We start from the raw sequence: 224,111 nt of genomic DNA, 5'->3' as shown, positions 1-224,111 counted from the left end.
CCAGTCAAGGGTGTAGACCAGTCAACTCGATGACTCCCGCGCCGGGTTGGCATCGCCGGGTCAGCGGCGGGTCGCCGGGACCAGCCCGCGGTGCGACAGGAGGCGCTGGAGACGCGCGCGAGGTCGACGTGGCGTCGCCGGGTGGGATCCGGTCGCGTTGTCATGCCGACGATCGCGGCAGCTCCGCTCGAGGACGGTCGAGGAGAACCGGACCGGCGGCACTCGCGCGACGGTCGCGCGATCAAGCGATCCCGGGCCCCTCATCTCTACACATAAGGGCGAAATAAGAGCAGAATGGACGTATGCGGCGCTACCGCACACCGCACCTCAGGCCCAAGCCAAAGGAGACGACTCATGGCCAACGTCTCGCACCCTCGAGGTGACATCACCAGCCACCCGGACGCGCCGGAAATGCAGGCGCGCTACGCGCGCATGCTCGGTGGTCGCGACGTGGCGCTCGTGGACGGGCCGGTGTTCCTGCTCGGCCTCTACTGTGCCGTGTCCCCGTGGATACTCCACTTCACCACCAGCCAGCCCTCACTCGTGGCCCACAACCTGATCGTGGGCATCGCCATCGGTCTGCTGGCCCTCGGATTCACCCGCGCCCCGGAGCGCATGTACGGCCTCAGCTGGGCCATGTGCGCGATCGGCGTCTGGATGATCATCTCGCCGTGGATCGTCGGCTCGAGCCCGGACGCCGGCGTCATCTGGAACAACGTCGTCATCGGCGCCCTGGCCTTGATTCTGGGCATGGTCTGCGCCGGTACGGCGGCGCGGAGCGCCCCACGCAGGCACTAGACGCACCGGAAGGAGACGGCACGGGCCGGTCCCGCCGCGCGGGCCCGGCCCGTCGCCCGCGCTCCCGCGCCACCCCCAGCCCCTCCGCCCGCGGTCGCCGACGGGGCGGCACCGGCGGACTGCACCCGCTCATGGCGGGCAGACGCACCACTGCGGGGGTCTTGACACGAAGGGGTGGAGATGGAGATCGACGGCATCATCAGCGCCATCGTCATCGGTGTGGTCATCGGCGTGCTGGGCCGGCTCGTCATTCCGGGACGGCAGCGCATCGGCGTCCTGTGGACGATTCTCGTCGGCATCGTCGCCGCGTTCGTCGGATCGTGGATCGCGTCGGCGTTCGGCGTGGCCGACACCGACGGCGTCGACTGGGTGGAGTGGCTCATCCAGATCGGTCTGGCCGCGGTCGGCGTGGCCGCGCTGGACCGGTCCCGGTCGCGCCCCGGCCGTTGAGGACGGACGGACCGGCCGTCACCCGTTGCGGAGCCACGCCTCGTACCAGGTGACGGTCGCGTCCACGGTGTCCGCGAGCGGCGTCGGGGCGACCCCGAAGAACCGCTCGAAGGCGCTGGAGTCCACGATCTGCGGCTCCGTGTGCTGGTAGAACATCTCCTCGTACTCGGCCATCATCTGCTCGTCGAACGGACCGTAGGCGCGGGGCCGGTCGAGCACCACGACGTTCAGCGGGCGGCCCACCCGCTTCTCGACCATCGCGTGGATGTCACGCGTGCTGACGGCGGGCGCGGTCGGCAGATGCCAGACGCGGCCGTCGCCGTCGGGACGCTCACCGAGGGTGGCGAGGCCGGCCGCCACGTCCGCCATGCCGGTGTAGCTGTGCGGCAGGTCGATGTCACCCATGGCCACGACGTCCCCGCCGGTGAGCGCGCCGGGGAAGACCGCCGCACCCAGGGAGGAGTTGAGGACTCCGGGACCGACGAAGTCGGCGCTGCGGCCGAGCACCACGCGGGCCCGGCCCGACCGGTGGGCGGCGAGGTAGCGCTCGTCCAGCTCGGCGCGCATCCGGCCCTTCCGGCTGGTCGCCTTCCAGGGGCTGTCCTCGGTCATCACCGCTCCCCCGGTCTCGCCGTACGGGTAGAGCGTGTCGAGCACGACCAGCCGGGCCCCGCTCGCCTCGACGGCGGCCAGGACGGCCTCCTGGACCCTGGGCATCACCTCGACCTGGAGGTGATAGGCGACGTTGACGCAGTGGTGGACGACGGCGGCGCCGCGTACGGCGGCACGGGCGCCGTCGGCCGTGCTCACGTCGGCGGCGACGCGCTCGACGCCGTCGATCTCCGGACCCGATGCCCCGCGGTCCACGAGCCGGACGGGGTGCCCCCGGCGCACCAGCTCACGAGCGAGCGCCGTGCCGGCCGGGCCGGATCCCAGGACGGTGTGCGGGGTGTGCGGCTGCGGCGTTGTGGTGGACATGGCGCTCCTCATTGACTCGACCGACTAGAACAACTCTCTTTCGTTAGAGACTCTAACTCGCGCGAATGGCAATAGGCAAGCTGCTCCCGTGCGGGAGACATAGGCTGAGCGGGAAGGATCACGTCACGAGGAGGGTCGTACGCCATGGTCGTGAAGGACACCGAACTGCCCCATCTGCGCCGTTGTGTGGAGCTGGCGGCCGAGGCGCTGGAGGCCGGCGACGAGCCGTTCGGGTCGGTGCTGGTGGGCGGGGACGGCACGGTGCTGGCCGAGGACCACAACCGGGTGGCCGCCGGCGACCGGACCCGTCACCCGGAGTTCGAGCTCGCGCGCTGGTCCGCCGCCCGGCTGACCCCCGGGGAACGCGCCGCGGCCACGGTGTACACGTCCGGCGAGCACTGTCCGATGTGCGCCGCCGCACACGCGTGGGTCGGCCTCGGACGCATCGTGTACGTCGCCTCGTCGGAACAACTGGTGGCCTGGCTGACGGAGCTGGGCGTCGCACCGGCGCCGGTGCGGCCGCTTCCCGTGCGGGAGGTGGCGCCCGACGTGACCGTGGAGGGACCGGTGCCGCAGCTCACCGAGGAGATCCACGCCCTGCACCGGCGCTTCCACGCGGGACGCGCCTGAGCGGCCGGGGCGCCGTCGTCAGGAAGGGCCCCGGTTCGACGTGCTCAGCCCTCCGCGCCCCGTCGGAAGCGACGGTGGAGGGCGGTTCCGCCCAGCACGAGTGCGGCACCGCCGGCGAGGGCGGACAGTGTCCCGTCCGCGCCGGTGTGGGCGAGGGCCACCCGCTCCCGCGGCGGCGCGGCGTGCGGGGACGGTGCGGGCCCGGCGCGCTCCTCGTCGGGGGCGGACGGCTCGGGCTCCGCCGGGGGCCGTACGGCTTCCGGGGTGTCGCCGGAGTCGTTGACCGACTCGTTGCCGACGGCCGGGTTGCCGATGCCGGCCACGTTGACGCTGTTGCCGCTGACGTTCACCGGGAGGTGCACCGGCAGCTGCACCCCGTTGCCGGAGAGCACGCCCGGCGAATCCTTTCCGCTTCCCTCGGCGACCGCGCCGCCCGGCGCATCCCCGGGTGCGCCCCCCGAGGTGCCGCCGGACGCACCGTCCGTGGCCTGCGCACCGGAGCGCGACGCATCCGCATCCGCACCGTTGGCGCAGCGGTTGCCGGCGGCCGGGTTCAGGAGCCCGGCCACGTTCACCGTGTTGCCGCACACGTTGACCGGCACGTCCACCGGGAGCTGGACGGTGTTCCCGGAGATCAGTCCGGGTGAACCGGCCGAGGATCCGTCGGCGGCCGCACCGTCGGACGCGAACGCCGCGCACGCCGGCATCGTGACGGCCAGCGCGCCGGAGGCGGCGACGGCGAGCACACCGTTTCGGGTAACCCTTCTCATGAGGTTTCCTGCCTTCCAGACATGGTCGCGGGCGCTCGCCCGCACCGGTTAAACCCCGGGCGCACCATCCGAGTTATGGCTTATCGGTCTTTCACCCCATCGAGTGGGCGGTTCATCGAACGAGTGGCGCCCCGTCCGGTGTCTGCCCCGTCCGGTGCGCCGTCGCCCGGAGGCGCCGGGTGCGAAGCGCCCTTATGGTGAGCGAGGGCGCCGACCACCGGTCCGCGACGGGGCGTCCGGGAGGCATCGATGCAGGCCAAGCTGGAGACTCGGCCCTCGGCCCGGCGCCGCGCGGTCACCGGAGCGCTCGGCCTGGCACTGCTGGGTGCGGGACTGCCCGCCGCGGACGCCGCGCACGCCGCGACGACGGCGACCACCACGACCGCCGCCACCTCGCGGGACGGGTCGGGCCTGTCCCGGTTCTACGACCAGAAGGTCAAGTGGTCGGCGTGCGAGGGCATGGAGATGCCGAAGGACCTGCAGTGCGGCAAGGTCACCGTCCCCGTCGACTACGCGCATCCCAAGGGCAGAACCCTCGACGTGGCCCTGGCCCGGTACCGGGCGACCGGTGACTCACGAGGCTCCGTCCTGCTGAACTTCGGCGGCCCCGGCGGCTCCGGCATCAATGAACTCGCCGTCGGTGGAAAGGAGTTCATGCACCTCACCAACGGCTACGACGTCGTGACCTTCGACCCGCGCGGCGTCGGCCGCTCCTCCCCGGTCTCCTGCGGACCGGCCACCCTGAAGATCATGGAGGCCACGGACGGGGACGAGGCAACGGGTGACGCGAAGGACGTGCTGAAGCGGCTGCGGGACGCGGCGGCCGAGTGCGCCAAGTTCTCCGGTCCCGTACTGCCCCACATAGGCACGGTCGACGCCGCGCGCGACATGGACGTGATGCGCCGGGCGCTCGGCGACGACCGGCTCAACTACCTGGGCTTCTCCTACGGAACCCGGCTGGGGGCGGTGTACGCGGCCCAGTTCCCCGACAAGGTCGGCCGGATGGTGCTCGACGGTGTGGACACGCTGACGGAGCCGCTGACCGAGCAGGGGCTGGCAGGCGCGCGGGGGCAGCAGACGGCGCTGGAGAACTTCCTCGACTGGTGCGTCGAAGACGTCGCCTGCCCGTTCGGCCAGGACGCGCGAAGCGCCCGGGAGCAGGTGGTGCGACTCGTCGCCTCGCTCGACTCCGACCCGGTGCCGTCGGCCTTCGGCGAGCCCTTCACCGGGCAGGACATGGTCGGCGCGATCGGTCAGGCGCTGTACAGCCGGGACCTGTGGCCCTTGCTCGAGCGGGCGCTCGCTCAGTTGCTGGAGGACGGGGACACCCGCGGCCTGGAGGGCTTTTCGTCCGGCGGCGTCACCTTCCCGGTCCGTGCACCGGGACATGCGCCGGGACATGCACCGGTCCGTGAGGACACGGGCGGGGCCGGACTCACGGACGAGGAGGACGTCCCCATGGACAACCTCCCGGCCGCCCTGATGGCCATCAACTGCGCCGACGACCCCGACCGTCCCACCGCCGCCCAGGTCACCGCGTCCCTCGGGCCGCTGCGGGCACGGTACGAGGAGGCCTCGCCGGTCTTCGGCCGGTACCGGCTCACCCAGGTGCTCATGTGCTACGGCCGCCCCAAGGGGACGGACTACATCCGGGACGACGTGAAGAACCTCGACACCGCGAAGATGCTCCTGGTCGGCACCCGCGGCGACCCGGCCACGCCGTACCGCTGGACGACGGAGACGGCCGACCGGATCGGTCCCTCCGCCGTGGTCCTGGACAACCGCGGCGAGGGGCACACCGGCTACGCGTCCTCCGAGTGCGTGCACCGCAAGGTCGACGACTTCCTGCTCTACGGCTCCCTGCCGGCCGACGGCAGCTCGTGCGGCTCCGAGTCCCCCGGTGATGGGACCGACTGAGCGGCAGCCCGTTCCGAATGCCCGATATGCCCGTTGGTCCTATCGTGCTGTCATGGAGCACGATCTGAGTCCCGCCACCCTCGCCGGGCTGCGGCGCCCCCGCCCCTACCCGGCCGTGTCCGTACTGACGCCGACGCACCGCCGCGAACCGGACAACGCCCAGGACCGGGTCCGGCTGCGCAACGCGGTCGCCGCGGCCAAGAAGCAGCTGGAGGAGGATCCGTCGGTCAGCCGCGACCGGCGCGCGGAGGTGTCCCGCGAGCTCGACCGGGCCCTGGCCGAGGTCGACCTGACGTACGCCGAGGACGGTCTGGCGATCTTCGCCGCCCCCGGCGAGCACCAGGTCTGGACCCTGAGCCGTTCGGTGCCCGAGCGGGTGGTCCTCTCGGACACCTTCCTGACCCGCAATCTCGTCGCCGCGCAGGCCGCCGAGCGGCCGTTCTGGGTCCTGTCGGTCGCCGCCGACCGCGTCAAGCTGTGGAGCGGCGGCGCCGGCCGGGTCGTCGAGGAACACCTCGGCGGTTTCCCGCTGGACCGGCCGCCGGAGGACTTCGACCCCGAGCGCCAGGAGCGGATCGGCGACGCGCCGAGCACGTTCCGGGACGAGGGCACCCGCAGATTCCTGCGTGACGCCGACGCCGCGATGGGCAAGGTGCTGCGTGCGCACCCCCGGCCGCTGTACATCACCGGCCCCGAGCCGGCGCTGTCGCTGTTCGACGAGGCGGGCGCGCTCGCCTCGGACGCGGTGCTCGTCCCGCACGGCGGGCTCGCGCACGGTTCCGCCGAGGCGGTGTGGCAGGCGGTGCGGCCGGTCCTCGAGGACGAGGCGCGCGGGTCGGTCGAGGCGGTGGCCAGGGAACTGGACGCGGCTCGCGGCCGCAAGGACTTCGCGGCCGGCGTGGACGAGTTGTGGGAGAGCGCCCACACGGGTCGCGTCCGGCTGCTGGCCGTCGAGGAGAACTTCAAGGTGACCATGCGCGACGACGGCGAGCACCTGCTCCCGGCCCGCGACGGCGACCTCGACGCCCGCGAGGACATCGTGGACGAGATCGTCGAGCAGTGCCTCGAGACGGGCGCCGACGTGCGGTTCGTACCGGACGGCGCGCTCCGGGACGCGGACGGCATCGCGGGGGTGCTGCGGTACTGACGCACCCCGCCGCTCCGGGACCGTTCCTCTCCCCCCGCCCCCTTGACGGGCGTGAAAGCCTGTTCGCCGTACACGCACCCGCTGCTCGCGGGTGGGCGGCGGACGGTGAAGGGGCGGGCGCGGCGTGAGCGAACTTCTGGGTGTGGCGGTCCTGGGCGCCGGCCACATGGGTGCCGACCACGTACGGCGCCTCGACCGGGTGGTGAGCGGCGCCCGGGTCGCCGCGGTGGCGGACCCGGACGCCGAGCGGGCGAAGGAGGCCGTGGGCGGCATCGACGGGGTCGCCGTGCACACGGAGGCCGAGGCCGCGCTGGACGCGCCGGGCGTCGAGGCCGTCCTGATCGCCTCGCCCGGCGAGGCGCACGAGGACGCGCTGGTGGCCGCCTTCGCCCGGGGGCTGCCGGTCCTGTGCGAGAAGCCCATGGTGCCGGACGCTGCGGGCGCGCTGCGCGTGGTGGAGGCCGAGGCGCGCCTCGGCAGGAGGCTGGCGCAGATCGGGTTCATGCGGCGGTACGACGCCGAGTACCGGCAGCTGAAGTCGCTCCTGGACGGCGGGCGCCTCGGCCGGCCGCTGATGCTGCACTGCGTGCACCGCAACGTCTCCTCCCCGCCGCACTTCACCTCGGCGATGCTGATCAACAGTTCCGTCTCGCACGAGATCGACGCGGCCCGCTGGCTGTTCGGCCAGGAACTGAGCGCGGTGACCGTGCTGCGTCCGCGGCCGTCGGCCGGTGCGCCCGACGGCCTGCTCGATCCGCAGTTCGTGCTCTTCGAGACCGAGGGCGGAGCCGTGGTGGACGTGGAGGTCTTCGTCAACTGCGGCTTCGGCTACGAGGTGCGCTGCGAGGCCGTCTGCGAGTCGGGCAGCGCCCGGATCGGCCGGGCGCACACCATGGTGGTGACGGCGGCGGGCGGCGCGCGGGAGGAGGTGCCGCAGGACTACCTGGTGCGCTTCGCCGATGCCTACGACCGCCAGGTGCAGAGCTGGGTGGACGCCACCCGGCGGGGCCGGGTCACCGGGCCCGGTGCCTGGGACGGGTACGCCGCCGCCGCGGTCGCCGAGGCCGGGGTACGAGCGCTGGAGACGGGCGCACGCACGCCCGTCGAACTGGCGCCCCGCCCGGCCCTCCACGACCCGGCATAGAACAAGGGTCCGTCGAACGTCAGGGCGACGACATCCCCGGCCCCGCGCCTTCTTCAAGTCCCGTAGGAATTCTACGACTTGCTCCCGCCCCAGGGGGTCGCGCACGCGTACCCGAGTCACTCCGGGAAGACTGTGGCATATGCCGGAAGCACCACCGTATCGTGTGTTGCCGAATCCCTTACGGCGCGTGGCGGGCTGTGCAACAGTCGTAACGGTCCTTCCGTCACCCTCGGTTCCGCCTTGGTCGTACCGTCAGCACATCGGAGTGCGTCATGTCGTCCCATCTCTCCGCGGACCACCCGGCCGCCCAGCCCCCGGGGCACGGCTCGGTCGAGGCACTCATATCGCAGGCGCGGCGGCTGCGCGGCGACGTCGACGCGGTACGGCGGGACAGCCAGGAGGGCGCGGCGGACGCCCGGGGACGCTGGCAGCGCGCCCTGTACGACCTGGCACTGAACCAACTTACCGACCTGGACGCGCACTTGGCGCAGCTGCGGGACGGCCCGGCACCCGCGCCCCGCCCCGGTTCGCTGCTCAGCCGCGTCGGCAGCGCGGAGTGGAACCTGCTGACGGACGAGGCGGAGTGGTCCGGGGAGCTCTTCCACATCCTCGGCCGCGCCCCCGGGTCCGTCCCGCTGAGCCTCGACGAACTCCCGTCCCTGGTACTCGCCGAGGACCGCCCGAAACTGACCGCGATGGTCACGGACTGTCTCGTCGACGCCCGCCCCATCGACGGCGAGTTCCGCGTCGCCCACCCCGACGGGGCTGTACGCACCGTGCACATGATGGGCGAGCCCGTCCTGGACACCGACGGCAGCACCGCGTCGATGTGGGCGGTGCTGCGGGACGTCAGCGAACTGCGCCGCAGCCAACGGGTGGTGAGCGAGACCCGTGACTCGCTCCGGCACCCTCCGCCGCCGCCCTGGCACGGCCTGCTCCGGTTCCCGGAGGCGGGGCGCCCCGGTCTCGACCTGGCCGCCGCGCACCTCCCGCCGGCGGCGGGTCCGCGGTCCCGGTACGGCGGCTGGTACGACGCGTGTCCGCTCGGCGTGGACGGCGACACCCTCCTCACCGTGGGCGACTTCGAGACTCCGGGGACCGAGGCGCACGACCCGGCGGTGTTCGTCGGCGCCCTGCGCGGCCTGGCACTGGCCGGAACCCGGCCCGGACGGCTGCGAAGCGGGCTCGCCGCACTGCTCGAGGACACCGCCCTGCCGCCGGTGCGCGGCGCCGTGTACTGCGGCTACCGGCCGGGCACCCGCACCCTGACGTGGGCCGACGCCTCGGGCGCCGTCCCGCTGTTGTTCCGCGGCGGGACGGGCCGAGGGCTCTCCGGGCAGGCCGAGGCGACCCTCGAAGCGGGGGACCTGCTGCTTCTGCACACCGGGGCGCTCGAGCCGGCGGCCGTGCGGCACCTCCTCTCACTGGCCCCCCGGCTGGCAGGGGCGGGCCCGGCACAGGACGTCGTACGGATCGTGACGCACGAACTCGGTGACTTCCCGAGCCGTCAGGACGCCTGTGTGCTGGTGGCCAGGGTGACGCCCTAGGCCGGCGCGACCGTTCCGCCCGGGCCCTTCCCCCTGGGCGGCTTGCCCTTGGGCAGCGCCAGTTTGATCTCCTCGCGCAACTCCTGGATCTGCGGGTAGCCGGCGTACTCGGCGGTGAGCCGGTACATCTGGCGCAGCCGGTCCCAGGTCCGCTGGGAGGAGTTGGACCCCATCGACACCAGGGCCAGGCGGGCGTACCGGTCCGCCTGTTCGGGGTCGTCGGCGATGAAGCAGGCGGAGGCCATCGACAGGTAGTCGAAGATCTTCGACCGCTGCCGGCCGTCGATCCTGAGGGCCAGCGCCTTGTCCGCGTAGTGCTGCGCGTGCGCGGCGGCCCCCGGCTCGAACTCGGCGAGCGTCCGGTAGGCGAGGGCCTGCATGCCGTACAGGTCCTCCTCCTTGAACGTCTGCATCCAGTCCGGGGGCGGCACGTCCGCCTTGTCGGAGACGAAGAGGTCCTCGGCCCGGCCCAGGGTGCGGCGCATCGCCTGGCCCTTGCCCATGGAGGCCTGCGCCCAGGCCTCGATGGTGTAGAGCATGGCCCTGGTGCGCGGCAGCACCTGCTCGCCGGAGCCGGACTGGGCGAGCTTCATGAGGTCCAGGGCCTCGTCGGGCTTGCCCAGGTGCACCATCTGGCGGGCCGCCCGGGACAGGGCCTCGCCCGCCCGGGGCCGGTCGCCGCCCTCGCGCGCGGCGTGCGCGGCGATGACGAAGTACTTCTGGGCCGTGGGTTCCAGGCCGACGTCGTGCGACATCCAGCCCGCGAGGACGGCGAGGTTGGCGGCGACGCCCCACAGGCGCCGCTGGAGATGGGGTGGGTGGTGGTAGGCGAGCATGCCGCCCACCTCGTTGAGCTGGCCCACCACGGCCTTGCGCTGGAGTCCGCCGCCCCGGGCGGCGTCCCAGGCGCGGAACACCTCGACCGAGCGCTCCAGTTCCTCCACTTCCTGCGACCCGATGGGGGCGGCCTCGTAGCGGTCGAACCCGGCGGGGTCGGCGTGCAGGGGTTGGTGGAGGTCGGGGGCGTCGGCCGCCAGGGCCGGGTCGGTGTGCAGCCAGTCGTGCATGGCGCTGCTGAGTGCGGAGCCCGCGGCGAGCGCGGCGCCCGCGCCCACCAAGCCGCGTCGGTTGAGCATGAGGTCCATTCCCGTGAATTCGGTGAGGACCGCCGCAGTCCGCTCGGGCGCCCACGGCACGCCGTCGGGATGCTCTTCGCTCCCGTCGTGTGGCCGTTTCCCCGCACGCCCGTGCCGGACCAGACCGAGGTCCTCGATGGTCACGACACGGCCGAGACGCTCGGTGAACAGAACTGCCAGCACCCGCGGCACCGGATCGCGCGGGATCTCTCCCATGTCGATCCACCGCCGCACCCGCGAGGTGTCGGTCGCCAGCTGGGGGTGGCCCATGGCCGCCGCCTGCCGGTTGACCAGCCTCGCGAGTTCGCCCTTGGACCAGCCGGCCAGGCCGAACAGGTCCGACAGGCGGGTGTTGGGTTCTTTGCTCACGTCAAGCCCCCAGGTTCTCGGCTGAGTTGACAGTAGCCCCGTGCGGGTTGCCGGGCGACTATTCGCCACCGTTCGCCAGGGTGCGCCAGATGGTGTGCCACGGGCGGCCGGGTGTCAGGTAGGAATGCGCCACCCCGACCCGGTCGCCGCGGGGACACTCCCCAGGGTGGTCCCGGGCGGCCGGTCGGGCGGCGCGACGGCTTTCGGAAGGCGTGCCCCCGGCACCGAACGGACCGGACGGGCACCGCGCTTCAGGCAGGCACAGCAGGCACACGAAGGGATCTGTCTCGCCCATGTACGCAGCATCGTCCTCCGTGTCCGCCCCGCAGCGCTCGCTGCACCCCCGCCCGACGGCGGGCGGCGGCCCCTATCTCGCCCCCGCGCGTCCGGCGGCCCCGGTGCTCGGGGCGGGCAGGGCGCGGCACGGCGCGGGGCCCGGCACCCAGCCCCTCAGCGGAAGAATCGACCTGTCCGGCCCCCAGGGCGCCCAACTGCGCACGGCGATCGCCTCCGTGCACCGGATCTGCCCGGAGTTCTCCCCCGTGCAGGTGCTGCGGCGCAGCGGGCGGTCCGTGCTCCTGGTCGGCACGACCGGGCGCAGCACGGCGGTGGCCAAGTGCTTAGTTGACCACTCCCCCGCGTGGGCGGAGCGCAGCCGGCACGAGATAGGGGCATACCGCTCGTTCGTCCGGCAGCGCCCTCCGGTGCGGGTGCCGAGACTGATCGCGGCGGATCCGGACAACGGCACGCTGGTCATCGAGCGGATGCCCGGGCGGGTGGCGGCGTTGCAGCGGCACCCCCTGGAGGCCCCGTCCCGGTCCGACATCAGGGCGACGATCGGAGCGGTCTGCCGGCTGAACGCCTGGCGGCCGCCGGCCGGCACCTTCGACGCGCCGCTGGACTACGCGGCCCGGATCTCCCGCTACCACGAGCTGGGGCTGCTCACCGACCGGGACCTGGGCGACCTTCAGAAGCTGCTGCACGGCATCGCCCACGCCGGCGGACGCCAGGGCCTGGGCCAGTTCTGCCACGGTGACGCGCTGCTGTCCAACGTCCTGATGTCCCCGGCCGGTCCGGTGCTGGTGGACTGGGAGCACGCGGGCTGGTATCTGCCGGGCTACGACCTGGCGACGCTGTGGGCCGTCCTCGGCGACGCCCCGGCGGCCCGCCGTCAGATCAGCCAGATCGCCCAGGCGACGGGCACCGCGGCGCGCGACGCCTTCCTGGTGAACCTGATGCTCGTCCTGACCAGGGAGATCCGTACGTACGAGACGGCCGTGCAGCGTTCGATGCAGGACACGGTCGCCGCGTCGTCGGCGCCGGTCCACCCGGGTGCCGCGCCGACCGGCGAGGAGCAGCGGCTGCTGCTGCGCAGGCTGCACGACGACTGCCAGATGGCCCGGCGGGCCGTGCGGGCGGCGGTCGGCACGCGCTGACGGGACGGCACGAACAGAACGACGGTGCGCGGTGTGCCCCTCCGACAGGGGGGCGCACCGCGCTTTTCGTTTCCGTCGGCCCGGGTGTGCGCAGGGACCACAGGTGTACGCCACTGACGCCCCGCAGGCCCGTGGGCCGCCGCCACGAAACTCGCCGGACCCCCTGCTGACGTGGGAAATCGTCGCCATGACGGCATGATTGACGGATCGTCGGACCGCCGGGTACGACTGACCCAGCCCGGCCCCGCACGCCCGTCACGTCCCCCACGCCCGACCCGTCACAGGAGGCCGCTTTGCGAGGATCCCCCGTCGTGCCCGCCCTGGCCACCGCGGCGCTGCTGCTGCCGCTGCTCGGCGCGGCACCGTCCGCAGCCGCGCCCCCGGACGCACCGCCCGCCCCGGACCGCCTCCAGCGGGCGTTCGCCTCCGCGGCGGCCGAGTACCACGTGCCGCAGAGCGTCCTGCTCGGCGTCTCCTATCTGCAGTCCCGCTGGGACGCGCACGCCGGCGCGCCGAGCGTGACCGGCGGCTACGGCCCGCTGCATCTCACCGACGCCCGCACGGCACTGGCCGAGGCGCCCCGGTCCCACCACTCGGAGGGCGCCGAGGACCCGCGCGGCGACGACGCGCGCGCCCCGCTGCGCCCGGCGCACGGGGCCGCGCCGTCGTCCGCCGGTCTGCCGGCCCGGCTGGCCACGCTGCCGAGGGCCGCCGAGCTGACCGGGCTGAGTCCCGAGGCGCTGCGCACCGACCCGGCCGCGAACGTGTCGGGCGGCGCCGCGCTGCTCGCCGCCGCCCAGCGGGAACTGGGCGAGCCGCTCAGTGCGGACCCGGCGGACTGGTACGGGGCGGTGGCCCGTTTCTCGGGCGCGGAGGACTCCGCGACGGCGGCGGCGTACGCGAACGACGTGTACGAGGTCATCCGCACGGGTGAGCGGCGCACCACGGACGCCGGTCAGCGGGTCGCCCTGGCCGCCCGCCCCGGCCTGGCACCCGACGTCTCGCAACTGGAGGGCGGGGACCTGCGCGCCGCGTCCGCCGCCGGGACCGAGTGCCCGAGGTCGGTGTCCTGCGAGTGGATCCCCGCGCCGTACGAGGAGTTCGGCGACGGCGACTACGGCAACCACGACCTGGGCGACCGGCCGGCCTCCCAGCGGATCCGCTACATCGTGGTGCACGACACGGAGGGCACCTGGAACGGCGTCCTCAACATGGTGCAGGACCCCACCTACGTGTCCTGGAACTACACGCTGCGTTCCACCGACGGTCACATCGCCCAGCACGTGAAGGCGAAGGACGTCGCCTGGCACGCGGGCAACTGGTACGTCAACGCCAAGTCGATCGGCCTGGAGCACGAGGGCTTCCTGGCGGAGCCGGACGCCTGGTACACGGAGGCGATGTACCGGTCGTCGGCGCGGCTGGTGAAGTACCTGGCGAAGAAGTACGACATCCCGCTGGACCGGCAGCACGTCCTCGGCCACGACAACGTGCCCGGCACCACCACGGCCACCATCCCGGGCATGCACACCGACCCGGGCCCGTACTGGGACTGGCGGCACTACTTCCAGCTGCTCGGCCGGCCCTTCCAGCCGACCGCCGGGAAGAACTCCTCCCTGGTGACGATCCGCCCCGACTACGACGCCAACCGCCCCGGGTACACCGGCTGCGAGACGGCGGGCGAGCCCTGCGCGGCGCACGGCTCCAGCGAGGTGCGGCTGTACTCCGACCACGACGTGAACGCGCCGCTGATCAAGGACATCGGTCTCGGCACCACCCCCACGACCGGGGTGAACGACCTGTCGTCGCGGGTCTCCACTGGCCAGCAGTACGCGGTGGCCGACCGCTGGGGCGACTGGACGGCCATCTGGTACCTGGGCCAGAAGGCCTGGTTCCACAACCCCGGGAAGAACCCGGCGGCGGTGCCCGCGTCGGGACGCGTGATCACCCCGAGGAAGGGCCTCGCGAGCGTCCCGGTGTACGGGCGGGCGTACCCGGAGAAGGCCGCCTACCCGGCGGGCGTGCCCGCCCAGGCGGTGTCGCCGCTGCCGTACACGCTGCCCGCGGGGCAGAAGTACGTGGTCGGTGAGAAGGTGCCCGGCGAGTACTACTACGCGGTCACCTTCGACGAGGCCTCCCACCGGGTGGTGACCGGCGAGGACCAGTACTACGAGATCCAGTACGGCCACCGGGTGGCCTACGTGCGCGCCGCCGACGTGACGGTCTCGGCCGCGCGGTAGCCGCCGCGCGGTCTCAGCCCTGCTGGAAAAGCTCCGCCGGGAGCGGCTTCAGCAGGGCGTACAGGTCGTCGGTGATGGGGCGGTCCCAGGCGGCGATGGTGACCAGGACGCCGTCGCTGCGGTCGAACTGGACGCAGGAGATCCGGCTCTCGGAGAGCTTGAGGCGGCGCACGATGAGGAGGTTGTCGCCCTGCATCACGGGGACGTCCTCGGCGCCGACGACCGTGATCTCCTCGTCGTTCTCCAGGGCGAGCAGCAGCTGGGCCACCTCGAAGGGGATCTCCCCCTCGGGGACCTCGCGGGCCGGGGAGCCGTCCGGGAGGTTGCCGATGATCATCGCGGGGCCGCGGCCGCCGAACAGGTCGTAGCGCAGGAAGACGCCCTGGCAGGTGCCGTCGGGCGCGGGCAGCAGGCCGGCGCCGAGGTTCCCGGGCCAGTCGCCCGGGTCCATGGCCAGTACGTCGAAGTCGGGCCCGGCGGGCGTGGCGCTGCGGCGGCGGAGGAACGACATGCCGCCATGGTACGTGGCCGGGCCGGGTGAACGGCGTGCGGGCGGACGCCGGCCGGGCTACGCGGTCCGCCGGTGCCGCTCCTGGTGGCGGGCCACCCGCGCCCGGTTGCCGCAGGAGGGCTTGCACCATTGCTGACGCGGGTGCTCCTTGAGGAAGTAGCGCACGCAGCGCGGTGCGTGGCAGGCCCGCAGCCGCTGCCGGTCGGGCCCCGCGAGGAAGCCGATCACGGCCTGTGCGAGGGCGGCGGCCAGGTCGGTCCGGGCGCCCTCGGCGGGTGCGGCGCGTACCACGGGTGCGGCGGTGCCGGTCCAGGCGAGGACGGGGACCGTGGGGGTGCGCGCGGCCGCCTCGTTCAGGCGTCGCACGGCCTCGGGCACGGGCAGCAGCCGGGCGGCGTCGGCTGGGCTCGGCTCGCCGGGGCGCACGGCGCGGGCGAAGAGCGCACGGGCGGCGGCCCGTACGTCCCGTACGGCGGCCAGGGCGGCGGCGTCGGCGGTGAAGCCCTCGCCGTCCGGCACGAGCCCGGGGTGATCCGTGACCCAGGCGGTGAGCCCGGCGGGGTCGGTCAGGTCGTCGGCGACCGAGCCGTGTCCGTCGTGCCGGAGGGTCAGCGCGAGGCCGAGCGCGATCCGGGTGTCCCTGCCGGGCGAGTCCTGCATGGGGCCGATGATAGGCACGCCGGGGCGGGGCCGGGTGTCACTCCTGCGGTGGAGCCGGGGGGACCACCGCGACCGGGGACGCGGCGTGCAGCAGGACGGCGTGGGTGACCGAGCCCATCATGCGGGCGGGGGCGAGCAGGCGGCGGCGGTGGCGGCCGACCACGACCAGGTCGGCGTCCCGGGAGGTCGCGACCAGGTGTCCGGCGGCGTCGCCCGGCGCGACGTACGGTTCGGCGCGGACGTCGGGGTGGCGCTCGCGGTAAGGGGTGAGGAAGCCGTCGGCGAGGACCCTGGTCTCACTCTCGAGGGAGACCTCGTCGATCACGGGGGGCACGATCTGGCCGGCGGCGGCCCAGGTCTGTACCGGCCACGGGTAGGCGGCGACCACCTGGAGGCGGGCGCCGCGCAGCTCGGCCTCGGTGAAGGCGAAGGACAGGGTGGCGTCGTCGGGGCTGTCCACGTGCAGGCCGACCACCACCCGGGGGCCGGGTTCGTCCGGCGCCTCGCCGTGGACCTCGCGCCCGGGCCGGGGCACCACGACGACGGGGCACTCGGCGTCGCGGGCGGCGGCCATGCCGTTGGAGCCGAGCAGCAGGCCGGTGAAGCCGCCCCGCCCCCGGGAGCCGAGCACCAGCAGTTGGGCGTCGGCGCCCAGTTCCGGCAGCAGGGCGCCCGGTACGCCCTCCATGGCGACGTACTCCGTCGGCACCGCGAAGGCGCGCCCCTGGAGGTGGGCGCGGGCCTGGTCGAGGGCCGGGTCCTCGGCGGTGTCCGGGGGGCCCGCGACCAGGACGTCGGTCTGGGCCCAGGCGGCGTACTGGCGCACGTGCACCACCCGCAGGGGTGCCTCGCGCCGGTGGGCGGCGTCGAGCGCCCAGTCCAGGGCGCGCAGGCCGTCGTCCGAACCGTCGACCGCCGCGATGACCGGCAGGGTGCTCATGGGTCCTCACCTCCGGAGTACGGACTTCCCCCCGGTGGCGGGGCAAACACCCCGGTTCGGCCGGTCGGCGCACCCCGCGGTCGTCCTACGTGAGGTCGAACTCCCCCTCCCGCGCTCCCGACACGAACGCGCCCCATTCGGCGGGGGTGAAGATCAGCGAGGGGCTCTGCGGACTGCCGCTGTTGCGCATGGCGATGAACCCCTCGACGAAGGCGATCTGGACATCCCCCAGGCCTCGGCTGCTGGACTGCCACTGCGCGTTGCTGAGGTCCAGCTCCGGCTTGTCCCAGCCCATGAGCGGTCGCTGTTGGGTGGTGCTCTCGGCCACGTCCGTGCTCCTCCCGGTTTCGTCGTCCGCGGGTCAGCCTAGCGATCCGGCCCGGCCGCCGACAGGCCGTGCGAAGGGATCGCCGGAGCCGGCGGGTCAGGAACCGGCGAAGCGGTCCCGCAGCTCCCTCTTCAGGATCTTGCCGCTGGCGTTGCGCGGCAGGGCGTCCACGAAGAGGACCCGCTTGGGGGCCTTGAAGGCGGTGAGCCGCTCGCGGGCGTGGGCGATCAGTTCGTCCTCGGTGACCTCGCCCCGCGGCACGACGACGGCCGTGACGGCCTCGATCCACCGTTCGTCGGGCAGGCCGACGACGGCCGCCTCGGCGACGGCGTCGTGGGTGTAGAGGGCGTCCTCGACCTGGCGGGAGGCGACCAGCACGCCGCCGGAGTTGATGACGTCCTTCACCCGGTCGACGATCGTGTAGTAGCCGTCGGCGTCCCGTACGGCGAGGTCTCCGGAGTGGAACCAGCCGTCGCGGAAGGCGGCCTCGGTCTCCTCGGGCTTGTCCCAGTAGCCCTCGCACAACTGCGGGGAGCGGTAGACGACTTCGCCGGGCGTGCCGTCGGGCACGTCCTTGCCGTCCTCGTCGACCACGCGCGCGTCGACGAACAGGACGGGGCGGCCGCAGGAGTCCATCCGGCCCTCGTGCTCGTCGGGGCCGAGGACGGTGGCGAGGGGGCCGATCTCGCTCTGCCCGAAGCAGTTGTAGAAGGCCAGGTGGGGCAGGTGGGCCCGGAGCCGTTCCAGGACGGGCACCGGCATGATCGACGCGCCGTAGTAGGCCTTGCGCAGGCCGCCGAGGTCGCGGGTGGTGAAGTCGGCGCGGTTCGCGAGGCCGATCCACACGGTGGGCGGTGCGAACAGGCTGTCGACCCGGCCCGCTTCGATCAGGTCGAAGAGGAGGTCGCCGTCCGGTGCGTCCAGGACGATGCTGGTGGCGCCGACCGCCAGGTAGGGCAGCAGGAAGACGTGGGTCTGCGCCGAGTGGTAGAGCGGCAGCGCGTGCGCGGGACGGTCGCCCGCGCTCAGGTCGAGGGCGGTGATGGCGCTCAGGTACTCGTGCACCAGCGCCCGGTGGGTCATCATCGCGCCCTTGGGCAGCGCGGTGGTGCCCGAGGTGTAGAGGAGCTGCACCAGGTCCTCGGCGCGGGGTCCGGGTCCGTCGTACGCGGGTGCCGACGCGAGGCGGGCGAGGAGCGAGCCGTCGGCGTCGCGCAGCGGCAGGGTGCGGGTCCCGCCGGGGAGGCGGGCGGCGAGGCCGGGGTCGGCGAGGACCAGGGCGCTGCCGGACTGGGCGACGAGGTAGGCGAGGTCGTCGCCGGTGAGGTTCTGGTTGACCGGGACGTGCACCAGGCCCGCGCGGGCGCAGGCCAGGAAGGCGATCAGGTAGGCGTCGGAGTTGTGGCCGTAGGCGCCGACCCGGTCGCCCGGGGACAGCCCCTCATCCAACAAAACGCTCGCCGCGCGGGAGACCGCGGTGTCGAGTTCCCCGTACGTCCAGGTGCGGTCGCGGTACTCCACCGCGACGCGGGCCGGAGTGCGTCGGGCGCTGCGCCGCAGCATCCCGTCAACGGTGCTGCCGGTGCTGTCGTGTCCGGGCGTCATGACATGATCCTCGGCCGGTGGCGGGGGCGGGTCAAGCCGTGTGCGCCGGTCCGCCGGCTCCTCGCTTCCGCCGCGCACACCCCATTGACACGGGCCGCCCCTGACAGGAAAGTTTCACTCCGCACGGCGATCCGGGAAAGATACTTTCAGCTTCGGCGGCGGGAGGCTCTTCGATGGCCGGTCAGGCGACGAACGGATTCACACGGCGTCAACTGGGTGCCGGGGCCCTGGCACTGGGCGGCGCCCTGGCCATCACCCCGTTCGCGGCAGGACCGGCACAGGCCGTCGCCGACCGGGGCCGCCGTCCCACCCTCCGGCACGGGTCCGCCGAACGCGCCGGGCTGCTCTCCGGCCATCTGCGCCAGCTCGTCACCGACGCAGAGGCGTTCCTCAACCCGTCGCCCAAGCACCCCTGGTACGCGGGGGCCGTGCTGCTGGCCGGCCGGGGCGGCACGGTGGCGCTGCACGAGCCGATCGGCACGGCGGTGCGCTACCGGGCCTACGACGAGGCGACCGACACCGGTGTCGAGTTCCCGGCGGCGCAGCAGATCCCGATGACCGGGGACACGGTGTTCGACCTCGCGTCGATCTCCAAGCTGTTCACCTCGATCCTCGCCGTGCAGCAGCTGGAGCGGGGCACGCTGGAACTGGAGGCGCCGGTCGCCACGTACCTGCCGGACTTCGGGCGGGCCGGCAAGGGGGACGTGACGATCCGCCAGCTGCTGACGCACACCTCGGGGTTCCGGGCCTGGATCCCGCTGTACAGCGCGCCCACGTACGAGGAGCGGGTCCAACTCGTCTACGACGAGGCGCCGGTGAATGCCCCCGGCACGGCGTACCTGTACTCGGACCTGAACATGATCTCGCTCCAGCTGGTGCTCGAGAAGGTCACCGGCCGCACCCTGGACGTGCTGCTGCGCGACGGGATCACCCGGCCGCTCGGTCTCGACCGCACCCGCTACAACCCGCCCGCCTCCTGGCGGCCGGGGATCGCGGCCACCGAGGACGCCCGGCTCCCCTGGTCCGGCCTGGACCGCGGCCTGGTGTGGGGCGAGGTGCACGACGAGAACGCCTTCAGCCTGGGCGGGGTGGCCGGGCACGCGGGCGTGTTCTCCTGCGCGTGGGACCTCGCCGTCCTCGGCCGGACGCTCCTCAACGGCGGCTCCTACGGCCGGGCGCGCATCCTGCGGCCGGAGTCGGTGGAGCTGATGTTCACCGACTTCAACACCGACTTCCCCGGCGACGAGCACGGCCTGGGCTTCGAGCTCTACCAGCACTGGTACATGGGGGCGATGGCGACTCCGCGCACGGCCGGGCACACCGGCTTCACGGGCACCTCGCTGGTGCTGGACCCGACGACCGATTCGTTCCTCGTCGTCCTGGGCAACTCCGTCCACCCGGTGCGCAGTTGGCGTTCCGGCTCGGCTCCTCGGGTGGCGGCGGGCACCAACCTGGCACGGGCGGTGCCGGTGCGGCCCGCGCACGGACGCACCGCCTGGTTCTCGGGGACCGCGGGTTCCACGACGGCCACGCTGACGCTGCCCGCGCTGGACACCTCGCCCGGGCGGGCGCGGCTGCGCTGCTCGCTGTGGTGGGACACCGAGCCCGGGTCGGACATCCTGGTCCTGGAGGCCTCGGCCGACGGCGGCGCGTCGTGGCGGCCGGTGCCGTTCACCACGACCCGGCGCGGCGAGGCGCCCCGGGAGCATCCGGCGGGCTCGGCCACCGGCTGGTCGGGGCGCGTCTGGCACCGGCTGACCGCCGGCCTGCCGTCCGCGCGCGGTCTCGTCCTGCGCTGGCGGTACACGACCGACCGGCTGTACGTGGGCCGCGGGGCGTACGTCGACGGGGTGCGCGCGGAGGCTGGCGGTGACGTCCTGTTCCACGACGCGCGCCCGGCGGACGCGGCACGCGTCGAGGCGGTGGGGTGGTCGGCGTCGGCCGACTGAGGGCCGGCGCGCGTCCGGCCCCGGGGGCCGTCAGCCGTCGCGCGGGCGTCGGTCGGCTCCGTCAGCTCGGGACGCCGTCCAGCACCGCCATCGCCGCGTTGTGCCCCGGCACCCCGCTGACCCCTCCCCCGCGCACGGCGCCCGCGCCGCACAGCAGCACGTTCGCCACACTGGTCTCCACGCCCCAGTGGCCGGTGCCCTCCTGGGCGTGCGGCCACGACAGTTCGCGGTGGAAGATGTTCCCGCCGGGCAGGCGCAGGTCGCGTTCCAGGTCGAGCGGCGACCTGGCCTCGATGCAGGGCCGCCCGTCGGCGTCGGTCGCCAGGCAGTCGGCGAGGGGTTCGGCGAGGTGGGCGTCGAGCTGGGCGAGGGTCGACTTCAGCAGTTCGTCGCGTACGGCGTCGTTGTCCCGGGCGAAGAGGCGGGCGGGCGTGTGCAGACCGAACAGGGTGAGGGTGTGCATGCCCTTCGCGGCCAGGTCGGGACCGAGGACGGTCGGGTCGGTCAGCGAGTGGCAGTAGATCTCGGAGGGCGGTGCGTCGGGCAGCTCCCCGGCGGCCGCCCGGGCGTGCGCGGCGGCCAGCTGCCCGTAGCCCTCGGCGATGTGGAAGGTGCCGGCGAAGGCCTCGCGCGGGTCGGCCTCGGGGTCGCGCAGCCGTGGGAGCCGGGTCAGCAGCATGTTCACCTTGAGCTGGGCGCCCTCGGCGGGCGGGGGCGGCGCCTCGCCCGTGAGGGCCGCCAGTTCCTGCGGCGAGGCGTTGACCAGGACGTGACGGGCGGCGCTCACGTGCTCGCCGTCGGCCGAGCGGTGGGTGACCTCGGCCGTCCGCCCGTCGGCCTCGATCCGTACCGCCTCGTGCCCGGTGGCGAGCACGGCACCGGCGGCGCGCGCCGCACCGGCCAGCGCGTCGGTGAGGGCGCCCATGCCGCCGACCGGTACGTCCCAGGCGCCGGTTCCGCCGCCGATCACGTGGTAGAGGAAGCAGCGGTTCTGGGCCAGGGAGGGGTCGTGGGCGTCGGCGAAGGTGCCGATCAGGGCGTCGGTGAGGGCCACGCCCCGGACCAGGTCGTCGGCGAAGTGCTCCTCGACCGCGACGCCGACCGGCTCCTCGAACAGGGCGCGCCAGGCCGCCTCGTCGTCGACCCTGCGGCGCAGTTCGTCCCGGGTGGGCAGCGGTTCGGTGAGGGTCGGGAAGACCCGCTGGGCCACGTGGCCGGTCATGGCGTAGAAGCGCTGCCAGGCGGCGTACTCCCGGTCGGAGCCGGTGAGCCGGGCGAAGGACTCGCGCGTGCGCCGCTCGCCCCCGCCGACGAGGAGCCCGGTGGGCCGCCCGCCGCGCTCGACGGGGGTGTACGAGGAGACGGTGCGGGCACGCACCCGGAAGTCGAGGCCGAGGTCCCGCACGATCTTCCGGGGCAGCAGGCTGACCAGGTACGAGTAGCGCGAGAGCCGGGCGTCGACGCCGGTGAACGGGCGCGTGGACACGGCCGCTCCACCGGTGTGGTCCAGCCGTTCCAGCACCAGCACGGAGCGGCCGGCCCGCGCCAGGTAGGCGGCGGCGACCAGACCGTTGTGGCCGCCGCCGACGATGACGGCGTCGTAGCTGCGGGAGGGGCGCGAGGTGCTGGGCGGGGTCGTCATGGCTCTTGGTAACACGGCCCGATCGGGGGCGGCCAGCCCGCCGCCGGCCACCGTCCGTCTGCCGGTGCCCGCCCGCCGCACGGGTCCGCGGTCAGCCTGCCGCCGCCCCGCGCAGTACCGCGACCCTGCGGTACAGCTCCGTGGCCTCGGCGGCGTGGCCGAGTTGCTCCAGGCAGTGGGCCTCGTCGTCGCGGGCGACGAGGGTGTCGGGGTGGTCGGGACCCAGGACGCGTTCGCGGGCCGCGGCGACCAGGCGGTACTCGGTGAGGGCGGCGGGCCAGCGGGCCAGCCAGCCCAGGGCGACGGCGACCTCGCGGCGGCTGACCAGTGTGTCCGGGTGGTCCGGGCCGAGGGTGCGCTCACGGAGCGCGCGGACCTCACGGGCCTCGGCGAGGGCTTCGGCCCAGCGGCCCAGCCTGCCGAGGTTGACGCCCAGGCCGTGCCGGGCGCGCAGCGTCTCGGGGTGCTCGGCGCCCTGGGCGCGGGTCCGGTCGTCGACCAGTTCCTCGTACACCGTCAGCGCTTCGCCGCAGCGGCCGAGGCGGCCCAGTGCGACGCCGGTCTCGTAGCGGGCGGCGAGGGTGTCGGGGTGGTCGGGGCCGAGGGCTCCGGCGCGGGCGGCGGCGACGTCGCGGTAGGTCGCCAGGGCCTCCTGCCAGCGGTCCAGCCGCCCGAGTTCGTAGGCGACCTCGTAGCGGGTGACCAGGGTGTCGGGGTGCTCGGGCCCGAGCACGCGGGACCGGGCCGCGGCCACCTCGCGGGCCGTGCGGTGGGCTTCCTCGGTACGGCCGAGCCGGCCGAGGTTGAAGGCCAGGTTGTGCCGGCAGCGCAGGGTGTCGGGGTGGTCGGCGCCCATGGTGCGCTCCCGGGCGGTCAGGACCGACGCGTACACCTGGTGGGCGTCGGAGTACCGGCCCAGCCGGCCCAGGGTGTACGCCATTTCCTGGCGGACGGCGAGGGTGTCGGCGTGGTCGGCCCCCAGCGTCCTGATGCGGGCCTCGGCGACGCCCTTGTACGCGCGCAGCGCGTCGGCGGCGCGGCCGGTGCGGCCGAGGACGAAGGCGGCCTCGTAGCGGCTGGCGAGCGTGTCGGGGTGGTCGGGGCCGAGCAGGCGCTCGCGTTCGGCGGCGACCGCGCGGTGCACCTCGCCCGCCTCGGCCCAGCGGCCGAGCCGGCCCAGGCTCAGCCCCGCGCGGTGCCGTCCGGCGAGCCTGACGACGGCCTCGGGCGCCGGGGACGGGTCCGGCAGGTCACCCGGGGCGGGCGCGGCGGTTCTGTGACCGGCGGCGGCCGGGGTCCCCGCGGTCGGGGTCCCGGCGGTCCGGTCACCGTCGGCCGGGGCCCCGGCGGTCCCGTACCCGGCGGGGCCGGAGGTCCAGGCGCCGGACAGACCCGCGCCGGGGTCCGGCGGCGTACTGCGCGGACCGGTGCCGGTCGCCTTGTGTCCGGTGGTCATGCCGCGGGTCCAGGACGGCAGCCCGGCGCGGCGGCCCAGCGGCGCGGGCGTCGGAGGCCGGGCCGCCACCGGAGCGAGCGCGGGTCCCGTACGCCCGGCGCTGATCCGGCGCCCCAGTTCGCGGGCGTCGTCCGGGCGCTCCCCGGGGTGTTTGGCCAGCAGGTCCAGGATGATCCGGTCCAGGTACCCGGGCAGTCCGGGGCGGTGGGTGCGCGGGGGCGCGGGCTCGGTGTCGCGGTGGCCGACGAGGATCGCCCAGGCGTCGTCGAGGTCGAACGGCGGGGCACCGGTGGCGATCTCGTAGAGCACGCAGCCCAGCGAGTACAGGTCGCTGCGCAGGTCGACCTCGTCGCCGCCGATCTGCTCGGGCGACATGTAGTGCGGGGTGCCCATGGCGATGCCGGTGCCGGTGAGCCGGGCGGTGAATCCCGCGTCGTGACCGAGCCGGGCGATGCCGAAGTCGCAGATCTTCACGGTGCCGTCGGCGGTCCGCACGATGTTCGCGGGTTTGAGGTCGCGGTGGACGATGCCCTGTTCGTGGGTGTAGGCGAGCGCGGAGGCGACCTGTTCGGCGATGTCGACGACGTCGGGGACGGGCAGCGGATGGCCTTTGTTGTCCTCGAGGAGCCGGCTGAGGTCGTATCCCTCCAGCAGCTCCATGACCAAGAAGAGCACGCCGTCCCACTCGCCGAAGTCGTGGACGACGGTCACCCCGCGGTGCTGGAGCGCGGCGGCCACTCGGGCCTCGCGCCGGAACCTCTCCCGCAGGACGTGGGTGAAGGAGTGGTCGTGCTGCGTGCCGAGCGGTTTGAGGCACTTGACGGCTATGCGACGGCCCAGCGACTCGTCCCGCGCCCGCCACACCTCGCCCATGCCGCCGCGCCCGATCCGCTCGAGCAGCCGGTACCGGCCCTGGATCAGCGTGCTGTCCCCCATGACTTCGCCGCCCCCGTGGTTCAGTCCGCCGCGCCCTCCCCTGGCCGGTCCAGTATGGCCGCTTGTCGTCCGATTTTGTATGGCGCCGGGCGTGCGGCCGGTCCGAGCCGCGCCATGGCGCGCAGGACGTGCCGGGGCGGCAGCTGCCGGCGCAGACGTGCCGGGATCAGGCGCAGCAGGGCGCCCGTGGCGCGCAGCCGCCGGGTGACGGTGGCGTGCGGGGGCGCCGGTCTGCCGTAGAGCTCGTGCGCGTACGGCGGTAGTGAGTCGTACGCAAGACGGGCGACCCGCCGCCACAGCAGCTCGCGGGCCGGGACGAGGAGGGGGTGCGTCGGTGGCCGGCGCAGGAAGTCGTCGACCTCGTGCGCGTCCGCTCCCGCGGCCAGCTCCGGCCGTACCCGCTCGAAGTAGGCGTCGAGCTCGGCCCGGTTCGCGGGTACGGAGGCGGGGTCGAGGCCGACGAGGCGGGCGCTGTGCCGGTGTTCGGCGAGGTAGCGGTCGGCGTGCGCGTCGGTGAGCGGGAACCCGGAGCGGCGAAGGACGTGCAGGTAGGAGCCGATCTCGGCGCAGTGCACCCACAGCAGCAGGGCGGGTTCGTCGATGCCGTAGCGCTCGCCCGTGTCGGGGTCGGTGGCGCCGAGCATGCGGTGGATCTTCCTGACCCGGGCGCCGGCCCGCTCGGCGGCCTCGGTGGTGCCGTACGTCGTGGTGCCGACGAAGCTCGCGGTGCGCATGAGCCGTCCCCAGGCGTCGCGCCGGAAGTCGCTGTTCTGCATCACGCCGCGCACGGCACGCGGGTGCAGGGCCTGGAGGTAGAGGGCGCGGATGCCGGCCACCCACATCATCGGGTCGGCGTGCGCCTGCCAGGTGACCGAGTCGGGGCCGAAGAGCCCGGGGTCGGCGTTCGTCCGCGTCGCCGTCATACCGGCAGGCTAACGCCGCCGCGCGGCCGGATCCCAGGGCTCAGCGCAGGGTGGCGAGGAACTCTCCGCAGGCCCGGGCGCAGTCGCGGCAGGCCTTGGCGCTCTCCTCGGCGCCGGGGTGGCCGTCGAAGACGTGCGCGCTCTCCAGGCACACCTGCCGGCACCACTCCAGCTGGGCGCCGATGGCGGCCTCGTCCACCTGGTTCTGCTCGGACAGCACCCGGCAGGTCGCGTCGCAGACCTCCGCGCACATGATGCCCCTGCGCCGTACGAGTTCCTGGTTCTCGGTCCCGTCCGGGTCCACGAGGCTCGCCCGCAGGGCGCAGGCTCGCGCGCACTCGGTGCAGGCCTGTGCGCAGGCGAAGCGGTCCTCGAGGAAGCGGAACAGTTCCTGCTGGGAAGTCGTCGTCGATGTCACACCGGGCGGGTTGCCGCCGGCGGCGGCGCCAAACCGCCGGGCCCGGTGCGGCCAAGGGCTCGGGGCCGTTTTCCGGGTGGGCCGCGGGGCACCCGTGCACCGCTCCCGCGGCCGGTGGGGGCGACGACGCCGAAGACGCACGGAGGTGCACGGACATGCCGGGACGACAGGAACTGCCGTCGACCCTGGAGCGCTCCCCGCAGGAGGCCCGGCGTACCTGGATCAAGGCCCACGACTCGGCCGTCGAGGAGTACGGCGAGGGCGAGCGGGCCCACCGGGTGGCGTACGGGGCGCTCAAGCACACGTACGAGAAGGTCGGCGACCACTGGGAGCGCAAGGAGGGCGGCCGCAAGGGCCCCTCCGACCCGCAGTCCGGGCGGCCCCGCGGACGGGGCGGGCGCAGCGGCGAGGGCGTCGACGAGAAGGCCTCGAAGGAGCACCTGTACGGCGTCGCCCGGCGCCTGGGTGTCGAGGGCCGTTCGAAGATGTCGAAGGCGGACCTGCTCGCCGCGATCAGGAAGGCCAACCGTTCGCGGACGCGAGCGTCGCGGTCGGGGTGAACGGGTTGGTGCCGCGGGCCGGGGGTACCCGCGCTCCATGACGAACGCATGGATGGACCTGGCAGCGGGCGGCTCCGGCGGCTTCCCCGTGTGGCTGATCATCGCGGCCGTCGTGGTGGTGGGCGTGCTGATCGGCGCGTTCGCTTTCGGCAGCCGGCAAAAGCGCCGTGAGCCGCCGCCGCCGACGGCCGACGAGCAGCCCCGTATGCCCGACGGCGGGCCCGTCCACGAGACGCGGGAGCGTCGGGAGCCGGACGAGATGCCGCGCAGCGACGAACGCACGCTGCCGCACGAGCTGGGTCACCAGGGCAGCCGTACCGCCTCCGACCAGCAGCGGCCCCGCTGGGACGAGGGCAGCAGCGGCTCCTTCGGCAGCGGCGGCCCGGGCGGACGCTGACCTCTCCCCCGTGCCGAAGGGTGACCGGGCCCGGCCGCGGCGTAGTTTCCGGCACGGGTGGTGGGGAACCCATGCGCCGTGCTGTCGCAGAGGAGAAGGGCCCGCGCCGGTGCGCGGGCCCGCCACACGGCCGAACACACCGTCAACTGGGCCGACGGGCGGCTCCCCGTCTCGCAGGGCGGGGGGCTGCTGCGCAAGGCCTTCCCCGAGCACTGGTCGTTCCTGCTGGGCGAGATCGCCCTGTACAGCTTCGTGGTGCTGCTGCTGACCGGGGTCTGGCTGACACTGTTCTTCGAACCGTCGATGACGGAGGTCGTCTACGACGGCTCGTACGAGCCCCTGTTGGGGCTGAGCATGTCGGAGGCCTACCGCTCGACGGTGGACATCAGTTTCGACGTGCGCGGGGGGCTGCTGATCCGGCAGGTGCACCACTGGGCGGCGCTGGTCTTCCTGTCGGCCATCGGGGTGCATCTGCTGCGGATCTTCTTCACCGGGGCGTTCCGCCGGCCGCGTGAGGTCAACTGGCTGATCGGGGTCACGCTGTTCGTGCTGGCGCTCGCCGAGGGCTTCGCCGGGTACTCCCTCCCGGACGACCTGCTGTCCGGGACGGGGCTGCGCATCGCGCAGGGGATCATGCTGTCCATCCCGGTCGTGGGGACGTACATCAGCATGTTCGTGTTCGGCGGCGAGTATCCCGGCGACGACATCGTGCCGCGGCTGTACTCGGTGCACATCCTGCTGCTGCCCGCACTGCTGGTCGCGCTGGTCACGTTCCATCTGATCCTGGTGTTCTACCTGAAGCACACGCAGTGGGCGGGCCTCGGGCGCACCAACCGCAACGCGGTGGGCAAGCCGATGTTCCCGCAGTTCATGACGAACTCCACGGGGCTGTTCTTCATGGTGTTCGGCGTCGTGACGGTGCTCGCGGCGGTGGCGCAGATCAACCCGATCTGGACGTACGGCCCCTACCGTCCGGACATCGTCTCCACGGGCTCGCAGCCGGACTGGTACGTCGGCTTCCTGGAGGGTTCGCTGCGGCTGATGCCGCCGTTCGAGACGGCGGTGGCGGGCCACACCGTCATGTGGAACGTCCTGGTGCCCGCGGTCCTGCTGCCGGGCGCCCTGTTCGCGGTGCTGTACGCCTATCCGTTCTTCGAGCGGTGGGTGACGGGCGACCACGAGGAGCACCACCTGTGCGACCGGCCCCGGGACAAGCCCGTACGGACCGGTCTCGGCGTCGCCGCGATCGTCTTCTACGGGGTGCTGCTCCTGGCCGGCGGCAACGACATCCTCGCCCACACGTTCCACATCTCGCTGAACCTGCTGACCTGGATCTTCCGGATCTCCCTCGTGCTGGCGCCGCCGCTCGCCCTCGTCGCCACCAAGCGGATCTGCCTGGCGCTCCAGGAGCGCGACCGCGAGCGCCTGGCCGAGGGCGAGGAGACGGGCGAGGTGCACCAGACCCTCGCCGGCGGTTACGCCGAGGTCAACGGGCCCCTCGACCTCGAGGAGGCCCACGTGCTGCGCTCCCGCCGGGAGCCCGAGCCGCTCGCACCGTCCCCGAAGGACGGCGAGGCACCGCACGTGGGCCGGCTGCGGGCGACGCTCAGCGGCTGGTACTACGACGACCGGGTCGACGTCGAGGAGGCGGAACCGCGCGCCCGCTCGGGCGAGCCGGAGCGCTGAACGCCCCGGTCGGCGTACTGGAAGACCAGGCCGCACACGCCCATGGCGAGCAGGCCGAAGCCGATCAGGGCGAGCCACAGGCCGAAGACGATGCCGAAGGCGAGCACCACGGCGGCCAGCGCGGTGGTGATCGGCCAGGGGCTGTGCGGCGGGAAGAACTCCAGTGGGCCCGCGGTGTCGACGACCTCGCCCTCACCGCGGTCCTGCGCGCGCAGGCCGCGTTTGCGGTACTGCACGCGCAGGAAGAACGCGACGAGCGAGGCCATGAGGAAGGCGAGGACGAGCGCGGCCGTGCCGGCGGGCTCGCGCGACCACCAGCCGTAGAGGGCGGCCTCGCCGCCGAAGAAGACCGCCACACCGGTGAACAGACGGGATTCGGTCCTCACTGCACCTGCCTCTGATCGTGTCGGGTGATCGCGGGGTGATGGAGGTCGAAGGCCGGGGATTCGGAGCGGATCCGGGGCAGCGACGTGAAGTTGTGGCGCGGCGGCGGGCTGCTGGTGGCCCATTCGAGGGAACGGCCGTAGCCCCAGGGGTCGTCCTGTTCGACCTTCTTCCCGTAGTGGTGGGTGTGCCACACGTTGTACAGGAACGGCAGCGTGGACAGGCCGAGGAGGAAGGCGCCGATGGAGCTGATGGTGTTCAGCGTGGTGAAGCCGTCCGCGGCCAGGTAGTCGGCGTAGCGGCGCGGCATGCCCTGCTGGCCGAGCCAGTGCTGGACGAGGAACGTGGTCTGGAAGCCGATGAACAGGGTCCAGAAGTGGATCTTTCCGATGCGTTCGTCGAGCAGTTTGCCGGTGAACTTGGGCCACCAGAAGTAGAAGCCGGCGAACATCGCGAAGACCACGGTGCCGAACAGCACGTAGTGCAGGTGGGCGACGATGAAGTACGAGTCCGTCAGGTGGAAGTCCAGCGGCGGGGAGGCGATGAGGACGCCGCTCATGCCGCCGAGCAGGAAGGTCACCAGGAAGCCGCACGCCCACAGCATGGGTGTCTCGAAGGACAGTGAGCCGTGCATCATCGTGCCGATCCAGTTGAAGAACTTCACCCCGGTGGGTACGGCGATGAGGAACGACATGAGGGAGAAGAAGGGGAGCAGCACGGCGCCCGTGGCGAACATGTGGTGGGCCCACACCACCGCGGAGAGAAAGGTGATGGCGATGGTGGCGCCGACCAGGCTGACGTAGCCGAAGACGGGCTTGCGGCTGAAGACCGGGATGATCTCGGTGACGATGCCGAAGAACGGCAGCGCGACGATGTACACCTCGGGATGGCCGAAGAACCAGAACAGGTGCTGCCACAGCAGCGCCCCGCCGTTGGCCGCGTCGAACACGTGCGCGCCGAACTTCCGGTCGGCCTCGAGCATGAGCAGCGCGGCGGTGAGCACGGGGAAGGCGGGCAGCACCAGGATCGACGTGAACAGGACGTTCCAGGTGAAGATCGGCATCCGGAACATGGTCATGCCGGGGGCGCGCAGGCAGATGACGGTGGAGATGAAGTTGACGGCGCTGAGCGTGGTCGACACGCCGCTCACCACCAGGCCCATGGTCCACAGGTCGCCGCCGGGGCCCGGGCTGAAGGTCGCGCTGTTCAGCGGCGCGTAGGCGAACCAGCCGAACGAGGCCGCTCCGCCGGGCGTCAGGAATCCCGCCACCACCATCAGGCCGCCGAACAGGTACATCCAGTACGACAGCGCGTTCAGCCGGGGGAACGCCAGGTCCGGGGCGCCGATCTGAAGGGGCATGATGACGTTGGTGAACCCGGCGAACAGCGGGGTCGCGAACAGCAGCATCATGATGGTGCCGTGCACGGTGAACAGCTGGTTGTACTGCTGGTTGCTGAACAACTGCAGTCCGGGGCGGGCGAGTTCACTGCGCATCAGCATGGCCAGGACGCCGGCGAGGAGGAAGAAGCCGAACGACGTCACCAGGTAGAGATGGCCGATCACCTTGTGATCGGTCGTCGTCGCCCACCGCACCAGCGCCCGCCCGAGCGTACGGTTCGTCCGCTGCCGAGCCGGTGTCCGGCGCGGCGGCTCGGTCCTTCTGTCCACCGCCATGCGGCGGAGAGTACCCAGGCGTCATGGGCCCAGACCTACGACCACGCCGTGGTCCGGGCCGGGTGTCCGGCGGATGGGCCACCTGGCGCACACGGCCGCGGGACGCGGGTCACGGGGCGTCCGCGCCGCCCGTGTCCTCAGCGCCTCCGGCGCCTCCGGTTCCGCCGGTGCCCCCGGACGGGCAGTCGTCGCTGGAGCGGCCGGCCAGGCGGCCGCCGGGCTGCTCGACGGCCACCTGCGCGCTCCCCAGCGCCGGGTCCTGCCGCAGCCGGGCGACGGCCACCGTGCAGGCCAGTTGGTCGATGGCCGTGTCGCTCAGGCTCCCGGCGGTCCGCGGCAGGTGGACGTTGACCACCGTGCCGTCGGTGCGGATGGTGGGAGCCACGGCGGCGGACGGCAGCTCGGTCGTCAGGCCCCTCCGCCGCTCCTGGGGGGCCGGCCCCTTGAACAGCATGAGCACGGTGCTGCTCAGGTCGGTCGAGCCCGCAACGGTACGGGAGACCGCCACCAGGTCGCCGTCCGCGACGAAGTAGAGCGGAATCTTGACGAGGGGCACCTCCTCGGGCACGGTCTCCGACGGCGCGGCCGTGACGCCCGGCCGCAGCACGCCGGTCGCGGGTTCGCCCGCCTCGACGACTCCCGTCTCGGGGATGCCGCAGGCGGTGAGCGGGAGCAGCGCCGCGAGCAGAACGGGGAGCGCCCGCCGGGCACTTCGACCGGGCCGGCCTCCGGGCGGATGCGGGCTCAGGGCCGTGGCGGCCGTCCGTGAGCGTGCCGACGGGTTCATGTCCGGGCCTCCCTCGCCGAGTCCATGTGCGGGCCAAAGTCCGTGAGCGGGACCGAGTCCGGTTCCGTGTGCGGGCCGGAGTCCGGCTCCGTGTACGGGCCCGAGTCCGGCTCCGGATCCGGAGACGGTTCCGGGTGCCGGGTCCGGTCCTCCGTGTCATCCGTTCTCAGGGGCAGGACGACCGTGAAGACGGCGCCGCCCTCCGGGTGGTTGGCCGCCCGGACGGTGCCGTCGTGCAGCCGTACGTTCTCCGTGGCGATGGCCAGCCCGAGGCCGCTGCCCTCGCTGCGGGCGCGGGCGTCGGCGGACTTGTAGAAGCGGTCGAAGACGTGGGGCAGGACGTGCTCGGGGATGCCGTCGCCGCCGTCGCGGACCGTGACGACGGCCTGCCTGCCGGCGCGCGGGTCGTTCCGGACCCCGAGTTCCAGGCGGACCGGGGGCGCGCCGTGTCTGAGGGCGTTGGCGACGAGGTTCGCCACGATCACGTCGAGGCGGCGCGGGTCGACCCGGCCGCGCAGCTCCCCCGGTTCGGGCAGGCCGGTCTCCACGGTGTCCTGCCAGCCGCGCGAGGCGAGCGTGCGCCGCAGCGACTCGGCGAGGTCGATCTCGTCGAGGTGCAGGGCCTCGGCGCCCGCGTCGAACCGGGAGATCTCCATCAGGTCGTCCACCAGGGCGGCCAGCTTCGTGGTCTCCGTGCTGATGAGGCGCACGGCCGTCGCGGTGTCGTCGTCCAGGCCGGCCGCGTCCTCGTCCAGCACGTCCGTGACCGCCGACATCGCCGCCAGCGGGGTCCGCAGTTCGTGGGAGACGTCCGCGGCGAAGCGCCGGGCGCCGGCCTCCATGCGCCGCAGTTCGGCCACCGATCCCTCCAGCGCCGCGGCGGTCTCGTTGAAGGTGCGGGACAGATCCGCGAGTTCGTCGGAGCCCTGCACCGCGAGCCGGGTGTCCAGGTGGCCCTCGGCGATGCTGCGGGTCGCCCGGCGCAGCGCCCGCACCGGCCGCAGGACGCCGCGGGCGGCGAGGAGCGCGATCAGGACGGCCAGCACCAGGGCCGGTACGGTGGCGCGCTCGATGGCGGTGACCAGCGCGTCGACGTAGCCCTGCTCCTCCTGCTGCGGCACGGTGAGGTAGACCTCGAGGCCGGAGGCGCGTCGTTCGGTGCCGTACTGGCCGGCGAAGGTGACGGGCATGCCGACGACCAGCGAGGAGCGGCCGTCCAGCGACACCCGCTGGAACACGGTGGCGCGGCGGGAGCGCACGGACTCGCGCATCGCCGGGGACAGTTCGCGGAACGAGTCGCCGGGGGCGGAGGTCGCGTCGGCGTCCCGGTAGGCGGCCAGCACCCGCCACGGCTGGGACCGCCCGCCCCTGGACACGTCGTCGGCGAAGGCTTGCAGGTCGGCCGCGTCGGGCGGGAACCGGTAGTTGGGGACCAGGGTGTTGACGCGGTGCCGGAAGTCCTCGATCACCGTGTCCTGGCTCTGCTGAAGGACCCCGGTCCGCGCCTCGCGGAAGGTCAGCGCGCCGGTGGTCACCGTGGCCACGACGGCGACGAGGGTGAAGGCCACCACCAGCCGCAGGCGCAGTCCCATCAGCGCGCGCAGCACCCGCGGGACCCTCACCGGGGGCCGAACCGGTAGCCGAAACCGCGCACGGTGTGGACGTAGCGCGGGCTGCCCGGAGTTTCGCCGATCTTGGACCGCAGCCGTTTCACGCAGGCGTCCACGAGTCGCGCGTCCCCGTGGTAGCTGTGCTCCCACACGGCCTCCAGGAGCTGCTGGCGGCTGAACACCTGCCCGGCGGAGGCGGACAGGGTGAGCAGCAGCCGCAGTTCGGAGGGGCCGAGGAGGACCGGCTGTCCGCGGTGGGTGACGGTCAGTCCGGCCCGGTCGATGACCAGGTCGCCGTGGTGCTCGGTGCGCGGGGTGCCCGGCTCGTCCGGCGCGCCGCCCACGCGGCGGAGCACGGCGCGTATGCGTGCGTCGAGCACGCGGGCGCGGACCGGTTTGACAACGTAGTCGTCGGCTCCGGACTCCAGTCCGACGACGATGTCGGTGTCGTCGCCGCGGGCGGTGGCCATGATGATCGGCACCTGGTCGTGGGCGCGTATGCGGCGGCACACCTCGAGGCCGGACATGCCCGGCAGCATCAGGTCGAGGACCACGGCTTCGGGCCGGAACGACCGGAGCCGTTCCAGACCGTCCTCGCCCGTCGCGGCGGCGGCGACCTCGTGCCCCTGCCGGCGCAGGGCGAGCAGCACGCCGTCCCGGACGGCGCGGTCGTCTTCGATGATCAGGACCCGTGGCATGGAGCTCAGTATGCGCGTGCGCGGGAGGGAGTCCGCGTGCGGGTGACGGCTGTTACACAGCGGTCCAAAAGGCGTCCACGCGCGATCACACGCCCGCGGCACGCTTTGTGATCATGAACGAACGCCGCCGACCGAACCTCCCGCCCTCCTCCGCCCCGGGCCGCCGGCGCCGCGGCGGTCGTGCCCGCCGCCGACGGGGCGGCCGGCCCCGCCTGCTGTGGCCGGGGCTGGCGGCCGGGGCCGTCCTGGTGCTCGCCGGCGGCCTGGCCCTCAAGGGCGTCACGGAACCCGCCGGCCGCCCCGCCGACACGGCCGGTGCGTCGCGGTCGACGGAGACCGGCGGGCCGGAGGAGGCCCGGAAGGACGCGCCCAAGCCGGAGAAGGCGGAGGACGGCAAGAAGGAGGCCGGGAAGAAGGCGGACAAGGAGACGGGGGACAAGGAGACGGGGAAGAGGCCGGACCCCGGCTCGATTCCGTCGTCCGGGCCCGGGACCTTCGCCACGGCCGACGGCGGCGGCGACCGGGTCGGCGGCAGCGGGCGCACACTGACGTACGTGGTGCAGGTCGAGGACGGCCTCGGCATCCCGGTCCGGGAGGTCGCGACCGAGGTCGAGCGCGTCCTGGCCGACGAGCGGGGCTGGACGGCCGACGGGAGGACGGGTTTCCGGCGGGTGTCGGGCGGCGCGTCCGACTTCCGGGTGCGGCTCGCCACGGCGGGAACGGTGGACGACATATGCGGCCAGTACGGTCTGGACACCGGCGGCGAGGTCAACTGCAACGTGGGCCAGGACGTCATGGTCAACCTGAAGCGGTGGCTGCTGGCCACGCAGTACTACGCGGACGACGTGACCTCGTACCGGGCGCTGATCATCAATCACGAGGTCGGGCACTTCCTGGGCCACGGTCACGAGGGGTGCCCGGGGGCGGGGCGTCCGGCGCCGGTGATGATGCAGCAGATCAAGGGGCTGCACGGCTGCCGGACCAACGTCTGGCCCTACGACGCCGAGGGCCGGCCGATCACGGGGCCGGCCCTCGGCTGAGTGCTCAGGCCGCGTGGCCCTCGGGGGGTACGCCGTTGGCCCTGGCCGCGTCGGCGAGGGCCTGGGCGGCGGCCTCCGCGGCCTGGGCCGTGTCGCTGGCCGCCTGGGCCGCCCCGTCGTCCGACGGGTTCTCCCGGGTGGCCGGAGACTGGGGCAGCGCTTCGGTGAAGGCGCGGGAAACCCCCTGGAGCGCGGAGGTGACCTCGCTCGGGATGACCCAGAACGTGCTGCCCGAGCCCTGCGCCAGCTGGGGCAGCACCTGGAGGTACTGGTAGGCCAGCAGCTTGGGGTCGGGGTCGTTGCGGTGCACGGCCTGGAAGACCTCGTCGATGGCCCGGGACTGCCCCTCCGCCTTGAGGATCTCGGCGGTGCGGTTGCCCTCGGCGCGCAGGACCGCGGCCTGCTTGTCGCCCTCGGCGGTGAGGATCTGCGACTGGCGCTGGCCTTCCGCGCCCAGGATGGCGGCCCGCTTGTCCCGCTCGGCCCGCATCTGCTTCTGCATGGCGTCCTTGATGGACTGCGGCGGGTCGATCGCCTTGATCTCCACCCGGTTCACCCGCAGTCCCCACTTGCCGGTGGCCTCGTCGAGCACGCCGCGCAGTTGGCTGTTGATGGTGTCGCGCGAGGTGAGGGTCTTCTCCAGGTCCATGGATCCCACGACGTTGCGCAGGGTGGTGACGGTGAGCTGCTCGACCGCCTGGAGGAAGCTGGCGATCTCGTAGAAGGCCGCGCGCGGGTCCGTGACCTGGAAGTACAGCACGGTGTCGATCTCGACGACCAGGTTGTCCTCGGTGATGACCGGTTGCGGCTTGAAGGAGACGACCTGTTCCCTCAGGTCGATCACCGGATAGACGCGGTCGATGTACGGGATGACCACGCTGAGTCCGGGTTTCAGGGTGCGGTGGTAGCGGCCGAGCCGTTCGACGTTGCGGGCGCGGGCCTGCGGCACGATGCGCACCGCCCGCACCACGGTGAATACGGCGAGAAGCGCGACGATCACACCGGCGATGAGGAACGCCGAGGCCTCCATGGTCACTCCCGGGGATAGACGAATGCGGTGGTACCGCTGATCTCCAGAACGTCGACGGCCGCGCCCCGGGGAATCACCAGCGTCTCGTCGTAGGAACGGGCCGTCCATTCCTCACCGCCGATACGGACCCTGCCCTCCCTCCCCGTCACGTCGGAGACGACGTAGGCGGCCTGTCCGACCAGGGCGTCCACGCCGAATCGCGCGGTCTGGGGCTGGCGGAGGTGGCGCACCGCGACGGGGCGCAGGAAGAAGAGGGCGACCGCGGAGACGACCGTGAACACCAGGAATTGAAAGGGCGCCGAAAGTCCGGCCGCCGCGGACGCGGAAGTGATCAGGGCGGCCACTCCGAGCATTCCGAGCGCGGCGGTCAGGGTGAAGATCTCCGCCACGATCAGAACGGCGGAAACGATCAACCAGATCAGCCACGGATCCATTGCGGCCCCCTTTCCGCTTTGGAATTATTTTACCGGCTTTCGGGAAAAGCGGACCCGTTCGTCACGGGGAATCGCCGGGTCGCCGCGGGACGGCGCACGCCTCGGCCGGCGCGCGCCGTCCCGCCGCGGTCACGCGGTTCGTCGGACGGTCACGCGGCCGCGCAGGCGCCGAGGTCCTCCCAGACGCCCCACTCGCCGGTGGTGCCGGGCTCCTCCCCCGTCACCCACCACTTTGCGCGCCAGTTGTGGCCGCCGTAGGAGACGGTGTCGCCGCCCCCGTAGACGCTGCCGGCGTTCCACAGCGGCGCGTCGCAGGTGTCCGGGTCGCCGCCGCCGTCGCCGCCCCCGTCTCCGCCACCGTCGCCTCCGCCGGTCCCGCCGATGTTGACGTCGATGCAGGAGTAGAAGGCGTTGCCGGTGTCCGCCACGTTCCAGACGGCCAGGACCTTCTGGCGGCCGGTGAAGCCGCCGAAGTCGACCTGATGGCTCACGTCCGGGGCGGGCTGCGCACGGTGGCCGTCGAACTCGGCGATCTTCTGGTTGCCGATGAAGTACTGCCAGTTGGCGGTGGCGTGCCGCGCCGTGTGGTGCCAGGTGAAGGTGTGCGTGGATCCGACCGGGGTGACCCGCCAGCCCTTGCTGTCGTCGTCGAGTTCGGCGAACTGGCTGTTCCCGCCGCTGCAGCTCTTCAGCCCCTTGGGGCCCTCGACGCTCTGGGGCTCGTACTTGATCTGTCCGCAGTCGACGATCCCCGCGGCGCACTGGTCCTGCCGGCTGCCGGGCGAGGTCACCCACCCGTGGGCGCTGGCCGTGCTCGCCGGAAGACTCACGGCCAGCAGCGGAGCGACCAGCGCCCCGACCGCGAAGGCCACCCGTCTCTTGGTGCGCATCTCGTGCCCCTTTCAGATACCGGGATACAGGTCTAGACCTGACAACTTCAGGTCTAGACCATAGCGGCGAAGTCGGTCCGGTCAAGAGCCCGCGCAACATCAACCGCCAACCGGTTGTGCGGACTTGACGCCGCACCCCTCTCGAGGGCAAGTCGTCGCGCTATTGGTCTAGACAAGGGTCCCCGTGATGGTTAAAAGTCGAACCGGGCCGCCGTGTCTCCCCCCTCCCTCGGGACGCCGTCGGGCCCCGCCCCGTGCTGCGCGCCATCCCCACCGGTCGACCGATTCCGTCGGCGACCGTTGCGCAAGAGAGGAGCACCACCGTTGGAAGCGCTGGAAAAACGCAGGGAGCACGTGATCGCGCTCTTCCGCATCGTCGTAGGCCTGCTGTTCGCCTGCCACGGAGCCGCCACCCTGTTCGACGTCCTGGGCGGACCGCACGGAGCCGCACCCGGCTTCGCCGCGTGGCCCGGCTGGTGGGCGGCGGTCGTGCAACTCGTCGGCGGCACACTGGTGCTGTGCGGCCTCGCGACCCGTGCCGCGGCCATCCTGTGCTCCGGGTCCATGGCCTACGCCTACTTTGTCGAGCACCAGCCCGAGGGGCTCTTCCCCATCGAGAACGGCGGGGAGAGCGCGGCCATGTTCTGCTGGTCCTTCCTCCTGGTCGCCGCCCTCGGACCGGGCCGCTGGAGCCTCGCCTCCCGGCTCCGCCCCCGCCGGGGTGAGGCCGGCCGGCCGGTCAGCGAGACCCTGCCCACGGACACGCCGACGTCCGCCTGAGCGGGGGCGGCGTGCCGTCCACGCCGACGGTCGGCACGCCCGCTCCGCCCCGGAGGACGGACACGGTCACACCGTCGCCCACGGGGCCGAGCGCTCCAGCTGCGCCGCCAGGGCGAGCAGCGTCCCCTCCCCGCCGAGCCGGGCGGCGAACTGCACGCCGAGCGGCAGGCCTTGGCCGTCCCGGCCGAAGGGGACGGACATCGCCGGCATGCCGGTGACGTTGTACACGCTGGTGAAGGCGGCGTAGACGGAGGCGTGCCGGTAGATCGACCCGGGGTCGGACGTGTCGAGGGTGCCGAGCGGCGGCGTCGGCCGGGCGAGGGTCGGGCTGAGGAGGACGTCGACCTCGTCGAACGCGGCGCCGACCGCCCAGCCGATCTCCTGCGCCCGGCGCAGGGCGCGGCTGACGTCGGCGGCCGGAAGGGCGCGGTAGGTCTCGTACAGCACCCGGGTGAAGGGTTCGACGTCGTCGTCGGCCAGGGGCCTGCCGAGCCGTTCGAGACGGGCGTCGATCTGGGCGACCAGGTCGGCGCCCATCAGCATGCCCGAGGTGCGGCCGACGTCGTCGGGCCGGTACCGGGCGGTGGTCTCGACGACGTCGTGGCCCAGCCGTTCGCACAGCAGGGCCGCCGAGCGCACCGCCCGCGCGCAGTCGGGGTGCACCTCCGGGCCGTCCGGCAACGCGGTGAGCAGGCCGATCCGCAGCCGCCCCGGGTCGCGCCGGGCCAGTTCCGTGAACGGCGCGGCGGGCTCCGGTGCGGCGTAGGCGTCGCCGGGCAGCGGGCCGGCGGCGACGTCGAGGAGCAGGGCGCTGTCCCGGACGGTGGTGGTGAGGGCGTGGTGTCCGGAGACGAGGCCCGACAGGGTGGTGGGCCGGGGTGCGGGCGAGACGCGGCCGCGGCTGGGTTTGAGGCCGAACAGCCCGCAGGCCGCCGCCGGGATGCGGATCGAGCCGCCGCCGTCGCTGGCGTGCGCGACCGGGACCATGCCGGCCGCGACCGCGGCGGCCGAGCCGCCACTGGAGCCGCCGGGCGAGTGCGTCGTGCGGTGCGGATTGCGGGTGGGGCCGTGCAGCGCCGGTTCGGTGGAGGCGTTGAGGCCCAGTTCGGGGGTGTTGGTGGTGCCGAGGACGACGGCGCCGGCCCGGCGGTAGCGGGCGACCAGTTCGCTGTCGCGGCGGGCCGTGACCTCGGCGAACAGTCGGCTGCCGCCGGTCGCGGGCAGCCCCGCGACCTCGGTGCCGAGGTCCTTGACGAGCAGCGGCACCCCGTGCAGCGGGCCCTCGGGCAGTCCTGCGGCGATCTCGTCGAGGGCGGCCTCGAACCGGGTGTGGATCACCGCGTTGAGCCCGGGGTCGAGCTTCTCGATGCGGGCGATCGCCTGCTCGGTGACGGTACGGGCATCGCACGTGCCGTTGCGTACGGCGGCGGCCGTGGCGACGGCGTCGAGGCGGCCCCCGCCGCCGGCGTCTTCCCTCTCGCGGCTCACGTCCCTCACACCCCTCATGTCCCTCACGCCACGTATCCGGCGGGCTTGCCCCAGGTCTCGCGCCGGGTGGTGCCGCGGTCGACCAGGACGCAGCGGGTGCCGGTGAAGTTGGTGGGCATGCACTTGTTGCAGTGGATGCACAGCGAGGGCGTGGTGGCGTCCTCCCGCATCCGGTTGACCAGGTCGGGCTCCCGCAGCAGGGCGCGGGCCATGGCGACGAACTCGAACCCCTCGCGCATCGCCAGGTCCATGACGGGCTTGCCGGTGATGCCGCCGAGCAGGATCATCGGCAGCTCGACCGCGGCGCGGATCTGCCGGGCGTCCTCCAGCAGGTAGGCGTCGCGGTAGGGGTAGCTGCGCAGGAACCGGTCGCCGACCATCTTCACGCCGAGCTTCATCGGCTGGGGCATGATCTCGGCGAACTCCCTGAGCGGGGCGTCGCCCTTGAAGAGGTACATCGGGTTGAGCAGGGAGCTGCCCGCGGTCATCTCCAGGGCGTCGACGGTGCCGTCCTGTTCGAGCCACTGCACCACGGGGATGGCCTCGTCGAGCCAGAAGCCGCCGGGGACACCGTCGTCCATGTTCATCTTGGCGACGACCGCGATACGTCCGCCGACCGCGTCGTGCACGGCCCGCATGATCTCCCGGGCGAGGCGGGCGCGGTTGGTGAGGCTGCCGCCGTAGGCGTCGGTGCGGTGGTTGACGCGGGGGCTGAGGAAGGAGCTGGCCAGGTAGTTGTGGCCCAGGTGCACCTCGACGGCGTCGAAGCCCGCCTCGACGGCGCGGCGGGCGGCCTCGGCGTGGGCCTCGGTGACGCGCCGGATGTCGTCGAGGGACGCCTCCTTCGCGAAGCTGAGGGTGGTGGCGTGGAAGTGCCGGGACGGCGAGAGGGCGGGAGCACCGTTGCCCTTGGGGTTGGCGACGGGGCCGCCGTGTCCGATCTGGGCCGAGACCGCGGCGCCCTCGGCGTGCACGGCGTCGGTGAGGACGCGCAGGCCGGGCATCGCCTCGTCGGTCCAGTGGATCTGGTGGCGGTCGGTGCGTCCCTCCTTGGCGACCGCGCAGTACGCCACGGTGGTCATGCCGACGCCGCCGCGGGCGTAGGCGACGTGGAAGTCGACGAGGTCCTTGGTGACCAGGGACTTGTGGCTGAGCCCTTCGTAGGTCGCGGCCTTGATGACGCGGTTGCGCAGTTCGACGGGGCCCAGTTTGGCGGGCGCCAGGACGTCGGGGGCGGCGGGGGGCGCGGCGGGGCTGTCGGGCGCGGCGGGGGTCTGGGGGGCGGTCACGGGTGGTTCCTCCTGGGTTCGGCGTGGTGGCAGGCGATCCGGTGGCCGGGGCGGATCTCCCGCGGGGCGGGTTCCTCGGCGGCGCACCGTTCGGTGGCCAGCGGGCAGCGGGTGCGGAAGCGGCAGCCCGAGGGCGGGTTCAGGGGGGAGGGCAGTTCGGCGGCCCGTTCCTCGGCGGCGGGCGGTCCGGCGGGGGCGGCGGAGCCGAGCTGGGCCTCGGGGAGGGAGGCGAGCAGCAGCCGGGTGTAGGGGTGGACGGCCTCGTGCTGCATGCCGTCGGAGGGCAGCACCTCGCAGACCTTGCCGAGGTACATGACCATGACGCGGTCGCTGATGTTCTTCACCACGGACACGTCGTGGGCGATGAAGACCATGCTCAGCGCGCGCCGCCGGGTCGTCGTCTCCAGGAGGTTGAGGATCTGCGCCTGCACGGAGACGTCGAGACTGGAGACGGGTTCGTCGCAGATCAGCACCTCGGGGTCGAGCATGAGGGCGCGGGCGATGCAGACGCGCTGGCACTGTCCGCCGGAGAGTTCGTGCGGCCGGCGGTCCCGTACGGTCGCGGGGTCGAGGCCTACGTCGCGCAGGGCGGCGTCGACGCGGGCGTCCTTGTCGCGGGTGTCGTCGCCGGGGCCCCAGATCGACCGGCCCTCCCACACCAGGTCCTTGACCCGGCGGCGCGGGTTCAGGGCGGAGACCGGGTCCTGCATGATGATCTGCATCCGGGCGCGGGCGCGCCGCAGTTCGCGCGGGGCGAGGCCGGTGAGGGTGACGTCGCCGAGGCGGACGGTGCCGGCGTCGGGGGGCGGCAGCTGGATCAGGGAGCGGCCGACGGTGGACTTCCCGCAGCCGGACTCGCCGAGGATGCCGAGGGTCTCCCCCGCCGCGACCTCGAGGCTGACGCCGGAGACGGCGTGCACCTTCTGTCCGCGTCCGGCGGGGAACTCGACGACGAGGTCCGTCGCGGTCAGCGCGGGCGCGTCCCGGGTGGTGGTCATACGGCGGCCTCCTCGGCGGCGCCCAGCGGGTGGTGGCAGGCGACGAGCCCGCCGGCGTCGCGCTCCCCGGCGTAGGCGGTCAGGCCCGGGGACTCGGTGGTGCAGCGGTCGGTCGCGGTGTCGCAGCGGGGGGCGAAGCGGCATCCGGCGGGCGGGTGCAGCAGGTTGGGCGGGCGGCCCTCGATGGCGGGCAGCAGGGTGTGCGGGGGCAGGTCCAGGCGTGGGATCGAGGCGATCAGGGCGCTGCTGTAGGGGTGGCGGGGCCGGTCGAAGACGGCGGCGGTGTCCGCGTACTCGACGAGGCGGCCCGCGTACATGACCGCGACGCGGTCGGTGCGGCCCGCGACGGTGGCGAGGTCGTGGCTGATGAGGATGGTCGCCATGCGCAGTTCCTCGGCGAGCGAGCGCAGCAGGTCGAGGATCTGCTTCTGCACGGTGACGTCGAGCGCGGTGGTGGGTTCGTCGGCGATGAGCAGCCGGGGGCCGCAGGCGAGGGCCATGGCGATGACGACGCGCTGGCGCATGCCGCCGGACAGTTCGTGCGGGTACTGGCCGGCCCGGCGGGCGGGTTCGGGGATGCCTACCTGGCGGAGCAGGTCGACGGCCCGGTCGCGGGCGTCGGCGCGGCCGAGACCGAGGTGGAGCCGGAGGCTCTCGGACAGGTGGGTGCCCGTCTTCTTGACCGGGTTGAGGGAGGTCATCGGGTCCTGGAAGACCATGGCGACCTCGGTGCCCCACAGCGCGCGCCGTCCGGCGGGGGTGAGGGCGTGGACGTCCTTGCCGCCGATCCGGACGGTGCCGGAGACGGTGGTGCCGGGGCCGTCGGTGATCAGGCCCATGAGGGTGCGGCCGAGCACGGACTTGCCCGACCCCGACTCGCCGACGATGCCGAGGGTCTCGCCCTCGGACAGGGTCAGCGACACCCCGTCGACGGCCCGGACAGCGCCGCGGGGCGTGTGGAAGGCGGTACGTACGTCGGTGGCGTCGAGCAGCGGGGGTGCGGCGGTGCCGCGGGTGCCGTCGGTGGGGGCCGGTGCGGTGGTCGCGGCCTCTCGCTTCGGGGTCACAGTTTCACGCTCCTGGAGTCCCAGCGCCCGCGAGCCTTCTCGCCGACGACGTTGAAGGCGAACACGGTGAGGAAGAGGAAGGCGCCGGGCACGAGCACGATGTGCGGGTGTTCCTCGAAGACCCGGCCCTCCCCCTCGGCGATCATGTTTCCCCAGGTGGGTTCGGGGGGCTGGATGCCGAGACCGAGGAAGCTGAGGGAGGCCTCGGCGACGACGAGCACCGAGATCATCACGACGGCGAGGGAGAGCACGGGCAGCAGTACGTTGGGCAGCAGTTCGCGCAGCAGGATGCGGGTGCGGCCGGCGCCCATGGCGCGGGCGGCGACGACGAACTCCCGGTTGGCGTAGGCCATGGTGGTGGCGCGGGCGAGGCGCACCATGCCAGGAATGGTGAGCAGCGCGAGGGAGAAGGCGACGTTGCGCAGGTGCGGCTGGAGCACGGTCGCGAGGGCGATGAGCAGGATCAGCGGGGGCACGGCGAGCAGCGAGTTGGTGGCGATGCCCACCACCCGGTCGACGCTCTTCTGGAAGTACCCGGCGACCATGCCGATCGCCCCGCCGACCACGGTGCCGAGGGCGACCGCGGACAGGGAGATGAGCAGGGAGGAGCGGGCGCCGTAGAGCGAGCGGGCGAGCAGGTCGAGGCCGAAGGCGTTGGTGCCGAGGGGATGGCCGCCGGTGAACGTCGGGGTGGCGAAGACGGGTTCGGCGACGGTGCTCGCGACGTCGCGGTCCTCGGCGAGCGGCAGCCACGGCGCGCACAGGATGGCGAGGCCGAGCAGCAGCAGCCAGGCCGCGCCGAACCAGAACACCACGTCGAAGCCGGGCCCCGCCCACACCTTGCCGAGCCGGGAGGCCCCGGCGAGGAGCAGGCCGAGGCCGAGCAGCGCGACGGCGGCCTTGGCGGGCGTGACGAGTTGGGGCGTGGTCGCGCCGAACACCAGCAGGACCAGGCCGACGACGGCGAGGGCTGCGCCGATGAGCAGGGGCGGCGGGAAGGCGGTCCGCGTGCGCGGAGCGAGGTCAGACATGGACACGTCGCGTCCTCGGGTCGAGGTAGCCGTAGGAGAGGTCGATGCCGGCGTTGATCACCACGTAGATCACGGCGATGGTGAGCACGGCGCCCTGGACCATCGGGTAGTCGCCCTGGCCGGCGGCGTTGACGATCAGGGTCCCCATGCCGGGCAGCGAGAAGAGGTACTCGACGACGACGGTGGAGCCGATCAGCCGGCCGAGGCTGAGGCCGAGCAGGGTGACCAGGGAGAACGAGGAGGGGCGCAGGGCGTCGGTGAACAGGACGCGCAGCGGGTTCATGCCCTTGGCGCGGGCGGCGAGGATGTAGTCCTCGCGCAGCGTGACGATCAGGTCGCCGCGCAGCACGCGGGTGAACATGGCGAGTTCGGCCAGGGCGACGGTCAGTGCGGGCAGGAAGGCGTGGTGCAGGTTGCCCAGGAGGTCGCCGTCGCCGATCCGCACCCATTCGGAGCGCGGGAACCAGCCGGCCGAGTTGACCAGGACGAGGATCAGCAGCAGTCCGGCCAGGAAGCTGGGCACGGACAGGACGCCGAAGGTGCCGGCGCCGATGATCCGGTCGGCCGCCGAGCCCTCCCGGTAGGCCGACCACATGGCCAGCGGCACCGCGATCAGCAGGGCGATGACCAGTCCGAGGGCGGCGATCTCGAAGCTGACGGGCAGCGCGGACAGCACCCGGTCGGTGACGTCGCTCTGCGGGGGGACGACGGAGCGGCCGAGGTCGCCGGTGAGCGCGCCGCCGAGCCAGTCGAGATAGCGGGTGACCAGGGGCTGGTCGAGGCCGAGTTCGGTGCGCAGCGCGGCGTACTCGGAGGGCGCCCGGCCGGCGCCGAGGATGTCGACGGCGGGGTCGCCGGGCATCAGGACCACCAGGGAGAAGACCCCGATGCTCGCGATGAACAGCACGCCGAGGAGTTCCAGCAGCCGCAGGGCCGGCCGGCGCAGCGCGGCGACACTCATGGTTCCTCCAGATCTCGGCCCGGCGGCACCGCCGGGCCCGGGGCCGCGGGGGTCACTTGCCGATCCAGGCCTCGCCGAAGAGGGCCATGTACTCGTCGGTCGGCACGATGCCGTGCACGTTCTCGCCCCAGGCGGTGAGGGCGGCGCTGGCACCGAGGTTGATGAGGGGGACGTCCTCGTTGAACAGCGTCTGGATGTCGTCGAGGACGCGCTGGGTCCGTGCCTCGCCGGTCGCTCCCTGGAGCTCGACGAGGAGCTGGTCCATCTTCGGGTTGGCGTAGCCGCCGGGGTTGCCGTAGCTCTTGGAGTTCAGGACGCTCTGGAGGCGGTGGTAGGGGTCGCTCTCGGAGACGCTGGCCGCGCCGCGGCTGAGGTCGAAGTCGTGCTCCACGTAGGTCTTCGAGGTCCGGTCGGCGATGGAGGAGACGAGGTCGAGTTCCACCTTGAAGCCGACGCGTTCCAGCATCGCCTTGGTGACGACGGCCTTGGCCCGGGAGACGGGGTCGGTGCCGTCCATGTAGGTGACGGTGCCGTCGTAGCCGTCCTTCTTGGCTTCGGCGAGCAGCTTCTTCGACTGTTCGAGGTCGATGCCGAGGGGCTTCACGTCGGAGTGCCAGCGCGACTCGGGCGGGAAGATCTCCTGGCCGGGCAGTCCCTTGCCGTCGTAGGCGCGTTCGGTGTCGAGGGCGGGGTCGAGGGCCAGGGCCATGGCCTTGCGGACCCTGAGGTCGGCGCCGGGGCGGCCCTCGCGGGTGTTGACGACGACCATGTTGCCGAGGCCGGTGAGGGTCAGTTCGCCGGGGTGGCCGGCCTTGACCGCCTCGTCGACCACGTCCGGGCTGCGCATGTACACCACGTCGGCGGTGCCGTCGTCGAGTGCCTCGAGCTTGGCCCGGTCGGACTGCGGCCAGGTGAACCGGAGCGCGTCGAGGTAGGGCTCGCCCTTCCAGTAGTTCTTGTTCGCCTTGAGGACCATCTCCTCCTGGGGTTTGTACGAGCCCAGGGTGAAGGCGCCGGCACCGATGGGCCGGAACTTCTTCCCGGCGTGGGCGGCGGGCGCCACGATCATGCCGGGGGCCTGGGCGAGCATGGCGGGGAAGGTGGCCCACGAGTTGCGGAGGGTGAAGACGACGGTGGAGTCGCCCTTGGCCTCCATCTTGGCGAGGTTCGGGGCGAGCAGGGCCGTGTCGGCGCCCTTGTTCTCCTGGTACCACGTGATGCTGCCGATCACGGCCTCGGCGTCGAGCGGGGTGCCGTCGGAGAACTCGACGCCGTCGCGCAGGGTGAGGGTCCAGGTCTTGGCGTCGTCGCTGGAGCGCAGGTCCTTCGCCAGCCACGGCTCGTACCTGTGGGCGGCGGTGTCGTAGCGCATGAGGACGTCGTAGACGGCGGCGAGCGCGGAGCCGCCGGAGGCGCCGGTGGCGTAGGTGACGGCGGGGCTGAGGCTGCGGGCCTCGGCGTAGTCGGCGAAGTGCAGGGTGCCGCCGCGGACGGGCTCGCCGCCCGCGGGCTGCTTGCCGACGTTGCCGAACGTGTAGCGGCCGCGTTCGGCCTTCTGCCGCGTGCCGCTGTCGCTGCCCCCGTCGTCCGGTGAGACGCACGCGGAGGTGAGCATCGCCGCGGCGGCCAGGGCTGCGGCGAGTCGGGCTCGCGCCCGTGGTGCTCGCTTCATGTGTTCCTCCAGTAGTCCGGTGGGGGGAAGCGGTGGCGGTCCGGAGCCGGACCGGGTGAGTGGATGCCCGGATCGGTGGGTGGAAGCCGGGCCGGGTGGGTGGAAGCCGGATCGGGTGGGTGGACGCTACGGCCGGCGAAATCCGGCCGACGTGACGCATCCCACTCACCGGGAGCCGGGCGGGCGGGCCCCGGCGCGGGCGGGGCGGCCGTTCCGCGTCCGGCCGGGCCGTGACACGGTGTCCCGGTGACCGGAACCGGCCGGGGAGCGATCCCCGGTCCGCGCCGAGACTGACCCCGACCGCGATCCCCGTGAGGTTTCCGACGCACCAGGAGTCCCGATGCCCAGCGACACGGACCACCGCTCTGCCGCCCTCGCCCGAGTGGCCGCGCTCACCGGCCCGGGCGGCCGGTTCGAGCTCGCCGAAGACGACGTGCTGGGCGCCCGGCTGCCGGTCTTCACCCACCGGCAGCGGGCCCTGCACGAGGTACTGCACGCGTCCGTCGCGCACGCCGACCGCGACTACATCGTCACCGCGGACCGCCGGATCACCTTCGCCTCCCACGCGGCCCGGGTCGCCTCGCTGGCCCGGGTGCTGCGCGAGGAGTACGGCATCGCCAAGGGGGACCGGGTGGCCGTCGCCGCCGCGAACTCCCCGGAGTGGATCGAGACCTTCTGGGCCACGGTGTCGATCGGGGCGGTGGCGGTCGGGTTCAACGCCTGGTGGTCACCGCGCGAGATGGCCCACGGGGTGGCGAACGCCGAGCCGTCGCTGGTGGTGGCCGACGCCCGGCAGTCGGCGAAGCTGGCCGGGTGCGGGGTCCCGGTGGTGTCCCTGGAGGACGACGTGAGCCGCTTCGCCGCGGCCCACCCGGACGCGCCGCTGCCGTCCGCCGACGTCGCCGAGGACGATCCGGCCGTCATCCTCTACACCTCGGGCACCTCGGGCCGGCCCAAGGGCGCCGTGCACACCCACCGCAACCTGCTGGCGGTGGTGGAGTACCACCGGCTGAACGACGCCCTGCTGCACGAGTTCGGCGACCCGCTGACCGCCGAGGACCGCGTCTACCTGCTCACCCTGCCGCTGTTCCACATCGCCAGCCTGCACAACCTCGCCGTGCCGCGGCTGGCCACGGGCAGCAGGATCGTGCTGCACCAGGGCGCGTTCGACGTGGACGCGGTCCTGGCCCTGGTCGAGCGGGAACGCGTCACCAACTGGGGCGCGGTGCCCACGATGGCGCACCGGCTGCTCGAACACGGCGGCGCGGACCGGTACGACACGTCGTCGCTGACGGCGTTCGCGCTGGCCTCGGCGCCGTCGACGACGGCGTTCAAGGAGCGGCTGCGGCGCGAGCTGCCGTTCGCGAAGGACTCGCTCGTGGACAGCTACGGGCTGACCGAGTCGTGTACGGCGATCGCGGCGGCGAACCCGCAGGAGCTGGCGGCCGCCCCCGGCACCCTGGGCCGGCCGGTGACCGGCGTCCGGCTGGAGATCCGCGACCCGCTCGGCGAGGTCCTCGGCGAGGGCGAGGAGGGCGAGGTGTGGGTGCGCAGCATGTACAACATGCTGGGCTACTGGCGCGATCCCGGGGCCACCGCCGACACCATCGGCGCGGACCGCTGGCTGCGCACCGGGGACCTGGGGTGCCTGCGCGAGGGCCGGCTGTTCCTGGTCAGCCGCCGCTCGGACCTGATCATCCGGGGCGGCGAGAACATCTATCCGGCCGAGATCGAGACGGTGCTGGTCGAGCACCCGGACGTGGCGGAGTGCCTCGTCATCGGGACGCCGCACCCCGATCTGGGCCAGGAGGTGGCCGCGGTCGTGGTGCTCCGGCCGGGGGCCGAGGTCACGGAGGAGGAGCTGCGGGAGTACGCGGCGAGGGAACTGGCCTACTTCAAGGTGCCCCGGCGCTGGCGGCTGACCACCGAGGCGCTGCCGCGCAACGCCACCGGCAAGGTGGTCCGGCACTCGGTACGGCTCTGAGGGGCCCGGAGTACGCAGGGCCCCGGTCGCCGTACGCGGCCGGGGCCCTGCGCGGTGCCGGGTGGGTGTCCCGGACGCCGGGGTGCGTGCCTCGCCGGGTCAGAAGTGCGCGGGTCCGCGCAGCGTCGCCTCGGCGCCCCCGTCGACGTGGAGGACCTGGCCCGTGATGTGCGTGTTGTCGTCACCGGCCAGGAAGAGGACGGCCCGCGCCACGTCCTCCGGCCGGAGGTAGCCGTTGAGCGGCATCGGGACGGCGGCGTCCATGGCCTTCTTCATCGCGGGGTCGTCGAAGATGCCCGCGCTCATGGGGGTGAGCACGATGCCGGGTGCGACGACGTTCACGGGGATCCCGGCGTCGGCCCAGCCCTCGGCGACGGCGGTGCGCCGTGCCCACTGGGCGAGCGCCGCCTTGGACGAGGGGTAGAGCCGGCGCGCACGGCCGTCGGCGACGGCGCGTTCGGCATGGGCGAGGGCCTTGTCCTCGTCGGCGGCCAGGCAGGCGGCGACGACGTCCGGGTCGGTGGGCTGGGTGCCCGAGACGGAGCCGATGACGACGACGCGGGGCTGCCGGGCGGCGGCGAGGGCCGGGCGGAGCGCCGCGACGAACTCGGTGGTGCCGAAGTAGTTGACGGTGACCGTCGCGGTGCCGGGCACGGAGGTGCCGGCGCAGGTGACGACCGCGTCCACGACCCCGCCGGCCGCCCCGGTCGCGGCAGCGGCGGCAGCGGCGCGGCCTCGCGGGGTGGACAGGTCGGCGTCGATCTCGCCGCCGCGCAGGTCGACGCCGATGACGCGGTCGCCCCGGGCGCGCAGGAGGGCGGTGAGGGCGGCACCGATCCCGGAACCGGATCCGGTGACGACGACGTTGCGGGACATGGGGGCTCCTCAGGTCGGCCGGTGAAGTGCGGGCACGCTAGTCGGCCCGCTCGCGCGAGGTCCCGTCCACTCCCGGTGACCGGGCTGCGGGGCGAGCAGCAGGCGGCAGGCCAGCCGGATGCCGTCCTGCGCGTCCTGGGGCGAGGAGCGCTCGTACAGGACGGTGACGAGCAGTCCGTACCAGGCCTGTTGCAGCAGGCGGGCCACGCGGCGGTCGCGCTCGGTGGGGCGGCTCACGCCTGCCGTGCGCAGCATCAGATCGGCGAGGAGTTCGTCGGTGCGGCGGGCCGGGCCGCCGTCGTGGTCGACGGGTGCGGCGTTGTTGGCCCGCATCATCGCGAGGGCCAGCAGCGGCTGTTCGAAGAGCTGCCGGCTCGCCCCGGTGAGCAGGCCGGTCACGGCCTCCACCGGTCCGGTGCCCGGCGGTGGGGGCGGTGTCTCGGCGTCGAGCCGGAGTACCTGGGCGTACATGACGGCGGCGAACAGGTGGGTCTTCGAGGGGAAGTAGCGGTAGAGGGTGGCGATCGCGACGCCGGACTCCCTGGCCACGTCCTGCATCTGCACCCGGTCGAGCCCGTGTGCCGCGCCGAGCCGTGCCGCGCTCCGCAGGATCCGGGCGTGGCGCTGGCGCTGCTTGGCCGAGGTGGGGTGCGCGGGGGTTCTCTCGCCGCTCGTTCGGGGCACGGTCTGGCGTCCTTCCGTCGGCCGCCGATGCTTTCGCGTGCCGTGCGGGCCCGGTGCGCGGCGTTCCGGTCAGTGGGATCCGGCCGCCTGCGACGCGGGGCGCGGACTTGGATGGCCCTTCCCCCCGCCCTCTTCTCCCCCACCCCCCTTCGCCTCGTCCCCTCCCGTCTGTTCGCGTCCGAGAGAGGTGCCCCCATGCGGATCGGCATCACCAGTCCCGTCGTCACGGCCGTGCCCGGTGTCCACTCCCCGTGGGAGCGCGGTGCCGGCATCGAGGAGCTGGGGGCGGTCGCCGAGGCCGCCGACCGGCTCGGTTTCCACCACCTGACGTGTTCGGAGCACGTGGCGGTGCCCGTGGACGTCGCCGAGCAGCGGGGCGGTACCTACTGGGATCCGCTCGCCACCTTCGGGTACCTCGCCGCCCGCACCCGCCGCATCCGGCTCGCCACCCAGGTCCTCGTGCTGGGCTACCACCACCCGCTGGCCCTCGCCAAGCGCTACGGCACGCTGGACCGGGTCTCCGGCGGGCGGCTCGTGCTCGGGCTGGGAGTCGGCAGCCTGGAGGAGGAGTTCCGGCTGCTCGGCGCGGCCTTCGAGGGGCGCGGCGGAATCGCCGACGACGCCCTGGCGGCGCTGCGGGCCTCGCTGTCCCGCCGCGAACCGGCCTACCACGGGGAGCACTTCGGCTACGAGGGGTTCGTGGTGGAGCCGCACGCCGTGCAGGAGACGGTGCCCCTGTGGATCGGCGGTCGCACTCTTCGTTCGCTGCGGCGGGCGGTGGCGTACGGGAACGGCTGGGTGCCGTTCGGGCTGCCGCTGGACCGGCTGCGCGAGATGGTCGACGCGGCGCCCCTGCCGGAGGGCTTCGAGGTGGTGCTGAGCGCGGGACGCCCGCTGGATCCGTCCGGCGGCGCGGACGCCGCGGCGCGGGCGCTGCGCAAGGTGTCCGAGGCGGGGGCGACGCTGGTGAGCGTGTCGCTGGCGGCCGAGTCGTCGGCCCACTACGTGGAGCAGTTGGAGGCGCTGGCGAGGATCGCGGGCGTCGTGGCGGGCGAGGAGGAGGCGGCGTGAGCGAGCGACTGCCGGACGACGTCGAAGCGCGGCTGCGGCGTCTGGAGGACGAGCGGGACATCGCCAGGATGATGGCCTCGTACGGGCCGCTGGTCGACGGCGGCGACGCGGACGGTGTCGCCGCGCTGTGGGCGCCGGACGGTGTCTACGACATCGACGAGCTCTTCCTCGCGGGCCGGGAGCAGATCGGCGCGATGGTGCGGTCCGCCGCGCACCGTGGGTGGATCCGGCAGGGCTGCGCGCACGTCGTGGGGCCACCGCACATCACGGTCGACGGCGACGAGGCGGTCGCCGTGTGCCACTCGCTGATGGTGGTGCACGAGGAGGGCCGGTACGTGGTGCGCCGGGCCACCGCCAACCACTGGCGGCTGCGCCGTACGGACTCCGCCCCCGGGTGGGAGGTGGTCACCCGCACCAACCGCGTCCTGGACGGCCGTCCCGAGTCCCCGGCGCTGCTGGCGGGCGGGGTGCGCGGGGAGCGGGCCCAGGGCTGACCGGATTGCCCCCGGAAGGGGGGCGGTGACGACTTGTCACCGCCCCCCTTCCGCGTCGTGCGGCCCGGTCAGCGGGCGCCGTACACCGCCTGGGGCGTCTCGGCGGCGGCCAGGAGCTTCGTCGCCGTCTCCCCCGCCTCGGCCGGGGTCCAGCGGGCGCCCTTGTCGGCGGTGGGGCCCGGGCGCCAGCCCTCCATCACGGTGATGCGGCCCGCCTCCGCCTCGAAGACCCGGCCGCTCACGCCGGCCGAGGCCGCCGAGCCGAGCCACACGACGAGCGGTGACACGTTCTCCGGGGCCATCGCGTCGAAGCCGCCGGCGCCGGGCGCCGCCATGGTCTCGGCGAAGGTGTCCTCGGTCATCCTGGTGCGGGCGGCCGGGGCGATCGCGTTGACCTGGACGCCGTAGCGGCCCATCTCGGCGGCGGCCACCAGGGTGAGTCCGACGATGCCCGCCTTGGCCGCCGAGTAGTTGCCCTGGCCGACGCTGCCCAGCAGGCCCGCTCCGGAACCGGTGTTGATCACGCGTGCCTCGGGGACGCGGCCCGCCTTGGCCTCGGCGCGCCAGTGCGCCGCCGCGTGCTTCAGCGGCAGGAAGTGGCCCTTGAGGTGGACGCGCATCACCGCGTCCCAGTCGTCCTCGTCGAGGTTCACCAGCATCCGGTCGCGCAGGAATCCGGCGTTGTTGACCAGGGTGTCGAGCCGGCCGAAGGAGTCGAGGGCGGCGGCGACGAGGGAGGCCGCGCCGTCGCCGGTGGCGATGTCGCCGCCGTGCGCGACGGCCTCGCCGCCGGCGGCGCGAATCTCCTCGACGACCCGCTGGGCGGGGCCGCCGCCCGCGCCGGAGCCGTCGAGGCCCACGCCGAGGTCGTTGACGACGACTTTCGCGCCCTCGGCGGCGAACGCCAGGGCATGTGCGCGGCCGAGCCCGCGGCCCGCGCCGGTGACGGCGACGACACGGCCGGCGCACAGGGCGGTCGGTGAGGTCATGAGGGTGTCCTTTCGGGTGGGGCCGGGGGCGGGGCCGTACCGCTCAGTGGCACGGGGCACTCCCCCGGCGTTCGCATCACTGCTACCTTCTGCCTAACAAACGTTTGGTGGAAAGGTAGCTGATCTGCTCATGGGTGTCTCCACCTCCGCCCCGCAAAAGGGCGTCGCCGTCGTCACCGTGGACTTCCCCCCGGTCAACGCCCTGCCCGTGCGGGGCTGGTACGAGCTGGCCGCCGCGGTGCGCGCCGCGGGTTCCGATCCCGAGGTGCGCTGCGTGGTGCTCACCGCCGAGGGCCGCGGGTTCAACGCGGGCGTGGACATCAAGGAGATGCAGCGCACGGAGGGGCACGGCGCGCTCATCGGCGCCAACCGGGGCTGCTTCGAGGCGTTCGCCGCGGTCTACGAGTGCGAGGTGCCGGTGGTGGCCGCCGTGCACGGCTTCTGCCTGGGCGGCGGCATCGGCCTGGCCGGCAACGCGGACGCGATCGTGGCGTCCGACGACGCGACCTTCGGGCTGCCGGAGCTGGACCGCGGAGCGCTCGGCGCGGCCACGCACCTCGCCCGGCTGGTCCCGCAGCACCTGATGCGGGCCCTGTACTACACCTCCCGCACCGCGACGGCCGAGGAACTGCACCGGCACGGCTCGGTGTGGCGCGTGGTCCCGCGCGGGGAACTGAGGTCGGCCGCGCTGGAGTTGGCGGATGAGATCGCCGCCAAGGACGGACACCTGATCCGGCTGGCCAAGGCCGCCATCAACGGCATCGACCCCGTCGACGTACGCCGCAGCTACCGCTTCGAGCAGGGCTTCACCTTCGAGGCCAACCTCAGCGGGGTCGCCGACCGCGTGCGCGACACCTTCGGCACCCACACTTCCGGCACCTCCGGCACCGACACTTCCGGCACGGACAAGGAGCAGCGAGCGTGACCCAGGACAAGACGATGACGGCGGACGACGTCGTCGGCCGGCTGCGCAGCGGCATGACGATCGGCATCGGCGGCTGGGGCTCGCGCCGCAAGCCTATGGCCCTGGTACGGGCGCTGCTGCGCTCGGACGTCACCGATCTGACCGTGGTGTCGTACGGCGGCCCCGACGTCGGTCTGCTGGCGGCCGCGGGGAGGATCCGCAAGCTGGTCGCGGCCTTCGGCACCCTGGACTCGATACCCCTGGAGCCGCACTTCACGGCCGCCCGGCAGAGCGGGGCGTTCGAGATGGTGGAGCTGGACGAGGCGATGCTCATGTGGGGCCTGACCGCCGGGGCGCAGCGGCTGCCGTTCATCCCGGTGCGGGCCGGGCTCGGATCGGACGTGATGAAGGTCAACCCCGCGCTGCGCACGGTCCGTTCGCCCTACGACGACGGGGAGGAGCTGGTGGCGGCACCGGCTCTGCGCCTGGACGCGGCGCTGGTCCACCTCAACCGGGCCGACGCGCAGGGCAACGGCCAGTACCTGGGCCCGGACCCGTACTTCGACGACCTGTTCTGCCAGGCCGCCGACCACGCGTACGTCTCCTGCGAGCGGATCGTGGACACGGCGGACCTGCTCAAGGAGCACGGTCCCCAGACCCTGCTGGTGAAGCGCCTGTTCGTGGACGGTGTCGTGGAGACGCCGAACGGCGCGCACTTCACGTCCTGCGTCCCCGACCACGACCGTGACGAGGACTTCCAGCGCGCCTATGTCCGGGCCGCCCGCGACCCCGAGGCGTGGCAGGCGTTCGAGGCGCGGTTCCTGTGCGGGGACGAGGCCGCCTACCAGGCCGCCGTCGCGGCCTTCCACCAGAACCGGCAGGACCACCAGGACCAGCAGGAGGAAGCATGAGCGTCACCGAGACCGGCCTGCCGGCCGCGACCCGCGCCGAGTACTGCGTGGTGGCCTGCGCCGAGGCCTGGCGCGGCGACGGGGAGGTCCTCGCCAGCCCGATGGGCACCGTCCCGGCCATCGGCGCGCGGCTGGCGAAGCTCACCTTCTCGCCGGACCTGCTGCTGACCGACGGGGAGGCGCTGCTCATGGCGGACGTCCCCGCGATCGGGCAGCGGCCGGGGGCCGTGGAGGGCTGGCTGCCGTTCCGCCAGCACCTGGCGCTGACGGCCACCGGCCGACGGCACGTGATGATGGGCGCGAGCCAGCTCGACCGCCACGGCAACCAGAACATCTCCTGCATCGGCGACTGGGGCCGCCCCACCCGGCAGTTGCTCGGCGTGCGCGGGGCGCCGGTCAACACGCTGAACAATCCGACGAGTTACTGGGTGCCGAAGCACTCGGCGCGGGTGTTCGTCGAGCGGGTCGACATGGTCAGCGGCGTCGGGTACGACCGGGCCGCGGCGGCCGGTCCCGCCGCGACCCGCTACCACCGCGTCCCCGAGGTGGTCACCAACCTGGGCGTCTTCGACTTCGAGACCCCCGACCGCACGATGCGGCTGCGCTCCCTGCACCCCGGGGTCACCGTCGAGCAGGTCACCGGGGCCACCGGCTTCGCGCTGACGGTCCCCGACGAGGTGCCCTTCACCCGGGAGCCGACCGAGGCGGAGCTGCGGCTGATCCGCGAGGTCGTCGACCCGAAGGGGCTGCGGGAGCGGGAGGTCCCGGCGTGAGCGCGCCGGGCGACGGGACGTTCGCGACGCCGCTCACCGAGCTGACCGGGGTGCGGTACCCGATCGTGCAGACCGGGATGGGCTGGGTGGCCGGTCCCCGGCTGGTGTCCGCCTCCGCCAACGCGGGGGCCCTCGGCATCCTCGCCTCCGCGACGATGTCCGTGGAGCAGTTGCGGGCGGCGGTGCGGGAGGTCAAGTCCCGTACGGGCGCGCCGTTCGGCGTCAATCTGCGGGCGGACGCCGGGGACGCCGCGGACCGGGTGCGGATCATCGTCGACGAGGGCGTGCGGGTGGCGTCCTTCGCACTCGCCCCGTCCAAGGAGCTGATCGCGCGCCTCAAGGACGCCGGTGTCGTGGTCATCCCCTCGGTCGGCGCCCGGCGGCACGCGGAGAAGGTCGCCGCGTGGGGCGCGGACGCGGTGATGGTGCAGGGCGGCGAGGGCGGCGGGCACACCGGGAACGTGGCGACGTCGGTACTGCTCCCCCAGGTCGTGGACGCGGTCGGCATCCCGGTGATCGCTGCGGGCGGCTTCCACGACGGGCGCGGTCTGGTGGCCGCCCTCGCCTACGGGGCAGCCGGCATCGGGATGGGCACCCGCTTCCTGCTCACCTCCGACAGCACCGTCCCGGCGGAGGTCAAGGCGAAGTATCTGGCCGCCTCGGTCAAGGACGTCACGGTCACGACGAAGGTCGACGGCATGCCGCACCGCATGCTGCGCACCGCCATGGTCGACTCGCTGGAGCGGGCCGGCCGGGTGACGTCGAGCCTGCGGGCGCTGCGGCACGCCGCGGCGTTCCGGAAGGAGACGGGTGCGAGCTGGCCGCGGCTGGTGCGGGACGGGCTGGCGATGAAGCACGGCAAGGAACTGACCTGGGGCCAGGTGCTGCTGGCCGCCAACACCCCGATGCTGCTCAAGGCCTCGCTGGTCGAGGGGCGCACGGACATCGGGGTGATGGCCTCGGGTCAGGTGGCGGGCCTGATCGACGACCTGCCGTCCTGCACGGAACTGGTCGGGCGCATCATGACCGAGGCGCAGGCCACGCTGAAGTCGCTGCCCCGCTAGACCGCTCGGGGGCAGGTGTGAGAGGGGGCGGCCCGGGGTTCCGGACCGCCCCCTCTCTCCTGTGCCTCAGAGGCGTTCGATGATGGTGACGTTGGCGAGTCCGCCGCCCTCGCACATGGTCTGCAGGCCGTAGCGGCCGCCGGTGCGCTCCAGTTCGTGCAGCAGGGTCGTCATCAGCTTGGTGCCGGTGGCGCCGAGCGGGTGGCCGAGGGCGATGGCGCCGCCGTTGACGTTGACGCGGTCGGGGTCGGCGCCGGTCTCCTTGAGCCAGGCCAGGACGACGGGTGCGAAGGCCTCGTTGATCTCGACCAGGTCGATGTCGTCGATGGACATCCCGGCCTTCTTCAGGGCGTACGCCGTCGCCGGGATCGGCGCCGACAGCATGCGGATGGGGTCCTCGCCGCGCACCGACAGGTGGTGGACGCGGGCGCGCGGGGTCAGGCCGTGTTCGGCGACGGCCCGTTCGGAGGCGATGAGCAGTGCGGAGGCGCCGTCGGAGACCTGGGAGGACACTCCGGCGGTCAGCCGGCCGCCCTCCACGACCGGCTTCAGGGCCGCCATCTTCTCCAGTGAGGTGTCGCGGCGCGGGCCCTCGTCGCGGGTCACGTCGCCGTAGGCCACGGTCTCGCGGTCGAAGCGGCCCTCGTCGACGGCGCGTGCGGCCCGCTGGTGCGAGCGCAGCGCGAACCGCTCCATGTCCTCGCGGGAGATGTCCCAGTTCCGGGCGATGAGTTCGGCGCCGTGGAACTGGTTGACGGGTGCGTCGCCGTAGCGGGCGCGCCAGCCCTCGGAGCCCGCGTAGGGGCCGTCGGTGAGGCCGAGGGGTTCGGCGGCCTGGCGGCTGGCGAAGGCGATGGGGATCATCGACATGTTCTGGGTGCCGCCCGCGACGACCAGGTCCTGGGTGCCGGAGAGCACGCCCTGGGCGGCGAAGTGGACGGCCTGCTGGGAGGAGCCGCACTGCCGGTCGACGGTGGTGCCGGGCACCTCCTCGGGCAGGCCGGCGGCGAGCCACGCGGTGCGGGCGATGTTCCCGGCCTGCGGTCCCACGGTGTCCAGGCAGCCGAGGACGACGTCGTCGACGGCGGCCGGGTCGATGCCCGTGCGCTCGATCAGCGCCTTGAGGACGTGCGCCCCGAGGTCGGCGGGGTGGACGGCGGACAGTCCGCCCCGGCGCCGGCCGACCGGGGTGCGGACCGCTTCGACGATGTAGGCCTCGGCCATGACAGTGCTCCTTGGTGGTGGATCGGGGGTGGGCCGGGGGCGTCAGCCGCGCGGGGTGATGCCCTCCAGGACCATGGACAGGTACTGCCGGGCGATCTCCTCCGGACTGTGGGTGCCGCCGGGGCGGTACCAGGAGGCGGCCACCCAGACGGTGTCGCGCACGAACCGGTAGACGAGCCGCACGTCCAGGTCGCCGCGGAAGACCTGCTCGGCGACGCCCCGTTCCAGGGTGCGCAGCCAGGCGTTCTCGAACTTCACCTGGGAGTCGGCGAGGTAGCCGAAGCGCGGCTGGGCGGACAGGTGCCGGGACTCCTTCTGGTAGATGGCGACCGCGGGGCCGTGCCGGTCGATCTGCCGGAAGGACTCGGTGACGAGGGCCTCGATGGTCTCCCGCGGTCCGAGTCCGGCGGCGAGCACGGTGTCGTAGCCGGCCCACAGCTCGTCCAGGAAGGCGGTGAGGATCTCGTCCAGCATCGACTCCTTGGAGTCGAAGTGGTAGTAGAGGCTGCCCGCGAGCATCCCGGCGGCGTCGGCGATGCGGCGGACGGTGGTGGCGTTGTAGCCCTGGTCGGCGAAGACCTGGGCGGCGGTGGCAAGGATCTCGGCGCGGCGCTCGGCGGCGGAGGACGAGGGGGTGGACGACGAGGACGTGGACGACGACGAGGCTGAGGAGTTGCTCTTCATCCGCTCATGCTCTCTGACTGCTGACCGAAACCGTCTCACCGGTCATGTACGACGCGTAGCCGCTGGCCAGGAAGACGATGACGTTGGCGATCTCCCACGGCTCGGCGTACCGGCCGAAGGCCTCGCGTTCGGTGAGCGAGGCGAGGAGTTCGGGGGTGGTGACCTTCACCAGGTGCGGGTGCATGGCGAGGCTCGGGGCGACGGCGTTGACCCGTACGCCGAAGTCGGCGGCCTCCAGGGCGGCGCACCGGGTGAGGGCCATGACCCCGGCCTTGGCGGCGGCGTAGTGGGCCTGCCCGCGCTGGGCCCGCCAGCCGATGACGGAGGCGTTGTTCACGACGACACCTCCCTCGCCGTCCTGCTCCTTGAACCGGCGCAGGGCGGCCCGGGTGCAGCGGAAGGTGCCGTTCAGCGTGACGTCGAGGACCTTGGCCCACTGGTCGTCGGTCATGTCGACGAGGTCCGCGGTGCCGCCGAGTCCGGCGTTGTTGACCACGACGTCGAGGCCGCCGTGGCGTTCGGCGGCGAGCGCGAACAGGGCGTCGACCTGCCGCTGGTCGGTGACGTCGCAGGGCAGCGAGGCCACGCGGTCGGCGCCGAACTCCTCGGCGAGGGCGGCGGTGCTCTCGCCGAGGCGCCGTTCGTGCGCGTCGCCGATGACGACGCGGGCGCCCTCCTCCAGGAACCGGCGGGCGGTGGCGCCGCCGATCCCGGCACCGGCGGCGGCGGTGACGACGGCGGTGCGCCCGGCCAGGAGCGAGTGCCCCGGCACGTACGGTGGCGGCTTCGGGGTCACGGGCGGGCCTCCTTGGGCAGGCCGAGGACTCGCTCGGCGATGATGTTGCGCTGGATCTCGTTGGACCCGGCGTAGATGGTGTCGGAGCGGGAGAAGAGGAACAGCCGCTGCCAGTCGTCGAGGTCGTAGGGCTCACCGGCGGCGAGCATGCCGCCCGCGCCGCACACGTCCATGGCGAGTTCGCCCAGTTCACGGTGCCAGGTGGCCCAGAAGATCTTGCCGATGGACGCCTCGGGGCCGGGTGCGCCGGACGCGACGCCGTCCAGCATCCGCAGGGCGTTGCATCGGATGGTCTCGAGTCCCGTCCAGGCGCGGGCGAGCCGGTCGCGGATCAGCGGGTCGTCCGCCGCGCCGTTGCGTCCGGCCGTCTCGACGAGGGTCTCCAGCTCGCGCCGGAAGCCGACCTGCTGGCCCAGGGTGGAGACCCCGCGTTCGAATCCGAGGGTGGCCATGGCCACGCGCCAGCCGTCGCCGGGGGCGCCGACGATGTGGTCGGCACGGGTGCGGGCGCCGTCGAAGAACACCTCGTTGAACTCGGAGGTGCCGGTCAGCTGGGTGATGGGCCGGACCTCGACGCCGGGCTGGTCCAGCGGGACCAGGAGGTAGGACAGTCCGTGGTGGCGCCGCGACCCGGGTTCGGTCCGGGCGACGACGAAGCACCACTGGGACTCGTGGGCCAGTGACGTCCAGATCTTCTGCCCGGTGACCACCCAGTGGTCGCCGTCGCGTTCGGCGCGGGTGCGCACGTTGGCCAGGTCGGACCCGGCGTCGGGCTCGCTGTAGCCCTGGCACCACAGTTCCTCGGCGGCGACGATCGGCGGCAGGAACCTGGCCCGCTGCTCGGGGGTGCCGAAGGCGATCAGGGTGGGGCCGAGCAGCTGCTCGGCGATGTGGTTGACCCGGGCGGGCGCGTCGGCCAGGGCGTACTCCTCGTGGAAGGCGACCTGCTGCTCGAGGGTCGCGCCCCGGCCGCCGTACTCCTCGGGCCAGCCGACGCAGGTCCAGCCGGCGGCGGCCATGTGCCGTTCCCACTCGAGCCGTTCGGCGAAGACCTCGTGCTCACGCCCCGGGCCGCCGCGGCCCCGCAGGGCGGCGAAGTCACCGGTGAGGTGGGTGGCCAGCCAGCCGCGGATCTCGGCGCGGAACTCCTCGACGCTGCTCATGCCGTTACGTTAATCTACCAAACACTTGTTAGGGAAGGAGGGCCGACGATGTCCGCTGCCCAAGACGGGACCGGCGAACCCGTGCGCTACGAGAAGCAGGGTCCGGTCGCGACGGTCACCATGAACCGCCCCGAGTACCGCAACGCCCAGAACTCCGCGATGACCTACGCCCTGGACCGGGCCTTCTACCGGGCCGCCGAGGACGACGAGGTGAAGACCGTCGTCCTCGCCGGAGCGGGCAAGCACTTCTCCGCGGGCCACGACATCGGCACCCCCGAGCGGGACGCCCACCTGCCGTTCGAGCGCCGCGCGGGACTGTGGTGGGACCACTCGGACAAGCAGGGTGCGGAGAGCCGCTTCGCCCGCGAGTCCGAGGTGTACCTGGGCATGTGCCGCCGCTGGCGGGAGCTGCCCAAGCCGGTCGTCGCCTCCGTGCAGGGCGCCTGTGTGGCGGGCGGGCTGATGCTCGCCTGGGTGTGCGACCTGATCGTGGCCTCCGAGGACGCGTTCTTCGCCGACCCGGTGGTGCGCATGGGCATACCCGGCGTCGAGTACTTCGCCCACCCGTGGGTGATGCCGCCGCGCGTCGCCAAGGAGTTCCTGTTCACCGGGGACCGCATGAGCGCCCGCCGCGCGTACGAGGTCGGCATGGTCAACCGTGTCGTTCCCCGCGAGGAACTGTCCGGTGAGACACAGGCGTTGGCGCTGCGCATCGCCGAAATGCCCCGCCTGGGCCTCGCGCTGACCAAGCGGGCCGTGAACCAGGCCGAGGATCTCCAGGGGCTGCACGCCGGCATGGACTCGGTGTTCGGCCTGCACCATCTGGCGCACGCGCACAACGCCGAGACCGCGCCGGACGCGCTCGGCGGCATGGACATCCGGGCGATGAAGAAGGCGGGCGGCTGATGGACCTCGACTTCAGCGAGGCGGACGAGACCTTCCGCGCCGAGGCCCGCGACTGGCTGGCGGCCCATGTGCCGGCCACTCCCCTGCCGTCCCTGGAGAGCGCCGAGGGCTTCGCCGCCCACCGGGAGTGGGAGGCCGAACTGGCCGCCGACCGCTGGTCGGTGGTGTCCTGGCCCGAGGAGTTCGGCGGGCGGGGCGCCTCGATCCTGCGCTGGCTGGTCTTCGAGGAGGAGTACTTCGCGGCCGGCGCCCCCGGACGCGTCAGCCAGAACGGCATCAACCTGCTCGCCCCCACCCTCTTCGAGCACGGCACCCCCGAGCAGCGGGCGCGGATCCTGCCCGCGATGGCGAGCGGCGAGGCGATCTGGGCACAGGCCTGGTCCGAGCCCGAGTCCGGCTCCGACCTGGCCTCGCTCAGGTCGACGGCCCGGCGCACCGAGGGCGGCTGGCTGCTCGGCGGCCAGAAGACGTGGTCCTCGCGGGCCGCGTTCGCCGACCGGGCCTTCGGCCTGTTCCGCAGCGACCCGGACGCCGACAAGCCCCACCGCGGGCTGACGTACCTGATGTTCCCGCTGGACGCCGAGGGCGTCACGGTGCGGCCCGTCGGACGTCTCGACGGCAGACCGGCCTTCGCGGAACTCTTCCTGGACGACGTGTTCGTGCCGGACGAGGACGTCATCGGCGAGGTGGGCCAGGGCTGGCGGGTGGCGATGAGCACCACCGGCAACGAGCGCGGCCTCACCCTGCGCAGCCCGGGCCGTTTCACCGCCGCCGCCGACCGGCTGACCGCGCTGTGGCGCGAGCACGGCGACCCGGCCGACTCCGCGCTGCGCGACCGGGTCGCCGACGCGGTGATCGGCGCCCGCGCCTACCGGCTGTTCTCCTACGCGGGCGCCTCCCGCATCCTGCACGACGAGGGCGGCCCGGCCGGCGCCGCCTCCAGCCTCAACAAGGTCTTCTGGTCGGAGCTGGACATCGCCCTGCACGAGACGGCCCTGGACCTGCTGGGCCCGTACGGCGAACTCGCCGACCACGCCCCCGAGTCGCCGGACCACGGCGCCTGGGCCGAGGGACACACCTTCTCCCTGGCCGGGCCCATCTACGCGGGCACCAACGAGATCCAGCGCGACATCATCGCCGAGCGGCTGCTCGGCCTGCCGAAGGGACGCCGGTGATGCGGTTCCTCCTCGACGCCGAGCAGCGGGAGTTCGCCCGCTCCCTCGACGGACTCCTCGCCTCCTCGGACACCCCGGCGGCCGTACGGTCCTGGGCCGCCGGGGACCATGCCCCGGGACGGGCGCTGTGGGCGCGGCTGTCCGAGGCCGGGGTGTTCGCCCTCGCGGTGCCGGAGCGCCACGACGGGCTCGGTCCGCTGCCGCTCGACCTCGCCGTCGCCTTCACCGAGCTGGGGCGACACGCCGTACCCGGCCCGCTGGTCGAGACGGTCGCCGCGGCGGCCCTCCTCGACCGGCTCGGCGACCCGGACGCGGCCGCCGCGCACCTCCCCGGCATCGCCTCGGGCAAGACCGTCGCCGCCCTCTGCCTGACCGCCCTCGGCCCGTACGCCCTCGACGCCGACGCGGCCGACACGGTGCTGGTCGTGGACGGCGACGTACTGCGCGCGGGCGCCGCGCCGGGTCCCGTACAGCCGTCGGCCGACCCGGCGCGCCGCCTGTCTCGGCCGTCTTCCGGCGGGACGGTGCTGGCCCGGGGCCCCGCGGTGGCCTCGGCCGCCGCACACGCCGCCGACGTCGCCGCGCTGGCCACCGCGGCCCAGTCCCTGGGGCTCGGCCGCGCGCTGCTCGCCCGGACCGTCGAGTACGTCAAGCAGCGCACCCAGTTCGGTGTGCCCGTCGGCTCCTTCCAGGCCGTCAAGCACCGGCTGGCGGACACGCTGATCGCCCTGGAGTTCGCCGAGCCGCTGGTGCACGGCGCGGCACTCGCTCTCGCCGCCGGTTCTCCGGAGGCCGGCCGGGACGTCGCCGCCGCCAAGGCCACGGCGGGCGAGGCAGCCCACCGGGCCGGGCGCACCGCCCTTCAACTGCACGGGGCGGTCGGCTACACCGACGAGCTGGACCTGTCCCTGTGGATCCGCAAGGCCCGTCCGCTGCGCGACGCCTGGGGCACCCCGGCCGCCTGCCGGGCCCGCGTCCTGGCCGCCTGACCGCGCGGCACCACCGCGCGCCACACACCCGAGGGGAGCAGCCCGATGAGGCTGACGGAGGAGCAGGAAGAACTGCGGTCGGCCGTACGGTCGTTGCTGACCCGGCACGAAGGGGAGGCGGCGTGGCGGCCGTTGACCGAGCAGGTCGGCGTCGCCGCACTCGCCGTACCGGAGGAGTACGGGGGCGCGGGCGGCGGCGCCCGGGACGTGCACGTGGTGATGGAGGAGCTGGGCCGGTGCCTGAGTCCGCTGCCGGTGCTCGGCTCGGCGGTGCTCACGGCGGGGGCGCTGCTCGCCTCCGGCGACAAGGAGGCCTGCGGCCGCCTGCTGCCGCCGCTGGCCGAAGGGCGCTCGGTGGGCACGCTGGCCTGGGCCGAACAGGGCTCCTGGGACCCGGCGGCGGTGCGCACCCGCGCCGTACCGGGGCCCGGCGGCGGCGCCTGGTTCCTCAGCGGCGTCAAGGAGCACGTGCTGGACTGGCCGGACATGGACGTGCTGGTCGTCGCGGCCCGGACGGCGGCCGGTGTCTCCCTGTTCGAGGTGGCGGCGGACGCGCCCGGAGCGCGCCGCGAACCGGTCGTCACGATGGACGGCACCCGGAGCCAGGCCCGGTGGGCCCTGGACGGCGCCGAGGGGCGCCCGGTCGGGGTCGCGGGCGACGGGGAGCGGGTCCTGGCGCACGTGCGGGACCTGGCCTGCGCGGCGCTCGCGGCCGAGCAGGTGGGCGCCGCCGAGCGCTGTCTCGAACTCACCGTCGCCCACGCCCGCGACCGGGTCCAGTTCGGGCGGGCCATCGGCTCGTTCCAGGCGGTCAAGCACCGGCTGGCGGACGCCTACGTGCTGGTGGAGTCCGCGCGTTCGGCCGCGCTGGGCGCGGCCTTCGCCGCCGACGAGGACCCCGGCGCACTGCCGCGGGCCGCCGCCGTCGCCAAGTCGGTGTGCTCCGAGGCGTTCTCGGCGGTGGCCGGGGAGACGATCCAGCTGCACGGCGGGATCGGCATCACCTGGGAGCACGACGCGCACCGCTACTTCAAGCGGGCGCACGGAGCGGGCGAGCTCTTCGGCCCGCCCGCCTCGCACCGGGCACGGCTCGCCGCCGGGCTCGGACTCACCTCGCAGTGAACCGCCGCCCCAGCTGACCGGAGAGGCCAGTGGACATGGACACCGACACCGACACCGACATCGACACCGACACGGACACGGACACGGACACGGACATCAACGACTCGTTGGACTTCACGGGGCGCGTGGTGCTCGTCACCGGCGGCACCAAGGGCATCGGTGCCGCCATCGCGGAGGCGTTCCTCGCGGCCGGGGCCGACGTGGTGGTCTGCGGCCGCAACGCGCCGGGCACCCCGCCGGCGGCAGGGGGCAGGGAGGCGGTCTTCGTCGCCGCCGACGTGCGCGATCCGGCGGCGGCGGCGCAGCTCGTCGACCGTACGGTCGAGCGCTTCGGCCGTCTCGACGTGCTCGTCAACAACGCGGGCGGCTCGCCGGACGCGGACGCGGCGACCGTCTCGCCGCGCTTCGTGGAGAAGATCGTCGCGCTCAACCTGCTCGCGCCGTTCTACGTGGCGCAGGCGGCCTACCGGGCCATGCGGGCACGGCCGGGCGGCGGCTCGGTCGTCAACATCGGGAGCGTCTCCGCGCACGATCCGCAGCCGGGCACGGCCGCGTACACGGCCGCCAAGGCGGGGCTGCTGGCCCTCACGAAGGCGCTGGCCCTGGAGTGGGCGCCCGAGGTGCGGGTCAACCACATCACCACCGGCCTGATCCGCACCGAGAGCGCGGCGTCCGTCTACGGCGCGGACGGCGGCGCCTCGGTGGCCGGCGTGATCCCGATGGAGCGGATGGCCGTGCCCGGGGACGTGGCGCGGGCCTGCCTGTTCCTGGCGAGCGACCTGTCGGCGTACGTCAACGGGGCGGACCTCGCGGTGCACGGCGGCGGGGAGTTCCCGGCGCGGTTCCTCGCCGCGAGGGCGGCGGGCCAGGGGGTGTGAGGGACATGCCGGAGCCCGGGAGAGAGCGTGCCGCCTCTCCCGGGCTCGGGTCCGTCACGGCAGGTCGGGGGCCCAGGCCACGCCGTTGATGTGCGAACCGCCGTCGACGAAGAGGGTGTTGCCGGTGACGTACCGGGCGTCCTCGCCGGCGAGGAACAGCGCGGCCGGGGCGATGTCCTCGTCCGGGTCGCCCATCCTCCCCATCGGGTTCATGGCCCCGACCTGCCGCTCCAGCTCGGGGTTGGCGCTCATCCGCCGCCGGAAGGCCGCGCTCTTCGCGCCGGGGCAGATCGCGTTGACGACGACCCCGGTGGGGGCCCACTCCCGGGCGGCGGTGCGGGTCAGGGTGCGCAGGGCCTCCTTGGCGGCGTTGTACTCCAGGGTGCCCATGTGGGCGTTCACGCCGTTGAGGCTGCACATGTTGACGACCCGGCCCCAGCCGCGCTCCCGCATGTGCGGGAACGCCGCCCGCATCGCCCAGAACGGGCCGTAGAAGCCGATGCCCATACCCCGGGCCAGCATCTCGTCGGTCTTGTTCTCCACCCGGCCGAGGTCGCCGACCGCCCAGGCGTTGTTGACCAGGATGTCGACGCCGCCGAACTCCCGCACCGCGGTGTCGACCATGGCCAGCACCTGTGCCCTGTCGCCGACGTCGGTGCGCAGGAAGCGGCCGCCGATCGCGGCGGCCACCGCCCGGCCGGTCTCCTCGTTCACCTCCGCGACCAGCACCCTGGCACCCTCGGCGGCGAACCGCCGGGCCACCGCGGCGCCGATGCCGTCCCCGGCGCCGGTGACGATCGCGACGCGTCCTTCGAGCCGCATGATGTGCTCCTCCTCAGACCAGGTTGTCCTCCACCGTGAGGCCGAACGCCCCGCGGCCGTACATGGCGAGCGCGCGTTCCACGTCGTTGGCGACGTGCACGCTGCCCGCGTGGGCGTCGCGCCAGGCGCGCTCGACGGGGTTGCCGCGGCGCAGCGCGTTGCCGCCGGCGGTCTTGAAGAGCAGGTCGATCGCGGCGACGGCCCGTTCGGTGCCCCGGACCTGGTCGCGCCGGGTGCGCAGCCGCAGCTCCATGGGTATCTCCCGGCCCGCGGCGGCGAGTTCGGACAGCTCGCGCAGGTTGCGGTCCATCTGGAGGACGGTCGCGTCGATGTCGGAGGCGGCGCGCGCGATGGCGACCTGGGCGAAGGGGTCCTCGGTGAACCGGCCACCGCCCAGGCTGAGCCGCACCCGCTCCTTCATCAGCGACACGTACGACTCGTAGCCGCCGGACACCGCGCCGATCACCGGTGCCGTGATGGCGCTGGTGAAGATGGCGCCGAACGGCAGCCGGTACAGCGGCCCCTTGTTGACCTGCTGACCGGGCACCTTCAGCCGGGCCTGCTCGTAGTTGCGCAGCACCCGGTGGCCGGGCACGAACGCCGTCTCGACGACGATGTCGTTGCTGGCGGTGCCGCGCAGTCCGACCACGTCCCAGGCGTCCTCGATGGTGTAGTCGGACCGGGGCACTAGGACCGTGAGGAAGTCCACCGGCCGTCCCTCGGCGCCGACGACGAGGGCGCCGAGCAGGGCCCAGGTGGCGTGTTCGCAGCCGGAGGAGAAGCTCCAGCGGCCGGTGAGCCGGTAGCCGCCGTCGACGGGGGTGAGCCGGCCCACCGGCGCGTACGACGAGGAGATGCGGGTGTCGGGGTCCTCGCCCCAGACGTCGTCCTGCGCCCGGCGCGGGAACAGGCCGAGTTGCCAGGGGTGCACGCCCAGCACCGAGGCTACCCAGCCGGTGGAGCAGCAGACGGCGGAGATCGCCCGCACCACCTGGTAGAAGTCGACCGGGTCGCTCTCCAGGCCGCCGTAGCGGGCGGGTTGGAGCATGCGGAAGACGCCCGCCCCGGTCAGTTCGCGGACCGTGGCCTCCGGTATGCGGCGTGCCTCGTCGGCGGCGACGGCCCGCTTGCCGATGCCGGGCAGCAGGGCGCGTACCGACTCCAGAACCTGATTACCCATCATGCGTCCTCCCGGCCCCGGGGGGCCGTGTCCGTGCGGTGCGTGGTGGCGCCGCGGGTGTCAGTCGGTGCGCAGCGCGGCCTTGTCGACCTTGCCGGCGGCGTTGCGCGGCAGCGCCCCCAGGACGACGACCTCGCGGGGGACCTTGAAGTTGGCGAGCCGCTCGCGGCACCAGTCGAGCAGGGCGACCGGGTCGCTCCCGGCGCCCGAGCGGGCCGTCACGTAGGCCCGGCCGACCTCTCCGAGGCGTGCGTCGGGGACGCCGATCACGGCGGCCTCCGCGACGGCGTCGTGTCCGGTGAGGACCTGCTCGATCTCGGCCGGGTAGACGTTGAACCCGCCGACCACGAACATGTCCTTGGAGCGGCCGGTGAGCACCAGGTTGCCGCGCGGGTCGAAGTGGCCGACGTCGCCGGTGGCCAGCCAGCCGTCGGCGTCGACGGCCGCCGCGCCGGCCGCCGGGTCGTCCAGGTAGCCGAGCATCACGTTGTAGCCGCGGACCAGGATCTCGCCGTCCCGGCCCGCGGGCAGCGGCCGCCGGTCGCCGTCGGCGATGCGCACCTCGACGCCGTCGATGGGGCGGCCCGCGGTCAGCGCCACGGTCTCCGCGTCGTCGTCGGCGGAGCAGACGCTGACCGTGCCGCAGGACTCGGTGAGCCCGTAGGCGGTGAGCACCTCGGGGAACAGTTCGGCCCGCATGCGCCGGACCAGGGCGACCGGCACCACGGCGGCGCCGGTCACCGCGAGGCGCAGCGAGGACAGGTCGAACTGGGACCGGTCGGGGGCGTCGAGCAGTTCGGTGTAGATGGTGGGCGGGCCCGGTAGGACGCTGATCCGTTCGGTCTCGACGGCGCGCAGGGCCCGGTTCACGTCGAAGACCGGTTGCAGCACCATCGTGGTGCCCCGCAGGAGACAGGCCAGTACGCCCGCCTTGTAGCCGAAGCAGTGGAAGAGCGGGTTGAGGATCAGATAGCGGTCGTCGCCGGTGACTCCGGTGCGTGCGCTCCAGGCCCGGTAGGTGGCGAGGTTCTGGCGGTGCGTGGTCAGCGCGCCCTTGGGGCGGCCGGTGGTGCCCGAGGTGAAGAGCAGGTCGGACGGGTCGTCGGGGCGCACGGAGGCGGTGCGGACGGTGACCTCGTCGTCGGGCAGGTGGGCGCCGTAGGCGAGGAAGGTCCCCCAGGGCAGGGTGCCGGGGCGGTCCTCTCGGTCACGTGCGCCGTCCTCGTCGCCGTCGAGCGTCACCACGGCTGCCAGGCCCGGCAGGGACGGTACGGGGTGCGTCTCCTCCCCTGCCTCCGCTGCCTCCGCGCCGTCCCTCAGCATGGCCAGGTAGTCCTTGCCGAGGAAGCCGTTCTCGACGAACAGCACTCTGGCCGCGCCGCGTTCGAGCAGCCAGCGGGCCTCGCCGCCCTTGTAGCGGGTGTTGACGGGCACCAGTACCGCACCGGCCGAGGTGACGGCGAGCGCGGCCACGACCCAGCGGTGACTGTTGGGCGCCCAGACGGCGATCCGGTCGCCGGGCCGGGTGCCGAGGGCGATCAGCGACTTGACGGCTGCCCCCACCTGGTCGCGCAGTTCCCTCCAGGTCAGCCGTACGTCGTCGTCCACCAGCGCCTCCCGGTCGGGGGCGCGGGCGGCGGCGAGGTCCAGGGCGCCGGGGATCGTGAGTGGGGGCTCGGGCTCGCTCATCTGCTCTCCGGGAGGGAACGGCGTACGCGGACGGTGGGAGTGCGGTGCTGCGGCGCGCGGGAGGGTGTGCCGCTCCCCCGGTCAGGTGGCGGTGGGCAGCAGCCGCTGGGAGGCCTCGTGCGCGCCGAGGACCAGTTCGGCGCGGGGGAAGCCGCTGCGCCGCTCGGCGGTCTCCGCGTTGCCGCCGGCGACCCGCACGGGTCCGTCGGCGAGGTGGTCGAGGCCCTCCCGGGCGACGTCGTCCGGTTCGGCGACGCGCAGGCCGGGCAGGTCCATCCGCAGGCCGGCGCGTTCCATCGCGGGGGTCCGGGTCACGCCCAGGACCAGTTCGAGGACGTGCACGTCGTACTCGCGCAGCTCCAGCCACAGACCCTCGGCGAAGACGCGGCTGAACGCCTTGGCCGCCGAGTAGACGCTGATCCGGGCCTGGCCCAGGTAGCCGGAGAGGGAGCCGACCAGCATGATGCCGCCGCGGCGCCGCTCCTTCATCAGGGCCCCGAAGTGGTGGGTGAGGGCGAGCTGCGCGGTGATGTTCAGGTCCAGCACGCCCTGGACGCCGTCGAGGTCGCCGGTGACGAAGTCGTGGCCGTAGGTGTTGGCGCCCGCGTTGAAGATCAGCAGCCCGACCTCCAGGCCGTCGGTGACCGTGCGGACGGCCGCCAGGGCCCCGGGGTCGAGCAGGTCGAGGGCGAGGGTGCGGACCTCGACGCCCCGGGCCCGCGCCCGGTCGGCGGTCTCGTGGAGCGGCCCCTGCTTGCGGGCGATCAGCACCAGGTTGATCCCGGCGTCGGCGAGCTGCTCGGCGAACGCGGCGCCGACGCCCTCGGAGCCGCCCGCGACGACCGCCCACGGCCCGTACACACTCTTGTCGATCATCGAGTACCTCTCCTCAGTCCCTGGCCGGCGGTGCGGTGACCGTAGAACGCGCCCCGCCGGTGGCGCCGCTGGGGATCCCACTGGCCGGGAGCGCACCGGGGGAGGTCATGTCCCGCACGGCCAGCGAGGCGAAGACCATCCCGGTGCCGATGGGGACGCCGGGGCCCGGGTAGACCCGGCCGGTGAAGGAGGCGCTGGTGTTTCCGGCGGCGTACAGGCCCGGGATCGGGTCCCCCGCGCCGTCGAGGACGCGGGCGTGGACGTCGGTGCGCAGGCCGCCCTTGGTGCCGAGGTCGGCGAGGACGAGGCGGGCCGCGTAGTAGGGCGGGCGGTCCAGCGGGACCAGGCAGGGGTTGGGTCCGGGGGCGTTGCGGGTGTCGGCGAAGAACCGGTCGTAGGGGTCCTCGCCCCGGTGGTGGTCCGGGTCGGTGCCGGTCGCGGCATGGCCGTTGAAGCGGGCGACGGCGTCGGTCAGCGCGCCGGCCGGGACACCGATGCGCTCGGCGAGTTCGGGCAGTGTGTCGGCCTTCACCCAGACGCCGGACGCGAGGTGCTCCTCCGGGTCGGCGGGCGGCACGGTGATGGCGGGCAGGCCGCCGCCCTCACGCGAGTCGAAGATCAGATGGGCGGGTGCCTGCGCGGTGGCGAGGGCGCGGCCCATGCGGTCGTACGGCAGTGACTCGTTGGCGAAGCGCCGCCCAGCCGCGTCCACGACGATGCCGCCGCGCAGGCCGAGGGTGAACGCGGCGCTGCCGTCCGGCCGTTCGGTGCCGGGGCACCACCAGGCCTCGTCCAGGAGGTCGGTGGCGGCACCGATGCGGACGGCGGCACGCAGCAGGTCGCCCGTGGTCGCTCCCGGGGGTGCCATGGTCCACGCGGCGGCCCCGGGTACACCGTGCTCGGTGCGCAGCGCGTCGTCGCCCTCGAAGCCGCCCGCGGCCAGCAGCACGCCGCGCCGGGCCCGTACGGTGACCGTGCCCTGCGGGGTCTCGGCCTCGACGCCGGTCACCCGGCCGTGCTCGGTGACCAGGCCGGTGACGCGGTGCCCGGTGCGCACGGTGGTGTTGCCGGTGCGGGTGGCGGCGAGCAGGAGGCGGCCTATCAGGGCGCGGCCGGCGGTCAGCGGGCCGTCGGGGTGGCCCTGGCCGGCCCGGTCCCGGTCGACCGCGGGGCGGACCAGGGGCAGCAGGTCGCCCAGCTCCTCCCGCGGAAGATCGCGCGGCACGAAGGACCGTCCGGCGTCCATGCGTCCCGGGGCGGCGACGTAGTCGGGGAAGGCCCGCCACTCGAACTCCACGGCCGGGTCGCTCTCCAGCCGGGCGACCAGTTCGGGCGCGTGCCGCAGGAAGGCCTCCCGGCGGTCCGGTCCCGTGTCACCGACGAGGGCCCGCAGATAGGTGCGGGCGGCGTCGGTGGAGTCGCCGAGACCGGCGCGTTCCTGCACCTGGGTGCCGGGCAGCCAGCAGGCGGCCCCGGAGTAGGCGGAGGTGCCGCCGAGCAGCGCCGTCCGTTCCAGGACGACCGTGTCCAGGCCGTCCGCAGCGGCCATCAGGGCCCCGGTCATGGCTCCCGCGCCGGATCCGACGACGATCACGTCGTGGATCGCGTCGCCGGTGGGCTCGCGTATGGCGTCGTGCGTGGCGTCGCCTTCCGTTCGGCCGTCCCGCATGGATGCCCTCCTGCCAGTCGGTGGATGTTCGATGGTGTTCGGGGGGTGAGGCTTCAGCAGACCGCGCCGGTGGCGGCAGGGGCGGGAGCGGTCCCACTGACCGGTACGAGGGCCGGGCGGCACCTGACGTGGGGCCCGGGGCGCGCGTATTGTCGAAGACCGTTGCCACGAGACGATCGAGCGCCTGGAGGGAGAGCGTGCCCAGAATCGCCGAGGCCAGGGCGGGGGCCGAGCCCAGTTCGCCCCGGCAGCACGCGCGCCGGCAGAGCATCCTGCGGGCGGCGGCGGACATCGCCGCCGAGACGGGGCTCGAGCGGGTGCAGATGCACGAGGTGGCCAAGTCCGCGGGGGTGGCGATCGGCACCCTGTACCGGTATTTCCCGTCGAAGACGCACCTGTTCACGGCCGTGATGGCCGACCAGATCGAGGGGCTCGGCGCGCGGCTCGCGGACCGGACCGCGCACGACTCGCCCGAGGACGCCGTCTTCGCGACGCTGGCGGGTGCCACCCGCAGTCTGCTGCGCCGGCCTGAGCTGGCCACCGCGATGATCCAGTCGGCGAACGCCGCCCGCGCCTCGACCGTCCCCGACCTGGCCCGGGTCGACACGGGCTTCCTCGACCTGCTGCTGCGGGCCTGGGGAGTCGAGGACCCCACGGAGCACCATGTCGCCCGGCTGCGGCTGCTGACCCTGCTCTGGTACGGCGTCCTGCAGTCCCGGCTCAACGAGCGGATCTCCCCGGAGGAGGCCGACGCCGACCTGCGGATGGCCTGCCGGCTGCTGCTCGCCCCCGGCGACGACGGGGTCTGACGGGGGCGAGGGGCCGGGTCCTTCAGCCCGCCGGGGTCTGCTGGGTACCCGTCGTGTCGAGCGCGGCGACACTGTACGCGGCGTAGTTCCGGTAGGGGTCCCGGCCGCTGAAGTACGGGGTGAGCTGGGCGTCGAGTTCCTCGGGGGTGAAGGTGCCGTCGGCGGCGGTGAACTTGTGCTCCACCGTGGGCGGCGCGAGCAGGGCGACCATGTCGCCGTAGACGACGAAGACCTGCCCGTTGATCCCGTCGGCGGCCGGTGAGGCCAGGTGGGCGACCAGGGTGGCGACGCGTTCGGGGGCCATGATGTCGAGGCCGCCCGGCGCGTTCACGCCCTCGCCGAAGGAGTCGGCGGTCATGGCGGTGCGGGCGCGCGGGCAGATGGCGTTGGCGCGCACCCCGTAGCGGGACATGCCCTGGGCGGTGGCCAGGGTGAGCGCGGTGATCCCGGCCTTGGCCGCGGAGTAGTTCGGCTGGCCGGGGGCGCCGAACAGGAAGGCCTCGGAGCTGGTGTTGACGACCCGGCCGTAGACGGGGGCGCCGGACGCCTTGGAGGCGGCCCGCCAGTGCACGGAGGCGGCGCGGGAGAGTCCGGCGTGGCCCTTGAGGTGGACGCGGATGACGTCGTCCCAGTCGGACTCGGAGAGGTTGAAGAGCATCCGGTCGCGCAGGACGCCCGCGTTGTTGACGACGACGTCGAGGCCGCCGAAGGTCTCCACGGCGGCCGCCACCAGGCGCTCGCCCATGGACCAGTCACCCACGTCGCCGGTCACGGCGACCGCGTCCGCGCCCAGGGCCTTGATCTCGGCGACCACGTCGTCGGCCGCCGGGCCGACGTCGTTGACCACCACGTTGGCGCCGAGTTCCGCGAGGGCGAGCGCCTCGGCCCGGCCGAGTCCCGCGCCCGCACCGGTGACGACGGCGGTACGCCCCTCCAGGGTGGTGTTCGTGGTGCGCATGCTGTGCCTCTTTCCGTGTTCCTGTTACGTGTTGTCGGACGTCAGACGAAGGCGATCGATACGGAGCCGAGTCCCTCGAACTCGGCCCGGAACTCGTCCCCCGGCCGCACGTCCACGGCCCGGGTGCACGAGCCCGGCAGCACGACGTGTCCGGCCTCAAGGCGCACCTCGTAGGAGGCCACCTTGCGGGCCAGCCACGCGACCGCCTCGGTCGGGTCGCCCAGTACGGCGCTGGTGTTGCCCCGGGCGATCTCCTCGCCGCCCCGGTACAGGACGGCGGCGACGTCGGCGGGGTCCAGGTCGGCCGGCCGGACCCGGGCGGCGCCGAGGAGCACTCCGGCGGAGGACGCGTTGTCGGCAATGGTGTCGGCGAGGCCGATCTTCCAATCCCTGATGCGGCTGTCGATGAGTTCGATGCTCGGTACGACGTACTCGGTGGCGGCGAGGACGTCCGCGGTGGTGCATCCCTCACCGGGCAGGCTCCGGCCGAGCACGTAGCCGATCTCGACCTCGATGCGCGGCTGGCAGTAGCGGCCGGTGTCGACGGGTGTCCCCTCGGTCAGCACCATGTCGGAGAGCAGGTGGCCGTAGTCGGGTTCGTCGACGCCCATCATCTGCTGCATGACCTTGGAGGACAGGCCGACCTTGTGCCCGTGGACCGTGACGTCCTCTTTCTGCAACTGCTCGCGGACGTTGCGGAGTTGGATCTCGTACGCGTCGGTGGCGTCGATGTCCGGCCAGGTGGTGGTCAGCGGGTCGACGGGGGCCCGGTCGCGCTGTGCGGTGCGGAGCAGTTCGGCGGCCTCGGCGCGCTGTGCGGGGTCAAGCATCGGGGGTCTCCTCGCGGGTCGGTGCGGCGGCGCCCCGGTCCGGGGCGAAGCGGGCGCGGCCGCCGGAGAGCACGGTGCGTCCGTCGTCGGCCGCCGCCTCGAAGCGGACTCCGGTGTCGTCGCCGGTCCAGCCGTGCAGGGCGAGCGCGTCGCCCGGGAAGACGGGGGCGGCGAACCGGGCCTCCAGTTCCGCCAGGTCGGCGGGGTGCGCGCCGAGGGTGTCGGCGAGCGGCAGCAGGGCCGCGGCGAGGGTGCACAGGCCGTGCAGGAACGGCCGGGGCATCCCCGCCGCCCTCGCCGCCTCGGGGTCGATGTGCATGGCGTGCCGGTCGCCGAGCAGCCGGTAGAGGGCGGCCTGCCGGGAGTGCGTGGGCACGGTCGGCCGGTGGTCGGCCGGCCGGTCCGGGCGGCGCGGTGCGGACGGTCCGCGTTCCCCGCCGAATCCGCCGCTGCCGGGGGCGAAGATCGACCAGGTGGCCGTGAAACGGTCGCAGTCCACCTCGACGTCGAACACGGCGGCGGAGCCCTTGTCCCACACGTCGGCGACCCGCGCGGACGTCACCAGCTCGCCGGAGCGCTCCAACGGGCGTTTCACGGTGAGGCGTTGGCTGCCGTGCACGGCGGTGGTGATGTCGAAGGCGCCGAGTGCGCCGAGGGCGTCGGGCGCCCACTGGGCGAGGGTGAGGGCGAAGGTGGGTAGGACGCGCAGGTCCCGCTCGTACACGAGGTCCAGCCGGTCGGCCGGGGCGCCGACGGCGAGGGCGTACAGGATGGCGTCGCGCTCGGTGTAGGAGACGGTGCGGGTGCCGAGGTCGTGGCCGTGCCACGTGCTGGTGCTGGTGCTGGTGCGGGTGCTGGTCATCGGTGGTCGGCTCCCAGGATCAGGCCGCTGGTGGGGACTCCGGTGCCGGCGGTGACCAGGACGTGGCCGACGCCGTCCGGCTGGTTGACGGAGGTGCCGCGGACCAGGCGGACGCCTTCGGCGATGCCGTTCATGCCGTGCAGGTAGGCCTCGCCGAGCTGTCCGCCGTGCGTGTTGAGGGGCAGCCGTCCGCCGAGTTCGAGGTGGCCGTCGGCGATGAAGTCCTTCGCCTCGCCCGGCTCGCAGAAGCCCAGCTCCTCCAGCTGGGGCAGGACCAGCGGGGTGAAGTGGTCGTAGAGGACCGCCGCGTCGACGTCGTCGGGGCCGAGGCCGCTCTGCCGGTACAGCTGCCGTCCGACCAGGCCCATCTCGGGGATGCCGGTGATGGTGGGCCGGTAGTAGCTGGTCATCATGTGCTGGTCGGCGCCGAGTCCCTGGGCGGCGGCGCGGATCAGCGCGGGCGGGTGGGGCAGGTCGCGGGCGCGTTCGGCGGAGACGACGACGAGGGCCTGGCCGCCGTCGGTCTCCTGGCAGCAGTCGAGCAGCCGCAGCGGCTCGGCGATCCAGCGGGAGTCGCGGTGGTCCTGGAGGGTGATGGGGCGGCCGTGGAACCAGGCGGCGGGGTTGTTCGCCGCGTGCTTGCGGTCGAGGACGGCGACGCGGCCGAAGTCGTCGGTGGTGGCGCCGTACTCGTGGAGGTAGCGGCGGGCGAACATGGCCACCCACTGGGCGGGGGTGCTCAGCCCGAAGGGGGTCATCCAGGCGTAGGCGGCCCGGTCGGCGGTGGTGTCCATGGGGCGGGCGGCCTGGCCGAGCCCGTAGCGTTCGCCGGAGCGTTCGTTGAACGCCCGGTAGCAGACGACGACTTCGGCGGCGCCGGTGGCGACGGCCATGGCCGCCTGCTGGACCGTGCCGCAGCCCGCGCCGCCGCCGTAGCCGATGCGGGAGAAGAACGTCAGGTCGCCCATGCCGGTGTTGCGGGCGACGTGGATCTCGGAGTTGGTCTCGGCGGTGAAGGTGACCAGGCCGTCCACGTCGGCGGGCTTCAGTCCGGCGTCGGCGAGGGCGGCGAGCACGGCCTCGCAGGCGAGCTGGAGTTCGCTGCGTCCGGAGTCCTTGGAGAACTCGGTGGCGCCGATGCCGGCCACGGCGGCGGCCGGGAGGAGCGTGCCGGTGGTCATGGCGTCACCTCCCCGGGCAGACGCACGGTGACCGTGCCGGTGACGTGGGCGCCGAGGCTGTTGGTGCCCTTGACGGCGATGTCGACGTGGCGGTCCGCGTCGGACTTCGCGGTGACCGTGCCGGTGAGCACCATGGTGTCGCCGGGGTGGTTGGGGGCGCCGAGCCGGATGCGGACGGCCCTGACGACGGCGGCGGGTCCTGCCCAGCCGGTGACGTAGCGGTCGACCAGGCCGTTGCTGGTCAGAATGTTCATGAAGATGTCCTTGGAGCCGCGCTCGCGGGCGAGTTCGGGATCGTGGTGCACGTCCTGGTAGTCGCGGCTCGCGAGCGCCGTCGCGACGATCAGGGTGCGCGTCACCGGGATCGTCAGGTCCGGGAGTACGTCGCCGACGGCGACCTCGGCGTAGGTGCGGGTGGCGGGGACGGCAGGGGTGTCCCGGACGGGGCTCATGAGGCCACCGCCGCGCCGGTCAGCAGGGCGCCGAGGCGTTCCAGGTCGGCGCCCGCTCCGCCCAGGGTGGTGGAGATCTGCTTGCCCCACAGGAAGTGCCGGTGCACCGGGTAGTCGGTGTCGACGCCGATGCCGCCGTGCACGTGCTGGACGCGGTGGACGGTGTTCAGACCGGCCTCGCTGGCCCACCACTTGGCGACCAGGGCGGCCCGGTCGGCGTCCGCCGCGTCGAACGGTTCCCGCAGCGCGTCCACGGCCTGCCACAGCGTGACCCGCATCGCGTCGATGTCGATGTAGCAGTCGGCGAGCTGGTGCTGCACGGCCTGGAAGGTGGCCAGCGGACGGCCGAACTGCGTGCGTTCGCCCAGGTGGTCGGCCGCGTACCGCAGGGCGCCCTCGGCCACGCCCACCTGGACGGCGGCCAGCGCCACGAAGGAGTCGCGGACCAGCGCCGCCACGGTGCCGTCGCCGGGCGTGCCCACGGCTTCGGCCGGGGCGCCGTCGAGGGCGAGGTGGCCGCTCATGTCGTACGTGGTGGTCTCGGCGGGCTCCCAGGCCGTTCCGGGGGCGTCGGCGGCGACCAGGAACAGGCCGGGGCCCGCGTCGGTGGTCGCGGTGACCAGGACGTGCCGGGCGCCGCCCGGCGCGGGTACGACGGCCTTGGTGCCGGTCAGCCGCCAGCGCGGGCCGTCCTGGGCCGTGCCGTCCGGCGTCGCCCCGGTGCGCGGCGCGAGCGGGTCGGCGGGGCCGAACTCCTCCAGCGCGACGGTCGGCCGTACCTCGCCGCTCGCGAGGCCCGGCAGCAGCTCCGCCCGCTGACGCGCGGTGCCGTGCGCGGCGACGGCGAGGCCACCGGCCAGGGCCGGCCACAGCGGTACCGGCGCCACCCTGCGGCCCTGCTCCTCCAGGAGGACGCAGAGTCCCGCCATGCGGAGTCCGGCGCCGCCGTCCGCCTCCGGCAGCACGGCGCCGAGCAGTCCGGCCGAGGCCAGGTCGGCCCAGAGGCGGGTGTCGGTCCGGGTGGGCGAGGTCTCGACCTCGCGCAGCCGCTCGGGCGTCGCCCGGTCGGTGAAGATCTCCCGCGCCAGGTCACGGACCGCTTCGAGCTCTTCTCCCAGGGAGAAATCCATCAGGGTGCCTCCGTCGGGGCGGGCCGGAACACCGGCAGGGTCAGATCGGGGTCGGCGTCGAGCCAGTCGAGGACCACGGGCATGCCGATCGCGACGTCGTCGGGCGCGACCCCGGTCAGGTTGGTGATGAGGCGGGTGCCCTCGGCGAGTTCGACGACCGCGACGACCAGCGGGAAGTCGAAGGCCGGGTGGCGCGGGTGGTGGTTGACGACGTAGCTGTACACGTGACCGCGGCCGGAGGCCTCGACGGTGTCCCACTCCAGCGAGTTGCACTCCGGACAGCAGGGCCCCGGCGGGTGGCGCAGGGTGGAGCAGGCGGCGCAGCGCTGGATGAGCAGCAGGTGCTGCTTGGCGCCCTCGAAGAAGAAGGCGTTGTCCCGGTTGATCGCGGGCCGGGGCCGCAGGGCCGGGGGCGGGCTCGGCTCCTCCACCGGTTCCGGTTCCGCCACCGGTTCCGGTGCCGGTGCCGGTGCCGGGCGGAACCGGAGGGTGCGCCAGCGCTGGGTGGCGACGGTCTCGCCGTGCTGGTCGGTGTACGTCTTGAGGGTGGTGACGAACCTGCCCGTGCCCAGCCCGGTCCGCTTCTCCGCCGAGATCGACTCCACGCTCTCCCGGACGGCGACGTGGTCACCGGGCTCCAGCTCGCGCAGGAAGGTGAACTCCGAGTCGGTGGCCACCACGGACGTGTAGCCGCCCTCGTCGAGGAGGTCGACCAGCTCGTCGAAGCCGTCCCGCCCGGCCGGCGGGGAGACGGTGGCGGCGTAGCCGCGCATCGTCCAGGCCTGGATCATCGAGGCGGGTGCCACCACTCCCCCGCGTCCGGTCGCACGGGCCGCTCCGGCGTCGGTGTAGACGGGGTTGGTGTCGCCCATCGCCTCCGTCCAGTGCCGGATCATCGGCTGGTTGACCGGGTCCTGGGCCGGGGTAAGGGGGCGCAGCTCGCGTCCGGTGAAGGCCCGCAGCCGCTCCTCGTACCCGGTGTCCTGTCGGGTGTCCTCCCGCCCGGTCACGCGCCACGCCCCTTGCGCGGCAGGCCGAGCCCCTGGGTGGCGACCATGTCGCGCAGGATCTCGTTGACGCCGCCACCGAAGGTGTTCACGACGCCCTGACGGGAGAGCTGTTCGACCTGTCCGGCAAGGACGGCGCCCGGTGACTCCGGCCGGATGCGGCCGGCCGCGCCGAGGATCTGCGTCAGTCCGCGCTGGACGGCGATGTGTGTCTCGGTGCCGTACGTCTTGGCGGCGCCCGCGTCGGCGCCGGTCAGGGTGCCGGCGGCGACGGCGCTGGTCATCTTCCAGTTCATCAGCCGCATGGCCTCCAGCCGGGCGTGGGTGCGGGCGAACTCCTGGCGCACCCAGGGAATGTCGGCCGTGCCGTTCTCCTTCGCCCAGTCCAGGACGCGTTCCCAGAGCTGGATCATGCGCCCGCCGAGGGCGGCGAGGCCGATGCGCTCGTGGTTCAGCTGGGCCGTGATCAGCCGCCAGCCGCCGTTCACCTCGCCCACGACGTCGGCGGCGGGGACGCGTACGCCGCTGTAGTAGGTGGCGGTGACGACCATGCCGCCCACCGTCCGGATGGGGCTCCAGCCGAAGCCCTCGTCGGTGGTGGGCACGATGAGGATGGAGATGCCCTTGTGCTTGGGCGCGTCCGGGTCGGTGCGGGCGGCGAGCCACACGTAGTCGGCGGTGTTGGCGCCGCTGGTGAAGATCTTGGAGCCGTCCACGACGTACGAGTCGCCGTCGCGCACGGCCCGGGTGGTCAGCGAGGCGAGGTCGGTCCCGGCCCCGGGCTCGGTGTAGCCGATGGCGAACACGATGTCGCCGGAGAGGATGCCGGGCAGGAACCGCCTGCGCTGCTCCTCGGACCCGTACGCCATGAGGGTCGGGCCGACCGTGTTGACGGTGACGAAGGGGAAGGGCAGTCCGGCCCGCTGGACCTCGTCGAAGAACACGTACTGGTCCTCGACGGACCGGCCCTGGCCGCCGTACTCGGTGGGCCAGCCGATGCCCAGCCAGCCGTCGGCGCCGAGCCGTTCGACGACCTCGCGGAAGCGGTCGCCGCCGACGCCCTCCTCGCCGACGCGACGGCGTTCGTCCTCGGGCATCAGGCCCGCGAAGTAGGCCCGCAGTTCCCGCCGCAGCTCGCGGTGCGCGGCGCTCTCACGCAGGTGCATGTGTCGTTCTCTCCTTGGTCGTCGCCGTCGTCGCCGTCGTCGCCGTCGTCACCGTTGTCGCCGTCATCGCCCTCGTCGCCCTCGTCGCCGCTCAGGGCAGGAAGCGTCCGCGGCCGTTGGCGAGGAACTCGTCGCGCAGGGCGGTCTTGTCGTCGTCGGTCATCGGCCCGTACGCGGGGCCGCCGCGGCCCGTCCAGCGGTACACGGGGTCGTCGGTGCGCCAGCCGTCGAGCTGCATCTCCTTCTTGCGCAGCTTGTTGGATCCGGTGGTGGGCAGCCCGTGCGAGACGCGTACGTAGCGCGGGGCGCCCTTGGTGCCCAGGTCCTCCTGGCGGGCCAGGAATCCGGGGAGGTCCAGGTCCTCGAAGCGGGTGCCGTCGGGGATCTCGACGGCGGCCATGACCTGGTCGCCGGAGCGGGGGTCGGGCACGCCGAAGACTCCGGCGGCGACGACGCCCGGGTGCCGGCGCAGGACGCGTTCGGTGAGCAGCGCGGAGATGTTCTCGCCGTCGACGCGGATCCAGTCCCCGGAGCGGCCCGCGAAGTAGAAGTAGCCGGCCTCGTCCACGTAGCCGAGGTCACCGGTCCAGTACCAGCCGTGCCGGACGCGTTCGGCGTTGGCGGCCGCGTTGTTCCAGTAGCCCTCGAAGCGGGCGGCGCCCTCGGTGTCGACGATCTCCCCGATGGCCTCCTCGGGGTTGCGCACCCGGCCGTAGGTGTCGAGCAGCGCGGGCGGGCAGGTCCGGCGGGTCGTCGGGTCGACGATGCGGACGCCGTCGCGGGCGGGCCTGCCGAGGGCGCCCACCGGGCCGTCGGCCACGCGCTTGAGCATGCCGGCGCCCTCGCTGGATCCGTACCCCTCGACGAGACGGCAGCCGAACCGGGTCAGGAACCGGTCGGCGTCCTCGGGCGAGGCCTCGGTGCCGAAGGCGTGGGTGAGCCGGTTGTCCGCGTCGTCCGGCGTCTCGGGCAGCGCGAGGACGTAGCCGATGGCCTTGCCGACGTAGGTGAAGTAGGTGGCGCCGAAGTGGCGGACGTCGGGGAGGAAGCCGGACGCGGAGAACTTGCGGGTGAGGGCGATGGTGGCGCCCGCGTGGAGGGCCGGCGCCCACAGGGCCATCAGGGCGTTGCCGTGGAACAGCGGCATCGGGCAGTAGCAGGTGTCGGCGCGGGTGATGTCGTACTTGGCGCTGTTGGCGGCGCCGAGCGCGGCGAGCCTGCCCTGGGAGCAGATCGCCGCCTTGGAGGTGCCGGTGGTGCCGGAGGTCAGCAGGAGCAGCATGGTCGTGGCGGCCGTGACGTCCGGGGCGGCGTGCGCGGGTCCGCGCCCGGCGTGGGCGGCGAGGGCGGTCGCGTACCCGGGGTCGTCGACGACGAGGAAGCGGTCGCGCTTCACACCGACGTCCAGGCCGTCGAGCAGGTCGAGGCCGGCCCGGTCGGTGACGATCAACTGGCACTCGGTGTGCCGCACTTCGCGTGCGAGTTCGGCGCCGCGCCGGGTCGGGTTGATGCCGACGACGGCCGCGCCGGCCAGCGCGGCGCCGCCGAGCCAGAAGACGTACTCGGGGACGTTGTCCAGGAGCACGCCGATGTGGAACGGCCCCTCGGTGCGCAGTTCGGCGGCCAGGGCGGCGCGCGCGGCGCTCTCGGCGACGACCTCGTCCCAGGTCCAGGTCCGTTCGCGGGTCAGCAGGCCGGGGTGGTCGTCCCCGGCGCGGGCGAGCAGCAGGTCGGCAATCGTCTGGTGTGGCAACGTCGGTCCCTCTCACCCGGTGGACGGGTCTGCCGGTGTCGTCGGTACGGCGACGGGGCGCCGGTGCGCCCGCGTCGTGTCGGTGGTCGTACGGCGCCCCTCGGGCCACGCCCGCCCGGTCCCTCCCGCCGTCGGCGACGCTAGCCGCGGGCGGGTCGGCCGGGCCGGGACGGTCCCGCTGACCGGGAGGGACGGGCGTGGGCGGGTGCCGGCGACGCCGGGAGGGCGTCCGGACCGGCGGCGCCGGGTGCTCAGTCGAAGTTGGCCTGGCCGCCGTCGAGCGGCACGGTGGCACCCGTCAGGTAGCGGGCGTCCGGCCCGCACAGCATCACCACGGCCCGCCCGATGTCCCGTTCGCAGTCGCCGACGTAGCCCAGCGGGATGGTCGCGCTGAACTCGGCGGCCTCCTCGGGGTGGGCGTCCTGCCACGTGGCGTAGGCGGGGGACACGGCGTGCGGGGCGACGGCGTTGACGCGGATGCCGTCGCGGCCCCACTCGTTGGCGGCGGCCCGGGTGAGGGTGCGCAGGGCCGTCTTGGCCGCCGCGTAGGCCCCGTAGGTGCTCAGGTCCCAGCGGACCATGGCGGAGGTGACGACGTTGACGATCGCTCCGCCGTTCCGCTTCAGGTGGGGGTGCGCGGCGTTCATGAAGGCGAACGCCGCGAACGGCCCGCTCTCGAAGCCCTTGCGGAACTGGGCGCCGGACAGCGACAGCAGGGGGCCGTAGCAGCCGGTGTAGGCGTTGTTGACCAGGATGTCGATGCGGCCGAAGCGCGCGGCGACGGCGTCGACCGTGCCGGGGATGCGGTCCGTGTCCAGCACGTCGAGGACGAACGGCTCCGCCTCCACTCCCCTCGCGCGCAGCAGCTCGCAGGTCGCCTCCAGCTTGGCCGCGGTGCGCCCGAGTACGGCGACGCGGACGCCCTCGGAGGCCAGTGCGAGGGCGATGCCCCGGCCCACTCCCTGGCCGGCGCCGCTGACGAGGGCCACCTTGCCGTCGAGGCTCCGTACCGGCTCTGTCATGGTCGTCTCCCTCCTCAGCTCGGCCGCGGCAGCTGCTTGTTGACGAACAGGCCCTCCGCGGTGACGCAGACCCGGCCGCCGGCCGTGATCTCGCCGACCGTGCGGATCCGCGAGCCGTCCACCGAGACCTGCCGTCCGGTGACGGTGAGGGGCTCGAACAACGGGGTGGGACGCAGGTAGCGCAGGGTGAGTTCGGCGGTCATCCCGGAGGTGCCCGCCCAGTGGTTGGCGACACCCAGGGTGTGGTCGAGGAGCAGCGCCGACACGCCTCCGTGCACGTGGCCGGGCGGGCCCTGGTAGGGCAGGTCGAGGGTGACGACGCCCTCGATGGAGCGGTCCTCCCGGCCGTGCAGGGTGAGCGGTGGTGCGACGGCGTTCTCCGGGCCGGTGACGGGGTCGTGGCGGGTGACGCCCTCGCCGCGCCACATCTCGGCGAGGCGTTCGGGGACGGTGGGGGCCTTCTCGGTGAGCCCGTCGGTGACGGCGTCGAGACGCGCGGCGATCTCGGTCATGTCGGCGCCGGTCCCGTCACCGGCCCGCAGCAGGGCGGTGACCAGGCGGCGGGCGGCGGCGACCGCGGCGTCGACGCCGTCGCTGCGGGGCTCGGCCACGAGGCGCGGGCCGGACGCGGATGCGGACGGGGATGCGGATGGGGATGCGGATGGGGACGCTGGGGTGCCTTCGGCGGCGCGGGCGTTCACGGGCGCACCGTCGCCGTCGCGTGGGTGAGCACGGGCGCGTCGTCGCGCTCGGGGCAGGCGGCGTGCAGCAGGAGTCGCTGGGTGCCGTCGTCGTCCGGTGGCCCGTCGCGCCACACGGACGTCACGATCGACTCGCCGGGGACGAGGGGTCCCGCGAAGCGCACGGTGAGGCCGGTGAGGCGGGTGACGTCGCCGCCCAGGACGCCGTCGACCAGCGCCTTGGCGACCAGTCCGTAGGAGGCCAGGCCGTGCAGGATCGGCTGTTCGAAGCCGGCCGAGCGGGCGAAGGCGGGGTCGGCGTGGAGCGGGTTGAGGTCGCCGTTGAGCCGGTACCACAGGGCCTGTTGGGGCGTCGTGGCGGTGGTGAGGACGGTGTCGGCGGGGCGGTCCGGTGCCGCCGTGTGCTCCTCGGGTCCGGGGTCGCCGCCGAAGCCGCCCTCGCCGCGGGCCCAGATGCGGGTGGTCGTGGTCCACAGCGGTTCGCCGTCGGCGCCGGTGGCCGACGACTCCAGGACGACGAGGGCGGCCTTGCCCTTGTCCCGGACCTCGGCGACGCGGGAGCGCAGGGTCGCGGTGCCCGAGGCGGGCAGGGGGCGGTGCACCCGCAGTCCCTGTCCGGCGTGGAGTACGGCGCGCAGGTCGACGTCGATGCCGGGCATCTCCAGGCCCGGTGCGGGGGCCTCGCCGGCGGAGGGACCGGTGCCGGCCACCAGGGCGAAGGTGGGCAGCACCATGAGCTTCTTCTCGTAGGTCAGGTGCAGCTCGGGGTCGGTGGCCGCGGCGGCACCGGCGCCCAGGCTCAGGTGGTACAGGAGGACGTCGCGCGTGGTCCAGCGGATCTCGCGGACGGCGGGGTCCGCGCGCAGCGCCTTGTCGCGGTCGATGGGCATGGTCGGGTCAGCCTTTCCGGGTGGGCTCGGGGTCGCGGGGCAGGCCGAGGAGGCGCTCGCCGATGATGTTCAGCTGGACCTCGGTGGTGCCACCCGCGATGGACAGGCAGCGGGAGTTGAGGAACATCCACATGGCGTCGTGGCGTTCGCCCTCGCCGGTGAGCGCGGCGTCGCCCTGCCAGTCCACGCAGGTCTCCCAGACCCGCTGCTGGTCCTCGACGCCGAGGAGCTTGGCGATGGACGCCTCGGCGCCGGGCTGCTGTCCGGAGACGGTGCGCAGCGTGGTGCGCAGGGCGAGGAGGGCGCCGGTCTGGGCGTCGCAGAGGTGGCCGCCGAGGGTGGCGAGGCGTTCCTCGCCCAGGCCGTCGGAGTCCGGGCCGTCGGGGTCCGGGCCGTCGGAGTCAGGGCCGTCGGGGTCCGGCCCGTCCCAGGCGGCGGCGATCTCCAGCAGGGTTTCCGCGCCGGAGCCGACGGCGTCGTGGGAGAGGGCGACGCGTTCGTTGGCGAGGGTGGTGCGGGCGAGTTTCCAGCCGTCGCCGGGCGCGCCGACGAGCAGGTCGTCGGGGACGAACACGTCGTCGAGGAAGACCTCGTTGAACTCGGACTCCCCGGTGATCTGCCGCAGCGGCCGGATGTCCAGGCCGGGGCTGGTCATGTCGAGCAGGAAGTACGAGATGCCCCTGTGCTTGGGCACGCCGGTGTCGGTGCGGGCGAGCAGGACGCCCCAGTGGGCGTCGCGGGCCATGGACGTCCACACCTTCTGCCCGTTGATCCGCCAGCCGCCGTCGGTCTTCTCGGCGCGGGTGGTGAGGCCGGCGAGGTCGGAACCCGCACCGGGTTCGCTGAAGAGCTGGCACCAGCGGATGTCGCCGCGCAGACTCGGGGCGAGGAACCGCTCGCGCTGGGTGTCGTCGCCGTGGGCGATGAGCGTGGGCACCACCCAGCCGCCGATGATCATGTCGACGGGGGTGAGGTCCGCAGCGGCCAGTTCCTCGGCGATCACGAGTTGGGCCACCGGGTCGGCGCCCTTGCCCCAGGGGGCGGGCAGGTGCGGGGCGGTGTAGCCGTGGTCGGCGAGGTGGACGGAGCGCTCCCTGCCCTCCAGAGCGGCGGCCTCCCGCAGTTCGGCGCGGATGCCCTCGCGTACGGTCTCGGCCTCGGGCGGCAGTTCGACGCCGAGCCTGCGCCGGGTGCCGTCCAGGGCGAGGCGGGCGACGCGGCGGCGCCAGGCGGCGGTGGGACCGAGGGCGACGCGCAGGGTCTGGGCGCGGCGCAGCGCGAGGTGCGCGTCGTGTTCCCAGGTGAAGCCGATGCCGCCGAGCACCTGGATGCAGTCCTTGGCGGTGACAAACGCGGCCTCGACGGCGACGGCACCGGCCACGGCGGCGGCCAGCGCGGCCTCGCCGGGGTCCGCGCCGCCGGGGTCGCCCGCGCGGGCCGCGTCCCAGGCGCAGGCGCGGGCCTGCTCGGCCTGGGCGAGCATGCGGGCGCAGCGGTGCTTGACGCCCTGGAACTGACCGACGGGACGCCCGAACTGCTCGCGCACCCGGGCGTAGTCGGCGGCGGTGGTGACGCAGCGGTCGGCGATGCCGGAGGCCTCGGCGGCGAACAGGGTCGCGGCGAGGTCCCGGGGGCGCTCCGGTGCGAGGGCGAGGAGGTCGGCGGCCGGGACGGCCACCGAGCGCGCGGTCACCCGGGAGGAGCGGCGGGTGAGGTCGTGGCTGCGGACGTCGGTGGTGTCGACGGCGGCGCGGGGCAGCACGAGCCAGGTGGTGCGGCCCCCGTCGGCGGCGGGCAGCACGAACACGTCGGCGAGGTGGCCGCCGACGACGAGTCCGGAGGTGCCGGTGAGGGTGGCCGTGCCGTCGGCGGCGCGGGTGAGGGCGAGGGTGCCGGGGGCGAGCGCGACGGCGCCGAAGGAGGTGCCGGAGGCGAGCGCGGCGAGGTGGGTGCGGTGTCCGGCGGCGTGCAGGACGGCGGAGGCGAGCGTCGTGGGCAGGAAGGGTCCGGGTGCCATGGCCCGCCCCAGTTCCTCGGTGACGACGGCGAGTTCGACCAGCCCGTATCCGGCGCCGCCCGCGTCCTCCGGCAGGTGCAGTCCGAGCAGCCCCTGCTCGGCGAGGCCGTTGAAGTGGCCGGGGAGGATCTCCTTGTCGGCGTCGGCCGCCTCGCGGAGGGTGTTCTCGGTGATGTGCCGGTTCGCGAAGGCGCGTACGGCATCGCGCAGGTCGCGGTGCTCCTGGGTGAGCCCGATGGTCATGGCGGCTCCTCAGACGCGTTCGATGACGGTGGCGGTGGAGTGCGCCCCGCCGGCGCACATGGTGATCAGCGCGGTGGACTTGCCGGTGCGCTCCAGTTCGTGCAGGGCCTGGGTGACGAGCCGGGCCCCGGTGGAGCCGACGGCGTGGCCGAGGGCGATGGCGCCGCCGTTGACGTTGACCTTGTCCATGTCGGCCTTGTGGACCTGGGCCCAGGACAGGACGACGGAGGCGAAGGCCTCGTTGATCTCGACGAGGTCGATGTCGTCGAGGGTCATGCCGGCGGTGCGCAGCACCCGTTCGGTCGCGGCGACCGGGCCGTCCAGGTGGTAGTAGGGGTCGGAGCCGACCATGGTGGAGGCCACGATCCGGGCGCGCGGGCGCAGTCCTTCGCGGGCGGCGCGCTCCCGGCTCATCAGCAGGACGGCGGCGGCGCCGTCGCTGATCTGGGAGCTGTTGCCCGCCGTGTGGATGCCGTCGGGCAGGACCGGCTTGAGTGCGGCCAGTGCCTCGGGGGTGGTGTCCCGCAGGCCCTGGTCGCGGGTGACCAGGGCGGTCTCACCGGTGGGCCCCTCGGCGCCGATCACCGGAGCCTCGACGCCGATGATCTGCTTCTCGAAGCGGCCCTCCGCCCAGGCCCGGGCGGCGTTGCGCTGGGAGGCGAGGCCGAGGGCGTCCGCGTCGGCCCGGGTGATGCCCCGGTGGCGTGCGATGCGCTCGGCGGCGGTGAACTGGTCCGGCATGTCCAGGGACCAGCTCTCCGGCACGGGCACGCCGGTGTCGGGCGTGAGGGCCTTGCCGAGGAAGACCCGGCTCATCGACTCGACGCCGCAGCCGATGCCGGTCTCGATGGCGCCGGAGGCGATCAGACCGGCGACCAGGTGCACGGCCTGCTGGGACGATCCGCAGGCGCAGTCGATGGTGGTGCAGGCGGTGGTGTGCGGGAGCCCGGTGTGCAGCCAGGCGTTGCGGGTGACGTTGTTGGACTGCTCACCGGCCTGGGTGACACAGCCCCCGATGACCTGCTCCACGGTGTCGGGGGCGATACCGGCCCGCTCGACGAGGCCCTTCTGGGCGAGGCCGAGGAGCTCCGCCGGGTGGAGCCCGGACAGGACACCGCGGCGCCGGCCGACCGGTGTCCGCGCGGCTTCGACGATGACGGCCTCGGTCATGGCTCTCCGTATGGGGTGAGGGGGCGTGGGGCCCGGGACTGGCTGACAGTGGTTCCTGCCGCTTCGAAGATTCCTGCTGCCCCGAAAACTAGAATTCGTTATCGAAGTGAGCAAGATCCAGTCCCGCTCAGTGGCCGCCGCCCCTGCCACCACCTCTCCGGAGCCGTCAGATGTGCGATCCCCCGTCCACCCGCAGCTCGGCCCCGGTGAGGTACCCCGCGTCGCGGGAGGCCGCGAAGGCGATCGCCCCGGCGATCTGCTCGGGTTCGGCGGCGCCGAACGGGGAGCGGATCCGCCCGTAGTAGGAGACGTCCAGGCCGGGCGGCAGCACGTGCGGCCCGGCCAGCGGCGTGGCGACCGAGCCGGGCGAGACGGGCACGACGCGGATGCCCCGGTGGGCGACCTCGGCGGCCAGGGACAGGGAGAAGCCGAGGACGGCGCCCTTGGAGGCGGCGTAGGCGGTCATGTACGGGTTCCCGTGCGCCGCGGCCGACGAGGCGACGTTGACGACGACGCCGGTGCGGTCCGGCAGCAGGGGCAGGGCCTCCCGGCAGAACAGGGCGGTGCCGACGGCGTTGACCGTGAAGAGCTGGTGCAGGTCGGCGACGGTCAGCCGGTCGATCGGTGTGGTGCGGTGGATCCCGGCGACGTTCACCAGGACGTCGAGGCCGCCGAGTTCGTCCGCCGCCGCCCGTACGGCGTCCACGACCGCGCCCTCGTCGGCGACGTCGGCGACCCGGGTCGCGATCCGCCCGGGACCGCAGGACGCGGCTGCCGTTTCGGCCAGTCCCGCGCCGGACAGGTCGACCGCGAACACCGCCGCGCCCTCCGCGGCCAGACGCAGCGCGGTGGCCCGCCCGATGCCGGATCCACCCCCGGTGAGCAGGACCTTCGTACCCTCGAAGCGGTTCATCGCGGCTCCTCTTCACTGCGTGTGCCGACGGACGGGGCGGCGGACTGTACGCCCGCCGGCCGCGGCGTCGGGGGCCCGGTCCCACCGACCGGGACCGCCCCTCGCGCGGCCCCGGACCACCGGTACCGGTCAGTGGGACTCACCGCCGTGGACCCGCAGGTCCGCGCCTACCGTCCGGACCGTGGAGTCCACGCGTCCTGAGGGGATGAGAGCAACGTGAGCGCAGTCGAGTCAGCACACGACGACGTCAGGGCCATCGAGGCGGCCGCGGCACCGACCCGCTTCGCGCGCGGCTGGCACTGCCTGGGCCTCGCCGAGAAGTACAAGGACGGCAAGCCGCACGCGGTGACGGCCTTCGGCCAGAAGCTCGTGGTGTTCCAGGCCGGTGACGGCACGCTCAACGTCCTGGACGCCTACTGCCGGCACATGGGCGGCGACCTCTCCCGGGGCACGGTCAAGGGCGACCAGGTGGCCTGCCCCTTCCACGACTGGCGCTGGGGCGGCGACGGACGCTGCAAGCAGATCCCGTACTCCAAGCGGGTCCCGCTGCGGGCCCGTACGGCGGCCTGGCCGACCCTGGACCAGGACGGCATGCTGTTCGTCTGGAACGACCCGGAGGGCAACCCGCCGCCCGCGGACGTGACCGTCCCCCGCATCGAGGGCGCCACGAGCGACGAGTGGACCGACTGGCTCTGGTACGAGACCGTGGTCGACGCCAACTGCCGTGAAGTGGTGGACAACGTCGTCGACATGGCCCACTTCTTCTACGTCCACTACTCCTTCCCGACGTACTTCAAGAACGTCTTCGAGGGACACACCGCCACCCAGTACATGCGCGGCACCGGCCGTCCCGACGCGCGCCCGCAGGAGCAGGACGGCAAGCCGAAGACCAGCGGCAGCAACTCGGTGGCCTCGTACCACGGCCCGTCCTTCATGATCGACAACCTCACCTACCACTACGAGAACGCCGACGACGTGCGCTCGGTCCTGATCAACTGCCACTACCCCGTGGACGCGAACCGCTTCGTGCTCCAGTACGGCATCGTCGTCAAGCGCTCGGCGTCCCTGTCGGCCGAGGAGGCCGAGGAACTCGCGGCGGGCATGGGTCAGTTCATCAAGCTCGGGTTCGAGCAGGACATCGAGATCTGGAAGAACAAGACCCGCATCGACAACCCGCTGCTGTGCGAGGAGGACGGCCCGGTCTACCAACTCCGCCGCTGGTACGAGCAGTTCTACGTCGATGCCGCCGACGTGACGCCGGAGATGACCGACCGCTTCGAGTTCGAGCTGGACACCACGCGGCCCGTGGAGGCGTGGCAGCGGGAGGTCGAGGCCAACCTGGCCCGCAAGGCCGCCGTCGCCGAGGGCCGGCCGGTCTGATGCGCGTCGGCCAACAGAACGACACCAGGATCGACAGCCGGGTCGACAACCGGCTCGACACCCGGCGCGCCGACGGGGTCCCGATGCGGCCGCTGGCCTGCGAGCGGTGCGCCGCCGAGGTGCTGGTGCGCAAGAGCAGCTGGCAGCAGACGAGCGTGCAGTGGACCGCGCGGGCCACGGCGGCCTGCGCGGAGCGGGACGCGGCCGGCGGAACGAGTGGGACGAGTGGGACGGGCGGAACGGGCGGGACCGAGGGGGCTTTCGAAGGCTGCCGGTCCCTGCGCGACACGATCCGCGAGGCGGCGCTGCGCGGCCGTATCGAGGTCGTGGACCCGGCGGGCCCCGGCCCCGGCCACGACACCGACGCCGACGCCGACGCCCACACCGATACCGGCCCCCTGCCCGGCCATCGAGCCTGAGCCCGCTCCCTCCCCCGGACCGTCCGCCGGGACACTTCCCCCGGGCCCGGCGGACACAACGGTGGGGCCGGGTACGCGCACCCCGCGCGTACCCGGCCCCACCGCGTTCAGGAGGCGGACCGAAGCCCCGCCGCTGCCGCCACACCGGCACGGCGGCCGAAGAACGTCCCGTCACCGAGCGACGTACCGCTGACGTACCCCTCGCCGTGGATGCCGGAGGCCGCCCGCCCCGCGGCGAACAGGCCGGGCAGGACGGCGCCGGACACGTCGAGCACGGCGCCGTCCACGGTGGTGCGCAGCCCGCCGAGGGTGAATCCGGCGACGCCCGTGCCCGCTCCCGCGCTGGGCCGCCCGCCCTGGTGGAAGCCGGCCCTGGGATCGATCGCCGCGAACGGCCCCTCCAACGGACGGAGCCAGCGCGCGTCCTTGTGGAAGTACGGGTCACGCCCGCGCGCCGCGTGCGTGTTGTAGGTGCCGACGGACGACTCCAAGGACCCCGGCGGCATGCCGAGTTCGCCCTCCAGCTCGCCGAGGGTCTCGGACACGAACCGGGGGACGACGCCCCAGCGTTCGCGCTCGGGCACCGCCTCGTAGCCCTCCTCGTCGACGATCACCCAGTACGGGGCCGGCTGCGTCAGCACGGCGGCCACGCTGAACAGGCCCGGGTAGACGTCCTCGTTGACGAAGCGCTGCCCGTGGGCGTTGACGAGCATGCCGCGCACGGCCAGGGCGGGCAGTGCGGTCAGGGCCAGTTCGACCACGCCCATGCGGCGGGTCGCGGCACCGAGGGCGGCGGCCATCCGGATGCCGCTGCCGTCGTCGAGGCCGTCGCTGACCCTGCCGTGGGCGAGCAGGTGCGGGGCGTGGTCGGCGAGCATCTCCTCGTTGTCGGCGAACCCGCCGGTGGTGAGCACCACTCCCCCGCGCGCCCGGTACGCCAGGTCCTCGCCGTGCCGGCGGGCGGTGGCGCCGACGACGCGGCCGGTGTCGTCCACGATCAGGGCCGTGGCCAGGGTGTCGGAGTGCGTCACCGCGCCCGCCTCCCCGGCGGCGGCGACCAGCTTCTCCATCACCAGCCAGCCGCCGAACGCCTCGGTGGCCGTGCGGTGCCCGCGGGGCGCGGGCCGGGCGATCTCGTTGTACGGCCAGGCGTTCTCACCCAGCCACATCAGACCGTCCCGGGTGGTCGGCATCCAGGTCGGCGCGTCCCACAGGGTCGGTTCGAAGGCCAGTCCCCGGTCCACGAACCACTGGAAGTGGGCGACGCTCTCCTCGCAGTACAGGCGCAGTTTCTCGTCGTCGGCGTGCGGTCCGAGGGCCGCCCGGAGGTAGGAGTACATCTCCTCGGGGCTGTCCTCGAAGCCGCAGGCCCTCTGCACCTCGGTGCCGCCGCCCAGGTACAGCTCGCCGCCCGACAGGGCCGACGAGCCGCCGGGGCCGCCCGCCCGCTCCAGGACCAGGACACCGGCGCCCGCCGACGCGGCCTCGAACGCGGCGGCGGCCCCGGCGCAGCCGTGTCCGACGACCAGTACGTCGGTCTCGGCGGCCCAGCGGGTGACCGTCCCGGCGCGGACTGGTGTCACCGGCCGGGCGGTGCTCACGCGTCGGTCCCGGGCGGCGGGGTGAAGGCGGCGAGCGGTTCGGAGCCGGACCAGTCGTGGCCCCAGTAGCTGTCGGCGGTGATCTCCTCGGCGGTGTAGTGCCGTTCGTCGACGCGCATGCCCTCGCAGCCGTACTCGATGTCCCAGCCGCCGGGGGCGCGCACGTAGAAGGAGACCATCTTGTCGTTGGTGTGCCGGCCCAGCGTGGAGGAGAGCGAGAAGTTCCGCTTGTTCACGTTGTCGAGGGCGCGGCCGACGGCGTCGAGGGTGTCGACCTCGACCATGAGGTGGACGAGGCCGGGTTCGCCGCTGTGCGGGGCGGGGCAGACGGCGAGGCTGTGGTGGCGTTCGTTGACGCCCATGAAGCGCACCCGGCGGGGCGGCGCGTCGGACGCCTGGCCGCCGATCCGGATCCCGCCGCGCGGCAGGAAGCCGAGCACCTCGGTGTAGAAGGCGACCGTGTCGTCCATGGCGGTGGTGGGCAGCACCACGTGCCCCATGCCCTGCCCGTCGGTGACGAACCGCTGCCCGAGGCCGGTCAGCACGGGGCTGTGGTCGAGGATCGGTGCGAAGAACACCTCGACGGGCACCCCCGCCGGGTCCTCGAAGGCGAGGCCGGCCTCGACTCCCCGGTCGTCGGCCTCCTCCTGGCTCAGCATCTTCACGGCCGTGCCGGACGCCTCGACGGCGCGGCCGACGGCGGCCAGGGCGAACTGGTCGCGCACCTCCCAGCCGACGGACAGCACGCGGTCGGTGTCGCCGGGCAGGACGACGAGCCGGGCGCGGCGCTCGTCCATGCGCAGGTGGAGAGCCTCGGGGTCGGGCCCCGATCCCTCGGCGAACCCGAGGGCGTCCACGGTGAGTTCGCGCCAGCGGTCGATGTCACGGGTCTGGACCCGTAGGTAGCCGAGTCCTCGGATCTGGGTCATGTCTGGTCCTCCTGGGTGGTCAGATCATCGAGCGCATCGGGCCCTGCGGCGGCTCCACGCCGATCTCCGTGAGGGCGGAGGCGTGGAAGACGGACCCGGGCACGTGGATGGCGTGCGCGAGACCCGTGTGGACGTCGCGCCAGAAGCGCTGGATCGGGTTGTCGAGCCGCATGGCGTTGCCGCCGGAGCGGGCCACGATCTCGTCGACGGCGCGGACCGCGCGCCAGGCGGCGGCGGCCTGGGTGCGCCGTCCGACGGCGCGGCGCTCGAAGGTGATCTCCTGTCCGGCGGCGACCATGTCGTACATCCGGCTGACGTTGTCCAGCAGCGCGGCGCGGGAGGCGGCGATCTCGGCGGCCGCGTCACCGACGGCGTAGAGCACGTACGGGTCGTCCCGCACGGCCTGCCCGGTGATCTGCACCCGGTCGCGCTGGTAGGCGAGGTGGTGGGCGAGGGCGCCCTCGCACATGCCGATGACGGCGGAGGTGATGCCGAGCGGGAAGGCGGCGGAGAACGGCAGCCGGTAGGCGGGGTTGGTCAGGCCGGACTCGGCGGCCAGGGAGCCGTCCACCACCTTGGCGTACTCGACGACCCGGTAGGCGGGGACGAAGGCGTCCTTGACGACGACGTCCTTGCTGCCGGTGCCGCGCAGGCCGACGACGTCCCAGGAGTCCTCGACGATCTCGTAGTCGGCGCGCGGCAGGATGACGTGCACGGACCGCGGCGGGCTCAGCCGGTTGCCGTCGGCGTCGGCGAGGAAGCCGCCGAGGAAGATCCACCGGCAGTGGTCGGTGCCGGAGGAGAACTGCCAGCGGCCGTTGAAGACGTAGCCGCCGTCGACGGGCCTGAGCAGGCCCATCGGCGCGTACGGGGAGGCGATCCAGGTGTCCGGGTCCTCGCCCCAGACCTCCTCCTGGACCCGCGGGTCGGCCATCGCCATCTCCCAGGGGTGCACGCCGACGACCCCGGCGACCCAGCCGGTGGCTCCGTCGCAGGCGGCGATCCGCATGACCGTCTCGGCGAACTCGCGCGGGTGCAGTTCGAGTCCGCCGTAGGCCTTGGGCTGGAGCATGCGGATGGCGCCGACGTCGCGCAGGACCTTGACGGCCTGGTCGTCGAGCCGGCCGAGGGCTTCGTTGGCGGGGCCGAGGGCGCTGATCTCGTCGGCGCGTGCCTCGACGGCCTCGAGTACGGGATTGGTCATGGCTGGGCTCACTTCCCCGGGGAGGTCGGTGCGGTGGCGCGGTCCCTCTCGGCGAGGCCGACCGCGATCTCGATGAGCTGGTCCTCCTGGCCGCCGACGAGTTTGCGGCGCCCGGCCTCCAGCAGGATCTCGGCGCCGGACACCCCGTACTTGCCGGCCTGGCGGGCGGCGTGCTTCAGGAAGCTGGAGTAGACGCCGGCGTAGCCCATGGTCAGCGACATGCGGTCGAGCAGGCACTCGCCGTCCATGACGGGCCGTACGACGTCCTCGGCGGCATCGATGATCTTGAGCACGTCGATGCCGGTGCGGATGCCCAGGCGTTCCGCGACGGCGGCGAACCCCTCGACGGGGGTGTTGCCGGCGCCCGCGCCGAAGCGGCGGGTGGAGCCGTCGATCTGGGTGGCTCCGGCGCGCACGGCGAGCACCGAGTTGGCGACGCCGAGGCCGAGGTTCTCGTGGCCGTGGAAGCCGACCTGGGCGTCGTCGCCGAGTTCGGCGACCAGGGCGGCGATGCGGTCGCCGGTCTCCTCCATGACGAGGGCGCCGGCGGAGTCGACGACGTAGACGCACTGGCAGCCGGCGTCGGCCATGATGCGGGCCTGCCGGGCCAGTGCCTCGGGCGGGCTGCTGTGCGACATCATCAGGAAACCGACGGTTTCCAGGCCGAGTTCGCGGGCGAGGCCGAAGTGCTGGACGGCGATGTCGGCCTCGGTGCAGTGGGTGGCGATGCGGCAGATCGAGGCGCCGTTGTCGGCGGCCTCGCGGATGTCGTCCTGGAGGCCGAGGCCGGGCAGCATCAGGAAGGCGATCCTCGCGCGCCGTGCGGTCTTCACCGCGGCCTTGATGAGTTCCTGCTCGGGGGTGTGGCTGAAGCCGTAGTTGAAGGAGGACCCGCCGAGGCCGTCGCCGTGGGTGACCTCGATGACGGGGACGCCCGCGTCGTCGAGGGCGGCCACGACGGAGGTGACGTGGTCGACGGTGAACTGGTGCTGCTTGGCGTGTGAGCCGTCCCTGAGGGACGAGTCGGTGACGCGGATGTCCAGGTCGGTGCTGTAGGGCATGACTCGTGTACTCCTCGGTGGGCGGGTCTCAGGCACCGGCGCGGCGGGCGGTGATCCGCTGGGCGAAGCCCTCGCCGACCTTGGTGGCGGCGGCGGTCATGATGTCGAGGTTCCCGGAGTACGGGGGCAGGAAGTCGCCCGCTCCCTCCACCTCCAGGAACACCGCCACGCGGGCGAGTCCGCCGCTGACCGGGGTCGGCTCGTCGAACTGCGGCTCGGTGCGCAGCCGGTAGCCGGGCACGTAGGAGGCGACCTTGGCGACGGTCTCGTGGATGGACGCGGTGACGGCGGCGTGGTCGGCGTCGGCGGGGATCGCGCAGAAGACGGTGTCCTGCATGAGCATCGGGGGTTCGGCCGGGTTGAGGATGATGATGGCCTTGCCCCTGGCGGCGCCGCCGATGGTCTCGATGCCGCGGCTCGTGGTGAGGGTGAACTCGTCGATGTTGGCGCGGGTGCCGGGCCCGGCGGACGGCGAGGCGACGCTGGCGACGATCTCCGCGTACGGCACCTCGGTGACCCGGGAGACGGCGTGCACGATCGGGATGGTGGCCTGGCCGCCGCAGGTGATGAGGGAGACGTTCGGCGCGTCGAGGTGGTCGCCGAGGTTGACGGCGGGCACGACGGCGGGGCCGATGGCGGCCGGGGTGAGGTCGATGGCCTGGATGCCGAGGGCGGCGTACCGGGGCGCGTTGGCCTTGTGGACGTGGGCGGAGGTGGCCTCGAAGACCAGGTCGGGCCGCTCGGCGCCGGACAGCAGCGGTTCGACGCCGTCGGCGCCGGTGTGCAGTCCGTGGTCGGCGGCGCGCTTGAGGCCGGGGCTCTGCGCGTCGATGCCGATCATCCAGCGCGGCTCGATGGTCTCGGAGCGCAGCAGCTTGTACATCAGGTCGGTGCCGATGTTGCCGGATCCGACGATCGCGGCGGTCGCCTTGGTCACTGTTTCGAACCTCATCCGAGTCGAGGGAGTCCAGAGAAGAAGAAGGGGTGGGGAGGCGGTCAGCCGTCGTAAGTGACCTTCAGCCGGTCGCTGACCGGGCGTGCCTGGCAGGCGAGGACGAGTCCGTCGGCCAGGTCCTGGGCGTCGAGGACCTCGTTGCGTTCCATCACGACCTCGCCCTCGACGAGGACGCAGGCGCAGGCGCTGCACGCGCCCTCCCGGCAGGAGTAGGGAGCGTCGAGTCCGGCCGCGAGGAGCACGTCGAGCAGGGGCCTGCCGCGGGGCCAGTCGACGGTGCGGCTGACGCCGTCCAGCTCCACCTCGGCCGTGCTGACGGGCCCCTCGGTGCCGGCCTCCGGGTCGTTGTCCGGCTCCGCGAAGGGGTCGCCGGTCAGGGAGGTGAACCGCTCGACGGTGATCCGGCCGGCGGGCACCCCCAGGTCGGCGAGGGCGCCCGTGGCCAGGTCCATGAAGGGGCCGGGCCCGCACACGAAGGCGGGACGGGCGGCGTACGGCGCGGCGAGGGCGCGCAGCCCGGAAGCCGTGGGCCTGCCCTGGAGGGACTCCAGCCAGTGCAGGACGGTGAGCCGGTCACCGTACTCCCGTGCGAGCGCGGTCAGTTCCTCGCGGAAGATGACGGACTGCTCGTCCCGGTTGGCGTAGACGAGGGTGACGCGGCCGGTCCCGGCGTGCAGTGCGGAGGTGAGGATCGACATGACGGGGGTGATGCCGCTGCCCGCGGCGAACAGGAGGAAGTCGCCGTCGAGGGAGTCGGGGGTGAAGGTGCCGGCGGGCCGCAGCACCTGGAGGGTGTCGCCCTCGGCGACGTGGTCGCAGATCCAGTGCGAGGCGTAGCCCCCCGCGGTGCGCTTGACGGTGACCTTGAGCAGTTCGTCGCGGACCGGTGAGCTGCACAGCGAGTAGCAGCGCGCGGCGCCGCCGTCCCGCTCGGAGGGCACCCGCAGGGTGAGGAACTGGCCCGGACGGTAGGCGAACGCGGCCCGGTCCTCCTCGGCGGGCTCCAGGACCAGCGAGTGCGCGTCGGCCGTCTCCCGGATCACCTTGACGACGCGTACGGTCAGCGGGCCGGGGCTCACGGCGCGTCCTGGGAGGTGACCGGCCCGGTGCGGTCGGCGGCGGCCGCGTGCCGGGCGGCGATGTGCCCGAACACGATGGAGGGGCCGATGGTGGCGCCCGGACCGGCGTACTCGCCTCCCATCACGGACGCCGAGGTGTTGCCGGTGGCGTACAGTCCGGCGATGGCCGAGCCGTCCTCGCGCAGTACCCGGCTGTGCTCGTCGCAGACCAGGCCGCCCTTGGTGCCGAGGTCGCCGACCTCGATGCGCACCGCGTAGTAGGGGGCCTTGTCGATCTCGTCGAGGTTGGGGTTCTTGAGGGTGGGGTCGCCGTAGTAGCGGTCGTAGGCGCTGTCGCCGCGGCCGAAGTCGGTGTCCTTCCCGCTGCGGGCGAAGCCGTTGAACCGCGCCACGGTCTGGGCCAGCGTGTCGCTCGGGACGCCGATCCGCTCGGCGAGTTCCCCGATGCTGTCGGCGCGGTGCACGGTGCCCTTGTCGTAGAACGCCTTGGGGAACGGCATGCCGGGCAGCACCTGGGCGAAGGGGTAGCGGGCGCGGGCCTTGGCGTCCATCACGAACCAGGCGGGGACGTGTCCGCCGGCCAGCTGGTCGTGGACGAAGTTGACGTACGGCGACGACTCGTTGGTGAAGCGCCTGCCGTCGCCGGAGACGATCACCGACGGCGGGATGCAGCGCTCCGAGACGAGCGGGACGGTGGCGCCGGAGGGGTGGTGCACGGACGGCATCCACCAGGCGTCGTCCATGAAGTCCAGTGCGGCACCGAGGGCCTGGCCGGCCGTGATGCCGTCGCCGACGTTCTCGACGGCTCCGGCGCTGTGATTGTCCCGGCCGCCCTCGGGGAGGTACTTCTCGCGCATCTCCGGGTTGTGGTCGAAGCCGCCGGTGGCGAGGAGCACGCCGCGGCGGGCACCGACGCGCACGGTGCGGCCGTCGCGGGTGACGACGACCCCGGTGACCTTCCCGGCGTCGTCGACGACGAGTTCGGTCATGGGGCTGCGCAGCCACACCGGTACGCCGGCGTCCTTGAGGGCCATGCGCAGGCGGGCGACGAGGGCGCGGCCGCCGGTGGCCATGTGGCGGCGGCGCACGACGTTGGAGGAGACCCGCCAGGCGGCCACGACCGACGCCCAGCGTCCGCGCCAGGTCCGCTTGACCATGGCGAGGTCGCGGTAGTCCTTCGCGGTGATCCACAGGCCGAGGGGGCCCTTGAGGCTGTTGGGCCGCTGGTGCTTCTCGTCCTCGCCGAGCCTGCGGGTGTCGAAGGGCAGCGCCTCCACGGACCGGCCGAGCGGGCGTCCGCCGTCGTACTCGGGGTGGTAGTCGGCGTACCCCTTGACCCAGAAGAACCGCATCCAGCGGCTCTTGCCGAGCAGTGCCATCGCGGCGGGCCCCTGGTCGACGTAGGCGTCGAGGCGGGCGGCGGGCACCCGGCCCTCGGTGAGCCGGTCCAGGTAGCGGCGGATCGACTCGCGGCTGTCGTCGTGGCCCTTGGCGCGCAGGGTGGGGTTGTTGGGGATCCAGATGCCACCGCCGGAGATGCCGGTGGTGCCGCCGTACATCGCGCCCTTCTCGACGACGACGGTGCTCAGTCCGCTGTCGGCGGCGGTCAGCGCGGCGGCCATGCCGCCTCCGCCGCTGCCGACGACGACGAAGTCGAACTCCTCGTCCCAGCCCTGCCGGGCGGGGGTGCTCACGCCGCGTCCTTGCGCGTCGCGTCCGCACCGGCCGATGCGTCGCGGGTCAGGAAGGCGAGAACGGCGCTCTCCCAGGCGGCCTTCTGCTCGATCATCACCCAGTGCCCGCAGTCGGGGAAGACGTGCAGCTCGGCGTCCGGGATGGTGCGCATGGGCAGGAGGGCCATGTCGACGGGGCTGACGCGGTCGTCGCGGCCCCAGGTGAGCAGCGTCTTCGCCTTCAGCCGGTGCAGCAGCGCCCAGTACGGTGCCTCGTCGGAGGCGGCCGCGGCGGCGGCGCGGGCGGCGAAGGCCTCGCTGCCGTACATCAGGCGGGCGCTCGCGAGCGTCTCGGGGTCGGTGGCCTGCGCCCAGCGCTCCTCGATCAGCTCCTCGGTCACCAGTGCCGGGTCGTACACCATGGAGTGGAGCCAGCGCACCAGGCCCTCGCGGGAGGGCGCGTCGGTGAACTCGGTGAGCAGTTTGATGCCTTCACCGGGCGCCGGGCTGAACACGTTGCGGCCGATGCCGCCGATCGTCACCAGGCGGCGCACCCGGTCGGGGTGGGCGAGCGCGAAGCGGGTGCCGACGATGCCGCCCATGGAGTTGCCGACGACGTCGACCCGCTGGAGGCCGAGGCCGTCCAGGAACCGCGTGACGGCCGAGGCCGCGGTCGCCATGGGGTGGCCGTCGGCCGGGTCGCTGACGCCGAACCCGGGGAACTCCAGGACGAGGCAGCGGAAGTGCTCGGCGAAGGTGCCCAGGTTGTGGCGGTAGTTGCGCCAGCCGGTGACGCCGGGGCCCGAACCGTGCAACAGCAGCAGGGGCGGACCGTCTCCGGCCTCGTGGTAGCGCAGCACACCCTGATCTGTGGGGAGTTCGCGCAGTGTGGAGTCGTGACTCAGCTCCGTCATCATTCCCTGCCCTCGGTGGACCTCGGTGGTCGGTGGTCCCGGACGGTAGTCAGGGCCGGCCGGGCGGCGCGGGAGGCGTCTCGGTCAGCGGGATGCGTACGGCGGGGGCGGGTTCGGCACGGCGAGGGGGGCCGGGCCGGAGGGTGGTTCCACTCATCGGGAACGGGCACCCGGCCCGGCCGGAGGGTGTCCTAGCTTCGGCCCCCTGCCCGCTCCCGGGCACATCACCGCACCGTCCCCCTCGAGGTGAAACCGATGACCGCAGAGTCCCTGTCCCCGCCCGAGGCCGCCGAGGAGACCGAGCCGACGCCCCTGCGGATGCGGCGCGTCATGGGCACCTTCGCGTCCGGCGTGACCGTGGTGACGGGGACGGGCCGGGACGGCGCCCCGGTGGGGTTCGCCTGCCAGTCCTTCGCGTCCGTCTCGCTCGAACCGCCCCTGGTCCTGTTCTGCGCGGACCACCGGGGGCGCGCCTGGCCGAGGATCAGGGAGTCGGGCCGGTTCGGCGTGAACATCCTCGGCGCGGAACAGACGGACCTGTGCGGCCGGTTCGGGTCCAGCAGGGGCCGCAAGTACGAGGGGCTGGACTGGGAGCTGTCCCGCTGGGGCACTCCGTCGCTGCCCGGCGTCCTGACCCGGGTGCACGCCGACGTCCACGCCGTGCACCCGGCCGGGGACCACGACGTGGTGGTGGGCCGGGTCCTCGCCCTGGAGACCGTGACCGAGCGGGATCCGATGCTCTTCTTCCGCGGCGGCTTCGGCGTCCGGAGCACGGCCGCGGCAGCGGTCTCGGCCCCCGACGTGTGGGGGTGGGGCGACCACTGGGGGTGAGCGGCGGGGCGTTCGGAGACCCGTACCGGTCCCGCCCGGCCCGCCCCGGACTCACCGGGGCCGGGGCGGTGCCCCCGTCTACTGCCAGTCGCCGTACTGTCCCGCGGCGAGCAGACGGTCCATGGCCTGCGCGGACCACGTCTCCTCCGGCACGGGGGCGGACGCCGTCCTGCGCGGCGCCCGGACCGGGGCCTGCCGGCGGGGGAACAACTCCCGCGACACCTGCCGGGCGGCGTCCACCACCAGCGGGGCGACCTTCTCCAGCGGCGACCAGGCGTCCCCCACCAAGGAGATCGCGGCGACCGGTCCGTCGGGGCCGCGCACCGCGGTGGCCGCGCAGGCGATGTCGGGGAAGCACTCTCCGCGCTCGAAGGCGAGCCCGTGCCGGCGCCGGATGCGGTCCAGTTCCTGGTGCAGGGTGCCCATGTCGCAGATCGTGCGCTGGGTCAGCCGGCCGATGGACTCGCCGGCCCGGGCCTCGACGTCCTCCGGTTCGAGCCAGGCGAGCATGGCCTTGCCGAGTGCCGTCGAGTGGGCCGGTGCCCGGCCGCCGACGCGCGAGGGGACGGTCGCGGCGAACCGGCCCCCGACCTTGTCCAGGTAGTAGACCTCCGCGCCGTCGAGGACGGCCAGGTGGACGACGAGTCCGGTCCGGAGCTGGAGCTGGTGCAACCGGGCGGCTGCGGCCTCGCGGATCCTGCTGTGCGCCCCGTCTCCGCCGCCGAAGCCGAGGGCCCGGCGCCCCAGTCCGTAGCCCAGGCCGGTGTGTTCGAGCCAGCGCAGCCGCACCAGCTGGTCGAGGATCCGGTGCGCCGTCGACCGGGGCAGCCGGGTGCACCGGGCCACTTCCTCCAGGGACAGCCGGGCTGTGCGGCCCTCGAACAGGTCCATGATGAGCGTCACCCGCTCGACCATCGACGGCGGCAACTCTCGACGGACCGGCGCGTGCTCGGTGGAAAGACCATCGACAGCCGTCATGGGAGCCTCCAGTCACAGACTGAAATGAATTCTTGTTTTCCGGAATGTAACAGCGCTCCCGAACGGTGAGAAGAGATACGGGCCGGCTCTTTTGCCGCCGCGGCCACCCTCGGCGCGCACCTCGGCGTGTGCGCCGTCTCACGCATCCCGATGCCGCCCAAGTTGCGTGGGTCACTGCGCAAATGCCCCTTTCGCCGCCATGCTCGAAGTACGAAGCGCCGCCCCGAAGTGGCCCGAAGTGGTGTGCGCCGCCGACGACTTGGCCGACGCACGTCGAAGTGAGCCACGCCACAGCACGCGTGACGCTGCCCCTCCCCCACGGCTCACCCGCTCCGCAGACTCACCCGCTCATCTGCTGCTCACCCGCTCCTCGCAGAATCCGTAGAAAGGTGCCGAACGTGGCCGCATACCTGTGCGCTCCCGCCGTGATACACGGCGAGCACTCCGTGGACACCCGAGAGATCGTGGCGGAAGTACACGGCAGGCACCCAGACGCGGCGTGGGCGCCGCGGATCGACGGCATCGCGGCCAGTACGGGTATCGAGACCCGCGGCTGGATGCTCCCCCTGGAGGCCGCCGTCGCGCCCGGCGCCGGGCGCGGTGCCGGTACGGCCGGCGCGGGGGCCGCCCGGGAGGCGCTGATCCGCGACGGGTTCACCGAGCAGGACGCGGACCGCGTGATCGCCGCTCTCGAGGCGGTGCCCGCGCCGCAGACCGTCCAGGAGCGCACCGCCCCGGCCTGGGAGGCCGTGCAGGCCTACGGGGAGCGTGCGGCGCGCGGTGCCCTGCAAGCCGCCGGTCTGGACGTCGCGGACGTCGACTGCCTGATCACCAGCAACTCCACCACCCCGGCGCTGCCCGGACTGGACGTCGCCCTGGCCAACCGGCTCCCGCTGCGCGGCGACACCATGCTGCTGCCGGCCACGCAGTGGGCCTGCGTGGCCGGGACCCGTTCGCTGGCGCTGGCGGCGGACCTGGTGGCGGCGGACCCGGACCGGGTGGTCCTGGTCGTGATCTCCGAGGCGCTGAGCACCACCTACCAGCCCGCCGACGACACCCTGGAGTCCCTGATCGTCCGGCTGCTGTTCGCGGACACCGCGGTCGCCGCGGTGGTCACCGGCCGCCCGAGGCCCGAGTCGGTGCTCCGGCTGGACGCCGCCTGGCACCACACCCTGCCGGGCACGCGGGACCTGCACCGCCTGGAGACGTGGGCGGACGGCACCCACTTCGTGATGGACCGGCGCGGGCCGCGGGCGGTGCAGGAGACGGTCACCGCGATGTGGGAGTGGCTCCGCGTCCGCTACGAGGACGACCCCGCCGCCTGGCACCCCGACGTCCTGCTCGCCCACCCCGGCGGCACCCGGGTGCTGGAGTACATGGAGCAGACGATGCCCGACGAGTGGCCGTCGGGACTCCTGGAGTACAGCCGGGACAGCTACACCACCGGCAACCGCGGGGGCGCCGCCGTGTTCGACATCCTGCGCCGGGCGCACGACGCCGGGCAGAAGGCGGGCAGCCGTGCCGTCCTGTACGCGGCGGCACCCGGCCTCACGGCCACCGCCCTCGAAGGGGAATGGCTGTAGGGGAGGCCGCGGGAGCGGGACGCCGTCACCTTCCGTGTTCGCGGTGCGGCCCGCCGGTGTGGGCGAAGCGTCCGCGGGTGTTATTGAATGGGGTGTGCGGTCGGGGTACTCGGGGCTCTTCCGCACGGGTTCGGGTACGGCCCCGGCACTGGGCCGGGGGTGGCGAGTGAGCTGAGGGAGCCGCATGGACTCCACACCCCCCTCTTCGTCCTCGTCGCCGTTCGACCTGGTCAGCAGCGCCCTGGGGCGCTACATCCCGCGGGGCCAGGCGGCGGCGCCCGGCCCCGCCGGGTCACCGTCCGACCCTGCCGGCGCCCCGCCGGAGCAGGACGTTCCGGCAGCGGGCCCCCAGGAGCAGATCCTCGGCGCGGTCAATCTCGACCGGGAGCTGAGAGTCACCCACCGCAATCTCGAGGCGCCCGTCTTCGCGGGGCTGGACGCCCCGACCGGGAGTCCGTTCGTCGATCTGCTGCCGCAGGGGGACGTACCGACGGTCACCCGCCGGTTGCGGCAGGTCCTCGAGACCGGTGAGGCGCACGTGGCCCGGGTCCAGCGGCTCCGCCGGGCCGACGGGTCGGAGCTGGTGGTCTCGATGAGCATCCTGCCCGCGGCGGCTCCCCAGGAGGGCCTGACCGTCTCCCTGATCGCCATGGCCAGGAGGCTGCACCTGTACGCCGCCGAGACCGCGATCGGCACCTCGCTGGACATCGGCGAGACCGCGCAGTCGCTCGCGGAGTCCCTGCTGGCCTGGGGAGACGTGGCCGCCATCGATCTCGACTTCGCCGTGTGGACGGGCGAGGGGGTCACCGAGCGGGCGCAGGACCGCATCCGGCTGCGCAGGGCGGCCCTGGTGCCGGACCGGGCGTGGCCCGAGGGCTATGTCACCCTGGGCGACGATCTCCCCGGCGAGGCGAGCCGCCTGCTGGCGCAGGCCATACGGCGTGCCGACACCCCGCAGTCCATCGTCATCCCCGACCGGGCCGCGATCGAACGCGTACTCGGAAGTCCGCGGCTGGTGCGTGCTCTGGTGCCCTCGGACCGCTCGGCGGGTGTGGCGTGCGTGCCCCTGGTCCTGGAAGGCGATCCGCCCGTCGTCCTGGGCGTGGCGGAGGTCTGGCGCCGGGCCGACCGTCCCTTCGCCGACAGCGAGCTGCTCGACCTGGAGGAGCTGGTCGCCAGGACCTCCCACCACGTGGACCTGGCCCGACAGCACCAGCGCGAGCACACGCAGGTGCTGGCCCTTCAGCGCCGGCTGCTGCCGCGGTCCGGCGGTGGCACCATCCAGACCGCCAGCGTCTACCAGCCCACCACCCCCGACAGCGCGGGCGTCGGCGGTGACTGGGTGAACAGCTTCCCGCTGCCGGACGGACGTACCGCGCTGGTGGTCGGTGACGTCGTCGGGCACGGGCTGGGCGCCGCGGCGACCATGGGCCAGCTGAGCATGGAGGCCCGCGCGCTGCTGTCCGCGGGACTCGCGCCCGACGAGGTGCTGGAGCACCTGGACGAGACCGTGACGCTGCTGGACGACGCGGAGACCGGGCTGGCGGCCGGTTACAGCGCCCTCGGGTCGACGTGCTGCATCGCCGTCTACGACCCGGTCAGCCACCGGGTGGCGCTGTCCAGCGCGGGCCACCTCCCGCCGATCCTGGTGTCGCCGGACGGACGTGCCGGTCCCCTCGCGCTCCGTCCGCACCCCGGCCTGGGCGCCGAGTTCGCCCTGCGGGAGCCGTTCGGCGTGCACACCTTCGTCGCGCCCCCGGGTTCCCTGCTCGCCCTCTACACGGACGGCCTGGTCGAGGATCCGGCCGTACCGATCGACGAGGGCATCGGCAGACTGTCGGACGCCGTGGCCTCGGTGCACCCCTGGGACCCGTTGCAGCAGGCCGCGCGGCGGGTGGTGTCCGAGGTGATGCCGGCGCGCCAGCGCGACGACGTGACCCTGCTGCTCGCGCGCATGATCGGCTACCGGAAGGAGGACACCGCGACCTGGCGGCTGCCCGCCCGGGACGACGCGGCCGTCCGGGCCCGCGAGCTGGTCTCCGCGCTGCTGCGGCAGTGGCGCACCAGGGACGGCACCCGGGACAGTGTGCTGCTCCTGGTCAGCGAACTCGTCACCAACGCGGTCCGCCACGCCGGCGGGCCCATCACCGTCCGGCTGATCCGGGACGGCCCCGGCCTGCTGTGCGAGGTCGGCGACACCGGCAACGGCAGACCGCGGCTCGGCCGGGCCGGGCTCCTCGACGACGGCGGCCGCGGCCTGCACGTGGTGCACCGGCTCACCACCCGGTGGGGGGTGCGCTGGACGGAGACGGGCAAGGTGGTCTGGGCGGAGGTCGTACGGTGAGGCGGCCGCGGGTCGGTACGTCCGGAGCGGTGCGGGCAACCGGGGCACGGTAGCCGGACGTCCGTCGAGGTGGAAGATCACCCGTGCACCCCGAGGGAGCCCCGAGATGACCGGCACGGCCACCCGTTACCTCTACCTCGCCCGGCACGGCGAGGCGTCACCGGACGAGAGCGACCTGACGGACTCGGGCCGGCGCCAGGCCGCCCTGCTCGGCAGGCGCCTGAGGGACGTCCCCTTCACCTCCGTCCACCACGGCCCGCTGCCACGGGCGGAGCAGACCGCACGTCTGGTCGCCGCCGAACTGAAGGGCGTCACCCCGCACGCCTGCGAGGCCGCCGGTGACTACGTGCCCCACCTGCCGGAGCGGTCCGAACTCCCCGCCGAGTCCGCGGACTTCTACCTGCGCTTCCTCGCCGGTGCCGGCCAGGAGGAACGCGAGCGCGGCCCCGAACTCGCCCGGCTGGCGCTGCGCCGGTTCACCGGGGCGGTCACGGACGGCGCGGAGGACCGCCACGACCTGGTCGTCACCCACAACTTCCTCATCGCCTGGCTGGTCCGGGACGCCATGCACGCGCCGAAGTGGCGCTGGCTCGGCCTCAACCACGGCAACGCGGCGCTCACGGTCATCCGGTACGCCCCCGGCCGGGCGGCCTCCGTCCTCGTCGCCAACGACATGCGGCACCTGCCCGACGAGCTGCGATGGACGGGCTTTCCCCCCGAAGTGCGCGTCTGACCGTGTCTCGGCCGTTGCGACTACGCCCGCGTCCGGGGCGCGGCCGTGCTGGCGCGCACGACCAGGGCGGGCTCGACGGAGGCGGGTTCCGGGGCAGCGCCCGGGTCCGCGATGTGCCGCAGCAGGTGGGCGACCGCGAGGGCACCCATCTCGGCGAACGGCTGGGCGACCGTGGTCAGCGAGGGCGAGCAGTACTCGGCGAGCGCGATGTCGTCCACTCCGACGACGGAGATGTCCCGCGGCACCCGGCGGCCGAGTTCGTGCAGGGCGCGGACCACTCCGAAGGCCATCTCGTCGCTGGCCACGAACACCGCGGTGACGTCGGGGATCTTGCCCAGGACCAGTCCGTTGCGGTAACCGGAGGCAGGCGTCCAGTCCCCCTCCAGCACCGGCGGCACGGGCAGTCCCGCCTCCTCCAGGGTGTCGCGCCAGCCGGCACCGCGGCTGGCGGCGTCGAGCCACTCGGCCGGCCCCGCGACGTGCCAGACCGCCTCGTGGCCCAGCTCAATGAGGTGACGGGTCGCCAGCCGCGCCGCCAGGGTCTGGTCGACGGCCACGACCTCGGTCGCCGGGGTTCTCGACCCGTCGACGGTCACGGTCGGTACCGAGCGGGTGAGCTGCTCGATCCGCGGGCTCACGTGGACCAGCGGCACCGAGAGGATCACGCCCTCCACGTCCTGCTCCGCCAGCCGGGACAGCGCACCCTCGATCGCCGCGGTGTCCAGTGACGCCGTGGTCGCGGTGCTGACCGCGTACCCGGCCCCGCGGGCCGCGGTCTCGATGCCGAAGATCAGGTTCGCCCGGGAGTAGAAGGTGGTCTGAAGCGTCACGACGCCGATCGTCCGGCTGCGCCCCGACGACAGCATGCGTGCCGCGTTGTTCTTGCGGTAGCCGAGCTGCTCGACCGCGGCGAGCACCTTGGCGCGGGTCTTCTGCTGGACGTTGGGGTGGCCGGCCAGGGTGCGGGACACCGTCTGGGCGGAGACGCCGGCGAGCCGGGCGACATCGGTCATCCCCGGCTGCCGCGCCGACCCGTCGTCGACCGTCCGCTTGCCCGGGGGCGTCCTGCCGGCTTCCGGCGTTCCCGATGACATCGCTCGCCTCTCCACAGAAACCGCGGCCCGAGCCGCCTGTGACACGTGATGGTCCGTACCGCAGTCTAGCCGGGCGAGACCCATTGGCATCGATAACATCCTCTGCCATAGTTTCCGCCAACGCACAGCTCGAGGGACGTTCCGCTCATTCGCCGGGAGCGCCGGAATGGCGCCCGAGGAGATGGAGTCAGCACCGGGTGGCAGCGCTAACATCACGGATCGAGGCCATGGGGAGCCGGGCCGAACCCCGCGGGGAAACGTCCGTGCCGCCCGCCCCCACCTCCGGCGCCCCTCGTCCCCGAACTTCGTCCGACCCGAGGAGGAAGCACCCGTGGATCCCATGGCACCCCCGTCACCCCGCCCGCCCGGCCGCAGACGAGTGCCGCGACCCGGCGCCGTCGCCACCGCGCTCGGCCTCACCGTCGGCATGCTGTCGACCGCCGCCGTCCCCGCGGGCGCGGCGCTGCCCCAGGCCGTGTCCGCGGCGGCTCCCGCGGCGACGCCGGTGGAGCTGAGCCGGGGCGGACTGACCGTCACCGTGGCCGAGGAGTTCCCCCAGGTCATCTCCTACCGGCTGGGGCGGCGCAGCCTCGACGGCAGGGCGACGGCCCTGGACAGCTTCACCATCAACGGTGCGGCCCACCGCGCCACCACCACCATGAGCGCGAAGGGCAGCAGGGCGACCTACACCTCGACCTTCGAGGACCTGCCCGATCTGACGATCACCTCCACCATCACGGTCACCAAGGAGACGACAGTCGTCTTCGCCGTCGAGAAGATCTCCGGCAAGGCCGCGTCGACCGTACGCACCCTCGCGGTCCCCGGTCAGTCCCTGGTCTCCGTGGACTCCTCCGACCCGGGCGCGAACCTCGCCCGGACGAAGATCTCCACGGACTCCACGACGACCGCCGACCGCTTCGTCCGCCTCACCGGCGACACCGCCCCGGACAAGGGGCCCGTCGGCACCCCGTACGCGTTCGTCGGCAACGCGCAGCTCTCGGCGGGCGTCATCACCAACGCGACCGAGGACTCGCCGCAGGACGACAACACCAACTGGAACACCCGCCTGCTGTCCCGCATCGTCGACGCGGGTGCGGGCCGGCGCCGGGCGGAGCTGTCGGTCGGCACGTACACCTACCACCCCGGCGGCGCGACCGACCCGAGGGTCGACACCTACGAGCTGCCCCGGGCGACCGTGGTCCTCGCCGCCGACGCCAACGAGGACGGCACCGTCGACTGGCAGGACGGCGCCATCGCCCACCGGGAGCACATGCGCAGCCCGCTCGGCGCGGAACGCGTGCCCGAACGCGTGGTCCAGCGGATCCCGTTCAACTTCGCGAGCCAGGCCACCAACCCGTTCCTGAAGACGCTGGACAACACCAAGCGCATCTCCATGGCCACCGACAACCTCGGCCAGTGGGTGCTGGAGAAGGGCTACGCGAGCGAGGGCCACGACTCCGCCCACCCCGACTACGGCGGCAACGAGAACGTCCGCGCGGGCGGCTGGAAGGACCTGAACCGGCTCACCCGCACGGGCGCCGACTACAACGCCGACTTCGCCGTGCACGTCAACGCCACCGAGGCGTACGCGCAGGCCAAGACCTTCACCGAGGACATGGTCGAGGGCCAGGCGAACGGCTGGGACTGGCTCAACCAGGCGTATCACATCGACCAGCGGAAGGATCTGGGCACCGGAGCCGTCCTCGACCGGTTCAAGCAGCTCCGCAAGGACGCGCCGGGTGTCAAGACCGTCTACGTCGACGCCTACTACTCCAGCGGCTGGCTGGCCGACGGTCTGGCCGCCGAACTGCGCAAGCTGGGCTTCGAGGTCGCCACCGAGTGGGCGTACAAGTTCGAGGGCTCCTCGGTGTGGTCGCACTGGGCCGCCGACAAGAACTACGGCGGCGCCACCAACAAGGGCATCAACTCCGACATCGTCCGGTTCATCGCCAACTCCGACCGCGACGTGTGGAACGTGGACCCGCTGCTCGGCGGGGCCAGCATCGTGGAGTTCGAGGGCTGGACCGGCCAGGACGACTGGAACGCCTTCTACCGCAACATCTGGACCGACAATCTGCCGACCAAGTTCCTCCAGCACTACCAGGTGATGGACTGGGACCCCGGCAGGTCCGCGAGGCTCACCGGCGGGGTGAGCGTGAAGTCCGTCGACGGCGAGCGGCGGATCTCCATGGGCGACGCCGAAGTCCTCAGGGGCGACACCTACCTGCTGCCCTGGGGGAACGCCGGGAAGGGCGACGGCACCTCATCGCCCGCCGATGCCGACAAGATGTACTTCTACAGTGCCTCCGGCGGCGAGCACACCTTCGAACTGACCGAACAGTTCGCGGGCAACAAGAACTTCACCCTCTACGCACTCACCGACCAGGGCCGGGCGAAGAAGGCCGAGGTGAAGGCCCACGACGGGCGGGTGACGCTCACCGCCGAGGAGGGGCGGCCCTACGTCCTGGTGCCCGTCGGCGGCAAGGCGCCCCACAAGAACGCTCACTACGGCGAGTTCACCGGGCTGTCCGACCCCGGTTTCAACGCCGGGAACCTCGACGACTGGAACGCCCGCGGCGGGGCGGAGATCGTCCGGGCCGGCAACGGGGACAACGTGGTCCGCCTCGGCGAGGGCGCCTCCGGCATCTCGCAGCGGGTTGGCGGTCTGACCCCGGGCAAGCGCTACACGCTCGGCGCCGACGTCGAGATCGCCCCCGGTGAGCGACGGGACACCACGCTGCGGGTGCGCGCCGGCGACGACACCCGGGAGCGGACCTTCGACATCACGCCGGCGCGGAACCGGATGGCGGCCGACGAGAAGCGGGACACGTACTCCCAGCGGGCCTCGGTCTCCTTCACCGCGCCGCGCGACGGCCGGGTCACCGTGGACATCGGGGCCGTCGCCGGCCGTGCCGCGGTCGTCCTGGACGACGTGCGCGTCATCTCGGACACCACCACGCCGCTCCCCCGGTCCGAGGACGGCACCGTCGTCGCCCACGAGGACTTCGAGGGCAACCAGCCGGGCTGGGGGCCCTTCGTCAAGGGCGACGCCGGCGGGGTCACCGACCCCCGCACCAGCATCAGCGACCTCCACGCGCCCTACAGCCAGAAGGAGTGGAAGAACACCTACTCCCCCTACGACTCCGGCACGTTGAAGGGCAGAGCCGTCGACGACGTACTGGCCGGCCGGCACTCGCTGAAATCGCATGCGGAGAACACCGGGCTGGTCCACCGCACGACCCCCGCCACGGTGCCGTTCGAGGAGGGTCACAAGTACCGGGTCTCCTTCTCCTACCAGACCAACATCGAGGGCCAGTGGGCCTGGGTCACCGGCGCGGACCGGGTCGCCGACGGGAGGACCACCTCCCAGGACATCAGCCGTGACGTCCTGGAGCCCGCCCTGGACACGGCGGCCTACTCCCGTGAGATCGTCGCCGGCTGCGGGGACACCTGGGTCGGACTGCGCAAGCTCGGCAGCGCCCGGGGCACCGATCTCGTCCTCGACGACTTCACCGTGACCGACCTGGGCAAGGCCGAGGGCGGAGCCGCCTGCGCCGGCGTCACGGCCCCCTCCGGCGCCGAGCTGAGCCCCGGAGTGCCCGGTGAGTACGTCACGACGTTCACCAACCACGAGTCGGCCGACGCCACCAACGTCGGCATCGCACTCCAGGGCCTCCCCCAGGGCTGGAAAGCCGAGGTGACGGAGAAGGACGGCAACCTCTTCGGGAGCGTGAAGCCGGGCGCAACCGTCCGCACCACCTGGCTCCTCACCCCGCCGGCCGGCCCGACGGACACCTCGCCCGACTGGCGGGTGAGCGCCACGTACGCCCACGCGGGAGCCACCAAGACGGTCTCCGTGAACGGAGGAGCCGCACTGACCGACGAACCGGTGCTCGCGCCCGGCTCGACGACCGCGACGGCCGACTCGGAGAACACGTCCTCGGGGGCGGGCGAGGGGCCGGTGTCCAACGTCCTCGACGGTGACGCCGGCACCATCTGGCACACCGACTACACCACCTCGCAGGCGCCGTACCCGCACTGGGTGACGCTGGAGCTGGACGGCGCGGCCGACATCGACGGGTTCGGATACCTGGGCCGGCAGAGCGGGGGCCCGAACGGGCGCGTCGGAGACTACGAGGTCGCCGTGTCGGACGACGGCGAGACCTGGACGACGGTGGCCGCCGGCACCCTGAAGGACGTCCCGCAGACTCAGCGCGTCTCCTTCGACCGGGTCCGCGCCTCCTACGTCCGCTTCACCGCGCTCGGCGCGCTCAACGGGCAGCCCTACGCGGCCGCCGCGGAGATGCGCGTGTACGGCGTGCCGGTGGACCTTCCCACGGGCTTCCCGCCGGGCGAACGCCCCGCCGGCGCCCGCTGACGCCCACCGGCGCCGACGGTCCGCCGGAGGAGTCAGTCGAAAGTTTCGACGTACTCCTCCGGCGGTCCGAGTCCGGGCCGGTCGTGCAGGGTGATGCGGTCACCGAAGCGTTCGAGTTCGAGCACCGTCAGCCGGTTCTCGCCGGACCGCAGGAGAGGGGCGGGCAGGTAGAGCGTGGCCTGCGGCCCGATCTCCCAGTAGCGGCCCAGCAGGGTGTCGTTGACCCAGAGGAAGCCCTTGCCGAATCCGGGCAGGGCGACGAACGTGTCGGCCGGCTCGTCCACGGACAGGACGGCGGTGGCGAATCCGGTTCGACCGCCCGGCGGGGCCGCCGCGGCGGCGCGAGCCGTGTCCTGTTCCGTCCACCGGTCGAGCGGCAGGGGACGCGTCGTCCAGCCGTGCACCAGCCGGCGCTCCACCCGCACCCCGCCGAGGATGCCCTTGCCCTGACCGAGCAGCGGACCGTAGTTGATCCGCCCCTGGTTCTCCACCAGCAGCGCGAGCCGGACGCGCGCTCCGGTGCCGGAGACGGTGAACGAACCGCTCTCGCGGTCCAGTACGGCGACGGGTGTCCCCTCGACGAAGACCTGGGCGCGGTCGTGCAGGCCCGCCACGGTCACCTCGTGCTCCCCCGGTGGCAGCAGCGGCTCGGCCTCGTAGAGGACCAGGCCGGACGCCAGGGACAGTTCCTCGAAGCTCAGCGGCAGCGGTCCGGGGACGGGTGCCGCCGCCGCGCGCAGCGCGTCCAGCAGGGCCGCCCGCGGGGTGACGGGGAGGTCGCGGGGCGCGAGCAGCGGCGGGTCGGCGGGCAGTGGGCGTGCGGCCACGGCGCCGTCGAGCGCGGTCAGTCTCTCCCGCAGGGCGAAGAACTTCGGGGTGAGGGCGCCGTTCTCGGCGACGGGGGCGTCCGAGTCGTAGCTGGTGACGGTCGGCTGGAGCCGGCTTCCGTCGTGGTTGGCGCCCGCCCACAGACCGAAGTTGGTGCCGCCGTGCGCCATGTAGAGGCTTACGGAGCCGCCCTCGTCGAGGATGCCGCCGACGGTCTCGGCCGCGCTCTCGGCCGACCGGATGTGGTGCTTCTCGCCCCAGTGGTCGAACCAGCCGTTCCAGAACTCGGCGCAGAAGAACGGCTCACCGGAACGGCGCGAGCGCAGCAGCGCGGCGGCCCGGTCGGGGCGTGAGCCGAACGTCGCCGCCGCCAGCTCGCCGGGCAGAGCACCGCCGTCCTGCATGAGCGGGGTGGGTCCGTCGGCCGTGTAGAGCAGTTCGGTGATGCCCCGCTCGACCAGGCCGTCGCGGATGTGGCGGACGTAGGCGTGGTCGTCTCCGTAGCTGCCGTACTCGTTCTCGATCTGCACGGCCACGACCGGTCCGCCCCGCCCGGTCTGGAGGTCCGCGACGCGCGGGATCAGCTCGTCGAACCAGCGGTCGACGGCCCGCAGGAACGGGCCGTGGCAGGTGCGCAGCCGCATGCCGGGCGTGCCGGTCAGCCAGGCGGGCAGGCCGCCGTTGTCCCACTCGGCGCAGATGTAGGGGCCGGGGCGCACGACGGCGTCCAGCCCCTCCTCCTGCGCGAGCCGAACGAACCGGGCCAGGTCCCTGGGGCCGTCGAAGCGTACGTCGCCCTCGTCGCGCTCGTGGAAGTTCCAGGGGACATAGGTGTCGACGGTGTTCAGGCCGAGGGCGGCGAGCCGCCGGAGCCGGTCGGCCCACTGCTCGGGGTGCACGCGGAAGTAGTGCAGCGAGCCCGCCAGGATGCGGTGGGGGCGCCCGTTCCGCAGGAGGACGCCGTCGGCGTACGTCAGAGCGGCCGAGGGAATGTTATCGATACCTTCGCTGCGGTCGCGGGTGGTGGATCGCTTCACAACTCCCCCTGGGCACCATGTGCGGCTGTACGTGTGGATGCGTGCGCGGATGCGTGTGCGGATGCGGGCAGACCGTCGACAGCTGGAACTATGACAGAGAATGATATCGATGCCAATGATCGCTGTGCGCAACGGGAGGGCCGGCGGTGTGGGCGGCCTCACCAACCCCTACGGCCCCGGCACGGATATGGTCGGCGGTGGCGCGGCCGGGGCGGCGCCCCACCGAGCCGCGCTCGACGAGGAGCGCATCCTGGAGACACCGTGACAACCAAGTCCGCAGCGGCACTCCCCTGGTACCGGGAAGTGAGCCGCACGCAGTGGAAGTCGTTCTTCGCCGCCTGGATCGGCTACGTGCTGGACGGATTCGACTTCGTCCTCATCACGCTGGTCCTCACCGAGATCAGTGACGAGTTCGGTCTCAGCACGGTCGAGGCCGCCGGCCTGGTCTCCGGCGCGTTCATCACCCGCTGGCTCGGCGGCGCGGTGCTCGGCGCGGCGGGCGACCGCTTCGGGCGCAAGGCGTCGATGGTGGCGAGCATCCTGCTGTACTCGATCGGCACCTTCGCGTGCGGCTTCGCCTGGAACTACACCAGCCTGTTCACCGCCCGGCTGCTCATCGGGATGGGCATGGCCGGCGAGTACAGCGCGAGTGCGACGTACGTGCTGGAGAGCTGGCCGGCCCGGGTCCGCAACCGCGCCTCCGGCTTCCTCATCTCCGGATTCTCGATCGGTTCGGTGCTCGCGGCCGAGTGCTACAAGTGGGTCGTGCCGAGCCTGGGCTGGCGCTGGATGTTCTTCCTCGGCGTCCTGCCCGTGATCGTCGCCCTGTGGGTGCGCCGCGCACTGCCCGAGGCCGAGGAGTGGAGTGCCTCGGTCGGGGAGCGCTCGCAGCGCCCCAACCCCTTCCGGCCGCTGTTCGCCACCCGCGCCCTGGCCACGGTCAACACGGTCCTGGTGGTGCTGGGCACGGTCACCCTGTTCGCCGTGTTCAGCCCGGTCGGGGCCGGCGCGGTCCCCGTACTGTCGGTGCTCGCCGGCGCCTGCCTGGTCGCGCTGGCCGTTCAGCTCGGCGGCCGCAAGGGCTGGCTGCTGTACCTGTCCCTGATCGTCACCGTCTTCGTGGCGTTCCTGTACACCTGGCCGATCCAGGCCCTGCTGCCCACCTACCTCAAGAACGATCTCGGCTACACGCCCGGCCAGGTCACGGACGCCCTGTACTTCGCGGGCTTCGGCACGGCCGCCGGCTGCGTCCTGGCGGGCTTCGTGGGCGACTGGATCGGCACCCGCAAGGCGTACGCCTTCACGTTGGTCGCCTCGCTGGCGTTCGTCTTCCCGGTGTTCGCGACCAAGGACAACCTGTTCCTGATGGGCGTGCTGCTGTTCGCCCTGCAAGCGCTGAGCTTCGGCATCTCGGGGCTGCTGCCGCGCTACATCGGCGGTCACTTCCCCACCGGGAGCCGCGGTTCGGGGCTCGGGTTCACCTACAACGTCGGCGCGCTCGGCGGCGCCGTCGCCCCGGTCCTCGGCGCCCGGCTCGCCGAGGGGAGGTCCCTGGGCACCTCGCTGGCCCTGCTGACGTTCGCCGGCACGATCCTGGTGGTCCTCCTGGTCGGCTTCGACGTCCCGGCCCGCCTCAACCGGCTGATCGACCCCGACGCCCCGCGCGACCATCTGGCGCACGGGGTCCCGGCAGCGGACGGGCCGACGGCCGGGCCCGAGCCCGCCGCGTCGGCGGCCGGCGAGTCCCCCGGACGGCAGTCGGCCCCGCGACGCCCGGGCTCCGGCGGGCGAGACTGAGCCACGCCCTCCCGGCACACGGCCGACCGCCGGACGTCCGTCAGCCGCCGTGGCGTCCCGCCGCCCGGTGCGTCCGTCCGTCAGACCTGCGGCGTCCGCGCCGCGGGCCAGTCCAGGCCGCGGAGCTCGGCGTCCAGGCCACCGTCGCAGTACATCAGCGTGCCCACGCAGTAGCCCGACTTGGCGGACAGCAGGAAGAGCACCAGTTCCGCGACCTCGTCGGGACTGCCCGCCCGGCCCGCCGGTATGGACTTCAGGAAGGCCTCGATGCCGGCGGCGATCCGCGGGTCCTTGCGGCCCGCCCGGGTCATGGGGGTGTCGATGAATCCCGGTGCGACGGCGTTGAGGCGGATGCCGTCCGCGACGTAGTCGGCGGCGCGGGTGCGGGTGTAGTGGGCGATCGCCGCCTTGGTGGCCGGGTAGGTGAGGACGCCGCCCTCGTCGGTCTGCGCGTCCGCCAGCGCCCGGGCCGCCTCCTCGTCACCCGCCAGGCAGGCCGCGGCCAGCTCGGGGCTCCAGCCGGGCTGCGTGGTGGTGGAGTTGGACGAGGCGAGCACCACCGCGGACGTCCCCGCCGCGGCCAGTGCCGGACGCAGCCCCTCCAGCAGTCCGACGGCGCCGAAGTAGTTGACGGAGACCAGCAGACTCGCGGGCCGGCCCGCGCCGCCCGAGATCCCGGCGAACGGCACGAAGCCGTCGAGCCGCCCGTCGCACAGGCGGGTGACCTCGGCCGCGGCGGCGGCCCGTCCCGCCGGGGTGCCCAGGTCGGCCTCCACGTCGGCGTCGCGCAGGTCGACGCCGATGACGCGGTGGCCCTGTCCGACGAGCCGGGCCGCGATCGAGGCGCCCATGCCGGACGCGGCTCCGGTGACGGCGATGGTTCCCATGATGCTCTTCTCCTGGTGGTTCACGGTGCGGGTGATCAGTCGCGCGGGCCCGCGGCGGCTGGGCCTCTTCCCCGGCTGCCGGGACCGTGCACGCGCTTCAGCGGAGCTTCACGGCCCCGCCGTCGGCCATCACGGTCTGGCCGGTCATGTACTGCGCGTCGTCGCTCGCGAGGAAGGCGACGATGGGCGCGACGTCGCGCTCGGGGTCGCCGAAGCGGCCCAGCGGCACCGAGGCGGCGGACAGCGCGTACTGCTCCGGACGGGCCTCGGCCCACTGGGCCACCCCGGCGGTCAGGGCCATCGGGCAGACCACGTTGACCCGGATGTTGTGCGGCGCCCACTCGTTGGCGGCCACCCGGCTCAGGCCGCGGATCGCTTCCTTGGCCGCGGCGTAGGACGCCTGGTTCGGCTGCCCGTTGAGGCCGGCGCCGGAGCCGAAGTTGACGATGCTGGCGTTGCCGGTCTTCTTCAGTTCGGGCAGTGCCGCGAGCATGAAGTTGCGCGTCGCGTACAGGCCGGTGTTCATCGCGAGGTCCCAGTCCTCGTCCGTCTGCTCCTCGAACGGCTTCTGCCGCGACACGCTCGCGTTGTTCACCAGCACGTCCAGGGACCCGAAGCGGTCGACGGCGGTGGCCACGGCCGTGTCGGCGACCTTGCGGTCGCCGACGTCGCCCCGGAGGAAGACCACGGCGTCGCCGAGTTCGCCGGCGATGCCGCGCCCCGCCTCTTCATTCAGGTCGACGATCACGACCCGGGCACCGCGCGCGACGAAGAGCCTCGTGACGGCACCGCCGATGCCCGACCCGCCTCCCGTGACGATGGCCGTCCTGCCCTGGAGGCTGCGTGTGCTCATGGTGCTGTTCCTTTCGTGACCGCCCGGGACCCTCGGCGGGCCTATGTGTATGTTACATACACAGACTAGGCGAGGCAACGCCGGAGGAAACACCGCCCGGAGCACCGTCCAGAGAGGTGGAACCCTCTCCCTGGCCCCGGTCCGCCGGACGCCGGACGCCGGACGCCGGACGGAACCTAGCCCCCCTGTCCTGCGAGCGTGCCCAGGACGTCCGCAACCGGGGTGGGATCCAGGGGGCCGACGTGTGACGCCCCGGGGAAGTCGTGCACCCGGAAGCGGTTGCCGGATGTGGACGCGTCGGCTTCCGCGATCATCCTGTCCTGGAGCGCGGTGGCGATCGTACGGTCCCTGCCGAAACGCAGGTACGTGCGGGGAATGCGTCCCCAGGCGCCGGCCCGGCCGACCGCTCGGCCCGCATAGGCGGCGACGGGCTCGTCGGTCTGCATGCCGGCCAGGATCCGGCGGAAGTCGGCGTCGGGGTAGTCCGCGCAGATCATCTCCTTCAGGAGGGCCAACTCACCGCTGACGCCCGTACGGAAGTTCAACCGCAACACCCCGAGCCGGTCCGGGTCACCCACCGTCAGCTCCACCGGGCTGACGGCGTTCGCGTTCTCGGGTGCCGCCGTGCAGGCGTCCGCCGTGGGCAGGACGCGGCTGGGACAGAAGGCCGCCATGTAGCAGATGTGGTGAAGCAGGTGCGGGACGGCCTCGCCGACACGGCTGACCGACACGCCACCCAGGCTGTGCCCGACCAGCACCACCGGGCCGTTCCGTGCGGCCCGTCGCACGACGCCCGTGACGCGCGCCTCGTAGTCGTCCAGCCCGAGACCCTTCAGCGGGGAGGGTTCGACCGCCATCGCCGTGAGGTCCTGCCGCTGGTACGACTCGGCCACGAAGGCCTCCGCTCCGTGCCGCGGCTGGTCCACCATGACGACGCGGTGGCCGCGCAGCACCAGTTCCCGCGCGATCGGCATCCAGAACGCGCCGGCGCTGTGGGTACCGTGCACCAGCACGTAAGTGACGGGCCGTCGACGCGGGGCCGCCGCGGCCGGCGAGCTTGCGAGCCCGGTGCCCACGGCCATGCCCCCCACCGCGAGCCCGAGCCCGCGCAGCGCCGTTCGCCGGGTGGCTCCTTTTCGTTCTCCGTTCGTGTCGTTCATCATGAACACAACGCTATGAACGGCCCGTTCGGCCCACCAGCGGTCCAGCACCCGCACAGGGGGTGGACCCAGAACCACCCCGCGGTGCGCCTTGCGGGGCCCGGCCCGCGCGTCGGTCGTGTCTGCCAGGTCGGTATTCCCTGACCTCTGCCGACGTCGCCTCACGTGACCTGCGCGGTCACGAGGCCGACGCCGATCAACGTCCCGCAGTTCGGCGCGGCCGCAGGTCAGGCACTACTGCGTCCACTCGTACGCGTGATCGGAGACGAACTCGGCAAAGGCGCGCGGCGGACGGCCGGTCAGTTCGAGCACCGCAGTGCTGACCTGGTCTTCGCGTCCCTCCTTGATTCCGCGCTCGACGGCGGCGAGGGCGTCTGCGAACTCGGCCGGCATTCCGGAGGCACGGTGGGCGGCAGCCTGTTCCTCCTCCGTGATACGCCGCACCCGCACCTGTCTGCCGGTCCGCGCGGTGATGATCTGCGCGGCCTGTGGATAGCTCATCCCGTGCGGCCCGGTGATCAGGTAGTCGCTTCGAGCGTCCACCTCCAGGTCGGCCAACAGCGCGGCAGCACTGGCCGCGATGTCCCGCGCATCGACCCACCCGAGTTTGCCGTCACCGGCTGCCGTACGGATCTCACCGAGTCGACGGATGTGCTCGGCCAGGGGGTGCGGGCGCAGGAAGTTCTGCATGAAGCCGGACGCGCGGAGTACGACGCCTCCGGGCTGGGCCTGAACCTGAGCTGCCATCTCCACGGCGCTGGGCGCGTTCGGCAGAACAATCGCGGAGCCGAGCATCACGAGGCGCTGGATACCGGCCCGCTGTGCTTGGCGCAGAAAGGGCTCGACCAGCGGCAGCGGGTCCACACTCTCCACCGGCGGAAGCAGGAAGACCCGGTCCATCCCGTCGAGCGCGGGTCCGTATGTGGTCGGGTCACTCCAGTCGAAGCGGATCGCATCGGGGTCGGCCGCGGCTGGGTTCCGGCTGGCGACCCGAGCCCGCACACCAGCGTTGCGGAGCACTTGCACCAGCGTCTTGCCGGTCTTGCCGGTCCCTCCGGTCACGAGCACTCCGGACATCAGGCGTCCTTCCTTTCAAGCGAGTCGATCAGCCCGGCGAGAGTCCCGGCAGCGGCGGCCGCCGACAGCGGGCTCCAGTAGTCCCGGAACAGAGCGATCAGTCCGTCGCGGACCGTGAGAACCACGATGTAGTCCAGGAGGTAGGGCCGGGAGTTGGCCACGGTGCGGCCGGTGGCCGTCCACTCCACCACGACGGTGTCCGATTGATCCGTGGGCCGCACGGTAAGCGCGGCCACCTCCTTCATGTCCATCAGCTCCGGATAGTGAGCGAGGTAGGCGCGTACCTCCTCACGTCCGCGGAGAACGCGAGGGGAGCTCCCGGCTGCGAAAGGGAATTCCGCAATTCCGTCAGGAGCCCACAGATCCGCGACGGCATTCATGTCTTTGGCCAGCAGCAGGTCGATCATGCGGCGAAAAGTCTCCTCAGGCGTGCTGTGCACCATTCCTCCTCGTAGTCGACAAGCCGACCGGGCCACCGTGCACGGCAATTTGCGGGCGCGGAACGGACAGCTGAGCCCCGGACCAGCAGTGCGAGGCTCAGCCGTCCCTCCTGTGACACCATGGAAGAGTGAGCAGCCAGGAACTCGCAGACTTTCTCCGCCGCCGCCGCGAGGACCTGCGACCAGAGGACGTGCAGGCCGAGACGACGCTTCCACGAAGTCGGCGCGCCCGTCGGACACCCGGATTGCGCCGGGAGGAAGTAGCCGCCCTGGCGCAGGTGTCGGTGAGCTACTACGAACGACTGGAACGGGCGCGGGCGCCCCGACCCTCACCGCAAGTGCTCTCCGCCCTGGCGACGGCTCTCCAGCTCACCGAAGCAGAGCGTGACCATCTGGCCCGCCTGGCCGGACAAGTACTGCCGGCCGGCAACGACGGTGCGCCGGAGCACGTGCCCGAGGACGCCCAACAGCTGCTCGGCAGACTCGACGGCATCCCTGCCTACATCGTCAACGACCGGCAGGACATCGTCGCATGGAACGCAGCGGCTGCGGCTCTGATCACCGACTTCTCTCGTCTCACACCCGAGGAGCGCAACCTCACGCGCATCTCGACGAGATTCCGTGACACCCTCTGCACCGGCGCACCCGGTTCGGAGACCGATTTCTCTCGGCAGGTAGCCGCTCAATTGCGCGCAGCCAGCGTTCTGTACCCCACAGACAACGTGCTCGCGGAGTTGATCAACGAATTCGCGACCCACGATCCGGATTTTGCGAGCAGCTGGCGCAATCATGCCGTGCGCCCCATACCCGGCGTGCGAAAACACCTGCATCACCCCACACTGGGCGAGCTCGAAATCGACCGGCACACCCTCGGTCTGCCCGGCTCGGGTTTCTCCTTGGTGATGTACACGGCAGAGTCGGGCAGCCCCAGCGCCGCTGCGCTGAAGAGCCTTTGACCGCTGCCACCGCGGAAGCCACCGCGTCCGCCGAGGTCGGGCCGCGCGGGTGGAACGGCAGCCTCGGGACGGACAACTGCCCACTCTGCGGCGTCACGCGCCTGTTTCGAGTAGGCCCGGGGCAGCCGTGCGCCGGTGTCCGCCTCGGTCACGCCCCGGGAGCTTCGTGACCTCGTGACTGCTTCACCCGTTGGCGATGCGTTGCCGTGCCCGGAGCACCGGGACCGTGGGCACGATCGGCGGGGGCGTTCATCGCGGCCGGAGGCTCAGGAAGCAGCCACGTTACAGGCGATGGCGGCGTGGGTGTCCCCGTAGCGCGGGCGGGGCGCACCGGCGCCGCCGGACACCTGTGGCGGTTCGCCCGACGCGACCCGGGCCCTGCATCCGGTGCTGGTGCCCGAGGTGACTACGCCCAACGATGGACACTTTGTCCGCGGCGAGGAAAAAGGTGAGGGTCCTCGCACGGAAGGGGTTACGCCCGTCGGCGAAGGCCGCTAACTTCCTTGAGGTGCACCGGTCATGTTCGCGATGACCGGTGACTTCACGGCGCGACGGCGCGCGCCTGTACTCCCCGGCAGGACGACTCGGCCTGCCCACACCCCCACTCCTGGGAGACACCTGTGCGCACGACACCGTTAAGACCCCGTCCGTCGAGACCACGACGGATCCGCTCCCTGATGCTGGCCGCGGTGTGTGCCGTCGGCTGCTTCCTGCCGGCGACGCCGGCGGGTGCCTCGGAGCCGGCCGGCGCTCCGCTCGCGGCGGCCGCGGCACCCGAGGACTTCCAGCAGGTCACCCTCGCCAAAGGGGTGGCGGAGACCGGTGAGCCGATGACCCTGGCGGTGCTGCCCGACCGTTCGGTGCTGCACACCTCCAGGGACGGCACTCTGAGGATCACAGACGCGGCGGGCACCACCACGGTCGCGGGGAAACTGGACGTCTACAGCCACGACGAAGAAGGTCTCCAGGGCGTCGCGGCGGACCCCGGCTTCTCGTCCAACCGGTACATCTACCTCTACTACGCCCCCAAGCTCGGCACACCCGCGGGTGACGCGCCTTCCGACGGGCAGGCTTCGGACTTCACCCCGTTCGACGGCGTCAACCGGCTCTCCCGGTTCGTGCTGAAGGCCGACGGCACCCTGGACCTCGGCAGCGAGAAGAAGATCCTCGACGTGCCCGCCTCGCGCGGCATCTGCTGCCATGTCGGCGGCGACATCGACTTCGACGCGGCCGGCAACCTGTACCTGTCGACCGGCGACGACTCCAACCCGTTCGCCTCCGACGGCTACACCCCGATCGACGAGCGTGCCTCCCGCAACCTCGCCTACGACGCCCAGCGTTCGGCGGGGAACACCAACGACCTGCGCGGCAAGGTGTTGCGCATCAAGGTCAACGCGGACGGCTCGTACTCCGTCCCGGCCGGCAACCTCTTCGCCCCGGGCACCGCCGGGACCCGCCCCGAGATCTACGCCATGGGATTCCGCAACCCGTTCCGGATGAGCGTGGACAAGGCCACCGGGATCGTCTACCTCGGGGACTACGGACCGGACGCCGGTACCGCCAACGCCTCGCGCGGCCCGGCCGGTCAGGTCGAGTTCAACCGCATCACCAAAGCGGGCAACTTCGGCTGGCCGTACTGCACGGGCGCCAACGACGCCTACACGGACCACGACTTCGCCGCCGGCACCTCGGGCGCGAAGTTCACCTGCTCGGCACCGAAGAACGCCTCGCCCCGCAACACCGGCCTGACCGATCTCCCGCCCGCCCAGCCGGCCTGGATCCCCTACGACGGCGGGTCCGTACCGGAGTTCGGCAGCGGCTCCGAGTCGCCGATGGGCGGCCCGGTCTACCGCTACGACGCCGCGTCCCCGTCCGCGGTGAAGTTCCCGCAGGAATTCGACGGCGACTTCTTCGCCGGTGAGTTCGGACGCCGCTGGATCAAGCGGATCGAGACCGGCGGCGACGGGACCGTGCAGTCCATCAACGCCTTCCCCTGGAGCGGCACCCAGGTGATGGACATGGCCTTCGGCCCGGACGGCGCGCTGTACGTGCTGGACTACGGCACCGGCTACTTCAACGGCGACCAGAACTCCGCCCTGTACCGCATCGAACACGTCACCGGCGGCCGCGCCCCGGTCGCCCAGGCCGCGGCGAGCGTGACCTCGGGCCAGGCACCGCTGGCGGTGTCGTTCTCCTCCGCGGGCAGCTCCGACGCCGACGGCGACGCGCTCGGACACTCCTGGGACTTCGGCGACGGAAGCACCTCCCGCCAGGCCGACCCGTCGCACACCTACAACACCAACGGCCAGTACACGGCGACGCTCACGGTGACCGACTCCACCGGCAAGTCCGGCTCGGCCTCCGTACTCGTCACGGTCGGCAACACGGCGCCCCAGGTCAGGCTGGACCTGCCGACCGACGGCCGGATCCACGACTTCGGCGACGCGATCCCCTTCAAGGTGACGGTGAGCGACCCGGAGGACGGCAGCGTCGACTGCTCCAAGGTCGAGGTCACCTTCATCGTCGGCCACGACAGCCACGGTCACCCGCAGACTTCGGCCACCGGGTGCTCCGGCACCCTGCAGACACTGGCCGACGGCGAACACGACCCGAACGCCAACATCTTCGGCGTGATCGACGCCGAGTACACCGACCGGGGCGCGAACGGCCAGCCGGCTCTCACCACCCACGACCAGCACATCACCCAGCCCTCCCACCGGCAGGGCGAGCACTACGGCGACTCCTCCGGGGTCCAGGTCATGTCCCACTCCCCCGCGCACGGCGGCAAGACGGTCGGCAACATCGAGAACGGAGACTGGATCTCCTTCGAGCCGTACGCGCTGGACAACGCGACCGCCTTCACTGCTCGGGTCTCCTCGGCCGGCAGCGGCGGCACCATCGAGGTACGGGCGGGCTCACCGGCCGGCACCCTGCTGGGCACCGCGACCGTGCCGGTGACCGGTGGCTGGGAGACGTTCCAGGACGTCACCACCTCCCTCGGCAACCAGCCGGGCGGCTCCACCACCCTGTACCTGGTGTTCAAGGGCGGCTCAGGGGCGCTCTTCGACGTGGACGAGTTCTCCTTCACCACCAACGACGGCGGTACGCCGGGTCAGCGTTCCGGTGAGGTGAAGGGGGTGGGGGGCAAGTGCCTGGACGTCGACGGCGCGCAGACCGCCGACGGCACCGGCATCCAGATCTGGACCTGCAACGGCACCGGCGCCCAGAACTGGACCCTCGCCGACGACGGCTCCGTCAGAGCACTGAACAAGTGCCTGGACGTCTCCGGCGGCGGCACCGCCGACGGCACCAGGATCCAGCTGTGGACCTGCAACGGCAGCGGCGCCCAGAAATGGAACCCCCAGCCCGACGGCACCGTCCTCAACCCCCAGTCCGGCAAATGCCTCGACGCGTCCGGCGGCACCTGGAACGACGGCACCCCCGTCCACCTGTGGACCTGCCACACCGGACCCAACCAGAAATGGACCCTGCCGTAACCGAAGGAGGCGACACCCATGCGCAAGAAGCCAAGAGCTGCGTTCGGCCTGCTCGCAGGCGCCCTGCTCTGCGTGGCACCACAGTCCTGGGCGGCCGCCCCGCCGGCCCGGCCGCTCGACGCGGTGGTGGCCGACCCGGCCTACGAGGTCCTCGTCTTCTCCAAGACGGCGGGATTCCGTCACTCCTCCATCGACGACGGCATCGCGGCCCTGCGTGACCTCGGCACCGCGAACAACTTCACCGTCGACGCGACGGAGGACGCCCAGAAGTTCACCAGCGCCGACCTCGCCCCGTACGAGGCGGTCGTGTTCCTGTCCACCACGGGCGACGTACTGAACGACGCCCAGCAGAGTGCCATGGAGCAGTACGTCGAGGACGGCGGCGGATACGTCGGCATCCACGCCGCCGCCGACACCGAGTACGACTGGCCCTTCTACGAGGGGCTGGCCGGAGCGCTGTTCCACTCCCATCCGGCCGTCCAACAGGCCACGGTCCGGGTCGAGGACCGGGCGCACGACGCCACCGCCCACCTCGGCGACACCTGGCAGCGCACCGACGAGTGGTACAACTACCGCAGCAACCCCCGCTCCACCGCGCACGTGCTGGCCTCGCTCGACGAGTCCAGTTACTCGGGCGGGAACATGAACGGCGACCACCCGATCGCCTGGTGCAAGGACTACGAGGGCGGCCGTGCCTTCTACACCGGCGGCGGTCACACCGACGAGTCCTACACCGACCCCGCCTTCCGCCGGCACCTGCTCGGCGGCATCCGGTGGGCGGCGGGCATCACGCATGCCGACTGCCGCCCCGAGACGGGCTACCGTTCCCTCTTCGACGGCAGCGGCACCAGCGGCTGGAAGCAGGCGGGCCCCGGCGGTTTCACTCTCGCCGACGGCACGCTCACGTCCCACGGCGGGCTCGGCATGTACTGGTACCAGGCCGAGGAGTTCACCGGCGACTACTCACTGAAGCTGGACTGGAAGGCGAGCGGGGACGACAACTCGGGGGTCTTCGTCGGCTTCCCGGCCTCCGACGACCCTTGGTCGGCGGTCGACAACGGCTACGAGATCCAGATCGACGCCACCGACACCCCCGACCGCACCACCGGTTCCGTCTACGGTTTCCAGTCGGCCGACGTCGCCGCGCGCGACGCGGCGCTCAACCCGCCGGGCGAGTGGAACACGTACGAGGTCCGGGTCACCGGGGAGCGGCTGGAACTGTTCCTCAACGGTCGCAAGATCAACGACTTCACCAACACGGACCCCGTGCGCAGCCTCCGACAGGGTCACATCGGCATCCAGAATCACGGTGACGGTGACGAGGTGTCGTTCCGCGACGTCCGGGTCAAGCAGTCGGGCGGCGGTACGCCGGGTCAGCGTTCCGGTGAGGTGAAGGGGGTGGGGGGCAAGTGCCTGGACGTCGACGGCGCGCAGACCGCCGACGGCACCGGCATCCAGATCTGGACCTGCAACGGCACCGGCGCCCAGAACTGGACCCTCGCCGACGACGGCTCCGTCAGAGCACTGAACAAGTGCCTGGACGTCTCCGGCGGCGGCACCGCCGACGGCACCAGGATCCAGCTGTGGACCTGCAACGGCAGCGGCGCCCAGAAATGGAACCCCCAACCCGACGGCACCGTCCTCAACCCCCAGTCCGGCAAATGCCTCGACGCGTCCGGCGGCACCTGGAACGACGGCACCCCCGTCCACCTGTGGACCTGCCACACCGGACCCAACCAGAAATGGACCCTGCCCTAGCCTGCCGACGGTGAGGTGAGGTGACTGGAGGAGGCGGTCCGGGGGCGGTGTCGCCCCGGACCGCCTCCTCCAGCGCCTCCCGTACGGGTCCGTGCGAAGCCACCCCGCCATGGGGTGGCCCCGTCACCGGTCCGTGCGACTCCCGCGCGCGGACGCGGTGACCGCTCGGCCGGTGCGGAACCGGGGCGCGGGGCGGTGGCGGGGTCACTCACCCGGCCTGATGCGCCCGCGCCAGGCTCCGGTCTCGCCGCCGCGCTTCTCGATGTACTCCTTGAAGCGCTGCATGTCGCCCTTCACCCGCCGGTCGATGACTCCCAGCATGTCGCCGGTCTTCTCCGCGACGCCGGTGGGATCGACGTCCATGACGAGTTCGACCCGGGTGTGCGTGTCGTCCAGGCGCTGAAAGCGGACCGTGCCCTTCTGGTTGGTGTCACCCGTGGTGGTACGCCACGTGATGCGCTCGTCGGGGAGCTGGTCGACGATCTCGGTGTCGAACTCGCGCTTCACACCGCTGACTTGAGTGGTCCAGTGGTTGTGCCGCTCGTCGAGCTGCCTGACCTCCTCGACCCCCTCCATGAAATGCGGGAACTCCTCGAACTGGGTCCACTGGTTGTAGGCGGTGTGCACGGGAACCTCGACGTCCACCACTTCCTTGACCGTGCTCATCTGAGAACTTCCCTCTCTGTCGCGATCGTTGCCGCCAGGGACCGGCGTCCGGCCGGAGCCCCCTGGGCACGGGGAGGCGAGTACCCGAGCACCGCCCGTATAACGTCACTCCGTCGACGTCAGTCGGTGAAGAAGTCACCCAGGTCGGCGGAGAGCGGGGCCCGGTGCTTCCTCGGCCACATGATGGCCTGCGTCGACGCCGTGGCCCCGGACGTCATCGGCCCAGTCGCGCCAGACGGCGCGCGGGTCGCCGTACAGGTCCAGCCCTCCAGCATCGCGCGGACGACGTCCGGTCGTCGGGTGGCGGCCCGCCACTCGTCGTGGTTCTCCTGCCCCATGCCTTCCGGGTCGCCGCGGTACCACGCGTCGGAATCGGCGTTGACGACGGGTTCGGGGATCTCCGGCTGGGCAAAGAAGAACCAGTGCCAGCCACCCGGGTCACCGCGGAAGCGTGGTCCAGCACCGGCCGGAGCGCCACGGCGGCCCCGCGGTCGTGCCCGACGTGACGAACTCGTCGCCGCCCGCGGCCGATACGCCCCGACGACGAACGTCCCTCACGCCCGCAGCGCCCACCTTCTCGGAAGGCAGAGCTGCGTGTGTGTTGCGTTCCATGAGGCGGTCCCGCACCTGGCGCCCCGGACGAGGGCGCGCGCTTCTTCCGCGACCAGCCGGTCCGACCTCAGGACAAGGCGTCCGAAAGTCCCCAAGCCGCAGAGTCGCCTCCCCGCCACTCGACGAGGGGACTGCGGTCCAGATCCTCGCGCTCCAGCTCCACACCGTGCCGACGCACCAGCAGAATGACGTCCTGGGCATCGTGTGCCACGCCAACCGCCCTGCCCTGCACGGACATGGCACGGCCGCCTTCCGGAATGATTGGCGTGTGAACGACAATGGGAGCGGACCTGCCCTGTTCCGTCCCTGGAGGCTCGGGACACGCCCAGAGGCCACTTCCGATGCGGGACTCACCGGTGGTGCGCCGCGTGCGACCACGAGACACGAACCGAGCGTTGGCTTGTCTGTGTCCGAGCATCAAGCACTCCCCCTGTCAGCGGTGGTGACGGTGTGAGGGGGAGCGCTCCCGTCCGACTCCCATCGCACCGGATCATCTGATACTCCCGAACTCCCGCATCAGAGGTCCATGGGCGAAGTGCAGCAGAATCACGCATTGTTCATTGCCAGAGTCCGGCAATGAACAAGCCACAGCCGGAACGTCCCGGGTCTCCCACCGCTGACCATCGAAGTGAGACCGACTAGGGCCGCTCAGCCCTGCCTTCAGCACCGTGCTGCTGCCCAGGCGCGCCCCGGGGGTTACATCTTCTCCTTCCAGCCGATCCGCACCAGCCAGGCATTGACCGGCCAGGCCGTGAAGAAGCCGAGAACCATGGAGAGCTGCATCAGCATCCAGTAGGCGGCACTGGTCTTCGGCAGGCCGGGCGAGAAGATGACCTCCTGGTAGAGCCACATGCCGAGGAAGAGGCCGATCTGGAAGGCGACGATGGACAGGGTGTCGGCCTTCACGGCCGCCCAGACGCCCTTGAGCCGGCCGATGTTGCGCATCGGGACGATGGTGAAGTACTGGAAGAGGATGCCCAGGACCCAGGCGAAGGCGAAGTCCAGGGCGAAGTCGGCGTAGAGGGCCTTACCGGCGAGCGTGAGTGAGGCCGCGTACACGAGCCACTCGGCACCGATGTCCCCGAGAGTGCAGCCGGCCCCGCAGTGGCTGATGGCCTTCGACTGCACGTCCCACCTGGGCAGCTTGTCGGAGTCGGGCATGCCCTCCTTCTCGACCACCGGCTTCGAGGTGCGCCGGCCGCGCGTGAAGTAGAACCACAGGGCGGCCGGCCCCCAGTACAGGGCGGTGACCGGATACACCAGATTCATGATCCACATCTTCTGGCGGCGGCCGCCGAGAACGATGTCGGCCAGGATGACGAGCGCACTGGCGAAGGCCACGGCGAGACTGAACCAGCCCACCGCCTCGATCCAGCCCGCCGGCTGCACGTGCCGCTCCATCCGTTCACCTGCCCGCTGGTCGAGGTCGTCAGTGATCGGGGGCCAGGTACCCCGGAACGGGCCGGTCGGCACAGAGACGCTCGACCAGCGGCCCGGCCCGGACGCCCCACTTCGGAGCGGGGCCCGCAGAGTGGTCCTTCGGGGAACTCGTCGCCCGGCGCCGCCACCCGTTCACGGACGCTCCTAACGAGTCGCACCCCGGCCACCAGGATGATCGGAGCCGGAGGCGACCGGGCGGTCGGGCAGACGGAAGGATCGCACCACCGCGGTGACACAGGCGACGACCAGGCCGACGACCCAGCCGGCCAGACTCCTCAGCACGTCCACGATGCTCGTGGCGCCCTCGACGCCGCGCGGAGGGACCAGGCCTTTCGGATCGTAGACCAGAGCGAGCGAGTCCCCCGGGCGGACGGACCGTGTGCACCCCCGCCAGATCCGGGCCGTGGAGGGCGCTCCGTCACGGCCTTCCACCGAGCAGAGGTAGCGCCCCCTGGCCCCGGACGCCTCCTCACTCGCCTGGACGGATGTCACGACCACGGACCGTTCCTGCCCCCGGGCCGTGAGGACCACGCCGGCGGCGGCCTGAGGCGTGTGCATCGCGAGGCCCACGGCCAGGACGGCGACGATCCCCACCATGGCCCGGCCGGCGCGCACCAGGAGCAGGTGGAGGACAAGGCCCAGCGCGCACGCCAAACCCACCTCGCCCGCGGCGAAAGTGGACTCGCCGGTCCAGGCGCCGAAGACCCCGGCGCCCACGATCAGCCCTGCTCCAAGGACTCCGGCGAAGAGGCCCTCGCCGATCAACCACCGAGGCGGCAGGCCGGTGAACTCCGCCGGACCCCAGACCATGGCACGCACTTGACCCGCCGCGTGAGGCCCGCCCGAGGACGGGCCCCGGCGCCCTCTGCTCATACGTGGGCCCCCTCGCACCCGCAACGGGCATGGGACCCGCTCCTTCATTTCATTGCATTGTGCAAACCAGAGTACGGTGTCGTCATTCCCAGCCGAGAGGGGACGGCGCGGTGTCGGCGTCCGGGGCAGGAGGCTCCGCGCCCGCCTCGTTGAAGGCGGCCAGGGCGTCGATCAGCACCCGCCGCTTCTCCGGGAGAAGACGCTCGACGATGGCGACGATCTCCGTACGCCGCCGGGCCGTGACGTCCTCGACCGTGCGGCGTCCCTCCGCCGTGAGCCGCAGCAGTGTCTCCCGCCGGTTGTCGGGATTGACCTGGCGGTCCGCCAGCCCTGCGGCGATGAGCCGGTCCACCATGCGCATGGCCGTCGAGGGGGCGACGTGGAGGAGGTCGGCGAGAGCGACGAGTTTGGTGGCGCCCCGAGTGGAGAGGACGACCAGCATCCGGAACTGCGGCAGCGTGACCCGGTCCTCGACAGCGGACAGAGAACGGGCGGAGACCGCCACCAGCAGCCGGGAGGCGGTCAGCACCTCCCGCGTGACGGCATCGACGTCGTCCATGGCCCCCTCACGGGACTCACGCTCCACCACGGGGGTCCTTTCTACCCGGGATCCATCATTTAGACTGTGCAAAATTTTGCCTGCCGAAGTGATCGTACTCGGGTCTTCCGTCCCCTTGAGGCGGGGAGTGGACACCGCCCACCCTCTGGAAGGCGAGCATGACACCTGACGAAGCGGACCCCGCCAGACCACGCCTTCCGGCCGGCTGGCGTCGGCTGGCCGCTCGCGCGCCCATCCTCCTGTTCCGGGCCGGACTGGGGCCACTGCTCGGCAGACGGTTTCTGCTGTTGCACCATGTGGGCCGGGTCAGTGGAAGCGACCGCCGAGCGGTTCTCGAAGTCGTGGCGTACGAGGCGCCGTACCGCTGCTGGACGGTCGCCTCCGGCTTCGGTCCGCGCTCCGACTGGTATCGCAACCTGCATGCCCGGCCGAAGACGGTCGTGCAGTTCGGCAACCGCCACCACGCCGTCACCGCCCGTTTCCTCACTTCGGACGAAGGCGCCGACATCATGACGGACTACGGGCGGCGCCACCCGCGCACCGCCCGTCGGCTGTGCGCGCATCTGGGACTTCCCGCCGACGGCTCCGAATCGGCGCTGCGCGAGGCCGGGCGCACGATCCCCTTCGTCCGCCTCGAGACAGACACCTGTCCACCGGACGCGCCGCGCCGCGATGGCCATGACACACCGACTCCCCGGAAGTGAGCGACAGTGCCGAACCCCATCCCCGAGTCGGTGTGGCTACGATTCCTCACGGACAGCGAGGAAGCCATCGCCCGATCGGCACCGCGGGAGCCGTCCGCCCGGGAACGGACGGGGAGTCCGGAGAGGAACGGCCGTCTCGGCGACGCCTGGTACCGCGACGACGCACCGGCCGAGCACCCATGGCGCGACCTCGATACACGCGGGCGAATACGTCGCGTCGGGCGCATCCTGGCGGGCGCGGCCGCGCTCGCCGTTCTGCTGGGGCTCTTCACTTGCCTCCCCGAAGAGCCGCCGGGCCTGCCGACAGGACCCGAGGACACGCCGCCCCGGACGTCCAGTGCCGTTGTCGAGTCACCGGGCCCTGCTCCCACGTCCTTGCCGTCGGCGGACGCGGCGTAGAGCGGCCGCAGGACTCGCACGCGGTGCCCATTCGGCCCACCCTGTTCGCTAAGCTCCGGGCGGGACATGGCGCGGACGGGAAGTGCACCGCGAGCACACGACCGCCTCGGGGGCGGTGGGGGAGGCGGGGAGTTGACCGACGAATACCTGGTCGGCTACGAGCAGATCCTGACGGAGGCCGCCGCCACCGGGCGTCGGCTGACCCGGGACGAACTCGACTCCCGGCGCGCGCTCGGCGAGCGGGCGGCGGACGCCGGGCACGGGTTGCGCCTCCTGGTCAGCGAGCACCTGGCCGCCGCCCGGGCCATCTGGCCCCGGTTCTCCTCACCCACGAATTCGGCCCTCGCCGCCGTCCACCAGGCGATCGACGCGTTCGCCGAGGGCTACGAACGCGCTCAGCGCCTCGCCGTGCGGCACGAAGAGGCCGCGCGCCGCGAGTTCATCGACGACCTGCTCCACGGCCGAAGCGACCTGGGCCGCCTCGCCGAACGGGCCGAGCGCTTCGGACTGCGGCTCTCCCACGCCCACGCGGTCGCCGTCGCCCGGGGCGCCACCTCCTACGAGGAGGGATCCGGCGTCTCCCGCCAGGTGGAACAGGCGCTGATGACACGCTTCGGGAACCGCGACGTCCTGCTCACCACGAAAGACGGCCGGCTCCTGTGCATCGCCCCGGGCAACGAGGACGAGGTGCTGCCCTACTTCGCCAAGCAGGCCCACGCCGCCACCGACGGCGGCCAAGTCGCCATCGGGCGCTCGCACCCCGGCCCCGGCGGCGTCGTCCAGTCCTACGAAGAGGCACTCAACGCCCTGGACCTGGCCGGCCGGCTCGGCCTCGACGACCCGGTACTGCGCGCCGTCGACCTGCTCGTCTACCCCGTCCTGACCCGTGACCGCCAGGCCATGGCCGACCTCGTCCACGACACGCTCGGCCCGCTCACCACCGCCCGCGGCGGTGCCGGTCCCCTACTGGAAACCCTCACCGCGTACTTCGACGCGGGCTGTGTCGCCGCGGAAGCGGCGCGTCGCCTGTCGCTGAGCGTGCGGGCCCTTACCTACCGGCTGGAGCGCATCCACCACCTCACGGGTGCCGACCCCACGGATCCGGCCCACCGCTACATGCTGCAGACCGCGACCATCGGCGCCCGGCTCCTGGACTGGCCCACCCAAGAAGACTGAGCCCTGCTCCGGACGTCTCGCCACCGCCGCCGACGACGCGTGCACCGGAACGCTCCGAAGGATGCCCCGACCACCTTCGGGACAAGGACACGACCCTCCTCGCCCAGCTCACCGCGGCCTGCCCCGAGACGACCCGACTACCGCGCGCTCTAACGCGGAGATCCCCCGCACCACACGGCGGGTCGCCGCCCCGCACGTCGCCGGTGCTGAGCGGGTACCGTCCTGGCGGTGACGGGTGCGGCGACCCGGTCGCGGCGCCGGCTTTCTACCATGGCCCGCATGCCTGACACGAACACCACTGATCTCTGGGAGCGGCGCACCCAGGGACCGCTGCTGGCCCTCGCCGTACTCTTCGCGGTCGCCTATGCCCTGCCAGTGGTCATGCCCGACGCCCCGGAGCAGTTGCTGTTCGCCTGCCATGTCGCGAACTGGGTGGTGTGGGCGGCCTTCGCGATCGACTATGCCGTACGTCTGTGGTTGAGCGAGGACCGGTTGCGGTTCGTGCGGAGCCATCCGCTGGCGCTGCTGGCGGTCCTGCTGCCACTGCTGCGGCCGCTCAGGCTGCTCAAACTGGTGTCGATGCTCCTGCTCGCGGGGCAGCGGGCGCGGATGGCCTCACAGGTCAGGGTGACGACGTACGTCGCGGGGTCGTGTCTCGGGCTGCTGGTGTTCGGGGCGCTGGCGGTGCTGGAGGTGGAGCGCGGCAAGCCGGGGGCGTCCATCCAGACGCTGGGGGACGCACTCTGGTGGGCATTCACGACGATGACGACCGTCGGATACGGCGACATGGCGCCGACGACGGGCCTTGGTCGGCTGCTGGCGATCGGGCTGATGCTGTCCGGGATCGCACTGCTCGGTGTGGTCACCGCGAACATCGCGGCCTGGTTCATCTCCCGCTTCGAGAGGGACGATGCGGAGGAACGGCGGCAGACGGCGGCGATCGAGGCGCTGACGGAGGAGGTTCAGGCGCTGCGGGCTCAGGTGGCGGCGCTGCGGGCCCCGCAAGGGGCGCCGTCCGAGCTGAACGTTCTCCCGGCTCCGACACCGGCGCATGACTGAACGCCCCGGGCGTTCGCGGGAGGACGCACCGCGTCCGCCGTGCCGGGGCCGAAGGGAAACATCCGGACCCGGTATGGTGACCGCCGTCCCAGGTCCGGCCGGCCGGTGGCGCCTTGCCCTCTGTCGTGACAGGTGGATGCCCAGGTGCAGGAAGGAAGCAGGTGGCAGAACGTTTCGTGGCGGCACGGCACGCTCTGTTCACCGCTCACCCCGCCCGCACGGTAGTGCTGGCCTTCGCCGCCGTGGTCGTGATCGGCGCGGTGCTGCTCGCCCTCCCGCTCGCCTCGGAGGCGGACACGTCGACCGACTTCGTCACCGCCCTCTTCACGTCCACGTCCGCCGTCTGTGTGACCGGATTGGCGGTCGTGGACACGGGGACGTACTGGAGTGACTTCGGCGAGGGTGCGATTCTGGCTCTGATCCAGGTCGGTGGCTTCGGGATCATGACCATGGCGTCCCTGCTCGCCCTGCTGGTGTCCGGCAAGCTGCGTCTCAAACTGCAGCTCACCGCCCAGGCGGAGACCAAGAGCCTGGGCATCGGAGATGTACGCCGAGTCCTGCTGGGAGTGGCCGGCACCACCTTCGCCGTCGAGGCCGCCGTCGGTGCCGCCCTTTCCCTGCGCCTTCGCTACGGCTACGGCTTCTCCATTCGCGACGCGATGCACGAGGGCTACTTCCATGCCGTTTCCGCGTTCAACAACGCGGGCTTCGGGCTGTACGGGGACAGCATCACGCGCTACGCCGACGACCCGTGGATCACGCTCCCGATCGCCGCGGCCGTGATCCTGGGAGGTATCGGCTTCCCTGTCCTGCTGGAACTGCTGCGCCACCGCAACCGTCGCCGCACGACCGGCCGACGCAACTGGACGCTGCACACCAGGCTGACCCTCATCACGACGGCCGTCCTGCTGGCCACGGGCACGATGCTGACCTGCCTCCTGGAGTGGACCAATCCCGGAACGCTCGGAACCCACACCGTGCCGGACAAGATCCTCAACGGGTTCTTCCACTCGGCCATGTCACGCACCGCAGGCTTCAACGCCGTCGACATCGGCGCCATGCAGCCGGCGACGCTGCTGACGACCTGTGTCCTCATGTTCATCGGCGGCGGCAGCGCCGGCACCGCGGGCGGCATCAAGGTCACCACCTTCGCCGTACTCCTCGTCGCCATCACCGCCGAGGTGCGCGGCGAACCCCACTCCTCCGTCCTCGGACGCCGACTGGCCCCGCACGTCCTGCGTCAGGCGCTTACGGTCGCCCTCATGGGGGTCGCTCTGGCCATGACGGCCACACTTGCCCTGCTGAGCATGACATCACTCCCGTTCGAGGGCGTGCTCTTCGAGGCCGTCTCCGCCTTCGGCACCGTGGGCCTGTCCACCGGCATCACCGCCGACTTCCCCCGGGCCGGGCAACTGATCCTGGTCCTGCTGATGTTCGTCGGTCGGCTCGGACCGATCACCCTGGTCTCGGCGCTGGCACTGCGCGAACGCACCCGCCGCTACGAACTGCCCGAGGAGCGACCCGTCATTGGCTAACCCACTGCGCACCCTGCGCCGACGCAAACGCCACGCCGCCCGGCATCCCCGCAGCAGTGACCAAAGGGTCGCCGTCATCGGCCTGGGCCGCTTCGGCAGCTCCCTCGCCAGCGAGCTGATGCGCCGAGGCTGGGACGTCCTCGGCATCGACACGGACGCCCGCCTGGTCCAGAAGCACAGTGACACCCTCACGCACGCGGCAGTCGCCGACTGCACGGATCCCGAAGTCCTGCGCCAGCTCGGCGTCCACGACTTCACCAGCGCCGTCGTCGGTATCGGCACGGACATGGAGGCCAGCATCCTGGTCGGCTCCAACCTGCTGGACGCCGGGGTACCCAACATCTGGGCCAAGGCCGTCAGCCGCCAGCACGGCCAGATCCTCGAACGCCTCGGCATCCACCACGTGGTCCTCCCCGAGCACGACATGGGCGAACGCGTCGCCCACCTGGTGACCGGCCGCATGCTCGACTTCATCGAGTTCGACGACGACTACGCCCTGGTCAAGACCATCGCCCCGCAGGTGGCCACCGGGGTCCCGCTCGGACAGAGCCAGGTGCGCACCACGTACGGCGTCACCGTCGTCGGCATCAAACGCCCCGGCGAGGACTTCACCTACGCCACCGCCGACACCGTCGTACAGGCAGGTGACGTCATCGTGGTCACGGGAAAGACCCGAGCCGTGGAGAACTTCGCAGACCTCGGCTGAACAGAAACCGGAGGACACCGCGTCCCGGCGTCTCATCCGGCTCGGCACCATGCCGACGTGCCAACAGGATGACGTCCTGGACTCCGTGTGCCACTCCGACGATCCTGCCCCGGAGCGACATGGCACGGCCCTCCCTGAGAGCGGGAAGGTGAACGACGATGGGTGCGGCCCTGCCCCGTTCCGCCCGGCGCGTCCTCTTCTGACCAACTGGGGCCACACCACTGGTGTGCCGCATGAGGACGGGCCGGCGTGCGGGGCGACGCCTCGCACATCCACCAGGGCACTCCGGGTTCACGACCGGCGGACGCGCCCGTCGTCCTCGCTCGACTCCCGCGTCTGCGCGTTGCTCGCAGGCTCGGGAATGCCGGTCAGGTCCTCGACGTCGAAGATTCTCGCGATGGGCACGTCGGTGCTGCTGTGAGCGATGATCGAGAAGGCAATGCAGACGGCGATGAGCGTGTATGCCTGCTCCCCCTGCGGAATCCCGGCCTGCAGCACGAGCAGCCCGTAGACCACGGACGCGAACCCCTTGGGGCCGAACCATGCGGCCACCAGCTTCTCCCGTCGGTCGAACCGCGTGCCGACGAGAGAGATCAGCATCGACGCCGGGCGCACCAGCACGATCGCCAGGAGCACGGCCACGTAGCCGGTCCAGGACAGGTCGGCGAAGAGCTGGGGCGTCAGCAGGGCGCCGAAGACCAGCAGTGCGGCGAACTTGGCCAGCTCCGCGAGTGACTCACCGAGTGGTTCGAAGGCCGTCTTGGCCTCGGGCGACACGGCGGTGAGCACGGCGCCTGCGGAGAACGCGGCCAGGTATGGGTTGGCATGGGTCAGGTGGCACGCGGCGTAGAGGGTGATCCCGGTGGCCAGTGGCAGCAGTGGCTGCAGCTTGGGTTCTGCTCCCAGCAGCCGGAACCGTACGAGTCCGTTGACCAGGAGTGGCAGCACCACGCCGAAGGCGAGACCCAGCCCGAGCTCCAAGGCGATCTTCCCGAAGGACGCCTCTGCGTGGCCGCTGGTCGGTCCGGCGGCGGCGATGAGGACGAGTACCACCGGCAGGGCCAGCCCGTCGTTGATGCCGCTCTCCACGTTCAGCAACTGCCGTAGCTTGGGCGGCACTTCCTTGCGGCCCACGATCGCCGAGGCGAACACCGGGTCTGTGGGGGCGAGGACGGCGCCCACGAGGAAGGAGGTCGTCCAGTCCAAGCCGACCAGGTAGTGGGTGATCAGCGACATGCCGATGAAGGCCAGGGGCATGCCGAGGCCCAGGGCGCGGGCCGGGTTCTTCCAGTTCTCCCTGAGCTTGGGGAAGGACACGTGCATGCCGTCGGTGAACAGCACCGCGAACAGCGCCAGATCGGCGGTGACCGCGACGATGTCGCTGTCCGGTGTGATGTGGATCAGGCCGAGGAACCCGTCACTGACGAGAGCGCCGCCGACGAGGAAGAGGAAGGACGTGGACAGCACGGTACGGGCCGCGAGTCCGGAGAGCAGAACCGCGATCAGCAGAGCGGCACCGAAAACCGCGACGAGCACCACAGAAACCAACTCCGATCGACGAAGACAGATGTTCCCTGCCGCCGACCAGACTTCCCGGCACTCCGAGACGGACTTTACACGCCTCTTACGCCTCCATGGCAGGTACCTGACGGGCAGCGCCGGACGCCACACGCTGCCGCGTTCCGGCACAATGCACGAGCACACGCAACCTGCGCCCCCATGCGCGCGGCCAAGCGGCGAGCACGGACACGCCTGTTCCCCTCCCGGAGCGGGGAACACGGGGCCGGCACGGTTCGTCGTGGCAAGCGGCTACGGAGCGGGCAGAGCAGTCGCTCGCAGTACCGCCCAGACGACGGACCCGTCAGGCGAACGCCCAGCCTGTGACGGGACCCGGCCCTACGGAAGTCAGCTTCGCGGACTCGTGGGACATAAGACTCGACCGGAAACTGTATGCCGAGCTTCAGAAAGCGTGTGAGGAAAAAGGAGAGAAGTGAGCCTTCGACGGCACCTCGGGAAGCTCCTGCGTGAGACCGGCGAGGATGGTCGGTCCAGCGGTTCCCCTCGCACACCGATCGCCTCGGGTGAGGCCGAGGTGTCGTTCACGACTGAGGTTCCGTGGCCCTCGCTGTGGAAGTTCGCGCAGTTCGCGTACATCGCCGAGCAGTACGGCTACCGCTACTCCGGCCTGGATCCGGAACTGCGGGATTCCGGCACGCCGTTCTTCGTCTTTCGACGCCTGCCGGACGCGCGCGAGCGCGCCGCTCGTACGCGGGAGCAATGTCCCGGCGCGCTCGAAGGCGGCCGGTTGCCGGGTATGCGTGCGTGGCCTGTTCCCGTGCTGACGCTGTCGCAGGCCCGGAGCGAGGTGAAGCTGCTGCATGCCCGGATCGCCATGGACTACTACGATGCGCTGGGGCGGCAGCGTATGCGTCCGTGGCTCATCGGAATCCCCGTGGTGTTCCTGCTCTTTCTGCTGGTGAACGGCGAGTTGCACGGGACAGGGCTGCGTGTCGCGGCCGGCATGGCCGCGGCACTGCTCGTCGCGTTGGCGGCTTCTCGGGTGTTCATGCGCCGTCGCCGTGCGGCGCACCAACGGCTGCTTGAGCGGTCCGGTGTCCGTTGGCCTCCATGACGGTGGCCGGGTGTATCGATGACGAGGGTCCGCCCGATGTGTGCGAGGCGCTCGCTGCGGGAGTCCAGAAGGTACCCCTTGCACGGCGTCGAGAACGCACAGCGACTTGGGCGACACCGTTGGACCGTCGAACGGACCATGGCCCGACTCGCCGGCTGCCGACGACTCCACCGCCGCTACGAGCGCAAGGCCGAGCACTTCCTCGCCGTCACGGGCATCGCCTGCACCCTCGTCTGCTACCCCCGCACGAGCTCCTGAACACACGCCGCAGACAGTGCCGCATGCAGGAGCATGGCCAGAAGATCAGATCCGAGCAGATCCGGAGCGCAGCTCTTCTCTGGCAAAAACACCGCGATGCCGAGTTCCCCGCCGACCTACGAGGCGTCGAGGTCGAAGACATTGACATGGTGCTGCTCGATGCGGACACCGCAGGATGCGCCTCCGCGTGGATCACCAACGACGGCACCCTCGATCCCCAACGCAGGCGCATCCTCCAGACCTGTGTCGAAAACTTGGGCCGAGTGGTTCCGCAGATCAGCGACCCATCAGGCCATCAGTACTACCAGCGCTTGCAGCAACTTGCCCTGCTCGTTTCGGGCGCCCTCGACACCACATGAGATGGCCTCCTACTGGCAGCAACCGCCACGACGTCACTCAGCTCCTGCCGCTGCTCGACGCCATCCCCTCGGTCCGAGGTCTGCGGGGACGGGGTCGAATCCTGCGCGGCGCAGGAGGGCGGTTCGTACTCGGCGTCGCGCTCGCCCTCTTTCTGTTTCCTTTGCTCGGGTCGTATCTGCCAGATCGGTATTCCCTGGCCCCTACGGTCGTCGCCTCGCGTGACCTTCGCGGTCACAAGGTCGATACTGCCTTTGCAGGACTCCTGTCGGTTCGTACTCGACTTGGCGCAGCCATCTGCCGGTGACCAGCAAGACACCGGTCACGGGCCCATCTGCCAACCCAGCTAGGAGATACCCTTGAGGATGCTGATCAACGTCCCCGAGACCGTCGTAGCGGACGCGCTGCGCGGTATGGCGGCCGCCCATCCCGAGCTGACCGTGGATGTCGAGAACAGGGTGGTCGTGCGGCGGGACGCCCCCGTGGCCGGGCAGGTCGCGCTGGTGTCGGGGGGTGGTTCCGGGCACGAGCCGCTGCACGGCGGGTTCGTGGGGCCCGGGATGCTGTCGGCCGCCTGCCCGGGTGAGGTGTTCACCTCGCCGGTGCCGGACCAGATGGTGCGGGCCGCGGCGGCCGTGGACAGCGGGGCCGGAGTGCTCTTCGTCGTCAAGAACTACACCGGTGACGTGCTCAACTTCGACATGGCCGCCGAACTGGCCGAGGACGAGGGCATCCAGGTCGCGAAGGTGCTGGTCAACGATGACGTGGCGGTGACGGACAGCCTCTACACGGCCGGCCGGCGCGGCACGGGGGCGACCCTGTTCGTGGAGAAGATCGCCGGCGCGGCGGCGCGGGAGGGACGGCCGCTGGAGCAGGTCGAGGCGATCGCCCGCCGGGTCAACGACAGCTCCCGCAGCTTCGGTGTGGCGCTCAGCGCCGTCACGACGCCGGCCAAGGGCAGCCCCACCTTCGACCTGCCCTCCGGGGAACTGGAGCTGGGCATCGGCATCCACGGGGAGCCCGGCCGGGAACGGCGGCCCATGATGACCTCCGGCGAGATCGCCGAGGCCGCCGTGGACGCGGTGCTGACCGACCTCGGCCCGCGCAACCCCGTCCTCGTCCTGGTCAACGGCATGGGCGCGACGCCGCTGCTCGAGCTGTACGGCTTCAACGCCGAGGTGCAGCGGGTCCTCGGCGAGCGGGGCGTCGCCGTCGCCCGCACCCTCGTCGGCAACTACGTCACCTCCCTCGACATGGCCGGCGCCTCGGTCACCCTGTGCGAGATCGACGAGGAGCTGCTCGGACTGTGGGACGCGCCGGTCAGCACCCCGGGTCTGCGGTGGGGCATGTGACGGTGGGCGGTGGAAGCATCGCGACGTACCTACCAGGCAAGGAGATCCTGTGCTCGACGCCGACTTCTTCCGCCGCTGGATGACGGCGACCACCGCGCTGGTCGACCGTGAGGCGGAACGGCTCACCGCTCTCGACTCACCCATCGGCGACGCCGACCACGGCAGCAATCTCAAGCGCGGGTTCACGGCCGTGGCCGCCGCGCTCGAGGAGGAGGCGCCCGCCACGCCCGGCGCCGTCCTGATTCTCGCCGGGCGGCAGCTCATCTCCAAGGTCGGCGGGGCCTCGGGGCCCCTCTACGGGACGCTGCTGCGGCGTACCGGCAAGGCGCTCGGGGACTCGGCCGAGGTGAGCGCGGGCCAGCTGGCCGAGGCACTGCGGACGGGGGTGGACGCCGTCCGGACGCTGGGCGGTGCCGCGCCGGGCGACAAGACCATGGTCGACGCGCTGGTGCCCGCCGTGGAGGCCCTGGGCGACTCGTTCGGCGCGGCCCGCACGGCGGCCGCGGAGGGGGCCGAGGCGACCACGCCGTTGCAGGCCCGCAAGGGCAGGGCCAGCTACCTGGGCGAGCGCAGCATCGGTCACCAGGACCCGGGGGCGACCTCCGCCGCGCTGCTCTTCGAGGCACTGAAGGAGGCGGCCGGTGAGTGACGGGCGGCAGCTGGTGGGCATCGTGCTGGTCTCCCACAGTGCCGAGGTGGCCGCCTCGGTGGCGGAGCTGGCGAAGGAGCTGTCGGGCGGCGCCGGGACGGTGGCCGTCGCCCCGGCGGGCGGTACCGCCTCCGGCGAGTTCGGCACCAGTTCGGAACTGGTCGCGGCCGCCGCCGCGTCCGTGGACCGGGGCGCGGGGGTCGCCGTGCTCACCGACCTCGGCAGTGCGGTCCTCACCGTCAAGGCGCTGCTCGCCGAGGGCGACGAACTGCCGGACCACACCCGTCTCGTGGACGCGCCGTTCGTCGAGGGCGCGGTGGCGGCGGTCGTCACGGCCTCGACGGGCGCCGACCTCGACGCCGTGGAGGCGGCGGCCGCGGAGGCGTACTCCTACCGGAAGGCCTGAGCGGCCGGTCCCGTCCCCGGAGGGGAGTCAGGGGCGGCCGGGTCCCGCCGGGTCCCGGCCGCCCCGGGCGGCTCAGCAGCACCCGTCCGGTTCAGGCCCCCTCCAGCTCCGGTCCCGGCCTGCTCAGCCCCCGTCCACGAACTTCCGCGCCAGCCGCTCCCCCGCCTTCTCGGCCGCGGCCGTGTCCTCGATGGGTTCGGCCTCGCTGCCCTTGAAGACGATGTACGTCACGTCGGAGGCCACGCCGCCGCCCGCCGGGTCCGCCGGGATGCCGAGCGAGCGGGCGGCCGCGTAGGAGGCCTCGCCGATGAGGTCGCTGGGGCCGACGTCGCCGACGACGGCGTACCGCACCCGGTCCCCGTGGACGAGGGCGGCGAGCGATCCGCCGCGGACGTCGTCCTCGCGGGGGTCCCAGGTGCCGCTGGGTCCGGGCACGACGACGTAGGGCAGGCGCTCCGCGTCCAGCGGCCGTCCGTCCGACTCCGTGTACGCGGTGGCGGGGCTGAAGTGCGGGTCGGTGCGGCCGTTGCACCGGTCGCCGGGCCGGCCGTCGCAGTCGATGTCGAGGTCGCCCTTCCAGTACACGGCGTCCCGTGAGCCGCAGACCGGGATGTCCGCCGGTGCTCCGGCGTCACTGCGGTAGCGCCCGCGCGAGACGGGGTCGCAGTCCCGCACCCTCGCCAGCAGGTCGGCGGCGCGGACCGGTCCCTCATGGCCGCTCCGCTTCTGACGGGCACCGGCCCCGGAGTCCGGTCCGACCCCGGAGGGGGATGCGGGCGGTACGGCCGGGAGTCGGGGGACGGGTCCGACCCGGACCCCGGACCGGTCGGCGCGCGGCGGCTCGACCCGGTCGGGGGCGCCGGGCAGCAGGATCCGTGCCGGGTCGGGCAGTGGCGGCGCGGGCGGAGCGTCGGGGAACGTCGTGGGGGCGAGCAGGACGGCGCTGGCCGCGACCAGTGTCAGCGACTGGACACGCACGATGTGGCCTCTCCTCGGGGGCAGGGACGAACACTCGGCCCCATCTGTCCCCGAAACGCGCACGCGACCACCTTTCGCAGGGCCAGACGGTGCACATCCGCTGTCCGTTCCGTGCGTCGCGGGGGACGACCGGGGGCGGGCGGGCCGTGCCTGTTCCGGCTCCGGCCCGTCCGGCCGCCCGCGCCGGCGCGGGGTCAGCGACGACAGCGGTCCACGCGCCTTCGACCCGAACCCCCCTTTCACCAAGTGGAGTTCGGCCGTGAGACGACCCAGCATACGTAACCCGTCCGAGTGACCTCGACTCACGGCCCTCTTGATGTGACCGCGTCACAGACGTCATATTGGTCCGGACCATTATGGGCCGGTGGGGAGGCAGAGCCGTGCGTGACGTTCCCGTTGCCGCTCTCGCGCGCCGGTGCGCCCTGCTCTGCGGGACGCTCGTCCTGCTCGCCTCCTGCGGCTGGGGCGCGGGCGAGGACGGCGGGGGCGGCGCACTGCCCGGGGCACCCACGGACGTCACCGCGGCGGCCGGCAGCGCGACGACCGTGCACGTGATGTGGCACGCGGTCGACGGCGCCGAGACCTACGAGGTGTATCGCGGCGGCACGCTGGTGAAGGAGGTGCCGGCGCCCGAGCGGATGCTGGACGTCACCCGGCTGCACCCGTCGACGGCGTACGCCTTCACCGTGCGGGCCCGGGACGCCGACGGGCGGCTCGGACCGCGCAGCCGGGAGGTGCGGGCGACCACTCCCGCCGCGGCGAGCGACGAGAACGCGCCGACGCGCCCGGGGAACGTGCACGGCAGGGCGGCGGGCAGCCGGGCGGTCCAGCTCACCTGGTCGGCCGCGAAGGACGACCACGACGTCGTGTCGTACGACGTCTATCAGGGTGACGCGAAGGTGCACAGCGTCGGTGGCGAGCAGACGGCGGCCGTGGTCACGGGGCTGCGGCCGGGCACCCGCTACTCGTTCACCGTCCGGGCGCGGGACGCCGCCGACAACGTCTCCCCCGCCGGCGCGCCCGTCCGCCTCACCACCCCGGGTTCCGACGACGGCCGCGCCACCGCTCCCACCGGTCTGCGCGCCGCCTCCCACCTGGCCGACGGGGCGTACTACCTCGACCTGTCCTGGATCCCGCCGCGTACCGACGGTCCGGTGACCGAGTACCAGATCCACCTGGACGGCCGTGCGGCGACCTCGCTGGTCTACGGGGCCGACGTCCCGCGCGACCGTGCCGAGTACAGCTTCTACGCCGGGCGCGAGGCCGGGGTCACGCACCGGGTGAAGGTCCGGGCGAGGCTCGCCGACGGCACCTGGGGCGGGTTCTCGGCGGAGCGGGAGGTGACCACCGGCGCGGGGTGACGTTCCCCGGCCGGCGCGGCACCGGGGCGGGGCGGTGAACGCGTCACCTGGGCGGTCGCGCTCCGCATGCGGGGGCGGCCGGCGCGCTGTTGGCTGCCAGAGGGGGCACGGGCGTTCCCGATCCCGGCGGCGCAAGGGATGTCCCGCCGACCGTGCCGCCGGAGGGCAGTCCACATGCGCATCTCATCGCCACTTCTCCGCTCCGGTGCGACCGTGGCAGCCGTCGCCGCGCTGCCCGTCGTCCTGTCCGCCGGACCGGCGTCGGCCGGGCCGGGTATCTCCGTGAGCACCACCGGGACCACGGTGTCGGTCACGACCACGGCCTGCGCCCAGCTCAACGGCAGTTGGGGCACCGCCTCGCTGCTCACCAGCAGCCAGCGGGACTTCGCCCAGGGGCGTCAGGTGGCACTGTCCGGCACCGGTTCGGGCCAGTCCGCGGCCTGGTCGGGAATCTCGCCGGGCACCTACACGGTGATCGTCATGTGCTCGAACAACAGCACCGCGGGCACCCAGACGGTCATCGTCTCCTCGGCGCCCTCCCCTTCGCCCTCGCCCAGCCGCTCCGCCACTCCCTCCCCTTCCGCGTCGCCGGGCGGCGTCATGGGCGGTCTCGGCGGGGCCGTCCAGGACTACGGCACGGCCACCCTGGTGGCGGGCGGCGCGCTGGTGGGTACCGGGGTCATCGCCGCGGCCTGGTTCCTGCGCCGCCGCTCGAAGCCGTACCGGTTCTGAACGGGGCATCCGGCCACCAGGAGTCAGGCCGGCTCATCGCCGGGCAGCTCGGCGAACTCGGCCAGGGCGTGCCGGATCCACTGGGTCCAGAACGTCTCCAGGTCGATGCCGGCCCGCAGCACGAGGTGCCGCAGCCGGTCCTCGGTGCTGTCCCGGCCGGGCGGGAAGTCCCGCTCCTCGATCTCCTCGTACTCGGCCAACTGCCGCTCGTGCAGCTTCAGATGGCGGCGCAGGTCCGCCTCGACACCGGCGGTGCCGACCACCGCGGCGGCGCGCAGCCGCAGCAGCATGGTGTCCCGCAGCGGTTTGGGGTCGTGCGGGGCGGCGGTCCAGCGGGCCAGTTCGGCGCGGCCCGCGGGCAGGACCTCGTAGGACTTCTTCTGGCCGCGGGCCGGCTGCTGGCCGGGCAGCGCCCGGATCAGGCCCTCCGCCTCCAGCTTTCCCAGCTCGCGGTAGATCTGCTGGTGCGTGGCCGACCAGAAGTAGCCGATCGACCGGTCGAACCTGCGGGTCAGCTCCAGCCCCGACGACGGCTTTTCGACCAGGGCGGTGAGGATCGCGTGCGGGAGTGACATGGCCTCATCCTAGGGACGGACCGCCGCTGCCCCGCCCGCCGCCCGCGCCCTCCCCTACAGCGCCGCCGCCAGCTCGGTGCCCTGCTTGACGGCGCGCTTGGCGTCCAGTTCGGCGGCCACGTCGGCGCCGCCGATGAGGTGCGCGGCGACGCCCGCGGCGATCAGGTCGTCGTACAGGCTCCGGCTCGGTTCCTGGCCGGTGCACAGGACGACGGTGTCGACCGCCAGCACGGTGGACTCGTCGCCGACGGTGATGTGCAGTCCGGCGTCGTCGATCCGGTCGTAGCGCACGCCCGGGACCATGGTGACGCCGCGGTGCTTCAGCTCGGTGCGGTGGATCCAGCCGGTGGTCTTGCCGAGTCCGGCGCCGACCTTGCTGGTCTTGCGCTGGAGCAGGTGGACGGTGCGGGGCGGCGCCGGGCGCTCGGGCGCGGCGAGGCCGCCGGGGGCGCGGTAGTCGGTGTCGACGCCCCAGAGGCGGAAGTACGTCTCCGGGTCCTCGTGGGCCTTGTCGCCGCCGTCGGTGAGGTACTCGGCGACGTCGAAGCCGATGCCGCCCGCGCCGAGGATCGCGACGCGCTCGCCTACGGGGGCGGCGTCGCGCAGGACGTCGAGGTAGCCGACGACGGAGGGGTGGTCGACGCCGGGGATGTCGGGGGTGCGGGGGGTGACGCCGGTGGCGACGACGACCTCGTCGTGGCCGGTGAGGTCGTCGACGCCGACGCGGGTGTTCAGGCGTACGTCGACGCCGTGGTCCGCGAGCCGCGTACGGAAGTAGCGCAGCGTCTCGTCGAACTCCTGCTTCCCGGGGACCTTGCGGGCGACGTTCAGCTGTCCGCCGATCTCGCTCGCGGCGTCGAACAGGGTGACCTCGTGGCCGCGTTCGGCGGCGCTCACCGCGCAGGCCAGTCCGGCCGGTCCGGCGCCGACGACGGCGACGCGCTTGCGCAGCCGGGTCGGGGCCAGGACCAGCTCGGTCTCGTGGCAGGCGCGCGGGTTGACCAGGCAGGAGGTGATCTGGCCGCTGAAGGTGTGGTCCAGGCAGGCCTGGTTGCAGCCGATGCAGGTGTTGATGGCCTCGGGGCGGCCGGCGGCGGCCTTGGCGACGAAGTCGGGGTCGGCGAGCATCGGGCGGGCCATCGAGACCATGTCGGCCGTGCCCTCGGCCAGCAGCCGCTCGGCGACCTCCGGGGTGTTGATGCGGTTGGTGGTGACGAGCGGGACGGACACCTCGCCCATCAGCCGCTTGGTCACCCAGGTGTACGCGCCGCGCGGCACGGAGGTGGCGATGGTGGGGATGCGCGCCTCGTGCCAGCCGATGCCGGTGTTGATGATCGTGGCTCCGGCGGACTCGACGGCCTTGGCGAGGGTGATCACCTCGTCGAGGGTGGAGCCGCCGGGCACCAGGTCGAGCATGGACAGGCGGTAGACGACGATGAAGTCCTCGCCGACGGCCTCGCGCACCCGGCGGACGATCTCGACGGGGAAGCGGGTGCGGTTCTCGTAGGAGCCGCCCCAGCGGTCGGTGCGGTGGTTGGTGCGGGCGGCGATGAACTCGTTGATTAGGTAGCCCTCGGAGCCCATGATCTCGACGCCGTCGTATCCGGCCTCGCGGGCGAGGCGGGCGGTGCGCACGTAGTCGTCGATCGTGCGCTCGATGTCGGCGTCGGTCAGCTCGCGCGGCACGTGGGGGCTGATCGGGGCCTGGAGCGGGCTCGGGGCGACCAGGTCGGCGTGGTAGGCGTAGCGGCCGAAGTGCAGGATCTGGAGGGCGATGCGGCCACCCTCGCGGTGCACGGCGTCGGTGACGACCCGGTGCTGCCCGGCCTCCGCCTCGGTGGTGAGCTTGGCCCCGCCCTCGTACGGGCGGCCCTCGTCGTTGGGGGCTATGCCGCCGGTGACGATCAGGCCCACTCCGCCGCGGGCCCGGGCGGCGTAGAAGGCGGCCATGCGCTCGAAGCCGCGCTCGGCCTCTTCCAGGCCGACGTGCATGGAGCCCATCAGGACCCGGTTGGGCAGCGTGGTGAAGCCCAGGTCGAGCGGGGTCAGCAGGTGCGGGTAACGGCTCATCGGGCCCTCCGTGCGCGGTGTGGTGCCTCTGTTGTAGAGGACCGCCACCCCATTGTGCAACTAGTTGCACAATGGGGTGGCGCACACCTCACCGCACGCGGACGGCCCGGCTCAGCGGCTTTCGAGCCGTACGTGCAGCTCCCGTTCCTGGTCGCCGGAGGCCGTGCTCAGGTCGTGCACGGTGAACAGGGAGTCCAGGGTGGTGCGGAACCTCTCGATCGCCCAGTAGCCGCCCTGCACGTCGGCCTCCACGGACGAGCCCAGCCGGGCGGGGTCGCACTCGCCTCCCCGGGCGTCGGCCACGTCGAAGGTGCCGAGCCAGACGGTCGGGCGCACCTCGTGGTATTCCCGGGTCACGTCGCCGGCGTGCCGGTCGGAGGAGAAGCACGCGCACAGGGTGTCGAACACGACCCGGGCGTCCTCCTTGCTGCATCCGCTCAGCTCCACCGAGACGGACTCCGGATGCAGTCGCTCACCGTCCATCGTGATCGCTCCCTCTCGTGGTCATGGGCCGGTACCACCAGAAAAGCACCACCCGCCGCCCGGCGCGAAGGGGCCGGGTCAGCCCCGCGTGAACCGGTAGGTCTTGCTGTCGGTCAGCACGCAGAAGCCGGGCGACACGACGATCACGCGCAGGGTGCCGGTGCGCCGGTCGTAGTCGACGCCCTCCGCCTCGAAGGAGCCCGAGCAGGCGCTGCGCAGGGGCAGCTGCCGCAGGGCGGTGACGTGTCCGGTGACGTCGGCGGTGCCGCCGGGTGCCGCCGACAGGTCGATTCGCAGCAGCGGCTTGGTGAGGCCGAAGAGCGTGCCCTCCGGATCGTCGGAGGAGCAGAGCAGCGTGGTCGCGTCCAGGAAGTCGCAGCCCTGGACGTCGCGCACGGCGTGGTCCAGGTGGACGGTGGCGGCCTGCGGGAGGTCGGCCGAGGGCGAGGTGGCGGGGTTGACGCCGGGGGTCGGGAAGACCAGGAGCCGGCTCATCGTGCCCCACTCGCCCGCCAGCATCCACTGGCCGTCCGGCGAGATCGCGGACCACGAGTTGTTCAGCGCCTCCCCGGGGCTCAGCGTGTGCACGTACTCCGACCAGCCGCCGTCCGGCGCCTGCACGCGGAACATCTTCGTGTTCCCGTCGTCGCGCTGGTACGGCTCGACGTAGTGGCCGTCGTAGGAGGCGTCGGGGTCGCCGACGTGGTTCCAGCCCCGGACGCTCAGGGCGAGCGGGACGGTGCCGATGCCGGTGTAGCGGTTGGGGCTGCCGGCCGGGACCTCGACCGAGGCCAGGCCCTGGCTCTCGGTCAGCGGGTCGGCGCGGTCGGAGCCCACCTCGGCCCAGGAGGCGGCGGCGGGGGCGTCGGCCGTCGCCGGGCCGGCGAGAGCGAGGGAGAGGGCGAGGACGGCGAGTCCGGTCAGGACGGTGTGACAACGTTGCCTGGCGCGCAGGGGCATGGGGGCTCCTCGGTGGGCGTGGCCGGGGCGGCACGGGCGGGGTCGGGCACTCGGCGCACAGTCTGGACCGCTCGTACAGTCATGTACAGACCAACTCCGGACGCGCTGGGTGCGGCGCGGGCCGCGCTTCGTGCGGCCCGCGCCGGCCGTGCTTCGTGCGACCTGAGCCGCGCTTCGTGCGGCGCGGGCCGTGCTGCGGGGAGATGCTGGAAGGAGACGGCGGAGCCACGGACGACCGGTCCCGTGCGCGGTGGAACGCGGTAGAACAAGGGAGCGGCAACGAAGGGCGTGCCGCGTCGGACGGTGAAGGCGGGGCACGGGATGAGTGCAGCGGGGTCTGCCGGATTCGGGGGCGAGCCGTCGCCGCGCGGGCCCGTGCGGCCCAGTGGACTGCTCGACCTGCTGAACGTGGCCTCGATCGTGCTGGACACCGAGGGCCGGATCGTCCTGTGGAGCCCGCAGGCCGAGGAACTGTTCGGGTACTCGGCGCCGGAGGCGCTGGGGCAGTACGCCGCCCGCATCATGGTGCACGAAGGCCATCTCGACCTGGTCGTGAAGCTGTTCGGGGAGGTCATGAAGACCGGCCGGAGCTGGGCCGGCGCCTTCCCGGTCCGGCACAAGGACGGCAGCACCCGCCTGGTCGAGTTCCGCAACATGCGGCTGCTGGACGACCGCGGCGACGTCTACGCCCTCGGACTCGCGGCCGACCAGTCGATGGTGCGCCGGCTGGAGCGGGACGTGGCCCTGTCCACGCGGGTCATCATGCAGTCCCCGATCGGCCTGGCCGTCCTGGACACCGAGCTGCGGTACGTGTCGGTCAACCCCGCCCTGGAACAGCTCAACGGCATCCCCGCCGAGGAGCACATCGGCCGGACGATCCGCGAACTGCTGCCGCGGGTGGACGCCGGCCCGCTGGAGGCGGCGGCACGGGAGGTGCTGGAGACCGGCCGCCCGGTCGTCGACCGGCCCGCGACCGGGCGGACCCCGGCCGACCCGGACGAGGAGCACGCCTGGTCGGTCTCGCTGTACCGGCTCGAGGACGCCCTGGGAGCCGTGCTGGGCGTGGCGGTCTCGGTCGTCGACGTCACCGAGCAGTACCGGACGGCGGCCGAGGCGGAGGGCGCGCGGCGCCGGCTGGCCGCCGTGGCGGACGCCTCCGCGCGGATCGGCACCACGCTGCGGCTGGACCGCACCGCCTACGAGCTGGCCGACGTGGCCGTGCCCGGCCTCGCCGACATCGCGGCCGTGGACCTGCTGGACGCGGTGGTGGCGGGCCGGCGCAGCACGCTGGGTCCGGCCGAACCCGCGGTGATCAGGGCGCTGGCCGTGCGGGCCGAGGACGCCGGGGACGCGCTGCGGGCGGCCGACCGGCCCGGCGAGGTCGCCCGGTACGGACCGGACCGCCTGGTCACCGAGTGCGTGCGCACCGGCCGTCCGGTGATGGTGACGCGGGTGGCGCGGGAGGACCTGGGGCGCATCGCCCGCTCCCCGGAGGCGGCCGACCTGCTGGGCCGGGCGGGCGTGCACTCGTACCTGGCCGTGCCGCTGATCGCGCGGGGCGAGGTGCTGGGCGCCCTGGACCTGAAACGGATCGCCAACCCCCTGCCGTTCGGCGAGGACGACCTGCTGCTCGCCCGGGAGCTGGCGGCGCGGGCGGCGCTCCAGATCGACAACGCCCGCTGGTACCAGAACGCCCGCGACACCGCGCTCACCCTCCAGCGCAGCCTGCTGCCGAGCCATCCACCGGTGACGGGGGGTCTCGAGGTCGCCTCCCGCTACCAGCCGGCCGGGGGCACCAGCGAGGTCGGCGGCGACTGGTTCGACGTGATCGAGCTGGCGGGCGGCAGGACCGCGCTGGTGGTGGGCGACGTGATGGGCAGCGGCATCGCCGCGGCGGCCTCCATGGGGCGGTTGCGGACCGCGACGAACACCCTGGCCACCCTCGAACTGGACCCCGCACTGCTGCTGGGGCACCTGGAGCGGACCACGGCGGGCCTGGACCAGGCCATCGCCACCTGTCTGTACGCCGTGCACGACCCGCACCGGCGGCAGTGCCGGATCGCCAACGCGGGGCACCTCCCCCCGGTCCGCCTGCGGGCCGGCCGGCCGGCCGAGCTGCTCGACCTGCCCACCGGGGTGCCGCTCGGAGTGGGCGGCGTCGCCTTCTCCACCACCACCGTCGACCTGGAGCCGGGCGACCGGCTGGTGTTCTACACCGACGGCCTGGTCGAGACGCGCCGGCAGCCGCTGGACGAGCGGCTGGACGCGCTCCTCGCCCTGCTGGAGGGGCCGGACCGCCCGCTGGAGGAGGTCTGCGACCTGCTGCTGCGCACCCTGCACGAGCCGGAGAACTCCGACGACGTGGCCCTGCTGATCGCCCGGGCCACACCGCCGGCGCGGTAGCGGTGCGCGGCCCGTCAGTCCCGGACGCCGATCACCACATGGGCGTACAGGTCCTCGCAGACCGCGAGGCGGGGCGTCAGGCCCGCCCGGGTGAAGGCGTCGAGGGCGGCGGCCGCCTGGCGTTCGCTCGTCTCGACCAGCAGGCAGCCGCCCGGCGCGAGCCAGCCCGGCGCCGCGGCCGCGACCCTGCGCAGCACGTCGAGGCCGTCGCTGCCGCCGTCGAGGGCGACCAGCGGTTCGTGGTCGCGGGCCTCCGCGGGCAGCAGGCCGACTTCGCCGGTGGGGACGTACGGCACGTTGGCCGCGAGGATGTCCACCCGGCCGCGCAGCGTGTCGGGCAGCGCGTCGAACAGGTCACCCGCGTACACCCGGCCGCCCGCGCCGGCGAGGTTGCCGCGGGCGCAGCGCACGGCGGCCGGGTCGACGTCGGCGGCGTGCACCTCGGGCCGGTCGAGGGCGGCGGCGAGGGCCGCGCCGACGGCACCGGACCCGCAGCACAGGTCGACGACGACGTCCGCGTCCGGCGCGTGGGCCAGGGCCTCGGACACCAGGAACTCGGTGCGGCGGCGGGGCACGAAGACACCGGGGGCGACGGCGACCCGCAGGCCGCGGAACTCCGCCCAGCCGAGGACGAGTTCCAGGGGCAGGCCGGTGACACGGCGGTCGACCATCGCGGTCAGTTCCGCGGCGGTGCGGGCGGCGGCCAGGATGAGCGCGGCCTCGTCCTCGGCGAAGACGCAGCCGGCGCCGCGCAGCGCGGCCACGACGGAGTCACGCGACGGGAGGGACGCGGAGAACGGGGATGCGCAAGGAGCGGGGGAAGGCGAGGACGAGGGTGATGCCGGGAAGGTGGGAGGCATGGAAGCCGAGAGCCTTTCGGGAACCGAAGGGCGCTCTCGCGGTCACTCGTTCGCGGTGACCGCACTGCCGTGAGGTGAGAGCACCCGGGCCGACACAGCGGTAATCGGTCTCACCTCCCGGTCGTCACGCGGCCGGGGCTGTCCGCGGCCGACGGTCACACTACCCCAATGATCAGACGGCGACGGCCTCCACGGAAGTAGTTGTTCACGCAACCTCGTAGCGGAGTTGTATTGTGCAACCAGCAAGGCGAGGAGGACCCGTGGCGGCTGCCGAGACACCGGACGAGACGACCGTCGGCCTTGGCGGACACCCTGCGGACGCGGCCGTGGAGACCATCCACCGTGAGCTGACGGCCTTCGCCCGCCGGGCGCGGGCCTCGGCGGGGCGCATGCATCCGGAGCTCTCGCTGGTGTCGTACACGCTGCTCGGGCACCTGGAGGAGCGGGACGGCCTCCGGGCCACGGACCTGGCCGCCCACTACGCGCTGGACAAGTCGACCGTCAGCCGCCAGGTGTCCGCGCTGGAGCGTGCCGGGCTGATCGAGCGGCGCGTCGACCCGGACGACCAACGGGTCCAGGTGCTGCATCTGACGGAGGCGGGGCGGCACATCCTGGGCCAGGTCACCGAGAGCCGTCGGGCCGCCTTCCGCGAGCGGCTCGCCGGCTGGCCCGCGCAGGACCTGATCCGCTTCGCCGCGTACCTGGAGCGGTACAACGCGTGGCCGGGCGGGGAGCCGGACCGGGCGGCGCCCCGGGACACGTACGGTGGGAGGGGTACACACTGATCACGCCGGCCGCCGGCACCCCGCCCCGACGGCCCGAAAGGCACCACCGCATGAACACCACCCGAGGCTTCACCGGGCGCCCGCGCACCGCCCGGCCGGGACTGCCGCCCGGCCAGTACGACGCGGGGGACGACTGGCCCGTGCTGTCCGCCGAGGTCACGCCCGACCTCGCGCCCGCCGACTGGACCTTCCGGGTGGGCGGCCTGGTGGCCCAGCCCCGCACCTGGGACCTGGCCGGGGCGCGCCGGCTGCCGGCCTCCGCGTATGCCGGCGACATCCACTGCGTCACCGGCTGGTCGAAGTTCGGGGTGCGGTTCGGGGGCGTGTCACTGGACGCCTTCCTGGACGCCGCGGGTCCGCTGCCGTCCGCCACGCACGCCGTCGCCCACGCGCACACCGGATACACCGCGAACCTGCCGCTCGCGGACCTCACCGGCGGACGGGCCTGGATCGTCTGGGAGTACGACGGGCGGCCGCTCGCCCCCGAGCACGGCGGTCCGGCACGGCTGGTGGTCCCGCACCTGTACTTCTGGAAGAGCGTGAAGTGGATCGCGGGCCTCGAGCTCCTCGACCACGACGAGCCGGGGTTCTGGGAGCACAACGGCTACCACGCGCGCGGCAACCCCTGGGAGGAGCAGCGGTACTCCGGTGACTGAGACAGCCACGCACACGGCGGGGACCTTCACTCCCCCGACGCGGTTCGCCGTGCCCGGGCGCATCGAGGTGACCGGCGAGGTGGCCGGGAACTGGCAGACCGCCACGCTCACGGAGATCCGCCGCGAGACGCCCCGCGCGTCGACCTTCCGCCTGGCCGTACCCGGCTGGGCGGGCCACCTGCCCGGCCAGCACCTGATGCTGCGGCTCACCGCCGAGGACGGCTACCAGGCCCAGCGCCACTATTCCCTGGCGTCCGCGCCGGACGCGTCCGGGCACGTCGAGCTGACCCTCGACCGGGTGCCCGACGGGGAGGTGTCCGGGTGGTTCCACACGGTGGCGCGGCCCGGTGACGAGATCGAGGTCCGCGGCCCGCTCAGCGGCTTCTTCGCCTGGCCGGGCGACCGGCCCGCCCTGCTCCTCGGCGCCGGCTCCGGAGTGGTCCCGCTGATGTCGATGGTGCGGCACCACCGGGCGCGGGGCCTGACGGTGCCGCTGCGCCTCCTGGTGTCGGCGCGCGGCCCCGAGGAACTGATCTACGCCGGTGAGTACGGCGCGGAGACGACGCCCGTCTTCACCCGCACGGCGCCGCCCGGGACACCCGTGGGCCGGCTGGCCGCCGCGCACCTGGCGCCGCTCCTGGCCGAGCCGCCCGCCGGGGGCTGGGAGGCGTACGTGTGCGGATCCAACGCCTTCGCGGAGCACGCGTCGCGGCTGCTGGTGGCGGCCGGGCAGCCGGTGGACCGGATCCGGATCGAACGCTTCGGCTGATCCCGCCCGGATCGTGAGCGAGGTCCGCCGGACTGGGTACCTGTCCAGTGCGGGCACTCGCACACGTGGCGCGACGCGAAGGAGCGGCGGCCTCCCCGCACTCCCCCGGCCGTCCCTCCGCTCCTCCGGTCGCCGTGATCGCGGGGAGGTCGACATGCGAACCCGGGTACGCGGCTGGCGGTGGCGGCGCAATCCGCTGCGGCGCCGGTCGGACGTCGTCGAGGCGTGGACCACCGTGTTCGTCGCCCTGTTGCTGTTCCTGGGCGCCCCGCTGCTGGGGGCCGCCACCGCCTGGTGGGGCTACGGGCAGGCCCGGGCGATCGTCGCCGAGCAGCGGGCCGAGCGGCACCAGGTCCGCGCCACGGTGGCGGACAGCACCCCCGAGTCGCTGTCGACGAACCAGCTGGGCGGACAGCACTCGTACCGCGCGACCGTCCACTGGAAGGCCCCGGACGGCACGGAGAAGAGCACCACGGCGCGGGTGCCGGCCGACGCACGCCACGGCGAAACGGTCGTCGTCTGGCTGGACTCCCACGGCGAGAGCGTGCCGCCGCCGTCGGACGGTGCCGAGATCTGGCAGCACAGCGCCACCATCGGCTCGTTCACCGCCATCGGGACGGCGCTCACGGTGCTACTCGCGCACCGGGCCGTGCGCGCGGTGTCCCTGCGTCGCCGCATGGCGGAGTGGGACCGCGACTGGGCGCTCACCGAGCCGCAGTGGACCCACCGCCGGGCCTGACGAAGCCCGGCCCGCACGGCCTCGCGGCAGCGTCCGGACCTGGCGGTTCCGTCGGCCGCTCACGTACGGTGTGATCACTCGTACGGTCTGACACATTCCCCGCGAAGGCGGTACTCGATGGCCCTGTTCGACCTTCCGCTCGACGAACTCCAGGCGTACCGCAGTGCGTCGGCCGAGCCCGAGGACTTCGACGCGTTCTGGAGCAAGACGCTCCAGGAGTCCCGCGAGTACGAACTGGACGCCCGTTTCGAACCGGTCGACACGGGGCTGTCCACGGTGCGGGTGTACGACGTCACGTTCGCCGGGTTCGGCGGTCACCCGGTGAAGGGCTGGCTGACCCTGCCGGCCGGGGCGGCCGAGCCGCTGCCGCTGGTCGTGGAGTTCGTCGGGTACGGGGGCGGGCGGGGGCTTCCGCACGAACATCTGCTGTGGGCGTCCACGGGCCGGGCCCACTTCGTGATGGACACCCGCGGCCAGGGCAGTGCCTGGGGCGGCGGTGGCGGCACCCCGGACCCCGTCGGCGGCACGCCCGCGTACCCGGGCTTCATGACCCGCGGCCTGGACGCCCCCGAGAACTACTACTACCGCCGGGTCTTCACCGACGCCGTGCGCGCGGTCGAGGCGGCCCGTTCCCACCCGCTGACCGACCCGGCGCGCACGGTCGCGCTGGGTGCGAGCCAGGGCGGCGGCATCACGATCGCGGTGGGCGGTCTGGTGCCGGATCTGGTCGCGGTGGCGCCGGACGTGCCGTTCCTGTGCGACTTCCCGCGCGCGACCACGCTCACCGACCGGCACCCCTACCGCGAGGTCGGTCTGTACCTGAAGACGCACCGCGGCCGGACCGAGGAGGCGCTGCGCACGCTCTCGTACTTCGACGGCGTGCACTTCGCGGCGCGGGGCCGGACACCGGCCCTGTTCTCGGCCGCCCTGGAGGACCAGACCTGCCCGCCGTCCACCGTTTTCGCCGCGTTCAACGCCTGGCCGCACGAGGACAAGAGGATCGAGGTGTACGACTTCAACGACCACGAGGGCGGCGGGCCGTTCCAGGAGGCCGCCAAGCTGCGCTGGCTGGGCCGCCACGCCTGAGGTTCGTGGGTGGTGTTTCGGCCGAACCGGCGGACCGGCCTTCCCAGCTGGTTTAGACCAATGGTAATTCTGGTGGCGCACCGAGCCCACGCGGCTACCGTACGTCATCATCAGGAGGCGCGGCATGGCCCGCACCACCCCCCACGTCCAGTCCACCCCCGACACCCGGCCGCCCCTGTACCGACGGGTGGCGGACCAGTTGCTGGCCGAGCTGCGCGACGGGATCGTCCCGCCGGGCGAACGGCTGCCCGGCGAACGCCGGCTGGCGGAGCACTTCGGGGTCAGCCGGGAGACCGTGCGCCAGGCGCTGGACGTGCTGCGCCGGGACGGTCTGCTCAGCACCGACCGGCGGGGCAGTCACGTCGCCCTGCCGGGCGTGCCGGCCGGAAGCCCGGCACCCCTCGTCTTCCCGGTGGGCGCCCGGGCGGCGGAGCCCCGCACCGGCGACCGGGCCACCGTGGTCTGGGCCCCGCCGCCGCCTGAGCACGCGGCGGCGCTGGGACTGGTGCCGGGCCGGGCGACCCTGGTGCACCGCTACACCTCGTCGGCGGCGGGAGGAAACGGCAGACGGACGGCTGTGACATCGTTTTCCGCCGTCGCGCTCGCGGAGGTGGAGGAGCTGGCCCGCTACCGCGACCGCGCCGACGGTGTCGCCTGCGCGCAGCTGCGGCGGGCCTACGACTGGATGCGCAGGGCCGGCCTGGCGTTGCACCACCGGGACACCATCACCCTCCAGCCCGACACCGCGTCGGTCCGGGTCGTGCGGCGGGTGCACGACCAGTACGCGCGGCCCCTGGAGATCACGGACCTGCTGGTGGACACCCGGCAGGACGCCCTGGTCTACGAGTTCACCCTGCCGGCGGCCGGCTGACCCGGCGGCCTACGCGAGCCGCCGGGCCACGACCAGCCGGGCCCGCGGACTGCCGTCGGGGCGGCTCCCGAACTCCGGCAGGGCGTGCAGGCCGGCCCGGAAACCGGCGCGGGACAACTCCCGTCCCACGTCCCCGAGTCGGAACGTCCGGTAGTACATGACGAACGGGGGCCGCCACAGCGCGTTGCGCACCCGCATCGCCGCGTCGAAGCCGAGCAGCGTCCAGTACCCCGCGGATCCGGGCCGGGGCGGGGCCCCGACGGGGAAGGCGAAGCAGCCGCCCGGCCGGAGTACGGAGCGCACCTGGCCGAAGAGGCCCGGCAGTTCGCGGGGCAGGAAGTGTCCGAACGCCCCGAAGCTCACGACGAGGTCGAAGGCGGGGCCGAACGGCAGGGCGCGGGCGTCCGCGCGCACCCAGGAGACCGCCGGGGCCGGGGGCAGGGCACGGCCGCGCGCGACCTCCAGCATGCCCGCGCTGAAGTCGACCCCGGTCACGCTCTCCCGGCAGACCCGGGCCAGGACGTCCACGCCGGCGCCGGTGCCGCAGCACAGGTCGAGCCCGGTGGCGAAGGGTCCCCGTGCCTCCAGCGCGCGGGCCACGGCGTCCAGTACCCGGTCCGGTGTCCGGTACGGGGTGTGGTCGAACTTGGGGGCGAGCAGGTCGTAACCCCGCTCGACCGACGACAGTGCCTGGACGGCGAGTTCACGCAGGGTGGGACCCTCGGGGCTGAACATCCGCTCAGCCTAGGGCCTGTCCGGCGGGCCCGGCGGGAGCGCGGCGCTCGTCGAGCACGGTGAGCACGCGCTCGCACCAGCGGGCGTTCTCCCGCTCGAAGGTGATCCCGGCGGCCAGGGTGAGATAGGGCCCGACGCGGTCGGCATCCCGCAGGTGCTCCTCCTCGGTACGGCCGTCCAGGAGGCGTTCGCGCACCCGCTCGTAGCGGGCGAGCTTGCCCAGCGCCCAGGCCCTGCGCTCCTCGACCAGCGCACGGACGGCCCGCGCGTCGACGCCGTCCATGGCCTGCATCTTGATCAGGAACTCGTCACGGATGGCGGTGGGCCTGCGGGTCGGCTCGGCGGCGAAGGCGCCCAGCTGCTCCCGGCCGGCCTCGGTGAGCGAGAACAGCCGCTTGGTGGGCCTGCGTTCCTGCGGCACGGTCCGGGCCTCGATGAGTCCGTCGCCCGCGAGGCGCTCCAGCTCCCGGTAGAGCTGCTGCGGCGTGGCGGGCCAGAAGTTGGCGAGCGACACGTCGAACACCTTGGACAGCTCGTAGCCCGAGGCCTCGCCCTCGAGCAGGGCGGCCAGGACGGCGTACTTGAGAGACATGTCGACACGCTAGCAAGCACGCATCACGCCGACTACTCTACTCCACACCTATTCAAATAGTTCAGTATGAAGGAGTGGCGATGCGGGCATTCCGCGAGGCGGTCGAGGCGCACGACCTGGACGCCGTCGAGGCACTGCTGGCGGACGACGTGGTCTTCGCCAGCCCCGTCGTCTTCAAGCCGTACCGGGGCAGGGCCGTCACGGCGTCGATCCTGCGGGCGGTCGAGCGCGTCTTCGAGGACTTCCGCTACGAACGCGTCATCGGCGAGGCGGACGGCCGTGACCACGCCCTGCTCTTCACGGCGCGGGTTGGCGACCGGGAGATCAGCGGCTGCGACTTCCTGCGCCTCGACGCGTCCGGCCGCATCGCCGAACTGACGGTGATGGTGCGCCCGTTGTCGGGTGCTCAGGCGCTCCAGACGGCGATGGCCGCGCAGTTCGAGCGGATCGCCCAGGAGGTGCAGAAGGCGGCCGGCTGATCCTGGCGCGGCGCACGCGGAAGGAATACGGAACAAAAGCCGGCTCGGCCGCGTTCCCCCTGGTGAGACGCCCGGGGCGGGACCTCGATCGTCCCGCCCCACCACCACGGCAGCTGATTCCGTGGTACGGTGCGGACAGCACTTGTGTACGCCCCCTCGATCGGGGCGCCGGTGCCAGTTTCCCTTCGGTTCGCAGACCCGCCCGTCCTGGTGCGACCGGCGCGTCCGCTTCTCAGCACGACCTCGTGAGCGGGGCTCTTCTTCACCCCGCTGTGTCCGAGGTGCTGTTCCCGCCGCCCGGAGGCGTGTCGTCCCGACCGCCCGCGGCTCTCCCTTCCTTCCGCATGTCCCATGCCCGTGTCCTCGAAAGGACCGCACACCATGACCACCACACTCGAACACCCCCCTGTACGGCAGTCCCCGGCCGAGACCGCGAGCGGCGTCCTCGACCTCGAAGCGGGCGGCAAGGGGCGCCTGCGGGGCGAGAGCCTGCGGCCGGAGCCCTCCGACCTCGCCCTCTCCCCCGCCCTGATCCGCCGGCACGGACTGCGCAAGGGCGACCTCGTCGAGGGCGTGCGCGGCGACCGGCGCACCCTGACCGACGTCGTGCGCGTCAACGGCCGTACGCCCGACGGGCGCGGCGGCCGACGGCACTTCGCCGACCTGACCCCGCTGCACCCGCACGAGCGACTGCGGCTCGAGCACCCGGCGGCCGGCCTCACCGGACGCGTCGCCGACCTGATGACCCCCGTCGGCAAGGGCCAGCGCGGCCTGATCGTCGCACCGCCGAAGACCGGCAAGACCGTCCTCCTCCAGCAGATCGCCGCCGCCGTGGCCGGCAACCACCCCGAGGCCCGGCTGATGGTGGTGCTGCTCGACGAACGCCCCGAGGAGGTCACCGACATGCGGCGCTCGGTGCGGGGCGAGGTGTACGCCTCGACCTTCGACCAGAGCGCCAAGCAGCACATCGCGCTCGCCGAGCTGGTGATCGAGCGGGCCAAGCGGCTCGTCGAGGCCGGGGAGGACGTCGTCATCCTCCTGGACTCCCTCACCCGGCTGTGCAGGGCGCACAACAACGCCGCCTCGTCCGGCGGCCGCACGCTCAGCGGCGGCGTCGACGCCGGGGCACTGCTCGGGCCCAAGCGGTTCTTCGGCGCGGCCCGCACGGCCGAGGAGGGCGGCTCCCTCACCATCCTCGCCACGGCCCTGGTCGAGACCGGCTCGCGCGCCGACGACTTCTACTTCGAGGAGCTCAAGAGCACCGGCAACATGGAACTGCGGCTGAGCCGGGAACTCGCCTCCCGCCGGGTCTTCCCGGCCGTGGACCTGACCGGCTCCGGCACCCGGCGCGAGGAGCTGCTGCTGTCCGCCGCCGAGACGACCGCCGTGCGCGGGCTGCGCCGGGTGCTGGGTGCGCGGGACGGGCAGTCCGGCCCGGAGACCCTGCTGGAGCGGCTGCGCCGCACACCGGACAACGCGACCTTCCTGCGACAGGTACAGCCCACGCTGCCCGCCGACTGAGGGCCCGCCACCCGCGGACGGACGGCCTCCGCCGCCACCCGCCGCCACCCGCCACAAACCGTCGGTCGCCGCTACGGCATCCGGGTGCTTGCGGGCGCGACCCGGCCCGGTCAGCGGGGCGGCTCGGGGGGCCGTTCCTACGTTTGCGGTATGACTATCGGATTCTCATTCCGGGCGGCTCGATCCACCTGCCTGCTCTGCGTGGCGGGGTTGCTGACCCTCGTGCCGGCCGCCGCGGCCGCCCGTGCGGAGCGGCCGGATCCCGGCCCGCCCGCCGGTGCGACGGCGCAGGAGGCGCCGTTGTACCGGTCCGGTACCCAGGTCCGGCCGCACCCCGGAGCGCCCCGGGTTCCCGATGTCTCCGCCCTGTCCTGGGTCGTGGCGGACGCCGGCACGGGAGATGTGCTGGCGGCGAACGACGCGCACCGCCGGCTGCCGCCGGCCAGCACCCTCAAGACGCTGTTCGCCCTCACGGTGCTGCCGGCCCTGCCGGGCGGCCTCCACCACGAGGTCGGTCCTGAGGATCTGTCCGGCATCGGTCCGGGCAGCAGCCTGGTCGGTGTCGTCGAGGGCGAGACGTACCGCGTCTCCGACCTGTGGAACGGCGTGTTCCTCAACTCCGGGAACGACGCCGTGCACGTCCTCGCCGCGCTCACCGGCGGCTGGAGCGCCACGGCTGCCCGGATGCAGGCCGAGGCCCGCGCACTCGGCGCCCGCGACACCCACGTCCGTTCTCCCGACGGGTACGACGCACCGGGCCAGGTCTCGTCGGCCTACGACCTCGCGGTCTTCGGCCGGGCGGGCCTGCGGCGGCCCGACTTCGCCCGGTACTGCGCCAAGGTCGACGCGATGTTCCCGGGCCGCGACGGGAGTTCGTACGGGATCATGAACACCAACCGGCTGCTCACCGGGGCCGACGGGGTGGAGCCGTACCCGGGACTGATCGGCGTCAAGAACGGTTACACCAGCAATGCCGGCAACACGCTCATCGCCGCCGCCCGCCGCGACGGACGGACCCTGGTCGTCACGGTGATGAACCCTCAGGAGGGCGGCGGCCACGCCGTGTACGAGGAGGCCCGTGCGCTGCTCGACTGGGGCTTCGAGGCGGACGGGGAGGTCGACCCCGTGGGATCGCTGATCCCGGAGGGTGCCCGGCCCCGGCAGGGGCCTCAGGCGGTGCCGGCCGAGGTGACCGCGGCGAAGCCGGCCGAGGACGAGCCGGGCTGGCCGGAGACCGGCGCGATCCTGGCGGTCGCGGGGCTCGGCGCGGGCGTGACGGCACTCGCCCTGCGGATCAGGTTCGTGCGGGACGACGGCAGTTGAGGCGACCGGGTCAGAACACCGAGAGGCCGGTCAGGGTCGTGAAGCGGTCCAGGGCCGCCACCCCGGCCACCGAGTTGCCCCGCTCGTCCAGGCCGGGGCTCCACACGCACAGCGTGCAGTGGCCCGGCACGACCGCGATGATGCCACCGCCCACCCCGCTCTTGCCCGGCAGGCCCACCCGGTGCGCGAAGTCGCCGGCCGCGTCGTAGGTCCCGCAGGTCAGCATCACCGCGTTGACCTGCTTGGCCCGGCTGCGGCTGAGCAGCCGGGTGCCGTCGGCGCGGATGCCGTGCCGGGCCAGGAAACCGGTCGCAAGCGCCAGGTCGGCGCAGGACGCCGTGACGGAGCACTGGCGGAAGTACTGCTCGAGCAGCACCGGTACCGGGTTGTCGATGTTGCCGTACGACGCCATGAAGTGGGCGAGGGCGGCATTGCGGTCGCCGTGCGCGGCCTCGGAGGCGGCGACCTCCTCGTCGTGGGTCAGGTCCGGGTTGCCGCTCTCCGCGCGCAGGAAGGCCAGCAGTTCACCGGCCGCGTCGCCGGTACGGGTGTGCAGCCGGTCGGTGACGACGAGGGCGCCCGCGTTGATGAACGGGTTGCGCGGGATGCCGTTCTCGTACTCCAGCTGCACCAGGGAGTTGAACGGGTTGCCGGACGGCTCGCGGCCCACGTGCTCCCACAGGGCGTCGCCCTCCCGGGCCAGGTCCAGGGCGAGGGTGAACACCTTGGTGATGGACTGCGCGGAGAACGGCTCCCGCCAGTCCCCCACCCCGTACACCGTGCCGTCCGGTTCGGCGACGGCCATGCCGAAGCGGCGCGGGTCGCGGGCGGCGAGCGCGGGGATGTAGTCGGCGGGCCGGCCGCTGCCCGGGGTCCGCTCGATCTCCTCGGCGATGCGCTCCAGGACCGGCCGGAAGGTCGTCGGTGTGCTCATGATCGCCATTGTCCTCCCCGGACCGCTCCGGACGGCGGAGGGCCGACGGTGGGTGACGGTGGGTGGACCCCAGTTCCGGGGTGGTGCTGGCCTCACCCCCGTTTCGGGGGTAGCCGTCATCCCCCCGCCGGAGGAACTGCCCACATACTGAGCCGCATGGTCAACCCAACGGTGCTCGTCGAGAGCCTGCCCACGCCCGCACAGGAGAAGGATCGCGAGAGGGGAAGCGACTTCTCCGAGCTCTCCCGGCGCATAGCCGACGCGGGGCTGCTCCGGCGCCGCCCGCTGTACTACACGGTGCGTTTCGGCGCCGTCGCCCTCGCGCTCGCCGGCGGTGTCGCCGCGTTCGTCGCCCTGGGGGACAGCTGGAGCCAGCTGTTCGTCGCGGTCGCGCTCGCCGTCGTCTTCGGACAGCTCGGACTGGCGGCCCACGACCTCGCCCACCGGCAGGTCTTCTCCCGCCGCCGTCCCAGCGAGGCGGGCGGGCTGCTGACGGCCAACCTGCTCCTCGGCATGAGCTACGGCTGGTGGATGAACAAGCACACCCGCCACCACGCCAATCCCAACCACGAGGAGAAGGACCCGGACGTCTCCCCCGACATCCTGGTGTGGTCACGGGGCCAGGCGAGCCGGGCGACCGGAATCCCGCGGTTCGTCGGCAAGCACCAGGCCGCCCTGTTCTTCCCGCTGCTCACGCTGGAAGGGCTCAACCTGAGCTTCAACAGCTTCAAGGCGCTCGGCGGCCGGGCCGTGAAGCGACCGCTCCTGGAGGGCACGCTGCTCGTGGCCCACTTCGTCGTGTACTTCGGCGGCCTCTTCACGGTCCTCTCCCCGGGCAAGGCGCTCGTCTTCCTGGCCGTGCACCAGGGTCTGTTCGGGATCTATCTGGGCTCGGTCTTCGCGCCCAACCACAAGGGCATGCCGATGATCGAGGAGGGCACGCGGCTGGACTTCCTGCGCCGTCAGGTCCTGACCTCCCGCAACGTGCGGGGCGGCGTGCTCGTCGACGCCTTCATGGGCGGCCTCAACTACCAGATCGAGCACCACCTCTTCCCCAGCATGCCGACCCCCGCCCTCGGCCGGGCCCAGGCACTCACCGAGGCGTACTGCGCCGAGCTGGGCGTGCCCTACCACCAGACGGGGCTGCTGGCCTCGCACCGCGAGGCCCTGCGGCACATGAGGAGCGTCGGGGAGCCGCTGCGCGCCGCGTCCTGAGCGTCGGGCGGCCGGTCAGCTGTGCAGCACGCCCGTGCCGAGCAGCCCGAAGAGCAGGACGCCGACCGCGATCCGGTAGATCACGAACGCGTTGAAGGAGTGCTTGGCGACGAACTTCAGCAGCCAGGCGATGGAGGCGTAGGCCACCACGAAGGAGACGAGGGTGCCGACCGCCAGGGGCGCGGCACCCGCTCCGGTGCCCAGGGCGTCCTTCAGCTCGTACAGACCGGCTCCGGTCAGGGCGGGGATGCCGAGGAAGAAGGACAGCCGGGTGGCGGCGACCCGGTCGAGGTCGAGCATCAGGGCGGTGGACATGGTGGCGCCGGAGCGGGAGAAGCCCGGGAAGAGCAGGGCGAGGATCTGCGAGCCGCCGACCAGCATCGCGTCCTTGAAGGACGTGTCGTCCTCGCCCCGCTTGTGCCGGCCGGTGCGGTCCGCCCACCACATCACGCCGCTGCCGACGATCAGCGAGCCCGCGACCACCCACAGCGAGGCGAGCGGACCCTTGATCAGGGGCTTGGCGGCCAGGCCGACGAGGACGATGGGGATGGTGGCGAAGATGACCCACCAGGCGAACTTGTAGTCGTGGTGGTACCGCTCCTCCCGGTCGCGCAGCCCGCGCCCCCAGGCGGAGAGGATCCGCGCGATGTCCTTGGAGAAGTAGACGAGCACGGCGGCGATCGCGCCGACCTGGATGACCGCGGAGAAGCCGATGACGGCGTCGTCGTCGACCGGGATGCCCATCAGTCCTTCGACGATCTTGAGGTGTCCGGTGGAGGAGACGGGCAGGAACTCGGTCACCCCCTCGACGGCTCCAAGGACTACGGCCTGACCGATGCTGATGGCGCTCATGGCATCCAGTTCCTACTACACGGAGCTGTGCGCCCGGGTCAGGTCCAGAGCGCGTCGGCCAGAGTCACCCCAGCGAACGCGGCCGCGAGGCCGGCCGCCACGCTCCCCGCCACGTTGACGGCGGCCTGCGTGCGCGCACCGGTCTCGGTGAGCCGGAGGGTCTCGTAGGAGAAGGTCGAGTAGGTGGTGAGCGCACCGCACAGGCCGGTGCCCAGCAGCAGCCGCAGCTCGGAGCCGGCCGCTCCGGCCAGGGCGGCGCCGGTCAGCAGGCCGAGGACCATGCTGCCGATCACGTTCACCGTGAAGGTGCCCCAGGGGAAGACGGAGTCGTGCCGGGACTGCACGGCGCGGTCGGTGAGGTAGCGCAGCGGGGCGCCGACCATGCCGCCCGCGACGACGAGCAGCCAGTTCACGACGGCCTCCGGCCCTCGTACCGGACGACTTCGCACGGGTCGAGGGTGACCAGGCCCTCGGTGACGAGTTCGTCGAGCAGCGGCAGGAAGTCCCGTACCCGCTCCTCGGTGTCGACGACGACGACGGCCACCGGCAGGTCCTCGCTCAGGGACAGCAGCCGGGTGGTGTGGACGATCGAGGAGGCGCCGAAGCCCTCGACGCCGCGGAAGACGCTGGCACCGGCGAGGCCCGCCGCGTGGGCGCGGTGGACGATCTCCGAGTACAGGGGGCGGTGGTGCCAGGTGTCGTTCTCGCCCACGAAGACGGTCAGGCGCAGGGCGCTGCCGGTCAGCCTCGTCATGACTGCCTCCACTTCAGGAACCGGCGGGTCGCCCATGCGGTGAGCCACACCGCCGTGAGTGCCGCGAGCGGGGTCGCGGCGAGGTAGGCCAGGCCGGTGCGGACCCGGCCGTCGGCGAACAGGGACCGGCTGTCGACGGCGTAGGTGGAGAAGGTGGTGAAGCCGCCGAGCACACCGGTGCCGAAGAAGGGCCGGACCAGGCGGTGGGCGGGCCGGACCTCGGTGACGACCACCATGAACACGCCGATCACGGCACAGCCGACGGCGTTGACCGCGAAGGTCGTCCAGGGGAAGCCCCCGGCCGGTGTCGGCCACCACAGGGAGGCCGCGTAGCGGGCGGCGGCGCCGGTGCCGCCGCCGAGCGCCACGACCGCGACGACCGGTGCCTGGCCGCTCCACCGCGCTCGCTCCGGGGCGGCCGGCCGGATCCGGCCGATGCCCCCGGTCCTCGGGACTGTCATGGTCGTACGTCTCCTACTCGCCGGGCAGGGGGATGCCCCCGGTACGCAAGTAGGGACCGTTGGCGGCCTCTGAGCCGCGGTTCGGGTACGGCGGGCCCCACCGCCGCGCCGCGCCCCTGCGGGCCGCGGCTGATGCTCAGCGTAACGCCGGGGCGGCGCCCGGGTCACTCCGGCAGGGGTGCCCGCGCCTACCAGCCCTTCTCGAACATCCGCGCCACCTCGGCGATCCGCACCTCGTCGCGCCGGTAGTACGTGCGGCGGCGGATCCTCCGGGCCCGGAGCAGGCCGAGGCCGGTGAGGAGGCCGAGGTGGGTACGGGCCACGCGGCGGGGCACACCGAGTTTGGCGGCGACCAGGCCCGCGTGGACGCCGTGCTCCACGGGGTCGACGCGGCGCTGCGGGGCGAAGTGCGCGGCCGGGTCCTTCAGCCACTCCAGGATGTCCAGACGCGTGCCGTGCACGGGGGTCCTCAGCATCTCGTCCTCCCTCCGTGCGGGCCCGCCCGTACCGTGTCCCTCCACTTTCCCGCAGCCGGGGCCCGATTGTCCGGCAACCGGGCCATTTGCGCATTCAACCAATATCGGTTGCGGTGCTAACGTTCGGCCATGGCAGCCAGGACCGCCGGTGCGCGGCTCGAGGAACGGTGGCGGGACATCCTCGCGGTGCACGCGCGCACGATGTGCGAGATCGACCGGGCGCTGCATCCGCACGGTCTGGGCGCGAGCGACTTCGAGGTGCTCGACCTCCTCGTGGCCGAGGCGCCCGAGGACGGCGACCGGTGCCGGGTGCAGAACCTGGCGGGCCGGGTCCATCTGAGCCAGAGCGCACTGTCCCGGCTCATCGCCCGGCTGGAGCGGGACGGACTGGTGCATCGCTCGATGTGTGCGGAGGACCGGCGCGGTGTGTACGTCGCGCTCACGCCCGAGGGCCGCCGGCTGCACGCCGAGATACTGCCGCTTCAGCGGGCCGCGCTGGCCCGCACGCTCGGCGACGCCGAGGACCCCCGCCCCTCCTGAGGGGGACGGGGGTCCTCGGCGGGTGAGGCGCCTTCCCTCAGGGGCGGGCCAGCAGGGTGCGCACGCCGTCCGAGGTGAGGGTGAGGCGGTGCTCCGAGCCGGCGTCGATGGACAGCGACAGGTCGTCGGCCGGCCACTGCGCGGCGAGTGCGCCGAGCGGCACCATGCGGTAGCGGGAGACGTACGGCAGCAGGTCGGCCATCTCCAGTTCCGAGGTGAACACGGGCACCACCTGGCCGCCGCCCTGCTGTTCCAGCACCGGCAGCGCCAGCATCCCGGGGTCGGCGGCGTCCTGGTCGTTCGCGTCGTCGGGCACCGGCACGAGGACGTCGCTGCTCGCGAGCGTGTCGAGCGCCGCCGTGTTGTCGGCGGTCTCGGTGGTCTCGGCGAGCGTGTCCAGCGCCCGCTGGGCGGGCGTGACGGGGTGGTCGTTCGCGGGTGTCTCCATGGCAGATTCCCTGGTAGCGGCGGTGATACGGCCCGCGCGGACGATCGGCGCCGACGCGGTCCAGCCTCGCGTACCCAGGGCCTCCGTGGCGCAATCCTGTTCGATGCCCCCGCCCGGTCCGGCACTCATCTGATCGGCGAGGGGCCCACTTGATCGATCAGAAACACGGTCGGGTTAGCATATGAGCGCCGCCTAGCTCGAAAGATAGAGACGTGACTGCCAACGACGACTCGTTCACCAACTGGAAACACCGCGAAGAGACCGCGGAATCGATGATCCCGATGATCGGGAAGCTGCACCGGGAGCAGGACGTCACGATCCTGCTGCACAGCCGTTCCCTGGTGAACAAGTCGGTGGTCAGCATCCTCAAGACCCACCGCTTCGCCCGCCAGATCGCCGGCGCGGAGCTGTCGGTCACCGAGACGATGCCCTTCCTGCGGGCGCTCACCACGCTCGACCTCGGGCCCTCGCAGATCGACATCGGCATGCTCGCCGCGACCTGGAAGAGCGACGACCGGGGTCTGTCGGTCGAGGAGTTCACCGCCGAGGCCGTCGCCGGTGCCACCGGCGCCAACAAGATCGACCGGCGGGACGGCCGCGACGTCGTCCTGTACGGCTTCGGCCGCATCGGCCGGCTCGTCGCCCGGCTGCTCATCGAGAAGGCCGGGTCGGGCAACGGACTCCGGCTGCGCGCGATCGTGGTCCGGGGCGGTGGGGAGCGGGCCGCCGAAGACATCGTCAAGCGCGCCTCGCTGCTGCGCCGCGACTCGGTGCACGGCCAGTTCCAGGGCACGATCACCGTCGACGAGGACAACAGCACCATCCTCGCCAACGGCAACGCCATCAAGGTGATCTACGCGGACGACCCGGCGCAGGTCGACTACACGGCGTACGGCATCAAGGACGCCATCCTCATCGACAACACGGGCAAGTGGCGCGACCGCGAGGGCCTGTCCAAGCACCTGCGTCCGGGCATCGACAAGGTCGTGCTGACCGCGCCGGGCAAGGGCGACGTCCCGAACATCGTCCACGGCGTCAACCACGACACCGTCAAGCCGGACGAGCGGATCCTGTCCTGCGCGTCCTGCACCACCAACGCGATCGTCCCGCCGCTGAAGGCGATGGAGGACGAGTACGGCGTGCTGCGCGGTCACGTGGAGACGGTGCACTCCTTCACCAACGACCAGAACCTGCTGGACAATTACCACAAGTCGGACCGCCGTGGCCGCAGCGCGCCGCTGAACATGGTCATCACGGAGACCGGTGCCGCCTCCGCCGTCGCCAAGGCGCTGCCCGAGCTCAAGGCGCGGATCACCGGCAGCTCGATCCGGGTGCCGGTGCCGGACGTGTCCATCGCGATCCTCAACCTCCAGCTGGCCCGGGAGGCGAGCCGCGAGGAGGTCGTGGACCACCTGCGCGAGGTGTCGCTGACCTCGCCGCTCAAGCGCCAGATCGACTTCATCAGCGCTCCCGACGCGGTCTCCAGCGACTTCATCGGCTCGCGCCACGCCTCGATCGTGGACGCCGGCGCGCTGAAGGTCGAGGGCGACAACGCGATCCTCTACCTCTGGTACGACAACGAGTTCGGCTACTCCTGCCAGGTCGTCCGCGTCGTCCAGCACGTCTCCGGGGTGGAGTACCCGACGTACCCGGCTCCGGCGGTCTGATCCGGTCCCGTCCCGGGGACGGGCCGGGCGAACGTGCCCGAGGGGCGGTGGGGAACAGGTTCCCCGCCGCCCCTCGGGCGTGCCGGTTCAGGACGCCAGCGCGTCCGCGAAGAGCCGGGTCAGCGCGGTCGGTGCCGTGATGGCGGTGCCCACGACGACGCCGTGCGCACCCGCGGCCAGGGCCCGGGCGGCCTGCTCGGGCGTGGCGACGCGGCCCTCGGCGATCACCGGGGTGTCCAGCGCGCCGGCGAGGTCGGTCACGAGTGCCAGGTCGGGGGCGTCCTGCACCGGGGAGCCCGGCACGTAGCCGGACAGGGTGGTGCCGATGAAGTCCGCCCCCTGGTCGGCGGCCGCGCGGCCCTCGCCGAGCGTGGACACGTCGGCCATGACCAGGGCGCCCGCCGCGTGGACGGCCTCGACCAGCTCGGCGAAGGTGCTGCCGTCGGGCCGCGGCCGGGCGGTGGCGTCGGCGGCGACGACCGCGGCGCCGGCCTCCACCAGGGCGAGGGCGTGGCGCACGCTCGGGGTGATGAAGACGCCGCTGTCGCCGTCCTTCCACAGGCCGATCACCGGCAGGTCGACGGCCGCGACGGTGGCCGCGACGACCTCCGGGTCGTTGACGCGCACGGCCGCCGCGCCGCCGGAGCGCGCCGCCAGGGCCATGCGGACCAGGGTGTCGGTGTGGCGCATCGGGTCGCCGGGAGGCGCCTGGCAGGACACGATCAGGCGGCCCTCGAGCTGCTCGGCCAGGGACGGGGGCGGGGTCATGACGGTGCTCCGGTGGTGGGGGGCTGGTGCAGGGGCAGGGTACGAGGCAGCGCGGCCGCCCCGAGGACCGCTGCGTCGGCGCCGCCCCGCGGCGGACGCGGGCGCAGGTCGCGCAGCGGGGGCATGAGTTCGGCGGTGAAGGCCGCGCACAGGGCGTCCCAGTACAGGGCACCGATGCGGGGCACGCCGCCGGCGACGACGACGCGGTGCGGTCCGAGCGCGTTGGCGAGGCCGCCCAGGGCCCGGCCCGTCGCGCGGGCGCCGAGGGTGATGGCGGTGGTGGCGTGCGGGTCGCCCCGGGCCGCGCGTTCGGCGACGGTCTGGAGCCGGTCGGCCGGCTCTCCGCCGAGCCGGGCGCAGTGGGCGGTGATGGCGGGGCCCGCCGCGACGGCCTCCAGGTGGCCGGTGGCTCCGCAGGTGCAGGGCAGCCCGTCGGCCTCCGGGCTCGGCAGGTGCCCCAGGTGTCCGGCGATTCCGGCGGCGCCGTGCAGCATGCGGCCCGCCGCGGCGACGGCGCCGCCGACGCCGGTGCCGACGGCGGCGTAGAGGAGGGTGCTGTCGTCGTCCGGGCCGTCCAGTTCCGTCGCGGCGGCGGCGCGTACGTCGTTGTCGCAGGCGACGGGGAGGCCCGTGCGGGTGGCGAGGCCCGCCGCGAGGGCGGTGCCGGCCCAGCTGCGGATGGTGTCGGTGGCGCTGGTGACGGTCCCAGTGACGGGGTCGATCACGCCGGCCGCGGCGACGCCGATCGCGGTGGTGCCGGGCGCCCACACCTCGCGGGCCGCCTCGGCCAGCGCGTCCAGGACCGCCCCGGCGCCCCGTGTCGCCGGGGTGGGCCGGGTGTGCCGGGCGAGCACCGTGCCCTCGGTCCCGACCAGGGCGGCGGCGATCTTCGTGCCGCCCAGGTCGAGGCCGATGACCGGTGCGTCCGGGTGCGGTGCCGTCATCGGACCGGCAGCAGCCCGGCGCCGCGCAGGTGCCGCTCGACGTGGGCGACGGCGTCCTCCCCGAGCTGGATCTGCGGGGCGGCGGTGGTGCCGTGGCCGAACACGCCGAGCAGCCGCAGGGCGTGCTTGAAGGCGCCGATGGCCGAGGAGTTGCGGCCCATCTCGTCCTCCGGGCCCGCGTCGACCAGGCCGAACAGCTCGACGAGCCGCTCCTGTTCCTTGACGGCGCGGTCCAGGTCGCCGCCGCGCACGGCGTCGTACAGGCGGACGTAGCCGGCCGGGTCGACGTTGCCGAGGCCCGGGACGACGCCGTCGGCGCCGGCCAGCAGGGCGGCGTCCACGGTCAGTTCGGAGCCGGTGAGGATGCTGAAGGAGGGGGCGGGGCCGTCGGCGCGGCCGTGGCGTCCGCCGAGTTCGACCATGAGGCGGCGCAGGCCGCCCTCGTCGCCGCTGCTGTCCTTGAGCCCGGCCAGCGTGCCGTCCTCGGCGAGTTCGCGCACCAGGGGGGCGGAGAGCTTGCTGTGCACGGAGACGGGGAGGTCGTAGGCGTACAGGGGCAGGTCGACGGTGGAGCGGATCGCGCGGAAGTGGGCGGCGATCTCGCGGGGGTGGGTGCGGGCGTAGAAGGGGGCGGTGGCCACCAGGGCGTCGGCGCCGGCCTTGCGGGCGGCCTCGGCGTGGACGAGTACCCGGGGGGTGGTCATGTCGATGACCCCGGCCAGGACGGGGACACGGCCCGCGACGGCCTCGACGACCGTGTCGAGGGCGACGGCGCGCTGCCGGTCGGTGAGGAAGGCGACCTCGCTGCTGGAGCCCAGGGCGAACAGCCCGTGCACTCCCCCGCCGACGAGGTGCTCGACGAGCCGGGTGAGCGAGGCGGTGTCGACTTCGCCCGACGCGTCCAGAGGAGTGCAGACGGGCGGCACGACGCCGCTCAGGGGCTGGGACGAGGACATGGTGTTTCTCCTGGGCTGTGCGGGTGGTGGTACGGGTGGAACGGGCCGCCGGGCGCCGGGGTGCCGGCGCCGGGCGGCCCGTGGCCGGCTACGGCTGGGTGACGGTGAACGTCTTGTCGCCGTAGGAGTGCTGGCGACCGCGGACCTCGTAGGTCGCGGTGGACCGCACGTCGCCCGCGGTGGCGTTCGCAGGGACCGTGACGGGGATCTTCATGTTCGCGCCCTGACCGGGGTCGAGCGCGGGCACGTCGGCCTCCGGTGCGCTCCAGCCGTCCGGCAGGTCGAGCGAGACCGTGCCGGCCGGGAGCCGCACGTCGTTCTGGCTGACGACGCGGACGGTGACGGTGGTGGTCCGCCCGGCGGGCAGGGAGGCGGGCGAGGTGACGGTGACCGGCGCGCAGACTCCGCCGAGCCACTGGAGGTCGAAGGAGGAGTAGGTGATGTGGTCGACGTTGCCCCGCTCCCACAGCAGGCCCATGCCCGGGTTGGAGCCCGTGCCGTCGCTGAGCGGGGTGAGCGTCGAGTAGGCGGCGGCGCCGGACTCGACGGTCCTGCGCACCGGCCAGGTCTGCCCGTTGTCGCAGGAGAGGCGGACGGTGAGGTTGCTGCGGCTGTTGGTCGTAGCGGTGTTGCTGAACATCAGCCACGAGGCGCGCGGGTGCGAGGCGTCCACGTTCGGCGCGAACCGCGTGACGGAGCCGTTGTTGGCCGGGTCCGGCAGCTCGGTGTCCTGCTGGAAGGGCGTGTAGGTGACGCCGCCGTCGGTGGAGTAGGCGACCGTCCGGTAGGGCCTGGAGCGGTTGTTGAGCATGACGCGGCCGTCGGACAGCTCCACGGTCTTGTTCTCGTCGCCGCCGGGACCGACGGGGGTGCCCATCCTCCAGGTGGCGCCGTGGTCGTCGCTGTAGGCGCTCACCGCGTAGTTGGCGCCGTCCTTGCGGATGGCGTACTGCTGGATCAGGCGGCTCTTGTAGGCGCCGTGGCGCAGCTGGATGCCCTCGCCGGAGGCGGCGAACATGCCGGCCCAGGAGGGGTCCTTGATGTCGGCGGTGATCCGCTCGTGCTTCCAGGTGAGGCCGTCGTCGTCGGAGTAGCTGTAGTCGGCCTGGAGGACGTCGGGGTCGCTCTCGTCGTTGCCTGTGGCCGAGCCGAAGAAGCCCTGGTTCACGGAGGCCGCGTAGAAGAGGAAGACGCGGCCGGTCTCGCGGTCGACGAGGAGGCTGGGGTCGCCGTACCCCTTGGGGGCGGCGTCCTTGCGCACGACCTGCTGGGGCTGCCAGGTGGTGCCGCCGTCGGTGCTGCGCCTGAGGACGACACCGATGTTGCCCGGCAGGTCGCCGAGGGTGGGCCGGGCGTCGTAGGCGGCGAGCAGGGTGCCCTTGGTGGTCCGGGTCAGGGCGGGGATGCGGTAGTAGGGGGAGCCGGTGCCTGCGGTGGCGAGGTCCTGCGAGGTGAGGGCGCCGGCGGCCGCGGCGGCCTTGCGGGGGGAGTCGGCCGCGTGGGCGGCGGGGACGGTGGTGCCCAGGACGACCAGGGCGGCGGTGCCGACGGCCATGGTGACTCTTCGCTGCATGAACAGGCCTCTTCTCGGGTGAGGGGTCAGGCGAGTTGGGGGTCGTGCAGTGCGGTCGGGGCGGTGGGGGCCTCGGGGCGGGGTACGGTGAGCAGCTCGCGCACCCAGGCGAGTTGTTCGCAGCGGTGGTGGCCGCCGCCGCCCTCGTGGCCGTTGAACTCGTAGACGCGCAGGTCTTTCGGGCCGCCGTAGCGGTGGTAGGCCGCGAAGCTCGTCGAGGGCGGGCAGATGTCGTCCATCATCGCGATGGAGAAGAGCGACGGGGCCGTGGCGCGGGCGGCCAGCAGGGCGGCGTCGACGTAGGACAGGGTGGCGAAGACGGTCTCGGTGCGGTCCCGGTGCAGGCGCAGGTACTCGGCGATCTCGGTGTAGGGCGGCCGGGCCGCGATCGTGGCGCCGCGCCGGATGTCGCAGAGGAAGGGGACGTCGGGCATCACCCCGGCCAGGCCCGGCACGAGCCCGGCCACCGCGAGGGCGATGCCGCCGCCCTGGCTGATTCCGGTGACGACGACCTTCCCCGGGTCGACGGCCGGATGCGCGCGGGCGGCCTCCACGAAGCGCACGGCGTCGGTGAACACCCGCCGGTAGTAGTGGTCGTGGGGGCTTTCGACGCCGCGGGTCAGGAAGCCGGGGACGGTGCCGTTCAGGGCGGCGGTGTCGGGGGTGTCGCCGCCGGCGGTGGACCAGCCCTGGCCGCGGGTGTCCATGACGAAGTGCGCGTAGCCGGCGTTGGCCCAGAGGACCTGCTCGTGCGGCAGACCGCGGCCCCGTCCGTAGCCCAGGAACTCCACCACGCAGCCGAGCGGCCCGCTCGCCCGGGCGGGCAGGTGCAGCCAGCCCCGGACTGGCTCGCCGGCGAAGCCGGGCACCGTGACGTCGTAGGTGGTCACCTCGGTCAGTCCGGTGTCCACCGGCGTGAAGCCGGGTGCGCCGCCGGCGTCCCGGGCCCCGTGGAGGGTCTGCTCCCAGAAGGCGTCGAGGTCGGCGGGCTCGTCGAGGTCGGGCCGCAGTGCCAGGCACTGGGCGAGGGTGAGGTCCGTCAGTGGCATGGAGGGGCCCCGGTGGGTGAGGCGTGCGCGCGGCGCAGCGCGGGGAACGGACGGGACCGGCCGGACCGGACCCGACGGGAGGGCGATTGCCCTCATCAAGAGCAGACGTCTGATGTCTGCTGATCGAGGACATTAGAGATCGGGACGGCGACCGTCAAGTGCCCGGGTCCGGCACCCGACAGGGAATGGGCCGTCGGCGCGCGCGAAAGAGGCGCCCCCGTTGGGGGACGCCTCCTTCACCGGTCCGCTGCCGGGTCAGCGCCGGGCGCGCGCCTCCGCGATCCGCAACCGCACCGGCGCGTAGTGCTCGGCGAGGGCCGCCGCGAACTCGACCGGGTCCCGGTCGCGCACGGCGTCCACGATGCGCTGGTGATTGGCGATGGTGGCCGCCTCGTGCTCGCGCGTGAACACGTCGAGGTGCGGCGCGACGATGACGTAGACGTCCCAGAACGCCGCGGACAGCTGACCGATGAGGTCGTTGCCGAGCGGGGCCAGGAGGAGGGTGTGGAAGGCGCGGTCCGCCTCGACGAAGCCGTGCCCCTCGCCCGCGCCGGCTCTGCGCATCTCCTCGACGTGGGCGTCGAGGCGGGCGATCTGCTCCTCGTCCAGGGACGAGACGAGCCGTTCGGCCATGCCCCGCTCGAACAGCTCGCGCACCTCGATGAGGTCGCTCATCACCTGGAAGTCGTCGTCGGGGCTGAGCAGACCGCGGAAGGTGAGGCTCTCCACCAGGGCGGACAGGCTGAGCCTGCCGACGTAGGTGCCGTGTCCGTGCCGCACCTCGACGATGTCGAGCGCGGTGAGGATCCGGATCGCCTCGCGCACGCTGGACCGGCTCGCGCCGAGCGCCTCGCACAGGGCGGGCTCGGTCGGCAAGGGATCTCCCGGGCGCAGGTCGTTGCGCAGGATGTAGGCCTTGATGCCGTCGACGACCTCCTGCCGCAACGGTTGTCGTGCCGTCTTGGGCTCCGGCTCTCTGCGCCGAATCGCCCTTTGCCCCACCGCCACCTCTTGACCCCTCTCACTTGCCCGGCTACGTTCCCACGTTATCAAGCATCAGACATCAGACGTCTGATGCACCGTCGGTGAGGCGCCGACCACACTCGCCTCCTCCACCTTGCTCGACTCTCATCTCCCGCCTGGAGGACTCCTTGTCCGCGCGCAGTGCAGCCGGCGTCGATCGCCGCACGTTCATGAGATACACCAGCGCCATCGGTGTGGCGACCGCCGTCACCACCGGCCTGACGGCCTGTGGAGGGCCGGCCTCCAGTGGAGACGGTACCGGTGACTCGGGCGGCGACGGCGGCACGATCGAGGCCGGCCTCTCCTACGCGCTGTCCACCGGCTTCGACCCGATGATCACCTCGGGCGCGACCCCGTACGCGGCCAACATGCACATCTTCGAAGGGCTGGTCGACCTCGACCCCGCCACGCTCGTGGCGCGGCCGGCGCTGGCGACCGGGATGCCCCAGAAGATCAACGCGACGACCTACCGGGCCACCCTGCGCGAGGGCGCGACCTTCCACGACGGCTCGCCGGTCACCGCGGACGACGTGGTGTTCAGCTTCGAGCGGGTCCTGGACGAGGCGAACGCCTCGCTGATGGCGCAGTTCGTCCCGTTCATCGACCGGGTCACGGCCGTCGACAGGTCGACGGTGGAGTTCAAGCTGAAGTACGCCTTCGCGCTCTTCCCCTCGCGCATATCCGTGGTGCGGATCGTGCCGAAGAAGATCGCGGGCGCCGACGCCAAGTCCTTCGACGCCCGGCCCGTGGGCTCGGGTCCGTACAAGTTCGTGTCGGCGGTCCGCGAGGACAAGATCGTCATGGAGGCGTACGACAAGTACAACGGGCCGCACCCGGCCAAGGCCAAGAAGATGATCTGGCGGCTGATGTCCGACCCGTCCGCCCGGGTCAGCGCGCTCAAGTCCGGCCGCGTGCAGGCCATCGAGGACGTGCCCTACATCGACGTCAAGGGCTTCACCGGCAAGGACAAGGTGGAGTCGGTCCAGTCCTTCGGGCTGCTCTTCCTGATGTTCAATTGCGCCGACGAGCGGTTCAAGGACAAGCGGGTGCGGCAGGCCCTGCACTACGCGCTGGACACCGAGAAGATCATCTCCACGGCGCTGCTCGGCAACGCCGAGGCCGCCACCGGTTACGTCCAGGCCACGCACCCGGACTACCGCAAGGCGGCCACCGTCTACACCCACGACGTCGCCAAGGCGAAGAAGCTGCTCGCCGAGGCGGGCGTGGGCAAGCTCTCCTTCACGCTGATGCTCACCGACACCGGCTGGGTCAAGGACGTCGCGCCGCTGATCAAGGAGAGCTGGGCCGCGGTCGGTGTCGACGCCCAGCTCGACATCCAGCAGTCCGCCGCCCAGTACGCCAAGATCGACCAGGGCGACTTCGACGCACTGGCCGCGCCGGGCGACCCGTCCGTCTTCGGCAACGACGCCGACCTGCTGCTGCGCTGGTTCTACTACGGCTTCTGGCCGGAGAACCGTTACGGCTGGAAGGGCAGCGACGCCTACAAGCGGACCAGGTCGCTGCTCGACAAGGCCGCCGCGGAGGCCGACGAGGCCAAGCGCATGGAGCTGTGGGGACAGGTGACCGACCTGGTCGCCGACGAGGCCGCCCTGTACCCGATCCTGCACCGCAAGCTGCCCACCGCCTGGCGGGAGGGGGCGCTGACCGGGTTCAAGCCGCTGCCCACCACCGGACTGTCCTTCATCGACGTCGGCCGGGGCTGACTCCGCACGCCCGGCCCGCCGGGCCGCCGCCGCGCCACCGCGGGCGGCGGCCCCCGCCCCAATCGCTAGGAACCTCACGATGGTTGCATTTCTCCGGCTCGCGCTGCGCCGCGTCGCGATGATGCCGGTGATGGTCCTCGGCATCGCGCTGCTGGTCTTCGTGGTCCTCCAGTTCTCGCCCACCGATCCCGCGTACAACGCGCTGGGCGAGTCGGCGAGCCCGGAGGCACGAGCGGCGTTCGCCGAGGCCAACGGACTCGACGACCCCCTGCCCGTGCGCTACTTCGCCTTCCTGGGCGATCTGCTGCGGGGGGACCTCGGCGTCACGATGTCGCCCAGTCAGCCCGTCACCGACCGGATCGCCACCGCGTTCCCCCTCACCCTGCAACTGACCCTGCTCGGCCTGACGCTGGCCGTCGTGCTGGCGCTGCTCTTCGGTGTGCTCAGCGCCGTCTACCGCGACCGCTGGCCGGACCAGGTCTTCCGGGTGCTGTCCATGGCCGGCATCGCGCTGCCGTCGTTCTGGATCGGTGTGCTGCTCATCCAGCAGTTCTCGCTGAACATGCCGCTCTTCCCGACCGGCGGCTACGTCAACCCGGCCGACTCCTTCTCCGGCTGGATCGAGAGCATGACGCTGCCCGCGCTCTCCCTCGCCCTGCCGGTCGCCTCGTCGCTGGCCCGCCTCATCCGCACCTCGATGGTCACCGAACTCGACCGCGACTACGTGCGCACGGCCAGGGGCAGCGGCCTGCCGCCGTTCCTGATCATCCGGTCGGTGCTGCGCAACGCCCTGGTCACCCCGCTGACCGTGCTCGGCGTCAAGGTGGGCTACATGCTCAGCGGCGCCGTCGTCATCGAGGCGATCTTCGACCTGCCCGGCATGGGCAAGCTGATCCTCGAGGGCGTCAACGGAGGCGACGTCGGACTGGTCCAGGGCACCGTGCTCACCATCGCGATCGCCTTCCTCGCGGTCAACGTCGTCGTCGACCTGCTCTACCTGCTCGTCAACCCGCGCATCAGGACGGTGTGATGTTCGCTCCACGCTCCCTCGCCGGGCGCCTCGCCCGGCCCGGCACCCGCCTGCGCCGGCTGCCCCTGCCCTCCCGGATCGCCCTCGGGATCCTCCTCGTGGTGGTGCTGGGCGCGGTCTTCGCGCCGCTGCTCACCCAGGACCCGCTCGCCACCGGCGTCCCGGCCCAGGCGCCGGGCGCCGACCACTGGTTCGGCACCGACCGGGCCGGCCGCGACGTGTTCGCCCGCGTCGTGCACGGTGCGCGCTACTCCCTGGTCATCGGCCTCGGCGCGACCCTGCTCGCCCTGGTCCTCGGCTCCGCCCTGGGTGCGCTTGCGGCCACCTCGCGCAAGCTCGCCGACGAGTCGGTGATGCGCACGCTCGACGTCGTCATGTCCTTCCCGCCGATCGCGCTGGCCGCCGTGCTCGTCGCGGTCTTCGGGCCCAGCGTCCCGGTCATCATCTTCACCATCGCCTTCGTCTACTCGCCCTCCCTGGCCCGCGTGGTGCGGGCCAACGTGCTGGAGCAGTACGGCGAGGACTACGTCGCCGCCGAGCGCGTCATCGGCGCCCGCCGCGGCTACATCGTGGCCCGGCACGTCGCGATCAACTGCGCGGCGCCGGTGCTGGTGTTCGCGACGGTCATGGTGGCCGACTCCATCATCTTCGAGGCGAGCCTGTCCTTCATCGGCGCCGGTGTGCAGGACCCGGACCCGAGCTGGGGCAGCGTGCTGGCCTACGGCCGGCAGATCCTGCTGTCGGGCGGCTGGTGGGCGACCCTCTTCCCCGGTCTGGGCGTACTGGTCACGGTGCTCGCGCTGAACGTGCTCTCCGAGGGCATGACCGACGCCGCCGCCTCGCCGGACACGTCCCGCACCGGCGGCACCGACACCGACGACAACGCCGCCGAGCTCGCGCCGGCGGTCGACGAGACCGAGGTGAACGCCGCGCTCGCCGAACTGGCGGCCCGCCTCGAGGCCATGGAGCCCGCCGTGCCGCCGGTCGCCGAGGACGCGGCCGACCTGCTGGTCGTACGCGACCTGTCGATCCGCTTCCCGGACCGCTACGGCGACACCCGCGTCGTCGACGGCATCTCGTTCACCGTCCGCGAGGGCGAGACCCTCGGCCTGGTCGGCGAGTCGGGCTGCGGCAAGTCCATCACCAGCCTCGCGATCATGGGCCTGCTGGCCCGCAACGCCGTGGCCGAGGGCGAGATCCGCTACCGGGGCCGCGACCTGCTGAAGCTGGCGCCCAAGGAGCGCCGGGCGCTGATGGGCCCGGAGATCGCCATGGTCTACCAGGACGCCATGTCGTCCCTGAACCCGTCCGTGCTGATCGGCACCCAGCTCAAGTGGCTCACCTCCCGGGGCGGCACCCGCACCCCCGCCGAGCTGCTCGAACTGGTCGGCCTCTCCCCCGAGCGCACCCTGCGCAGCTACCCGCACGAGCTGTCCGGCGGGCAGCGCCAGCGGGTCCTGATCGCGATGGCCCTGTCCCGCAGCCCGCGCCTGCTCATCGCCGACGAGCCGACCACCGCCCTCGACGTCACCGTGCAGGCCCAGGTCGTCGAGCTGCTGGTCCGGCTACGCGACGAACTCGGGTTCGCGATGGTCCTCGTCTCCCACGACCTGGCCCTGGTCGGCGACCTCGCCCACCGGGTCGCGGTCATGTACGCCGGCCAGGTCGCCGAGACGGGCGACACCCGCGCGCTGCTCACCGACCCGGCGCACCACTACAGCCGGGGGCTGCTCGGCTCGGTCGTGTCGCTGGAGTCGGGTGCCGAGCGGCTGCACCAGATCCGCGGTGTCGTGCCGGCCCCGAAGGCGTTCGGCGCCGGCTGCCGGTTCGCGTCCCGCTGCGCCGCGGCCACCGACCTGTGCGCCACCACCCCGCCGCCCGCCACCGACCGCGACGCCGGTCTCGACCACCTCTTCGCCTGCCACCACCCGGCGGCCGCGCACCGGACGCCCTCCGGCAACGGACCGGCCTCCGGGACCGGGCCGGCGAAGTCGCTGGAGAGTGCCCGATGACCGCCACCGAGGACAGCACCATGGACCCACTCGTCCGGCTCGACCGCATCCACGTACGGCACCGGGCCCGCAGCGGCGGCATCCTGCGCCGGGACGCCGTGCACGCCCTCACCGACGCCTCGTTGGAGGTCGGGCGCGGTGAGATCCTGGGACTCGTCGGCGAGTCGGGCTGCGGCAAGTCCACGCTGGCCCGCGTGGTCACGGGATTGCAGCGCCCCACCGAGGGACACGTCTATTTCCGGGGCCGGGACCTGTGGACGATGGGCGCCGCCGAGCGGCGTACCGGATTCGGGGCCTCGGTCGGCGTGGTCTTCCAGGACGCCTCCACCGCGCTGAACCCGAGGCTGCCCGTGCGCCGGATCCTGCGCGACCCGCTGGACGTGCACCAACGCGGTACGCGGGCCGAGCGCGAGGCCCGGGTGGAGGAACTCCTCGACCTGGTCGGACTGCCCGGCCACACCCTGGACGCGCTGCCGGGCCAGCTGTCCGGCGGTCAGCGCCAGCGCGTGGCCATCGCCCGTGCGCTGGCCCTGGAGCCGGAGCTGATCGTCGCCGACGAGCCCACCAGCGCCCTGGACGTGTCGGTGCGCGCTCAGATCCTCAACCTGCTGGTGGACCTGCGGGCCCGGCTCGGTCTCGGCATGGTGTTCATCTCGCACGACGTCCAGACGGTCCGGTACCTCGCGGACCGCATCGCGGTCCTGTACCTGGGCCGCGTGGTCGAGGAGGGCGGGGCCGCCGAGGTCTCCGGCGCCTCCCGGCACCCGTACACCGAGGCGCTGCTCTCCGCGACGCCGAGCCTGCTGGAGCGCCCCGACCGGATCGTGCTGCACGGCCCGGTGCCGTCGGCCACCAACCCGCCCACCGGCTGCCCGTTCCGGACCCGCTGCTGGAAGGCGGACGACGCCTGTGCCACCGCCTTCCCGGCGGCGACGGAGGGGCCCGGGGGACATCGGTGGCACTGCGTCCATCCCCAGGACAGCAGGGTTCCCGACGAAGTGGTGAGCGGAGGCTGACAGGTATCGGCCGGCCCGGGGCGGGGCATGCGTGTCTTGGCACTGCCCCGCCGGGCGCCGTGCGGCACGACGGCCGGCCGATACGAGAATGGTTCCATGAACGCACTGGATCGGCGCTCGCCCTGGGTCGGGGTGCTGGTCTGGTGCGTGGCGGTGCTGAGCCTGACCGTCCTGGCCGCTGCGGCCGTCGTCCGCAGCACGGTGCTCGACCCCCAGTTCTACGACCAGGTACTGGAGGACGAGCGCGCCTACCAGCGCTTCTACGACGAGGTGCTGGTGGACCCGGGCAGCACGCCGCTGACCAGTGACCTGCTGGAGCGGCTGCCGGTGCCGCAGTCGACCATCACCTCGAACCTCAAGGTGGTGATCCCCCCGGAGACGCTGCGGACCATGGGCGAGGGGCAGATCGCGGAGGTGGTCCACTATCTGGAGGGCGACCGCGACCGGCTGCGGATCACGGTCGACCTCGAGCCCGTCGTCGCGAACGTCGAACGGCTCAGCCAGGCGTACTTCGGTGACGCCGTCGCCGCGCTGCAGAAGCGGTCCGAACCCGACTTCCAGGCCTTCGTGCAGCGCCTGTCGGAACTGGTGGCGCGGGTGGTGGCCGGTGAGGCGCCGCTGGAGGAGCTGCCGACGCTGCCGCTCACCCACGGCCAGGCGGCCGCGGCGACGGACGCGCTGATGCGTCTGGTGCCGGACGGCGCGACGCGCGACGGCGTCAGACCGACCGTGCTGGCGGCGCTGGACCGGGGCGACGTGGCCTCGGCCCTGGCCGCGATCGCCCCGGTCGCCCTGACCGACCAGGTCCGGGACGCCGCCGAGGAGCTGCTGCGGGAGGCGAGACAGGGCACCTGGGTGGTGACCGTCGATCTCGAGCCCGGCACGGAGGCGCTGGCTCCGCTGGACCGGGCACGGGGCGTCACCCGGCTCTTCCAGGACGTGGTGGAACCGGCGGCAGCCGTGCTGTGCGCCGCCGCGCTCACGCTGCTGTGGTTCCTGACACCGTCGCCCGCCAAACGCCGGCTGATACCGCTGGGCTGGGTACCGGCCGCCGCCGCCGCCCTCATGGCGCTCACCGTGCTCCTGCTGCGGCTCACCCTGGGCGACACACTGTTCGGCACCCCGGCGTCGTGGCCACCGGCGGCCTCGGGGCTGCTCGCCGACGTGGAGGCCGCCGCGCTCGACCGGCTGCTGACCACCGCCGTCGTCGTCGCGGTGATCCTGCTGGCCGCAGGCGCCCTGCTGATCACCGTCGGCTGGGTCTGGCAGACCCGGCCCGGCGTGCCGGTCCTCACCGACCCGCGGCACGTCCCGGCGCTGACCTTCACCGTCACCGCCGTCGCCCTCGTCGGGACGATGCTGGCGCCGGTGGCGATCACCGGTTCGTCCCCGCGCATCTGCCAGGGCAGCGCCGAGCTGTGCGACGCCCGCTACGACGAGATCGCCCAGCTGGCGTCGCACAACGCGATGGCGACGACGGCGGACCGGTTCATCGGCCCTTTGCAGGACCCCGACATCGTCGGTCAGCTGGGCGCCGGATCGCGGGTCCTGCTCCTCGACACCCACCTGTGGGAGCGGCCCGAGGAGGTGGCGGAGCGGCTGAGCACCTCGGACTTCTCCCCCGCCGAGCGCCGTCGGCTGACCACGATCCTGGAACGGGTGAACCCGCCCCACTCCGGCCTGTGGCTGTGCCACTCGGTGTGCGGCGCCGGCGCCCTCGAACTGGAGCCGACACTGCGCCAGATCGGTGAGTGGCTGCGCGACAACCCCACGGAGATCGTGACGCTGGTCCTCCAGGACGGCGTGGACGCGGTGACGACGCAGGAGGCCTTCGTCCGGGCCGGCCTCTCGGAGCTGCTGTACGAGCCGGACCGGGACCCGGACCGCCCCTGGCCGAAGCTCAAGGACATGATCGACAGCGGCCGCCGGCTGGTCGTCTTCGCGGAGAAGGCGGACGGGCCCGCGCCCTGGTACCGGAACCTGTACCGGTACGCCATGGAGACGCCCTTCGCCTTCCGCAGCCCGGACGAGATGTCCTGCCTGCCCAACCGGGGCGGCTCGGACAAGCGGCTGTTCCTGCTCAACCACTTCGTCACGGCGGGCGGCGGGCTGCGCCTGGACGCCGGGGTCGTCAACTCCCGGCAGCGGGTGCTGGAACGGGCGCACACCTGTGAACGGCAGCGCGGCAGGCCGGTCAACTTCATCGCGGTGGACTACGCGACGATCGGCGACGCGCTGGGCGCGGTGAACGAACTCAACGCCGAACGGCTGGAGGAGGACGGCCCCCGCGTCCCGGTCGAGCGCTCCCCGGGCCGGCTGGAGGGCGCGGCGGAAGCCCGGCGACGCGGTGGTGTTCCGCGCCGCCGGGCGGGCGACCGCTGACCGGTCCTACTGACCGGCTCCTACTGACTGGCTCCTACTGGTTGATCTTGAACTGTGAGCCCGGTTCGATCCGTATGTCGCCCTCCGCCGAGTTGGTGATCGTGACGTCGGTCAGGGTCGCGCTGCCGCGGGCGCCGCCCATCGCGAGGATGCCGGAGCCGTTGTTCGACCTGTCGATGCGGACGTTCTCGATCTTCACGTCCGGCATCGCGCCGCCTCCCGTCTTGAACTGGATGCCGTCGTAGGTGGAGTCGAGGATCTCGGTGTCCCGGATGGTCACGCCCGGGATGTCCTGGCCCTGCGCGAAGAGGGTGATGGCGCCGAACTCCTGGTCCTCGTTCCAGAACGCGCCGCCCGTGCGGTGCAGGGCGTTGCCCGAGATGAGGGTCTGCCCGGAGAACGGCAGCGGGTCGTGGTCGGTGGCGAGCATGATGCCGGGGTAGTTCATGGTGTCGGAGACGACGTTGTTCTCGATGGTGTTGCCGTAACCCCCGTACACCGCGATGCCGTTGGCCCGCCACGGCAGCTGGATGGTGTTGTTGCGGAAGTGGTTGTCGTGGCCGATGTCCACGGACGTGTCCTTCACGTACTTGTTGGCCCAGACCGCGAGCGAGTCGTCGCCGGTGGTGCGGAAGGAGGAGTTGTAGACGGTGGAGTTGCGGGTGCCGTTGGAGAAGTTGATGCCGTCCGCGTAGGTGTCGCGGATGCGCATGCCGGTGAACTCCAGGCCGTCGGCGGGGCCCCACAGCTCCGGGATGTTCGAGTAGTCGCGGCCGACCCAGACACCGACGTTGGCGTGCTCGATCCACACGTTGCTGATCTTGGTGTTCTTGCCGAAGCGGCCGTTGAGCCCGACGCCGCCCTCCGCGTTGCCGTCGCCGCCGCGGATGGTGCCGGAGCCGAAGATGGCGAGGTCGGAGATCTGGGTGTTGTCGTCGATGTCGAAGCCGAAGTTGCCCTCGTGCGGGTGGTTGATGCCACCGGCCTCCTGCGGCGGGGTGAGGGTGTGGAGCTGGGAGTGCCACATGCCGGCGCCGCGGATCGTGACGTCGCTGATGCCGACCTGGTTGTACTGGCCGCGGTTCTGCGGGTCGTCGGTGAGGATCTTCTGTTCCTGGCGCCACTGCCCGGCGGGGATCCACACGCAGTCGATCCGGCCGTTCTGGTCGTCGGTGACGGCGCGCTGGATGGCGTCGGTGTCGTCGAGCCCGTCACCGGGGACGGCCCCGTACTCGGTGATGGAGGTGCACTCGGCGGGCTTGGTCTTGGCGGGCGCGACCTGCTCCAGGTCGATCAGGTCGATGACGTAGAAGGCGGCCGAGTCGCCGGAGTCGCGCTGGAGGCGGAACTCGGTGCCCTGCGGGAAGGTCCGGTCGAGGAGTGCGTGGGACTCGTCGAACAGGCGCCGGGCGTCGCCGCCGGGCCGGTTGGTGAGGCCCTCCGGGTCGTCGGTGCTGCCGTAGAGCCAGCTGTGCTTGGACGAGAGGTTGAGCTTCTGCACGAACTCGCCGTCGGCGTAGAGGCTGATGGTGGCCTCGGCTCCGCCGCCGCCGGGGGCGTCGGGGACGGAGTTGCGCACCACGATGGAGTTGGTGGGTGTGGTGGAGGTGAACTCGACGTACTCGCCGGTCGCGTCGAGCCGGACGGACTCGCGGCCCGAGGACTCGGTGCCGAAGTTGGTGTGCCCGAAGGTCCGGTTCGCGTCGGTGGTGAGCAGGGTGCCGTCGTAGCGGCCGTCCTCCGCCTCGTACTCGGTGTACGGCACGGCGGCGCCGCGTCCGACGACGAGGGACTTGGCGAGCACGTTGTTGTTCTCGTTGGTCTCGCTGACCCGTGCGGTGGCGTCGGCGGTGGCGGTGAGGGTGACGCCGCCACCGGTCGCCTTCCAGGTGCCGCTGATCGGCACGTTCACCGTGGCGCCGGCCGCGACCTGCCCGGTGGTGCCGTCCAGGGTGGTGGTGCCGGCCTGGATCCGGGTCACCGTGCCCGCCTCGACGGCGCTGGTGCCGCGGTTGTGCACGGCGACGGTGAAGGAGACCTCGGCGCCCACCGCCGGGTTGGCGGGGTTGGTGGTGACGGAGCGCACCTCGAGGTCGGGTCCGGGAGCCCGGTCGACGACGAGGCGGTCGGCGGCGGCGCGGCTGTTGTTGGTGTCGTCCAGTTCGGCGACGGTGTCACGCGGGTCGACGACCGCGGCGACCGCGTAGCTGCCGGCCGCGTGGGTGCCGGTGGAGACGGGCACTTCGGCGGACTCCCCGGGGTCGAGCGCGGGGACCGCGGCGCTCCCTGCGGTCGTGCCCTCGACGGTGACCTCTGCGGTGGTCGCGGCCGAGCGTGCGGTGCCGGCGTTGCGGACCGTGGCGTCGACGGTGACCTCGTCGCGCTCGTTCGGCGCGGCGGGCGACCAGTCGAGGCCGGTGACCGTGAGGTCGGGTGCGGGGGCGGCGGTGCCGAGCACCTGGAACTCGGCGACCTGGCCGCCGGGTGCGCCGGTGTTGGAGAAGAACCGGAGCCGTACGTCGGAGACGCGGCCGGTGACCGGGATGGTCACGGCGTTGTCCTGGGCCGGGCTGAAGGCGTAGTCGGCACGGTCGCGCAGCGAGGTGAAGCCGCTGTCGCCCTGGGCCCGGCCGAGCACCTGGATGCTCTGGGTGCGGGCGGACCACACCGGGTCGGGGTTGAGCTTGACGACGACACCGCTGACGTCGGCGTCGGCGCCGAGCTTCACGGTGAGGTCGGCCGGGTTTCCGGCGGCCTCCCAGTAGGTGGAGGTGGAGTCGTCGGTGGCGTTGGCGGCGACGTAGTTCTGGGTGGTCGAGGTGGCCTCGGCGGGCTTGTTGCGGGCGAGGTTGGTGCCGGTGGGCGGCGGGCCGGTGTCGACGTCGTCGCCGTACACCTCGAGTTCGGCCAGTTGGGCGGCGTTCCAGCCGGTGTTGCCGGTGATGTCGACGCGGACGTAGCGGGCCTCGGCGGGTGAGTCGAGGTCGATGGCGACGGTGCCCGCCCGCTCCGGGCCGAACGCCCGTCCGTCGGAGGCGTCGAGGGTGTGGAAGGTGGAGCCGTCGGTGCTGCCCCGCAGGGAGAGTGTCTGGGTCCGGTTCTCCCAGCCGGCGGGCAGTTTGAGGACCACGCGGTCGACGTCGCGGGCCGTGCCGAGGTCGACCTGGAGCCACTCGGGGAAGGTGCCGGCCGGTCCCTCCCAGTAGGTGGCCTGCTGTCCGTCGGTGGCGTTGCCCGCCGGGTAGGCGCCGTGCGAGCCGCCCGCCTTGGCGGGGCGGCCGAGGGCCAGGTTGACGTCGGCGGCGGCGGCGGTCACCGGCGCCGGTGCCGCCTGGGCAGTGGCGGTGAGGGGCAGCAGCCCGACCGTCATCAGCCCGGCGACGGCGGCGCCCGTGAGCGTCCGCCGGCCGAGGGATCTCCGTCTCATGGGGGTCCTCTGTTCCGTGGGGAGTCGGGGAGGGCGCGACGGTCCGGCAGTTGGGGAGAAGCACCGACTCTGCGCGCCAATTGAGCTGGACAGTCGATTCTTTGCGGAAAGTGCGTCATCAGGTTTCTAGCGCGTCATGTATTTGTCAACGGTCGTGACCAGGGCCGGAGTTGGCACGTAAACCGTTTGCGTCGCTTGCGTGGCCCTTGCGTGGCACGTGAACTGGCAACCAAGCACCCGAGCGGGTGGAGCGGGTCACCGGAAGCTCGCAACGCACGCAAGCCGTGCACGACGGAGAGCAAACAGAAGGGCCGGCCCGACACCCTGAGGTGTCGAGCCGGCCCTTGCCGGTGCGGGGTCCCCGCGAAAGGGGGACGGGGGGTCAGTCCGTGCCGGACTCCATCGCGGCGCGGTCCAGCAGCTCGTCGTCGGCGGAGACCTCGCCCCGGGAGGCGATGGCCTGCGCGCCGCCCTCGGGCATGGCACCGATCAGCCCGGTCGCGGCGGCCTGGGCGGCGCCGATGGCGGGGTTGGCGGTGCCGATGAGGCCAAGCCCCGCGTACTGCTCCAGCTTGGCGCGGGAGTCGGCGATGTCCAGGTTGCGCATGGTCAGCTGGCCGATCCGGTCCACCGGGCCGAACGCGGAGTCCTCGGTGCGCTCCATGGAGAGCTTGTCCGGGTGGTAGCTGAACGCCGGGCCCGTGGTGTCGAGGATCGAGTAGTCCTCGCCGCGCCGCAGCCGCAGCGTGACCTCGCCGGTGACCGCCGAGCCGACCCAGCGCTGCAGGGACTCGCGGATCATCAGGGACTGCGGGTCGAGCCAGCGGCCCTCGTACATCAGCCGGCCCAGGCGCCGTCCCTCGGTGTGGTACTGCGCGAGGGTGTCCTCGTTGTGGATGGCGTTGACGAGGCGCTCGTAGGCGGCGTGCAGCAGGGCCATGCCGGGCGCCTCGTAGATGCCGCGGCTCTTGGCCTCGATGATCCGGTTCTCGATCTGGTCGGACATGCCCAGACCGTGCCGGCCGCCGATGGCGTTGGCCTCCATCACCAGGTCGACGGCGGAGGCGAACTCCTTGCCGTTGATCGTCACCGGGCGGCCCTGGTCGAAGCCGATGGTCACGTCCTCGGGCGCGATCTCGACCGACGGGTCCCAGAACCGCACGCCCATGATGGGCTCCACGGTCTCCACGCCGGTGTCGAGGTGCTCCAGCGTCTTGGCCTCGTGAGTGGCGCCCCAGATGTTGGCGTCGGTGGAGTACGCCTTCTCCGTGGAGTCCCGGTAGGGCAGGTCGTGGGCGACCAGCCACTCCGACATCTCCTTGCGGCCGCCGAGCTCCGTCACGAAGTCCGCGTCCAGCCAGGGCTTGTAGATCCTGAGCTGCGGGTTGGCGAGCAGGCCGTACCGGTAGAACCGCTCGATGTCGTTGCCCTTGAACGTGGAGCCGTCGCCCCAGATCTGGACGTTGTCCTCGAGCATCGCCCGGACGAGGAGGGTGCCCGTGACGGCACGGCCCAGCGGCGTGGTGTTGAAGTAGGCACGCCCGCCCGAGCGGATGTGGAACGCCCCGCAGGTGAGCGCGGCCAGCCCCTCCTCGACCAGCGCCTCGCGGCAGTCGACCAGACGCGCGACCTCGGCGCCGTACGTCTTGGCACGGTCGGGCACCGAGGCGATGTCGGGCTCGTCGTACTGGCCGATGTCGGCGGTGTACGTGCAGGGGACCGCGCCCTTGTCACGCATCCACGCGACCGCGACCGAGGTGTCGAGGCCGCCCGAGAAGGCGATACCGACGCGCTCGCCGGTGGGGAGGGAGGTGAGGACCTTGGACATAGGAAGAGTATGCATGATTACGCATGACCATGCAAAGCCTCCCGGTCAGCGGGTGGGCATCGCCACGTACTGGTACTCCAGGAACTCCTCGATGCCGACCCGGCCGCCCTCCCGTCCGAGACCCGACTGCTTGACGCCGCCGAAGGGCGCGGCGGGGTTGGAGACCAGGCCGGTGTTGAGCCCGACCATGCCCACCTCCAGGCGTTCGCTGACCCGCAGGGCGCGGTCCAGGCCCTCGGTGAAGACGTAGCCGACGAGCCCCCAGGGGGTGTCGTTGGCCCGGCGGACCACCTCGTCCTCGTCGTCGAAGGCGAGGATCGCGGCGACCGGGCCGAAGATCTCCGTCGCCATCAGGCGGCTGTCCGGGGAGACGTCGGTGAGCACCGTGGGCGGGTAGAAGCAGCCGGGGCCGTCCGGCGTGGTGCCGCCGACCAGTACCCGGGCGCCGCGCTCCACCGCGTCGGCGACCAGTTCCTCGACCTTGGCGCGCCCCGCGGCGTCGATGAGCGGGCCGACGTCCACGCCGTCACCGGTACCGGGGCCCACGACCAGTGCCTCCATCCGCCGGGCCAGCCGGCCGGCGAACTCCTCAGCCACCGAGCGGTGCACGAAGAAGCGGTTCGCGGCGGTGCACGCCTCGCCCATGTTGCGCATCTTGGCGACCATCGCGCCGTCCACGGCGGCGTCGAGGTCCGCGTCGTCGAAGACGACGAACGGCGCGTTGCCGCCCAGCTCCATCGAGGTCCGCACGACGGTGTCCGCGCACTGCGCGAGGAGCAGTCGCCCGACGGCCGTCGAACCGGTGAAGGACAGCTTGCGGATGCGCCCGCCGCGCAGGAGCGGTTCGCACACCTCCCCCGCCCTCGACGTGGTGACGACGTTCAGCACTCCGTCCGGCAGCCCCGCCTGCTTGAGGATCGCGGCGAGGGCCAGGCTGGAGAGCGGGGTCTGCGGGGCCGGCTTGAGCACCATCGTGCAGCCGGCCGCGATCGCGGGGCCGATCTTGCGGGTGCCCATGGCGAGCGGGAAGTTCCACGGGGTGATCAGCAGACAGGGGCCGACCGGGCGCCGGGAGAGCAGCATGCGGTTGCGGCCGTCGGGGAGGACTCCGTGGCCGCCGTCGATCCGTACGGCCTCCTCCGAGAACCAGCGGAAGAACTCGGCGGCGTACGCCACCTCGCCCCGGGCCTCGGCCAGCGGCTTGCCCATCTCGGAGGTCATCAGGCGGGCCAGTTCGTCCGTGCGCTCCAGGATGATCTCGTAGGCCCGGCGCAGGATCTCGCTGCGCGCCCTCGGTGCCGTACGGGCCCACTCCTGCTGCGCCTGGACCGCCGCCTCCTCGGCGAGCCGGGCGTCCTTGGGGCCCGCGTCGGCGACGTGGGCGAGGATCTCGCCGGTCGCGGGGTCGTCCACGGGCATGACGGCGCCGTCCGCGGCGTCCACCCAGGCACCGCCGAGGAACAGCTGTGTGGGGGTGTCGGTCATGGGGTCCCTCCTGATCGCGGGTGCGCGGGCCGTGCGGGGCGGCTTGTGGGCCGGTTCGCGGGGCGGCACGTGAGCCGGTTCGCGGGGCGGGTCGTGGGGCGGCCGGTGGTGCGGTGCGCGGCGGCCGTCATCGTCCCGCCGCCTCCGACGTACCGGCCTCGACGGCGGCGGCCCAGGCCCTCAGTCCCTCGTCCACGGCGCTCTCGTCGATCACCAGGGCCGGGATCATCCGCACCACCTGGTTCCAGGCGCCGCAGAGCAGCAGGAGCAGTCCTTCGTCGACGGCGGCCCGCTGCACCCGGGCCGCGGTCTCCGGGTCCGGCTCTCCGTCCGCGGTGACGAACTCGCTGGCCAGCATCAGACCCATGCCCCGTACGTCGCCCACGGCCGGGGTGCGGGACGCCACCGCCTCCAGGCCGTGGCGGAGCCGGGCACCCATCGTCTCCGCGTTCTCGACGAGCTTCTCGTCGCGTACGACGTCCAGCGTGGCGCAGGCCGCCGCGCACGCGACCGCGTTGGCGCCGTAGGTCCCGCCCTGCGAGCCGGCCCAGGCCTTGCGCATCAGCTCCTCGGGCGCGGCGATGCCGGACAGCGGGAAGCCGCTGGCCAGTCCCTTGGCGGTGACGAGGATGTCGGGGGTGACGCCGAAGTGCTCGTGCCCCCAGAACCGGCCGGTGCGGCCCACACCGGTCTGCACCTCGTCGAGGATCAGCAGGAACCCGTGCCGGTCGGCGCGCTCGCGCAGGCCCTCGACGAAGGCGCGGTTCGCGGGCACGTACCCGCCCTCGCCGAGGACCGGTTCGACGATGACGGCGGCGGTGTCGGCGGGCGAGGAGATCGTCTGGAGGGTGTAGTCCAGCTCCTTGAGGGCGAAGCGGGTGGCCGTCTCCTCGTCCCAGCCGTAGCGGTGGGCCGTCGGGAAGGGGGTGACGACCACGCCGCTCATCAGCGGCGAGAATCCTGACCTGAAGCGGGTGCCGGAGGTGGTCATGGAGGCGGCGGCCACCGTGCGGCCGTGGAAGCCCCCGTGGCAGACCAGCACGTTGGGCCGGCCGGTGGCCTGGCGGGCCAGGCGCAGCGCGGCCTCGACCGCCTCGCTGCCGGAGTTGGTGAAGAACAGACTGTCCAAACCGTCCGGCAGCACCTCGCCGAGCTTGTCGACCAGGCGGCGCAGCGGCGGGTGCATGACGGTCGTGTACTGGCCGTGGACCAGGGTCGCGACCTGCTCCTGGGCGGCGGCCACCACCCTGGGGTGGCAGTGGCCGGTGCTGGTGACGCCGATGCCGGCGGTGAAGTCCAGATAGCGGCGGCCGTCCTCGCCCTCGATGTGCACCCCCTCGCCCCGGACCGCCACCACGGGGGTGGCCTGGCGAAGGTGCGGCGACAGTGCGGTCATGCTCGTCTCCCGGCCTGCTCGTCGGTCTTCTGCGGTCCCCCGAGCCTTCCCGCCCCGGCGGGCGCGGCAACGCCTGATCTGTCCGGCCGGGGCGGCGTGTCCGGACGATGTGTCAGGCGTTCGGCGTAACGTGAGGACACAGGGAGGCACCGTGAGCGAGAACCGGCAGCCGGGCCCGGCGGGCCGTTCGCCCTCCGTGGCCGACGTGCTGGCGCTGCCCGTCCTGGCCGGGGGCGATCCGCGGGTGGTCGCCGGCGAGGAGCACGTGGACCGTCCGGTCCGCTGGGTCCACATCACCGAACTGACGGACCCCGCCTCCTTCCTCAAGGGCGGCGAACTCGTCCTCACCACCGGCATGCCCCTGCCCGAGGACGCCGCCGGTGTCCGCCGCTACGTCGACGAACTCGCCGCCGTCGGTGCCGCCGCCCTCGTCATCGAGCTGGTCCGCCGCTACCACCGGCCGCCCGACGCCCTGGTCCGGGCCTGCCGTGCGCGGGGACTGCCCCTCGTCACGCTCGCCAGGGACGTCAACTTCCTGGAGGTCACCCAGGTGGTCCACACCCTGATCCTCGGCCACCAGGCGGAGGCGATGCGCAGGACCCAGGGCGTCCACGAGGCGTTCACCGCCCTCACCCTGCGCGGCGCCGGGCCCGAGGACGTGCTGCGTGCGGCGGCCGGGATGAGCGGACGCACGGTCGTCCTGGAGAACCTGGTCCACCGGGCGCTGGTCTGCGAGCCCTCCGGAGGCACGGCGCGGGCCGCGCTCACGGACTGGGAACGGCGTTCACGCACCACGCCGGCCACCGACCGCGCGGAGGTCACGGGTCCCGAGGGCTGGCTCACGGCTTCGGTGGAGTACCAGGGGGAGCGGTGGGGCCGGGTGGTCATGCTCCCCGTCGTGCCGCCCGCCGTGCCGCCGGGCCCGGGTTTCGGACCCGAGGACGTCACGGTGCTGGAGCGGACCGCGATGGCACTCACCATCGCCCGTCTCACCCGCCCCACGCCCTGGGAACGCACCGCCCACCGCAACGTCCTGCGCGACCTGGTCGAGCAGCGGCACCGCTCTCCCGGGGACGCGCGGGCCCGGGTCGCGGCCCTCGGGCTGCCCGCGGACGACGCCCGCTTCGTCGCCGTCCTGGCGGACCTGCCCGCCCAGGAGGACGCCGGGGCGGCGGAAGTCCGGCTCGCCGAGGAGCTGGGCGCGACGGGAACGCAGGTGCTCGTCGGTCTCCTGTCCCCCGCCCGGCTCGGAGTACTGCTGGCGCTGCGCCCGTCCCGGCCGTGGCGCCAGGCCGTCGAGCGGCTCGGCCGCACCGTCCTGGACACGGCCCCGGGCGCGACGGTGTGCGTCGGCTCGCCGGCCCGCGACCTCGCCGACGTGGCCCGCTCGTTCCGCGAGGCGGTCCGGGTGGCCGAGGCCACCGAACCCGGCCTGCCGCTGCCGTCCGGCCGCTCCTTCCACGAGCGGGCCGACATCGGCCTGCGCCGGCTGCTGTTCGCGCTGCGCGACGACCTCCGCGTCCAGGACTACGCGGAGCGGCAGCTGGGCCCGCTCCTCGACCACGACGCCCGGCACGGCACCGATCTCGTCACGACCCTGCGGGGCTACCTGGACGCCGCGGGCAACAAGACGGTCGCCGCCCGCTCGTCGGGGCTTTCCCGGGAGACCGTCTACCAACGGCTGCGCACCATCGAGCGGCTGCTCGGCCGCGACCTCGAGTCCGGCGAGCAGCGCACCGAACTCCACGTGGCCCTGCACGCCGTCGACGCGCTGCGGGCGCGCCCGCACCCCGGAGGCCGCGACCGATGAGTTTTCCGCCGCCCACCGGTCGTAAGGGCGGACCGACCGCACACGAACTCGTTGAGGAACCCCGCATGCGTACTCTGATCAGCACCGCCTTCGTCTCGCTCGACGGGGTCGTGGAGGCCCCGGGCGGCGAGCCCGGCTACCGGAACTCCGGGTGGACCTTCAAGCTCGTGGACTTCCTCCCCGAGGCGTACGAGATCAAGGGCCGGGAGCAGGAGGAGGCCGCGGCGCTGCTCCTGGGCCGGGTCAGCTACGAGGCGTTCAGCCCGGTGTGGCCGGACATGGAGGAGTTCCCCGGGTACCGGACGATGCCGAAGTACGTCGTCTCCACCACGCTCACCGAGGACGACCTGGTCACCAACTGGGGCGAGACGACGATCCTGCGTTCGCTCGACGAGGTCGCGGCACTGAAGGAGACCGAGGGCGGCCCGGTCATCGTCCACGGCAGCGCGGCCCTGAACCGGAGCCTGTCGGACGCCGGTCTGATCGACCGCTACCACCTGCTGGTCTTCCCGCTCCTGCTCGGCGCGGGCAAGCGGCTGTTCAGCGACGCGGACCGGGACGCGCAGAGGCTGAGGCTCGTCGAGCACGAGGTGTACGCCAACGGCATCCAGAAGAACGTCTTCGACGTCGTGCGCTGAGCCGGCGGCGAGCGGTGGTGCGGCGTCCACCGCTCGCCGCCGGTGGCGGCTCAGGCGCCCTCGACGGCCTCCTGGGCGAACCCGGCGTGCAGCCGCCGCGTGTGGTCCACCTGCCGCTCCGGTCCGGTGAGCGCGACCGTGGCGGTGAGCCGCGGCTCGGTGCTGGACGCGGCGAACCGCAGCTCCAGGTCGCCCGGTTCGACGACGCGGCGGCCGTCGCGGCCGGTGAAGGAGGCGAGGTCGGCCGGGACCTCGACGCGCACCCTGCGGGCCTCGCCGGGGGCCAGCGGCACCCGCGTGTAGCCGACGAGGCGCTGCACCGGCTGGACGACGGAGGCGACCGGGTCGTGCAGGTAGAGCTGCACCACCTCGGTGCCGTGCCGCTCGCCGGTGTTGCGGACGGTGAGCTCCAGCGAGAACGTGCCGTCGGTCGGCGCCTCCTTGGTGTGCGCCACGAGATCGCTCCAGGCGAACGAGGTGTACGTGAGCCCGTGCCCGAAACCGAAGGCCGGTGTCGGGTCGATGTTGGACACCTCGCTGGCCTGGGCGAGCCGCGCCCCGAGGTAGGTGGTCGGCTGGGCACCCGGGCTGCCGGGCACGCTGACGGGCAGCCTGCCGGTGGGGCTGGTGCGTCCGCTGAGCACGCCCGCGAGCGCCGCGGTGCCCTCCTCGCCGGGGAAGAACGACTGCACGATCGCGGCGGACTCGGCCACGGCGCGGCCGAGCGCGTAGGGCCGTCCGGCGAGCAGGACGGTGACCACCGGCTTCCCGGAGTCGAGCAGCGCGTCGAGGAGCTGCTGCTGCGCGCCGGGCAGCGTGAGGGACTCGGCGTCGCAGCCCTCGCCGCTGGTGCCGCGGCCGAACAGACCCGCGCGGTCGCCGAGCACGGCGACGACGACGTCCGCCTCGCGGGCCGCGTCCACCGCCTCGCCGATGCCGGACAGGTCGCCGTCGTCGACGCCGGTGCCGCGGGCGACGGTGATGTCCGCGTCGGGGAACTCGGCGGTCAGGGTGTCGCGCAGGGTGGGCAGGTCGATGCCGACCGGAATCTCCGGGTGCCGCACCCCGACGTGCCGCGGGAAGGAGTAGCAGCCCAGTACGGCGGTCGCCTCGGTGGCGTTGGGGCCGACCAGGGCGATGCGGCGGGGCCGGGCGAGCGGCAGGACGCCGTCGTTGGTGAGCAGCACGACCGCCTTCTCGGCGATCTCGCGGGCCAGTTCCCGGTTCTCGGGCCGGTCCAGGTCGATCCGGCCGCGCAGCGCCTCCGGGTCGGAGAGGTCCGCCCCGTCGAGCGCGGGCGGGACCGGGCTCCAGTCCGGGTCGAGCAGTCCGAGCTCCGCCTTCTGGCCGAGGACCCGGCGCAGCGCCCGGTCGATGAGCGCCTCGGGGACCCGGCCCTCGGTGACCGCCTCGGCGAGCGGCGCGCCGAAGGTCTTCACGGTGGGCAGTTCGACGTCGACGCCCGCGTGCAGGGCGGCGCCCGCGGCATCCGCCCAGTCGGCGGCGATGCCGTGCAGGGTCTTGAGGAAGGCGATGCCGAAGTAGTCGGCGACGACGGTTCCCTCGAAGCCCCAGGTGTCGCGGAGCAGACCGGTCAGCAGCGTCTCGTCGGCCGCGGCCGGCACACCGTCGATGTCGGTGTAGGCGTGCATGACGGAGCGGGTGGCGCCCTCGCGGACGGCCATCTCGAACGGCGGCAGCAGGACGTCGGCGCGTTCGCGGGCGCCCACGGACGACGGGGCGAGGTTGCGGCCGGCGCGGGAGGCGGAGTAGCCGACGAAGTGCTTGAGGGTGGCGACGATCCCGGCGGACTCCAGGCCCCGCACGTAGGCGGTGCCGATGGTGCCGACGAGGTAGGGGTCCTCTCCGATGGTCTCCTCGACCCGGCCCCAGCGGGCGTCGCGGACCACGTCGAGGACGGGGGCGAGTCCCTGGTGGACGCCGACGGAGCGCATGTCGCGTCCGATGGCGGCGGCCATCCGGCGCACCGCGTCCGGGTCGAAGGTGGCGCCCCAGGACAGGGGGACGGGGTAGGCGGTGGCGCCCCAGGCGGCGAAGCCCGCCAGGCACTCGTCGTGCGCGAGAGCGGGGATGCCGAACCGGTTGGCCGACGTGATGCGGGCCTGGCTGCGCATGAGCGACAGGGCACCCAGCGCGGGGTCGACGGGGACCGTGCCGAACGGGCGGGTCAGCTGGCCCAGTCCGGTGGGGAGCAGCGCCTCGAGGTCGACGGCCTCCTCCATGTCGTGCTGATGCGGGGCGACTTCGCCGCCCTGGTCGGAGGCGCCCACCCACACTCCGTACAGCTGGGCGATCTTCTCCTCGAGGGTCATCGCTGCGACGAGCGCGTCGACTCTGGTGGCGACGGGGTGGTTGGGGTCGTTCCAGAGGGGGATTTCGGGGGTGGTCTCTACGGCCACGTCGGCAGTCACTTTCCTCCGACGCCCATCAGCCCCTGGACCAGGGCACGACGGGCGAACAGGTAGACGAGCAGGATGGGCACCATGGACAGCACCACGGCTCCCAGCAGACCGGGGATGTCGATGCCGTGCGCGGTCTGGAAGTTGTACAGACCCAGGGTGACCACCTTGGTGGACTCGGACTGGGTCAGCACCAGCGGGAACAGGAAGCCGTTCCACGCCTGGAGTGCGGAGAACACCACGATCGTGGAGAGCCCTCCGCGGGACAGCGGCACGACGAGCTGGAAGAACATGCGCCGCGGGCTGGCGCCGTCCATGGCCATGGCCTCGTACAGCTCCGGGGAGATGTCGCGCATGGCGCCGCTGAGGATCAGCGCGGACATCGGCAGGCAGAACGCGGCCGTGGGCAGGATGACGCCGAGCAGGTTGTCGTACAGCCCTGCTTCGCTGATCAGGTAGAACATCGGCACGATCACGGCCTGGGCCGGGATGGCGAGGCCGAGCAGGAACAGCCGGAAGATCGCCGACGTGGCCCGGCCGCGGCTGCGGACGATGGCGTAGGCGAGCGGCGGGACCAGCAGCAGCACGATGCCGATCACGCAGGCGGTGACGACGAGCGTGTTGAAGAAGTACTGGCCGAAGCCCGAGTCGAAGGCGCCGGTGAAGTTGTCCAGCGTGAAGCTGTCCGGGAGCGAGACCGGGCCGTTCTCGGCGTAGTCCTGGCGGGTGCGCAGGGTCGCGGCGAGCAGCACGAACAGCGGCAGTCCGACCACGAAGAGCCAGACGAGTGAGCCGGCGCCGGCCAGGTAGTTGGGTCGGCGCCTCATGACACACCCTCCATGGAGCTGCGCATCTTGTCGTAGCCGGAGACCCGGACGACGATCAGCGAGATGATCGTGGCCGCCACGACCAGGGCCAGGGCGATCGCGGAACCGGTGCCGTAGTCGAAGCTCTTGAAGGCCTTGTCGTACATGTAGTAGGCGCTGATGGTGGTGTCGGTGCCGGGGCCGCCCTGGGTCAGGATGAGGACGGTCTCGAACGTGGTCAGGCCGCCGACGATCATCAGGATCATCGAGGTGATCATGGAGGTGCGCAGCTGCGGCAGGGTGATGTGGAAGAGCTGCCGGTAGCGGCCCGCTCCGTCGATCTCCGCCGCCTGGTACAGCACCGGCGGGACCGCGCGGGCGGCGCCCTGGTAGATCAGCGTGTGGAACGGGGTGAACTGCCAGGTGCTGACGAAGGCCAGCACTCCGATGGCGGTGGTCTGTTCACCGAACAGGTTGCCGTCGCCGAAGAGCCAGGTCGCCTCCGCCGGGATGCCGAAGTTCGGGTCGAGCAGCGCCCGCCAGAGCACGGACACGGCCGTCGCGGACAGCAGCAGCGGAATGAAGTAGATGACGGACAGGACGGCGCGGTTGCGCTGGTGACCGGCGGCCCAGACGCCGAGCAGGATGCTCAGCGGGGTCTGGAGGACCACGCCGAGCGCGGTCAGCAGCAGGGTCAGCCAGATGCTCTTGAGCATCACCGGGTCGTCGATCAGGCGCGACCAGTTGTCGGTGCCGACGAACTCGGGCGGGCTGATCCCGTCCCAGCTCATGAAGGACAGCACCGCCACCATGATCAGCGGGACGATCGCGAAGAGGAAGAAGAACACTGCGGCGGGCACCGCCCAGCCGAAGCCGGGGCGGCCCACCGTCGTCGCGGACGAGGCGGGCGGCCGCCGCCGGGACTCCTTGCGGGGTCCGGCGGCGGGCCGTGCGCTCGTGAGGTGTGTGGTCATGAGCCGTTCGTCACTCGGTCGGGAGGGCCTGCATGGCCTTGATGAAGCCGTCCGTGTCGAGCTGTCCGTTGAAGAACTGCTGGATGGCCTTGTGCAGGTCCGAGCTGGCCTTCTGCGGGTAGGCCTGGTCCCAGGACAGCTGGAAGTTCGGGGCGTCGGAGACCAGGTCGTACTGGAAGCGCGAGTACTCGGGGGTGCCCGAGCTGTCGATGAACTTGTCGGTGTTGGTCGTGGTCGGCAGGTTGCCGATGTCCAGCTGCGCCTTGACGAACTCGTCGGAGTACATGAGCTTCAGGAACTCGGCGACGGCCTCGGGGTGCTTGGTCTTCTTCATCACCGAGTAGTAGTTGTTCGTGTTGCCGGCCAGGTTGGCCGGGTCGCCCTTGCCGCCCGCGACGGCCGGGAAGGCGGTGTAACCGAGGTCCTTCTCGGCGAACTCCTTGTGGTCCGTGAGCTGCTGGGAGTAGTACCAGGAGCCCATCAGCTCGAAGCCGGCCTTGCCGGAGGCCACCAGCTGGACCGAGCCGCCGTTGGTGTACTTGACGGAGTCGTAGTTCTTGCCGAAGGCTCCGGAGTCGACGAGCTCCTTGATCATGTCCAGTGCCTTCTTGCTGTCCGCGCTCTCCCAGGCGCTCTTGTCGCCGCCGACGGCCTTCGCGAACAGCTCGGGACCGGCTATGCGGTCGTAGAGGTACTGGAACCACATCTGGGTGGGCCAGACGTCGCCGCCGCCGAGCGCGATCGGGGTGACGCCCGCGTCCTTGAGCTTGTCCACGGCGGCGAGCAGCTCGTCCCAGGTCTTCGGCGGCTGGACGCCCGCGTCCTCGAGGACCTTCTTGTTGTGGAAGAGCAGGACCGGCTGGGTGCCGCGCATCGGAATGCCGTACGGCTTCCCGTCGACGACGGCGCTGTTGAAGACGGACGGGAGGAACTTGTCCTTGAGGCCCGGGTCCTTCTTGATGAAGTCGTCGAGCGGCAGCAGCAGGTCCGCCTTGACGAACGGCTTGATGCTGCCCCCGCCCCAGTTGAAGAAGACGTCCGGGGCCTGCGGGGTGTTGATGATCGTCTGGAGCTTCGTCTGGTAGTCGGCACCCGGGATGGTGTCGAGCACCACCTTGACGTCGGACGTCTTGTTGAAGGTGTCGACGATCTGCTGTTCGACCTTGTTGCTGGCGTCCCCGTAGACCAGGACATGGATCTTGCCGTCGTCCGACGACGCCCCGCCGCTCCCGTCACCGCAGGCCGACAGGCTCAGCGCCAGGGCGAGCGTCGCACCGGTGGCGACCAGTCTGGGCAAGCGCGCACGTGTCTTCATCGTTCGCCTTTCGAAAGTTTCGGCACCATCACCGAAAGTCCATGCTGGTCGGACAGTAAAGTGAGAGGGGATTTCGGGTCAATGGCCGTGCGCCTGCCGACTCAAAACGTTATCGATCGCATGGTCGACCCCATGGCCTATCCTGCGTGCATGCACGATGAAGTTGAGGTGGGAGCCAGGGTGACCCTGGCCGAGGTTGCGAAAGAGGCGGGGGTCTCTCCGCCGACAGTTTCGAAGGTCCTCAACGGTCGTTCGGATGTCTCCCGCACCACCCGGGCCAAGGTGGAGCGACTCCTCGAGATGCACGGCTACCGCCGCCGGGCCGCGGGCCGACCGCGCTCGCCGCTGGTCGAACTCGTCTTCCACGAGCTGGACAGCGTGTGGGCGATGGAGCTCGTCCGGGGCGTGGAGGACGTCGCCAAGGCCAACCGGACCGAGGTCGTGCTCACCCGCAGCGGCACCCGACACGCCCCCGCGCCGGACTGGATCGACGGCGTGCTCAGGCGCAGGCCGCTGGGGGTCGTGCTGGTCTTCTCCTCGCTCCCCGCCGAGGTCAAGCAGCGGCTGCGCGCCTGGAACATCCCCTTCGTCATCGTCGACCCGGCCGGCGACCCCGACCCCGACGTTCCGTCCGTCGGCTCCGCCAACTGGGCCGGAGGGCTGGCGGCCACCCGCCACCTCACCGACCACGGACACGAACGCGTCGCGATCATCACCGGGTTCGAGGACATGCTGTGCTCACTGGCCCGGCTCGACGGCTACCGGTCGGCGATGACGATGGCGGGCCTGCCGATCGACCCGGCGCTGGTCCGGTACGGCGACTACAGCGTGGAGAGCGGCTTCGAGCACGGCATGGCCCTGCTCGCGGGCCCCGGCCGGCCGACGGCGATCTTCGCGGGCAGCGACCTCCAGGCGCTGGGCGTGCTGGAGGCGGCCCGGGTCACGGGCCTGAGGGTCCCTCAGGACCTCTCGGTCGTCGGCTACGACGACGTGCCGCTGGCCCAGTGGTCCAGCCCGCCGCTGACCACCGTCCACCAGCCGCTGCGGCACATGGCCGAGGAGGCCACCCGCATGCTCTTCCGCCCGGACGACCCCGGCCGGGCGGGCCGGCGCATCGAGCTGGCGACCCACCTCGTCGTACGGCAGAGCACCGCGCCACCGGGCGGGGCACGGCAGGCGCCCGGTGGCGCGGGCGGGTGAGGAGGACCGCGGCCGCCTACCGGCCCGAGTCGCCGCGGACGTCGGGCAGGGACACGCCGGGCACGTCGGTCATGCGCGCGTCGTAGCCGGTGGCGGGATCGACGACGCGGCCGGCGGCCCACCAGTTCTCCCGCGCCGTCTCGACGGCCATCAGCATGACGTCCTCCGCGGGAACGCCGGCGGTGAGCCGGAGGTTGTCGACGATCGCCCGGAAGAGTTCCGCCTTCTCCTCCGCGCTGCGCTCGTTGAAGGACAGCTGGATGAACAGCGTTCGACGGCTGCGCGGTATGCCGAACACCACCGGTTGCATGACGAAGTTGTCGTCCGTGACCTCGTGGAAGACGTGGAACTGGTCGTCCCGCGGGATCTTCAGGACCTCGACCATGGACTCGTGGAGCGCCTCGGAGACGAGACGACGGTACTCGGGCGTGGTTCCCCTGCGCAGGGAGATGCTGATCAAAGGCATGGCACCGACGCTAGGAGGCCGCCGGCCATTCCGACAGCGAATGTCCGGCATGCTGGATATGCTGTGGACTCATGGGCATGGCCGATGTGACGCTGGTCGGACTGCGGGTGCTGCGCGAGGTGGCGGACCGGGGCACCTTCACGGCGGCCGCGCACAGCCTCGGGTACACGCAGTCGGCGGTCTCCCGGCAGGTGGCCGCGCTGGAACAGGCGACGGGCGCCCGGCTCTTCGACCGCTTCCCCGGCGGCGTGCGGCCCACCGGCGCGGGCCGCTCCCTGCTGCGCCACGCCGTCGCCGCCCTGGACGCGCTGGAGGCGGCCGACCGGGAACTGCGCGGGGCCCAGGACCCCACGAGCCGGGTCCGGCTGGGGTACTTCCCCGCTGCGGGCGCGGTGATGGTGGCCGACGCGCTGACCGCGCTGCGCCGGGAAGGCTCGCGCGTGCGGGTGACGACGCGGGAGGGGAGCACTCCGGCGCTGGTCCGCGCGCTGCGCAGCGGCACCCTCGACCTCGCGCTCCTGACCTCCCGTCCCCCGCACCGCTCCCCCGACACGGACGCCCCGCCGCTGCACGTCGAGCCGCTGCTGGAGACGCGCCTGGCCCTGGCGGTCCCGGCGGACAGCCGATTCGCCGACCGCGGTACGGCCGACGTGGAGGACATCGCCGCCGAACCCTGGATCGCCGGTCCCGGCGGCGCGGGTGAGCCGCTTCTCGGTGTCTGGCCCGGGCTGCCCGGCCGGCCCCGGATCGCCCACACCGCCCGCGACTGGCTGACCAAGCTGCACCTGGTCGCGGCCGGGGCGGGCATCACCACCGCCACACCGGCCCTGCTGCCCGTCGTCCCGCCCGGTGTGCGCTTCGTGGACGTCACGGGCGTCGCGGAGGAAGTACGGCGCGTCAACCTGGTGTCGCTGCCGGACCGGGGCACACCGCCGTCCGCGGCACTGGTGAACGCCCTGCGCGGGCGGGCCGCGGCTCTGGCCGGCTGACGCGCTCCCAGCACCACACCGCCCGGGCGCCCTGTGTGCTCCGCACCCGGCACGCCGTCACCGCCGCCGGCCGGAGAACAGAACTCCCCAGGAACTCCCTCTTTCCATCAGACCTCAACACCCCTACTGTGAGCGCGCGTTGACGGTGCGTGTTTCCTTCACGCGCCGCTTCCGACGAGCCGCGGAGGAACGTAACGATGCGTCACCTTCCCATGCGCGTACCGCGCGTCACCGGGCGCAGAGCCCTGGGCGCGATCACCGCCGGGCTGCTCGCCGCCGGAGGACTGGGGGTGAGCGCGCAGGCCGCCCCGGCCGCGGCGCGGACCCCGGCTCCGGCGCAGGCCCCGGCGGCGTCCGGCCACGAAGGGCTGGCCCTCACACCCCCGATGGGCTTCAACAACTGGAACTCCACCCACTGCCGTGACGAGTTCGACGAGTCGATGGTCAAGGGCATCGCCGACCTCTTCGTCGAGCGCGGCCTGAAGGACGCCGGCTACGAGTACGTCAACCTCGACGACTGCTGGGCGCTGCCCGAGCGCGACGCCGACGGCCGGCTGGTGCCCGACCCCGAGCGCTTCCCCAACGGCATCAAGGCCGTCGCCGACTACGTCCACTCCAAGGGCCTGAAGTTCGGCATCTACACCAGCGCGGGCACCAAGACGTGCAGCAGCATCGGATTCCCCGGCGCACTGGGGCACGAGTACAGCGACGCCCGGCAGTTCGCCGACTGGGGTGTCGACTACCTGAAGTACGACAACTGCAACAACCAGGGTGTCGACGCGAAACAGCGTTACACCACCATGCGCGACGCGCTGGCGGCGACCGGCCGGCCGATCGTCTACAGCATCTGCGAGTGGGGTCAGAACAAGCCCTGGGAGTGGGCCGGCGACCTGGGCCAGCTCTGGCGCACCACCGGGGACATCAGCGACTCGTGGAGCTCGATGTCGTCGATCATGAAGGCCAACCTCGCACTCGCCCCGTACGCGCGCCCCGGCGGATGGAACGACCCCGACATGCTGGAGGTCGGCAACGGCGGCATGACGGACACCGAGTACCGCACGCACTTCTCCATGTGGTCGATCATGGCCGCCCCGCTGCTGATCGGCACCGACCTGCGCACGGCACCCGAGTCGGCCTTCGAGATCCTCACCAACGACGAGGTCATCGCCGTCGACCAGGACCCGCTGGGCAAGCAGGGCGAGGTCGTCTCCTCCCGGGACGGCCGGTGGGTCGTGTCCAAGGAGATGGCGGACGGCAGCCGGGCGGTCGCGCTGTTCAACGAGAGCTCCCGCGCGCAGCGGATCGAGACGACCACGAAGGCCGTCGGCCTGCCGAAGGCGCGCGGCTACACCATGCGTGACCTGTGGAAGCACAGTGACACCAACACAACGGGCACGATCGCCGCGACGGTGCCCGCGCACGGCACCGTGCTGCTGCGGGTGGAGGCCGACCGGAAGTGGGCCCAGCACCCGCCCGCCCTGGACGTGGCCGCCGACGGCGGCGCGGTGACCGAGGCCGGACGGACCGAGCGGATCACCTCCGAGGTCACCGACCTGGGCGGCACCGCGGCCCACTCGGTGAGGGTCGCCCTGACCGGCCCCGAGGGCTGGCGCATCACTCCGAGGTCCGCCACGTCGGCGCGCGCCCTGAAGCCCGGCGGAACCCTGGCGACGGACTGGGACGTCACGGTTCCCGCGGGCACCTCCGCGGGCGACCGGGACCTGACCCTCACGGTCGAGCACCGCGCCCGTTCCGGCACCTGGCTCACTTCCACGGCACCCGTCACGGTGCGCGTCGGCGTGCCGCTGCCCGCGGGCGAGTCCGCCCTGTCGGACGCCGATCCGCTCAGCGCGTCGAACGGCTGGGGCCCCGTCGAGCGGGACCGCAGCGTGGGCGAGAGCGGCGCCGGCGACGGCGGGCCGATCACCATCGGCGGCGCCACCTTCTCCAAGGGCCTCGGCGTCCACGCGCCCAGCAGCGTCGAGTACTACCTCGGCGGCGCGTGCACCACGGTGACCGCGCGGGCCGGCGTGGACGACGAGTCCGGCGACAGGGGCAGCGTGGTCTTCGAGGTCTGGGCCGACGGCACCCGGGCCGCGTCGACGGGCACGGTGACCCACGCCGACGCGGCCCGCGCCCTCTCCGCCGACGTCTCCGGGGCGGACGTCGTCCGCCTGGTGGTCACGGACGCCGGGGACGGCATGGACTACGACCACGCGGACTGGGCGGACCTGCGGGTCACCTGCGCCTGAGCCACCGGCACGGGGTGACGCCCCCACATGGGCGCACCCCGTGCTTCAGGAGGAACCGGTGGGGTCGAACCAGGTGGGTGCGTCGGACAGGGCCTGCTTGATCCTGGTGTGCCCGAACTCCTTGATGTCCGGCAGGGCGTCCACCGCGAACCAGCCGACCTCCAGCGACTCGTCGTCGTTGACCCGTGCCTCGCCGCCCACGGCCCGGCAGCGGAAGGTGATGTCCATGAACTGGCAGACGTCGCCGTTGTCGTAGGTGACCGGCTTCATCGCCTGTACGAGGACCAGCCGCTCCACGGCGCACTGGACGGCGGTCTCCTCCTCGACCTCGCGCACGGCGCAGGCGGCGGGCTGCTCCCCCGGCTCCGGGATGCCTCCGATCAGCGACCAGCGCCCGTTGTCCGACCGCCGGCCGAGCAGCACTCTGCCCTCGTCGTCGAAGACGACGGCGGTGACTCCGGGGAGCCACAGGAGCTGGTGTCCGGCCGAGGCGCGCAGGTCGGTGATGAATTCGGGAGTAGCCATGTGCCCGACCCTAACCGGCCCGCCGGGCCGCTCCGGACGACGTCACGGGGCGTGCGACGGGCGTACGGCTACACGTCGCGGGCGCGCCGACCGCGCACACCGGCACCGACGGCCCAGCCGACTCCGCCGGCGGCGACCAGCACCAGGGCGATCTCGGGTGCGATGCCGAGCCGGGTGGCGGGCGTCTCGGAGGAGCGCAGGGGCACCTCCTGGACCAGGGAGTCGGCCACGAACATGCCGGTCTTCTGGGTGATCCTGCCGTCCGGCATGATGATCGCGCTGACGCCGCTGGTCACCGGGACGGTGACGGTCCGGCTGTGCTCGACCGCGCGGACCCGGGACATGGCGAGCTGCTGGTAGGTCATCTCGCTGCGGTCGAAGGTCGCGTTGTTGCTGGGCACCGAGATCATCTGGGCGCCGTCGGTGACCTCGGAGCGCACGGCCCAGTCGAAGGCCGCCTCGTAGCAGGTCACCAGGCCTACCTTGGTGCCGGCCATGGTGAACACGCCGGGCTCGGTGCCCCGGCTGAAGTCCCGGCTGACCATGGCGGTCCAGTCGTCGTTGATCGCCCCGATGAGCGAGCGCAGCGGCAGGTACTCGCCGAACGGCTGGATCTGCCGCTTGTCGTAGGTGTCGACGGGGCCCTTGTCCGGGTCCCACAGGATCTGCTCGTTGAGCAGCTTGCCGTCGCGGTCCACGACGCCGCCGACCGAGATGGGCGCACCGATCGCCTTGGCCGCCCGGTCGATGACGAGGCGGGCGTCGGCGTTGGCGAACGGGTCGATGTCCGAGGAGTTCTCCGGCCAGAGCACGAAGTCGGGGCGTGCCACCTTGCCGGCCTTGACGTCGGCGGCCAGACGCTGCGTCTCGCGCGCGTGGTAGTCGAGTACGGCGCGTCGCTGGGAGTTGAAGTCGAGGCCCGCGCGCGGCACGTTGCCCTGGACCACGGCGACGGTCGCGGTGCCGTCCTCCGCCTCGTCGCTGACCAGCGGCCGTGCGGCCACCGCGCCCACGACGGGTACCGCCACGCCGAGCAGTGCCACCGCCGCGGCACCGCGTCGTACCTCGTCGCCGCGGCGGGCCCGGAGGGCCAGGCGCACGGCCTCGCAGAGACCGAAGCCGCACAGGACGACCGCGAAGCCGAGAACCGGTGTGCCGCCGACGGCCGCGAGCGGCAGGAACACACCGTCCGCCTGCCCGAACGCGATCTTCCCCCAGGGGAAGCCCTCGAAGGGCACGCGCGCGCGTGCCGCCTCCCCCGCGGTCCACAGCGCCGCCGCCCACACCGGCCATCCCGGCAGCCTGGACACCGCGGCGACGCCCGCGCCGACGGCCGCCACGAAGAGCGCCTCGATCGCGGCCAGGGCGAGCCAGGGGCCGGGTCCGACCTCCACGCCGGTCCACACCAGCAGCGGCAGCAGGAAGCCGAGGCCGAAGAGATAGCCGAGGCCGAGTCCGGCCTTCCAGCCGCGGCCGCGCAGGACCTGGCCGAGGACGGCGAAGGCGGGCAGCGCGAGCCACCACAGGGTGCGCGGCGGGAAGCTGACGTACAGGAGCACTCCGGAGAGCGCCGCGGCGGCGGCCGGGACGAGGCGCCTGAGCCGCGCGACGGCCCGGGAGCCGGTCGTGGTCTGCGGCTGCGTACGGTCCGACTCGCCGACGGAGGTTGCGGTGGCTGTCACCCCCCGGAGTGTACGGCGGGTGACCTGGCGGCGGACAGGACGGTCCGCGGACGTCGGAGGGGCTCGGGCGACCCGTGCCGCACGTTTCGCCACAACCGGGCGCCGACCCGGTCCACAATCCGCCGACCGGCCGTTACGGTGTGGCCGAGCCCCGGTCGCCGGCCCGATGCGCCGGGCGGCGGGGGCCCGTCAGGTCGGGGGCGACGGGGGCGGGGGACACGGTGGGTTCGAGGCGGACGGCGTCCGCGGCCGGCAAGGCCGCCGACGGCGGGGGACGCGGGGGCGTGGACACGGCGGGGACGGCGATCCTCGCCGCCTGCGCCTCCTGGTCACTGATCACGGCGGCCGCGCGCGACGGGCGCCCGGAGGGCGTGCTGCTCGCGGTGCTGGCCGTGGCCGCGGGTTACGCCGCGGGGCGGATCGGCGGGGCACTGCTGCCGGTCGCCGCGCCGTGTGCCGCGGCGCTGGCCGGGGTCGCCCTCACGGTGGCCGTCCCGCATCTCGCGCCGGGACCGGCGATCACGGCGCCGCCCGGGCACGCCGGGGCGACCGCCGCCCTGCTCGCCCTGTCGGCGGGCGCCGCGTGCTGCGGGGCGTGGGCCGGCGGGGTTGCGGCCGTGCGCACGGCGGCACGGCTGCTGGCCGCCGGGATCGCGGTGACCGCCGCGGTACTGGGCTCGGTGGTGGGCTGCGTCGCGTGTGTGGCCGTGCTGCTGTGCTCGCTCGCCGCCGGCCGGGTACGCCGCCGCGGCGCGGCGATCGCCGGGCTGGGGCTCGGCGCGGCGGCGGTGACCGGCCTGACCTGGGCGGTTCCGGGCGGCCTGCTGCCGGACGGGCTTGCCGCGATCCTGGAGGGTCAGCTGACCTCCCGTCGTGTCCGGCTGTGGGCCGACGCGCTGGACCTGCTGCGGGGGGACGTGGCCCTCGGTGTCGGACCGGGCCGGTTCGGCGCACTGAGCCCCACGGCCGCCCAGGCACCGTCGCCGGACGGGCGGCCGCACTCGGCGGTGTGGCAGCAGGCGGCCGAGGAGGGGGTCGTGGGGGTGGTGCTGCTGGCCGCGGCCTTCGGCTGGGTGCTGTACGCGCTGTGGCGCTCGCCGCGCCCGACCCCGGTCGTCCTCACCGCGGGCGTGTCCCTCACCGGGCTCGCGGCGATCGCCGCCGTCGGCAACGCGCTGAGCTTCACCGCGGTGCCGCTGGGCGCGGGTCTCCTCGCGGGACTGGCCACGGCCCGCCCCTTCGCCGAGGAGCCGGTGCCCGGGGTACCGCCCCCCGGCGTGGGTGTACGGCCACGGGCCGGGAGCCGGACCCGGTGAGGCCGTGAGGGTCGGCGCCGCCGACGACCGGGCCCCCGGCGGGTCCCGGACCTGTCGCCCGGCGGGTCCCGGCGTTGTCGACCGGCAGGGCCGGAGCGCCGCGGACTCAGTGCGCCGGACTCAGTGCCCCGGGCTCAGTGCGCCGGGCCCGGTGCCTTCGGGCGCAGCCGGTCCTTGATGACCTGGACGGCGGCCTCCGCGTCGTCCACGGTGATCGTGAAGGTGTGGCCGTCCCACAGCCGCAGGATCAGGCCCTCCCCGCGTCGCACGACGACGGCGGTGCCCCTCTCCGGGCGCCACCGGTAGCCCCAGCCTCCCCAGTGACGCGGGGTGACGTGCGGCGCGAACTCGGCGCCGGCGACCTGCGAGAGGGGGATGCGGCGACGGGGCACCCCGATGTGGCCGCAGCGCACTTCCAGGCAGTCCTCGTCGACTCTCAGCGCGACGTGCACGAAGGCGAGCGTGCCGAACAGGACCAGCAGGCCCGCCGCGATGCAGCCGACGACGGCCATGGCGAGCGGGGCGACGCCGGACTCCCAGGCCGATTCGACGGCCAGGGCGATGCCGAGCGCCACGCAGGCGGCGCCGATGAGCGCCAGGAACCACTGGATCCGGCTGGTGGCACGGCCGGTCCAGACGTTCGGCTGGGGAACGGTCTCGCCGTGGCGATGCCTCATGGATATGAGGTTACTCATGTTTCGCTGCGCGGGTACCTCGTCGCACAGGGTGACTGGGCCGACTGGGCGGACGGGCCCGTCAGCCCGCCGGGGTGACCGCGTGCAGGAGCCTGCCCTCGTCGTAGGCAAGCGCGGGTGCGGGCAGGGCGCCCTCACGTCCGCTGAGCAGCACCGTCAGGGTGCCCGCGGCCGGGGCGCCGGGGTCGGGCCGGACACCGATCCGGCGCAGCGCCTGCGCGGCCACCGCCCCGGCGGATCCGTGCAGGACGAGGCGGGGGGCGTCGGGTCGCTGCACGGCGGCGCGGATGCGCTCGGCGACCAGTTCGTAGTGGGTGCAGCCGAGGACGACGGTCGTCACGTCGTCGGGCGTGAGGGCGGCCGCGGCGGCGACGGCCGCGGTGATCGCCGCCTCGTCCGCGTGCTCGACGGCGTCGGCGAGCCCGGGGCACGGCACCTCGGTGACGGGCGCCCCGCCCGCGAACTCCTCGATCAGATTCCGCTGGTAGGGGCTGCCGGTGGTGGCCGGCGTCGCCCAGATCGCCACGGGACCGCCGCCCGCCGCGGCCGGCTTGATCGCCGGCACGGTGCCGATGACGGGCACTCCGGGCTCGAGCCGGGCGCGCAGCGCGGGCAGCGCGTGCACGGTTGCGGTGTTGCAGCCGACGATCAGGGCGTCCGGACGGTGCGCGGCGGCGGCCTCGGCCACGGCGAGGGCGCGACCGGTCAGGTCCTCGGGGGTGCGCGGGCCCCAGGGCATGCCGTCGGGGTCCAGGGAGAGGATGAGATCGGCGTCCGGTCGCAGTCGCCGTACCGCGGCGGTGGCCGCCAGCAGACCGATTCCGGAATCCATGAGCGCGATCTTCACCCGGCCACCATAGACGATGCGCCGCCGCCGGCCCGTGCCGTGGTGCAGACTGCGCACGTGAGCGCCGATGTGTGGACTTCCGTCGTGACCGTCGTGACCTTCGTGTCAGCCCTCTCCCTCGCCGCCTGGCTGTGGCTGCTGCTCGCCCGGGGCTTCTTCTGGCGTACGGACGTCAGGCTTCCGGCCCGGGAGGAACCCGCCGTCTGGCCCTCGGTGTGCGTCGTCGTTCCGGCGCGCGACGAGGCGGCGGTGCTGCCCGCGAGCCTGCCCTCGCTGCTGGCCCAGGACTATCCGGGGCGGGCGGAGGTCTTCCTGATCGACGACGGCAGCACGGACGGCACGGGTGGGCTGGCCTGCGAGCTGGCCCGGCGGCACGGCGGGCTGCCGCTCACCGTGGCCTCGCCCGGGGAGCCGCCCGCCGGCTGGACGGGCAAGCTGTGGGCGGTGCGGCACGGCATCGACCTGGCACGCGCGCGTGAACCCGAGTACCTGCTGCTGACGGACGCCGACATCGCGCACGCGCCGGACAGTCTGCGCGCGTTGGTCTCGGCGGCCGGCACGGGCGGGTTCGACGTCGTCTCGCAGATGGCCCGGCTGCGGGTGGAGAGCCTGTGGGAGCGGCTGGTGGTGCCGGCCTTCGTCTACTTCTTCGCGCAGCTGTATCCGTTCCGGTGGATCGGTGGCGGCGGCGGCGCGGGGAGCGGGCGGAGGAACGGGACGCGGACGGCGGCCGCGGCGGGCGGCTGTGTGCTGCTGCGCACCGGGGCCGCCGAGCGTGCGCGGATCCCGGACGCCATCCGGCACGCCGTCATCGACGACGTGGCTCTCGCCCGCGCGGTCAAGGGCTGCGGCGGGCGGGTCTGGCTGGGCCTGGCCGACGGGGTGGACAGCGTCCGCCCGTATCCGCGGCTGCACGACCTGTGGCGGATGGTCTCGCGCAGCGCGTACGCGCAACTGCGGCACAACCCCTTGGTGCTCGCCGGAACGGTCGTCGGTCTGGCGCTGGTCTATCTGGTGCCGCCGGCCTCGGTGTTCGTCGGCCTGGCGGCGGGGGAGGGGGCGACGGCCGTGCTGGGCGGCGCCGCCTGGCTGGTGATGGCGGGGACGTATCTGCCGATGCTCCGCTACTACCGGCAGCCCTGGTGGCTCGCGCCGCTGCTGCCGTTCACCGCGTTCCTCTATCTCCTGATGACGGTCGACTCGGCGGTGCAGCACTACCGGGGGCGCGGCGCGGCCTGGAAGGGCCGCACCTACGCCCGTCCGGACGCCGTGCCCGAGGAGGGCTGAGCACCCGCCCCGGGGCGGGTCACTTGCGGCCGGGGGTCCAGTTCATGCCCCAGCCGTAGGCGTGGTCGACCGTCCGCTGCGGGCTCACCCCGCGATCGGGCACCAGGTAGCGGGCCTCGCGCTGGACGACGAGGTCGTTTCCGGTGTTGGTGATCAGCGCGAGGGCGCACACCGTCGAGGGCACGGTGCACTCGTCGAGCGAGAAGTCGACCGGGGCGCCGTACTGCGGCTGGAGCGTGACCGTGGCGTGCAGGTCGGCGAAGGAGCGGGCGCCCTCGTAGATGGTCACGAAGACGAGGATGCGCCGGAAGTACCGCTGGTGGTCGAGGCTGATGGTGAGGTTCTCGCCGGTCGACACGGCGCCGGTGCGGTCGTCGCCGTCGAGGTGGATGAACGGCGGCTGGTGCAGCGCGCCGAAGGCGTTGCCGAGTGCCTGGACGACGCCCTTGCTGCCGTCGCTCAGTTCGTACAGGCAGCACAGGTCGAGGTCGAGGTCGTCGTGCATGGCGACCGGGCGGCCGAGCTTGCGGGCCCAGCCCGAGAACTGCTTGCGCACCTGCCAGTTGAGGTTGACGCGCATGGCGCCGGAGGTGCCGCCCTGCTTGGTGAGCGAGACGGAGGGCGCGGCCTTGGTGAGCGTGACCTTGGTCAGGCGGACCGGGGCGGCGGAGGAGGGCGCGGCCGGGGGCGGCGGAGGCGGGGCGGCGGCCGGCCGTGGCGCGGGGGGCGCGGGAGGTGCCGGAGGTGCGGCAGGTGCCGGAGGTGCGGCAGGTGCCGGCGGGTGCGTGGTGGCCACGGGAGCGGGCGGGGCCGGCGGCGCGGGAGGCGCGGCCGGGGGCGCATGCTGCGGCTCGTCCACCGAGATGCCGTAGTCGGTGGCCAGGCCCTCGAGTCCGCTGTCGTAGCCCTGGCCGACGGCGCGGAACTTCCAGGTGCCCTGCCGGCGGTAGAACTCGCCGAGCACGAAGGCGGTTTCGACGGTCGCGCCCGGGTTGTCGAAGCGGGCGACGACGATGTTCCGCGCGGCGTCGCGGACCTCGATGTACAGATCCGGGACCTGTCCGAACGCGCCCCCGTCCGAGGAGGCGGCGAGGATCACGGTCTCGATCGCGGGCTCCACGCGCGCGAGGTCGACGAGCAGGCCGTCGGTCACCCGGCCGCCGGTGTCCCGCTTGCCCTCGTGCCGGACCGCGCCGGAGGAGTGGGCCGCCTGGTTGTAGAAGACGAAGTCCGTGTCGGACCGGACCTTCCCGCCCACCAGGAGGAGGGCGGAGGCGTCCGCGTCGGGCACGCCGGGGCCGGACCGCCAGCCCAGTTCGACCCGCAGTGCCGTCGTCGGCACCGGGGTGTTCGATCCTTTCGACATGGACATGTCTGCCCCCATCACGTGTCACCGAGCCGGGCAGCGTCCCGGCGAGTCGTCGATTTCTCGACACCCAACCTATTCTCCGCACCGCCCGCCCTTGGAGAGGCGTCCGGCAGAAGGTTCGGTCAACCGCCGGTAACCCGCCCGGAACTCGGCCTTTACCGCAAAACAGCGCGGCATGACGCCCCTTTTTGCCAAGTTCGCTCGCATTGGGGATACCGGGTCACTGCGGACACGGAAAACAACCCTCTTATCGGTCTCCCCAACCAGCACATCGTGGGCTTAACTTATGGCCATGACCTCCCCCCGCTCCACTTATGGCGGCGGCTACTACTCCGCCTCCTTCCCGGACACCCCGATCTACGACTCGCTCGTGGCCGAACGGGGCACACCGCAGATCGCCCCGATCCGGGTCCCCGCCGCGTACGACATGCCGAGCAGCAGCCATCTGCCCGCGCTGCCGTCCGCCCTGCCCGCCCTCCCGGCGGGCCCTTCGCAGCCCTCCTACGGATATCCGCAGCAGGCCCCGCAGCCCGCCCCGCTGCAGCAGGCCCCCGCCGCGTACATCCCGCACCAGGCGTCCGCACCGCGCGGATACCCCGGCCCCCAGCAGCCGCAGCAGCCCCGCCCGGCCGCGCCCGGCCCCGCGGGGTACGAGGCGATGCGCCCCGCGGCTCCCCGGCCGGCCCCCGCGCCGTACCAGGACCCGTACAACCAGCAGCAGTACCGCGGCTACTGAGCCGTCTCCGGGGTTGTCGGTGCCACCTGGCACGATGACCCCTCGGGGTACGCGCGGCTGCGGTCGATCCACGTCCATCCGGTCAAGGCGTTCCGGAGCCTGTCGCTCCAGGAGGCCGTCGTGGAGCCCTGGGGGCCGGCCGGAGACCGACGCTGGATGCTGATCGACGACGGGGGAAAGGTCGTCACGCAACGCACGCAGCCGCGCCTCGCCCTGGCCGCCGCCGGCCTTCTGCCCGGCGGCGGCGTACGGCTGTCCGCGCCGGGCGCGGCACCGCTCACCGCGCCGGTTCCGCGCGGGGCGGGCACGCGGACGAGGGCCCCCTTGCCATGAACCGCTTCCGGCCGAACCTGGTCGTCTCCGGCACCGAGCCCCGGGCCGAGGACCGCCGCTGGTCCCGCGTCGCCGTCGGCGAGGTGGTCCCGCGGGTCGCCAAGCCGAGCGGGCGGTGCGTCGTGACCACCACCGACCAGGCCACCGCCGGCCGCGTCGCCGAGCCCCTGCACAGCCTCGCCCGGCACCGGCGCATGGCGGGCAAACTGCTCTTCGGGCAGAACGTGGTCCCCCTCGGCGGCGGCACGGTCCGGGTCGGCGACCCCGTGCGCATCGTCGAGTGACGTGCACCCGTTCGCACGGAGCGGGCGGACCCGCCGGGCGAAGACCCCGCGCCCGGGCGAACGGGGCGGTGACGGGAACCCGTTGCGGGGTCCGCGCGTTGGGGTTTGTGAGAGGTTCATGAGAATCCGGCCGGCAGGGTCCACCGAGCGGGGGCGGCACGCTTGCCCCGCTCCGTCCGGATTCCGCGTGAACGGCTCGGCGGGGGAGGCGGAGCGGAGCGGGAAGGGGGCGCGGGCGTGCGAGCGATCAGAGGTCTCTGGCGCTGGCGAGGCAATCCCCTGTGCCGCACGAGCGACCTGGCCGAGGCCTGGGTGGCCCTGACGGCGCTGCTGCTGATGCTGTCCGTGGCGCCCCTGATCGGCGCGCTCATGGGCGGCGCGGCACACGGCGCGCTACAGCGTTCGGTGCGCGAACAGCACGAGTCCCGGCACCGGGTGACGGCCACCGTGATCCGTGCGCTGGAGCGTTCGCCCCTGAGTGTCGACCCGGAGGGTGCCTCGGGGGAAGACCTGCGCCGCCGTGTCCTGGCCGGCTGGACGGGGCCGGACGGCTCGCGGCACGAGGCGCCCGCCCTGGTGGGCATCGACGATCCGGCCGGCGGCGACCGGTTCGCGATATGGACGGACGCGCGGGGCCGCGAGGTGGCCCGCCCACTGGACCCGGCGACCGCGACCACGCACGCCGTACTCGCCGGGTTCGGCACCGCGGTGGCGGCCGCCGCTCTCCTGGAGGCCGCCCGGCGGACCGTGGTCTGGCGCATGGTGCGCCGCCGGTACGCACGCCTGGAGCAGGAATGGGAGCGGGCGGGACCGGACTGGGGCAGGACCGGCGCGGGCAGTTGACGGGCTTCCGCCTCCGGTCAACTCACCACCTGCGCGCACGCTACGGTGGACCGGCCGAACCGAATCGGCGACGATCCGCGTACGACGAGGTGGGGGCACAGCAACGCCATGGCACAGGGCACGGTCCAGGTGACGCACACCGGCACCTCGCGGTGGCGGCGCCGCACGGGTGAGTACGCATCGCTCTCCGCCGCCCTGGAGGCCGCGGCCGACGGTGACGTCCTCACCGTCGCCCCCGGGACCTACCGGGAGAACCTCGTCGTCCAGCGGGCGGTGACCCTGCGCGGCCCCGAGGGCGCCCAGGGCTCGGTGCGCATCGCGCCCTCCGACGGGGTCCCGCTGACCGTGCGCGCCTCGGCGGTGATCCAGGACCTGCACGTCGAGGGCCAGGACGCGGCGGCGCCCGCGGTGCTGGTCGAGGACGGCACACCGGAGCTGCTGGGCCTCAGGGTCGTCGCGCGTTCCGCCTCCGGGATAGAGGTGCGCGGCGACGCGCGTCCCACGGTGCGGCGCTGCACCGTCGACAATCCGGCCGGCGTCGGCATCGCCGTCCTGGACGGCGGGGGCGGCGTGTTCGAGGAGTGCGAGGTCGTCGCGGCCGGTCAGGCGGGCGTCGCGGTGCGCTCCGGCGCCCACCCCCGCCTCGAGCGCTGCCGGGTGCACCACGCCGCGGGTTCCGGACTGACGGCGACGGGCGAGGGCTCCGCCCTCGAGGCCGTGGGCTGCGAGGTCTACGAAGTGCGGGGCAGCGGCGTGCAGGTGACCGGCCGGGCCACCGCCCACCTGACCGACTGCGACGTGCACCGCACCACCGGCGACGGCGTCACCCTGGACACCGACGCGGTGCTCACCCTCGCCGACTGCCGCATCCACGACATCCCGGAGAACGCGGTCGACCTCAGGTCCCGCTCCGTCCTCACCCTGACCCGCACCAGCGTGCGGCAGTTCGGGCGCAACGGCCTGTCGGTGTGGGACCCGGGCACGCGGGTGGACGCCAACCAGTGCGAGATCTTCGACAGCACCGGCGACTACCCGGCGGTCTGGGTCAGCGACGGCGCCACCGCGGTGCTCGACTCCTGCCGGGTGCACGACGTGCCGGACGCGCTGTTCGTCCTGGACCGCGGCTCGCGCGTGGACGTCGTCGACAGCGACCTCTCCCAGGTCCGCAACACCGCCGTGTCGGTGAGCGACGGCGCCACCGCGCAGCTCGACGACTGCCGCATCCGGGACGCCGCCACCGGCGCCTGGTTCCGCGACCACGGCAGCGGCGGCACCCTGAACAACTGCACCCTGGACGGCAACCGCACCGGTGTGATCGTCACCAAGGGCGCCGACCCCACGATCGAGCGCTGCACGGTCGACTCCCCCTCCGAGGCGGGCATGTACGTGTCCGCCGGCGGCCGCGGCAGTTTCCTGAACTGCCGTGTCACGGGCAGCGCGGGCTACGGCTTCCACGTGATCGACGGCTGCCGTACGACGCTGAGGAAGTGCCGCACGGAGCGGTGCGCGCGCGGCGGGTTCGAGTTCGCGGAGGGCGGCCCCGACACGGCGTACGACTCGGGTCCGCTCGTCGAGGACTGCACCAGCGACGAGAGCACCGGCCTGACGGCGCCCGCCGCGCCCGAGCCGGTGGTGCAGACGGCGGCCCAGTCCCCCGGTCTGCTGGGCTCGATCCCCGGCCAGCGCACCACCGAGCAGGAGCCCCTGATCGCGGCCACCGCCCCGCCGGAGCCTGCCCGGACCTCGAAGGCCGTGCTGGGCGAACTGGACGCCCTGGTGGGCCTGGACAGCGTCAAGCGCGAGGTGCGGGCGCTGACCGACATGATCGAGGTGGGACGGCGCCGGCAGCGGGCGGGTCTGAAGGCCGCGTCGGTCAAGCGGCACCTGGTCTTCACCGGCTCCCCCGGCACCGGCAAGACGACGGTCGCCCGGCTGTACGGCGAGATCCTCGCCTCGCTCGGGGTGCTGGACAAGGGGCACCTGATCGAGGTGTCCCGGGTGGACCTGGTGGGCGAGCACATCGGTTCCACGGCGATCCGCACCCAGGAGGCGTTCCAGCGGGCGCACGGCGGCGTGCTGTTCATCGACGAGGCGTACGCGCTCTCCCCCGAGGACGCGGGCCGGGACTTCGGCAAGGAGGCCATCGACACGCTGGTCAAGCTGATGGAGGACCAGCGGGAGTCCGTCGTCGTGATCGTCGCGGGGTACACGGCGGAGATGGAGCGCTTCCTGTCCGTCAACCCCGGTGTGGCATCCCGCTTCTCACGCACCATCACCTTCGGCGACTACGGTGCCGGGGAGCTGCTGCGGATCGTGGAGCAGCAGGCCGACGAGCACGAGTACCGGCTGGCGCCGGGCACGTCCGAGGCGCTGACGAAGTACTTCACGGAGATCCCCAAGGGCCCGGCCTTCGGCAACGGCCGCACCGCCCGGCAGACCTTCGAGGCGATGGTGGAGCGGCACGCGAGCCGGGTCGCCCAGCTGCCCGATCCGAGCACGGACGACCTGACGCTGCTGTTTCCCGAGGACCTGCCCGAACTGCCCCAGGGGTGAGGCGGGGGCCGGGCGGGCCTCAGCAGTTCCCGGTCGCGTCGTCCGCCGCCGGGACGGACGCCGCCGCGCCGCCCGTGTGGCGCGGCGCCGGCACCTCCGGGCGCAGCCGGGCCAGCAGCCGCGCGCGTTCCTCGGCGAAGGCGGGATCGGCCTGGTAGTCGGAGTGGCCGAGGATCGGCGCCGGCAGCGGGTGGAGTTCGGTACGGCCGTACGTCAGCGGGTCCTTGAGGGGCGCGCGGTCCACCGCGGGGCCCGCGTCGCCCGGCAGCCGCATCGGGCCGCCGATGGGGTCGGTGCGCCGGTGGAGGTTGCGCCAGCAGTCGACCTCCTCGTGCAGCGAGGCGAGCGCGTCGGGGCCGAAGTGGGCCGGGAACCAGCGGCCGTACAGCCGCTCCAGCGGGGAGCCGTAGGTGAGCAGGGCGACGCGCTTCCGGGCGGAGGGCTCGAGCTGCCAGGACGCGGCGGCGGCGAGGACGCTGCCCTGCGAGTGCCCGGAGATGACCAGCCGCCCGCCGGTGGCTCGGGTCCAGATCGCCATGCGCCAGGTCAGGTCGGGCACCGCGCGCTCGGCGTAGCAGGGCGGTGCGAACGGGTGCGCGGCGCGCGGCCAGAAGGTGCCGACGTCCCACAGGATGCCGATGGTGCGCCGCGCGGAGGCGTCCTTGTAGGCGCGCCTGCCCCAGGTGACGAACAGTATGAAGCCGAGGCCGATGAGCCAGGAGCCCAGTTCCTGCGCGGTCTGCGCGGCGCCCTGGACGACGGCGTACGTGCCGCGCGCGGCCTCGCCCGGCACCTGTCCGGTCGTCAGGGCGCCCACCAGGGCTCCGGCGCCGAGGAGCAGGGTGGCGGTGGAGGTGATGGCGACCAGGAGGGGCGCCCGGTCGGTCAGGGTGGCCATGGCCCGGGTGAGGGCGATGCGCCGGGTGCGCCCGGGGTCTCCGGTCTCCCCCGGGTGGTCGGCTTCGACGGCGTCCCGTTCCGCGCGGGCGAGGCGCAGCGTGTGCCGGGCGAGCGCGGCGCACATCAGCAGGACGACGACGAGCAGCGGCGGGATGACGGACGCCTGCCAGGTCAGCAGGACGGGCGGGCCCTCGAGGAACGCGCCGGTGCCGTCCATCCAGTCGGAGACGCGCTGGGCGACGCCGCCGGACATGACGCCGCCCAGCGCGCAGGCCAGCATGGCGACGACGGGACCGCCCAGGCCCCGGACGGCGGCGCGGGCGTCGGGGCGGCTGCGGTGGAGCAGGTGGGCGACCACGGCCAGCGCGATGACGAGCAGCCCCTGCACCAGGGCGACGGTGCCGAAGGCCGTGTCCCCGGACAGCCGGCCCTCCGACGTCCACCCCGGGCGTGCCCAGCCGCCGTACAGCAGGGCGAGGACGAAGAGGAGGAGGGCGGCGAGCGGCAGGCGGCGCACGAGGTGTGCGTCGAGTTCCCGGTCGAGGCGGTTCTCGCTGCGGCCCCGGCGGCACACCACCGCGACCACGGCGACCGCCCCCGCGACCAGCGCCCCGAGCAGCGCCCACCCCAGCGTGTCGAGCAGCTCGGAGCCGCCCGGTCCGCGGTCGAAGCGGGCCGCCGGCAGGCCGACGCCCGCGGCGACGGTCAGCAGTCCGGCGGCGGTGTGCGCGGCGCGCAGCCGGGCCACCAGACGGCGCCCGTACCAGAACCCGGGGCGGCCCAGCGCGCCGTGGCGGGGCTCCTCCTCTGCGTCGGTCTCGCGGTCCATCGGCTGCTGGGACTCGTACGCACGCCAGGTGCGCAGCGACAGGTACCAGAGCAGCCCGGTCAGCGCGGCGGGCACCGCGGCCGCGAGGGCGAGTCTGCGGCCCGGCGTGCTCCACCAGCCGCCGTCCGACATCACCGGCGACAGGAAGCCCAGCCAGGAGTGCCGCTCGGCGCACGCGCGCGTGCCCGCGCACTGCCAGGCGACGAGGTCGAGGGCGACCTCGCAGGCGGCGGCGACCAGGAGCACGGTCAGGGTGAGGCCCGTGAGCCGCAGCAGCAGCCCGTAGAGGCGGACCGTGCGGATCCGGCCGTCGGCGGCGGGCCGCATCCAGTGGGCGATGTTGACGACCATGAAGGGCAGGAGGAGCAGCCACAGGGCGCGGGTGCCGTTGCCGGAGGTGAGGTTGCACCAGACGTAGGCCTCGGGCACCGGCCGGCCCCGGTAGTCCTCGGGCCGGGACTCGGCGTCGGCGTCCTCGGTGCGCCGGAAGACGGCCGCGACGTGGTCGCCGGTGATCCGCACGGTCCGCGGGTCGTCCAGCATCTCGGCCGGTGTCGTGCCGCCCACGCCGTGCACCAGGAGTTCCAGGGCGGTGCCGCTTCTCCCGTCCGCCCGGTCGGCCCCGGCCGTCCCGCCCTTCCCGGGCCTTTCCTGCGCCTGTTCCACTGTCCGCACTCCCCCGTGACGCGCCGTCGGCTCTGTCCGTGCGGGCACAAGGATCTCCATTCCTGGGGCCTCGTACACCCCTGGGCACGGAATCTCCCCGTTCCGTGTGACCGGTGCGGCCGGGGCGGGCGGTGGCGCGGGCCGTCGCGGGGCGTGCGAGGATGGGGCGTCCGCGCACGGGTGCGGGGAGAAGTCCTCATCGGAGCGAGTGCGTCGGCGTGTCGGACGGTTTTGCGGCGAAAGGACCGAAGCGTACGTGAGTGAGAATTCGAACCTCCTCGCGGAGCAGCGGCGCGCCCTGATCCTGGACGAGGTGCGCCGCCGGGGCGGGGTCCGGGTCAACGAGCTGACCCGCAAGCTCGGCGTGTCGGACATGACGGTCCGCCGCGACCTGGACGCGCTGTCCCGGCAGGGCGTCCTGGAGAAGGTGCACGGCGGAGCGGTCCCGGTGGCCGAGGCCAGCACCCACGAGCCGGGGTTCGAGGCCAAGTCGGGCCTGGAGCCCACCGCCAAGGAGGACATCGCGCGGGCCGCCGCTGAGCTGGTCGCGCCGGGCGCCGCGATCGCCCTGTCGGGCGGCACGACCACGTACGCGCTGGCGCACCGGCTGGTGGACGTGCCGGATCTGACGGTGGTCACCAACTCGGTGCGGGTGGCCGACGTGTTCCACGTGGCGCAGCGCACCTCGGGGGCGCGGCAGGGCGCGGCGACGGTGGTGCTCACCGGCGGGGTGCGCACGCCCTCCGACTCGCTGGTGGGCCCGGTGGCCGACCAGGCGATCGCGACGCTCCACTTCGACGTGCTGTTCCTGGGCGTGCACGGCATATCGGCCGAGGCCGGCCTGTCCACGCCGAACCTCGCGGAGGCCGAGACGAACCGGCGGCTCGTGCAGTCGGCTCGGCGTGTCGTGGTGGTCGCGGACCACACCAAGTGGGGCGTCGTGGGTCTGAGTTCGTTCGCGACGCTGGAGCAGGTGGACACGCTGGTGACCGATCCCGGCCTGTCGGCACAGGCCCGCGCGGAGGTCGCCGAGCATCTCGGTCTCGTCGTGGCGGGCGAACCGGAGCCCGCGGCCGACTGACGCCCGTGTCGCGGCCCGCGGCGGCCCCCTGCCGTGCGGCGCCGCCCCGCTGACACCCGGAGCGCGCGGGGCTATCGTGGCGCCACCCGGCCGATCGTCCGCACGCGCGGCTTCGCACCAGGGGGTGGTGGTCATGGCTCGCCGTCTGCGTCCGGTGGGTCTCGACTTCGTCGAGACGGCGCCGGTACGCCTGGTCTTCGCGCGCGACGTCTCGGCCGCTCCGGACGCGGTCTTCCGGGCCCTGGCCGAGGAGGTGCCCGGCTGGCCGGCCTGGTTCTCGGCGGTGACGTCCGCCCGGCCCATCGGTGACGGGGCGGGGCGCGAGATCCGGCTCAGGGGCGGTATGCGTTTCGTGGAGACGGTGCTGGCGGCCGAGCGGCCCGAGGTGTACGCCTGCCGCGTCGACGTCACCAACGTGCCGGGCGCCCGGGCGATGCTGGAGGAGTGGTGGCTGGCGCCGGCCGGTATCGGGACACGGGTGCGGTGGACGTTCGCGGCGGACGGCACCGCGCCGTTCCGTTTCGTGCTCGACCGGGCGCGTCCGGGGCTGGGACGGGCCTTCCGGGCCGCGGTCGGGTCGCTGGACCTGCGGCTGCGGCGGCCGTAGCCCGCACGGACGTGGTCAGCGGGGCCAGGTGCCCGTGCGCAGCAGGGACTCGATCGCCGCCGTGTACGGCTCGATGTCGAGGCCCTGTTCGGCGAGCCAGGCGTCCGAGTAGTACTTGTCGAGGTACCGGTCCCCCGGGTCGCACAGCAGCGTCACGACGCTGCCCCGCTCCCCCTTGGCCACCATCTCGGCGACGATCTTCAGCGCGCTCCACAGGCCGGTGCCCGTGGAGCCGCCCGCCTTGCGGCCGATGACGTGCTCCAGGGCCCGTACGGCCGCGACGCTCGCCGCGTCGGGCACCTTCATCATGCGGTCGATCGCGCCGGGCACGAAGCTCGGTTCCATCCGGGGCCGGCCGATGCCCTCGATCCGGGAGCCGTGGTCGCAGGACACGTCGGGATCGCCGGTGGTCCAGCCCTCGAAGAAGCAGGAGTTGTCCGGGTCGGCCACGCAGACGCGGGTGTCGAACTGCATGTAGTGGACGTAGCGGGCGAGGGTCGCCGAGGTGCCGCCGGTGCCGGCCGTGGCGACGATCCAGGAGGGCTCGGGGTACCGTTCCAGGCGCAGCTGGCGGAAGATCGACTCGGCGATGTTGTTGTTGCCGCGCCAGTCGGTGGCGCGTTCGGCGTAGGTGAACTGGTCCATGTAGTGGCCGCCGGTCTCCGCCGCGAGGCGGGCGGATTCCTCGTACATCCGCCGGGAGTCGTCCACGAAGTGGCACCGTCCGCCGTGGAACTCGATCAGGCGGATCTTCTCGGTGCTCGTCGTGCGGGGCATGACGGCGACGAAGGGCACGCCGATCAGCTTGGCGAAGTACGCCTCGGACACGGCCGTCGAGCCGCTGGACGCCTCGATCACCGGCCGGTCCGGCCGGATCCAGCCGTTGCACAGACCGTAGAGGAAGAGGGAGCGGGCGAGGCGGTGCTTGAGGCTGCCGGTCGGGTGGGTCGACTCGTCCTTCAGGTACAGGTCGATGCCCCAGCGCTCCGGGAGCGGGAAGAGGAGCAGATGGGTGTCGGCCGAGCGGTTGGCGTCGGCCTGGACCTTGCGGACGGCCTCTTTGAGCCAGGCGCGGTAGGCGGCGTCGCTGTGGTCGACGTCCAGGGTGGCGCCGGTGCCGGTCTGCTGGGAAGTGCTCACTTCGGGGGCTCCTTACGCTGCGCGCCGACGGCGGACAGCGCGGCCGACAGCTCGATCATAAACACCTTGCACACGCTTCTCACCTGCATAAACACCTCTTTGGGGGCCTCAAAGGCACCCCTGGGGCGACGCCGTGGAAGCGGTGGGGGCGCGGTGGGGGGCGCATTCGCGCGCGTGCTCCGGTCGCCTCCGGAAAGGGGCGGCGCGTACTGGTGCTCGGGGCGCGGTGCGGGCAGACTGCCAGCGGCGGGACCGGATTCCGGTCGCGGGCGCACACTGGAGCACGACACGAGCCGGTACCGGGAGCATCGCGGTCGGTGCACGGTCCGGCAACCGACGCGCACGAGGGGGCGACGGCCATGGCGGAGCCGGAGTTCAGGGCCACGGGGGTGCGGATCGGCAAACGGCTGCGGTCACTCACCCGGGCCGGGACGGTCCGGATCAGCGGTGGCCGGGTCGAGCTGCTCACCAGTTACGGCAGCGAGATAGACAGCGCCCCGGTGCAGGCGGTGCGGGCCTCCCGCCCGTGGTTCGGCCCCGAGGACCGCGCGCTGGCCGATCTCAACGGCAAGCGGTACCTGCTGACCCTCGGCGAGCGCGACCCCGCCCCCGGCGAGCCGGGTCCGCCCGCCGCCCGGCGGTTCATCGAGGCGGTGCGCAGGGCGGCCGGACGCCGCGTCTGAGAGATGTCCGTAACTTGCGGTGCCGAACCCCTTGCGTCACGCTGGTCTCACGTCACTCTGGGTTTACCGGCGATAACGCTGCGAACCAGCCCGCCGGCCATGACAGCGGGCGGCGTGCGCCGTGTGCGCCTCGCTGGATCCGAACTCCGTGTTCTTCCGGACCTCTATGTCGGGGAGTCGCAGCCGTGATCAGTCACCCAAGCAGACATTGCACGGTGGAGCTGCAAGCCCTGCCGTCGCGGATCGGCCAGGTCCGCAGAATCGTATCTGCGCAATTGCGCTACTGGCATATGGATCTCCTGATCGACCGGGCGGTGCTCGGCGTGACGGAGTTGTTGACCAACGTCCACCTGCATGCCCGGCCGGACAAGACGTGCACCGTGGAGGTGGAACTGCTCCTGGACCGGCTCACGGTCTCGGTGCGCGACCACGATCCGCGACTGCCCGTCGTGGACGACGCCGAGCCACTCGCGACCTGCGGGCGGGGGCTGGCCATGGTGGCCGCGATGAGCGAGAGCTGGGGCGCCCGGCCGGAGGGCGAATCGGGCAAGGTCGTCTGGTTCACCCTCCCTACGGCCGTCACCCCGGCGCCGCCCACTGCGCCACCCGTGTCGGCGCGTCCGCCGCGCCGTCTGGTCGAGGAGGTACCGGCCGCCGCCTTCGCGGAGGTCGAGCACCCGGTCGACCTCGGCAGCCCCCAACCCGCTCCCGCCCGGTCGGCCGTTGTCGGCTGACCGGGCGGTGACCGTCCGCTGCCGCGGGCCGTGCGTCACGGTCCCGGCGACGTCCGGAACGCGGATTCGCGTCCGGGGCGGCCGGCAACCGGCCCGACCGGTACCGGCCCTGACGGTGCGTCGGCCGTCCGGCGTGTTCGCACCCGCCGTCCGGCCCCGCGCGCCGGTGCGGCACGCGCCGTGGCGGGTGCCGCACCGGCGGCCGGGTTCGCCGGAGGTTCGCCGGGCCGGCGCGGGCTACTCGGTGGCGACGGCGCGCAGTACGTCCAGGCGGGATGCCCGCCGGGCCGGGCGCAGGCCCGCCAGGGCGCCGGCCGCGAGGCCTACCACGGCCACCACCGCGAGCCGCACGGGCGGCACGGCGAAGGCGAAGGCGCTGTCCGAGGCGCCGTCGGAGGCCGCCACGAGGACCCAGCCGAGGAAGGCGCCGAGGCCGAGCCCGCCGACCGTGCCGAAGGCGGCGACCAGGACGGACTCCCAGCGGACCATGGCCCGCAGCTGGGCCCGGGTCTGCCCGACGGCGCGCAGCAGCCCGAGTTCGCGGGTGCGCTCGTGGACCGCCAGGGTCAGGGTGTTGGCGATGCCGAGCAGGGCGATGAGCACCGCGAGGGCGAGCAGCGCGTAGACGAGGGTCAGCATCATGTCGATGCCGCCCGCCGAGGACTCGGCGTACTCGTCACGGGTCTGCACCTCCGGGTTGCCGTACTGGCCGGCGACCTTCTCGACCGCCGCCTTGCCCGCCTCCGCACTCACGCCGTCCTCGAAGGCGACGGCGACCAGGGTGTCGGAGTCCTGGGTGCGGTGCGGGGCCCAGGCCGCGCGGGTGATGACGTAGTCGCCGGCGAGTTCGGACTGCCCGTAGACCGCGCGGACGGTGAAGTCCGCGCTGCGCCCGTCGGTGAAGGTGAGGCGTGTGGTGTCACCCGTGGCCAG

At 72.9% G+C, this 224,111-nt stretch carries 197 protein-coding genes and 4 pseudogenes (1 of these 201 only partly in view); 87 read left to right on the top strand and 114 right to left on the bottom strand.

What is annotated here, in order from left to right; all coding sequences use genetic code 11:
- Nucleotides 1-354 precede the first annotated feature (354 nt).
- Both Sco07f_RS14375 and Sco07f_RS14370 read left to right on the top strand, forming a co-directional pair.
- Nucleotides 355-798 carry an SPW repeat protein gene (locus tag Sco07f_RS14375; protein WP_007446709.1) on the top strand — a complete coding sequence of 148 codons (444 nt, stop codon included), beginning with the start codon at nucleotides 355-357 and terminating at the stop codon, nucleotides 796-798.
- Between the two features lie 180 nt (nucleotides 799-978).
- Nucleotides 979-1,248, top strand: a complete 270-nt coding sequence (locus tag Sco07f_RS14370) for a GlsB/YeaQ/YmgE family stress response membrane protein (protein WP_054100119.1) — start codon at nucleotides 979-981, stop codon at nucleotides 1,246-1,248.
- 18 nt (nucleotides 1,249-1,266) lie between these two features.
- Here Sco07f_RS14370 and Sco07f_RS14365 read toward each other — a convergent pair whose 3' ends face one another.
- Nucleotides 1,267-2,226 carry an SDR family oxidoreductase gene (locus Sco07f_RS14365; protein WP_108988062.1) on the bottom strand — a complete coding sequence of 320 codons (960 nt, stop codon included), beginning with the start codon at nucleotides 2,224-2,226 and terminating at the stop codon, nucleotides 1,267-1,269.
- A 144-nt stretch (nucleotides 2,227-2,370) separates the two neighbouring features.
- Here Sco07f_RS14365 and Sco07f_RS14360 point away from each other — a divergent pair, with 144 nt between their 5' ends.
- Nucleotides 2,371-2,856 carry a nucleoside deaminase gene (locus Sco07f_RS14360; protein WP_087792339.1) on the top strand — a complete coding sequence of 162 codons (486 nt, stop codon included), beginning with the start codon at nucleotides 2,371-2,373 and terminating at the stop codon, nucleotides 2,854-2,856.
- A gap of 44 nt (nucleotides 2,857-2,900) precedes the next feature.
- On the opposite strand, the gene Sco07f_RS14355 is transcribed toward Sco07f_RS14360, so the two are convergent.
- Nucleotides 2,901-3,626 carry a chaplin gene (locus Sco07f_RS14355; RefSeq protein ID WP_108988061.1) on the bottom strand — a complete coding sequence of 242 codons (726 nt, stop codon included), beginning with the start codon at nucleotides 3,624-3,626 and terminating at the stop codon, nucleotides 2,901-2,903.
- Between the two features lie 249 nt (nucleotides 3,627-3,875).
- On the opposite strand from Sco07f_RS14355, the gene Sco07f_RS14350 reads away from it, so the two are divergent.
- The 4 genes from Sco07f_RS14350 to Sco07f_RS14335 all read left to right on the top strand — a co-directional run bounded on the left by Sco07f_RS14350 (nucleotide 3,876) and on the right by Sco07f_RS14335 (nucleotide 9,381).
- The gene (locus Sco07f_RS14350; RefSeq protein ID WP_108988060.1) at nucleotides 3,876-5,543 is read left to right on the top strand and encodes an alpha/beta hydrolase; all 1,668 of its coding nucleotides are present in this window, start codon (nucleotides 3,876-3,878) and stop codon (nucleotides 5,541-5,543) included.
- Nucleotides 5,544-5,595: 52 nt separating this feature from the next.
- Complete coding sequence (locus Sco07f_RS14345) at nucleotides 5,596-6,690, top strand: baeRF3 domain-containing protein (RefSeq protein ID WP_108988059.1); 1,095 nt, start codon at nucleotides 5,596-5,598, stop codon at nucleotides 6,688-6,690.
- A 124-nt stretch (nucleotides 6,691-6,814) separates the two neighbouring features.
- Nucleotides 6,815-7,834, top strand: a complete 1,020-nt coding sequence (locus tag Sco07f_RS14340; protein WP_108988058.1) for a Gfo/Idh/MocA family protein — start codon at nucleotides 6,815-6,817, stop codon at nucleotides 7,832-7,834.
- A 272-nt stretch (nucleotides 7,835-8,106) separates the two neighbouring features.
- Nucleotides 8,107-9,381: a PAS domain-containing protein gene (locus tag Sco07f_RS14335; RefSeq protein WP_108988057.1), complete on the top strand. Its 1,275-nt coding sequence runs from the start codon at nucleotides 8,107-8,109 to the stop codon at nucleotides 9,379-9,381.
- Here the strand turns inward: Sco07f_RS14335 and Sco07f_RS14330 are convergent.
- A complete protein-coding gene (locus Sco07f_RS14330; protein ID WP_007388067.1) occupies nucleotides 9,378-10,886 on the bottom strand; it encodes a DNA-binding protein NsdB in 1,509 nt (502 codons plus the stop codon). The two genes, Sco07f_RS14335 and Sco07f_RS14330, sit on opposite strands and share 4 nt — an antisense overlap.
- A 293-nt stretch (nucleotides 10,887-11,179) precedes the next feature.
- Here Sco07f_RS14330 and Sco07f_RS14325 point away from each other — a divergent pair, with 293 nt between their 5' ends.
- The gene (locus Sco07f_RS14325) at nucleotides 11,180-12,322 is read left to right on the top strand and encodes an aminoglycoside phosphotransferase family protein (RefSeq protein ID WP_167468092.1); all 1,143 of its coding nucleotides are present in this window, start codon (nucleotides 11,180-11,182) and stop codon (nucleotides 12,320-12,322) included.
- Nucleotides 12,323-12,615: 293 nt separating this feature from the next.
- On the top strand, nucleotides 12,616-14,559 hold the full coding sequence (locus Sco07f_RS14320) for an N-acetylmuramoyl-L-alanine amidase (RefSeq protein WP_244942049.1): 1,944 nt from the start codon (nucleotides 12,616-12,618) through the stop codon (nucleotides 14,557-14,559).
- A gap of 13 nt (nucleotides 14,560-14,572) precedes the next feature.
- Here Sco07f_RS14320 and Sco07f_RS14315 read toward each other — a convergent pair whose 3' ends face one another.
- The 5 genes from Sco07f_RS14315 to Sco07f_RS14295 form a co-directional block, all read right to left on the bottom strand.
- Nucleotides 14,573-15,070: a hypothetical protein gene (locus Sco07f_RS14315; protein ID WP_007389815.1), complete on the bottom strand. Its 498-nt coding sequence runs from the start codon at nucleotides 15,068-15,070 to the stop codon at nucleotides 14,573-14,575.
- 57 nt (nucleotides 15,071-15,127) lie between these two features.
- Nucleotides 15,128-15,730: a CGNR zinc finger domain-containing protein gene (locus tag Sco07f_RS14310; protein WP_174855355.1), complete on the bottom strand. Its 603-nt coding sequence runs from the start codon at nucleotides 15,728-15,730 to the stop codon at nucleotides 15,128-15,130.
- Between the two features lie 37 nt (nucleotides 15,731-15,767).
- Nucleotides 15,768-16,670: a universal stress protein gene (locus tag Sco07f_RS14305; protein WP_007446659.1), complete on the bottom strand. Its 903-nt coding sequence runs from the start codon at nucleotides 16,668-16,670 to the stop codon at nucleotides 15,768-15,770.
- Nucleotides 16,671-16,755: 85 nt separating this feature from the next.
- Nucleotides 16,756-16,998: a DUF397 domain-containing protein gene (locus Sco07f_RS14300; protein WP_007446660.1), complete on the bottom strand. Its 243-nt coding sequence runs from the start codon at nucleotides 16,996-16,998 to the stop codon at nucleotides 16,756-16,758.
- A gap of 96 nt (nucleotides 16,999-17,094) precedes the next feature.
- Nucleotides 17,095-18,603 (bottom strand): acyl-CoA synthetase, encoded by a 1,509-nt coding sequence (locus tag Sco07f_RS14295; protein WP_087792331.1) that lies wholly within the window; start codon nucleotides 18,601-18,603, stop codon nucleotides 17,095-17,097.
- A 173-nt stretch (nucleotides 18,604-18,776) separates the two neighbouring features.
- On the opposite strand from Sco07f_RS14295, the gene Sco07f_RS14290 reads away from it, so the two are divergent.
- Entirely contained in the window at nucleotides 18,777-20,552 is a 1,776-nt protein-coding gene (locus tag Sco07f_RS14290; RefSeq protein WP_087792330.1) for a serine hydrolase domain-containing protein, read from the top strand.
- A 61-nt stretch (nucleotides 20,553-20,613) separates the two neighbouring features.
- Here the strand turns inward: Sco07f_RS14290 and Sco07f_RS14285 are convergent, their stop codons facing one another.
- The 4 genes from Sco07f_RS14285 to Sco07f_RS14270 all read right to left on the bottom strand — a co-directional run bounded on the left by Sco07f_RS14285 (nucleotide 20,614) and on the right by Sco07f_RS14270 (nucleotide 25,927).
- Complete coding sequence (locus Sco07f_RS14285) at nucleotides 20,614-22,194, bottom strand: phytoene desaturase family protein (RefSeq protein ID WP_167468091.1); 1,581 nt, start codon at nucleotides 22,192-22,194, stop codon at nucleotides 20,614-20,616.
- A gap of 91 nt (nucleotides 22,195-22,285) precedes the next feature.
- Nucleotides 22,286-24,586, bottom strand: a complete 2,301-nt coding sequence (locus Sco07f_RS14280; protein ID WP_108988055.1) for a serine/threonine-protein kinase — start codon at nucleotides 24,584-24,586, stop codon at nucleotides 22,286-22,288.
- A 20-nt stretch (nucleotides 24,587-24,606) separates the two neighbouring features.
- Complete coding sequence (locus Sco07f_RS14275; protein ID WP_108988054.1) at nucleotides 24,607-25,509, bottom strand: oxygenase MpaB family protein; 903 nt, start codon at nucleotides 25,507-25,509, stop codon at nucleotides 24,607-24,609.
- A gap of 40 nt (nucleotides 25,510-25,549) precedes the next feature.
- Entirely contained in the window at nucleotides 25,550-25,927 is a 378-nt protein-coding gene (locus tag Sco07f_RS14270) for a four-helix bundle copper-binding protein (protein ID WP_007446752.1), read from the bottom strand.
- Between the two features lie 155 nt (nucleotides 25,928-26,082).
- Here Sco07f_RS14270 and Sco07f_RS14265 point away from each other — a divergent pair, with 155 nt between their 5' ends.
- The 3 genes from Sco07f_RS14265 to qcrB all read left to right on the top strand — a co-directional run bounded on the left by Sco07f_RS14265 (nucleotide 26,083) and on the right by qcrB (nucleotide 28,570).
- Entirely contained in the window at nucleotides 26,083-26,487 is a 405-nt protein-coding gene (locus Sco07f_RS14265) for a ChaB family protein (protein WP_007446765.1), read from the top strand.
- 37 nt (nucleotides 26,488-26,524) lie between these two features.
- On the top strand, nucleotides 26,525-26,884 hold the full coding sequence (locus Sco07f_RS14260; RefSeq protein ID WP_087792326.1) for a DUF6479 family protein: 360 nt from the start codon (nucleotides 26,525-26,527) through the stop codon (nucleotides 26,882-26,884).
- Nucleotides 26,885-26,962: 78 nt separating this feature from the next.
- Nucleotides 26,963-28,570, top strand: a complete 1,608-nt coding sequence (gene qcrB, locus Sco07f_RS14255) for a cytochrome bc1 complex cytochrome b subunit (protein WP_108988053.1) — start codon at nucleotides 26,963-26,965, stop codon at nucleotides 28,568-28,570.
- Here qcrB and Sco07f_RS14250 read toward each other — a convergent pair.
- The 5 genes from Sco07f_RS14250 to Sco07f_RS14230 all read right to left on the bottom strand — a co-directional run bounded on the left by Sco07f_RS14250 (nucleotide 28,504) and on the right by Sco07f_RS14230 (nucleotide 33,724).
- Complete coding sequence (locus tag Sco07f_RS14250) at nucleotides 28,504-28,956, bottom strand: cytochrome c oxidase subunit 4 (protein ID WP_054100188.1); 453 nt, start codon at nucleotides 28,954-28,956, stop codon at nucleotides 28,504-28,506. The genes qcrB and Sco07f_RS14250 overlap by 67 nt on opposite strands.
- Nucleotides 28,953-30,629, bottom strand: a complete 1,677-nt coding sequence (gene ctaD, locus Sco07f_RS14245) for an aa3-type cytochrome oxidase subunit I (protein WP_108988052.1) — start codon at nucleotides 30,627-30,629, stop codon at nucleotides 28,953-28,955. The genes Sco07f_RS14250 and ctaD overlap by 4 nt, the downstream gene beginning before the upstream one ends.
- A gap of 109 nt (nucleotides 30,630-30,738) precedes the next feature.
- Complete coding sequence (locus tag Sco07f_RS14240) at nucleotides 30,739-31,416, bottom strand: hypothetical protein (protein WP_244942048.1); 678 nt, start codon at nucleotides 31,414-31,416, stop codon at nucleotides 30,739-30,741.
- Nucleotides 31,413-33,008: an ATP-binding protein gene (locus Sco07f_RS14235; RefSeq protein ID WP_439959690.1), complete on the bottom strand. Its 1,596-nt coding sequence runs from the start codon at nucleotides 33,006-33,008 to the stop codon at nucleotides 31,413-31,415. The genes Sco07f_RS14240 and Sco07f_RS14235 overlap by 4 nt, the downstream gene beginning before the upstream one ends.
- 26 nt (nucleotides 33,009-33,034) lie before the next feature.
- Entirely contained in the window at nucleotides 33,035-33,724 is a 690-nt protein-coding gene (locus Sco07f_RS14230; RefSeq protein WP_108988051.1) for a response regulator, read from the bottom strand.
- A gap of 113 nt (nucleotides 33,725-33,837) precedes the next feature.
- On the opposite strand from Sco07f_RS14230, the gene Sco07f_RS14225 reads away from it, so the two are divergent.
- Nucleotides 33,838-34,764, top strand: a complete 927-nt coding sequence (locus Sco07f_RS14225) for a DUF3152 domain-containing protein (RefSeq protein WP_108988114.1) — start codon at nucleotides 33,838-33,840, stop codon at nucleotides 34,762-34,764.
- Nucleotides 34,765-34,768: 4 nt separating this feature from the next.
- On the opposite strand, the gene Sco07f_RS14220 is transcribed toward Sco07f_RS14225, so the two are convergent.
- From Sco07f_RS14220 to Sco07f_RS14210, 3 genes are all read right to left on the bottom strand, one after another.
- Nucleotides 34,769-35,794, bottom strand: a complete 1,026-nt coding sequence (locus Sco07f_RS14220; protein ID WP_054100190.1) for an SPFH domain-containing protein — start codon at nucleotides 35,792-35,794, stop codon at nucleotides 34,769-34,771.
- 2 nt (nucleotides 35,795-35,796) lie between these two features.
- Nucleotides 35,797-36,228, bottom strand: a complete 432-nt coding sequence (locus Sco07f_RS14215; RefSeq protein WP_108988050.1) for an NfeD family protein — start codon at nucleotides 36,226-36,228, stop codon at nucleotides 35,797-35,799.
- 149 nt (nucleotides 36,229-36,377) lie between these two features.
- The gene (locus Sco07f_RS14210) at nucleotides 36,378-37,118 is read right to left on the bottom strand and encodes a lytic polysaccharide monooxygenase (protein ID WP_054100192.1); all 741 of its coding nucleotides are present in this window, start codon (nucleotides 37,116-37,118) and stop codon (nucleotides 36,378-36,380) included.
- Nucleotides 37,119-37,442: 324 nt separating this feature from the next.
- Between Sco07f_RS14210 and Sco07f_RS14205 the strand changes: the two genes are divergently transcribed.
- Complete coding sequence (locus Sco07f_RS14205; RefSeq protein ID WP_108988049.1) at nucleotides 37,443-37,898, top strand: DoxX family protein; 456 nt, start codon at nucleotides 37,443-37,445, stop codon at nucleotides 37,896-37,898.
- Between the two features lie 66 nt (nucleotides 37,899-37,964).
- On the opposite strand, the gene Sco07f_RS14200 is transcribed toward Sco07f_RS14205, so the two are convergent.
- The 7 genes from Sco07f_RS14200 to Sco07f_RS14170 are packed head-to-tail and all read right to left on the bottom strand — an operon-like array spanning nucleotide 37,965 to nucleotide 46,404.
- Nucleotides 37,965-39,386: an amidase gene (locus tag Sco07f_RS14200; RefSeq protein ID WP_244942046.1), complete on the bottom strand. Its 1,422-nt coding sequence runs from the start codon at nucleotides 39,384-39,386 to the stop codon at nucleotides 37,965-37,967.
- A 23-nt stretch (nucleotides 39,387-39,409) separates the two neighbouring features.
- Entirely contained in the window at nucleotides 39,410-40,675 is a 1,266-nt protein-coding gene (locus Sco07f_RS14195; RefSeq protein WP_108988048.1) for an NADH:flavin oxidoreductase, read from the bottom strand.
- A complete protein-coding gene (locus tag Sco07f_RS14190) occupies nucleotides 40,672-41,673 on the bottom strand; it encodes an oligopeptide/dipeptide ABC transporter ATP-binding protein (protein WP_087792315.1) in 1,002 nt (333 codons plus the stop codon). Before Sco07f_RS14190 ends, Sco07f_RS14195 begins: the two co-directional genes overlap by 4 nt.
- Nucleotides 41,670-42,740, bottom strand: a complete 1,071-nt coding sequence (locus tag Sco07f_RS14185) for an ABC transporter ATP-binding protein (RefSeq protein WP_174855354.1) — start codon at nucleotides 42,738-42,740, stop codon at nucleotides 41,670-41,672. The genes Sco07f_RS14190 and Sco07f_RS14185 overlap by 4 nt, the downstream gene beginning before the upstream one ends.
- The gene (locus Sco07f_RS14180) at nucleotides 42,737-43,771 is read right to left on the bottom strand and encodes an ABC transporter permease (protein WP_108988047.1); all 1,035 of its coding nucleotides are present in this window, start codon (nucleotides 43,769-43,771) and stop codon (nucleotides 42,737-42,739) included. The genes Sco07f_RS14185 and Sco07f_RS14180 overlap by 4 nt, the downstream gene beginning before the upstream one ends.
- The gene (locus Sco07f_RS14175) at nucleotides 43,764-44,732 is read right to left on the bottom strand and encodes an ABC transporter permease (RefSeq protein ID WP_108988046.1); all 969 of its coding nucleotides are present in this window, start codon (nucleotides 44,730-44,732) and stop codon (nucleotides 43,764-43,766) included. The genes Sco07f_RS14180 and Sco07f_RS14175 overlap by 8 nt, the downstream gene beginning before the upstream one ends.
- Before the next feature lie 52 nt (nucleotides 44,733-44,784).
- Nucleotides 44,785-46,404, bottom strand: coding sequence for an ABC transporter substrate-binding protein (locus Sco07f_RS14170; RefSeq protein WP_108988045.1), 1,620 nt, complete (start codon nucleotides 46,402-46,404; stop codon nucleotides 44,785-44,787).
- Between the two features lie 340 nt (nucleotides 46,405-46,744).
- On the opposite strand from Sco07f_RS14170, the gene casG reads away from it, so the two are divergent.
- On the top strand, nucleotides 46,745-48,388 hold the full coding sequence (casG, locus tag Sco07f_RS14165; RefSeq protein WP_108988044.1) for a steroid-24-oyl-CoA synthetase: 1,644 nt from the start codon (nucleotides 46,745-46,747) through the stop codon (nucleotides 48,386-48,388).
- Nucleotides 48,389-48,487: 99 nt separating this feature from the next.
- On the opposite strand, the gene Sco07f_RS14160 is transcribed toward casG, so the two are convergent.
- The gene (locus tag Sco07f_RS14160; protein WP_108988043.1) at nucleotides 48,488-49,264 is read right to left on the bottom strand and encodes an SDR family oxidoreductase; all 777 of its coding nucleotides are present in this window, start codon (nucleotides 49,262-49,264) and stop codon (nucleotides 48,488-48,490) included.
- A 9-nt stretch (nucleotides 49,265-49,273) separates the two neighbouring features.
- The gene (locus Sco07f_RS14155) at nucleotides 49,274-49,948 is read right to left on the bottom strand and encodes a TetR/AcrR family transcriptional regulator (protein ID WP_087792309.1); all 675 of its coding nucleotides are present in this window, start codon (nucleotides 49,946-49,948) and stop codon (nucleotides 49,274-49,276) included.
- A gap of 195 nt (nucleotides 49,949-50,143) precedes the next feature.
- Here Sco07f_RS14155 and Sco07f_RS14150 point away from each other — a divergent pair, with 195 nt between their 5' ends.
- Both Sco07f_RS14150 and Sco07f_RS14145 read left to right on the top strand, forming a co-directional pair.
- A complete protein-coding gene (locus Sco07f_RS14150; RefSeq protein WP_108988042.1) occupies nucleotides 50,144-51,019 on the top strand; it encodes a TIGR03619 family F420-dependent LLM class oxidoreductase in 876 nt (291 codons plus the stop codon).
- The gene (locus tag Sco07f_RS14145; protein ID WP_108988041.1) at nucleotides 51,016-51,513 is read left to right on the top strand and encodes a nuclear transport factor 2 family protein; all 498 of its coding nucleotides are present in this window, start codon (nucleotides 51,016-51,018) and stop codon (nucleotides 51,511-51,513) included. The genes Sco07f_RS14150 and Sco07f_RS14145 overlap by 4 nt, the downstream gene beginning before the upstream one ends.
- A 68-nt stretch (nucleotides 51,514-51,581) precedes the next feature.
- Here Sco07f_RS14145 and Sco07f_RS14140 read toward each other — a convergent pair whose 3' ends face one another.
- Entirely contained in the window at nucleotides 51,582-52,502 is a 921-nt protein-coding gene (locus Sco07f_RS14140) for an SDR family oxidoreductase (RefSeq protein WP_108988040.1), read from the bottom strand.
- Between the two features lie 130 nt (nucleotides 52,503-52,632).
- On the opposite strand from Sco07f_RS14140, the gene Sco07f_RS14135 reads away from it, so the two are divergent.
- From Sco07f_RS14135 to Sco07f_RS14120, 4 genes are read left to right on the top strand one after another with little or no spacing between them, the layout of a single operon-like run.
- Nucleotides 52,633-53,427: an enoyl-CoA hydratase family protein gene (locus Sco07f_RS14135; RefSeq protein ID WP_108988039.1), complete on the top strand. Its 795-nt coding sequence runs from the start codon at nucleotides 52,633-52,635 to the stop codon at nucleotides 53,425-53,427.
- Nucleotides 53,428-53,441: 14 nt separating this feature from the next.
- Entirely contained in the window at nucleotides 53,442-54,317 is an 876-nt protein-coding gene (locus tag Sco07f_RS14130; protein ID WP_108988113.1) for a CoA transferase subunit A, read from the top strand.
- Nucleotides 54,314-55,090, top strand: a complete 777-nt coding sequence (locus tag Sco07f_RS14125; protein ID WP_108988038.1) for a CoA-transferase subunit beta — start codon at nucleotides 54,314-54,316, stop codon at nucleotides 55,088-55,090. The genes Sco07f_RS14130 and Sco07f_RS14125 overlap by 4 nt, the downstream gene beginning before the upstream one ends.
- Nucleotides 55,087-56,154: an NAD(P)H-dependent flavin oxidoreductase gene (locus Sco07f_RS14120; protein ID WP_108988037.1), complete on the top strand. Its 1,068-nt coding sequence runs from the start codon at nucleotides 55,087-55,089 to the stop codon at nucleotides 56,152-56,154. The genes Sco07f_RS14125 and Sco07f_RS14120 overlap by 4 nt, the downstream gene beginning before the upstream one ends.
- A gap of 66 nt (nucleotides 56,155-56,220) precedes the next feature.
- Here Sco07f_RS14120 and Sco07f_RS14115 read toward each other — a convergent pair whose 3' ends face one another.
- From Sco07f_RS14115 to Sco07f_RS14100, 4 genes are read right to left on the bottom strand one after another with little or no spacing between them, the layout of a single operon-like run.
- On the bottom strand, nucleotides 56,221-57,378 hold the full coding sequence (locus Sco07f_RS14115) for an acetyl-CoA C-acetyltransferase (RefSeq protein WP_087792302.1): 1,158 nt from the start codon (nucleotides 57,376-57,378) through the stop codon (nucleotides 56,221-56,223).
- Nucleotides 57,379-57,420: 42 nt separating this feature from the next.
- Nucleotides 57,421-58,062 carry a TetR/AcrR family transcriptional regulator gene (locus Sco07f_RS14110; RefSeq protein WP_108988036.1) on the bottom strand — a complete coding sequence of 214 codons (642 nt, stop codon included), beginning with the start codon at nucleotides 58,060-58,062 and terminating at the stop codon, nucleotides 57,421-57,423.
- Between the two features lie 4 nt (nucleotides 58,063-58,066).
- Nucleotides 58,067-58,858, bottom strand: coding sequence for an SDR family oxidoreductase (locus tag Sco07f_RS14105; RefSeq protein WP_108988035.1), 792 nt, complete (start codon nucleotides 58,856-58,858; stop codon nucleotides 58,067-58,069).
- Nucleotides 58,855-60,021, bottom strand: coding sequence for an acyl-CoA dehydrogenase family protein (locus Sco07f_RS14100; protein ID WP_087792299.1), 1,167 nt, complete (start codon nucleotides 60,019-60,021; stop codon nucleotides 58,855-58,857). The genes Sco07f_RS14105 and Sco07f_RS14100 overlap by 4 nt, the downstream gene beginning before the upstream one ends.
- A 48-nt stretch (nucleotides 60,022-60,069) precedes the next feature.
- Between Sco07f_RS14100 and Sco07f_RS14095 the strand changes: the two genes are divergently transcribed.
- From Sco07f_RS14095 to Sco07f_RS14075, 5 genes are read left to right on the top strand one after another with little or no spacing between them, the layout of a single operon-like run.
- Nucleotides 60,070-60,927, top strand: coding sequence for an enoyl-CoA hydratase (locus tag Sco07f_RS14095; RefSeq protein WP_108988034.1), 858 nt, complete (start codon nucleotides 60,070-60,072; stop codon nucleotides 60,925-60,927).
- Nucleotides 60,927-62,102, top strand: a complete 1,176-nt coding sequence (locus Sco07f_RS14090; protein WP_108988033.1) for an acyl-CoA dehydrogenase family protein — start codon at nucleotides 60,927-60,929, stop codon at nucleotides 62,100-62,102. Before Sco07f_RS14095 ends, Sco07f_RS14090 begins: the two co-directional genes overlap by 1 nt.
- The gene (locus tag Sco07f_RS14085; protein ID WP_108988032.1) at nucleotides 62,102-63,091 is read left to right on the top strand and encodes an acyl-CoA dehydrogenase family protein; all 990 of its coding nucleotides are present in this window, start codon (nucleotides 62,102-62,104) and stop codon (nucleotides 63,089-63,091) included. Before Sco07f_RS14090 ends, Sco07f_RS14085 begins: the two co-directional genes overlap by 1 nt.
- Nucleotides 63,092-63,136: 45 nt before the next feature.
- Nucleotides 63,137-64,213, top strand: a complete 1,077-nt coding sequence (locus Sco07f_RS14080) for an acyl-CoA dehydrogenase family protein (RefSeq protein WP_108988031.1) — start codon at nucleotides 63,137-63,139, stop codon at nucleotides 64,211-64,213.
- Nucleotides 64,214-64,248: 35 nt separating this feature from the next.
- Complete coding sequence (locus Sco07f_RS14075; RefSeq protein WP_108988112.1) at nucleotides 64,249-65,091, top strand: SDR family oxidoreductase; 843 nt, start codon at nucleotides 64,249-64,251, stop codon at nucleotides 65,089-65,091.
- Nucleotides 65,092-65,145: 54 nt separating this feature from the next.
- On the opposite strand, the gene Sco07f_RS14070 is transcribed toward Sco07f_RS14075, so the two are convergent.
- The 5 genes from Sco07f_RS14070 to Sco07f_RS14050 all read right to left on the bottom strand — a co-directional run bounded on the left by Sco07f_RS14070 (nucleotide 65,146) and on the right by Sco07f_RS14050 (nucleotide 71,327).
- Nucleotides 65,146-65,913 carry an SDR family NAD(P)-dependent oxidoreductase gene (locus Sco07f_RS14070; RefSeq protein ID WP_174855353.1) on the bottom strand — a complete coding sequence of 256 codons (768 nt, stop codon included), beginning with the start codon at nucleotides 65,911-65,913 and terminating at the stop codon, nucleotides 65,146-65,148.
- Between the two features lie 13 nt (nucleotides 65,914-65,926).
- Complete coding sequence (gene hsaA, locus Sco07f_RS14065) at nucleotides 65,927-67,093, bottom strand: 3-hydroxy-9,10-secoandrosta-1,3,5(10)-triene-9,17-dione monooxygenase oxygenase subunit (RefSeq protein WP_087792294.1); 1,167 nt, start codon at nucleotides 67,091-67,093, stop codon at nucleotides 65,927-65,929.
- 60 nt (nucleotides 67,094-67,153) lie between these two features.
- Nucleotides 67,154-68,782, bottom strand: coding sequence for a FadD3 family acyl-CoA ligase (locus Sco07f_RS14060; protein WP_108988030.1), 1,629 nt, complete (start codon nucleotides 68,780-68,782; stop codon nucleotides 67,154-67,156).
- A gap of 81 nt (nucleotides 68,783-68,863) precedes the next feature.
- Nucleotides 68,864-69,658, bottom strand: a complete 795-nt coding sequence (locus Sco07f_RS14055) for an SDR family NAD(P)-dependent oxidoreductase (RefSeq protein WP_108988029.1) — start codon at nucleotides 69,656-69,658, stop codon at nucleotides 68,864-68,866.
- A 13-nt stretch (nucleotides 69,659-69,671) separates the two neighbouring features.
- Nucleotides 69,672-71,327 carry an FAD-dependent oxidoreductase gene (locus Sco07f_RS14050; protein ID WP_108988028.1) on the bottom strand — a complete coding sequence of 552 codons (1,656 nt, stop codon included), beginning with the start codon at nucleotides 71,325-71,327 and terminating at the stop codon, nucleotides 69,672-69,674.
- A 197-nt stretch (nucleotides 71,328-71,524) separates the two neighbouring features.
- Here Sco07f_RS14050 and Sco07f_RS14045 point away from each other — a divergent pair, with 197 nt between their 5' ends.
- On the top strand, nucleotides 71,525-72,136 hold the full coding sequence (locus Sco07f_RS14045; RefSeq protein WP_087792290.1) for a TetR/AcrR family transcriptional regulator: 612 nt from the start codon (nucleotides 71,525-71,527) through the stop codon (nucleotides 72,134-72,136).
- Between the two features lie 22 nt (nucleotides 72,137-72,158).
- On the opposite strand, the gene Sco07f_RS14040 is transcribed toward Sco07f_RS14045, so the two are convergent.
- The 15 genes from Sco07f_RS14040 to Sco07f_RS13970 all read right to left on the bottom strand — a co-directional run bounded on the left by Sco07f_RS14040 (nucleotide 72,159) and on the right by Sco07f_RS13970 (nucleotide 88,431).
- Nucleotides 72,159-73,094, bottom strand: coding sequence for a 3-oxoacyl-ACP reductase (locus Sco07f_RS14040; RefSeq protein ID WP_087792289.1), 936 nt, complete (start codon nucleotides 73,092-73,094; stop codon nucleotides 72,159-72,161).
- 41 nt (nucleotides 73,095-73,135) lie between these two features.
- The gene (locus tag Sco07f_RS14035; RefSeq protein WP_108988027.1) at nucleotides 73,136-73,924 is read right to left on the bottom strand and encodes a 2-keto-4-pentenoate hydratase; all 789 of its coding nucleotides are present in this window, start codon (nucleotides 73,922-73,924) and stop codon (nucleotides 73,136-73,138) included.
- Nucleotides 73,917-74,786, bottom strand: coding sequence for a MaoC/PaaZ C-terminal domain-containing protein (locus tag Sco07f_RS14030; protein ID WP_108988026.1), 870 nt, complete (start codon nucleotides 74,784-74,786; stop codon nucleotides 73,917-73,919). Before Sco07f_RS14030 ends, Sco07f_RS14035 begins: the two co-directional genes overlap by 8 nt.
- Entirely contained in the window at nucleotides 74,783-75,967 is a 1,185-nt protein-coding gene (locus tag Sco07f_RS14025) for a lipid-transfer protein (protein ID WP_108988025.1), read from the bottom strand. Before Sco07f_RS14025 ends, Sco07f_RS14030 begins: the two co-directional genes overlap by 4 nt.
- Nucleotides 75,964-76,419 (bottom strand): MaoC family dehydratase, encoded by a 456-nt coding sequence (locus Sco07f_RS14020; RefSeq protein ID WP_108988024.1) that lies wholly within the window; start codon nucleotides 76,417-76,419, stop codon nucleotides 75,964-75,966. The genes Sco07f_RS14025 and Sco07f_RS14020 overlap by 4 nt, the downstream gene beginning before the upstream one ends.
- Nucleotides 76,416-77,549, bottom strand: coding sequence for an acyl-CoA dehydrogenase family protein (locus Sco07f_RS14015; RefSeq protein WP_108988023.1), 1,134 nt, complete (start codon nucleotides 77,547-77,549; stop codon nucleotides 76,416-76,418). The genes Sco07f_RS14020 and Sco07f_RS14015 overlap by 4 nt, the downstream gene beginning before the upstream one ends.
- Entirely contained in the window at nucleotides 77,549-78,559 is a 1,011-nt protein-coding gene (locus tag Sco07f_RS14010) for a bifunctional MaoC family dehydratase N-terminal/OB-fold nucleic acid binding domain-containing protein (RefSeq protein WP_108988022.1), read from the bottom strand. The genes Sco07f_RS14015 and Sco07f_RS14010 overlap by 1 nt, the downstream gene beginning before the upstream one ends.
- A complete protein-coding gene (locus Sco07f_RS14005; RefSeq protein WP_087792282.1) occupies nucleotides 78,556-79,722 on the bottom strand; it encodes an acyl-CoA dehydrogenase family protein in 1,167 nt (388 codons plus the stop codon). Before Sco07f_RS14005 ends, Sco07f_RS14010 begins: the two co-directional genes overlap by 4 nt.
- A gap of 91 nt (nucleotides 79,723-79,813) precedes the next feature.
- Complete coding sequence (gene casI, locus Sco07f_RS14000; RefSeq protein ID WP_108988021.1) at nucleotides 79,814-81,475, bottom strand: steroid-22-oyl-CoA synthetase; 1,662 nt, start codon at nucleotides 81,473-81,475, stop codon at nucleotides 79,814-79,816.
- Nucleotides 81,476-81,726: 251 nt separating this feature from the next.
- The gene (locus tag Sco07f_RS13995; protein ID WP_108988020.1) at nucleotides 81,727-82,497 is read right to left on the bottom strand and encodes an SDR family NAD(P)-dependent oxidoreductase; all 771 of its coding nucleotides are present in this window, start codon (nucleotides 82,495-82,497) and stop codon (nucleotides 81,727-81,729) included.
- 14 nt (nucleotides 82,498-82,511) lie between these two features.
- Nucleotides 82,512-83,108, bottom strand: coding sequence for a PaaI family thioesterase (locus Sco07f_RS13990; RefSeq protein ID WP_087793095.1), 597 nt, complete (start codon nucleotides 83,106-83,108; stop codon nucleotides 82,512-82,514).
- Nucleotides 83,109-83,194: 86 nt separating this feature from the next.
- Nucleotides 83,195-84,088, bottom strand: coding sequence for a MaoC/PaaZ C-terminal domain-containing protein (locus Sco07f_RS13985; RefSeq protein WP_108988019.1), 894 nt, complete (start codon nucleotides 84,086-84,088; stop codon nucleotides 83,195-83,197).
- Between the two features lie 7 nt (nucleotides 84,089-84,095).
- A complete protein-coding gene (locus Sco07f_RS13980; RefSeq protein ID WP_108988018.1) occupies nucleotides 84,096-86,348 on the bottom strand; it encodes an acyl-CoA dehydrogenase family protein in 2,253 nt (750 codons plus the stop codon).
- A 9-nt stretch (nucleotides 86,349-86,357) separates the two neighbouring features.
- Complete coding sequence (locus tag Sco07f_RS13975; RefSeq protein ID WP_108988017.1) at nucleotides 86,358-87,518, bottom strand: steroid 3-ketoacyl-CoA thiolase; 1,161 nt, start codon at nucleotides 87,516-87,518, stop codon at nucleotides 86,358-86,360.
- A gap of 166 nt (nucleotides 87,519-87,684) precedes the next feature.
- Nucleotides 87,685-88,431 (bottom strand): SDR family NAD(P)-dependent oxidoreductase, encoded by a 747-nt coding sequence (locus Sco07f_RS13970; RefSeq protein ID WP_108988016.1) that lies wholly within the window; start codon nucleotides 88,429-88,431, stop codon nucleotides 87,685-87,687.
- 216 nt (nucleotides 88,432-88,647) lie between these two features.
- On the opposite strand from Sco07f_RS13970, the gene Sco07f_RS13965 reads away from it, so the two are divergent.
- Together Sco07f_RS13965 and Sco07f_RS40365 are read left to right on the top strand one after the other, a co-directional pair.
- Nucleotides 88,648-89,811: a 3-ketosteroid-9-alpha-monooxygenase, oxygenase component gene (locus tag Sco07f_RS13965; protein ID WP_108988015.1), complete on the top strand. Its 1,164-nt coding sequence runs from the start codon at nucleotides 88,648-88,650 to the stop codon at nucleotides 89,809-89,811.
- Nucleotides 89,811-90,230, top strand: coding sequence for a hypothetical protein (locus Sco07f_RS40365; protein WP_218030736.1), 420 nt, complete (start codon nucleotides 89,811-89,813; stop codon nucleotides 90,228-90,230). The genes Sco07f_RS13965 and Sco07f_RS40365 overlap by 1 nt, the downstream gene beginning before the upstream one ends.
- 107 nt (nucleotides 90,231-90,337) lie before the next feature.
- Here the strand turns inward: Sco07f_RS40365 and Sco07f_RS13955 are convergent, their stop codons facing one another.
- From Sco07f_RS13955 to Sco07f_RS13920, 8 genes are read right to left on the bottom strand one after another with little or no spacing between them, the layout of a single operon-like run.
- The gene (locus Sco07f_RS13955; protein WP_108988014.1) at nucleotides 90,338-91,831 is read right to left on the bottom strand and encodes an FAD-dependent oxidoreductase; all 1,494 of its coding nucleotides are present in this window, start codon (nucleotides 91,829-91,831) and stop codon (nucleotides 90,338-90,340) included.
- Entirely contained in the window at nucleotides 91,828-92,760 is a 933-nt protein-coding gene (locus Sco07f_RS13950) for a VOC family protein (RefSeq protein ID WP_108988013.1), read from the bottom strand. The genes Sco07f_RS13955 and Sco07f_RS13950 overlap by 4 nt, the downstream gene beginning before the upstream one ends.
- Nucleotides 92,761-92,779: 19 nt before the next feature.
- Nucleotides 92,780-93,964 carry an acyl-CoA dehydrogenase family protein gene (locus Sco07f_RS13945; protein WP_087792272.1) on the bottom strand — a complete coding sequence of 395 codons (1,185 nt, stop codon included), beginning with the start codon at nucleotides 93,962-93,964 and terminating at the stop codon, nucleotides 92,780-92,782.
- 8 nt (nucleotides 93,965-93,972) lie between these two features.
- On the bottom strand, nucleotides 93,973-95,025 hold the full coding sequence (gene dmpG, locus Sco07f_RS13940) for a 4-hydroxy-2-oxovalerate aldolase (RefSeq protein WP_087792271.1): 1,053 nt from the start codon (nucleotides 95,023-95,025) through the stop codon (nucleotides 93,973-93,975).
- 28 nt (nucleotides 95,026-95,053) lie between these two features.
- Entirely contained in the window at nucleotides 95,054-95,977 is a 924-nt protein-coding gene (locus Sco07f_RS13935) for an acetaldehyde dehydrogenase (acetylating) (protein WP_108988012.1), read from the bottom strand.
- Nucleotides 95,978-96,021: 44 nt separating this feature from the next.
- Nucleotides 96,022-97,059, bottom strand: a complete 1,038-nt coding sequence (locus tag Sco07f_RS13930) for a ferredoxin--NADP reductase (protein ID WP_108988011.1) — start codon at nucleotides 97,057-97,059, stop codon at nucleotides 96,022-96,024.
- On the bottom strand, nucleotides 97,056-98,753 hold the full coding sequence (locus Sco07f_RS13925; protein WP_108988010.1) for an FAD-binding protein: 1,698 nt from the start codon (nucleotides 98,751-98,753) through the stop codon (nucleotides 97,056-97,058). Before Sco07f_RS13925 ends, Sco07f_RS13930 begins: the two co-directional genes overlap by 4 nt.
- A complete protein-coding gene (locus Sco07f_RS13920; RefSeq protein ID WP_244942045.1) occupies nucleotides 98,750-99,646 on the bottom strand; it encodes an alpha/beta fold hydrolase in 897 nt (298 codons plus the stop codon). The genes Sco07f_RS13925 and Sco07f_RS13920 overlap by 4 nt, the downstream gene beginning before the upstream one ends.
- A 255-nt stretch (nucleotides 99,647-99,901) precedes the next feature.
- Here Sco07f_RS13920 and Sco07f_RS13915 point away from each other — a divergent pair, with 255 nt between their 5' ends.
- Nucleotides 99,902-100,477 carry a flavin reductase family protein gene (locus Sco07f_RS13915; protein WP_087792266.1) on the top strand — a complete coding sequence of 192 codons (576 nt, stop codon included), beginning with the start codon at nucleotides 99,902-99,904 and terminating at the stop codon, nucleotides 100,475-100,477.
- A 78-nt stretch (nucleotides 100,478-100,555) separates the two neighbouring features.
- Here Sco07f_RS13915 and Sco07f_RS13910 read toward each other — a convergent pair whose 3' ends face one another.
- Nucleotides 100,556-101,455 (bottom strand): IclR family transcriptional regulator, encoded by a 900-nt coding sequence (locus Sco07f_RS13910; RefSeq protein WP_087792265.1) that lies wholly within the window; start codon nucleotides 101,453-101,455, stop codon nucleotides 100,556-100,558.
- 398 nt (nucleotides 101,456-101,853) lie between these two features.
- Here Sco07f_RS13910 and Sco07f_RS13905 point away from each other — a divergent pair, with 398 nt between their 5' ends.
- The 3 genes from Sco07f_RS13905 (at nucleotide 101,854) to Sco07f_RS13895 (ending at nucleotide 106,115) form a co-directional block, all read left to right on the top strand.
- On the top strand, nucleotides 101,854-103,038 hold the full coding sequence (locus tag Sco07f_RS13905; RefSeq protein WP_108988008.1) for a beta-ketoacyl-[acyl-carrier-protein] synthase family protein: 1,185 nt from the start codon (nucleotides 101,854-101,856) through the stop codon (nucleotides 103,036-103,038).
- A gap of 184 nt (nucleotides 103,039-103,222) precedes the next feature.
- Nucleotides 103,223-105,382: an ATP-binding SpoIIE family protein phosphatase gene (locus Sco07f_RS13900; protein ID WP_108988007.1), complete on the top strand. Its 2,160-nt coding sequence runs from the start codon at nucleotides 103,223-103,225 to the stop codon at nucleotides 105,380-105,382.
- A gap of 106 nt (nucleotides 105,383-105,488) precedes the next feature.
- Nucleotides 105,489-106,115, top strand: coding sequence for a histidine phosphatase family protein (locus tag Sco07f_RS13895; RefSeq protein ID WP_108988006.1), 627 nt, complete (start codon nucleotides 105,489-105,491; stop codon nucleotides 106,113-106,115).
- A 20-nt stretch (nucleotides 106,116-106,135) separates the two neighbouring features.
- Here Sco07f_RS13895 and Sco07f_RS13890 read toward each other — a convergent pair whose 3' ends face one another.
- A complete protein-coding gene (locus Sco07f_RS13890) occupies nucleotides 106,136-107,209 on the bottom strand; it encodes a LacI family DNA-binding transcriptional regulator (protein WP_108988005.1) in 1,074 nt (357 codons plus the stop codon).
- A gap of 340 nt (nucleotides 107,210-107,549) precedes the next feature.
- Between Sco07f_RS13890 and Sco07f_RS13885 the strand changes: the two genes are divergently transcribed.
- Complete coding sequence (locus Sco07f_RS13885) at nucleotides 107,550-111,587, top strand: endo-alpha-N-acetylgalactosaminidase family protein (protein ID WP_108988004.1); 4,038 nt, start codon at nucleotides 107,550-107,552, stop codon at nucleotides 111,585-111,587.
- A gap of 32 nt (nucleotides 111,588-111,619) precedes the next feature.
- Here the strand turns inward: Sco07f_RS13885 and Sco07f_RS13880 are convergent, their stop codons facing one another.
- Nucleotides 111,620-113,452 (bottom strand): glycoside hydrolase family 35 protein, encoded by a 1,833-nt coding sequence (locus tag Sco07f_RS13880; protein ID WP_387917698.1) that lies wholly within the window; start codon nucleotides 113,450-113,452, stop codon nucleotides 111,620-111,622.
- A gap of 109 nt (nucleotides 113,453-113,561) precedes the next feature.
- On the opposite strand from Sco07f_RS13880, the gene Sco07f_RS40580 reads away from it, so the two are divergent.
- Nucleotides 113,562-113,717 carry a hypothetical protein gene (locus Sco07f_RS40580; RefSeq protein WP_244942044.1) on the top strand — a complete coding sequence of 52 codons (156 nt, stop codon included), beginning with the start codon at nucleotides 113,562-113,564 and terminating at the stop codon, nucleotides 113,715-113,717.
- Complete coding sequence (locus Sco07f_RS13875) at nucleotides 113,714-115,249, top strand: sialate:H+ symport family MFS transporter (RefSeq protein ID WP_244942043.1); 1,536 nt, start codon at nucleotides 113,714-113,716, stop codon at nucleotides 115,247-115,249. The genes Sco07f_RS40580 and Sco07f_RS13875 overlap by 4 nt, the downstream gene beginning before the upstream one ends.
- A gap of 80 nt (nucleotides 115,250-115,329) precedes the next feature.
- Here the strand turns inward: Sco07f_RS13875 and Sco07f_RS13870 are convergent, their stop codons facing one another.
- The 5 genes from Sco07f_RS13870 to Sco07f_RS13850 all read right to left on the bottom strand — a co-directional run bounded on the left by Sco07f_RS13870 (nucleotide 115,330) and on the right by Sco07f_RS13850 (nucleotide 119,633).
- On the bottom strand, nucleotides 115,330-116,136 hold the full coding sequence (locus Sco07f_RS13870) for an SDR family oxidoreductase (protein ID WP_087793093.1): 807 nt from the start codon (nucleotides 116,134-116,136) through the stop codon (nucleotides 115,330-115,332).
- Between the two features lie 97 nt (nucleotides 116,137-116,233).
- Complete coding sequence (locus tag Sco07f_RS13865; RefSeq protein WP_108988002.1) at nucleotides 116,234-116,989, bottom strand: SDR family NAD(P)-dependent oxidoreductase; 756 nt, start codon at nucleotides 116,987-116,989, stop codon at nucleotides 116,234-116,236.
- A 176-nt stretch (nucleotides 116,990-117,165) separates the two neighbouring features.
- Nucleotides 117,166-118,158 carry an alpha/beta hydrolase gene (locus Sco07f_RS13860; RefSeq protein WP_108988001.1) on the bottom strand — a complete coding sequence of 331 codons (993 nt, stop codon included), beginning with the start codon at nucleotides 118,156-118,158 and terminating at the stop codon, nucleotides 117,166-117,168.
- Between the two features lie 225 nt (nucleotides 118,159-118,383).
- A complete protein-coding gene (locus Sco07f_RS13855; RefSeq protein WP_108988000.1) occupies nucleotides 118,384-119,226 on the bottom strand; it encodes an NAD(P)H-binding protein in 843 nt (280 codons plus the stop codon).
- The gene (locus tag Sco07f_RS13850) at nucleotides 119,226-119,633 is read right to left on the bottom strand and encodes a nuclear transport factor 2 family protein (protein WP_244942042.1); all 408 of its coding nucleotides are present in this window, start codon (nucleotides 119,631-119,633) and stop codon (nucleotides 119,226-119,228) included. The genes Sco07f_RS13855 and Sco07f_RS13850 overlap by 1 nt, the downstream gene beginning before the upstream one ends.
- A gap of 161 nt (nucleotides 119,634-119,794) precedes the next feature.
- On the opposite strand from Sco07f_RS13850, the gene Sco07f_RS13845 reads away from it, so the two are divergent.
- The 3 genes from Sco07f_RS13845 to Sco07f_RS13835 all read left to right on the top strand — a co-directional run bounded on the left by Sco07f_RS13845 (nucleotide 119,795) and on the right by Sco07f_RS13835 (nucleotide 125,877).
- Entirely contained in the window at nucleotides 119,795-120,622 is an 828-nt protein-coding gene (locus tag Sco07f_RS13845; protein WP_108987999.1) for a helix-turn-helix transcriptional regulator, read from the top strand.
- A 677-nt stretch (nucleotides 120,623-121,299) separates the two neighbouring features.
- Nucleotides 121,300-124,119: a lectin gene (locus Sco07f_RS13840; RefSeq protein ID WP_174855351.1), complete on the top strand. Its 2,820-nt coding sequence runs from the start codon at nucleotides 121,300-121,302 to the stop codon at nucleotides 124,117-124,119.
- A gap of 18 nt (nucleotides 124,120-124,137) precedes the next feature.
- Nucleotides 124,138-125,877 (top strand): lectin, encoded by a 1,740-nt coding sequence (locus tag Sco07f_RS13835; RefSeq protein ID WP_108987997.1) that lies wholly within the window; start codon nucleotides 124,138-124,140, stop codon nucleotides 125,875-125,877.
- Between the two features lie 204 nt (nucleotides 125,878-126,081).
- Here the strand turns inward: Sco07f_RS13835 and Sco07f_RS13830 are convergent, their stop codons facing one another.
- The 5 genes and pseudogenes from Sco07f_RS13830 to Sco07f_RS13810 all read right to left on the bottom strand — a co-directional run bounded on the left by Sco07f_RS13830 (nucleotide 126,082) and on the right by Sco07f_RS13810 (nucleotide 130,027).
- Complete coding sequence (locus Sco07f_RS13830; protein WP_108987996.1) at nucleotides 126,082-126,543, bottom strand: SRPBCC family protein; 462 nt, start codon at nucleotides 126,541-126,543, stop codon at nucleotides 126,082-126,084.
- Between the two features lie 119 nt (nucleotides 126,544-126,662).
- Nucleotides 126,663-127,066: pseudogene (locus Sco07f_RS13825) on the bottom strand (alpha/beta hydrolase); the annotation flags it as partial.
- 785 nt (nucleotides 127,067-127,851) lie between these two features.
- Nucleotides 127,852-128,556 (bottom strand): DUF4396 domain-containing protein, encoded by a 705-nt coding sequence (locus Sco07f_RS13820; RefSeq protein WP_167468089.1) that lies wholly within the window; start codon nucleotides 128,554-128,556, stop codon nucleotides 127,852-127,854.
- Between the two features lie 183 nt (nucleotides 128,557-128,739).
- The gene (locus tag Sco07f_RS13815; RefSeq protein ID WP_108987994.1) at nucleotides 128,740-129,405 is read right to left on the bottom strand and encodes a hypothetical protein; all 666 of its coding nucleotides are present in this window, start codon (nucleotides 129,403-129,405) and stop codon (nucleotides 128,740-128,742) included.
- Nucleotides 129,406-129,550: 145 nt separating this feature from the next.
- Nucleotides 129,551-130,027: a MarR family winged helix-turn-helix transcriptional regulator gene (locus Sco07f_RS13810; protein ID WP_108988109.1), complete on the bottom strand. Its 477-nt coding sequence runs from the start codon at nucleotides 130,025-130,027 to the stop codon at nucleotides 129,551-129,553.
- A 158-nt stretch (nucleotides 130,028-130,185) separates the two neighbouring features.
- On the opposite strand from Sco07f_RS13810, the gene Sco07f_RS13805 reads away from it, so the two are divergent.
- The 5 genes from Sco07f_RS13805 to Sco07f_RS13780 all read left to right on the top strand — a co-directional run bounded on the left by Sco07f_RS13805 (nucleotide 130,186) and on the right by Sco07f_RS13780 (nucleotide 135,606).
- Entirely contained in the window at nucleotides 130,186-130,731 is a 546-nt protein-coding gene (locus tag Sco07f_RS13805; protein ID WP_108987993.1) for a nitroreductase family deazaflavin-dependent oxidoreductase, read from the top strand.
- A 531-nt stretch (nucleotides 130,732-131,262) separates the two neighbouring features.
- Nucleotides 131,263-132,306, top strand: a complete 1,044-nt coding sequence (locus Sco07f_RS13795) for a PucR family transcriptional regulator (protein ID WP_239109346.1) — start codon at nucleotides 131,263-131,265, stop codon at nucleotides 132,304-132,306.
- 270 nt (nucleotides 132,307-132,576) lie between these two features.
- On the top strand, nucleotides 132,577-133,365 hold the full coding sequence (locus Sco07f_RS13790; protein ID WP_164140482.1) for a potassium channel family protein: 789 nt from the start codon (nucleotides 132,577-132,579) through the stop codon (nucleotides 133,363-133,365).
- A 161-nt stretch (nucleotides 133,366-133,526) separates the two neighbouring features.
- Nucleotides 133,527-134,900, top strand: a complete 1,374-nt coding sequence (locus Sco07f_RS13785; RefSeq protein WP_087792246.1) for a TrkH family potassium uptake protein — start codon at nucleotides 133,527-133,529, stop codon at nucleotides 134,898-134,900.
- The gene (locus Sco07f_RS13780; RefSeq protein ID WP_087792245.1) at nucleotides 134,893-135,606 is read left to right on the top strand and encodes a potassium channel family protein; all 714 of its coding nucleotides are present in this window, start codon (nucleotides 134,893-134,895) and stop codon (nucleotides 135,604-135,606) included. The genes Sco07f_RS13785 and Sco07f_RS13780 overlap by 8 nt, the downstream gene beginning before the upstream one ends.
- 291 nt (nucleotides 135,607-135,897) lie before the next feature.
- On the opposite strand, the gene Sco07f_RS13775 is transcribed toward Sco07f_RS13780, so the two are convergent.
- A complete protein-coding gene (locus tag Sco07f_RS13775; RefSeq protein ID WP_087792244.1) occupies nucleotides 135,898-137,145 on the bottom strand; it encodes a cation:proton antiporter in 1,248 nt (415 codons plus the stop codon).
- A gap of 451 nt (nucleotides 137,146-137,596) precedes the next feature.
- On the opposite strand from Sco07f_RS13775, the gene Sco07f_RS13770 reads away from it, so the two are divergent.
- The 7 genes and pseudogenes from Sco07f_RS13770 to Sco07f_RS13740 all read left to right on the top strand — a co-directional run bounded on the left by Sco07f_RS13770 (nucleotide 137,597) and on the right by Sco07f_RS13740 (nucleotide 141,260).
- Nucleotides 137,597-138,238, top strand: a complete 642-nt coding sequence (locus Sco07f_RS13770) for a hypothetical protein (protein WP_108987990.1) — start codon at nucleotides 137,597-137,599, stop codon at nucleotides 138,236-138,238.
- A 102-nt stretch (nucleotides 138,239-138,340) separates the two neighbouring features.
- Nucleotides 138,341-138,496 (top strand): annotated as a pseudogene (locus Sco07f_RS13765) (transposase); the annotation flags it as partial.
- A 23-nt stretch (nucleotides 138,497-138,519) separates the two neighbouring features.
- Nucleotides 138,520-138,855, top strand: coding sequence for a hypothetical protein (locus Sco07f_RS13760; protein WP_108987989.1), 336 nt, complete (start codon nucleotides 138,520-138,522; stop codon nucleotides 138,853-138,855).
- 11 nt (nucleotides 138,856-138,866) lie between these two features.
- A pseudogene (locus Sco07f_RS13755) lies at nucleotides 138,867-138,944 on the top strand (IS5/IS1182 family transposase); the annotation flags it as partial.
- A 268-nt stretch (nucleotides 138,945-139,212) separates the two neighbouring features.
- Nucleotides 139,213-140,205, top strand: a complete 993-nt coding sequence (dhaK, locus tag Sco07f_RS13750; protein WP_087792242.1) for a dihydroxyacetone kinase subunit DhaK — start codon at nucleotides 139,213-139,215, stop codon at nucleotides 140,203-140,205.
- A 49-nt stretch (nucleotides 140,206-140,254) separates the two neighbouring features.
- Entirely contained in the window at nucleotides 140,255-140,854 is a 600-nt protein-coding gene (gene dhaL / locus Sco07f_RS13745; protein WP_087792241.1) for a dihydroxyacetone kinase subunit DhaL, read from the top strand.
- Complete coding sequence (locus Sco07f_RS13740; protein WP_167468087.1) at nucleotides 140,847-141,260, top strand: PTS-dependent dihydroxyacetone kinase phosphotransferase subunit DhaM; 414 nt, start codon at nucleotides 140,847-140,849, stop codon at nucleotides 141,258-141,260. The genes dhaL and Sco07f_RS13740 overlap by 8 nt, the downstream gene beginning before the upstream one ends.
- Before the next feature lie 123 nt (nucleotides 141,261-141,383).
- Here Sco07f_RS13740 and Sco07f_RS13735 read toward each other — a convergent pair whose 3' ends face one another.
- Nucleotides 141,384-142,238, bottom strand: a complete 855-nt coding sequence (locus Sco07f_RS13735; RefSeq protein WP_167468086.1) for a glycoside hydrolase family 75 protein — start codon at nucleotides 142,236-142,238, stop codon at nucleotides 141,384-141,386.
- Between the two features lie 380 nt (nucleotides 142,239-142,618).
- Here Sco07f_RS13735 and Sco07f_RS13730 point away from each other — a divergent pair, with 380 nt between their 5' ends.
- Complete coding sequence (locus Sco07f_RS13730) at nucleotides 142,619-143,599, top strand: fibronectin type III domain-containing protein (protein WP_108987988.1); 981 nt, start codon at nucleotides 142,619-142,621, stop codon at nucleotides 143,597-143,599.
- A 174-nt stretch (nucleotides 143,600-143,773) separates the two neighbouring features.
- The gene (locus Sco07f_RS13725) at nucleotides 143,774-144,331 is read left to right on the top strand and encodes a hypothetical protein (protein ID WP_164140489.1); all 558 of its coding nucleotides are present in this window, start codon (nucleotides 143,774-143,776) and stop codon (nucleotides 144,329-144,331) included.
- 23 nt (nucleotides 144,332-144,354) lie between these two features.
- Here Sco07f_RS13725 and Sco07f_RS13720 read toward each other — a convergent pair whose 3' ends face one another.
- The 4 genes from Sco07f_RS13720 to Sco07f_RS13705 form a co-directional block, all read right to left on the bottom strand.
- Nucleotides 144,355-144,906 carry a PadR family transcriptional regulator gene (locus tag Sco07f_RS13720; protein WP_087792237.1) on the bottom strand — a complete coding sequence of 184 codons (552 nt, stop codon included), beginning with the start codon at nucleotides 144,904-144,906 and terminating at the stop codon, nucleotides 144,355-144,357.
- Between the two features lie 54 nt (nucleotides 144,907-144,960).
- Nucleotides 144,961-146,976, bottom strand: a complete 2,016-nt coding sequence (locus Sco07f_RS13715) for an NADPH-dependent 2,4-dienoyl-CoA reductase (RefSeq protein ID WP_108987987.1) — start codon at nucleotides 146,974-146,976, stop codon at nucleotides 144,961-144,963.
- 111 nt (nucleotides 146,977-147,087) lie between these two features.
- Nucleotides 147,088-147,459: a hypothetical protein gene (locus tag Sco07f_RS13710; RefSeq protein WP_108987986.1), complete on the bottom strand. Its 372-nt coding sequence runs from the start codon at nucleotides 147,457-147,459 to the stop codon at nucleotides 147,088-147,090.
- A 78-nt stretch (nucleotides 147,460-147,537) separates the two neighbouring features.
- Nucleotides 147,538-148,419, bottom strand: a complete 882-nt coding sequence (locus Sco07f_RS13705) for a hypothetical protein (RefSeq protein WP_108987985.1) — start codon at nucleotides 148,417-148,419, stop codon at nucleotides 147,538-147,540.
- Between the two features lie 321 nt (nucleotides 148,420-148,740).
- Between Sco07f_RS13705 and Sco07f_RS13700 the strand changes: the two genes are divergently transcribed.
- Entirely contained in the window at nucleotides 148,741-150,822 is a 2,082-nt protein-coding gene (locus tag Sco07f_RS13700; protein ID WP_108988108.1) for a SpoIIE family protein phosphatase, read from the top strand.
- 14 nt (nucleotides 150,823-150,836) lie between these two features.
- Here the strand turns inward: Sco07f_RS13700 and Sco07f_RS13695 are convergent, their stop codons facing one another.
- Nucleotides 150,837-151,682 carry a putative protein N(5)-glutamine methyltransferase gene (locus Sco07f_RS13695; RefSeq protein WP_087792233.1) on the bottom strand — a complete coding sequence of 282 codons (846 nt, stop codon included), beginning with the start codon at nucleotides 151,680-151,682 and terminating at the stop codon, nucleotides 150,837-150,839.
- Between the two features lie 260 nt (nucleotides 151,683-151,942).
- Between Sco07f_RS13695 and Sco07f_RS13690 the strand changes: the two genes are divergently transcribed.
- The 6 genes from Sco07f_RS13690 to Sco07f_RS13665 all read left to right on the top strand — a co-directional run bounded on the left by Sco07f_RS13690 (nucleotide 151,943) and on the right by Sco07f_RS13665 (nucleotide 156,588).
- Nucleotides 151,943-152,467, top strand: coding sequence for a MarR family winged helix-turn-helix transcriptional regulator (locus Sco07f_RS13690; RefSeq protein ID WP_087792232.1), 525 nt, complete (start codon nucleotides 151,943-151,945; stop codon nucleotides 152,465-152,467).
- Nucleotides 152,468-152,517: 50 nt separating this feature from the next.
- Nucleotides 152,518-153,123, top strand: a complete 606-nt coding sequence (locus tag Sco07f_RS13685) for a sulfite oxidase-like oxidoreductase (protein ID WP_108988106.1) — start codon at nucleotides 152,518-152,520, stop codon at nucleotides 153,121-153,123.
- On the top strand, nucleotides 153,116-153,892 hold the full coding sequence (locus Sco07f_RS13680) for a ferredoxin reductase (RefSeq protein WP_174855350.1): 777 nt from the start codon (nucleotides 153,116-153,118) through the stop codon (nucleotides 153,890-153,892). The genes Sco07f_RS13685 and Sco07f_RS13680 overlap by 8 nt, the downstream gene beginning before the upstream one ends.
- 154 nt (nucleotides 153,893-154,046) lie before the next feature.
- The gene (locus Sco07f_RS13675; protein WP_108987984.1) at nucleotides 154,047-154,631 is read left to right on the top strand and encodes an Rv1733c family protein; all 585 of its coding nucleotides are present in this window, start codon (nucleotides 154,047-154,049) and stop codon (nucleotides 154,629-154,631) included.
- Between the two features lie 117 nt (nucleotides 154,632-154,748).
- Nucleotides 154,749-155,717 carry an acetylxylan esterase gene (locus Sco07f_RS13670; protein WP_054101738.1) on the top strand — a complete coding sequence of 323 codons (969 nt, stop codon included), beginning with the start codon at nucleotides 154,749-154,751 and terminating at the stop codon, nucleotides 155,715-155,717.
- 124 nt (nucleotides 155,718-155,841) lie between these two features.
- Nucleotides 155,842-156,588, top strand: coding sequence for a winged helix-turn-helix domain-containing protein (locus Sco07f_RS13665; RefSeq protein WP_054101737.1), 747 nt, complete (start codon nucleotides 155,842-155,844; stop codon nucleotides 156,586-156,588).
- Between the two features lie 9 nt (nucleotides 156,589-156,597).
- Here Sco07f_RS13665 and Sco07f_RS13660 read toward each other — a convergent pair whose 3' ends face one another.
- Together Sco07f_RS13660 and Sco07f_RS13655 are read right to left on the bottom strand one after the other, a co-directional pair.
- Nucleotides 156,598-157,323 (bottom strand): class I SAM-dependent methyltransferase, encoded by a 726-nt coding sequence (locus Sco07f_RS13660; protein WP_087792231.1) that lies wholly within the window; start codon nucleotides 157,321-157,323, stop codon nucleotides 156,598-156,600.
- 4 nt (nucleotides 157,324-157,327) lie between these two features.
- Entirely contained in the window at nucleotides 157,328-157,915 is a 588-nt protein-coding gene (locus Sco07f_RS13655) for a PadR family transcriptional regulator (protein ID WP_108987983.1), read from the bottom strand.
- 80 nt (nucleotides 157,916-157,995) lie between these two features.
- On the opposite strand from Sco07f_RS13655, the gene Sco07f_RS13650 reads away from it, so the two are divergent.
- From Sco07f_RS13650 to Sco07f_RS13640, 3 genes are all read left to right on the top strand, one after another.
- The gene (locus Sco07f_RS13650) at nucleotides 157,996-158,394 is read left to right on the top strand and encodes a nuclear transport factor 2 family protein (protein ID WP_108987982.1); all 399 of its coding nucleotides are present in this window, start codon (nucleotides 157,996-157,998) and stop codon (nucleotides 158,392-158,394) included.
- Nucleotides 158,395-158,775: 381 nt separating this feature from the next.
- The gene (gene rho, locus Sco07f_RS13645; protein ID WP_087792229.1) at nucleotides 158,776-159,915 is read left to right on the top strand and encodes a transcription termination factor Rho; all 1,140 of its coding nucleotides are present in this window, start codon (nucleotides 158,776-158,778) and stop codon (nucleotides 159,913-159,915) included.
- A 150-nt stretch (nucleotides 159,916-160,065) separates the two neighbouring features.
- Nucleotides 160,066-161,238, top strand: coding sequence for a D-alanyl-D-alanine carboxypeptidase family protein (locus Sco07f_RS13640; protein ID WP_007446790.1), 1,173 nt, complete (start codon nucleotides 160,066-160,068; stop codon nucleotides 161,236-161,238).
- A gap of 10 nt (nucleotides 161,239-161,248) precedes the next feature.
- On the opposite strand, the gene Sco07f_RS13635 is transcribed toward Sco07f_RS13640, so the two are convergent.
- Nucleotides 161,249-162,181, bottom strand: coding sequence for a glutaminase (locus Sco07f_RS13635; RefSeq protein WP_042825658.1), 933 nt, complete (start codon nucleotides 162,179-162,181; stop codon nucleotides 161,249-161,251).
- A 147-nt stretch (nucleotides 162,182-162,328) separates the two neighbouring features.
- On the opposite strand from Sco07f_RS13635, the gene Sco07f_RS13630 reads away from it, so the two are divergent.
- On the top strand, nucleotides 162,329-163,387 hold the full coding sequence (locus Sco07f_RS13630) for a fatty acid desaturase family protein (RefSeq protein ID WP_167468085.1): 1,059 nt from the start codon (nucleotides 162,329-162,331) through the stop codon (nucleotides 163,385-163,387).
- Nucleotides 163,388-163,402: 15 nt separating this feature from the next.
- On the opposite strand, the gene Sco07f_RS13625 is transcribed toward Sco07f_RS13630, so the two are convergent.
- The 5 genes from Sco07f_RS13625 to Sco07f_RS13605 all read right to left on the bottom strand — a co-directional run bounded on the left by Sco07f_RS13625 (nucleotide 163,403) and on the right by Sco07f_RS13605 (nucleotide 165,930).
- Nucleotides 163,403-164,239 (bottom strand): undecaprenyl-diphosphate phosphatase, encoded by an 837-nt coding sequence (locus tag Sco07f_RS13625; protein WP_007446776.1) that lies wholly within the window; start codon nucleotides 164,237-164,239, stop codon nucleotides 163,403-163,405.
- A 38-nt stretch (nucleotides 164,240-164,277) separates the two neighbouring features.
- Nucleotides 164,278-164,652, bottom strand: a complete 375-nt coding sequence (gene crcB, locus Sco07f_RS13620; RefSeq protein ID WP_007446778.1) for a fluoride efflux transporter CrcB — start codon at nucleotides 164,650-164,652, stop codon at nucleotides 164,278-164,280.
- A complete protein-coding gene (locus Sco07f_RS13615; protein WP_054101731.1) occupies nucleotides 164,649-164,993 on the bottom strand; it encodes a DUF190 domain-containing protein in 345 nt (114 codons plus the stop codon). Before Sco07f_RS13615 ends, crcB (Sco07f_RS13620) begins: the two co-directional genes overlap by 4 nt.
- On the bottom strand, nucleotides 164,990-165,454 hold the full coding sequence (crcB, locus tag Sco07f_RS13610) for a fluoride efflux transporter CrcB (protein WP_108987981.1): 465 nt from the start codon (nucleotides 165,452-165,454) through the stop codon (nucleotides 164,990-164,992). The genes Sco07f_RS13615 and crcB (Sco07f_RS13610) overlap by 4 nt, the downstream gene beginning before the upstream one ends.
- 188 nt (nucleotides 165,455-165,642) lie before the next feature.
- Nucleotides 165,643-165,930, bottom strand: coding sequence for a hypothetical protein (locus tag Sco07f_RS13605; protein ID WP_007446784.1), 288 nt, complete (start codon nucleotides 165,928-165,930; stop codon nucleotides 165,643-165,645).
- A gap of 129 nt (nucleotides 165,931-166,059) precedes the next feature.
- Between Sco07f_RS13605 and Sco07f_RS13600 the strand changes: the two genes are divergently transcribed.
- Entirely contained in the window at nucleotides 166,060-166,470 is a 411-nt protein-coding gene (locus tag Sco07f_RS13600; protein WP_054101729.1) for a MarR family winged helix-turn-helix transcriptional regulator, read from the top strand.
- Nucleotides 166,471-166,507: 37 nt separating this feature from the next.
- Here Sco07f_RS13600 and Sco07f_RS13595 read toward each other — a convergent pair whose 3' ends face one another.
- Nucleotides 166,508-166,918 carry an SseB family protein gene (locus tag Sco07f_RS13595; RefSeq protein WP_054101728.1) on the bottom strand — a complete coding sequence of 137 codons (411 nt, stop codon included), beginning with the start codon at nucleotides 166,916-166,918 and terminating at the stop codon, nucleotides 166,508-166,510.
- Between the two features lie 212 nt (nucleotides 166,919-167,130).
- On the opposite strand from Sco07f_RS13595, the gene Sco07f_RS13590 reads away from it, so the two are divergent.
- Nucleotides 167,131-168,585 carry a glyceraldehyde-3-phosphate dehydrogenase gene (locus Sco07f_RS13590; protein ID WP_108987980.1) on the top strand — a complete coding sequence of 485 codons (1,455 nt, stop codon included), beginning with the start codon at nucleotides 167,131-167,133 and terminating at the stop codon, nucleotides 168,583-168,585.
- 87 nt (nucleotides 168,586-168,672) lie between these two features.
- On the opposite strand, the gene Sco07f_RS13585 is transcribed toward Sco07f_RS13590, so the two are convergent.
- The 6 genes from Sco07f_RS13585 to Sco07f_RS13560 form a co-directional block, all read right to left on the bottom strand.
- Nucleotides 168,673-169,353, bottom strand: a complete 681-nt coding sequence (locus tag Sco07f_RS13585; protein ID WP_108987979.1) for an N-acetylmannosamine-6-phosphate 2-epimerase — start codon at nucleotides 169,351-169,353, stop codon at nucleotides 168,673-168,675.
- Nucleotides 169,350-170,297: an ROK family protein gene (locus Sco07f_RS13580; RefSeq protein WP_108987978.1), complete on the bottom strand. Its 948-nt coding sequence runs from the start codon at nucleotides 170,295-170,297 to the stop codon at nucleotides 169,350-169,352. Before Sco07f_RS13580 ends, Sco07f_RS13585 begins: the two co-directional genes overlap by 4 nt.
- A complete protein-coding gene (locus Sco07f_RS13575) occupies nucleotides 170,294-171,253 on the bottom strand; it encodes a dihydrodipicolinate synthase family protein (RefSeq protein ID WP_007388097.1) in 960 nt (319 codons plus the stop codon). Before Sco07f_RS13575 ends, Sco07f_RS13580 begins: the two co-directional genes overlap by 4 nt.
- A gap of 88 nt (nucleotides 171,254-171,341) precedes the next feature.
- The gene (locus Sco07f_RS13570) at nucleotides 171,342-172,826 is read right to left on the bottom strand and encodes an exo-alpha-sialidase (protein WP_108987977.1); all 1,485 of its coding nucleotides are present in this window, start codon (nucleotides 172,824-172,826) and stop codon (nucleotides 171,342-171,344) included.
- Between the two features lie 26 nt (nucleotides 172,827-172,852).
- Complete coding sequence (locus Sco07f_RS13565; RefSeq protein ID WP_108987976.1) at nucleotides 172,853-173,875, bottom strand: acetylxylan esterase; 1,023 nt, start codon at nucleotides 173,873-173,875, stop codon at nucleotides 172,853-172,855.
- 255 nt (nucleotides 173,876-174,130) lie between these two features.
- Nucleotides 174,131-174,883 (bottom strand): FadR/GntR family transcriptional regulator, encoded by a 753-nt coding sequence (locus Sco07f_RS13560; protein WP_007388094.1) that lies wholly within the window; start codon nucleotides 174,881-174,883, stop codon nucleotides 174,131-174,133.
- A 185-nt stretch (nucleotides 174,884-175,068) separates the two neighbouring features.
- On the opposite strand from Sco07f_RS13560, the gene Sco07f_RS13555 reads away from it, so the two are divergent.
- The 5 genes from Sco07f_RS13555 to Sco07f_RS13530 all read left to right on the top strand — a co-directional run bounded on the left by Sco07f_RS13555 (nucleotide 175,069) and on the right by Sco07f_RS13530 (nucleotide 183,062).
- The gene (locus Sco07f_RS13555; RefSeq protein WP_108988104.1) at nucleotides 175,069-176,622 is read left to right on the top strand and encodes an ABC transporter substrate-binding protein; all 1,554 of its coding nucleotides are present in this window, start codon (nucleotides 175,069-175,071) and stop codon (nucleotides 176,620-176,622) included.
- Nucleotides 176,623-176,701: 79 nt separating this feature from the next.
- Nucleotides 176,702-177,652 (top strand): ABC transporter permease, encoded by a 951-nt coding sequence (locus Sco07f_RS13550; RefSeq protein ID WP_007388081.1) that lies wholly within the window; start codon nucleotides 176,702-176,704, stop codon nucleotides 177,650-177,652.
- Nucleotides 177,652-179,664 (top strand): dipeptide/oligopeptide/nickel ABC transporter permease/ATP-binding protein, encoded by a 2,013-nt coding sequence (locus Sco07f_RS13545; RefSeq protein ID WP_108987975.1) that lies wholly within the window; start codon nucleotides 177,652-177,654, stop codon nucleotides 179,662-179,664. The genes Sco07f_RS13550 and Sco07f_RS13545 overlap by 1 nt, the downstream gene beginning before the upstream one ends.
- Nucleotides 179,661-180,680, top strand: coding sequence for an oligopeptide/dipeptide ABC transporter ATP-binding protein (locus Sco07f_RS13540; protein ID WP_107417681.1), 1,020 nt, complete (start codon nucleotides 179,661-179,663; stop codon nucleotides 180,678-180,680). The genes Sco07f_RS13545 and Sco07f_RS13540 overlap by 4 nt, the downstream gene beginning before the upstream one ends.
- Before the next feature lie 96 nt (nucleotides 180,681-180,776).
- Nucleotides 180,777-183,062: a PI-PLC domain-containing protein gene (locus Sco07f_RS13530; RefSeq protein ID WP_087792221.1), complete on the top strand. Its 2,286-nt coding sequence runs from the start codon at nucleotides 180,777-180,779 to the stop codon at nucleotides 183,060-183,062.
- A 34-nt stretch (nucleotides 183,063-183,096) separates the two neighbouring features.
- On the opposite strand, the gene Sco07f_RS13525 is transcribed toward Sco07f_RS13530, so the two are convergent.
- From Sco07f_RS13525 to Sco07f_RS13510, 4 genes are all read right to left on the bottom strand, one after another.
- Nucleotides 183,097-186,489, bottom strand: a complete 3,393-nt coding sequence (locus tag Sco07f_RS13525) for a CARDB domain-containing protein (RefSeq protein WP_108987974.1) — start codon at nucleotides 186,487-186,489, stop codon at nucleotides 183,097-183,099.
- A gap of 382 nt (nucleotides 186,490-186,871) precedes the next feature.
- Nucleotides 186,872-188,317: an argininosuccinate synthase gene (argG, locus tag Sco07f_RS13520; protein WP_108987973.1), complete on the bottom strand. Its 1,446-nt coding sequence runs from the start codon at nucleotides 188,315-188,317 to the stop codon at nucleotides 186,872-186,874.
- 45 nt (nucleotides 188,318-188,362) lie between these two features.
- Nucleotides 188,363-189,802, bottom strand: a complete 1,440-nt coding sequence (locus tag Sco07f_RS13515; protein WP_108987972.1) for an NAD-dependent succinate-semialdehyde dehydrogenase — start codon at nucleotides 189,800-189,802, stop codon at nucleotides 188,363-188,365.
- Between the two features lie 127 nt (nucleotides 189,803-189,929).
- Nucleotides 189,930-191,198, bottom strand: coding sequence for an aspartate aminotransferase family protein (locus Sco07f_RS13510; RefSeq protein ID WP_087792218.1), 1,269 nt, complete (start codon nucleotides 191,196-191,198; stop codon nucleotides 189,930-189,932).
- 151 nt (nucleotides 191,199-191,349) lie between these two features.
- Between Sco07f_RS13510 and Sco07f_RS13505 the strand changes: the two genes are divergently transcribed.
- Both Sco07f_RS13505 and Sco07f_RS13500 read left to right on the top strand, forming a co-directional pair.
- Nucleotides 191,350-193,008 carry a PucR family transcriptional regulator gene (locus Sco07f_RS13505; RefSeq protein WP_167468084.1) on the top strand — a complete coding sequence of 553 codons (1,659 nt, stop codon included), beginning with the start codon at nucleotides 191,350-191,352 and terminating at the stop codon, nucleotides 193,006-193,008.
- A gap of 65 nt (nucleotides 193,009-193,073) precedes the next feature.
- Nucleotides 193,074-193,646 carry a dihydrofolate reductase family protein gene (locus Sco07f_RS13500; RefSeq protein ID WP_042822006.1) on the top strand — a complete coding sequence of 191 codons (573 nt, stop codon included), beginning with the start codon at nucleotides 193,074-193,076 and terminating at the stop codon, nucleotides 193,644-193,646.
- Between the two features lie 50 nt (nucleotides 193,647-193,696).
- Here Sco07f_RS13500 and Sco07f_RS13495 read toward each other — a convergent pair whose 3' ends face one another.
- The 4 genes from Sco07f_RS13495 to Sco07f_RS13480 are packed head-to-tail and all read right to left on the bottom strand — an operon-like array spanning nucleotide 193,697 to nucleotide 199,161.
- Nucleotides 193,697-196,078 carry a beta-xylosidase/alpha-l-arabinosidase gene (locus Sco07f_RS13495; RefSeq protein ID WP_007388089.1) on the bottom strand — a complete coding sequence of 794 codons (2,382 nt, stop codon included), beginning with the start codon at nucleotides 196,076-196,078 and terminating at the stop codon, nucleotides 193,697-193,699.
- Nucleotides 196,075-196,893 carry a carbohydrate ABC transporter permease gene (locus Sco07f_RS13490; RefSeq protein ID WP_007388088.1) on the bottom strand — a complete coding sequence of 273 codons (819 nt, stop codon included), beginning with the start codon at nucleotides 196,891-196,893 and terminating at the stop codon, nucleotides 196,075-196,077. The genes Sco07f_RS13495 and Sco07f_RS13490 overlap by 4 nt, the downstream gene beginning before the upstream one ends.
- Entirely contained in the window at nucleotides 196,890-197,846 is a 957-nt protein-coding gene (locus Sco07f_RS13485) for a carbohydrate ABC transporter permease (protein WP_108987970.1), read from the bottom strand. The genes Sco07f_RS13490 and Sco07f_RS13485 overlap by 4 nt, the downstream gene beginning before the upstream one ends.
- Before the next feature lie 10 nt (nucleotides 197,847-197,856).
- Nucleotides 197,857-199,161, bottom strand: coding sequence for an ABC transporter substrate-binding protein (locus Sco07f_RS13480; protein WP_007388086.1), 1,305 nt, complete (start codon nucleotides 199,159-199,161; stop codon nucleotides 197,857-197,859).
- A gap of 150 nt (nucleotides 199,162-199,311) precedes the next feature.
- Here Sco07f_RS13480 and Sco07f_RS13475 point away from each other — a divergent pair, with 150 nt between their 5' ends.
- Nucleotides 199,312-200,361 (top strand): LacI family DNA-binding transcriptional regulator, encoded by a 1,050-nt coding sequence (locus Sco07f_RS13475; protein WP_174855349.1) that lies wholly within the window; start codon nucleotides 199,312-199,314, stop codon nucleotides 200,359-200,361.
- 16 nt (nucleotides 200,362-200,377) lie between these two features.
- On the opposite strand, the gene Sco07f_RS13470 is transcribed toward Sco07f_RS13475, so the two are convergent.
- Nucleotides 200,378-200,827, bottom strand: coding sequence for a tautomerase family protein (locus Sco07f_RS13470; RefSeq protein ID WP_108987969.1), 450 nt, complete (start codon nucleotides 200,825-200,827; stop codon nucleotides 200,378-200,380).
- A 77-nt stretch (nucleotides 200,828-200,904) separates the two neighbouring features.
- Here Sco07f_RS13470 and Sco07f_RS13465 point away from each other — a divergent pair, with 77 nt between their 5' ends.
- Entirely contained in the window at nucleotides 200,905-201,816 is a 912-nt protein-coding gene (locus Sco07f_RS13465) for a LysR family transcriptional regulator (RefSeq protein ID WP_164141458.1), read from the top strand.
- 197 nt (nucleotides 201,817-202,013) lie between these two features.
- On the top strand, nucleotides 202,014-204,068 hold the full coding sequence (locus Sco07f_RS13460; RefSeq protein ID WP_108987968.1) for an NPCBM/NEW2 domain-containing protein: 2,055 nt from the start codon (nucleotides 202,014-202,016) through the stop codon (nucleotides 204,066-204,068).
- 45 nt (nucleotides 204,069-204,113) lie between these two features.
- Here the strand turns inward: Sco07f_RS13460 and Sco07f_RS13455 are convergent, their stop codons facing one another.
- A complete protein-coding gene (locus Sco07f_RS13455; RefSeq protein ID WP_007388084.1) occupies nucleotides 204,114-204,593 on the bottom strand; it encodes an NUDIX hydrolase in 480 nt (159 codons plus the stop codon).
- A 68-nt stretch (nucleotides 204,594-204,661) separates the two neighbouring features.
- The gene (gene lnt / locus Sco07f_RS13450) at nucleotides 204,662-206,275 is read right to left on the bottom strand and encodes an apolipoprotein N-acyltransferase (RefSeq protein ID WP_108987967.1); all 1,614 of its coding nucleotides are present in this window, start codon (nucleotides 206,273-206,275) and stop codon (nucleotides 204,662-204,664) included.
- A gap of 284 nt (nucleotides 206,276-206,559) precedes the next feature.
- Here lnt and Sco07f_RS40115 point away from each other — a divergent pair, with 284 nt between their 5' ends.
- Complete coding sequence (locus tag Sco07f_RS40115) at nucleotides 206,560-207,591, top strand: O-antigen ligase family protein (RefSeq protein WP_244942051.1); 1,032 nt, start codon at nucleotides 206,560-206,562, stop codon at nucleotides 207,589-207,591.
- A gap of 134 nt (nucleotides 207,592-207,725) precedes the next feature.
- Here Sco07f_RS40115 and Sco07f_RS13435 read toward each other — a convergent pair whose 3' ends face one another.
- Both Sco07f_RS13435 and Sco07f_RS13430 read right to left on the bottom strand, forming a co-directional pair.
- Entirely contained in the window at nucleotides 207,726-208,268 is a 543-nt protein-coding gene (locus tag Sco07f_RS13435; RefSeq protein WP_042825663.1) for a hypothetical protein, read from the bottom strand.
- Between the two features lie 79 nt (nucleotides 208,269-208,347).
- Nucleotides 208,348-209,133 (bottom strand): glutamate racemase, encoded by a 786-nt coding sequence (locus tag Sco07f_RS13430; RefSeq protein ID WP_042825664.1) that lies wholly within the window; start codon nucleotides 209,131-209,133, stop codon nucleotides 208,348-208,350.
- 39 nt (nucleotides 209,134-209,172) lie between these two features.
- Between Sco07f_RS13430 and Sco07f_RS13425 the strand changes: the two genes are divergently transcribed.
- Nucleotides 209,173-210,420, top strand: coding sequence for a glycosyltransferase (locus tag Sco07f_RS13425; protein ID WP_387917744.1), 1,248 nt, complete (start codon nucleotides 209,173-209,175; stop codon nucleotides 210,418-210,420).
- 19 nt (nucleotides 210,421-210,439) lie between these two features.
- On the opposite strand, the gene Sco07f_RS13420 is transcribed toward Sco07f_RS13425, so the two are convergent.
- On the bottom strand, nucleotides 210,440-211,786 hold the full coding sequence (locus Sco07f_RS13420) for a TerD family protein (RefSeq protein WP_108988102.1): 1,347 nt from the start codon (nucleotides 211,784-211,786) through the stop codon (nucleotides 210,440-210,442).
- 295 nt (nucleotides 211,787-212,081) lie between these two features.
- Between Sco07f_RS13420 and Sco07f_RS13415 the strand changes: the two genes are divergently transcribed.
- The 4 genes and pseudogenes from Sco07f_RS13415 to Sco07f_RS13400 all read left to right on the top strand — a co-directional run bounded on the left by Sco07f_RS13415 (nucleotide 212,082) and on the right by Sco07f_RS13400 (nucleotide 216,538).
- Nucleotides 212,082-212,525, top strand: a complete 444-nt coding sequence (locus Sco07f_RS13415) for a DUF6643 family protein (protein ID WP_042825679.1) — start codon at nucleotides 212,082-212,084, stop codon at nucleotides 212,523-212,525.
- Between the two features lie 57 nt (nucleotides 212,526-212,582).
- Nucleotides 212,583-213,142 (top strand): annotated as a pseudogene (locus Sco07f_RS13410) (MOSC domain-containing protein).
- Nucleotides 213,143-213,379: 237 nt separating this feature from the next.
- The gene (locus Sco07f_RS13405; protein ID WP_007446860.1) at nucleotides 213,380-213,985 is read left to right on the top strand and encodes an Rv1733c family protein; all 606 of its coding nucleotides are present in this window, start codon (nucleotides 213,380-213,382) and stop codon (nucleotides 213,983-213,985) included.
- A gap of 108 nt (nucleotides 213,986-214,093) precedes the next feature.
- Nucleotides 214,094-216,538, top strand: coding sequence for a right-handed parallel beta-helix repeat-containing protein (locus tag Sco07f_RS13400; protein WP_164141726.1), 2,445 nt, complete (start codon nucleotides 214,094-214,096; stop codon nucleotides 216,536-216,538).
- Between the two features lie 19 nt (nucleotides 216,539-216,557).
- Here Sco07f_RS13400 and Sco07f_RS13395 read toward each other — a convergent pair whose 3' ends face one another.
- A complete protein-coding gene (locus Sco07f_RS13395) occupies nucleotides 216,558-218,933 on the bottom strand; it encodes a hypothetical protein (protein ID WP_108987964.1) in 2,376 nt (791 codons plus the stop codon).
- A gap of 256 nt (nucleotides 218,934-219,189) precedes the next feature.
- Here Sco07f_RS13395 and Sco07f_RS13390 point away from each other — a divergent pair, with 256 nt between their 5' ends.
- Nucleotides 219,190-220,014, top strand: coding sequence for a DeoR/GlpR family DNA-binding transcription regulator (locus Sco07f_RS13390; protein WP_108987963.1), 825 nt, complete (start codon nucleotides 219,190-219,192; stop codon nucleotides 220,012-220,014).
- A 133-nt stretch (nucleotides 220,015-220,147) separates the two neighbouring features.
- Nucleotides 220,148-220,621 carry an SRPBCC family protein gene (locus Sco07f_RS13385; protein ID WP_108987962.1) on the top strand — a complete coding sequence of 158 codons (474 nt, stop codon included), beginning with the start codon at nucleotides 220,148-220,150 and terminating at the stop codon, nucleotides 220,619-220,621.
- Between the two features lie 15 nt (nucleotides 220,622-220,636).
- On the opposite strand, the gene cds1 is transcribed toward Sco07f_RS13385, so the two are convergent.
- The gene (cds1, locus tag Sco07f_RS13380) at nucleotides 220,637-221,761 is read right to left on the bottom strand and encodes an L-cysteine desulfhydrase Cds1 (protein WP_108987961.1); all 1,125 of its coding nucleotides are present in this window, start codon (nucleotides 221,759-221,761) and stop codon (nucleotides 220,637-220,639) included.
- A gap of 359 nt (nucleotides 221,762-222,120) precedes the next feature.
- On the opposite strand from cds1, the gene Sco07f_RS13375 reads away from it, so the two are divergent.
- Both Sco07f_RS13375 and Sco07f_RS13370 read left to right on the top strand, forming a co-directional pair.
- A complete protein-coding gene (locus Sco07f_RS13375) occupies nucleotides 222,121-222,444 on the top strand; it encodes a hypothetical protein (RefSeq protein ID WP_007446867.1) in 324 nt (107 codons plus the stop codon).
- A 185-nt stretch (nucleotides 222,445-222,629) separates the two neighbouring features.
- Nucleotides 222,630-223,178 (top strand): ATP-binding protein, encoded by a 549-nt coding sequence (locus Sco07f_RS13370; RefSeq protein ID WP_174855348.1) that lies wholly within the window; start codon nucleotides 222,630-222,632, stop codon nucleotides 223,176-223,178.
- Between the two features lie 237 nt (nucleotides 223,179-223,415).
- Here Sco07f_RS13370 and Sco07f_RS13365 read toward each other — a convergent pair whose 3' ends face one another.
- Nucleotides 223,416-224,111: the end of an ABC transporter permease gene (locus Sco07f_RS13365; RefSeq protein WP_108987960.1), read on the bottom strand. 1,872 nt of this gene lie beyond the right edge of the window; the window shows 696 of its 2,568 coding nt (coding positions 1,873-2,568); its start codon lies off the right edge, out of view — the gene reads right to left on this strand; it ends in the stop codon at nucleotides 223,416-223,418.

Source organism: Streptomyces coelicoflavus (assembly GCF_003112555.1).
In the GTDB taxonomy this organism is placed as follows: domain Bacteria; phylum Actinomycetota; class Actinomycetes; order Streptomycetales; family Streptomycetaceae; genus Streptomyces; species Streptomyces coelicoflavus.
The sequence above is the reverse complement of the archived record's forward strand: the minus strand, read 5'-3'. Positions and strand labels throughout refer to the sequence as shown.

What these genes read in the sequence shown, in the direction of transcription:
- crcB (WP_108987981.1), bottom strand. Translation starts at nt 165,454, where the DNA reads ATGACAGTCCCGAGGACCGGGGGCATCGGCCGGATCCGGCCGGCCGCC.
- Sco07f_RS13890 (WP_108988005.1), bottom strand. Translation starts at nt 107,209, where the DNA reads ATGTCATCGGGAACGCCGGAAGCCGGCAGGACGCCCCCGGGCAAGCGG.
- Sco07f_RS13870 (WP_087793093.1), bottom strand. Translation starts at nt 116,136, where the DNA reads ATGGGAACCATCGCCGTCACCGGAGCCGCGTCCGGCATGGGCGCCTCG.
- Sco07f_RS14095 (WP_108988034.1), top strand. Translation starts at nt 60,070, where the DNA reads ATGTCCGCTGCCCAAGACGGGACCGGCGAACCCGTGCGCTACGAGAAG.
- Sco07f_RS14305 (WP_007446659.1), bottom strand. Translation starts at nt 16,670, where the DNA reads ATGAGCACCCTGCCGGTCATCGCGGCGGTCGACGGTTCGGACGACGGC.
- Sco07f_RS13900 (WP_108988007.1), top strand. Translation starts at nt 103,223, where the DNA reads ATGGACTCCACACCCCCCTCTTCGTCCTCGTCGCCGTTCGACCTGGTC.
- Sco07f_RS13630 (WP_167468085.1), top strand. Translation starts at nt 162,329, where the DNA reads ATGGTCAACCCAACGGTGCTCGTCGAGAGCCTGCCCACGCCCGCACAG.
- Sco07f_RS14350 (WP_108988060.1), top strand. Translation starts at nt 3,876, where the DNA reads ATGCAGGCCAAGCTGGAGACTCGGCCCTCGGCCCGGCGCCGCGCGGTC.
- Sco07f_RS14015 (WP_108988023.1), bottom strand. Translation starts at nt 77,549, where the DNA reads ATGGATTTCTCCCTGGGAGAAGAGCTCGAAGCGGTCCGTGACCTGGCG.
- Sco07f_RS40580 (WP_244942044.1), top strand. Translation starts at nt 113,562, where the DNA reads ATGCCAATGATCGCTGTGCGCAACGGGAGGGCCGGCGGTGTGGGCGGC.
- Sco07f_RS13460 (WP_108987968.1), top strand. Translation starts at nt 202,014, where the DNA reads ATGCGTCACCTTCCCATGCGCGTACCGCGCGTCACCGGGCGCAGAGCC.
- Sco07f_RS14030 (WP_108988026.1), bottom strand. Translation starts at nt 74,786, where the DNA reads ATGACCAGCACCCGCACCAGCACCAGCACCAGCACGTGGCACGGCCAC.
- Sco07f_RS13910 (WP_087792265.1), bottom strand. Translation starts at nt 101,455, where the DNA reads ATGACGGCTGTCGATGGTCTTTCCACCGAGCACGCGCCGGTCCGTCGA.
- Sco07f_RS13835 (WP_108987997.1), top strand. Translation starts at nt 124,138, where the DNA reads ATGCGCAAGAAGCCAAGAGCTGCGTTCGGCCTGCTCGCAGGCGCCCTG.
- Sco07f_RS13480 (WP_007388086.1), bottom strand. Translation starts at nt 199,161, where the DNA reads ATGAAGACACGTGCGCGCTTGCCCAGACTGGTCGCCACCGGTGCGACG.
- Sco07f_RS14355 (WP_108988061.1), bottom strand. Translation starts at nt 3,626, where the DNA reads ATGAGAAGGGTTACCCGAAACGGTGTGCTCGCCGTCGCCGCCTCCGGC.
- Sco07f_RS14210 (WP_054100192.1), bottom strand. Translation starts at nt 37,118, where the DNA reads ATGCGCACCAAGAGACGGGTGGCCTTCGCGGTCGGGGCGCTGGTCGCT.
- Sco07f_RS13980 (WP_108988018.1), bottom strand. Translation starts at nt 86,348, where the DNA reads ATGACCATCGGGCTCACCCAGGAGCACCGCGACCTGCGCGATGCCGTA.
- Sco07f_RS14180 (WP_108988047.1), bottom strand. Translation starts at nt 43,771, where the DNA reads ATGTCTGACCTCGCTCCGCGCACGCGGACCGCCTTCCCGCCGCCCCTG.
- Sco07f_RS14150 (WP_108988042.1), top strand. Translation starts at nt 50,144, where the DNA reads ATGCGGATCGGCATCACCAGTCCCGTCGTCACGGCCGTGCCCGGTGTC.
- Sco07f_RS13545 (WP_108987975.1), top strand. Translation starts at nt 177,652, where the DNA reads ATGTTCGCTCCACGCTCCCTCGCCGGGCGCCTCGCCCGGCCCGGCACC.
- Sco07f_RS13435 (WP_042825663.1), bottom strand. Translation starts at nt 208,268, where the DNA reads ATGAGGCATCGCCACGGCGAGACCGTTCCCCAGCCGAACGTCTGGACC.
- Sco07f_RS13585 (WP_108987979.1), bottom strand. Translation starts at nt 169,353, where the DNA reads ATGACCCCGCCCCCGTCCCTGGCCGAGCAGCTCGAGGGCCGCCTGATC.
- Sco07f_RS13635 (WP_042825658.1), bottom strand. Translation starts at nt 162,181, where the DNA reads ATGGCGATCATGAGCACACCGACGACCTTCCGGCCGGTCCTGGAGCGC.
- hsaA (WP_087792294.1), bottom strand. Translation starts at nt 67,093, where the DNA reads ATGGGTAATCAGGTTCTGGAGTCGGTACGCGCCCTGCTGCCCGGCATC.
- Sco07f_RS13375 (WP_007446867.1), top strand. Translation starts at nt 222,121, where the DNA reads ATGGCGGAGCCGGAGTTCAGGGCCACGGGGGTGCGGATCGGCAAACGG.
- Sco07f_RS14315 (WP_007389815.1), bottom strand. Translation starts at nt 15,070, where the DNA reads ATGTCGTTCCTCCGCCGCCGCAGCGCCACGCCCGCCGGGCCCGACTTC.
- Sco07f_RS13790 (WP_164140482.1), top strand. Translation starts at nt 132,577, where the DNA reads ATGGCCCGCATGCCTGACACGAACACCACTGATCTCTGGGAGCGGCGC.
- Sco07f_RS14375 (WP_007446709.1), top strand. Translation starts at nt 355, where the DNA reads ATGGCCAACGTCTCGCACCCTCGAGGTGACATCACCAGCCACCCGGAC.
- Sco07f_RS13950 (WP_108988013.1), bottom strand. Translation starts at nt 92,760, where the DNA reads ATGACCCAGATCCGAGGACTCGGCTACCTACGGGTCCAGACCCGTGAC.
- Sco07f_RS14090 (WP_108988033.1), top strand. Translation starts at nt 60,927, where the DNA reads ATGGACCTCGACTTCAGCGAGGCGGACGAGACCTTCCGCGCCGAGGCC.
- Sco07f_RS14285 (WP_167468091.1), bottom strand. Translation starts at nt 22,194, where the DNA reads ATGACGACCCCGCCCAGCACCTCGCGCCCCTCCCGCAGCTACGACGCC.
- Sco07f_RS14280 (WP_108988055.1), bottom strand. Translation starts at nt 24,586, where the DNA reads ATGGGGGACAGCACGCTGATCCAGGGCCGGTACCGGCTGCTCGAGCGG.
- Sco07f_RS14360 (WP_087792339.1), top strand. Translation starts at nt 2,371, where the DNA reads ATGGTCGTGAAGGACACCGAACTGCCCCATCTGCGCCGTTGTGTGGAG.
- Sco07f_RS13815 (WP_108987994.1), bottom strand. Translation starts at nt 129,405, where the DNA reads ATGGTCTGGGGTCCGGCGGAGTTCACCGGCCTGCCGCCTCGGTGGTTG.
- Sco07f_RS13525 (WP_108987974.1), bottom strand. Translation starts at nt 186,489, where the DNA reads ATGAGACGGAGATCCCTCGGCCGGCGGACGCTCACGGGCGCCGCCGTC.
- Sco07f_RS13660 (WP_087792231.1), bottom strand. Translation starts at nt 157,323, where the DNA reads ATGTTCAGCCCCGAGGGTCCCACCCTGCGTGAACTCGCCGTCCAGGCA.
- Sco07f_RS13490 (WP_007388088.1), bottom strand. Translation starts at nt 196,893, where the DNA reads ATGAGGCGCCGACCCAACTACCTGGCCGGCGCCGGCTCACTCGTCTGG.
- Sco07f_RS14070 (WP_174855353.1), bottom strand. Translation starts at nt 65,913, where the DNA reads ATGCGGCTCGAAGGACGCGTCGCGATCGTCACCGGCGCCGGGGACGGC.
- Sco07f_RS13600 (WP_054101729.1), top strand. Translation starts at nt 166,060, where the DNA reads ATGGCAGCCAGGACCGCCGGTGCGCGGCTCGAGGAACGGTGGCGGGAC.
- Sco07f_RS13705 (WP_108987985.1), bottom strand. Translation starts at nt 148,419, where the DNA reads ATGCCCCTGCGCGCCAGGCAACGTTGTCACACCGTCCTGACCGGACTC.
- Sco07f_RS13840 (WP_174855351.1), top strand. Translation starts at nt 121,300, where the DNA reads ATGCTGGCCGCGGTGTGTGCCGTCGGCTGCTTCCTGCCGGCGACGCCG.
- Sco07f_RS14370 (WP_054100119.1), top strand. Translation starts at nt 979, where the DNA reads ATGGAGATCGACGGCATCATCAGCGCCATCGTCATCGGTGTGGTCATC.
- Sco07f_RS13805 (WP_108987993.1), top strand. Translation starts at nt 130,186, where the DNA reads ATGACACCTGACGAAGCGGACCCCGCCAGACCACGCCTTCCGGCCGGC.
- Sco07f_RS40365 (WP_218030736.1), top strand. Translation starts at nt 89,811, where the DNA reads ATGCGCGTCGGCCAACAGAACGACACCAGGATCGACAGCCGGGTCGAC.
- Sco07f_RS13650 (WP_108987982.1), top strand. Translation starts at nt 157,996, where the DNA reads ATGCGGGCATTCCGCGAGGCGGTCGAGGCGCACGACCTGGACGCCGTC.
- Sco07f_RS13540 (WP_107417681.1), top strand. Translation starts at nt 179,661, where the DNA reads ATGACCGCCACCGAGGACAGCACCATGGACCCACTCGTCCGGCTCGAC.
- Sco07f_RS13420 (WP_108988102.1), bottom strand. Translation starts at nt 211,786, where the DNA reads ATGTCGAAAGGATCGAACACCCCGGTGCCGACGACGGCACTGCGGGTC.
- Sco07f_RS13385 (WP_108987962.1), top strand. Translation starts at nt 220,148, where the DNA reads ATGGCTCGCCGTCTGCGTCCGGTGGGTCTCGACTTCGTCGAGACGGCG.
- Sco07f_RS14345 (WP_108988059.1), top strand. Translation starts at nt 5,596, where the DNA reads ATGGAGCACGATCTGAGTCCCGCCACCCTCGCCGGGCTGCGGCGCCCC.
- Sco07f_RS13580 (WP_108987978.1), bottom strand. Translation starts at nt 170,297, where the DNA reads ATGACGGCACCGCACCCGGACGCACCGGTCATCGGCCTCGACCTGGGC.
- Sco07f_RS14125 (WP_108988038.1), top strand. Translation starts at nt 54,314, where the DNA reads ATGAGCGTCACCGAGACCGGCCTGCCGGCCGCGACCCGCGCCGAGTAC.
- Sco07f_RS13570 (WP_108987977.1), bottom strand. Translation starts at nt 172,826, where the DNA reads ATGCAGCGAAGAGTCACCATGGCCGTCGGCACCGCCGCCCTGGTCGTC.
- Sco07f_RS14035 (WP_108988027.1), bottom strand. Translation starts at nt 73,924, where the DNA reads ATGCTTGACCCCGCACAGCGCGCCGAGGCCGCCGAACTGCTCCGCACC.
- Sco07f_RS14020 (WP_108988024.1), bottom strand. Translation starts at nt 76,419, where the DNA reads ATGAGCCCCGTCCGGGACACCCCTGCCGTCCCCGCCACCCGCACCTAC.
- rho (WP_087792229.1), top strand. Translation starts at nt 158,776, where the DNA reads ATGACCACCACACTCGAACACCCCCCTGTACGGCAGTCCCCGGCCGAG.
- Sco07f_RS13625 (WP_007446776.1), bottom strand. Translation starts at nt 164,239, where the DNA reads ATGAGCGCCATCAGCATCGGTCAGGCCGTAGTCCTTGGAGCCGTCGAG.
- Sco07f_RS13665 (WP_054101737.1), top strand. Translation starts at nt 155,842, where the DNA reads ATGGCCCGCACCACCCCCCACGTCCAGTCCACCCCCGACACCCGGCCG.
- Sco07f_RS13415 (WP_042825679.1), top strand. Translation starts at nt 212,082, where the DNA reads ATGACCTCCCCCCGCTCCACTTATGGCGGCGGCTACTACTCCGCCTCC.
- Sco07f_RS13595 (WP_054101728.1), bottom strand. Translation starts at nt 166,918, where the DNA reads ATGGAGACACCCGCGAACGACCACCCCGTCACGCCCGCCCAGCGGGCG.
- Sco07f_RS13895 (WP_108988006.1), top strand. Translation starts at nt 105,489, where the DNA reads ATGACCGGCACGGCCACCCGTTACCTCTACCTCGCCCGGCACGGCGAG.
- Sco07f_RS13935 (WP_108988012.1), bottom strand. Translation starts at nt 95,977, where the DNA reads ATGAGGTTCGAAACAGTGACCAAGGCGACCGCCGCGATCGTCGGATCC.
- Sco07f_RS14080 (WP_108988031.1), top strand. Translation starts at nt 63,137, where the DNA reads ATGAGGCTGACGGAGGAGCAGGAAGAACTGCGGTCGGCCGTACGGTCG.
- Sco07f_RS13675 (WP_108987984.1), top strand. Translation starts at nt 154,047, where the DNA reads ATGCGAACCCGGGTACGCGGCTGGCGGTGGCGGCGCAATCCGCTGCGG.
- Sco07f_RS13760 (WP_108987989.1), top strand. Translation starts at nt 138,520, where the DNA reads ATGCAGGAGCATGGCCAGAAGATCAGATCCGAGCAGATCCGGAGCGCA.
- Sco07f_RS13695 (WP_087792233.1), bottom strand. Translation starts at nt 151,682, where the DNA reads ATGCCTCCCACCTTCCCGGCATCACCCTCGTCCTCGCCTTCCCCCGCT.
- Sco07f_RS13850 (WP_244942042.1), bottom strand. Translation starts at nt 119,633, where the DNA reads ATGATCGACCTGCTGCTGGCCAAAGACATGAATGCCGTCGCGGATCTG.
- Sco07f_RS13855 (WP_108988000.1), bottom strand. Translation starts at nt 119,226, where the DNA reads ATGTCCGGAGTGCTCGTGACCGGAGGGACCGGCAAGACCGGCAAGACG.
- Sco07f_RS14050 (WP_108988028.1), bottom strand. Translation starts at nt 71,327, where the DNA reads ATGCGGGACGGCCGAACGGAAGGCGACGCCACGCACGACGCCATACGC.
- Sco07f_RS13485 (WP_108987970.1), bottom strand. Translation starts at nt 197,846, where the DNA reads ATGACCACACACCTCACGAGCGCACGGCCCGCCGCCGGACCCCGCAAG.
- Sco07f_RS14160 (WP_108988043.1), bottom strand. Translation starts at nt 49,264, where the DNA reads ATGTCCCGCAACGTCGTCGTCACCGGATCCGGTTCCGGGATCGGTGCC.
- Sco07f_RS13615 (WP_054101731.1), bottom strand. Translation starts at nt 164,993, where the DNA reads ATGACGAGGCTGACCGGCAGCGCCCTGCGCCTGACCGTCTTCGTGGGC.
- Sco07f_RS14290 (WP_087792330.1), top strand. Translation starts at nt 18,777, where the DNA reads ATGGCCGGTCAGGCGACGAACGGATTCACACGGCGTCAACTGGGTGCC.
- Sco07f_RS13710 (WP_108987986.1), bottom strand. Translation starts at nt 147,459, where the DNA reads ATGGACGGTGAGCGACTGCATCCGGAGTCCGTCTCGGTGGAGCTGAGC.
- Sco07f_RS13470 (WP_108987969.1), bottom strand. Translation starts at nt 200,827, where the DNA reads ATGCCTTTGATCAGCATCTCCCTGCGCAGGGGAACCACGCCCGAGTAC.
- dmpG (WP_087792271.1), bottom strand. Translation starts at nt 95,025, where the DNA reads ATGCCCTACAGCACCGACCTGGACATCCGCGTCACCGACTCGTCCCTC.
- Sco07f_RS13970 (WP_108988016.1), bottom strand. Translation starts at nt 88,431, where the DNA reads ATGAACCGCTTCGAGGGTACGAAGGTCCTGCTCACCGGGGGTGGATCC.
- Sco07f_RS13920 (WP_244942045.1), bottom strand. Translation starts at nt 99,646, where the DNA reads ATGACGGAGCTGAGTCACGACTCCACACTGCGCGAACTCCCCACAGAT.
- Sco07f_RS13500 (WP_042822006.1), top strand. Translation starts at nt 193,074, where the DNA reads ATGCGTACTCTGATCAGCACCGCCTTCGTCTCGCTCGACGGGGTCGTG.
- Sco07f_RS14295 (WP_087792331.1), bottom strand. Translation starts at nt 18,603, where the DNA reads ATGACGCCCGGACACGACAGCACCGGCAGCACCGTTGACGGGATGCTG.
- Sco07f_RS13670 (WP_054101738.1), top strand. Translation starts at nt 154,749, where the DNA reads ATGGCCCTGTTCGACCTTCCGCTCGACGAACTCCAGGCGTACCGCAGT.
- Sco07f_RS14170 (WP_108988045.1), bottom strand. Translation starts at nt 46,404, where the DNA reads ATGAAGCGAGCACCACGGGCGCGAGCCCGACTCGCCGCAGCCCTGGCC.
- Sco07f_RS14225 (WP_108988114.1), top strand. Translation starts at nt 33,838, where the DNA reads ATGAACGAACGCCGCCGACCGAACCTCCCGCCCTCCTCCGCCCCGGGC.
- Sco07f_RS13605 (WP_007446784.1), bottom strand. Translation starts at nt 165,930, where the DNA reads ATGCTGAGGACCCCCGTGCACGGCACGCGTCTGGACATCCTGGAGTGG.
- argG (WP_108987973.1), bottom strand. Translation starts at nt 188,317, where the DNA reads ATGTCCAAGGTCCTCACCTCCCTCCCCACCGGCGAGCGCGTCGGTATC.
- Sco07f_RS14275 (WP_108988054.1), bottom strand. Translation starts at nt 25,509, where the DNA reads ATGACGGCGACGCGGACGAACGCCGACCCCGGGCTCTTCGGCCCCGAC.
- Sco07f_RS14365 (WP_108988062.1), bottom strand. Translation starts at nt 2,226, where the DNA reads ATGTCCACCACAACGCCGCAGCCGCACACCCCGCACACCGTCCTGGGA.
- Sco07f_RS14130 (WP_108988113.1), top strand. Translation starts at nt 53,442, where the DNA reads ATGACGGCGGACGACGTCGTCGGCCGGCTGCGCAGCGGCATGACGATC.
- Sco07f_RS13555 (WP_108988104.1), top strand. Translation starts at nt 175,069, where the DNA reads ATGAGATACACCAGCGCCATCGGTGTGGCGACCGCCGTCACCACCGGC.
- Sco07f_RS14025 (WP_108988025.1), bottom strand. Translation starts at nt 75,967, where the DNA reads ATGACCACCGGCACGCTCCTCCCGGCCGCCGCCGTGGCCGGCATCGGC.
- Sco07f_RS14055 (WP_108988029.1), bottom strand. Translation starts at nt 69,658, where the DNA reads ATGATCGACAAGAGTGTGTACGGGCCGTGGGCGGTCGTCGCGGGCGGC.
- Sco07f_RS13945 (WP_087792272.1), bottom strand. Translation starts at nt 93,964, where the DNA reads ATGACCAATCCCGTACTCGAGGCCGTCGAGGCACGCGCCGACGAGATC.
- Sco07f_RS14235 (WP_439959690.1), bottom strand. Translation starts at nt 33,008, where the DNA reads ATGGGACTGCGCCTGCGGCTGGTGGTGGCCTTCACCCTCGTCGCCGTC.
- Sco07f_RS14085 (WP_108988032.1), top strand. Translation starts at nt 62,102, where the DNA reads ATGCGGTTCCTCCTCGACGCCGAGCAGCGGGAGTTCGCCCGCTCCCTC.
- Sco07f_RS13510 (WP_087792218.1), bottom strand. Translation starts at nt 191,198, where the DNA reads ATGACCGCACTGTCGCCGCACCTTCGCCAGGCCACCCCCGTGGTGGCG.
- Sco07f_RS13475 (WP_174855349.1), top strand. Translation starts at nt 199,312, where the DNA reads ATGCACGATGAAGTTGAGGTGGGAGCCAGGGTGACCCTGGCCGAGGTT.
- casG (WP_108988044.1), top strand. Translation starts at nt 46,745, where the DNA reads ATGCCCAGCGACACGGACCACCGCTCTGCCGCCCTCGCCCGAGTGGCC.
- Sco07f_RS13830 (WP_108987996.1), bottom strand. Translation starts at nt 126,543, where the DNA reads ATGAGCACGGTCAAGGAAGTGGTGGACGTCGAGGTTCCCGTGCACACC.
- Sco07f_RS13455 (WP_007388084.1), bottom strand. Translation starts at nt 204,593, where the DNA reads ATGGCTACTCCCGAATTCATCACCGACCTGCGCGCCTCGGCCGGACAC.
- Sco07f_RS14005 (WP_087792282.1), bottom strand. Translation starts at nt 79,722, where the DNA reads ATGCACCTGCGTGAGAGCGCCGCGCACCGCGAGCTGCGGCGGGAACTG.
- Sco07f_RS14220 (WP_054100190.1), bottom strand. Translation starts at nt 35,794, where the DNA reads ATGGAGGCCTCGGCGTTCCTCATCGCCGGTGTGATCGTCGCGCTTCTC.
- Sco07f_RS14110 (WP_108988036.1), bottom strand. Translation starts at nt 58,062, where the DNA reads ATGAAGAGCAACTCCTCAGCCTCGTCGTCGTCCACGTCCTCGTCGTCC.
- Sco07f_RS14060 (WP_108988030.1), bottom strand. Translation starts at nt 68,782, where the DNA reads ATGAGCGAGCCCGAGCCCCCACTCACGATCCCCGGCGCCCTGGACCTC.
- Sco07f_RS13400 (WP_164141726.1), top strand. Translation starts at nt 214,094, where the DNA reads ATGGCACAGGGCACGGTCCAGGTGACGCACACCGGCACCTCGCGGTGG.
- Sco07f_RS13915 (WP_087792266.1), top strand. Translation starts at nt 99,902, where the DNA reads ATGACCGCAGAGTCCCTGTCCCCGCCCGAGGCCGCCGAGGAGACCGAG.
- Sco07f_RS14190 (WP_087792315.1), bottom strand. Translation starts at nt 41,673, where the DNA reads ATGACCACCACCCGGGACGCGCCCGCGCTGACCGCGACGGACCTCGTC.
- Sco07f_RS13810 (WP_108988109.1), bottom strand. Translation starts at nt 130,027, where the DNA reads ATGGACGACGTCGATGCCGTCACGCGGGAGGTGCTGACCGCCTCCCGG.
- Sco07f_RS13550 (WP_007388081.1), top strand. Translation starts at nt 176,702, where the DNA reads ATGGTTGCATTTCTCCGGCTCGCGCTGCGCCGCGTCGCGATGATGCCG.
- Sco07f_RS13700 (WP_108988108.1), top strand. Translation starts at nt 148,741, where the DNA reads ATGAGTGCAGCGGGGTCTGCCGGATTCGGGGGCGAGCCGTCGCCGCGC.
- Sco07f_RS14140 (WP_108988040.1), bottom strand. Translation starts at nt 52,502, where the DNA reads ATGACCTCACCGACCGCCCTGTGCGCCGGCCGTGTCGTCGCCGTCACC.
- Sco07f_RS14240 (WP_244942048.1), bottom strand. Translation starts at nt 31,416, where the DNA reads ATGAACCCGTCGGCACGCTCACGGACGGCCGCCACGGCCCTGAGCCCG.
- Sco07f_RS13515 (WP_108987972.1), bottom strand. Translation starts at nt 189,802, where the DNA reads ATGACCGACACCCCCACACAGCTGTTCCTCGGCGGTGCCTGGGTGGAC.
- Sco07f_RS14175 (WP_108988046.1), bottom strand. Translation starts at nt 44,732, where the DNA reads ATGAGTGTCGCCGCGCTGCGCCGGCCGGCCCTGCGGCTGCTGGAACTC.
- Sco07f_RS14100 (WP_087792299.1), bottom strand. Translation starts at nt 60,021, where the DNA reads ATGAGCAGCGTCGAGGAGTTCCGCGCCGAGATCCGCGGCTGGCTGGCC.
- Sco07f_RS13725 (WP_164140489.1), top strand. Translation starts at nt 143,774, where the DNA reads ATGCGCATCTCATCGCCACTTCTCCGCTCCGGTGCGACCGTGGCAGCC.
- Sco07f_RS14265 (WP_007446765.1), top strand. Translation starts at nt 26,083, where the DNA reads ATGCCGGGACGACAGGAACTGCCGTCGACCCTGGAGCGCTCCCCGCAG.
- Sco07f_RS14260 (WP_087792326.1), top strand. Translation starts at nt 26,525, where the DNA reads ATGACGAACGCATGGATGGACCTGGCAGCGGGCGGCTCCGGCGGCTTC.
- Sco07f_RS13530 (WP_087792221.1), top strand. Translation starts at nt 180,777, where the DNA reads ATGAACGCACTGGATCGGCGCTCGCCCTGGGTCGGGGTGCTGGTCTGG.
- Sco07f_RS14075 (WP_108988112.1), top strand. Translation starts at nt 64,249, where the DNA reads ATGGACACCGACACCGACACCGACATCGACACCGACACGGACACGGAC.
- Sco07f_RS13885 (WP_108988004.1), top strand. Translation starts at nt 107,550, where the DNA reads ATGGCACCCCCGTCACCCCGCCCGCCCGGCCGCAGACGAGTGCCGCGA.
- Sco07f_RS14115 (WP_087792302.1), bottom strand. Translation starts at nt 57,378, where the DNA reads ATGGCCGAGGCCTACATCGTCGAAGCGGTCCGCACCCCGGTCGGCCGG.
- Sco07f_RS13640 (WP_007446790.1), top strand. Translation starts at nt 160,066, where the DNA reads ATGACTATCGGATTCTCATTCCGGGCGGCTCGATCCACCTGCCTGCTC.
- Sco07f_RS13820 (WP_167468089.1), bottom strand. Translation starts at nt 128,556, where the DNA reads ATGGAGCGGCACGTGCAGCCGGCGGGCTGGATCGAGGCGGTGGGCTGG.
- Sco07f_RS13565 (WP_108987976.1), bottom strand. Translation starts at nt 173,875, where the DNA reads ATGCCACTGACGGACCTCACCCTCGCCCAGTGCCTGGCACTGCGGCCC.
- Sco07f_RS14325 (WP_167468092.1), top strand. Translation starts at nt 11,180, where the DNA reads ATGTACGCAGCATCGTCCTCCGTGTCCGCCCCGCAGCGCTCGCTGCAC.
- ctaD (WP_108988052.1), bottom strand. Translation starts at nt 30,629, where the DNA reads ATGGCGGTGGACAGAAGGACCGAGCCGCCGCGCCGGACACCGGCTCGG.
- Sco07f_RS13715 (WP_108987987.1), bottom strand. Translation starts at nt 146,976, where the DNA reads ATGAGCCGTTACCCGCACCTGCTGACCCCGCTCGACCTGGGCTTCACC.
- Sco07f_RS14135 (WP_108988039.1), top strand. Translation starts at nt 52,633, where the DNA reads ATGGGTGTCTCCACCTCCGCCCCGCAAAAGGGCGTCGCCGTCGTCACC.
- Sco07f_RS13685 (WP_108988106.1), top strand. Translation starts at nt 152,518, where the DNA reads ATGAACACCACCCGAGGCTTCACCGGGCGCCCGCGCACCGCCCGGCCG.
- Sco07f_RS13465 (WP_164141458.1), top strand. Translation starts at nt 200,905, where the DNA reads ATGGCCGATGTGACGCTGGTCGGACTGCGGGTGCTGCGCGAGGTGGCG.
- Sco07f_RS14215 (WP_108988050.1), bottom strand. Translation starts at nt 36,228, where the DNA reads ATGGATCCGTGGCTGATCTGGTTGATCGTTTCCGCCGTTCTGATCGTG.
- Sco07f_RS13575 (WP_007388097.1), bottom strand. Translation starts at nt 171,253, where the DNA reads ATGTCCTCGTCCCAGCCCCTGAGCGGCGTCGTGCCGCCCGTCTGCACT.
- Sco07f_RS14310 (WP_174855355.1), bottom strand. Translation starts at nt 15,730, where the DNA reads ATGCAGGACTCGCCCGGCAGGGACACCCGGATCGCGCTCGGCCTCGCG.
- Sco07f_RS13865 (WP_108988002.1), bottom strand. Translation starts at nt 116,989, where the DNA reads ATGAGCACACGCAGCCTCCAGGGCAGGACGGCCATCGTCACGGGAGGC.
- Sco07f_RS13720 (WP_087792237.1), bottom strand. Translation starts at nt 144,906, where the DNA reads ATGTCACTCCCGCACGCGATCCTCACCGCCCTGGTCGAAAAGCCGTCG.
- Sco07f_RS14230 (WP_108988051.1), bottom strand. Translation starts at nt 33,724, where the DNA reads ATGCCACGGGTCCTGATCATCGAAGACGACCGCGCCGTCCGGGACGGC.
- Sco07f_RS13655 (WP_108987983.1), bottom strand. Translation starts at nt 157,915, where the DNA reads ATGTCTCTCAAGTACGCCGTCCTGGCCGCCCTGCTCGAGGGCGAGGCC.
- Sco07f_RS13975 (WP_108988017.1), bottom strand. Translation starts at nt 87,518, where the DNA reads ATGACCGAGGCCGTCATCGTCGAAGCCGCGCGGACACCGGTCGGCCGG.
- Sco07f_RS13985 (WP_108988019.1), bottom strand. Translation starts at nt 84,088, where the DNA reads ATGCCCATCGACCGCGACAAGGCGCTGCGCGCGGACCCCGCCGTCCGC.
- Sco07f_RS14040 (WP_087792289.1), bottom strand. Translation starts at nt 73,094, where the DNA reads ATGCGCACCACGAACACCACCCTGGAGGGGCGTACCGCCGTCGTCACC.
- Sco07f_RS13995 (WP_108988020.1), bottom strand. Translation starts at nt 82,497, where the DNA reads ATGACAGAGCCGGTACGGAGCCTCGACGGCAAGGTGGCCCTCGTCAGC.
- Sco07f_RS14335 (WP_108988057.1), top strand. Translation starts at nt 8,107, where the DNA reads ATGTCGTCCCATCTCTCCGCGGACCACCCGGCCGCCCAGCCCCCGGGG.